This window comes from Pseudonocardia sp. ICBG1293 (assembly GCF_020131355.1).
Lineage (GTDB): Bacteria > Actinomycetota > Actinomycetes > Mycobacteriales > Pseudonocardiaceae > Pseudonocardia.
On sequence record NZ_JAHLEL010000038.1, the window covers coordinates 622,120 to 852,805 of the forward strand.

Sequence of the window (230,686 nt, forward strand, 5' to 3'; positions counted from 1 at the left end):
CTGCGGGCGGGAGGCGTTCATCCCGTTGTAGCCGCCGACCGAGGAGAACCACTGCAGGAACTCCAGTGCGGCGTGGTCGTCCGGTCCCAGCCGCTCGAACTCGGCCGGGTCGCCCGACGGGAACGAGAACAGCTGCAGGACGTGCAGCCCGAGGAACCCCGGCGGGTCGAGCAGGCCGAGCTCGCGTGCGACGAGTGCCCCGGCGTCGCTGCCGTGCGCCCCGTAGGAGGTGTAGCCGAGCCGGCGCATCAGGGTGTCCAGCGTCGCGGCGATCCGGGCGGTGGTCCAGCCGCCCCCGGCGAGCGGGGTGCTGAAGCCGAACCCGGGCAGCGACGGCACCACCACCGAGCAGGCGTCCTCGGCGCGGCCGCCGTGCGCGACCGGGTCGGTCAGCGGGCCGATCACGTCGAGGAACTCCGTGAACGAGCCGGGCCAGCTGTGCAGCAGCAGCACCGGCGTCGCGCCGGGCTCGGCCGAGGGGACGTGCACGTAGTGCAGGGTCTGGCCGTCGATCTCGGTGAGGTACTGCGGGTGGGCGTTCATCCGCTCCTCCTGGGCCCGCCAGTCGAAGCCGTCGCGCCAGTACGCGACGGTCTCCGCCAGCCAGGCGTTCGGCGTGCCGTAGGTCCAGTCGTCGCCCGGCGCGGGACGGGGCAGCCGGGTGCGGGACAGACGGTCGGCGAGGTCGTCGAGGTCGGACTGCGGGATCTGCACGGTGAACGGCGTCATGGGCGCTAGCCTGCCGCCCGAACAGGAACGCTCCGTTCCTGTTCGGCGACCCGATCCCGGGAGGTTCCGTGGCCGACACCGCCGCCCGCCTGCTCGCCCTGCTCGGGCTGCTGCAGAGCCGTCCGGAGTGGACCGCACCGGAGCTGGCGGAGCGGCTCGGCGTCGGCACCCGCACCATCCGCAACGACGTCGCCCGGCTCCGCGCCCTCGACTACCCGGTGCACGCCGTGCGGGGCGGGGCCGGGCACTACCGGCTCGGGCCCGGCGCCCGGCTGCCCCCGCTCCAGCTCGACGACGCCGAGGCCGTCGCCGTCGCGATCGGGCTGCGCACCGTGAGCGCGACCGGTGGGCGGCTGGGGGACAGCGGCGACCGCGTCCTGGCCAAGCTCGACCAGGTGCTCCCGGACCGGCTGCGCCGCCGCGTCGCCGCCATCCACGACGGCACCGTCGCGGGGCCGCGCAACACCGACACCGTCGACCCGGACCCGGAGGTCGACCCGGTGGTGCTCACCGAGCTCGCCACCGCGGTCCGCGACCACACCTGCGTGCGGCTCGACCTGCCCGGGCAGGAGTGGCCGGTCACCGTCGAGCCGTACCGGCTGGTGGCCTGGCAGGGGCGCTGGTACCTGGTCGGGCGGCTCGACGGCGGCTGGCGGACCTGGCGGGTCGACCTGGCGAACCCGCGGCCGGCGACCGGACGCACCTTCGTCCCGGACCCGCTGCCCGGCGGCGACTACCCGGCCCTGGTGCTGCGCGAGGTCGCCTCGACCGGCTGGCAGGTGCACGTCCGGATCACCGTGGACGCGCCGGCGTCGACGGTGCTCGCCCGGATCAACCCGGCCGTCGGCGCGGTCGAGGAGGTCGACGACACGCACTGCGTCCTCGTGACCGGTGCGGACAGCATCGAGACCGTCGCGGTGTACGTCGGGCTGCTCGACCTGGACTTCCACGTCACCGAGCCACCGGAGCTGGTGGCGCGGCTGCGCGCACTGGCCGACCGCTACACCCGCGCGACGACGGGCACCTGAGTACGCACGAGGGCCCCGCACGACACCGTGCGAGGCCCTCGGCAGGGGAGAACGACGGTCAGGACGCCATGTCCAGCCCGCCGTTCACGCTGATCACCGAACCGGTGACGTACCCGGCGCGGTCGTCGACGAGGAACTGCACGGCACGGGCGATCTCGTCGGCCTGGCCGAGGCGGCCGACCGGGATCTTGGAGACGATCTTCTCCAGCGCCTTCTCCGGCACCGCGGCGACCATCTCGGTCTCGATGAAGCCGGGCGCGACGCAGTTGACGGTGACGCCCTTGCGGGCGACCTCCTGGGCGAGGGACTTCGAGAAGCCGATCAGCCCGGCCTTGGACGAGGCGTAGTTGGCCTGGCCCATCGCGCCGGTCTGGCCGATCACCGAGGAGATGTTGACGATCCGGCCGAACTCGTTGCCGGTCATGTGCTCCAGCACGGCCTTGGTCATGTAGAACGCGCCGGACAGGTTGATCCGCAGCACGGCGTGCCAGTCGTCCACGGTCAGCTTGCGGACGGTCTTGTCGACGGTGATGCCGGCGTTGTTGATCAGGTAGTCCACCCGGCCCCGCTGCTCCAGGACCTCCGACACGACCCGCTGGCAGTCCTCGGGCGAGCCGACGTTGCCCTGGTGCACCGAGAGCGACGCGCCCTCGGCCTCCAGCTTGCCCTTCAGCTCGTCGGCGGCCTTGGAGTTGGACGAGTATCCGGCGGCCACGTGCACGCCGGCGCGGGCCAGCGTGGTGGTGATCGCGGCGCCGATCCCGCGCGCACCCCCGGTCACGATGGCGACGCGCTGCTCCGGGTGGGTGTCGGTGATCGCGGTCATGGGTTTCCTCCAAGGGTGTCGAGAGTGCGCTTCATGCCCCGCTGGACCGCGTCGGCCAGGTAGGGCCGGAGCTGGTCGGGGGTGACGATCCGGTGCACCGAGCCGACGGACTGCGCCCGCTCGATGGAGTGCTGGGTGTCGAACTCCTCGGCGACCTGGCCGAGCTTCTCCGAGCGGACGTCCGGGCGGAGGGTGGCGAGCTCGCCGCGCAGCCGGGCGGCGGCCGCCTCGTCCCCGTCGGTGACGGCCCGGGTGATGCGGGCCTCGAGGTCGGTGATCCGCGGGTCCTTGGCGGTGCGGTCGTTGACCTCGCCCGCGAACACGACGGCCGCGGCCGGTGCCCCGCCGAGCACGGAGGCGTAGGAGCCGGTGATCGCGGCGACCTCCATGTTGTCGTTCAGCGTCCCGGAGAACACGACGAACGCGCCGCCGTGGTAGCGGGAGACCACGCAGAACACGATCGGGCCGTCGAAGTTGACGATGGCCCGGCCGATCTCGGCGCCGTTCTCCAGCTGCAGCCCGCGCAGCGACTCCGGGGAGCCGTCGAACCCGGACAGGTTCGCCAGCACGACCAGCGGGCGGTTGCCCGACGCGGCGTTGATGGCCCGCGCGCACTTGCGCGAGGAGCGGGGGAACAGCGTCCCGGCGGTGAACTGCGACGGCCCGTCGACCGGGCGCGGCCCGCGCCGCGGCAGCGGCCGCGACTCGATGCCGACCATCGCGACCGGCTGACCGCCGAGGTGGGCGTCGAGCGCGACGACGGACTCGGCGTCGTGCATGTCGGCCCAGCGCTCCGACGTCGGGTGGTCGGCGTCGGCGACCCCGCGCAGCACCGAGCGGATGTCGAAGGGCTTCTTGCGCTCCCGGTTGGTCTCCGGCGCCCAGATCTCGCCCAGCGTGCCGAAGTCGCAGTTCGGCCCGGAGTGCGGCGCGGTGGTCACGTCGCGCGAGACCGGGTCGGTGGTCGGCGCGGGCCGCGGGAACCGCTCGCCCGGCTGGGTCCAGGTGTGGGCGTAGTGCGCCAGCAGCACCTGCACCGCGCCGCCGAGGTCCGGTGCCCAGTACTGCGCCTGCCCGTTCGGGCCCATGATCCGGTCGTAGCCGCCGATGCCGAAGTTGTCCTCGGCCGAGACGCCGCCGGAGAAGTCCAGCGAGTGCTTGCCGGTGAGCACCATCGCCGAGTCCGGTGTCATCACCAGGATGCCCCGGGTGTGCATGAGCATCGTGGCCTCGGCGTTCCAGTAGGGCTGGGCGCCGACGTTGATGCCGGTGACGACGACGTTCATCTCGCCGCCGTCCTGGGTGAACTCGATGATCCCGCGCAGCACCCGGGAGATCCAGTCCATGTTCTCGGTGCCGGAGTCCATCGCGATCTTGGCGCCGGCCGAGACGGCGAACCACTCGACCGGCACGTCGAGCTCGCGGGCCAGGTGGATCGCGGCGAGCACGCGACGGCACTCGGGCTCGGCGATGGCGCCGAGCGCGCGGGTCGGGTCGCCCAGCAGCACGACCCGTCGCATGCCCTCCGGGTAGCGCCGGGTCGGCACCGAGACGACGCCGAGCACGAGGTTGGCGCTGTTGTTGCCCGGAGCGCGGTCGACCGGCCGGGGCACGCCCGCCTCGTCGAGGTCGTACTCCTGCCAGGTGCCCGGGCCCGCGTCGACCGGGGCGGTCAGCAGCGGGACGATCTCGTACGGGTAGACCGCGCCGCGGCGGCGGGCCTTGAGGACCTTCTGGTCGTAGGCGTCGAGCTCGCGCATCGGCTCGGTCGGCGGCTGGTCGAGCTTGACCGTGAGCCCCGCGCCGGGCGGGCGCGACATCCGCAGCAGCATCGAGCGCGGCCCGCCCTGGCCACCGGTGACGGCCGGGTCGGCGGTGCGGAACTCGACGAGCACCTGCTCCAGGCCGAGGTTCGCGGTGCGTGGCGCGAGCCGGCGGACGACGGCGTCCAGCTCGGCGAGCGGGACGTCGACCTCCGGCCACACGTAGAGCGCGATCCGGTTCCACGACATCCGGGCCAGCGTCCGGTCGCCGGCGCGGGCGGCGCGCAGCGAGTTGATGCAGGCGTCGAGCGCCCGCTCGAACTGCGGCAGCGAGCGGACCCTGCCGGTCTCCTCGTCGCGCAGCACGGTCAGCTCGCGCACGTCGGCCATCGCGACCAGCCGGTCGTCCGCGGTGACGGTGCGGCCGGTGGCGCGGAACAGGTGGACGTCGGTGGCCGCGGGGAGCCGCTCCAGCTCGAAGTCGCGGAAGCGCCACAGCCGCAGCCGGTCCGCGACCAGCGGGTGCATGCCGCGCAGGGTGCGGTCCTCGACGAGCTCGCCGGTCTCGTCCGGCCGGAAGGTGAACCAGGTCGGTGCCTCGGCCTCCTCGCTGGGGACGCCCTCGGCCCGCGGGTTCGGCCGGACCGCGACGGCGACCCGGTGCAGGTGCGCGGGCACCTTGCCCAGGGCCGCGCGGACCCGCTCGGCGCGGGCGTCGGGGTCGCCGCCGTCGTCGGCCTTGGTGGAGGTGACGTAGAGGTCGACCAGCGCGGTGCGGTCCCCGTCGAGCTCGCCGACCCGGCGGCGCAGCTCCTCGGCGACGGCCAGCGCGGCGGCCGGGTCGTTGTTGTCGATGACCGACGCGAAGACGGTCCGGTCCCGGCCCAGGTGCTGGTAGCGGGCGGTCAGCACCGGCTTGCCCGCGTGCTCGTCGAGCCCCAGGTCGCGCAGCACCCGCACCCGGTAGTAGCGCCGGGTCATGACCTCCAGCAGGACGGCGTCGTGGCGTTCCCCGAACACGCCCAGGATCGGCTCCGAGGACCCGACGAGGGTGTCGATGCGACGCGCCCGGTCCGGGGTGTCCGGATCGGTGGCGAGCACGTCGAGGCTCTCCCGCACCTCGGCCAGCGCCTGCTCCCGCTCGGCGGCGACGACCGGGGCGTCGAAGGCCCGGTAGCGCGCCAGCCGCGCGGTGTCCCCGACGACGGGGTGCCGCAGCTGGGTGGCCACGACGACCTCGTCGAGGGTGCGCAGGTAGTCCTCGCGCGCGGCGGGGGACAGGTTCGCGACCGACTCGGGGTGGCGCAGCCGCCAGTTCAGCAGGTCCAGCACGACCGGCACCTGCTGCGGCGCGCGGCGGTGGGCCAGGAACATCCGGTAGAGCGCCGGGCCGAGGTCGTCGGCCCGGCCCGCGGCACCGTCGATCTCGGTGACGCCGTAGTGGGCCAGCGCCCGGCGCAGCTTGGCCTGGAACGACTCGGGCAGCCCCTCGTCGTCGGCGTCGCGGCTGCGCAGGTAGGCGTAGAGGTACTCCTGCGGGTTGCGCTCGGTCTCGCCGGTCTCGTCGTCGGTCTCGGACCGGTTGCGCGAGAGCTGGCACAGGTCGGCGAAGATCTGCAGGACCGCGGTCTCGCCCGCGAGCACCGCCGGGTCGTCGGCGGCCAGCTGCTCGCGGGCACCGGCGAGGCGACGCAGCTGCGGGCGGGCCTGGCGCTCGTCGACGTCGAAGCCGAGCACCTGGAACCGCAGCGCGGACAGCGCGTCGGCCGCGGTGGCCGCGGGGTCGGTGTCGGTGCCGGCGCCGGCGAACGCGGACAGGTCGGCGCGTTCCCCGCTGGGGACGGCGGCGTCCGCGTCCGCCGACGGCTCCAGCCGCACGAGCTTCGTGCCGCCGTCGACCTGGGTGTTGGCCGGGACGAGGATCTCGGCGACGGTGCCGTCGAACGGCGCCCGCAGGGAGGTCTCCAGCTTCATCGACTCGACGACGGCGAGGGTGTCGCCCTCGGACACGGTCTGGCCCGCGGTGACCGGCAGCGCGACGACCATCGCCGGGGCCGGGGCGCGCACGATGCCCGCCTCGCCGCCGGAGATGCGGTGCACGGCGCCGTCGACCTCGACCAGGTAGTCCGACTCCTGCGCGACCGACAGCACCGTCCAGGAGCGGTCGCCGACGGTGAGCCGGCGTTCGTAGGCGCCGTTGCGCTCGACGTCGACGTCGACCGCGGTCCCGTCGAGCTCGACGGTGTAGCGCCCGGCGCGGGTGCGGGCGACCTTCAGCTTGTAGGACTGCCCGGCGACGGTGACGTCGGTCTGGTGCCAGGTGTCGTAGCCGACCTCGGGCCGGCCGGCCTCCGCGGAGCGGAACAGCCGCTCCTGCTGGCGGGCGACGTGGCCGTCGTGGCTCTGCACGGCGGTGGCGAGCAGGGCGACGTCGAGGCGGCGCGGCGGGGCGTAGCCGTCGGCCATCATCGTGTCGAGCCAGGTGGTCTGCAGCTCGCCGGAGCGGAACTCGTCGCGGTCGAGCAGGTCCAGCAGGAACGCCTTGTTCGTGGAGCCGCCGTCGATCACCGCGGCGGTCTGGCGCAGCGCCCGGGACAGCCGTGCCCGGGCCTCGTCGCGGTCGCGGCCCCAGGCGATCACCTTGGCGATCATGGAGTCGAACTGCGGCGGGATGACGTCGCCCGCGGCGACGCCGGTGTCGACCCGGATGCCGGGGCCGGACGGCAGCGCGAGGTGCTCGATGCGGCCGGGGGCGGGGGCGAACTCGCGCTCCGGGTCCTCGGCGGTCAGCCGGGCCTCGATCGCCCAGCCCTGCGCCGCCGGGACCTCGCGGGCGACCTCGGCCAGGGTGCCGCCCGCGGCGACGTGCAGCTGCAGCTTGACGACGTCGACGCCGGTGCAGGCCTCGGTGACCGGGTGCTCGACCTGCAGCCGGGTGTTGACCTCCAGGAAGGAGAGCAGCTTCTCCTCGGGCTGGTACAGGAACTCCACGGTGCCCGCGTTGACGTAGCCCGCGGCGCGGGCCAGCTCGGCGGCCGAGGTGCGCAGCAGCGCCTCCTGCTCGGGGTCGAGCGCGGTGGAGGCGGACTCCTCGATCACCTTCTGGTTGCGCCGCTGCACCGAGCAGTCGCGCACCCCGAGGGTCCAGACGTCGCCGGTGGCGTCCGCGACGACCTGCACCTCGACGTGCCGCCCGCCCGACACCGCCCGCTCCAGGAACACGGTCGCGTCCCCGGCGGTCCGCGACGCCTCGGACGCGGCCCGCTCGAAGGCCTCGTCGAGCTGTTCGGGACCCGCGACGTACCGGATGCCGCGCCCGCCACCGCCCGCGGTGGCCTTCACCATCAGCGGGTAGCCGACGGTCGCGGCGGTCTTGCGGGCCGCCTCGACGTCGGCGACCGGCCCGCCCGACCACGGCGCCATCGGCACGCCGACCGACTCGGCCAGCTGCTTGGACGCGATCTTGTCCCCGAGCCGGCGCATGACCTCCGCCGACGGCCCGACGAAGGTGATCCCCAGCCGCTCGCACAGCTCCGCGAAGTCGGCCTTCTCCGACACGAACCCCCAGCCCGGCCAGACCGCGTCGGCGCGGGTGGCACGCAGCGCGCGCTCGAGCTCGGCGAAGTCGAGGTAGGGGCTCGCGCCCATGTGGTCCGGGTCGTCCGGGCCGATCAGGACGGCCTCGTCGGCCTCGCGGACGTACATCGCGCGGCGGTCGACCGCGGTGTGCAGCGCGATCGTGCGCAGGCGGCGGTCGGGCCCGTTCTGGGCGTTCCACTCACGGACGGCGTTGATCAACCGCATGGCGGGTTCACCGCGGTTGACGATGGCGATGCGCGAGAACATGGCTGGGCTTCACTGCTCCTACGGGGTGCGACGACGAGGACGGCGGCGGTGTGCCGCACCGACATCGTCGTCGTGCGGTCGGCGGTCGGTGCGGACGGTGGCCCGGTCGGTGCCGGAATGCGGGCGGGCTCACCTCTCGGGCGGGGATCTTCCCGCCCACTGTGGCCCGTGTCACCCGGTCGTGGCTACTCTCCGAAGGCGATGCGGACGTCGTCGGAGGTCGGGGCGGCAGCCGGTTCGGTCTCCGCCGCGGTGGTCGGGTCCAGGTGGACCTCCGGTGCCATCACGGCCGGGTCGACCTCGAGCACCGCGTAGCCGCCCACCGCGCCGGCGCCGAAGCCGGGGGCGAACACCCGGGTCCGGCCGGACACGACGCCGTCGGCGACGGAGTCGAACAGCGCGATCGGGATGGACGCCGCGGACACGTTGCCCATCGACCCGATGTTGAAGTACAGCTGGTCGGCCGAGAGCCCGGCGGTGGCCGCGAGCTGCAGGATCATCGTCTTGTTGGCCTGGTGCGGGACGATCAGGTCGACGGCGTCGAGCATGGACCCCTCGCCGTCGGGCCCGGTCTGCTCGGTGAGCTCGCCGATCATCTGCGAGAGGTAGCGGGCGACCAGCGCCTTGACCTCGGGGCCGTAGACGGTGATGTCGTTGTCGAACTCCGGGTTCGGCCAGATGATCGAGTTCACCTGGGTGTCCGGGCCGGAGGCGTAGGTCTGCAGCAGGTCGATGTCGCCGCGCTCGCCCTCGGCGGCCGGGGCGATGACCATCGCGGCCGCGCCGTCGCCGAAGATCATCCGCGAGGTGCGGACGTTGCCGATCTTGTCGGAGAACTTCTCCACGCAGACCAGCAGGACCGGGCGGTGGACCTCCTGCAGCTGGCGCACGGCCTCGGACAGGCCGTAGGGCAGCCCGGCGCAGGCGGCGACGATGTCGGCCGAGCAGTGTGTCTGGAGCAGGCCCAGACGCCCGGACAGCCACGTCGACAACGACGGGATGAGCCGCTCGCTGGTGCAGGTGGCGACGAGCACGGCACCGATCTCGGAGCGGTCGCGCCCGGAGTGCTCGATCGCGCGGACCGCGGCGGCCCAGGCGAGGTCCTCGATGTCCAGCTCGGTGTAGCGGCGCTGGTCGATGCCGGTCTTGGCGGAGATCTCCTCGGCGCTCATCGGCGACCAGGAGAACGCGGAGTTGCGGACGACGTCGTCGTTGGAGCAGACGTGCTCGCCCCGGACGACCGCCAGGGCCTCCACCTTCGGCTGCACCGCGAACGCCTCGCGGACCCGGACCGGGGGCAGCGGGGTGGCGGGCTCGACCGGGTCGGACTGGGTGGAGAGCCGGCCGCGCCGGGCCGGGCGGGCGCCGGTGGCACGGTCGAGGAACTGCTCGACGTCGCGGTTGCGCGGGTGGAAGGCGATGACGTACTCGTCGTCACCGATCTCGTCGGCGGTGCGCAGCTCGGTGGCGGCGCGGTCCCAGGGGTACTGGTTGTGCAGCACCATCGCCCAGCGGGTCAGCGCCTCGAGCTCGGGGCGCTCGGCGTGCGCGTCGAGGATCTCGGTGAACGAGAACACCGGGTAGTCCGGGTCGTGGTGGGGCACGACGAAGGTCTGCGCGCCGGGGGTGGTGAGGAACTGCTCGACGGTCGGCTTGACCGCGGGCAGCTCGGTCGCGTGGTGGCGGCGGTTGCCGTAGACGTCGAAGAGCAGGTCGAAGATGCGGCGCTCGGTGGCCTCGTCCCAGGTGGGCGGGAGGGCGGCGAAGGCCTCGGCGACGGCCCGGACCTTCTTGTCGCCGTCGCGCCAGGGGGTGAGCAGCGGGAGGAAGACGTCGCTGCGGTGGCGGGGGAGGTCGCGCCAGCGGGTCGGACGCTTCTCGAACATCGTCAGCGTGTACCGGTTGACCCAGAAGAGGTTCTGGCTCATGTCCCGCAGCAGCGCGAAGCGGCTCTCGTACGCGCCACCGGTGACCCGCTCGAGGATGTCGGTGCCGGTCGGCGCCTTCGCCTCGAAATCGCGACCGACGATGGCGGTGAACTGCTTCAGGTCGTCGATGACGGAGAAATCGAGTTCTCCGAGGAAATTGGCGGGAAAGACCATTCGGTCGTGGTTGTTGACCACGAACGGCTTCATGTGACGACCTCCAGCAGCGGCGTCGACCGGCGGAATCGCCAGGCGGGATGCGGTGCGGCCTGGTCGATCGGATCGGTTGCGGTGCCGGCAACGCTATCGATGAACAGTCACGATCGGAATGTGATCCAGCCGCCGAGTGTGCGCTCTCACGCATGGACGGTCAACTCGGACCGGGATCGGGGAGAATGTTACCGGCCGGTCCTACCCGTCGGTTATCCGAAAGAATTCCGCGAATCCGCAGGTTGGCGGGCAGGGCTCGTCCACTGTGGAATGATCATTGGGGGTGCCCGGCCGGTCGCGGTGCGTGCGCGTGCGCGTGCACGCGGCGGCGTGGTCGTGGGCGTCACAGCCGGCGGGGTGATCGTCACCCGCACCTGGTGGGCCGCACCATCGGCCGAACGGGGGAGGGGGTCGCTCCGGCTCCGATGTGGACGGTCCCTCCGCGGGCGGCGTGGCGTCCCGGCGGTCCGGGTACGGGCGGGGGCCGCCGGAAATGCGTCGGTCGAATGCGGCCCCCGTTCCCGACCGGTCCGGAACTCAGTCCCCGACGGCGGCCGGTGCCGGTGCCGCGACGGACTCCGCCGCGGGTGTCGGGGTGAACAGCACCAGCACGGTCGCGACGAGCCCGGCCGCGCCGGCCGCGACGAAGGAGATCGTGTAGGCGAGGGCCGAGGGCGGCCCGCCCTCGCCGAGGACGTGGGTCGTGGTGACGGCGGCGACGACCGCGGTGCACGAGCTCGTGCCGAGCTGGCGGGCGAGGGTGTTGAGGCTGTTCGCCGCGGCGGTCTCCGACTCCGGCACCGCCCGCATGATCGTCAGCGGGATCGCCGAGTAGGCGAGCGCGGCACCGACCGCGGCCACCGTGGAGGCGACCATCAGCAACGGCACCGTCGACGGCATCGCGGCGAAGGCGAAGTTGCCCGCCGCCAGCAGGAGCGTGCCGATCACCAGGGTGGTGCGCGGGCCGCGCAGCCGCGACAGCCGGGCGGAGGCGGAGGAGAACACCACCATCGAGCCGCCCATCGGCAGGAGCACGAGTCCGGCGACCACGAGCGAGAGCCCGAACCCGTACCCCGTCGTCACCGGCGCCTGCAGGATCTGGGTGGCGAGCACGAAGCCGGCGAACATCGCGAAGCCCACCAGCACCGAGGCCAGGTTCGTCAGCAGCACCGCGGGCCGTGCGGAGACCCGCAGGTCCACCAGCGGCGCGGGGACGCGCAGCTCGTAGCGGACGGTCGCGGCCACCAGCACCGCCGTGCCGGCGAACAGGCCGAGCACGGTCGGGGAGGCCCAGCCCCAGTCGTTGCCCTTGGAGACCGCGAGCAGCAGGCACACCAGCGCCCCGCCGACACCGAGTGCCCCGGGCACGTCGAACCGGCCCCCGGTGCGCAGCCGCGACTCGGTCACCAGGCGCCGGACCAGCAGGATCTGCACGACGCCGAGCACCGCCGCGCCGGCGAACAGCCACCGCCAACTCGCGAACTGGGCGACGACACCGGTGATCGGCAGCCCGATCGCCCCGCCGAACCCGAGCGAGGACGACATGAGCCCGACCCCGGACCCGACGCGGTCGGCGGGCAGGACGTCGCGCATCAGGCTCATCCCGAGCGCGATCACGCCGAACGCGGCGCCCTGCAGCACCCGGGCGACGAGCAGCAGGCCGATCCCCGGCGCCAGCGCGCCGAGCAGCGACCCCGCTCCGACCAGGCCCAGCGCGACGAGCAGCATCCGCCGCTTGCCGAACATGTCGCCGAGCCTGCCCAGCACCGGCGCCGACACCGCACCGGCGACGAGGTTGGCCGTGATCAGCCAGGAGGCCGTCGACCCGCTGACGTCGAGCAGCTCCGGGAACCGGGGGAGCAGCGGTACGACCATGGTCTGGACCAGCGAGACGAGCAGACCGCACGAGGCCAGGACGGCGATCGCGACGCCGGGGCGCGGCGGGGCCGGTGCGGGTTCCTCGGGGTGGGAGCTCCGGGGCTGCGGGTGCGGACGGCGTGCCCGGAACACTCGACCTCCGTGGTGGGTGACAGATCGTGCCGACGGGTGGGACCCGCCGAAGCGGGAGTCACCCATCAGATGAGCACGTCGGTCACCCGTCCGGCAAGCCGGGTCATTCCTCGCGTGCGGGGACCGGCTCGGGCGCGGGCGGTCCGTCGTAGGTCGCCGAGGGCCGGATCAGCCGTCGCTGCGCGGCCTGCTCCCGGACGTGCGCGCACCAGCCGACGACCCGGCTGACCGCGAAGGTCGGGGTGAACATGCTGCGGGGGATCCCGCACCCCTCCATCACCACGCCCGCGTGGAACTCGACGTTCGCGAACAGCGGGTGGTCCGGGCGCAGCTCGGCGAGGGTGGCGGCCACCCGCTGTTCGACGTCGGCGGCGCGGGCGGGCAGCGGCCCGCCCAGCTCCGCGGCCACCTCGCGCAGCAGCGCCGAGCGCGGGTCCGGACCGCGGTAGACGGCATGGCCGAACCCCATGATCCGCATCCCGGCGGCCAGCCGGTCGGCCACCCAACGTTCCGGCGAGCCGCCCGCCTCGCGGTCGATCGCGTCCAGGCTCTCCAGGGCGCGGTCGGGTGCGCCGCCGTGCAGCGGCCCGGCGAACGCCCCGAGCGCGGCGACCACGCAGGACGCCACGTCGGCGCCGGTCGAGGCGACCACCCGGGCGGTGAAGGTGGAGGCGTTGAACCCGTGGTCCACGGTCGCGACGAGATAGGCGTCGAGGGCGCGGACGTGTGCGGGCTCGGGCTCGGCCCCGCCCAGCATCCACAGCCAGTTCGCCGCCGACGACAGGTCGGTGCGCGGGGCGACCGGGTCCAGGCCGTGACGCAGCCGGTGTAGCGCGGCGAGCACCGTCGGTGTCGCGGCGCAGACGGTGGCGGCATCGCCGCTGCCGGCCGCCGGGTCGTCCCAGAGCGGGCGCATCCCGTGTTGCGGGCCGAGCAGGGACAGCGCGGTGCGCAGCCCGGCGAGCAGGTCGGGCCCGCAGGCGTCGGCGATGGCGGGCAGCTGCGCGGCGACGGCGCCGGGCAGCGTCCGGCCGGGCCCGGTGGCGGCGGTGAACTCCGCGAGATCGGCGGCACCCGGGAGGCGGCCGTGGACGAACAGGAACCACACCTCGTCGAAGGTGCGGGTGCGCGCGAGCTCGACCGCGGAGTACGGGCCGTAGTGGTAGAAGCCCTCGTCGCCGCGGACGTCCCCGATCCGGGTGCTGGTGACGGCGACGCCGCGCAGGCCCGGTGGGACCTGTCCGGCGGTGGCGCCGATGCTGTCGGTGCTGGTCATGACCGGACCGTGCGCCGCCCGACATCCGTTGTCAATATTGATCGGATCAATGTTGATACGGTCCATCCCGTGGAGTACCTGACCGTGGCCGAGACCGCGGAACGCCTCGGGGTCAAACGCGAGACCGTGTACGCCTACGCCAGTCGTGGGCTGCTGACCAGCGTGCGCGGCGCGCAGCGCCGGGGCAGCCGGTTCGCCCAGGACGAGGTGGAGGCGCTCGCCGCCCGCGGCCGCGAGTCCGGGGAGCCGTCCGGGACGGTCGAACGCATCAGGACGCGGATCACACTCGTCGCCGACGGCGGGCCGTGGTTCCGGGGGGTCGCGGCGCCCGGGCTGGCGGGCTCCTCGGACCTCGAGCACGTCGCGGCGCTGCTGTGGGAGGTCCCCGGCCGGGTGGCGTTCGCGCCCGACTCGGACCTGCTCGCCACGGCCCGCGCCGTGCTCGCCGCCGCCCCCGCCGCAGCGCGGGCGACCGACCGGTTCCGGCTCGCCGTCGCCGCGGTGGCCGCGGCCGACCCGCTGCGCGCCGACGCCCGACCGGCCGCGGTGGTGGCGACGGCGTCGTCCCTGCTGGGGACGGTCGTGACCGCGCTCGCCGGAGCGGCGACGTCGGTGGGGGAGCCGGAAGACGGCGGGGACCTGGCGCACCGGCTGCTGCCGGCGCTGGCCGGTGACCCGGCAGGGTCGCCCGTGCCCGGGACGGCCGGACACGTCCGCGCCGCGCTGGTCCTGCTCGCCGACCACGGCCTGGCGTCGTCGACGGTCGCCGCCCGGGTCGCGGCGAGCACGCTGGCCGACGTGCACTCCGTCGTCTCGGCCGGGCTCGGCGCGCTGGACGGGCCCCGGCACGGCCTGGTCAGCGGGATGGCCCACCGCTTCCTCGCCGAGGCGCTGGAGGACGCGCCGGGCGCGCTCGGCCGGCGGCTGCGGGCCGGTGAGCGGATCCCGGGGTTCGGTCATGCGGTCTACCGGGGCACCGACCCGCGGGCGGCGGTGCTGCTCGACCGGCTCCGCGCCGATCCGGCCGCGGCCCGGATCGTGGACTGCGTCGACACCGTCGTCGCGGGGGCGGGGCGGGGCGGTGACGGCCCCGCCCCGAACGTCGACCTCGCGCTCGCCGCGCTGATGCACGCCCACCACCTGCGCCCCGACGCCGGCGAGCTGCTGTTCGCCTGCGCCCGGACCGTCGGCTGGGTGGCCCACGCCCTGGAGGAGTACGCCGAGCCCGGTCTGCGGTTCCGGCCGACCGGGGTCTACACCGGGCCGCGTCCCGGGTCGACCAGCGCGGCGAGCACCACGACGTTGTCGGTGTAGCTGCCCGCGGCCCGGTCGAAGGTCCCGCCGCAGGTGACCATCCGCAGCCCCGAGCCGGGCAGGTCGCCGTAGACCGCCGCGGTGGGGAAGCGGTCCTTGGCGTAGCGGCGCACGGCCTGGACCTCGAACGTCGCGGTGGTGCCGTCGGCACGGTCGACGCCGACCAGGTCGCCGGGGGCGAGCGCGTGCAGCCGGAAGAACGGCCCCGGCTCGTGGTCCCAGTCGACGTGCGCCGCCAGCACCGCGGGCCCCCGGGTGCCCGGGGTGGGGGCGCCGGTGTACCAGCCGGTGGCGGCGCCGTCGGGCGGCACCGCCAGCGCCCCCCGCTCCGTGAGACCGAGCGGGACGAGCCCGCTGTCGAGCCCGATCGAGGACGCCCGCACCCGCACCGGGTCCGACGCCGGCAGCGGGGCCGCCGCCGGGCGCGCGGTACCGGTGGGCAGCGGCGGTACCGCCCCGCCGAGCGCCACCGGCGGCACCCCGGGCGGGACGGCGAGCGCCAGCACCACGAGCACCCCCCACCACACCCGCCGCATCCCGCGCGGCGCCCGGCCGCCGCGCGCCGGGCGCCCCGGCGCGGGAGCGGGGGTCACGAGTGGCGGGTCGTCAGGGGGAGGGCGGCGCGGCCGCTGCGCCGCCCGGACCACACGACGACGCCCGCCCCGGCGGCGAGCACCGCCCCCGCACCGCCCAGCAGGAACGCCGTCGGGTCGACCCCGGCGCCGCCGGACCCGTCGCCGGCCTCGACGCCACCGCCCGGGACCGTCCGTACCTGCCCGGTCCCGGCGGCCGCGACGAGGTCCGAGCCCTCGCACGCCCGGCCGTCGTCGTCGCGGTCCAGGTCGTTCGGGTCCGAGGGGTCGGCGTCGAGCACCGCCTGGGCCTGGGCGCGGGAGAGATCGATGCAGTCGAGGTCGCCGGCCTGCTCCCCGGTGTCGGCCCGGGGCGCGGCGGCGGTGACACCGGTCGCCGCCGGGACGGCGGCCGACGCCACCCCGGCCAGCGGGACCCCGGCGAGTGCGGCGAGGGTGAGCGACGCGGCGACGGCCCCGGTACGGCGGACGAGCGAACGTGCGGTCATGAGCACTCCCTAAGGTCGCAGGTGTTCGGGGTTGATGCCCCGGATGCCCGGGACGACGGGGTGTGGCTGATGAGCTGTTGCCGCTTCGGTGGCTCGGAAGGAATGGCCGCCCCGTCGTTCTGGACAGGCCTGGCCACTGATTCGGATCTGATGCGAACCGTCGCTGATTAGGGACCTGATGGCGGGTTGTCCACGGGCGTGAACTGCAACAACAGGAGTTTGTTCGTGGCGCGACGAGCAGTGGTCTGGATCGGGATCGACGTCGGGAAAAGGACCCACCACGCCTGCGCTGTCGATGCCGAGGGCAAGGTTGTGTTCTCCCGCAAGGTCGGCAACGACCAGGCCGCGATCGAAGCTCTGCTCGATCGGGCGTCCGCCGCGGCCGAGGACGTGCGGTGGGCGATCGATCTGACCAACAGCTATGCCGCGCTGTTGCAGGTCGTCCTCACCGCAGCCGACCAGCGGGTGGTCTACGTTCCCGGGCGGGTCGTCAACCGGATGAGCGGCGTGTTCCGTGGGGAGGCCAAGACCGACGCCCGCGACGCAAAGGTCATCGCCGACACCGCCCGCATGTCCGGCGCCGACCTCACCGTGGTTACCGCCACTGACGAGACCACTGCTGAGCTGCGTCGGCTCGTGGCCCACCGCGAGGACCTGATGGCTGACTGGGTACGCGGGGTCAACCGGCTGCGTGACCTGCTCGGGTCGATCTTTCCCGGTCTCGAGGCGGCCTTCGACTACTCCACCCGCAGCGCTCTGGTGCTGGTCACCGGGTTCCAGACACCGCAGGCGCTCCGAGACGCGGACACAGCCGGAGTGATCGAGTATCTGCACGCCCACCGGGCATGGGCACCAGGCATCCCCACGATGGCGGCCACCGCGGTCGCCGCAGCCCACGCCCAGACCGTGACCCTGCCCAGCGAGACGCGGACCGCGGTCCTTGTCGCCGGCCTGGCCCGGCGGCTGTTGGAGCTCGACCGGGAGATCAAAGACACCGACAAGCTGATCACCACCGTGTTCCGCACCCACCCGGACGCGGCGATCATCGAGTCGCTGCCCGGACTCGGCCCCATTCTGGGCGCGGAATTCCTCACCGCCACCAACGGCGGTGTCAGCAGCAGTATCGGCGCTGATGTCGGCTCCGAGCTGGGTGGCTTCGCCAGCTCGGGACGGCTGGCCTCCTACGCCGGCCTCGTCCCAGTGCCCCAGGACTCCGGCCGGATCAGCGGGAACCTGCGCCGCCCACGACGCTACAACCGCCGCCTGCGGCGAGTGTTCTACATGGCCGCGCTGTCCAGCCTCAAGGTCAACGGCCCGTCCCGGGCCTTTTACCAGCGCAAACGCAGCGAAAGAATGCTGCACACCCAAGCTCTGCTCGCCCTGGCCCGACGCCTGGTCGACGTCCTGTGGGCCCTGCTGCGTGACCGGAGAATGTTCACCATCACCGCACCACAACCCGCTACCGCGGCTTGACACCATCATTCGGATTCCTTGTGGCGAACGTGATCATCGTGACCGGTGGGGCGAACGGGACGCCCGCTCCGATGACGGAGAGTGAAGCGACACCCCGTCGACGGCACCAGCGAAGTCGCCCGGACGGGGTTCACCGGTGCGGGTGGCGTCGCCCGCGGTGACGGGGTTCCCGGCGTGCCGGAGCGCGCCCGGCCCGGTGCGGCGGTCAGGATGGGCCCGTGACGACCACCCCCGATCCGCCCCGGCGCCGGTCCCTCGACGACGGCGTCTCCGAGGCGTTCGTCGAGCTCTGGTCCCAGCGCCGCCCGTGTGTCCTGGTGACCCCGCGCCGCGACGGCAGCCCGCACGCCGTGCCGGTGGGGGTGACCGTCGACGTGGCCGGGCGCACCGCCCGGGTGATCTGCCGCGGCGGCTCGCAGAAGGCGCGCAACGTCGTCGCGGCCGGCCCGGCCGGCGCCCGGGTCACCGTCACCGTCGTCGACGGGCGCACCTGGTCCACGCTGGAGGGCGTCGCCGTCGTGCGCGACGAGCCCGAGGTGATCGCCGACGCCGAGCGTCGCTACGCCGCGGAGTACAAGCAGCCGCGGGAGAACCCCGAGCGGGTGGTGCTGCAGATCGCGGTCGACCGCGTCCTCGGCAACGTCTGAGGGGATACTCGCCGGTGTGGACCTGCCGGAGACGACCTTCCTCGGCCACAGCACCCTGCGGCTGCGGATCGGCGGGCGCACCGTCCTGACCGACCCGGTGCTGGGGCGCTCGGTCGGGCCGTTGCGCCGCACCTCGCCCGCCGTCGACCCGGCGACGCCCGCGGGGGCCGACCTGGTCCTGATCTCGCACCTGCACGCCGACCACCTGCACCTCGCCTCGCTGCGCCGGCTGCCCCGCTCGGTGGAGGTCGTGGTGCCCGCGGGGGCCGGCGACTGGCTCCGCGGGCGCGGCGTCGCCCGGGTCTCCGAGCTCGCCGTCGGGCAGACCCGCGTCTTCGACGGGCTGCGCGTCACCGGCACCCCGGCCGACCACTCCGGGCACCGGTGGGGGCCGCGGTTCACCCACGGACCGCAGGCCGACGCGATGGGACACCTGCTGGAGGGCGACGGGCTGCGCGTCTACGTCGCGGGCGACACCGGCCTGTTCCCCGGGCTCGACGACGTCGCCGCCCAGGGCCGGATCGACCTGGCGGCGCTGCCGGTGTGGGGATGGGGCCCGCAGCTGGGGCCCGGTCACCTCGACCCGGCCGGAGCCGCCGAGGCCGTCCGGCGGCTCGCACCGGCCGTCGCGCTGCCGGTGCACTGGGGGACACTCGCCGTCGCCGGGCTGTGCGCGGTCCCGGGGCGTACCGGGGCCCGGATGCGGGAGCTGCTCGTACGCCCGCCGCACGAGTTCGCCGACGCCGTCGCCGCGGCGGGGCTGCCCACCCGCACCCTGGTGCTCCCGCCCGGTGCCGCGGTCGGGACCCCGGCGTGAGCGCAGTGCACCTGCTGGCCGGCCCCGCGCAGGAGTGGCTCGACGCCGAGCTCAGCCCGGACGCCGGGCGGGTCGCCTACCTCGTCGTCGCCGGGGGAGTGCTGCTGGGATCGGTGGTGCCGGTGGTGCCGACCGGCGCGATCGTCGGTGCCGCGGCGGCGACGGCCATGACCAGCTCCGCGCTGTCGCTGCCGGTGGTGCTGCTGCTGGCCTTCGCCGCGGCCCTGGCCGGTGACGTCGTCACCTTCGCCGTCGCCCGGCTCGCCGGTGACCCGGTCCGGGCCGCCGTCGCGGGCGGGCGCCTCGGCGGGCGGCGCACCGCGGCCCGGATCGAACGGGTGCGCGGTGCGTTCGCCGAACGCGGCTGGCTGGTCGTGCTGGTCGGGCGGGTCGCCCCGGCGGGGCGGGTCCCGACCCTGATCGCGGCCGCGGTCTCCGGCATGACCTGGACGACGCTGGTGCCCGCCGTCTCCGCCGGTGCCGTGCTGTGGACGCTGCTCTACGGCGTGCTCGGAGTGCTGACCGGCAACCTCACCGACTCCCCGCTGGTGGCCGCGCTGCTCGCGGTCGGGCTGGTCGCCGTCGTCGCCGCGGTCACCGCGCTGGCCGGACGGCTGCGGACCCGCCTGCGGGCCCGCCATCCCACCGGCTGAGGCCGCCCGCGGCCGCGCACACGGAACCGGCCGGGCGCGACGGGAGGGGGGTGTCGCGCCCGGCCGGAGCGGGTGCCCGGGGCGTGGCGTCGCCCCGGGGAGATCAGGTCAGTTACCGCCGCCGAAGGGGTTGATGCCGAACGGCAGGTCGCCGGGACCGCCCCCGGAGGACCCGCCGTCGGGAACGGTGCGCGACCCGTTCTGCGCGGTCGCGGCGGCGGTGTCGCGCACGCTGCCGAGGGTCACGGGCACCTCGCGGGCACCGGATCCGCTGCCGACGGTCAGGGTCACCTGCTGGCCGGGGGTGAAGTTGCCGACCCGGGCGATCAGGTCGGCGAAGCTCGACACCGGGTACTCGTTGACCTTGGTGACCACGTCGCCCGCCCTGATGCCCGCGGTCGCCGCCGGGGAGTCCGGCTCCACCGTGGAGATCTGGGCACCCGCGGCCTCGCTCGGCGCGCCGCCGGAGGCCGAGACCGAGCCCTGCACACCGAGCTGCGGCTTGGTCGCGACACCGGAGTCCATCAGCTCCTGGGCGACCCGCTTGGCGGTGTCGACCGGGATCGCGAAGCCCAGCCCGATCGAGCCGGAGCTCTGCCCGGCGGTCGCGATGGCCGAGTTGATGCCGACGACCTGCCCGGCCAGGTTGACCAGCGGGCCACCGGAGTTGCCCTGGTTGATGGGCGCGTCGGTCTGCAGGCCGTTGTAGACGACCGGGGCCTGGCCGTCGCCGCCGGCGGTGACCGTCCGGTTCAGCGCCGAGACGATGCCCGCGGTGACGGTGCCGGACAGCCCCTGCGGCGAGCCGTTCGCGACGACCTGCTCGCCGACCTGCACGCTCGAGGACTCCCCGAGCGTGGCGGGCTTGAGGTCGGTGGCGCCCTCCAGCCTGATCACGGCGAGGTCGTAGCTGGGGGAGGTCCCGACGACGGTCGCGGTGTACTGCCTGCCGTCGGCGGTGGACACGGTGATCCGGCCGCCGTCGGCGGCGTTCGCGACCACGTGGTTGTTGGTGAGGATCTGGCCGTCGGAGGTCAGGACGACCCCGGATCCCTCGGCGACGCTCTGCGCGTTCCGCACCTGGATGTCCACCGTGCTCGGGGTGATCGCGGCCGCGGCGCCGGCGATCGAGCCGTCGGCGGGGGTGGCCGGGGTACCGGGGGCCGCGGCGCTGGTCAGCGTGGCCGGGGCGGCGGAACCGTCGAGCACCAGGTAGGCGCCGCCGACGCCGGCCGCACCACCGACCAGGGCGGCCGTCAGCGCGACGGCGGCCAGGCCCGCGCCGAACCGGCGCGGCGGCCTCGGTGCCGGGCCCTGCTGCGGGAACGGCGGGTACACCGAGGTGGGCGGGCTGCCCGCGCCGTAGGCGGGGATCGTGGGGTTGCTCGTCGTCGCCCACGGCGGAGGGGTCTGTGCCCCCTGGCCGTCCCCCTGCTGCCGGTGGTCGGTGTCGGTCACGGTGGTCGCCTCCTGTGCGCGGGTGCCGTCGGCGCCGGCCGGGTGGGCGGGGACCGCCCCCTCGGCACGTCGCTCGGGCCGGACGGGGTCGGTGGCGCCGCCTCCGGTGGAGGTCCGTCCGTCGGACGGCTCGCCCGTTCCCGGCCCGTTCTCGGTCATGGGGCAACTGTGCGCCGTGACCCTGAGACGACCCTGTGACCGCGCTGGGAATCGGTCGGGCATCGGGTGAGAGTGTCCGGCCCGCCGGGGGACGCGGTCCGGTCCCCGCGGTCAGGACAGGGCGCCGACCACGGTGAGCACGAGTCCGAGCACCGCGAGCGCGGCCCCGCCACGGGCCCACAGCCGCTGCGCGCGCCGGTCGGAGTCGGTGAGCTCGGCCTCCGTGCGGGTGGACAGCACGAAGGTCCCGCCGGGATCCTGCGGCGGCCGGATCACCAGCGGCCCGTCGCGGTCGTCGACCTCGCCGAGGACGTACATCGCCACGCCCGGGCGCAGCACCCACTCCTGGTTGCGGTAGCCGACGGTGCGGTCCCCGCCGCGGCCGCGGTCCTCGGCCGGGTCGAACCGGTCCAGCACCCGTTCCACCGGGTCGGGCCGGCGCCCGCCGTGGTCGACGCCGATCGTGTGCCCGTCGCGCAGCAGCGCCCAGCCGTGGGGGGAGCTGCGCTCGGCGACGGTCTCGGTGTGGGTCTGCGTGCGGTGGCGCCCCTCGTCGTCGCGCTCGCGGCGCTCGAAGCGGCGCTCCACCCGGTGCAGGTGCCAGACGCACTCGACGCCGGCGAGCTCGGAACGGAGCACCCCGACGGGGGCGGGCGCGGTCTGCCCGACGACCTCGCACACCTTCCGGAAGGTGCCCGGCCGCCCGGCGAGCTCGGCGGCGACGCCCGCGAGGTCGAGCAGCTCGGGTACCGACAGCGTCTCGGCGGCCATCATCGCGTGCACCCGGCGCTGGGTGCGCACCGCGACCCAGACGCAGGCGGCCCCGGCCAGCAACGCGACGATCCCCACCCACAGCACGGCCGGAACCTAGCAGGTCAGGCGGCCAGCTCCACGATCGTGGCGTTGGCGGTGCCGCCGCCCTCGCACATGGTCTGCAGCCCGTAGCGGATGCCGCGGTCGCGCATGTGGTGCACCAGGCGGGTGAGCAGCACGGTGCCGGAGGCGCCCAGCGGGTGCCCGACGGCGATCGCCCCGCCCAGCGGGTTGAGCACGGCGTCGTCGGCACCCAGCTCGGCCTGCCAGGCCAGTGGGACCGGCGCGAACGCCTCGTTCACCTCGAACGCGCCGATGTCGCCGATCGACAGGCCGGAGCGCTTGAGCACCTTCTGCGTCGCCGGGATGGGCCCGGTCAGCATGCGCAGCGGGTCGGCGCCGGACACCGCGCCGGAGTGGTAGCGCACGATCGGGGTCAGGCCGAGCTCGCGGGCCCGCTCCGGGGTGGTGACGAGCACCGCCGAGGCCCCGTCGGAGATCTGCGAGCTGTTCCCGGCGTGGATCACCCCGTCCGCGGCGAACGAGGGCTTCAGCGCGGCGAGGGTGTCGGCGGTGGTGCCACGACGCAGGCCCTCGTCGGCGGCGAACCCGGGCGCCCCCGGCACCTCGACCAGCTGGTCGTCGAACGCGCCGGCGTCGGTCGCGGCCGCGGCGAGCTCGTGGGACCGGGCGGCGTAGGCGTCGAGCCGGGCCCGGGACAGGTTCCAGTCCCGGGCGATCCGCTCGGCGCCGACGCCCTGGTTGAAGTCGCCGTTCGGGAACTCACCGGACTCCAGGTCGGCGCGGTAGCGCTCGCGCACCAGCGGGCCGTAGGGACGGCCCAGGTCGCGGCCCGCGCCCAGCGGCACCCGGGTCATCGACTCCACCCCGCCCGCGACGACGACGTCGTACTGCCCGGCGAGCGCCATCCCGGCCGCGAAGTCGAAGGAGGACTGGCTCGACCCGCAGGCCCGGTTCACCGTCACCCCGGGCACCGACTCCGGCCAGCCCGCGGCGAGCAGGGCGTAGCGGCCGATCTGCGCCGCCTGGTCGCCGACCTGGTTCACGCAGCCCCAGACCACGTCGTCGACGACGGCGGGGTCGATCCCGGTCCGCTCGACCAGGGCCGTCAGGACGGCGGCGGACAGGTCGACCGGGTGGACGCCGGCCAACGACCCCTTGCGCTTCCCGATCGGTGTGCGGACGGCGGCGCAGACGACGGCCTCGGGCATGGGGGTCCTCCTCGGTCACCGGTGACACGACTCGTTCGCGACGCTAAGAGGTCGCGCGGATTGGTTGGTGATCATGGACGTCGTGCAGGTCGGGCGTTCCAGCGGTGTGTGGTCCAGGCCTGCCGAATCAAGCTACGGAGTGTGACGATCGTGTCGGCGAGGTCGAAGAACGCGTCGACGACGATTTCTCGTCGTTCGTAGCAGCGCTGCAGCCGGTTGAAGCTGTTGTGCCAAGCGTTGGTCCGCTCGACGTGCCAGCGGCGGGTGGCCTGGATCGGCGCTTTCTCACCCTTGTGCGCGATCTCGCCGTGCAGGCCTCGTTCGGCCAGCGTGTCGCGGGTCTTGCCGGAGTCATAGCCGGCGTCGAGGTGCACGGTGATGTCGTCGGGCAGCGGGCCGAGAGCATCGAGGCGGTCGAGGGTGGGGCCCAGTAGCGGGGAGTCGTGCCGGTTGGCTCCGGCCAGGACTCGGCCCAGCGGGATGCCGTATCCCTCGACGAGCACCGAACGTTTCATACCCTGTTTGCGCCGGTCCACCGGCGACGGACCGGCGACCTCGCCGCCGCCGGGGGCCTTGGTGATGGCGCCATCGACGGCGATGTCGTGCAGCAGCAGACCGACGATGCGGTCGTAGGCGTCCAGGACGATCCGACGCAGCTGGGCGAAGACCCCGAGCCTGATCCACTCGTCACGACGATCGCGGATGGTGGTCGCCGAGCAGGTGCTGTCAGCGATGCCCTCATACGAGCAGCCGAACCGCAGTACCTGCAGGAGCTTGTCGAACACGATCCGATCCGCGATCCGGCGGCGATGGCAGCCCAGCGGATGGGTGGGATCGAACTCGTCTCGATGAGGCAGCAGCGCGGTGAACTGGTCCCACAACGGCTCGGTCAGCCATGATGGCAGGGTGGGCACGCGGCCTCCAGACGATCACGAAGCGTAGATAACTTCATGATCGGCAGGCCCGTACCCGCCCTCGCCCCCAGACACTCGACCGCGGCCAAGCTGTGACCAATCCGCGCGACCTCTAAGGCATCGCACGGCCCCGGCGCTGAGAGGGCGATCACAGTGCCGGGTGCGCATCAGGTGTCGAGGTGCTCTGGATCGATGAGGTACCGTCTCCGCCGTACGCGAAGGGGAGTAGCTCCCAACGCTGCGCTCGACATACTGGTCCGCCTCGTTCTCCGACGGCCGACCCGGGTGCAGCGGCCTGACCACCACCAGGCGAGCGAGACCTTCGATCCGGATGCACCGGGTCGAAGGCACCCCACCCTCGGTCCGGTCGAGATCGAGGGATGGACATGGACGGATTCCTGATCGCGTTCGCGATCAGTTTCGGCGTCATCTTCGTGGCCGAGCTGGGCGACAAGTCCCAGCTCATGGCCCTCACGTTCGCGACGCGCTTCAACGCGATCCCGGTCCTGATCGGGATCACGATCGCCACCTCGGTGACCCACCTCGTGTCGGTCGCCGTCGGATACGGCCTGGGCGCGTCGATCCCGACCGGGTGGATCGCGCTGGTCGCCGCGGTCGCCTTCCTGGCCTTCGGCGCGTGGACACTGCGCGGCGACAGCCTGTCCGAGGACGAGGAGGCCAAGGCCAGGCGGGCCGGCGGGTCCGCCGTGGTCGCCGCGTCGGTCGCCTTCTTCCTGGCCGAGCTCGGCGACAAGACGATGCTCGCGACGATCACCCTGGCGGCCCAGCACGGCACGCTCGCCGGGTCGATCGGCATCTGGGCCGGTTCCACGGTCGGCATGGTCGCCGCGGACGGGCTCGCCATCGTGGTCGGACGCCAGCTCGGCAAGCGGCTCCCGGAGCGGGCCATCTCGGTCGGCGCCGCGGTCATGTTCTTCGTCTTCGGCGCCTGGCTGCTGTACGAGGCCGTCCCGCAGGTCTGGGGCGAGGGCGCCTGGGGCCGCGTGTTCGACGCGGCGGGCCACCACGGGCTCGGCTGGGCCGCGCTGGTGCTCGGGGCGCTCGCCGTCGGCGCCGGGCTGTGGTTCCGCGGCCGGGCGCACCGGGCCCGCGGGGAGCGCAGGCTCGACGTCGCCCGCACCCCGGGCAGCCCGGCCTGGTGGGCCCGCACGCTGTTCGTGCTGGCCGCGGTCCTCGGGTTCGGGGCGCCGTTGCTGGTCGCCCTCGACGTGCTGCAGCCCATCTCGGTGCTCGCCCGCCCGGCGGTCGCCGTCGTCGGGGCCGGGCTGCTGTTGCTCGGGTTCGCCGTCGTCGCGGTCGCGATGCTCCAGCTCGGCACGGTGTGGCGCCGCTCCGCGACCGAGGCCGGAGCGGCCGCCGCGGGGGACCCGGACGCCGCGCGACGCCCGGTGCTCGCCACCGGCGGGATCTACCGCCGCGTCCGCAACCCCGCGTTGACCGGCCTGATCGTCGGCTGCGCCGGGATGCTGTTCATGGCCCCGACCCTGCTCGGCGTGCTCGCCGGGGTGCTCATCCTGGTCGCGGTGCAGATCCAGGCCCGCGCGGTCTACGAGCCCGGCCTGGGCAGTGCCCTGGGCGCCGAGTACGACGACTACCGCCGCCGCACCGGTCGCTTCCTGCCGCGGGTCCGTACCGACCGGACGACGGCGGGCGAGGGCGACCGCACGACCGTCGGCTGAGCGTCCCGGCACCGCGGCGCCGCTCCGTCGTACGGTGGGGCCATGACGGTCCTGGTCACGGGGGCGACCGGCAACATCGGCCGGATGGTCGTCGACCACCTGCTGGCGCGCACCGACGAGCCGGTCCGCGCGCTGACCGTCGACCCGGTCCGGGCCGCGCTGTCCGGCGACGTCGAGGTCGTGCGCGGCTCGCTGCACCGTCCGGCGTCGCTGGACGGGGTGTTCGACGGCGTCCGCGCGCTCTACCTCGCGCCGCACGTGCCCACCGTGGCCGAGGTCCTCGACCGGGCGGCGGCCGCCGGGGTCGGGCACGTGGTCGACCTGTCCGGCGAACCGGAGAGCTGGTGGGGGACGGTCGTCACCGCGGTCGAGGCCGCGCCGGTCCCGTGGACCCACCTGTGGCCCGCGGACTTCGTGGAGAACTGCCGGATGTGGCTGCCGCAGATCGCGGCACACGGGGTGGTCCGGGAGCCGTGGCCGGACCTGGCGAGCACCCCGACCGCGATGACCGACATCGCCGAGGTCGCCGCCGTCGCGCTGACCGCGGGCGAGGGGTACCACGGGCGCGCGCTCACCCTCACCGGGCCGGAGGCGGTCACCCGTCGCCGGTGGGTCGCGGCGATCGCGGCGGCGACCGGGGTGCCGATCGGGTTCGAGCAGGTCACCCCGGACGAGGCGGCCGCCGTGCTGGCCGGGTCGATGGGCGCCGACCGGGCGGACGTCGTCGTCCACACCGTCCTGGGGGAGTTCCTGCACGCCGGCGCGGCGGCCCCGAACGGTGTGGTCGAGCAGGTCACCGGACGGCCGGGGACCACCGTGGAGGCCTGGGCGACCGAGCACGCCGGGTCGCTGCGCGCCGCCCTGACCTGAGGAGCCGACGCGGTCCCGGCGCGGTGCCCGCCCCGCCCCGACCGGACGGGGGCGGGCACCGCGGTCGGGTCAGGAGTACCAGGTCGGCTCGGGCAGCTCGTCGCGCAGCACCCACGCCCCGACCTCGCGCCGCTTGTAGGCGACCGGGTCGTGCAGCGTGTGGGTGCGGACGTTGCGCCAGAACCGGTCGAAGCCCAGCTCGGTGGTCGTCGCCCGGGACCCGAGGCCCTCGAAGATCCCCGAGGTGATCTCCAGCGCGACGTCGGTGGCGCGCGCCTTCACCGCGGCGACCCGCACCTCGTGCTCGCCGCGCTGCTCGGCGGTGACGCCGTCGGCGTCGTCGTGGATCGCCTGCTGCTCGTGGGCGACGGCGTCGGCCAGCGCCTCCACCGCCCACAGCTTGGCGTGCAGGTCGCCGTACAGGTCGAGCTGGTAGGGCTCGTCGACGGCCCGCTCGTGGCCGCCGTGCAGCCACGGGCGGGTGTGCGTGCGGGTGTGGGCCGCGGCGGTCTCCAGCGCCCCGCGGGCGATGCCCAGGTAGAACGCCACGAACACCAGCTGGATGACCGGCACGTTGAGGGTGTTGTAGACGCGCGGGGTGAACACCTTGTCGGTGAACCCGGCGGCCGCGGCCCAGGGCACCCGGACGTCGGTGATCGTGACGCTGCCGGACTCGGTGAGGCGCTGGCCGATGTTGTCCCAGTCGTCGCCGAAGACGATGCCCTCCTGGTGGCTGGGCACGATCGCGAAGACGTGGGTGCCGGTCCCCTCGACCACGCCCTCCCGGACGGTGACGTCGGAGACCCTGCTGCCGGTCGAGAAGGACTTGCGGCCGGAGTAGACGAGCTCGTCGCCCTCGTCGCGGATGGTCAGCTCGGTGTCGCGCGGGTTGACCGCACCGCCGAAGAACCAGCCCTCGCGGGTCGCGTCGGCCTCGACGCCCGCGATCTGCTCGGGCGTCCCCACCAGCCGGGCGGCCCAGAACCAGAGGTAGTGGTAGCCGAGCAGCTGGCCGATCGAGCCGTCGCCGGCGGCGACCTCGCGGACCACCCGGTAGGCCAGCGTCCAGGACTGTCCGCCGCCGCCGTGCTCGGCCGGGCCGAGCAGGGTGACCAGGCCGGACTCCTTCAGCAGGGCGACCTCGTCGTACGGGGTCGCGCCGGCCCGGTCGCGGGCCGCGGCGTCGCGCTCCAGGATCAGGCGGACCTCGCGGGCCCGGGCCAGCCAGCCCGCCTCGTCGGTGGGCCTGGTGGACGGGTCGAACGACCGGGTGGTGCTGGTCGCGGGACGGTTCTCGGTCGTGGTCATGGAAGGGCTCCTCGTCGTCGGAGATACGACGTCCGGGACGGTGCACGGCCCGGTGGGCGCGCGTGCGCGCCACCGATCCGCGGAGGGCGGGCCCGGACGGCGGGACACTGCCGGGGCGGTCACCGGAGGACGTGGTCCGCCGGCTGCGACGCGGGTGGGCCCCGGTCAGGGGCGGCGCGGCGCAGGGGAGGCGGTCACCGACAGAGCGACGAGGTCACCCGCGAGAGGTCGACATGGCGTCGACGGGTGAGCTCGGTGAAGGACACGCCACCAGTCTTCGGCCCCGGTGCGGGGGAAGTCAACGAGACGTTCCCGGATATGGGATCCCGCGCGGGCTGTCCGGTCAGGACGGCGCCCGGGAACGAGGAACGGGCCCGGCGACGACGGTCGCCGGGCCCGTGCGGGCGGGTCGCGGGATCAGACGGTGGTGAGCTGCGGCTCGCGGGCGGCGAGCTCCGCCTCCTTCTCGCGGATGATCGGCAGCACGTTCGCGCCGAAGTACTCGACCTCCTCCTGGAAGTGCAGGAAGCCGAGCAGCAGCAGGTTCGCGCCGCGCCGCTTGTACTCGATGGCGCGGTCGGCGATCTGCTCCGGCGTGCCGATGAGCTGGGTCTTGAAGCCGTCGTTGTACTGGACGAGGTCCTCGAAGGAGGAGTCCGCCCACATGCCGCGCTTGTCGCCGGTGGAGTTGCCCGCCTGCTGGACGGCGTAGCGGAAGCCCTCGACGGCCGGCTTGTTGGCCTTCTCGATGATCTCGCGGAGGGTGTCCCGGGCCTCCTTCTCGCCGTCGCGGGCGATCATGAAGCCGTTCAGGCCGAACCGGACCGGCTGCAGCCGCTGGGCGGTCTCGGCGTGCCCCAGGACCTCCTCGACCTGCTCGGTGAACCCGTCGTAGTCCTTGCCGTTGGAGAAGTACCAGTCCGCGACGGTGCCGCCGTTGTACCGGGCCGCGGTGGAGTTGCCGCCCTGGAAGATCTCCGGGTGCGGGCGGCCGGGGACCTCGACCGGGCGCGGCTTGAGGTCGAAGTCGCGGACCCGGTAGAAGTCGCCGGCGAACTCGGCGCCGCCCTCGGAGGTCCAGATCTCGCGCAGCACCCGGATGAACTCGTTGCTGCGGCGGTAGCGCTCGTCGTGCTCCAGCCACGGCTGGCCCATCGCGGTGAACTCGGCCTTCAGCCAGCCGGAGACGATGTTGACCGCGAGCCGGCCGTTCGTCAGGTGGTCGGCGGTGGCGACCCACTTGGCCAGCACCGAGGGCTCCCACAGGCCGGGGTGGACGGCGGCGATCACCTTGAGCCGCTCGGTGGCCAGCCCCAGGGCGAGCGAGAACGCGGTGGCCTCGTGCTGGTGGTCGGCGCCGTAGCTGGCCATGTAGCGGATCTGGGAGAGGGCGTAGTCGAAGCCGTTGTTCTCCGCGGTCTGCGCGAGCTTCTTGTTGTACTCGAAGCCCCAGTCGGTGCGCTGCTCGATGGTGCTGGTGACCAGACCACCGGAGACGTTCGGGACCCAGTACGCGAACTTCAACGGCTCCTGGATCTGCGCGTTGAGGGTGGTGGCGAGATCGTCGGACACGGAGGTCTCCTCGTGATCGTCCGCCGGACACGGCGGTGCGGGCGCACGGGAGCGCCCGCCAGGGGGGTGGGAGAAAAGGGAGGAAGCGGACCCGGGACGCGAGGTCAGCGACAGGCCTGGCTCACGACGACCTGGTGGTCGACGTGACGGCGACGCGTCAGCAGGAAGCCCGTCACGTCTCCACCGAACCTGCGGGTCCGGTTGTTGTCAACCGGAGGCGCGGGAGATCACGCGCGGAAGAGGTCGCCGTGCTGGGCACGCAGCCGGTACTTCAGCACCTTCCCGCCGACGGTCTCCGGCAGGGTGTCCACCACCAGTACGGCCTTGGGGGTCTCGAAGCCCGCCAGTCGCTCGCGGCAGTGCGCGACGACCTCGTCCGGGTCGGGGGTCGCGCCGGGGACCGGGACGACGACGGCGGTGACGGCCTCGCCCCAGTGCTCGTGCGGCAGCCCGATCACCGCGGCCCGCGCGACGGCGGGGTGGGTGTGCAGCACCGCCTCCACCCGCATCGACGAGACGTTCTCCCCGCCCGACTTCACGATGTCCTTGTAACGGTCGACCATGACCCGGAGGCCGTCGCCGTCGACGAGCGCGGAGTCCCCGGAGTGGAACCAGCCGCCGCGGAACGCCTCGCGGGTGGCGTCCGGGTCGCGGTAGTAGCCGGCGGTCATGACCGGCGAGCGGTACACCGCCTCGCCCGGCTCGCCGCGCACCGGCGCGCCGAGCTCGTCGACGACGTCGGAGGCGAGCAGCCCGCTGGGCACGCCGACGTAGTTGACCGCGGGCGCGGTGCCGGCGTGCGTCCGCGGCCAGCGGCTCGGCCAGAACCGGTGGCAGGCGATGGCCTCGGTCTGCCCGAAGATCCCGAGCGTGACCATGCCGGGCGCGCAGCGGCGCTCCAGGCGCCCGAGCAGGCCGGGCGACAGCGCACCCCAGCCGTAGACCAGCGTGGTCAGCGACGACCAGTCCTGCTCCGGCGCGCCGTCGAGGGTGTCGGCGAGCAGGCCGACGAACTGCGGCGACCCGGCCCACAGCGCGGTGACCCGGTGCCGGGTGACGGCCGCGGCGACGTCGGCGGGCACCGGGCGCCGGCCGAGCACCACCGAACCCCCCGCTAGCAGCGCCGCGTTCGGGAAGATGACGTCGCCGACGTGGTAGACCACCGGCAGGAAGGTGGCGAGCACCAGATCGGTCTCGTGGCGCAGCCCGCGCGAGAGCGACAGCGCGAAGTTCAGCCCGGCGGTCTGGGCGTACTGGTGGGAGATCATCACGGCCTTGGGCAGCGCCGTGGTGCCCGAGGTGAACAGCAGCTCGTACACGTCGTCGCCGTGCACCGCGACGTCCGGTTCGGTGTCCGGCCGGCCCGCGACCAGCTCGGTGAACGACGGTGAGCCCGCGACCGGACCGCCGCCGATGGTGATCGTGGCGCCGACGGCGAGCCCGCGGTCGTCGAACACGCCCTGCACCCGCGGCCACAGCTCGGCGTCGACGACGGCGAACCGGGGCTCCACCCGGTCGACCAGCGCGCCGACGACGTCCGGGGCGAGCCCCGGGTTCACCGGCGCGGCGACCATCCCGGCCTTCGCGATCCCGATCTTCGCCAGGTACGCCTCGACCGAGTTCTCGCAGACCAGCAGCACCCGGTCGCCCGGCTCCAGCCCCGCGTCGAGCAGCGCGTGGGCGAACCGGTTCGCGGTGGCGTCCCCGGCCCGGGCGGTCACGGCGGCGAAGCGCTCGTCGGCGCAGGCCCCCGGCGCGGCGGTGAGCACCACCTGGTCCGGGCGGCTCCAGGTCAGCCGTTCCAGGACGTCGCCTGCGGAGGTCCGCTCCCAGCGGTGCACCGCGCGGCGCCCGCGCAGGGTGGTCACATCGATCTCCTCCGGGGCGGGGAGCGCGGTGCCGTGGGCGCGGTGCGGGAGACCCGCCGGGATCGTCTCGGTCATGCCGCCGGCTCCTTCGCCGTGGGAGGGACGGCCGCCACTATGGCGTGACGCGTGCCACTCCCACAAGGCCCGGCGTCACTGCTCGTTCACTTCTGCGGCGTCGACGCCGAGCAGCCCGTGGGCGAGCCCGGCCAGCAGCGCGGAGAGCCGGTCCGGGTCGAGGCCGCTGCGGAAGAACAGCGTCGACTGGATCGCGCCGACGCAGGCGTGCACCAGCACGCGCAGCTCGCCGTCGGCGAGGTCCGGGCGCAGCGGGGCCAGCACGTGCACCCAGTCCTCGACGTGGTGGCGCTGGCGGCGGCGGAGCGCGCGACGCGCGTCCTCGGGCAGCGTGTGCGCCTCGCCGTAGTAGACGGCGAACTCGGCGCGGTTCCCGACGACCAGCCGGATATGGTCCCTGACCAGGGTCGTCAGCGTCTCACGGTCGGACCCGCCGGCCCGTAGGGCGGTCTCGGCGGCGGACTCCAGACGCCCCATCCCGCGGTCGAGCAGGGCGAGCAGCAGCGCCTCCTTGGACGGGAAGTGGCGGTAGATGCCGGACCCGACGATGCCCGCCTCGGCGCCGATCTCGGCCATCCCGACGGTGTGGAAGCCGCGGCCCGCCGCCAGCCGCGTGGCGGCGGCGAGGATCCGCTCCGCCCGCTCGGGGTCGCGGCGGCGCGGGGTCGTCGAGGGAGATGCGGCTGGCATCTGGTCAGCATGGCAGCCGCGCGGTACGGTCCGCCACAAGTGAACCACGAATCACTCAGGAGTCGGCGTGGACTTCCAGGAGACCGACGAGGAACGCGATCTGCGGTCCGCCGTCGCGGCCATCGCGGGAAAGTTCGGCAGCGAGTACTACCTGCGCTGCGCCCGGGAGGGCCGGCACACCCACGAGCTGTGGTCGGCGATGGGCGAGGCCGGTTTCCTCGGCGTCAACGTCGCCGAGGAGCACGGCGGCGGGGGCGGCGGGCTCGTCGAGCTGTCGCTGGTCTGCGAGGAGGCCGCGGCCCAGGGGGCCCCACTGCTGCTGGTGCTGGTCTCGGCGGCGATCTCGGCCGAGGTGATCGGCGAGTTCGGCTCCGACGAGCTGCGCCGGCGCTGGCTGCCCGGTCTCGCCGACGGCTCGACCAAGGTGGTCTTCGCGATCACCGAGCCCGACGCCGGGTCCAACACCCACCGGATGGCGACGCACGCCGCCCGCGACGGCGACGACTGGGTGCTCAACGGGACCAAGCACTACATCTCCGGCACCGACGACGCCGAGGCCGTGCTCGTCGTCGCCCGCACCGGGCGCAACCCCGACGGGCGTGCGCAGCTGAGCCTGTTCGTGGTGCCCGTCGACTCGCCGGGCCTGACCCGCACCCCGCTGCCGGTCGACCTCATCGCGCCGGACAAGCAGCACGTCCTGCACTTCGACGACGTCCGCGTCCCGGCCGGGAACCTCGTCGGGCAGGAGGGCGACGGCTTCCGCCAGGTCTTCCGCGGGCTCAACCCCGAGCGCATCACCGGCGCCGCGCTGGGCGTCGGCGTCGCCCGGTTCGCACTCGCCAGGGCCGCCGAGTACGCCCGCACCCGCCAGGTCTGGGACGTCCCGATCGGCGCGCACCAGGGCGTCTCGCACCCGCTGGCCCGGGCCCGGATCGAGACCGAGCTCGCCGCGCTCATGACCCGCAAGGCCGCCTGGCTGCACGACCGCGGGCTGCCCGCGGGCGAGGAGTCCAACATGGCCAAGTACGCCGCCGCCGAGGCCGCGACCCACGCCGTCGAGGCCGCCATGCAGACCCACGGCGGCAACGGCCTGGCCAGCGAGTACGGCCTCATCCCGTACTGGGGGATGGCCCGGCTCATGCAGGTCGCCCCGGTGAACCGGGAGATGATCCTCAACCACGTCGCCCAGCACGGGCTCGGCCTGCCGCGGTCGTACTGATGGGCGAGCTGGAGCGCAACCTCATCGGCCGGGTGAACGTCGCGGACGCGCTCACCCGCAGCGCGGCGGCGCGGCCGGCACAGGTCGCCGTCGTCGACGGCGACCGGTCCTTCACCTACGCCGGTCTCGACGCCTGGGTGTCCCGGCTCGCCCGCGGCCTCGCCGCCCGCGGGTACGCCCGCGGCGACGCGCTGGCGCTCGCCTCCGGCAACAGCGCGGAGTTCCTCGCCGTCTACTACGCGTGCGCCCGCCTCGGCCTGGTCTGCGTGCCGGTCAACCTGGGCTGGCGGCCCGACGAGGTCGCCTACGTGCTCGGTCACTCCCGGGCCCGCGGCATCGTCGTCGAGTCCCAGCTGGTGGCGGCACTCGCCCCGGCGTGGGCACGGGTGCCCGCGGTCACGGACGTGTTCGTCGCCCCGGGGACCGGCGGCCCGGTGGGCTCCGCGACCCCGCTCGCGGAGCTGGAGACCGACGGCGGCCCGGTCGAGGTGCTCGTGGAGGACCGTGACCCGCTGTCCTACCTCTACACCTCGGGGACGACGTCGTTCCCCAAGGGCGTCGCGACCTCGCACCTCGCGGTCACGATGGAGTCGTTCTCGGCGGCCCTGGACTCCGGCTGGAGCGCCGCGGACCGGTTCCTCGCGATGATGCCGATGTTCCACACCGCGCAGCTCAACGCGTTCTGCACGCCCGCGGTCCTGGTCGGCGCGACGATCCACGTGGCGCGCGGGTTCGAGCCCTCCGCGTTCCTGGACACCGTCGAGCGCGAACGGATCACCCAGGTCTTCGGGCTGCCGATGATGTACCGGGGCGCGCTGGAGCACCCGTCGTTCGCCGGGCGGGACCTGTCGTCGCTGCGGCGCGCGGTCTACGCGATGGCGCCGATGCCCGAGCCGCTCATCCGGGCGTGTCTGGACGGCTTCGGCTGCGACTTCGCGCTGCTGTTCGGGCAGACCGAGATGAGCCCGTGCACCACGCTGTTCCGCCCCGAGCACCAGCTCAGCCACATCGGTGCGGTCGGCACCCCGATCACCGGCGTGCAGGTCGCGATCATGGACGACGACGGGGCGCTGCTCGGGCCGGGTGAGCAGGGCGAGATCGTCTACCGCGGGCCGTCCACCATGAACGGCTACCTCGACGACGAGGCGGCCACCGCCGAGGCCTTCCGGCACGGCTGGTTCCACTCCGGGGACATCGGGTCCTTCGGCGAGGACGGCGTGCTGTGGTTCGCCGACCGGTCCAAGGACGTGATCAAGACCGGCGGGGAGAACGTCGCGTCCCTGGAGGTCGAGCGCGCGGTCTACACGGCCGCGCCCCAGGTCGCCGAGGTGGTCGTCGTCGGGCTGCCGCACGAGCGGTGGAGCGAGGCCATCACCGCCGTCGTCGTGCCCCGGCCGGGCGCCACCGTCGACCCGGACGCACTGCTCGCGGCGTTGAGGGGCCACCTCGACGGCTACAAGGTGCCGAAGTCGGTGATCGTCGTCGACGAGCTGCCGCGCACCTCCACCGGCAAGATCCGCAAGAACGTCGTGCGCGAGGCGCACACCGGCCACTACGGGGGGCGCTGATGCCGGTCCTGCGTTCCACCCTCGACACCGCCTCCGAGGCCTACGCCCGCAACCGGGCCGTGCAGCTCGACGCGATCGCCGCGCTGGACGCGGAGCTGGAGAAGGTCGTCGCCGGCGGCGGCGAGCGCTACCTGGCGCGCCACCGCGACCGCGGCAAGCTCCCGGTCCGCGAGCGCCTGGAGCTGCTGCTCGACCCGGACTCGCCGTTCCTGGAGCTGTCCGCGCTCGCCGCGTGGGGCACCGGGTTCACCGTCGGCGCGTCCATCCTCACCGGCATCGGGGTCGTCTCCGGCGTCGAGGTCGTGGTGATCGGGCACGACCCGACCGTGCGCGGCGGCGCCATGAACCCGTACTCGCTGCGCAAGACGCTGCGCGCCCTGGAGATCGCCCGGGTCAACCGGCTGCCGGTGGTCAACCTGGTCGAGTCCGGCGGCGCGGACCTGCCCACCCAGGCCGAGCTGTTCGTCCCGGCCGGGCGGATCTTCCACGAGCTCACCGAGCTGTCCTCGCTGGGGATCCCGACGGTCGCGCTGGTGTTCGGCAACTCCACCGCGGGCGGCGCGTACGTGCCGGGCATGTGCGACCACGCCGTGCTGGTCGACCGGGGCGCGAAGGTGTTCCTCGGCGGGCCGCCGCTGGTGAAGATGGCCACCGGCGAGGACGCCGATGACGAGTCGCTCGGCGGCGCCGAGATGCACTCCCGGGTCTCGGGGCTGAGCGACCACTTCGCCGTCGACGAGCCGGACGCGATCCGGATCGGCCGCGAGATCGTCGCCCGGTTCAACTGGCGCAAGCTCGGGCCCGCGCCGTCGGCGGCACCCGCCGACCCGCTCCACGACCCCGAGGAGATCCTCGGGCTGCTGCCGCCGGAGTCGAAGATCCCGTTCGACCCGCGCGAGGTGCTCGCCCGCACCGTCGACGGCTCGGAGTTCGACGAGTACAAGCCCCTCTACGGCACGAGCCTGGTCACCGGCTGGGCGCGGGTCCACGGCTACCCGGTCGGGGTGCTCGCGAACCACCGCGGCGTGCTGTTCAGCGAGGAGGCGAAGAAGGCCACCGAGTTCATCCTGCTCGCCAACCAGACCGACACCCCGCTGGTGTTCCTGCAGAACACCACCGGCTACATGGTGGGTGCGGACTACGAGCAGGGCGGCATCATCAAGGACGGCACGAAGATGATCAACGCCGTCACCAACTCGACGGTGCCGCACCTGACGGTCAACATGGCCTCGTCGTTCGGGGCCGGGAACTACGGCATGTCCGGGCGCGCCTACGACCCGCGGCTGATGTTCGCCTGGCCGAGCGCGAAGCTCGCGGTGATGGGTGCCGCCCAGCTCGCCGGGGTCATGTCGATCGTCGGGCGGGCCTCCGCGCAGAGCCAGGGCAGGCCCTACGACGAGGCGGCCGACGCCGAGCGGACCGCGGCGATCGAGGCCCAGATCGAGGCCGAGTCGCACGCGTTCCACATCACTGCGCGGCTCTACGACGACGGCATCGTCGACCCCCGCGACACCCGCACCGTGCTGGGGATGTCCCTGTCGGCGGTGCACAACCAACGGGTCGAGGGGCGCCGGGGCTTCGGCGTCTTCCGGATGTGACGGGAAGCGGAATGATCTCCAAGCTCCTGATCGCGAACCGCGGCGAGATCGCGTCGCGGGTCCAGCGCACCGCGCACCGCCTCGGCATCGCGACCGTCGCCGTGTACTCCGACGCCGACGCGCACGCACCGTTCGTCCGCGACGCCGACGAGGCGGTGCGCCTGCCCGGCACCGCGCCCGCCGACACCTACCTGCGCGCGGACCTGCTGGTGGCCGCCGCCCGGGCGACCGGCGCCGACGCCGTCCACCCCGGGTACGGGTTCCTGTCGGAGAACGCCGGCTTCGCCCGCGACTGCGCCGACGCCGGCCTGACGTTCGTCGGGCCCTCACCGAAGGCGATCGCGGCGATGGGCTCCAAGGTCGGGGCCAAGGAGCTGATGGCCGCGGCCGGCGTGCCCGTGCTGCCGGGCGAGACCGTCACCGACGGGACCGACCTGGCCGCCGCCGGTGCACGCATCGGGTACCCGCTGCTGGTCAAGGCCGCCTACGGCGGCGGCGGGCGCGGGATGCGGGTGGTGCGCTCCGCCGACGGGCTGACCGGCGCCGTCGACTCGGCCCGGCGCGAGGCCGCGTCGGCCTTCGGCGACGGGCAGGTGTTCCTGGAGCGCTACCTGGTCGACCCCCGCCACGTCGAGGTGCAGATCCTCGGCGACACCCACGGCCGCGTCGTGGCCCTGTTCGAGCGGGAGTGCTCGATCCAGCGGCGGCACCAGAAGATCGTCGAGGAGTGCCCGTCGCCCGCCGTCGACGAGGCGCTGCGGGCCCGGCTCGGCGCCGCGGCCGTCGCGGCGGGGGAGGCGATCGGCTACACCGGCGCCGGCACCGTCGAGTTCGTGCTCGACGGGCGGGAGTTCTCCTTCCTGGAGGTCAACACCCGGCTGCAGGTCGAGCACCCGGTCACCGAGCTCGTGACCGGCCTGGACCTGGTCGAGCAGCAGCTGCGCGTCGCCGAGGGCGCGCCGCTCGGGCCGGAGGTGACCGGGGCCCGGATCGACGGGCACGCGATCGAGGTCCGGCTCTACGCCGAGACCGTCACCGCCGACCGGGACTACCTGCCCGCCACCGGCACCCTGCACCGGTTCGCGGTGCCCGGCGACGTCCGCGTCGACACCGGTGTCGAGAGCGGCAGCGTCGTGTCCCCGCACTACGACCCGATGCTGGCCAAGGTCGTCGCGCACGCCCCCACCCGCGACGGCGCGGCCCGCGCACTGGCCCGCGCGCTGGCCGGTGCGGCGCTGCACGGCGTCGCCACCAACCGGGACCTGCTGGTGGGGATCCTGCGCTCGCGCCCGTTCCTCGACGGCGACACCGACACCGGGTTCCTGGTGCGGCACGACCCGCTCGCGCTCGGCGCGGCCACCCTGGCCGAGGGCGGCCGCCGGCACGCCGCCGCCGCGGCGCTGGCCGCGCAGGCCGCGCACCGCGCCGGCGCGACGGTGCTGGCGGGGATGCCGTCGGGCTGGCGCAACGTCGGTGGCGCGTTCCAGCGCACGGTCTACCGGCTCGCCGACACCGAGCTGCCGGTCACCTACCGGTTCCGCCGCGGCGGTCTCGACCTGCGGGTCGGCGACGCGCCGCTGGACGCGGTGGCGGTCGCCGTCGCCCCGGACGAGGTGGTGCTGGAGGTCGACGGGATCCGCCGCAGCTACCGGGTGCACCGCGCGGGCGGGGTCGCCCACGTCGACGGCCCGGACGGCAGCGCCGCGCTGGTGCAGGTGCCGCGCTTCGCCGACCCGAACGCCGTGACCCACGCGGGCTCGCTGCTGGCGCCGATGCCCGGCTCGGTGGTGCGGGTGCACGCCGCCGCGGGCGACACCGTCACCGCCGGGCAGCCGCTGGTCGTACTGGAGGCGATGAAGATGGAGCACACCGTGGCCGCCCCCGGTGACGGCGTCCTGGGCGAGGTGCGCGTGGGGCCCGGCGACCAGGTCGACACCGGTCAGGTGCTCGCCGTCGTCACCGATCCCGCGTCCGGGCCGGAGGTGACGGGGTGAGCGTCCGCTACGAGGTCGTCGACCGGGTCGCCTGGCTGACCATCGACCGGCCCGAGGCCCGCAACGCGCTCTCGGTCGCCGTCCGCGAGGGCCTGTGGGCGGGGGTGCGACGGTTCAACGACGACACCACCGCCGCCGTCCTGGTCCTGACCGGGGCCGGGGAGAAGGCGTTCTGCGCCGGCGGGGACCTCAAGGAGATGGCATCGGCCTCGCTGCAGGTCCCGCCGCCGGACTTCCTGCCGCAGTTCGGGCGCAACATCGACGTGCCGAAGCCGACGATCGCCGCGGTCAACGGGGTCGCCTACGCCGGCGGGTTCCTGCTCGCCCAGCAGTGCGACCTGGTCGTCGCCGCCGAGCACGCGTCGTTCGCGGTGACCGAGGTGCGGGTCGGCCGCGGGTCGCCGTGGGCGGCGCCGCTGTCCTGGCTGGTACCACCACGGGTGGCCTGCGAGATCCTGCTGACCGGGGACCCGCTCGACGCGCACCGCGCCCGGGAGGTGGGGCTGGTCAACCACGTCGTCCCGGCCGCGGAGCTGCGCGCCGCCGCGCAGCGCCTCGCCGACCGGATCGCGGCGAACGCGCCGCTGTCGGTGGCCGCCGCCAAGCGCACCGCGTACCTGTCGGCACACCACCCGCGGGACGAGGCGTACGCCCGCGCGGAGGAGATCTGGGAGCCGGTGTACCGGTCCGAGGACGCGCAGGAGGGGCCGGCCGCGTTCCGCGACAGGCGGCCCCCGGTCTGGAAGGGGAGGTAGATGCCGGTCTCGATGCAGGCCCTCGCGGACGACCTGGCGACGGAGTCGGCGCAGCTGCGGGCGCTGCTCGCGCCACTGACCGAGGACGACTGGCGCCGCGACACCCCGGCCGAGGGGTGGACGATCGCCGACCAGGTCTCGCACCTGGCCCACTTCGACGACGTCGCCGTCCGCTCGGCGACCGACCCCGACGCCTTCCGCGCCGACCTCGAGCGGATCACCGCCGAGGGCGGGATCGATCCGGACACGGTCGCCGCGTCCTACCGCGACCTGTCCGGTGCGGCGCTGCTGAGCTGGTTCGACGACGCCCGCGGCCGGCTCGTCGAGGTCTTCCGTGCCCTGGACCCGGCGCTGCGGGTGCCGTGGTTCGGGCCGGCGCTGAGCGCGGCCTCCTCGCTCACGGCGCGGATCATGGAGACCTGGGCGCACGGTCAGGACGTCGCGGACGCCCTCGGCGTGACCCGGGAGCCGAGCCCACGTCTGCGCCACGTCGCGCACATCGGGGTCGGGGCGCGGGCGTTCAGCTTCGCCGCGCACGGCAGACCCGCCCCGGCCGAGCCGGTCCGCGTCGAGCTGGCCGCGCCCGGCGGCGGCACCTGGACCTGGGGCCCCGACGACGCCGCCGACCGCGTCACCGGCCCGGCCCAGGACTTCTGCCTCGCCGTCACCCAGCGCCGCCACCGCGACGACGTCGGCCTCGTGGTCACCGGGCCGGCCGCGACGGCGTGGATGGAGATCGCGCAGGCGTTCGCCGGGGCACCCGGTACCGGCCGCGCGCGGGGAGCGCACCGGTGACCCGCCTGGTCCGCATCGGCAACGTCTCCGGGTTCTACGGCGACCGGCTCGACGCGGCGCGGGAGATGGTCGGTACCGGCGACGTCGACGTCGTCTGCGGGGACTACCTCGCCGAGCTCACCATGCTGATCCTGGCCAAGGCGCAGGTCCGCGACGGCGGTGTCGGGTACGCCCGCACGTTCCTCACCCAGGTCGAGCAGATCCTCGCCACCTGCGTGGAGCGCGGGACCCGGATCGTGGCCAACGCCGGCGGGCTGGACCCGGCCGGGCTCGCCGGGGCCGTCCGCGAGGTCGCGGCCCGTCTCGGTGTCGCGGCCCGGGTCGCCCACGTAGAGGGCGACGACCTGCGCGGCGACCTGTCCGCGGTGCACCCGCCGGTCCGGGGGACGCCGGTGTCGGCGAACGCCTACCTGGGCGCCTGGGGGATCGCCGAGGCGCTCGCCGCGGGCGCCGACGTCGTCGTCACCGGGCGGGTCACCGACGCGTCGCTGGTCGTGGGGCCCGCGGCGTGGTGGCACGGCTGGGAGCGCGCGGACTGGGACGCACTCGCCGGCGCCGTCGTCGCCGGACACGTGATCGAGTGCGGCCCGCAGGCCACCGGCGGCAACTACCCGTTCCTCGACGAGATCACCGACCGCCGCTACCCGGGGTTCCCGATCGCCGAGGTCGCCGCCGACGGGGCGAGCGTGATCACCAAACCGGACGGCTCCGGCGGCCTGGTCAGCGTGGGGACGGTCACCGCGCAGCTGCTCTACGAGATCGGCCCGCCCGCCTACGCCGGTCCGGACGTGACCGCGCACTTCGACACGATCCGGATCGCCCGCGACGGTGAGCACCGGGTCGCGCTGAGCGGGGTGCGCGGCAGCCCGCCGCCGCCGACGCTGAAGGTCGCGCTCAACGACGACGCCGGCTACCGCAACACCATGACCCTGGTCCTGACCGGCCTGGACGTGGAGGCCAAGGCCGCGTACGCGCAGGAGCTGCTGTTCGGGATCGTGGACCGGTCGGCCTTCGACGAGGTCGACGTGCGGCTGCTGCGCTCCGACCACCCCGACGCCGCGTCCAACGCCGAGGCCACCGCACACCTGCGGATCACGGTGAAGGGCGCCGACCGCCGCACCGTGGGACGGGCGTTCTCGAACGCGACCATGCAGCTCGCGCTCGGGGGGTACGCCGGGTTCCACACGACGACCCCGCCGAGCGACGCCTCGGCGTTCGGGGTGTACCGCCCGGCCGCGGTGCCCCGGTCGGCGGTGACCCACACCGTGGTGCTGCCGGACGGGAGCCGGCGGACCGTCGCCGACCCGCCCCGGACGGACGCACCGCCGGACCCGCCCGCCACCGCCGTCGCCGGCGCACCCGCCCCGCTGGACGCCGGGCCCACCCGCCGGGTCCCGCTGGGCACGGTCGTCGGCGCGCGCTCCGGGGACAAGGGCGGCGACGCGAACATCGGCGTCTGGGCCCGCGACGACGCCGGCCACGCCTGGCTGTCCGGGTTCCTCACCCCGGCCCGGGTGCGCGAGCTGCTCGGCGCGGAGGCCGCGGACCTCGACGTCGACGTGCACCCGCTGCCGAACCTGCGCGCGGTGAACGTCGTCGTGCACGGGCTGCTGGGCGACGGTGTCGCGTCGAGCACCCGGCCCGACCCGCAGGCCAAGGGGCTGGGGGAGTACCTGCGCAGCCGGGTCGTCGAGGTCCCGGAGGCGCTGCTGGGGTGACCCGCCGCCGCTACCCGACGTGCACGACCGGGCGGCGGGACACGTCGGGCTCGGCCTCGCGCAGGATCTCCCGGGTGATCGGGGCGACCTCGCCGACGCCGGTGAACAGGTACCGGCCGAAGTGGTGCACCGGGTTGCCCTCGGTCCAGTCGAAGTAGACGTGCGGGACGGCGCCGGTGACGTCGCGCAGGTGCAGCAGCAGCGCGGCGACGGCGTTCGGCACCGAGGGTGCCGAGGTCGTCAGCACCCGGTACGGCCCGCGGCGCTGGCCGTGCACGACGATCCCGGGAGGGGTCGGTGACGGAGACCTCGAGCAGCACGACGTCGTCCGGGTCGGGGATGTGGTGGTCCTCGGTCTCCTCGGCGAGCTTCGCGCGGTACTCCTCGTCGCGGGCGGCGCTGTCGCGTTCCCCCGGGCGGGGCTCGTGCCCGACCAGGCGCAGCGGTCGCCCGGCACCGCAGGACTCGTCGAGGAAGGCCCGGGCGGTGTCGTCGAGGGTGACCTCGGTGATGCGCAGCTCGAAGGCGCGCAGCGTGCGCGACAGCAACGACACCAGCCCGATCCCGGCGACGAAGCAGGCCGCGATCTTCACGCCCTCCGGGCGCTCGACGATGTTCGCGACCGTCGTGTAGACGAAGACCACGGCGATCGCCGCGAACCCGACGGCCACCGCACGCCTGCTGGTGCGCCGCGCGGACAGCGCGACGGCGACGGCGGCCGAGGTCATCAGCACCAGCACGCCGGTGGCGTAGGCGCCGCCCTGGGCGTCGACGTCGGCGTCGAACAGCCACGTCACGGCGAACGCGACGACCAGCACGACCAGCACCAGCGGGCGGGCGGCCCGGGCCCAGGACGGCGCCATCCCGTAGCGCGGCAGGAACCGGGGCACCAGGTTGAGCAGGCCGGCCATCGCCGACGCACCGGCGAACCACAGGATGGCGATCGTGGACAGGTCGTAGACGGTGCCGAACACCCCGCCGAGGTCGCGGTGGGCGAGGAAGGCCAGCGCCCGCCCGTTCGCCTCGCCACCGGGTGCGAACTGCTGCTCGGGGATCAGCAGCACGGTGACCACGCTGGACGTGACCAGGAACGTGCTCATGATCGCCGCGGCGGCGGTGAGCATCCGGCGGGTGCCGGCGATGCGGCCCTCGGGGCGGTCCTCGGTGTCGTCGTCGCGCCCGCGCACCAGCGGCATCACCGACACGCCCGTCTCGAAGCCGGACAGGCCGAGCGCGAGCTTCGGGAAGACGATGAGCGCGACCCCGACCACCAGCAGCGGGTCGGGGTAGCGCGACACGAGCAGCGCCGACCAGTCCGCGACGACGTGCGGCGCGGTGACGATCCGGACCAGCCCGTCCACCACGACGACGGCGTTGAGCAGCAGGTACACCGCGACCAGCCCGACCGCGATCCGGACGGCCTCGGAGAACCCGGCGAGGAACACCCCGCCGAGCAGCGCGAGCAGCACCAGCGTGAGCGGCACGTTCTGTCCCTGCAGCGCGGCCGGGGCCAGCGGGTTCTGCACCAGGTGGGCGGTGGCGTCGGCCGCGGACAGGGTCATCGTGATGAGGAAGTCGGTCGCCGCGAACCCGAGCAGCACCAGCACGAACACCTTGCCCCGCCAGCCCGGGAGCAGCCGTTCCAGCATCGCGATGGAGCCCTCGCCGTGCGGGCTCTCCCGGGCGACCCGGCGGTAGACCGGCAGCGCGCCCAGCAGCGTCACCGCGACGAGCACGACCGTCGCGACCGGGGAGAGCACGCCGGCGGCGAGCGCGGCGATCCCCGGCTGGTAGCCCAGCGTCGAGAAGTAGTCGACACCGGTCAGGCACATGACCTTCCACCAGGGGTGGCGCGGGTGCTCCGGCTCGGGACGGGTGTGCGGGCCGTGCCGCTCCGGCCGGTGCGCGTCCTGCAGGAGCCACGCGCCGACCCGGTGCCGGACGCCGTGCGGGCTCTCGGGGTGCGGGCTCTCGCTGATCGCCACCCGCAGAGCATTGCGCTACGACACGGTCGTCGGCGAGTCGGGGCGCGGCTCCACGGGCGGCCGGGCCGCGAGGTCGGTGCAGGCGTCCAGGGCCGCGGCGAGCGGGCCACGCCCGGCGACGAGCTCCGCGACCCGGGGGTCGTAGCCGCGGACCTCGAGGAACCGGGCGGCGTCGCGCCGGGGGTCCCCGGTCCGGCGGACGACCGGCGAGTGCCCGATCGGGTGCAGGACCGCGGCCGTCATGAGCAGGTCCCGGTCGTGCCCGCCGTCCCCGGCGACGGTGCGGGCCGCGATCGCCGCCCGCTGCGCGCGCTCCCACAGCTCCGGGCGCTGGTGGGCCAGCAGCGTCTCGGCGAGCGCGCGGGCGGCGTCGAACCCCATGACCCGATCCTGCCCCACCCCGCCGTGACGTGATCCGCTCCGCGCGCGGTGATCCGTGCCGCGCGGGCGTCCGGACCCGCGCGGCGCACGGATCACCGCGCGCACGACGACGCCCCGCGGCCGGTGCGGCCGCGGGGCGTGTCGGGGTCGGCTCGGGCCGGGGCGCGGGTCAGACCGTCTCGGACTCCCGGTCGCCGCGCTGGGCGCGGACGGCGCGGAGCACGACCGGGGCGACGAGCAGGATCGCGATCAGCGAGTACACGATGACCGCCAGCGGGGTGGAGACCAGGGTCGTGACGTCGCCGTCGGCGATCTGCAGGGCGCGGCGCAGCTGCAGCTCCGCGTCCGGGCCGAGGATGACGCCGATGATCGCGGGCAGCACCGGCAGCCCGAAGCGGCGCATCAGGAACCCGATCCCGCCGATCGCGAGCAGCACCAGCAGGTCGACCGGCTGCCCGGAGACCGCGTAGGCCCCGACGCAGGCGAAGAACAGGATGCCTGCGTACAGGTAGGGCCGTGGGATCCGCAGCAGCTTCGCCCAGGCCGGGGCGAGCGGCAGGTTCAGCACCAGCAGCATGACCAGGCCGATGAACAGGCTCGCGATGAGCGTCCAGACCAGGTCGGGCTCCTTCTGGAACAGCAGCGGGCCGGGCTGGATGCCGAACTGCTGGAACGCGGCGAGCATGACGGCGGCGATCGCCGTCGTCGGCAGGCCGAGGGTCAGCATGGTGGCCAGCGTCCCCGCCGACGACGCGCTGGCCGCCGACTCCGGCCCGGCCACGCCCTCGATGGCGCCCTTCCCGAACTGCTCCGGGTGCTTCGAGAGCTTCCGCTCGGTCACGTACGCCATGAACGTCGACATCTCGGCGCCGCCGGCCGGGATCGAGCCGAAGCCGAACCCGATGAACGGGCCGCGCAGCCACGGCCGCCACGTCCGCCTCAGGTCCTCGCGGCCCAGCCACGGGCGCCCGACCGGGATGACCTCCTGCGGGCGTCGGCGCAGGTGCGCGGCCACCCAGAGCGCCTCGCCGATCGCGAACAGCCCGACCGCGACGATGATGACGTCGATGCCGTCGGCCAGTTGCGGCACCCCGAAGGTCAGGCGCGGCTGCCCGGAGATCGGGTCCAGCCCGACCAGTCCGATGGTGAGGCCGAGGGCGAGCGCGGCGAACCCGCGGACCCGGGAGGCGCCCAGCACACCGGAGACGGCGACGAACGCCAGCACCATGATCGCGAAGTAGTCGGGGGCACCGATGTCGACGGCGACCGAGGCGATCAGCGGCGCGACCAGCACCAGCCCGGTGACGCCGACGATCCCGCCGATGAAGTGCCCGATCGCGGCGGTGGCCAGCGCCTGTGCGCCGCGCCCGGACTTCGCCATCGGGTTGCCCTCGATGGCCGCCATCACCGAGGCGGACTCGCCGGGGGTGTTGAGCAGGATCGACGTCGTCGACCCGCCGAACATCGCGCCGAAGTAGATGCCGGCGAACATGATGAACGCCCCGGTCGGGTCGAACGCGTAGGTCACCGGCAGCAGCAGCGCGACCGCCATCGCCGGGCCGATGCCCGGCAGCACCCCGATCGCGGTGCCGAGCAGCACCCCGAACGCGGCGAAGAGCAGGTTCTGCGGGGTCAGCGCGTGCGCGAACCCGTTCAGGAGCAGGTCGAACGTGCCCATCACCCGAACACCCCCATCAGCGGGCCACCGGGCAGGTCGACGCCGAGCACGGCGTCGAACAGCACCCAGGTCAGCAGGGACACCCCGGCGGCGATGCCGAGGTCGCGGAGCACCGCCCGCGAGCCGAGCGCGTAGGTGGCGCCGGCGAACAGCACGGTCCCCGCGATCGGCCAGCCGGCGAGCGGGATCAGCGCCGCGGTGGCGACCACCACCCCGGCGAGCATCCCGACGGTGCGCAGGTCCATGGCGGTGTCGAGGTCGACGTCCTCGCCGCCCTCGGCCTCGCCGCGGCCGCCGCGCAGTACGTCCACGGTCAGCAGCGCCGAGAGCACCAGCAGCGCCGCGCCGAGCACGAACGCGACGGTGCGCGGTCCGAGCGGGTCGGAGGCGGAACCGCCGCCGCCCTCGGCGAGGGTGTCGCCCAGCACCAGCAGGCCGGTCAGGGCGAGCAGCACCGACACCCCCAGCTCGGAGTGCTCCTTCCACCACGACCGGGTCGTGGGCGGGACGGGTGTGGTGGTCATGTCAGCCCCAGTCCGGTCAGCACCCGCTCGACGCGGGCGTCCTCCTCGGCCAGGAACCGGCCGAACTCCGGCCCCGGCAGGTACGCGTCCTGCCAGCCGTTGCGGGTGAGCACCTCGCGCCACTCCGGCGTGGTGTGCAGGTCGGCGTAGGCCTTCCGGAGCTCCTCGACACCCTCGGGGTCGAGCCCGGGGGGTGCGACGACCCCGCGCCAGTTCGTGAACTCGACGTCCACGCCGGACTCGCGCAGGGTCGGCGCGTCGAGACCGGGGATGCGCTCGCCCGCGGTCACCGCGAGCACCCGCAGGTCACCCGACGCGATCTGGTCGGCGAACTCGCCGAGCCCGGACACCCCGAACGCCACCTTGCCGCCGAGTACCGCCGCGAGCAGCTCACCGCCGCCGTCGTAGGAGACGTAGTTGACCGCACGCGGGTCGACGCCGGCACCCTCGGCCATCAGCATCGGAGCCAGGTGGTCCGGCCCGCCGGGGGAGGACCCGCCGCCGACCGGGGTCTTCCCCGGAGCGGCGCGCCAGGCGGCCAGCAGGTCCTCGATCGTGCGGTACGGCGAGTCCCCCGGCACGACGACGATCTCGGTCTCCTCGGTCAGCCGCGCGACCGGTGTGGTCTGCTCCAGCGTGGCCGGGGAGTCGTTGGAGTAGACGCTGCCGACCACGCCGAGGCCCATGCTCATCACGAGCCGGTCGTCGCCTGCCTCGTTGACGGTCCGGCCGAGGCCGACCGTCCCGCCCGCACCGGGCAGGTTGAACACCTCGACCGAGCCGGTCAGCCCGGCGTCCTCCAGGGCCTTGGCCGCGCTGCGGGCGGTGACGTCGTACCCGCCGCCGGGCGCGTTGGGGACCAGCATCCGCAGCCCGCGCAGCTGGGTGCCGTCACCGCCGCCACCGATCGCGCCCACCGCGGGCGGGACGAGCAGCAGGGCGGCCAGTACCACCAGGACGGTGCCGAGGAGGGGGCCGACCCGGGGCCGCGGCACGGGCGGCACGGGGTCGTCCGGCGGGCGCCGGTCCTGCGTCTGTGGAGGAGCCGTCTGGGGCATCTGCGTCCGATCTCACCGTTGCGAAGCGAACGGGAGAAGTGTGCGGAGCGCTCCGCGGGATGTCTGCATAGCGGCCACAACGGTCGTTGTGGTCGTTGCGGTCACACCGTGCGCCGCGGGTCGTACCGGGACGCGCGGGATCAGCCGAGACCGAGCTCGCCGAGGATGTGGCCGACGCGGGTGGTCTCGGCGGCGGTGAACCGGGCGAACTCCGGCCCGGGCAGGTAGGCGTCGTCCCAGCCGTTGGCCTGCAGCGTCCGCTGCCACTCGGGGGTCGCGCGCATCTCGGCGACGGCGCGCCCGAGCTCGGCGCGGGCGTCGTCGGACAGCCCGGGCGGCGCGACGAGACCGCGCCAGTTGGAGAACTCGACGTCCACCCCGGACTCGCGCAGGGTCGGCACGCCGAGGCCGGGGACGCGGTCGCGGGAGGTCACCGCGAGTACCCGCAGGTCGCCGGAGCCGACCTGGTCGGCGAACTCCCCGAACCCGGACACCGCGAAGGTGACCTCGCCGCGCAGCAGTGCCGCCAGCAGCGGGCCGCCGCCGTCGTAGGAGCGGTAGCGCACCGACGGCGGGGCGGTCCCCGACCCCTCGGCGAGCAGCATCGTGGCCAGGTGGTCGGGTCCGCCGACCGTCGACCCGCCGCCGACGACGGTCCGCCCGGGCGCGGTCCGCCAGCCGTCGAGCAGCGCGCGCACGTCGCGGTACGGCGACGCGGCCGGTACGACGACGACCTCGGACTCCTCGGTCAGCCGCGCGATCGGCGTGGTGTCGGCCAGGGTCACCGGCGAGCCGCGCGACACCGTCGCCCCGACGACGCCGAGGCCGGTGCTCATCAGCAGCCGGTCGTTTCCCACCTCGTTGCGAGACCCGCGACACCGCCCGCGCCGGGCAGGTTGAACACCTCGACCTGTCCGGTGATCCCGGTGTCGGCGAGCACCCGCGCGGTGCTGCGGGCGGTCACGTCGTAGCCACCGCCGGGGGTGTTCGGCACCAGGATGCGCAGCTCCCGCAGCGGCGCGGCCCCGGACCCCAGCGCACCGGCGACGGCCGGGACGGTGACCGCGAGCAGCAGCACGACCACCGCGACCAGCACCGCGGACGGTCCGCGCCGGCGGCGCCGTGGCGCCCCCGGCCCGGCCACCGACGGGTGCGTGCCCGGCCGCGCCGCGGTCCCCACCATCCCGAGCCCGTCCCCGATCCTCGCCGTCCGCTGCCCCACGAGTCTGCGCCCCACGCCCGCGTGCGGTCCACCGTGGGTGCCACGCCCGACCCGCGGCCGGGCCTAGGCTGACCGCATGCGACGGCGCGCCGGCGGGACGGGCGGACCGCTGGCCCGCCAGTTCCTCGTCTGGCAGCTGGTGGTCGTCCTCGTGCTGCTCGGTGCGGTGGCGGCGCTGGCCGCGGTGCAGTCCTCGGAGTCGTTCCGCGAGACCCAGGGACGCCGGATGCTGTCGGTCGCCGAGGACGTCGCGTCCGTGCCGACGGTGCGCGAGGCGCTGCAGACCCGCCGCTACGACCTGCTGCCCTCGTTCGCCCGCAGCGCGGAGAACCTGTCCGGCGCCGACGAGATCGAGATCGTCGACGCCGGGCTGGTCGTGCGCACCTCACCGGACCCGGGCCGGGTCCGGCAGCGCTTCGACCCCGGTGCCAGCACCGCGCCGCAGGGCCGGGCCTGGGTCGGCAACCCCGACGGGCGCACCGTCGTCGCCCAGGTACCGGTGATCGACGACCGCGGTGCCGTCGCCGGGCTGGTGTCGGCCGGGATCCGCGCTCCGTCGCTGTGGGAGTCGCTGTCCGGGGCGCGCGCGGAGACCGGAGCGCTGCTGGGACTGGCGCTGGGTGTCGGGGTGCTCGGGTCGCTGCTGCTCGCGCGGCGGGTGCGGCGCCAGACCCTGGGCCTGGAGCCGGACGAGATCGTCGAGCTGGTGCAGCGCCGCGAGGCGATGCTGCTCGGGGTCAAGGAGGGCGTGGTCGGGCTGGACACCGCGGACCGGATCACCCTGCTCAACCCGGTCGCCCGCGAGCTGCTGGAGCTGCCCGGCGCCCGCGAGGGCGACGCCGTCGCCGACCTGGGCCTGGACGACCGGCTGCGCGAGGTCCTCACCGGTGCCGCCGACGGCGAGGACCAGCTCGTGCTGCGCGACACCCGGGCGCTGGTGCTCAACCGCCGCCCGGTCCGGGTCGACGGTCGCGACGTGGGCGCCGTCGTCACGCTGCGGGACCGGACCGAGCTCACCACGCTGCAGCACCGCCTCGACGCCTCGCACACCGTCACCGACACCCTGCGCGCCCAGGCCCACGAGTTCTCCAACCGGCTGCACACCATCGCCGGTCTCACCGAGCTCGGCGAGCACGACGAGGTGCGTCGCTTCGTCGCCGGGATCGTCGCCGCCTCCGAGGGGTGGCGCCGCGAGGTGACCGCCAGCGTCGGCGACCCGGCGACGGCCGCGCTGCTGGTGGCGAAGAACAGCCAGGCCGCCGAGCGCGGCGTCGAGCTGGCGCTGGACCCGGAGTCCCGGCTGGAGCCGACCGACCCCGACCGCGACCCGGACCTGTCCGCCGACCTCGTGACCGTGCTGGGCAACCTGATCGACAACGCGATCGACGCGACCGCCGGGCACGAGGGCCCGCGCCGCATCGAGATCGGGCTCGCCGGGGGTGGCGACACCGACGGCGACGAGGTCTGGGTCGAGGTCCGCGACTCCGGACCCGGCATCTCCTCCGAGCTCGCCGAGGAGGTGTTCCGGGCCGGCTACTCCACCAAGGCCGCCGAGATCGGCGGCCGCGGGCTGGGCCTGGCCCTGGCCCGGCAGGCGTGCCTGCGCCGGGGTGGCACCATCGCGGTGCGGAGCGCACCGGCCGGCCGGGCCGGTGCGGTCCTCGAGGCGGTGCTGCCGGTGGCGCCGACGGGGGTGCGGGTGTGAGGGTCCTGGTCGTCGACGACGACTTCATGGTCGCGAAGGTCCACTCCGGCTACGTGGAGCGGATCGAGGGCTGCACCGTGGTCGGCGTCGCGCACAACGGCGCCGCCGCCCTCGCCGCCGCCGCCCGGCTGCGCCCGGAGCTGGTGCTGCTCGACGTCTACCTGCCCGACATGTCCGGACTCGAGGTGCTGACCCGGCTGCGCACCGGCGCCGCCGACGACCCGTTCGTGCTGGTCGTGACCGCCGCCGACGACTCCGGGACCGTCGCCGCCGCCCTGCACGGCGGCGCGCTGCACTACCTGGTCAAACCGTTCGACTCCGCCGCGCTCGCCGCCCAGGTGCACCGGGCGGGCCGGGTCCGGCGCGACCTGGACCGGGTGCGCGACCAGTCCGACATCGACCGGCTGTTCGGGGGTACCGGCGCCGCCCCGGCCCGCGGTCCCGGTGGCCCCGAACGGATGCCGAAGGGACTGACCACCCCGACCGCGGACCTCGTCGCCGGCACCCTGCGCGAGCACTCGGGGACCGGGGCGGAGGCGGACCTGTCGGCGACCGAGTGCGCCGAGGCGACCCGGCTGTCGCGGGTCAGCGCACGCCGCTACCTGGAGCACTTCGTCTCGACCGGGCAGGTCACCGTGCGGCTGCGCTACGGCGGCACCGGTCGCCCGGAGCGCCGCTACCGCTGGGTGGGCTGAGCGGCCCGCCGCAGCGCCTCCTCGGCGTCCTCGGCCTCCGCCGCGTGCTCCAGCAGCACCGCCGCGATCGGTGCGCACAACAGGTCCGGCAGGGCGTGCCCCATCCCGTCGACGGTGACCAGCTGGGCGGCCGCCCCGATCCGCGCGGCCAGGTGGTCGGCGTGCGGCGGCGGGTGCACCGGGTCCTCCGGCGCCTCGACGACGAGGGTGGGCACCGTGACCGTGCCCAGCTCGGCGCCGCGGTCCAGCCCGCCGGGGTCGGCCTGGGCGTGCGCGGTGCACGGCTCGACCCGCCCGGTGTGGTCCATGATCCGGCGCTCGCGGGCGGTGAACTCCGCGGCGTCGAACGGCAGCACCCCGCCGGAGACACGCCGCCGGTACTCGACCCGCCAGGCCAGCTCCCCGGCCTCGTCGCGCGGATCACCCAGCTCCTGCCACATCCGCTGCACGTCCCGGGTGGGTCCGGGGAGGTCGGGGGCCCCGGCGTCGAGGGCCGCGGTGCACAGCAGCGCCGCACTGACCAGGCGGTGCGGCGCGTCGAGCGCCAGCAGCTGGACCAGCATCCCGCCCAGCGACATCCCCACCAGGTGCGCCCGGTCGATCCCGCGGCCGTCCAGCACGGCGAGCGCGTCGGTCGCCAGGTCGGCGAGGGCGTAGAGCCGGTCCTCGAACGCGTGCGTCGAGCGGCCGGTGTCGCGGTGGTCGTAGCGGACCACCCGGTGCCGCTCGCGCAGCGCCTCGACTAGCGTGTCCGGCCAGCCGTACCCGGCCGAGCCCGCCCCGTTCACCAGCAGCACCGGCGCCGCCGGCGTCGGCCGGTGCGCGGGCAGGTCCTCGACCCAGAGGGTCACGCCCGGCTCGGCCTCGACCTCGTGCTCGGTGCCGTGCGGCTGCGCGCCGGGGATCTCCACAGCGCGCAGGCTGCCAGACCGGCGGGGGCCCGCTGCGGTCGGCCGGGCACGAGGGCGACCCCGGAACGCGCGACGGCCCGGTCCGCACGGGGTGAGGACCGGGCCGTCGCGAGGCGCGGGGAAGGTCAGCCGACCTTCTCGATCAGCGCGGCGCGCTGCCGGTCACCGAGACCGGCCGCACGGCGCGACACGTCGATGCCGGCCTCCTCCATCACCTTGGAGACCTTCGCCGGGCCCCAGCCCGGGACGCTCTTCAGCAGGTCCGCGACCTTGGTCTTGCCGACGATCTGGTCGGTCTTCGCGCGACCCAGCACCGCGGGGATGGTCTCCTCGCCGCTGGCGATCTTGTCGCGGAGCTCCTTGCGGGCGGTACGGGCCGCAGCCGCCTTCTTGAGCGCCTCGGCGCGCTGCTCCGGGGTCAGGGTGGGCAGAGCCATCGCTGACAACTCCTCTCGGTTCACGCACCCCGCTCACCGGGGTGGACTGCCATCTCCGATCGCGGTACAGACTGGCAGAGACATCGCCACGACCTGCGGGAACCCCCTCCTCAGGGCGTGTCGGACCGGTTCGGCCCCCTCCGCGTGGCTGCTCACCGCAGCGGGGCGACCGCCCGTCGCACCGTGCGGGGCCGGGACTGTTGCCGCAGGTCAGCGGCATGAAAGCGGGGCAGCGGTCACGGTGGGCTCACCCGCCGAGCACGGAGCGCAGTCCCGCCAGGTCCCAGAGCGTCCGGACCTCGTCGATCCGGCCCTGTCGCACCCGCACCAGATGCACCGCCAGCACCTCCGCCGCGCGCCCGGTGGGCGCGAGCCCGGGCAGCAGCCACGGCAGCTCCCGGTCGTGGGTGAAACCGACCCGGACCTCGTCGACGACCCGGCGGACGTCGACGGTGCGCGACACCCGGGTCCGGGTCAGCCCGGACGGCCGGGCCGCCGCGACGTCGGCGAGGTGGACGGCGACCGCGTCCCGGCCGTGGCCCCCGGCGCCGGTGGGCAGCTCGGTCCAGTGGACGTCGGCGGCCAGCGCGGCCGTCGCCGGGCCCGGGTCGCCCGCGCCGTAGAGCGCGTCGGCGGCGGTGTCCCAGAGCCGTGCGATGTCGCGCATCAGGACCTGCATCGCCGGGGTCACCCGAGCACGGTGCCACGCCGCGGCCCACCCGCGCACGCGGCGACGCCCGGGGACGGGTGCCCCCGGGCGTCGTCGTGGTGCGTGCGGGCTCAGGCCGTGGCGGCCGGCCGCTCCTGGCCGGGTGGCGTACCGGGCGAGACCCGCGGGTCCAGCTCGGCGCGCTGGTCGGTCCCCTCGCCCAGCGGCTTCTCCGGGTCCACCGCCTGGTCGTAGGAGGCGGTGACGCTGATGAGCCGGTGCCCGCGGAAGCGGGCGTAGCGCAGCGACCGCAGCCAGTTGTAGAGCGTGCCGAAGCGGTTGCCCCAGCCGATCAGGAACATCACGTGCACGTAGCACCAGATGAAGTACCCGATCCAGCCGGTGAGCTTGATGCCGCGGACGTCGGCGACGGCCTCGCGGGCGCCGATGGTGGCCGTCGAGCCCTTGTCGAAGTACTTGAACGGGGCCGGCGTGGTGTCGTCGCCCTTCGCCCGCGCCTTGATCAGCTTGCCCACGTAGGTGCCCTGCTGCATCGCGACCTGCGCGACGCCGGGGAGCCGGTCGATGGTCGAGACCATGTCGCCGATCGCGAACACGTCGCGACGGTCGGGCAGGCTGCAGTCCGGGTCGACCGTGAGGCGACCGGCCCGGTCGACCTCGCCGCCGGAGGCCTTCGCGAGCAGCTCACCCAGCGGCGACGCCTGGACCCCGGCCGCCCACACCTTGGTGCGGGCGACGATCCGCTCCTCGCCGTTCGGGCCCTTCACCGTGATGGAGTCGGCGTCCATCACGGTCGCCATGGTGTTCAGGCGGACCTCGACGCCCTTCTTCTCCAGGGTCTTGCGCGTGTAGTTCTGCAGCTTCTTCGCGAACGGCGGCAGCACCGCCGGCGCCGCGTCGAGCAGGATGATCTTCGCGGAGCGGGTGTCGATCGACCGGTACTCACGCGGCAGCACGAACTGCGCCAGCTCGGCGAGCTGACCGGCGAGCTCGACGCCGGTGGGGCCCGCGCCGACGACCACGAAGGTCATCCACGCCTGCTTCTCCTCCTCGGTCGTCGCGACCTCGGCGAGCTCGTAGGCACCCAGGATGCGCGAGCGCAGCAGCCGGGCGTCCTCGATCGACTTCATCCCGGGCGCGTGCTCGGCCCACTCCGGGTGCCCGAAGTAGGCGTGGGTGGCGCCGGCCGCGACGACGAGGGTGTCGTAGGGGAGCACGATCCGCTGACCGTCCGGCGCGGCGGCGTGCACGCGCTTGGCCTCGAGGTCGATGTCGCCGACCTCGGCGAGCAGGGTGCGGACGTTGGTCTGCTTCTTCAGCACGCGGCGCAGCGCCGGGGCGATCAGGCCGGGGGACAGGATGCCCGTCGCGACCTGGTAGAGCAGCGGCTGGAAGAGGTGGTGGTTCGTGCGGTCGACGATCGTCACGTCGACATCGGCGCCCTTGAGCGCCTTGGCGGCCTGCACACCGCCGAACCCTCCGCCGACGATCACGACCTTGTGCCGGCCCTGCCGCTCGTCGTGCTCTGCCGTGCTCACCTGAGTACGCCCCTTGTCGGTCGGTCCTGGCGCGGGATCACCGCGCATCTGCTCGATGGCCGGTGTCGGTCCCCGCCTCCGGACCCTCAGTCCTGGTGTCGGCGGTGGACGGCGGCCGTCCTGGCCGGTCTCCGACCGTACGAACCCACGGCGTCCGGGGCAATTCGGATCGGCCCGGAAACGCCTTCCAGAGTCCGAACTCACACGGTGGGGGAGCAGAAGGCGGGGATGCGGCCTCGCCCGATCGTGCGACGATGGAGCTCATGTGCGGGATCGTGGCTGCGTTCGGTGGACCCACGGCGTGGCCGGGCGGTGAGCCCGCCGACCCCGGGAAGTACGAGCGGATGCTCGCCCGGGTGGCGCACCGCGGCCCCGACGACACCGGGGTGCAGGTCGTCGGCAACACCTGGCTCGGCCACCAGCGCCTGTCGATCATGGACGTGAGCGGCGGTCACCAGCCGATGTCCGACGCGGCGCGCACCGCCTGGATCGTCGGCAACGGCGAGATCTACAACCACGAGCGGATCGCCAAGGCGTTCCCCGAGGGCACGGTGCGCACCAAGTCCGACACCGAGGCCGCGCTGCACGCGGTGATGTGGGACGGCCAGGTCGCGGTGGCCTCGCTGAACGGCATGTTCGCCGTCGCGATGGGCCGGACCGACGGCGCCGGGCTCGTCGCGCGGGACCCGTTCGGGGTCAAGCCGCTGTACTGGGTGCCGCCGACCGGGACCGGTGACGACGGTGCGGCCGGGGCCGTCCCCTACACCGCGCCGGACCCGTCGGAGACGGTGCTGTTCGCCAGCGAGCTCCGCGCGTTCGACCCCGAGGACCGCCCGCACGTGCGCTCGTTCCCGCCCGGCTGCCTGTGGAGCCCGTCCTCGGGCCTGGTGCGCTTCGCCGACGCGGTGCCGGTCGAGGTCCGCCCGGCGCGGCGCGCGATCCGCCCCGGCTGGGACGACGCCGACCTGTCCCGGGTGCGCGAGGCCGTGGTGTCGGCGGTGCGCCGCCGGATGATGTCCGACGTCGGGGTCGGCGTGTTCCTGTCCGGCGGTCTGGACTCGGCGCTGGTCGCCGCCATCGCGGCGCAGGAGGCCAGGGCCCGCGGCGAGCAGCTGCCGACCTTCGCCGTCGGCACCGCGGAGTCCGGTGACCTGATCGCGGCCCGCAAGGTCGCCGGGCACATCGGCTCGGACCACCAGGAGATCCTGGTGACGCCCGAGGACATCGCCGAGGCGCTCGACCACGCCGTCGAGGTGATCGAGCACTACGACCCCGCGCTGGTCCGCAGTGCCGTGCCCAACCTGATCCTCGCCCGTGAGGCGGCGAAGAAGGTCAAGGTCGTGCTGACCGGGGAGGGCGCCGACGAGCTGTTCGCCGGCTACTCCTACATCCACGGTCCCGAGTACGCCGACCCGGACACCCTGCAGGCCGAGCTGGTCCGCTCGCTGGAGCAGCTGCACCATCTCAACCTGCAGCGCTGCGACCGCACCACCATGTACTTCGGCCTCGAGGCCCGCGAGCCGTTCCTCGACTCCGGACTCGTCCGCGCGGCGCTGGCGCTGCCGCCGGAGTGGAAGCAGCGCCCGGGCGGCCGTCCGGAGAAGGCGATCCTGCGCGAGGCGTTCGAGGGCTGGCTGCCCGAGGACCTGCTGTGGCGCGGCAAGGAGCAGTTCGGCGACGGCTCCGGCGCCGGCACCGTGCTCGCCGAGCTGGCCGCGGGCAAGGCCGCCGCGGCGGCCGGGGCCGGGGTGACCGACGGGGTGCCCGAGCACCCGTCCGACTCCTGGCCCCTGCGCAGCGACGAGGAGGTCCTCTACCACGAGATCTGGCGGTCCCACTTCGACGGGATCCGGCCGGACCACGTGCTCGGGGCGTTCGCCACGGCGTGATTCGCGCTCAGCCCCGGGCCGCCCGGTCGGCGCGGGCCGCGTCGGCGAGCTCCTTCACCCCCGGGGCGTCGTCGTCGCCCCAGCTCTGCGGGTCCCACAGCCCGGAGGCCTTCAGCGCCCGTCCGCAGTGCACGTACGCGTCGGTGACCTCGACGACGATCGCCAGCGGCGGTGGCCGGTGCGCCGTCGGGTCGGTGGCCTGCGGCTCGCCCGCCCACAGGCCGAGGATCTCCGGGTCGCGGCTGATCCGGCCGTGGCCGTGCACCCGCAGCACGTGCGTGGAGCGGGGGACGCAGAAGGTCAGCCCGATCCCGTCGTGCTCGAGCAGGTTGCGCATGCTGTCGACGCGCCGGTTCCCGGGCCGCTCGGGGACGGCCAGGCGGCGGCCGCCGTCGAGCACCCGCACCGCACCGGGCACGTCGCCGCGCGGGGTGACGGTCACCGTCCCGTCGGGTGCGGTGGTGCCCAGGAACACCAACGGGGACGCGGCGACGAAGCGGGCCGCGACGTCGTCGACCCGGTCGGTGGACTTCTGCGCGACCAGCGGGTGCGGGTCGGGCACGACCGCGCGCAGCTCCTGCTCCGAGCGGAGCGCGACCTCGGCAGCGGGCGGACGGTGCCCGGCTGCAGCGGCGACCGGGTGGTGCCGTCCCGCCGGCACGACCATCGGGGTCCCGGACACCGGGTCGGGCACCACCCGGGACTCCATCCCGAACACCCGGCGCACCAGGTCGGCGGTCATGGTGGTCCCGGGCGGCCCCTGCGCCACGATCGCGCCGTCGGCCATCGCGATCAGGTGATCGGCGTAGCGGCAGGCCAGGTTCAGGTCGTGCAGGACGACGACGACCGTGCTGCCGCGGTCCCGGTTCCGGTCGACGAGCAGGTCCAGGACCTCGACCGCGTGCGGCAGGTCCAGGAAGGTCGTGGGCTCGTCGAGCAGCAGCGCCCCGGTGTCCTGGGCCAGCACCATCGCGATCCACACGCGCTGGCGCTGGCCGCCGGACAGCTCGTCGACCGGGCGGTCGGCCAGCTCCAGCACCCCGGTCGCGCGCATCGCATCGGCCACGGCGGCGTCGTCGGCGTCGGCGCGGCCGCCGAACCAGCCCTGGTGCGGGGAGCGGCCGCGTTCCACCAGGTCGGCGACGGTGATGCCGTCCGGAGCCGTCGGGGACTGGGGGAGCAGCCCGAGCCGGCGGGCCAGCTCCCGGCCGGGCAGCGTCCGCACGTCGGTGCCGTCGAGGCGCACGGTCCCGGCGGTCGGGGCGACGATCCGGCCGAGGCCGCGCAGCAGGGTCGACTTGCCACAGGCGTTCGGGCCGACGACGACGGTGATCCGGCCGGGCGGCACGTGCACGGTGAGACCGTCGACGACGACCCGCTCGTCGTAGCGCAGGACCAGGTCCTGCGCGTCGAGTGCGGGCCCTGCGGGGACGGCGGCGGGCGTGGTCACGGGGTTCCTCCGGTTCGGGAGCGGGCGAGCAGCCAGAGCAGGTAGGGGGCGCCGATCGCGCCGGTGACGACACCCGCGGGGAGAGCAACCTCGGCGATCAGGGTGCGGGCGACGACGTCGGCGAACAGCACCAGCGCGGCCCCGACGCCGGCGGCGTGCGGCAGCGACGCCCGGCCCGGACCGGCCAGGCGGGCGGCGAGTGGTCCGCTGACCAGCGCGACGAACGAGACCGGCCCGGCCGCGGCGACCGCGGCGGCGACCAGCAGCACGGCGACCGCCAGCAGTGCGGTCCGCGCCCGGCCGACGGGCAGCCCGAGCGCGGTCGCGGTGTCGTCACCCAGCTCCAGGCGGGGCAGCGCGCGGGCCAGCAGCAGCCCGGCCGGGACCAGCACGGTGCAGGCGAGCGCGAGCGGGACGGCGGTCGACCAGCCGGTCTCGGTGACGCTGCCGGTCAGCCAGACCAGTGTCTGCTGCGCGGTGGTGAGCGACGCGGTGATCATCAGGTAGGAGACGACGGCCATCGCCGCCGAGCCGATGCCCACCCCGACCAGGACGAACCGGGTACCGCCGAGACCGTCGCGGCGGGCGAGCACGGAGATGAGCAGCGCGACGGCGACGGCGCCGGCCACCGCACCGGCCGAGGTCCCGGCCGCGGACAGACCGAGCACGACCGAGGCGGTCACCGCGCCGACCGCGGCCCCGGCGCCCACGCCGATCACGTCCGGGCTGGCCAGGGTGTTGCGCAGGACCCGCTGGAACAGCGCACCGGCCAGGCCGAGCGCGGCTCCGACCAGCAGCGCGGTCAGCGCCCGGGGCATCCGCAGCCGCAGGACGACGAGCTCGGTGCGGGGTGTCCCGAGACCGGTCAGCGCGGCGAGCACGTCGCCGGGGCCGAGTCCCTGCGCGCCGACCGAGAGGGAGGTGACGAACGCCGCGAGCGCGGCCCCGGCGACGACGAGCCCGGCCGTCGTCCGGCGGCGTCGCGCCCGGCCCCGGATCCGGCGCAGCACCGCGGTGGGGTCGTCGGCGGGGTCGCCGTGCCGGGTCGGGGCGCTCATCGCAGGAACCTCCGCCGCCGGACCAGTGCGACGAACAGCGGGGCCCCGACGACGGCGGTCACCACGCAGGCCTGGACCTCACCGGGCGGGGCGAGCACCCGTCCGAGGACGTCCGCGGCGAGCAGCAGCACCGGCCCGGCGAGCGCGGCCAGCGGGAGCACCACCCGGTGGTCGGTCCCGGCGAGCCGACGCACCAGGTGCGGGACCGCCAGCCCGAGGAACGCGATCGGGCCCGCGTCGGCGGTCGCGGCCCCGGCGAGCACGACCAGAGCCACCCCGCACACCGCCCGGTCGACACCGACCGCGCGCCCGAAGGACCGGGCGACGTCGTCGCCGAGCGCCAGCGCGTTCAGCCGGGGACCGCAGGTCAGGGCGAGCAGCAGCCCGGCGACGACGAACGGTGCGGCCTGCGCGGCGATCCCGAGGTCGCGGCCGGCGACCGACCCGACCTGCCAGAAGCGGTAGTCGTCGAACGCCTGGGGGTCGGTGAGCAGGAACAGGGTGGTGATCGACTGCAGGCCCGCGGCGAGCGCGGCGCCCGCGAGGGCGAGGGTCGCGGGGGAGACGCTCGGGCGCCGTCCGATCCCGGCCACCCCGGCGACGACGACCGCCGCGACGGCGGCCCCGGCGAAGCCGAACCACACGTAGCCGGTGAGGGTGTCGACGCCGAGCACCGCGATCCCGAGGACAACCGCGAGCGCGGCACCGGTGTTGAGGCCGAGGATGCCGGGCTCGGCGATCGGGTTGCGCGTCATGCCCTGTGCGAGCACCCCGGCCACGCCGAGGGCGGCTCCGGCGAGCACCGCCAGCACGGTGCGGGGCAGCCGTACCTCGGTGACGACGAGCGCCTCCGGGGTCGTCCGGTCGACGGACCCGGTGAGCACGTCCAGCACGAACCCCGGGGCGAGGGGCCGCGCCCCGACCAGCAGGCCGAGCGCCGCCACGGCCAGCAGCGCCGTGGCCAGGCCCGCCGCGGCGAGCCGGCGCCGGCGCCGGGCCGCGGCCGGGGTGGCGGTGCCGGGCGGTGCGGGGACGGTCGCCGGGGCGGTCACCGCGCCTTCGCCGCCGCGTCCGCGAGCGCACCCACGGTGCGGTCCAGGGCGTAGCGCCAGCCGTCGACCGAGGCGCTGGAGAACGCCTGGGAGACGTCGCGGTCCGACAGCAGCACACCGCGCCCGGCGGCGACCGACGGCACGGCCTGCCACAGCGGGTCGTCCGCGATCTCCGAGGTGTCCTTCGAGATGGCCTGCATGACGGTCACGTCGGCGTCGAGCAGGTTCATGCGTTCCCGGGAGACGGGGACCGAGAAGCCCTCGGTGGACTGCGCGGCGATCTGCGGGGCCCCAGCTCGGCCAGGAACGCCAGCCGTCCGGAGTCCCCGGTGTAGGCGGCGTACTCGCCGAGGGTGTTGCGGGCGCCGGAGACGACCGTCGCGCCGTCGAGCTGGGGGTGCTGCGCGCGGGCGTCGGCGAACCGCTGCTCGAGGTCGGCCTGCTGCCGGGCCGCGTCCTGCGGCTTCCCGAGCGCGGCCCCCACCGTGCGGAGCTGGTCACGCCAGGTGGTCTTGTAGTTCTCCCCGCCGGCGGGGATGCCGACGACCGGGACGCCGAGCTGGGTCAGCCGGTCGTGGCGGTCGCGGTCCCCGGAGGAACGGGTGTCGAGGATCAGGTCCGGGTCCAGTGCCGCGACGGCCTCCAGGTCGACCTCGAGGGTGCCCAGGATCTGCGGTGGGGTCGTGTAGCGGGCCTGCACCCACGGGCCGAGCCCGTCGCCGCCGACGGCCAGCCAGTCCGCGGCGCCGACCGGCTCGACGCCCAGGGACAGGGCGGTCTCGGCGTCGCTCCAGCCCAGGGCCACGACCCGGCGGGGCTGCTCGGGCACGGTGACGTCGCCGAACGCCGTCGGGATCGTCACCGGGAACGCGCCGTCCCCGGACGGTGCGGCCCCGGGAGTCGTCGCGGGTCCCGGCGAGCCGCATCCGGCCAGCAGCGTCAGGACCGTGAGGAGCGCGGCGAACAGGGGGAGCGTTCGAGGCACGGGAAGAGCCGCCTTTCCACTGTGTAGGTGACCCTCACGTCATCACTCCGGGTGCCGCGAACGGAAGAGCCGGGCGCAGCCGTCTGCGCCACACGGTGCGCGGGCCGGCCGGGCCCGGGTCGGCTCAGTCCTGGTCGGGCCGGTAGCCCTCGACCTGGCCGGAGCCGGCGGTCGAGCCGGTGGCCGACGGGTCCTGCGAGGTGCCCGGGGCGCCGTCGGCCGGGACGTCCGCGGCCCCGGTCGCGGCGCAGGACTCCTCGACCGACTGAGGCAGGGCGGCGGCCGGGTCGGGCGTCGGCGACGCGCTCGACGAGGACGAGGACGACGACGAGGAGGACGACCCGGTGCTCGGTGAGGCCTCCGTCGTGGGGGCGGCGAGCGACGGTGCGGTCCCGGGCGCCGGCTCCGGGGGCGGGTCGGCGATCGCGTTGCGGACGACCTCGCGCATGTAGGACACGTCGGGGTCGGCGGTCACGAAGTAGCCGGTCGAGGAGTTGGGGTCGGGCAGGGAGGGGTCGAACGCGACGCTCTCCAGCCGGAAGCCCTCGTCGGCGAGGACGGCGAGTGCGGGCAGCACCTGCTGCGGCATGTCGGTGGCGACGTTGTCCCGGGTCACCGCGGCGATGCTCTGGAACCGGGAGATGAGCTCGGTCGCGGTGGTCTGCGAGATGACGGCCTGGATGAGGCAGCGCTGGCGACCCATCCGCTGGTAGTCGGTCCCGTCGCGACGGGAGCGGGCGAACCACAGGGCGTCCTCGCCGCCCAGCGTCTGCACCCCGGGGCTGATGTAGCGGTCCGGGGTGACGTGCCTGCCGAACGCGGTGACGCCACCGACCGGGACCGGCTCGGACCCGACGTTCACCGTGACCCCGCCGACGGCGTCGATCATCGAGGAGAACCCGGCCATGTTGACCTCGAGGTAGTAGTCCAGCGGCAGGCCGGTCATGTACGCGATCGAGGACTGGAGCAGGTTGATGCCCGGTGACGAGGTCGGTCCCGACGGCGCGATCTCCGGGTGCTGGTCGGCGTAGGCGTAGATGGCGTTGAGCAGGTAGTCGCCCGACAGCGGCTGCGACGGGTCGTGGAAGCCGTTCGGGAACATCTCCGCGGCGGGGCTGCCCGGCGGGAACTCGGCCCGCTGGATGTTGCGGGGCAGGCTGAACAGGGTCGTCCGGCCGGACCGGGTGTCGATGCTGGCGACCATCATGGTGTCGGTGCGGGTGCCGGTCCGGTCGTCGCCGGCGTCGCTGCCCAGCAGCAGCACGTTCAGCCGGGGTTTGCCCAGCGCCTCTGCCGCCGAGGTCCCCCCTCCCTGGAACAGGGAGTTCAGCAGGCCGCGCTGGGAGTTGACCAGCTCGACGCCGTAGCCGAACGGCACGGCGACCGTCAGGCACAGCAGCGCCGCGGTCCCGGTGCCGAGGATCTTCCGGCCGAGCGGCATCCCGCGCGGCCGGGCCAGTGCGTAGGTCCGGGCGACCTGGGCGATCCACGCGATGCCCGCGACCACCAACGCGCCGGCGATGACGGTCAGGGTGGTCGTCGACAGCAGGTTCTGCAGCAGCGTCGAACGCCGGGCGAGCAGCACCAGCGACGCGAGCCCGACGACGATCGCGACGACCGTGCCCAGGATCAGCCCGCCGGTGCGCCGGCGGCGCAGCGCGAGGTGGCCGCTGCCGGGGACCAGGGTGGACGCCGCGGTGAGGCCGAGCGCGGCGGCGAGGGTGCGTCGCGCGGGGTCGGGCGCACCCGACGGGCCGGCGGGCGGGGACAGCGTCGTGTCCTCGTCGCGGGCGCCGCCGCCCCGTCCGTTCCGGCCCGAGGCGCCGGCACCGGTCGCGGGGGAGCCGGTGCCCGCGGGGCCCGGGCTGCCCGTCGCGGCCCCGGCCCCGAGGTCGGCGCGCGGCGGGCGCGGGGGAGCGGCGCGCGCGTCGCGCGCGGGGACGGACCCGGCCGCACCGCCCGTGCGGGCGTCGGTGACCCGTCCCTGTGGCCTGCCCTCGCCGGGCCGGGCGGGAGCACCGTCGGGCCGACCGGGAGCACCGTCGGGACGGACCACGGGGCCGGAGGCGCGTGCACCGGGGCCGGGGGGCGCCGCGGCGGCGCCGGAGGGCGGGCCGGGCGCGGTGGCCCCCGGCACGGCCTGGGGGCCGGTGGCGGGCCGGCCACCGGGGCGCCGGGCGCCGCCCGGCGGGACCGGACCGGGCCTGCCGGGACCGGGCCGGGCCGCGTCGGGCGGTCCCCCGGCGCCCGGCCCCGAGGGGGCGACGGGTCGTGCCGGGGTGTCCGGACGCGGCTGCGCGGGTGCGGGCGCACCGCCCCCGCGGACCGCCGCAGCACCGGGTCGGCGCGGGACGATCGGCAGCTCGCCGCTCAGGCGGGCCGCCCGGTCGCGCTCCTCCGGGGGGACGTCGGGCTCGGAGGCGCGATGGCGCCGGTGCTCGGCGGCGGTGTCGGGCCTGCCGGGCACCTTCACGGTCTCGCCGATACCGCGACGCGTGGCGCGGATCGAGCGGATGTCGGTGGGCCTGCTGTCGCTGTGCCCACCGCGGCCGGGTGCCTCCGGCCGGGCGGAGCGCGAGGTCCACGCCGCGGCCCGGCGGGCCGCGGCCTGCGCCTCGCGCTCACGCCGGGGCAGCCAGGCGTCGTCCTCGGCGGGACGGCCCGCGCCGTCGGAGCCGGCGGGAGGCCTGCCGGCCGGTCCGGTGCCCGTTCGCGGGGCGCCGGCGGGTGGGTGCGCCGAGCCGGGGGCGGGCGGGCCGGGGCGTCGTCCGGGGTCCGGCGGCTGCTCCCGGGGTGTCCGGCGGGCGGGCGGCGGTGTGTCACCGCGGTCGCGGGGCGGCGGGGTGCCGCGGCGGCGCTCCTCGTTCCGCAGGTGCGGACGGTCGTCACGGCGGGCGCGCTCGGGAGGGCCGGGTCGTCGTGGCCGGTCCGGACCGGTCGGGCGGGAGCCCTCCTGCGGTCGTTCGTCCACCCGGGGCACCCCCTTCACTGGTCGGCACGGGCGGGGCGGCCGTACCGCTCGGAGGAGCCGCGGCACGTGCCTGCGCACCCGGCGGCGACGACGGCGCTCGGGTCCCGGTGAGGGTACTTGCCGTGATCACGATCTCGGTGAGCGGCCACCCACACCGGTGAGTGGCGCCGGACAGGGGTGGACATACCCGTCACTGGTAGGAGACGAAGACCGGGGACTCGGGCCGGACGGCGTAGGTCTGGCGGGGGGTGAAGGTCGGCCGGTCCTCGTCGATGAAGTTCTTCCAGCCCCACCACAGACCCTCCGGGCGGGGCGCGGCGTGCAGCGCGTTCCAGGTCTCGGTCTTCTCCTCGCGGGTGCCGTAGCCGTCGGCGTGCAGCACGGTCGCCAGCTCGGGGTGCGCGGTGACCACCCGCTGCCGGTCGGAGATCATCGAGACCCGGAACTGGTGCAGGAGGAACACCTTCTGGGGCAGCGCCTTCTCGCGCACCAGCCCGGCCAGCCACGCGGACGTCTCGTTGATCTCGGCCGCGGTCACCGACCCGACCTGTGCGCCGTGACGCTGGCCGGGCGCCAGCCGCCACTCGGGGTCGAGCGCCAGCCCGACGTGCGGCTGGGCGAGCAGCTCGGCGTAGCGCCGCGCCTGGGTCGGGAAGTCGGTGGTGCCGGGCTGCAGGTCCAGCACCACGTAGACGCCGGCCTTCCCCGCCTGCTCGACCCACGGCCGCAGCTCCTCGACGCTCATCTCCGCCGAGTAGTCGCCGTCCGGGCCGGGCGCCCGGTCGGCGACCGTCGCGATGATCTCGAACGCCGGCACGACGGGCTCGCGCACGAGCGGCTGGAAGTCGGCGGCGAGATCCTTCGCCCGGGCGATCGAGCGCGGCAGGTCCTGCTCACCGAGCACCCCCATCGACGGGGTGCCGGGGTGGCCGTAGAGCGCGGCCATCCGGCGGCCGGGGAAGACCTCGGTGCCGCCGCCGGGGAGCTCCGGCACCGCGGGAGCGGTGGAGGTGGGCGCCGCCGGCGTGGGCGGTGGGGCGGGTGCGGCCGGGGCCGGGGCCGGGTCGGCGGCGCCCGCGGAGCACCCCGCGAGCAGCGCGCAGGCGGTCAGCAGCGCCGCGAGGAGCACGGGCGGACGCGTGCGGCGCCCGCGGGGACGACGGTTCGTGACGGACAGGACGCGCGAGAACTCACCCGTGATGGACACCGCCCACCAGGCTAGTGTTGCGGTAACTAGGTTACTTTACTCACGGGCTGGTTTACGGGATCATGAGCTGTGCCGTTGACTGTGACCGTGGACGTTCCGGCCGCCGACCGCGAGGTGCTGGAGTCCTGGCTGCGTTCCTCGTCGGTTTCGGCGGGACTGGCCCGACGGGGCAGGATCGTGTTGCTGGCCGCGGACGGGGTGGCGGTCAAGGACATCGTCACACTGGTCGGGGCGTCGAAGGCGACGGTGATCGGGTGGAAGAAGCGTTACGCCGCTGAGGGGATCGCCGGGCTGGCCGACCGGCCCAAGGCGGGCCGGCCGCCGGTGATCGACGAGGTCGCGGTCGTGCTCGCCACGCTGGAACCGCCGCCTGAGCGGCTCGGAGTCACGCACTGGTCGTCACGGCTGCTCGGTGCCGAGCTCGGGATCTCCCACGTGTGGATCGGCAAGATTTGGCGGCGGTGGGGGCTGCAGCCGTGGAAGTCCGAGACGTTCAAGTTCTCCACCGATCCCGAGCTCGAAGCCAAGGTCCGCGACATCGTCGGGTTGTATCTGAACCCGCCGGACAAGGCCGTCGTGCTCTGCGTCGACGAGAAATCCCAGGTCCAGGCCCTGGACCGGACAGCGCCGATCCTGCCGATCATGCCCGGTATCCCGGAGAAACGGACGCATGACTACGTCCGTCACGGCACCACCACGCTGTTCGCGGCGTTAGAGGTCGCGACCGGGCGGGTCGAGCAGGCGTGCCTGCCGCGGCATCGCCATCAGGAGTTCCTGCGGTTCCTCAAGCAGGTCGCGAAGGCCTACCCGCGGCGCAAGCTGCACCTGGTGGTGGACAACTACGCGACCCACAAGCACCCCGCAGTGAAGGCCTGGCTGGCCCGCAACCCGCGGATCACCCTGCACTTCACCCCGACCTCGGGATCGTGGCTGAACATGGTCGAGGTCTTTTTCGGGGTCATCACCCGCCAGGCCATTCGCCGTGGCAGCTTCGGCAGCGTCAGAGAACTGATCGGCGCGATCGGCCGGTTCATCGACGGCTGGAACGAACGCTGCCACCCGTTCATCTGGACCAAACCCGCAGACCACCTACTCAACCACTGCCGACCCGGTCAAAGAACATCGTTTACGCGACACTAGGGCGTGTCTCCTAAGAGGTCATTTCAGAACGAGGTCGACGTGTCTGTTGTAGACGACAAGCGGCTATCTGACCTGCCGTTTGATCTGTCGTCGAGGGGTCAATGGAAACTCGACAAGTCGTTCTGAAACGACCTCTAAGAGCGTCCGGCAGTAGAGGTGGCCGTGTGTCGGTGTTGGTAGAGACACGGACCTGCAAGTGATCATGGGATTGCTGATGTCCTGATGGTCGCCTGGAGAGTCCGTGCCTCTACCTGCAACGACACCCCAACGACCTCATTTGCCGGGCGCTCTAAGACGTCGTTTCAGAAGTGGTGGGCCCGGTTCTGCCGGTGACGGCGGGGCTGGCAGCATCGGCTGATGGTCGCGCCTCGTGTGTCTGAGAAGACGAAGATTTTCGAGTTGGAGATCGTCCTGACCGAGGTGGTGCCGGCGGTCCGGCGTCGGGTGCAGGTGCCGGGCGAGGTCGACTTGGCGGTGTTGCACGAGGTGGTGCAGTCAGTGATGGGCTGGACGAACTCTCATCTGCACGAGTTCGAGATCGTCGGGCGCCGCTACGGGATCCCAGACCCGGACTGGCCCGGACAGGATGTCGCCGACGAGACGAAAGAGAAGCTGTTTCGGCTGGTCAAGGCTGGTGACCGGTTCGGTTACGTCTACGACTTCGGTGACAACTGGGCCCACGAGATCACCGTCGAGGCGGTCGCGGCCGTCGAGCCGGGAGTGTGCTATCCGCGATGCGTCGCCGGGCAGGGGGCGTGCCCGCCCGAGGACGTCGGCGGGATCGGGGGGTATGAGGACTTCCAGGCCGTGCTCGCCGACCCTGACCATCCCGACCGCGCCGAGCGCCTGGAGTGGGCGGGCGGGCCGTTCGACCCGCACCGCTTCGACCCTGACGAGGCCGACCGGGCCTTGGAGTGGCTGGCCTGGCGGCCGCTGGCCCCGACCTCGTAGGCGAGTGCCTCAGCGAGGGCTGGGTCGACCATCACTTCGGCTTCGGCTTCGGCTTGGTGAGGCGGCGGTGGCAGATCAGGGCGCAGGCCAGCGATAACAGCGCGGTGATCGTGGATTCGGCGCGGTCGTAGCGCAGCGCGAGGCGGCGGAAGTCCAGCAGCCAGGACATGGTGCGCTCGACGACCCAGCGGACCCGCCCGAGCCGGGTGGAGTCCTCGATCCCGCGCCGGGCGATCCGCACCCCGATCCCACGCCCACTCAGGTAGCGGCGGCAGCGGGGATAGTCGTAGCCCTTGTCGGCGTGCACCTTGTCCGGCCGACGTCGCGGACGCCCCGGCTGTCCCGCCCGTTCGCGGACGCCGGGGTTGGTGTCCAGCAGCGGGGCGAGCATCCGACTGTCGTGGGTGTTCGCCCCGGTGACCAGCGCATGCAGCGGGAGCCCGCCTCGGTCGCAGAGCACGTGGTACTTGCTGCCCGCCTTCCCGCGATCGGTCGGCGAGGGCCCGGTGGCCTCGCCGCGGCGCTTGGCCCGCACGCTCACGCTGTCCACCGCCGCCCGCGACCAGTCCAGCAGGCCCTGCTGGGCGAGGCGGTCGAGCATCACCCGGTGCAGCTGGGCCCAGACCCCGGCCTGCTGCCACTGCCGTAGCCGCCGCCAGCAGGTCACTCCGGACCCACAGCCGAGCTCGGCGGGCAGCGCGTTCCAGCTGATCCCGGTCTTGAGCACGAACACGATCCCGGCCAGAGCGGCCCGATCCGGCACCCGCGGACGGCCTGTCCGTCCCCGCTTGTGCTTGCGCGGCTTGGGCAGCAGCGGCTCCACCAGCGCCCACAGCTCGTCGCTCACCAATCGCTCGACACAAGATCGCCGCGCCACGACCGGACATGATCAGCTACCAGCGCCGATCCACACAGGACCGACACGCCGACTTCTGAAACGACCTCTAATACTCCAGCCGCACTTCGTTAGCTGAGCTGTCTTCGTCGTCGATAGTGGCTTTCGCGGGCTCGGTGTTGGTGGCGACGTCGCCAGGTCGACCAGGCCCAGCACGGCGCCTGGGTGGGAATGTGGATCAGAGGTGCCAGGAGACGTCGGATCTCGGCGAGGGTGAGCGGGATGAGCCCGTGATCAGGTCTTTTGGGGCGATCGCCGCGGTGACCGAGAGGTAGGCGTGGGCGAGAATAGCCAGGGTGACGTGGCGGTACCAGGCGTCGTAACGCCGCACTTGATAGTGGTCGAGCCCGACCTCGTTCTTCGCGGTCTGGAAGCACTCCTCGATCGCCCACCGCGGGCCGGCGACGCGGATGAGGTCGTCGTCGGTGGTGCCGGGCGGGCCGGCGCACAGGTAGTAGGCCAGATCGTGCTCCTCGCCGGCGGAGAGCTGTGTGTCGGTGAGGATCTGACGTCGGACCAGTAGCCATCGGCCCCATCCGGCCGGGGCGTTCTCGGGCGGATACAGCGAGGCCACGGCCCAGTCGTAGAAGCGTTCTCCCTTCACACCCGGACCGGCTGAGCGGCGCTTCCACGCCCGTCCGGGAGCGCGGGCGACCAGGTCGTCGGCCCGTCGTGAGCCGCTGATCTGACAGATGTCGGCGTCCAGGGACAACGGGACGGACTGGCTGCGCGGAACCGCGACGACGTAGCCGATCCGGCGCTGCTCGCACCAGGTGCGGAACTTGTAGTCCTGCCCGTATGCCTCGTCCGCGGTCACCCATCCTGCGGGAACCCCGGCATCGAGGGCACGGCCGAGCATTTCCTTGGCCAGCGTGGCCTTGGTGGCGAACTCGATCTCCTCAGGCACCGCCGCGGCTCGGCAGCGTTCCCGATCACCGGTCCAGGACTTGGGCAGGTAGAGCTCGCGGTCGATCAACGTCCGGCCCTTGCTCGTGGCATAGGCACAGAAGACTCCGAGCTGGCAGTTCTCCACCCGCCCGGCAGTGCCCGAGTACTGGCGCTGCACCCCCGCCGACTTCGTCCCCTTCTTCAGGAACCCGGTCTCATCGACGATCAGCACCCCACCGGACTCGCCGAGGTGCTCGACGACGTAATCCCGCAGGTCATCACGGACACCGTCGACATCCCAGGTCGCGGAGTTGAGCAGCCGCTGCATCCCATCCGGAGTCGTGTCACCGGCGACCTCGGCCAGCGTCCACCCGTTCTTCCCCGCCAACGGCGCCAACAACCCCCGCACATACGCCCGCGCCCGACGCCGCGGTTCCGTCCGGAAGAACCGGCCCGCCACCAGCCCGAACAGCCCATCCAGGCCACCGGCCCACGCCTCGAGATCCTCCTCCACCTGCACAAGATCGAAGCTTAGCGCACATCAACATCACAAACTGCGGCTGGAGTACTAAGTACTGTCGGGGCGAGCTGCTCGAACCGGTCCTCCACGGCGCGGGCGCCGAAGTCCGGCGAGCAGACCGCCCAGACCGCACCGAGACTCGCGGTGGCGAGGAAGGCGACAACGGTCTCCACACAGTTCGGGGCGAGTGCGACCACCCGGTCCCCGCGTCGGACGCCCAGGTCCACCAGCCCGGTGCGGACCGCGGCGACCCGGGTACGGAGATCGCCGTAGGACACCGACTCGCGTAGGCCGTCCTCGCGTTCGAAGAGGATCGCGATGTCCTCATCGTGCCGGCCGGATCGCCGGGCGAGGACGTGTTCGGCGTAGTTCAGTGTGGAGCCGGGGAACCAGGTGGTCGTCGTGATGTCGTCGAGGTTCTCGGCGACGGCGCGTGGGGGTTCGTGGAACTGCACGTCACAGAAGTCGGCCACGGCCTGCCAGAATCGAGTGGGCTCGTTGACCGACCAGGCGTGCAGCCCGGCGTAGTCCAGCTCATCGAAAACTTTTCCCGAGTTGTCTCGCAGGAACCCGGTGAACCTCGCCATGTTGGTGTGGGAAACGCTGTCGCGCGAAGGCTGCCACAGCGGATTTTCATGCGCGCTCGTCGACGTCATCCTCGACCTCTCTCCGGCTCGTGGTTCAAACGGATCGCCGGCTCTCCGAGCAGATTGTGCGTTGTGGACGTCACAGCGATCCAGGTGTGCAGACACAGCAAGCACGGAGGTCCGTTGTGTGTCATCACAGCGGCCCAGAGATCGGAGCGGTCCCCGGTGCTCCGGGCAGGACGCACCACCGTCACTGCTGGGCAACGGCATCCATGCGCTGCTGACCAGGGGTTTCGCGGTCGAGATTCGGTAGGGTCCCGGCGCCGCCGCATCCACGGTGAAGTGAGCGCGGCCGGTCGGTGGGCCGACTCCGGCATGACTCGCCACGATCGTCCTCGTGGCCGATTACATGATGCGCGCGATTCTGCTGGATCAGAACACGGCGCGCGTTCTCGACGTGACCGGTCGGGACGTCCTAGCCTTGCCGTCCGTACTCCGTGGGGGGCCGAATTGTGACTATGATCGTTCCGGTACTGCGGACATGGATGCGCGCCGTGTCCGAGATCTCACGGGCGGTGAATGTCGCTGATCCGCTCGATGTCGTGCTCGCGCGGGTCGCCGATCTCGCGTGCGAGCTCATCGGGTTCGATTTCTGTGCGGTGATGCTCGCCGACGGTACGTCGGAGCGGCTCGGAATCGTCGGCTGGTCCGGACTCACCGAGGACTACCTGGCGAATCTCCGCGACGGCGGGTCCCTGCAGATTCGTCCGGACTCGCCGGGCGCGGACTCGCCGGCGGCACGGGCCTACCGGAACTCCGTCACGATCGCGGTGGCAGACGTCCGCGGGGACACCGAGTCCTACGGTCGGCTGAGTCTGTCTCCGCTGCAGGGTTACCACAGCCTCGTCGCCTCCCCGCTGAACGGGTCGGGGAGCCCGGTAGGTGTGCTCGTCGGGTACTCGGCGGCGCCACGCCGATACGGCGACGCCGACATCGAGCTGACCGAGCTGCTCGCGGAGCAGACCGCGACCGCGATCCACACCGCGCGGTTCAGGGCCGGCCGTGAGTGGGCCGAACAGCAACATCGCCGGCTGATGCAGCTCGTTCTCGACGAGGCAGGACTGGGCGGGCTCGTCGGCGCACTCTCGGAGGCGCTCGCCGCCCCGGTCGCCGTCATCGACACCGAGGGCCGGGTCCTGGCGGCGGCTGGGGCCGACGACGGTGAGGTGCCGTGGGGCGAGCTGACCGGCGTCGACCCGGAGCGCGAACCGGGCCACTCGGCGGGACCCCTCGTGACCGGGGCCGACGAGGCGTGGACGACTCCCGTCGTGATCGGGGGTGAGACGACCGCCCGGCTCTGGATCCTGGGCGAGCAGGCAGCGTCCGACTCGGCCCGTCGTCAGCTGGTGGAACAGTTCGCCCTCGTCGTCGGCATCGAGATGCTGACCGCCCGGCACGCTCTGGAGGTCGAGGAGCGCCTGTCGGGCGACCTGCTTACCGACGTGTTGCGCGGTGGGGGCCTCACCCGTCCCCAAGTCCTGCTCGACCGGGCCGGCGCACTGGGATTCGACCTCAGCGCTGCACGCCACCTGGTGCTGGTTTCCGCGGACGGGATCGCCGAGCACCTCCCCACCGTCACCCGTCACGTGCGATACGCCACCCGCACTCCGGCCCTGGCCACCGTCTACGGCGAGGACATCGTCGTGATGCTCCTGGCCGCACCGGACGTTCTCAGCGGACTGAACCGTGTGCGGCAGCAGATCGACGACTGTGTTCCGTCCCCGGTGACCATCGTCATCAGCCCGCCCATCCACGAGCTGAGTGACGTCGGTTCCGCGTATCGAGCCGCGGCCGGGGCCGCGCGGCTTCGTGCCGCCGCCGATGCCCGCGGCATCGTCGACCTCCGGCATCTCTCGGTGCTCGTGCTGATGCTGATGGCCGACTCCCCGGCGGTCTTCCTCGAGCGCCTTGCCGAGCAGCTCATCCGGCCGATCGCGGAGCAGGACCAGCGGCGCGACACCCAGCTGCTCACGACGCTCCGTACCTGGCTCGACTGCGGCTTCTCCGCCGGTCGCGCTGCGACGGCACTCACCGTCCACGTCAACACCGTGGGACAACGGCTGGTCCGCCTGGAGAAGCTCGTCTCCCGTGATCTGGGGTTGGCCGATACCCGCCTGGACCTTCAGCTCGCCCTTCACGTATGGGACGTCATGCACATCGATCTGCCCGTGTGACGGTGATCGAAGGTCGGGTCCGGCTCGGAGCCGCCGCGCACCACGGCCGGGGCCGTGTTCGCCGCCCGCCGTCGTCGAGCCCCGGCGGGGGCGTTTCCTCGTGAGCGCGGGCGACGCGATCCGTAGCCGCCTAGTACTCCAGCCGCAGTTTGTGATGTTGATGTGCGCTAAGCTTCGATCTTGTGCAGGTGGAGGAGGATCTCGAGGCGTGGGCCGGTGGCCTGGATGGGCTGTTCGGGCTGGTGGCGGGCCGGTTCTTCCGGACGGAACCGCGGCGTCGGGCGCGGGCGTATGTGCGGGGGTTGTTGGCGCCGTTGGCGGGGAAGAACGGGTGGACGCTGGCCGAGGTCGCCGGTGACACGACTCCGGATGGGATGCAGCGGCTGCTCAACTCCGCGACCTGGGATGTCGACGGTGTCCGTGATGACCTGCGGGATTACGTCGTCGAGCACCTCGGCGAGTCCGGTGGGGTGCTGATCGTCGATGAGACCGGGTTCCTGAAGAAGGGGACGAAGTCGGCGGGGGTGCAGCGCCAGTACTCGGGCACTGCCGGGCGGGTGGAGAACTGCCAGCTCGGAGTCTTCTGTGCCTATGCCACGAGCAAGGGCCGGACGTTGATCGACCGCGAGCTCTACCTGCCCAAGTCCTGGACCGGTGATCGGGAACGCTGCCGAGCCGCGGCGGTGCCTGAGGAGATCGAGTTCGCCACCAAGGCCACGCTGGCCAAGGAAATGCTCGGCCGTGCCCTCGATGCCGGGGTTCCCGCAGGATGGGTGACCGCGGACGAGGCATACGGGCAGGACTACAAGTTCCGCACCTGGTGCGAGCAGCGCCGGATCGGCTACGTCGTCGCGGTTCCGCGCAGCCAGTCCGTCCCGTTGTCCCTGGACGCCGACATCTGTCAGATCAGCGGCTCACGACGGGCCGACGACCTGGTCGCCCGCGCTCCCGGACGGGCGTGGAAGCGCCGCTCAGCCGGTCCGGGTGTGAAGGGAGAACGCTTCTACGACTGGGCCGTGGCCTCGCTGTATCCGCCCGAGAACGCCCCGGCCGGATGGGGCCGATGGCTACTGGTCCGACGTCAGATCCTCACCGACACACAGCTCTCCGCCGGCGAGGAGCACGATCTGGCCTACTACCTGTGCGCCGGCCCGCCCGGCACCACCGACGACGACCTCATCCGCGTCGCCGGCCCGCGGTGGGCGATCGAGGAGTGCTTCCAGACCGCGAAGAACGAGGTCGGGCTCGACCACTATCAAGTGCGGCGTTACGACGCCTGGTACCGCCACGTCACCCTGGCTATTCTCGCCCACGCCTACCTCTCGGTCACCGCGGCGATCGCCCCAAAAGACCTGATCACGGGCTCATCCCGCTCACCCTCGCCGAGATCCGACGTCTCCTGGCACCTCTGATCCACATTCCCACCCAGGCGCCGTGCTGGGCCTGGTCGACCTGGCGACGTCGCCACCAACACCGAGCCCGCGAAAGCCACTATCGACGACGAAGACAGCTCAGCTAACGAAGTGCGGCTGGAGTACTAGGGCGCGTCTCCTAACCCGGCTGGTCGGGCCTGCGCGATGATCAGTAGGTGTCGCGCCGTGCCGTCCTGACCGATGCCCAGTGGGACCGACTCGAGCCGTTACTGCCCTCGTCGGACGGGATGCCAGGGCGCCCGTTCGCCGATCACCGCAGAGTGATCGAGGGGATCATCTACCGGTTCCGCTGCGGGCTGGCCTGGCGTGATGTCCCGGTCGAGTTCGGGCTGTGGCAGACCCTATGGAAACGCCACCGCCGCTACTGCGGTGACGGCACCTGGGACCAGGTTCTCGCAGCTCTGCTCGCCGATGCCGACTCCGCCGGTCTCGTGGACTGGGCCGTGTCGGTCGACTCGACGATCATCCGCGCTCACCAACACGCCGCGACCCTGCAGCGGGACACAGGGGGCCGGATCGAACTACAAGAATCTGCTGATCGAGCCGCCCGATCACGCGTTGGGCCGCTCCCGCGGAGGGCTCGGCACGGAGATCCACCAGCTCGTTGACGGACACGGCCGCCCGCTGGTCGTACTGGTCGGCCCTGGCCAGGCCGGTGACGCCCCGATGTTCGCGCACCTGATGTCACATCTGAGCGTCGGACGGGTCGGTCCGGGCCGACCGCGGACCCGGCCCGAGCGGGTCCGCGCAGATAAGAGGTCGCGCGGATTGGTCACAGCTTGGCCGCGGTCGAGTGTCTGGGGGCGAGGGCGGGTACGGGCCTGCCGATCATGAAGTTATCTACGCTTCGTGATCGTCTGGAGGCCGCGTGCCCACCCTGCCATCATGGCTGACCGAGCCGTTGTGGGACCAGTTCACCGCGCTGCTGCCTCATCGAGACGAGTTCGATCCCACCCATCCGCTGGGCTGCCATCGCCGCCGGATCGCGGATCGGATCGTGTTCGACAAGCTCCTGCAGGTACTGCGGTTCGGCTGCTCGTATGAGGGCATCGCTGACAGCACCTGCTCGGCGACCACCATCCGCGATCGTCGTGACGAGTGGATCAGGCTCGGGGTCTTCGCCCAGCTGCGTCGGATCGTCCTGGACGCCTACGACCGCATCGTCGGTCTGCTGCTGCACGACATCGCCGTCGATGGCGCCATCACCAAGGCCCCCGGCGGCGGCGAGGTCGCCGGTCCGTCGCCGGTGGACCGGCGCAAACAGGGTATGAAACGTTCGGTGCTCGTCGAGGGATACGGCATCCCGCTGGGCCGAGTCCTGGCCGGAGCCAACCGGCACGACTCCCCGCTACTGGGCCCCACCCTCGACCGCCTCGATGCTCTCGGCCCGCTGCCCGACGACATCACCGTGCACCTCGACGCCGGCTATGACTCCGGCAAGACCCGCGACACGCTGGCCGAACGAGGCCTGCACGGCGAGATCGCGCACAAGGGTGAGAAAGCGCCGATCCAGGCCACCCGCCGCTGGCACGTCGAGCGGACCAACGCTTGGCACAACAGCTTCAACCGGCTGCAGCGCTGCTACGAACGACGAGAAATCGTCGTCGACGCGTTCTTCGACCTCGCCGACACGATCGTCACACTCCGTAGCTTGATTCGGCAGGCCTGGACCACACACCGCTGGAACGCCCGACCTGCACGACGTCCATGATCACCAACCAATCCGCGCGACCTCTAAGCTTGGTTTTTAACCTGTGTGTTGTCGTCGCGCGGTGATGGTGCGGTCGCGTTTGACCGTTTTCCCGACGTCGTGGCTGGTCGGGGTGTGCCGGTTGCGGGAGCCGGGTGGGCGGCCGGGACCGGGTCGGCTGGGTTTCGGTGCACTGGCCGGGAGGACGGTCCGCGCGCGGATGTTCCGAAAGGCGCGGCGAACCCGGGCCGGGGTGAGCCGGGTGGGGGCGGCGGGTCGTTCCCAGGGGCGGCGTAGGTCGGCGGCCAGTGGTCGGGCCAGGCGGAGTTGGGTGTGGGAGGCGATGATCAGCCAGGTCCAGCGGTCGGCGGCTTCGGGGGTGCGCAGCTTCGGGGTTGTCCAGCCGAGGGTCTGCTTGAGCAGGCGGAATGTGTGCTCGAGATCGAATCTGCGGAGGAACGCCTGCCACCAGCGGTCCACGTCGGCGGCGCTCGCGTCGGTGGCGGAGCTCCATAGCCACACGGGCTTCGGGTCGCGGTCGCCGGGTAGGTGGTCGACCTGCAGCCGGAGCAGGGTGCCCTCGATGATCGGCAGTTCGCCGGCGTGGTCGATCCAGCACGTGCGCCGGGTCAGCCGGGGGTGGACCCGGTCCCAGCTGGTCGCGACGGCAGTGCCGTAGCGGGTGGTCTTGGTCGTCGTGGTGTGCACCGGTTCGATCCAGGTGGCGGGCCGGTTCAAGGCGATCTCCGGGCCGTGCTTGGGTGGGCGCCCGGTCGTGCCGGGCAGCCGTGGCGGCTTGGGCAGGCGCAGGACCCGGTCCGAGCGCAGTCGTCCGACCAGCTCGACGGGCAGATCGGCCAGTACGTAGGCGAGGCGGGTGATGTCGTATCCGGTGTCGGTGACGATCACGATGTCCGGGTCCCCGGGGCGCCAGTGCCCGGCGCTGGTCAGTCGCTCGATGACCGCGCGTAGCTGGGTGGCGGTCACCGCGGTGGCGTCGTCGGCCGGGCCGAGTCGAACCGCGTCCAGGACCGCCGTCCACGACGTCCGGCCCGTCTCCAGGGCGGCGACGAACGAGTATGGCCAGCCCGGGATCAGCTGCGCGTTGCCCTTTCCGCGTCCGTAGACATGGCAGAACAGCCGCTGATCGCTGGTCGTAGCGTCCGGGCGCAGCCACGGGCTGACATCCACGGCGAGCACGATCCGACCGTCGACGGCACGGGGCAACGGGAGACCGGCCAGCACCCGGCGCAGCCTCCGGGCGGAGATCCTGCCACAGGCCAACGCGTCGTACATCGCGCCGTGCCCGCGACGGTGCTCAGCCACCAAGGTCAGCTCCGGTAGCGAGCGAACCGGGCCGTCCGCGCACAACACGGCGTCGGTGAGCTCGAACAGCGCATCCGCTCGCGCAGTCAACGACGCGTAGAACTCCTGCCGAAACCCGGCAAGATCACCCCGCCCGACCGGAGTGTCACCGAGCACCACTGGCCCGGCAGAAGCCACACTGACCACCACGGCCACCGCTTTCGTCTTCGATGTTCTGTGGAAGGAACCCGAAGATGATCAAGCGGTGGCCGTACCCATGTCCCGCCGACACGCCGCCCGAACTACATCAACCTCCCAGCAGCAGCTCCGGAAGGTTAAAGATCAAGCTAAGAGGTCGTTTCAGAACGACTTGTCGAGTTTCCATTGACCCCTCGACGACAGATCAAACGGCAGGTCAGATAGCCGCTTGTCGTCTACAACAGACACGTCGACCTCGTTCTGAAATGACCTCTAAGAGGTCGCGCGGATTGGTCACAGCTTGGCCGCGGTCGAGTGTCTGGGGGCGAGGGCGGGTACGGGCCTGCCGATCATGAAGTTATCTACGCTTCGTGATCGTCTGGAGGCCGCGTGCCCACCCTGCCATCATGGCTGACCGAGCCGTTGTGGGACCAGTTCACCGCGCTGCTGCCTCATCGAGACGAGTTCGATCCCACCCATCCGCTGGGCTGCCATCGCCGCCGGATCGCGGATCGGATCGTGTTCGACAAGCTCCTGCAGGTACTGCGGTTCGGCTGCTCGTATGAGGGCATCGCTGACAGCACCTGCTCGGCGACCACCATCCGCGATCGTCGTGACGAGTGGATCAGGCTCGGGGTCTTCGCCCAGCTGCGTCGGATCGTCCTGGACGCCTACGACCGCATCGTCGGTCTGCTGCTGCACGACATCGCCGTCGATGGCGCCATCACCAAGGCCCCCGGCGGCGGCGAGGTCGCCGGTCCGTCGCCGGTGGACCGGCGCAAACAGGGTATGAAACGTTCGGTGCTCGTCGAGGGATACGGCATCCCGCTGGGCCGAGTCCTGGCCGGAGCCAACCGGCACGACTCCCCGCTACTGGGCCCCACCCTCGACCGCCTCGATGCTCTCGGCCCGCTGCCCGACGACATCACCGTGCACCTCGACGCCGGCTATGACTCCGGCAAGACCCGCGACACGCTGGCCGAACGAGGCCTGCACGGCGAGATCGCGCACAAGGGTGAGAAAGCGCCGATCCAGGCCACCCGCCGCTGGCACGTCGAGCGGACCAACGCTTGGCACAACAGCTTCAACCGGCTGCAGCGCTGCTACGAACGACGAGAAATCGTCGTCGACGCGTTCTTCGACCTCGCCGACACGATCGTCACACTCCGTAGCTTGATTCGGCAGGCCTGGACCACACACCGCTGGAACGCCCGACCTGCACGACGTCCATGATCACCAACCAATCCGCGCGACCTCTAAGGCCTACTCCTCACGCGCCATCCGCGCCCACCTGCGCGGACGACGGATCGTCGCGGTCATCCCGGAGCCGGCTGACCAGCAGGGACACCGGAAACGACGCGGCACACGCGGCGGTCGACCACCGGCGTTCGACCGGGTCGACTACCGCGGCCGCAACGTCGTCGAACGCGGGTTCTGCGAGGTCAAGCAGTGGCGCGGCCTCGCGACCCGCTACGACAAACTCGCCCTGACCTACCGCGGCGGAGTTGCACTGAAGGCCATCGTCACCTGGTTGCGCACTTTAGGAGACACACCCTAGCCCTCCGGGACCTCGCGCTCGATCTCGTCCAGCCAGATCGTCGCCGACAGGTCCGAGGGCGCCCGCCAGTCCCCGCGCGGCGACAGCGCGCCGCCCGCGGACACCTTCGGCCCGTTCGGCAGCGCCGAGCGCTTGAACTGGGCGAACTGGAAGAACCGCTGCGCGAAGACCTGCAGCCAGTGCCGGATCTCGGCGGCGGAGTAGGCGGGCCGTTCGTCGTCGGGGAACCCGGGTGGCCACGCCCCCACGGACGCGTCGGACCAGGCGTGCCCGGCCAGGAAGGCGATCTTCGACGGCCGGTGGCCGTGGCGCAGGGTGTACCAGAGCGTGAAGTCCTGCAGCGCGTACGGGCCGACGGTGGCCTGGCTGGACTGCACCGGCGTCGTCCCGTCGGAGGGGACGAGCTCGGGGGTGATCTCGGTGTCGAGCACCGACTGCAGCACGGTGGAGACCTCGCCCGGGAACTGCTCGGAGGAGATCACCCAGCGGATGAGGTGCTGCATCAGCGTCTTCGGGACGCCGCCGTTGACGTTGTAGTGCGACATCTGGTCGCCGACGCCGTAGGTGGACCAGCCGAGCGCGATCTCCGACAGGTCCCCGGTGCCCAGCACGATCCCGCCGCGCTGGTTGGCCAGCCGGAACAGGTAGTCGGTGCGCAGCCCGGCCTGGACGTTCTCGAAGGTCACGTCGTAGACGGGCTCGCCGCGGCCGAAGGGGTGGTCGATCTCGGCGAGCATCGTGCGTGCGGTGCCGGTGATGTCGATCGTGGCGAAGGTGACCCCGAGTGCCTCGGACAGCGCGACGGCGTTGCCGCGGGTGTGGTCCGAGGTCGCGAAGCCGGGCATGGTGAACGCCAGGATGTCGGTGCGCGGTCGGCCGAGCCGGTCCATCGCCCGGGCCGCGACGATCAGCGCGTGCGTGGAGTCCAGCCCGCCGGAGACACCGATCACGACCTTCGGCTGGCCGATCGCGCGCAGCCGCTGTTCCAGCCCGGCCACCTGGATCGAGTACGCCTCGAAGCAGTCCTGCTCGAGGCGCTCCGGGTCGGCGGGCACGAACGGGAAGCGCTCCACGGTGCGGCGCAGCCCGATGTCGTGGCCGGGCGGGTCGAGCCGGAACCGCACCGTGCGGAACGCGTCGGTGCGCGCGGCGTGGGTGCGGCGGTTGTCGTCGAAGGTGCCCTGGCGTCGCCGCTCGGCGGCGATCAGGTCCAGGTCGACGTCGGCGACGGCGCAGCGGGCGCCGTCGGGGAAGCGGTCGGACTCCGCGAGCAGGACACCGTTCTCGTAGATCATGGTCTGGCCGTCCCACGAGACGTCCGTGGTGGACTCGCCCTCACCGGCCGCGGCGTAGACGTAGGCGGCCAGGCAGCGTGCCGACGCCGAGCGCGACAGCAGGTGCCGGGTGTCGGCGCGGCCCACGGTGATCGGCGAGCCGGACAGGTTCGCCAGCACCGTCGCCCCGGCCAGTGCCGCCTCCGCCGACGGGGGGATGGGCACCCAGTAGTCCTCGCAGATCTCGGCGTGCAGCACGAGGCCGGGCACGTCCTCGGCGGCGAACAGCAGGTCCGTCCCGAACGGCACCTCGACCCCGGCGGCACCGCCGAGCCGGAGCGTGGCATCGCGGACGTCGTCGCCGGCCGCGGTCTGGCGACGCTCGTAGAACTCGCGGTAGGTCGGCAGGTACGACTTCGGCGCCACCCCGAGCACCCGTCCGCGGTGGATCACGACGGCGCAGTTGTAGAGCCGGTGGCGGTACCGCAGCGGCGCCCCGACCACGAGCACCGGCAGCAGCTCCGCCGTCGCGGCGACGAGCCCGAGCAGCTCGGCCTCGACCCGCTCCAGCAGCGTGTCCTGCATCAGGACGTCCTCGATCGAGTACCCCGAGAGCGTCAGCTCGGGGAACACGACGAGCCCGACGCCGTCGGCGTCACAGGCCCGCGCGGTCTCCAGCACGGCGGCGACGTTCGCGGCCGGGTCGGCCATCGTCGTGTGCAGGGTCGCCGCGGCGGTCCGCAGGAAATGGTGGCGGTAGACGGATCCGAAGTCCACGGGCGCCATTGTCACCCGTCGTCGATCAGCCCCGCCGACCCGCCAGCACCCGGGCGGCCCCGCAGGCCACCCCGGTGACGGCGAGCAGCCCCAGCAGTACCGCCCAGCCCGCCCCGACCGAGCCGCCGGCCAGCACGACGCCGAGCGACCCCAGCCACGCCAGCGGCACCAGCCACGCCAGCGGCACCAGCAGCCACAGCGCCAGACCGTGCAGGACCTTCGGGATCTCCCCGACGCCGGCCGCGACCACGATCCACACCACCCCGGCGAGCAGCCCGCCGACCAGCAGCAGGGTGCCGACTCCCTCCCAGACCATCTCCTCGTCTCCTCCCTACGGGTCCGGCACCGGCAGCACCCGCTGCGGCACCCCGGGCCCGTCGTCGACCGTGACACCGGCCGGTGCCGCGGAGGGCACCAGCGGGCCCGGCAGGTGTGCCCCCAACCAGTCCACCAGGTCCGGGAGCTGCGCGCGGACGGCGTTCTGGTTGTGCCCCCCGCCCGGGTACACCCGGGTGTCGACGGTCACCGGCGGTGTCGCCGCGGCCCGGATCCGGTCCGCGGCGGCCCGCTCGTCGGGCTCGTCGGTGCCCGCGGTGACCAGCATCGCCAGCGGGGCGGGCCGCCCCCGCAGCAGCGCGACGACGTCGTTGGCGGCGGCCAGGTCGGGCCGTCCGGCGAACAGCTCGCCGGTGACGACGTCGTCGGGGGTGCGGTCGTAGCCGCTCTGGCTGACCGCCAGCGCGTAGGTCCGGGGGTGACGCAGCGCCAGGTTCATCGCGCAGTACCCGCCCGAGGACCAGCCGGCCAGCGCCCAGGCGCCGCGGTCGGTGCGCACCCGGAGGTGCTGCATCGTCCAGCCGACCAGGTCGGTGGTCAGGTAGGTGTCGTCGTGCGCGCCGTGCTGGGCGTCGACGCACTCCTGGTCGTGCCCGAACCGGGGCTCGCCGTTGATGTCGGGGATCACCACGACCACCGGCGGGACGCGGTGCGCGGCGATCGCGGCGTCGAGCACGTCGGGCACCCTGAACAGGGCGGCGACCTCACGGGGCTCGCCGGGGAACCCGGGGAGCCACTCGACGACGGGGAACCGGTACCCCGGGTGCTCGGTGTAGCCGGGCGGGAGGTGGACGTCGGCGTCGCGGTCGATCCCCGAGGCGGCCCCGTGCAGCGTCATGTGCAGCGTGGTGCCCAGGCCGTGGGCGGAGCGGGCCGCGACCAGCGGCATGACCGCGTCCAGCCCGGCGCCGTCGGGGCCGATGTCGGCGGCGGTGCCCTCGCCCGGGTCCGGGGACGACCCGATCAGCGAGCCGACGGTCGGGAAGAACCCGCCGAGCAGGTTCGCCCCCGCCCCGCAGGCCGCGAGCACGACGACGGCGGAGGCGACCGCCAACAGCGACCGCCCGGTCCGGCGCACCCGGTGCCACGCGCCCCCGGTGCCGACGAGCAGCACCAGCGCCGTCGCCGCGAGCACCACCGGTGCGGCCGCGACGTCGAGCCGCAGCTCCGAGGCGTGGATCATCACGCGGCCCCGTTCACCGGCGCAGCAACCGCAGCAGAGCGGGCGGACGGCCGCCGAATCCCTCGGCCTCCAGCACGACGAACAGGATCCGCGGCAGGTCGCGCACGGCGGGGAACAGCACGTAGCGCGGGTACCAGGCCGGGCGGAACTTGGCGTTGAACCGGTACAGCGAGTCGATCTGCCACCAGCGCGACGCGATCCGCAGCACCCGTGCCCAGCCGCGGGCGACCGGGCCCGCCCCGATCCGCTCGCCGCGCTCCAGGGCGGACCGGAACATCGCGAAGTTCAGCGACACCCGCGTCACCCCGTGCTCCTTCGCGGCCGCCATGAGCTCGGCGATCATGAGTTCGTTGACACCGTTGTCGGCGTCGGGGTCGCGCACCATCAGGTCCAGCGACAGCCCGTCCCGGCCCCACGGCACGAGCTGGAGCATCCCGGTCGGCTCGCCCTCGCGCAGCGCGGTGACGATCACCGCGTCCGGGTCGGACGGGTCCGCCACCCGTGAGGACGCCATCGAGAAGCCGCGCTCGGACTCGTCGCCGCGCCAGCGGTGCGCCCGCTCGGCGACGCGCATCCGCCCGGTCTCGTCGAACTCGCGCAGCCGTGCCACCTCGACGGTGTGCCCGCTGCGCTGCATCCGGTTCACCGTCTGGCGCACCCCGCGCATCGGGCGCCCGTCCAGGCTGAACGACGCGGTCTCCAGCACGGCCTCGTCGCCGAGCTCCAGGGCGTCCAGCCCGGCCTTGGCCCAGGCGGTCGCGCCACGCTCGGAGCAGCCCAGGACCGCGGGGGACCAGCCGTAGCGGGTGCAGGTGGCGAGGAACGCCTCGATCACACCGGGCCAGGCCCCCACGTCGCCGACCGGGTCGCCGGAGGCCAGCGCGACCCCGGCCAGCACCCGGTAGGAGACCGCCGACTTCCCACCGTGGGCGAAGACCGCGGCCTTGTCCCGGCGCAGCGCGAAGTAGCCCAGCGAGTCCCCGTCGCGCCGGTCGAGAAGGGCACGCAGGCGCTGCTCGTCATCGGGCTCCAGCGCCGGGCGCGGCTCCGGCGAGCGCAGCAGGTGGTACCCGGCGACGACGAGCGCGACCACCCCGAAGGTCAGCCCGATCGCCGAGGTCAGGTCGTCGAGCCAGACGGCGCGCTGTTCGAACTCTACCGGGCCGGTCACCCCGATCAGCGACAGGGCCGCGTGCGCGGCCTGCGCCGCGACCGACGGGTCCCCGACGAGCCGGCGCGGGTTGAGCGCCAGCAGCACCCACACGATGAGGAACCCGGACAGCCCGAACTGCAGCAGCGAGCGGACCGACCGGCCGAGCCCGCCCGGGTCCTGCCGGGCCACGAAGTAGCGCCGCGTCGCGACCAGCGCCGCCAGCAGCGCGACGACCAGCACCGCCGGCCCGATGCCACGCCGCTGGTCCAGCACGTGCAGCAGGTTGACCACGACCAGGAACGTCGTCGTCGCGGTCGCGACCCACCAGGCCCGCTGCTTGCGCCGGCGCAGCCCGGTGGCCAGCAGCAGCCCGACCCCGGCGAGCGCCGTCACGACCAGCGACGCCAGCCCGAGGCCCGCGGGCAGGCCCAGCGTGCTGCGCAGCTCGCTGCCGAGGACCCGGCGGGGTGCGGGCAGGACCGCCGCGACCACGGTGAGGGCGCCGACGATGCGGGCGGCCCACACCACCGCACGGACGACGGCGGCCTCGGACAGTCTGCGCCGGCGCGCCTCGGGGTCCGGCGCCGGAGCGGCGCCGCGGGTGCGGACGTCCCCCTGCCCGTCCCCGGTGGTCCCCGGTCGGCCGGAGCCCTCAGAGCCCGTCACGCGTTCCCCTCCTGTCCGTCGTCCCCGGCGGCGGGCCGGTCGGCGACGCCCTGGCGGGCCACCGCATCCGGCAGCCGGGCGCCGAGTGAGTCCAGCTCGGCGGCGACGACGTCGGCCACCGGGGTGCCCGGCGCCGCGGTCACCGTCCCCCACGCCGGCGCCGGGCCCGGTGACGGCGCGCCCGGCACCGGGTCATCCTGCGTCGCCGCGGTGCGCAGGACGACCAGGTCCAACGGATCGGGCGAACCGGACGTCGCGTCCGGGCAGTCGGCACCGCCGGGGGGCCCGGCCGCCGTCGCGACGTCGGCGCGTTCGGCGAGTGCCCGCTCGAGGGGGCAGCCGGGTCCCCCGGGCGGTCCGGCGAGGGCCCACGCGGCCCGGTCGGCCCGCAGCACCGGCGAGCCCGCCCCGGCCGCGGCGGTCCGCAGCCGGGCCACCGGTACCCGGTCGGTCCGCAGCACCACCACGGCGGGCATCCGGCCGGCGTCGACGGCGGCGTCGACGGCGGCGGAGACGTCGCCGGGCCCGGTCCACACCAGGACGGGGTGGGCGAGGTGGTCGTCGTAACCGGGCGGGAGGTGCACGGGCACGTCCACACCGTCGACGGTCAGCAGGGTGTCCCGGCCGGGGCCGGTGACCGGCGGGGCGGGTGGCGCGGGCCGGTCGCCGCGGTCCGGCCCGGCGGCCAGCGAGGCGGGCGTCGGGTAGAAGCCGAACCAGGCGTTCGTCCCGACCGCGGCGGCGAGCACGACGAGTGCGACGACACCCGGCAACGCGGCCGCCCGCACGACGGGCCGCCACCGCGCCCAGCCTCGCAGCAGCACGACGAGGGTGAGCGCGGCCGTGCCGGCGACGGCCGTGACGGTGACGGCCGACCCGAGCGGGAGCAGTGCGGTCCCGGCGAGCACACCACCACGATTCCACGCCCGTCCCGGGGCCCCGGCGCCGGGATGATCCGTCCCCGGTCGTCGGGAACGTCCCGGATGGGGTCCAGGACTGGCTGTCCCAAACATGCCGTCCGGGGTCGCCCGCGGCGGGAACGCGCTACACCCAGCGTTGTCGCACAGGCGATCCGGTGGGGCCGAGTGGATGACGACGGTCACACGGACGACGGGGAACGGCGGTCCCGCCGCATGCCGGGGCGGTTCCGCGCCGACCCCTTCGTTGTTCGACAGCATTCCCACCGAGCCACGGAGGCCAGCAGCATGATCACGAAGGACATGACCCGGGAGCTCATCGGTCGGCAGGTCGTCGACAACCACGGCGAGAAGGTCGGCAAGATCGGCCAGATCTACCTCGACGAGCGCAGCGGTGACCCGACCTGGGCCACGGTCAACACCGGGCTGTTCGGCACCAAGGAGAGCTTCGTGCCGCTGCAGAACGCCGACGTGCACGAGAGCGACGTGGCCCTGGGTGTGGAGAAGAAGGCCGTGAAGGACTGCCCGCACGTGGGTCGCTCCGACGAGCGTCTGACCGGGTCGGAGGAGGACGAGCTCTACCGGCACTACGGCATCGGCACCGGCACCGGCACCGGTCGGACCGACGCGCGGCACGCCACCGGCGAGCGCACCGACCGCGACCGCACCGACCGCGACCGCGCCGCCCGCTCCGACCGCTCCGGCGACGACGCGATGGTCCGGCACGAGGAGAACCTGCGCGTCGGCACCGAGACCGAGGAGACCGGCCGCGTCGCGCTGCGCAAGTACGTCGTGACCGAGGACCAGACCGTCACCGTCCCGGTGTCGCACGAGGAGGTCCGCCTCGAGCGCGAGCCGATCGACGGCACCGAGGCGACGGCGCGTCCGGGCGCCATGGGCGAGGCCGAGCACGAGGTCACCCTGCACCGCGAGCGCCCGGTCGTCGACAAGACCACCGAGGCCGTGGAGAAGGTGCGCCTGGGCACCCGCACCGTCACCGAGGACGAGAAGGTCTCCGACACCGTCCGCAAGGAGCGCATCGAGGTCGACGACCCGCAGCACGCGCTGCCCCGCGACGAGCGCCGCAGCTGAGCGACGCCCCGCGCCACCGGCGCGTCACCGGAGCCCGCACCTCGGACCCGGTGACGCGCCGGTCCCATGTCCGGACCGGTCAGGAGGCGCCGAGCAGCGCGAACGCCGTCCGCAGCGCCCCGGCCGCCTCGGCGACGGCCTGCCGCGGGCGCGTGCCGATCCCGAGCGACGTCGCGAAACCGTGCACCAGGTCGGGGTGCCGGCGCAGCGTCGCCGGGCCGCCCGCCTCCCGCATCCGGGTCACCAGGTGCTCGCCCTCGTCGCGCAGCGGGTCGAACCCGGCCGTCGCGACGTAGGCGGGCGGCATCCCGATCAGGTCCCCCTCCGCGATCCGCAGCCGCGGGTCCTCGCGCATCGCCTCGGGCACGTACCAGCCGGCCATCGCCTCGATCGCCTCGCCGGTGAGCAGGAACCCGTCGCCGAACAGCTCGCGCGACCGGGTGTGCCCGTCGAGGTCGGTGACCGGGAAGAACGCCAGGCAGAACACCGGCCGCCCGGCCGGGTCGGCGCCCTCGCGGCTCGTCTCACGGGCCACCGTCAGGGCCAGGCTGGCCCCCGCGGAGTCCCCGCCGACCGCGATCGAGCCCCGGGTCGCCCCGAACTCCCCGGGATGGGCGGTGACGTACGCGAACGCGGCCAGGCAGTCGTCGACGGCGGCCGGGAAGGGGTGCTCGGGGGCGAGCCGGTAGTCCACCGAGAGCACCCGGGCGCCGGACTCGGCGGCCAGCGTCGCGCACAGCTCGTCGTGGGTGTCGAGGTCGCCCGCGACGAAACCGCCGCCGTGCACGTAGACGAGCAGCGCCCCCGCGACGACGTCGGGCCCCGGCGGCGGCACGTACAGCCGCGCCGGGAGGTCCGTCGCGGCCCCGGGGACCGTCCGGTCCTCGCGCCGCACCCCCGGTTCCTCGGTGCCGGCCACGACGCGGTCGACGAACGACTGGCCCGCCCGCATCCGCTCCGGTGGCGGCACCGGCTGCGGTCTGCGCGGGGTGAGCAGCCGCAGCAGCAGCTGGATGTCGAGGTCGAGCTGCTGGCCGTCGCGGCGGACGGGCGGGCCCGCGAGCACCCGTTTCACCGGCTTCGGCAGGGCCAGCACCCCGTGCAGGGCGCCCCGCGCCACACGTACCCGTCGATCCACGGCGACCTCCCGCGCTGACCCGATCTTCTCCCTCGATTGTGGCACTGCGTGCCGTTCGATGCCGGTGCTCGCGGCACGGATCACCCACCGGTCGTCGTGCCCGGTGTGCCTGCCCGGGCGCCGCGACCGATTCGCAACGTTCGGCCGCGGTCCCGGCCGTTTCCCGGTGGTCGGGTGCTCGTTCAGCCCGTAGAGATCATCGGCGGAGGGGGACGACGTGCGGACGAGGCTGCGGGCGACGGTCGTGGCGGGGGTGGCCGCGGTCGTCGCGGCGGTGGTCGCGGTGCCCCAGGCACTCGCCTCGCCGGACGGACCGCAGCCCGGCGGGTCGCCGGGGGACGTCGTGTCGGCGGAGCGGGTCCTCACCCCGACGGTGCCCGCCGCGACCGCGACCCGGATCCTCTACCGCAGCTTCGACACCGAGGACCGGGCGATCACGGTGAGCGGGATCGTCCTCACCCCGGTCGTCCCGGCGCCCGGTCCGACCCGGGTCGTCGGCTTCGCCGCGGGCACCCAGGGGCTCGCCGACCGGTGCGCGCCGTCGCGGCAGCTGCAGGCCGGGACCGAGTACGAGGCCCCGGCGCTCACCGCGCTGCTCGCGGCGGGCAACACCGTGGCCGTCACCGACTACGAGGGTCTGGGCACCCCCGGCGAGCACACCTACGTCAACCGGGCCGCGCAGGCGCACGCGCTGCTGGACGTCGTGCGCGCCGCCCGGCGGGCCGGCGTCGGTGTGCCGGAGGACGCCCCGGCCGCGCTCTACGGCTACTCCCAGGGCGGCGGCGCCTCGGCCGCCGCGGTCGAGCTCGCCCCCGACTACGCCCCCGAGCTCGACATCGTCGGCGCCTACGCGGGCGCGCCGCCCGCGGACCTGCGTGCCACCGGCCGCGCCCTGGAGGGCGGCCCCGCCGTCGCGCTGCTCGGCTACGCGGTGTCCGGTTTCGACGCCGCCTACCCCGACCTCGGGGTTCCGGACCTGCTCAACGACCGTGGCCGCCAGGTCATCGCCGAGCTGCGTGAGCAGTGCACCCAGGACTCGGCACTGCGCTACCCGGGCCTGCGCTCCGAGCAGCTGTCCGTCGACGGCCGGCCGCTCTCCGCCTTCCTCGACGAGGAACCCTTCGCGAGCCGGGTGGACGAGCAGCTGATCGGACGCCGTACGCCCGAGGCCCCGGTGCTGATCGTGCACAGCGTGGCCGACGACATCGTGCCGTTCGACCAGGGCCGGGAGCTGGCGCAGCGCTGGTGCGCCAGCGGCGCCGACGTCGAGTTCCGGCCCTCACCCGTCCCCGGGCACGTCGGTGGGTACCCGGACGGGCAGGCCCGCGCGCTGGCGTTCCTGCAGGCCCGGTTCGCCGGCCTGCCGGTGAGCTCCACCTGCGACTGACGGGTCCGCACCGGACGGTGTGACCGTCCACCGGGGACCGGATCCGGGGCGCGACCGCCGGGGTGCGGTCCGGGCGGACCGCCCTCCCGCCATGGTCAACGTATAACGCACCGGGGGACTTGCGGCAAGACCCCCGGACCGGTCCAGACTCTGCGCCCGACGCCGTGACCTGCGGCGTCGTATCAGCGGGGGTGGGCAGTGCACGCGGTGCTACGAGTGGACGAGGTCGGTCGCGACCGGTCGGCCGTCGTCGGGGGGAAGGCCGCACACCTGGGGGAGCTGACCCGGACGGCGGGGGTCGCGGTCCCGCGCGCCTGGTGCGTGACGACCGACGCCTATCGCGCGGCCGTCGCGGGTGCGCCCGGGTTCGACGCGCTGCTGGACCGCCTGGCCGGGCTGTCCGCCGACGACACCGACGGGACCGCCGCGGTCGCCGCCGGGATCCGCGCGCTGGTGGCGGCACGACCGGTCCCCGAGGGCGTCGCGGCGGAGATCTCCGCGGCGGTCGGCCGGGCCCCGGCCGGCACGGCGTGGGCGGTGCGGTCCAGCGCGACCGCCGAAGACCTGCCGACGGCGTCGTTCGCCGGGCAGCAGGACTCCTACCTGAACGTGGTGGGTGCCGAGGCGGTGCTCGACCGGGTCCGTGCGTGCTGGGCGTCGCTGTTCACCGACCGCGCCGTCACCTACCGCCGGCGCCTCGGCCTGGACGACCGTGGTGTCGCGATGGCGGTGGTGGTGCAGGAGATGGTCGCCGCGGACGTCTCCGGGGTGCTGTTCACCGCCGACCCGGTGACCTCCGACCGGACCGTGACCGTCGTCGAGGCGGTGCCCGGGCTGGGCGAGGCGCTGGTGTCCGGGCTGGTGGCGGCGGACGGGTGGACCGTCCGCCACACCGGTGGCGTCGCCTCGGTGGTGGACGCGCGGAGGGCGCCGCGCACGGTCGCCGTGCGGCCCGCGCCGGGGGGCGGCACCCGCACCGAGCCGGTCGCCCCGGACGGCCCGCCCCTGCTCACCGACGACCAGGTGCGGGCACTGGCGCGGCTCGGCCGCACCGTCGAGCCGGGCCTGGGCAGCCCGCAGGACATCGAGTGGTGCCTGTCCGGTGGCCGGTTCCAGGTCGTCCAGAGCCGCCCGATCACCAGCCTGTTCCCCGTCCCCGGCACCGACGACGATCGCCTGCACGTCTACCTGTCGGTCGGCTACCAGCAGATGATGACCGACGCGATGCGCCCGCTCGGGCTGTCGGTGTGGCAGATGACGACGCCGCGCCCGATGGCCGAGGCCGGCGGGCGGCTGTTCGTCGACGTCACCGACGCCCTCGCCACCCCCTCCGGACGCGACGGCCTGCTCGCCGTGATGGGGCGGTCGGACCCGCTGATGACCGACGCGGTCCGCACCGTGCTCGACCGAGGCGTGGTCCCCCTCGGGGAGGACCCGGCGACGCCCGCCCCGGTGCACGGCGCGCCGACCACCGAGCCGCTGGACCCGGACCCCGCGCTCGTCGCCGAGCTGATCGCCGAGGCCCGGGCCTCGGTGGCGGCCGCGGCCCGCAGGATCTGCGGCCGCGTCGGGCCGGAGCTGTTCACCGCCGTCCGCGAGGACATCCCCGAGCTGCGGGCGCGGCTGAACAACCCGCGCAGCACCCGGGTGTTCATGACGGCGATGGACGCGGCGTACTGGATCGACGAGCACGTCGGCGAGTGGCTGGGGGAGCGCCCGTCCGACGCGTTGACCCGGTCGGCGCCCGACAACGTGACCTCGCAGATGGGGCTGGCGCTGCTCGACGTCGCCGACGCGATCCGCCCGTTCCCGGCGGCGGTGGCGCTGCTGCGCGGGGCCGGGGACGACGTCCTGGAGATGCTGCCGTCGGTCGAGGGCGGCACGGTGGCCCGGGACGCGATCCTCGGATGGCTCGACGACTACGGGGCCCGCTGCGTCGGTGAGATCGACATCAGCCGGCCGCGGTGGCACGAGCGGCCCGCCGCGCTCGTGCCGCTGATCCTCGGTCACATCGACACCGAGGAGCCCGGCGCCGGCCGCCGCCGGTTCGACCGCGGCCGGCGCGAGGCCGAGGCGACCCGCGAGGACCTGCTGGCCCGGCTGCGCGCCGGGGCCGACGGCGAGGCCCGTGCCGCCCGGACGGCGCTGATGATCGACCGCCTCCGGACCTTCATCGGCTACCGGGAGTTCCCGAAGTTCGCCATGGTCTCCCGGTACGCCGTCTACCGGGCCGCGCTGCTCGCCGAGGCGGACCGGCTCGTCGCCGCCGGGGTGCTCGAGGACCGCGAGGACGCCTACTTCCTGCGGTTCGACGAGCTGGAGCAGGCCTCCCGCACCGGTCACGCCGATCTCGCCCTGGTGCGCACCCGGCGGGCGGAGTTCGCCGCGTACGGGCCGCTGGTCCCGCCGCGGGTACTGACCTCGGACGGCGAGTGCCTGCAGGGGTCCTACCACCGCGACGACGTGCCGCCCGGTGCGCTGGCGGGGCTCGCGGTGTCGGCCGGCACGGTCGAGGGTCGCGCCCGTGTCGTCACCGACCTGTCCGGCGCCGCGCTCGAACCGGGGGACGTGCTGGTCACCGCCTACACCGACCCCAGCTGGTCACCGGCCTTCGTCACGATCGCCGGGCTGGTCACCGAGGTGGGCGGGCGGATGACCCACGGCGCCGTCGTCGCCCGCGAGTACGGCCTCCCGGCGGTGGTCGGGGTGGAGGACGCGACCCGGCTCATCCCCGACGGCAGCCGTGTCCGGGTGGACGGTGGCAGCGGCCTGGTCGAGATCCTCGGCCGAGACGTGTCGAGAACCGGCGGACGGAACCGTCCCCGGGGCGGAGCGGCCGCACCCGGGCCGCGAGGACGGAGGCAGTCATGACGGTCCTGCGGATGGACAACGTCGGCGTCGTCGTCGACGACATCGAGGAGGCGGTCGCGTTCTTCGCGGCCCTGGGGCTGGAGGTGGAGGGCCGGGCGACGGTGTCCGGGCCGGACGTGGACCGGCTCGTCGGGCTCGACGGCGTGCACTGCGACATGGCCGTCGTGCGCACCCCCGACGGGCACGGGCGGCTCGAGCTGATGCGGTTCGCGTCGCCGCCGTCGCCGGCCGGGGACCCGGGCGCCGCGGTGAACGCGCCCGGCATCCGGCGGATCATGTTCGCGGTCACCGACGTGGCGGAGACCCTGCGCCGGCTGCACGGACACGGCGCCGAGCCGGTCGGCGACGTGGTGCCGTTCGGCGGGGAGCACGTGCTCGCCTACGTGCGCGGGCCCGGCGGGATCCTCGTCGCGCTGGCCGAGGAGACCGGCTGACCCGGGACGCGACCGGCCGGTCCGGGCCGGCCGGTCGCCCCGGCCCCGGTCACCGCCGCCAGGTCCCGGCCGCCGCCTCCCGCACGACGTAGTCCTCGAAGGTGCGGGGCGCGCGACCGAGTACCTCCCGCACCCCGTCGGTGGTGGCGGCGAGGACGCCGCGCTCGATGAGCGCGTACATGGCGGTGACGGCACGGGCGACGTCGTCGTCGAACCCCTGGGCGGCCAGGCTCGCCGCGTAGTCCTCGGCGGAGACCTCGCTGTAGGTGATGGCCCGGTCCGTGGCGCGGGCGATGACGGCGACGGCCTCGCGGAAGGTCTGCAGCCGTGGCCCGGTGAGCTCGTAGGTCCGGCCGCCGTGCGCTCCGGGCTCGGTCAGCACCCGGGTCGCCACGTCGGCGACGTCGTCGATGTCGACCATCGGGTCGGTGAGGGTGCCCGCGGGCAGCGCCAGGTCGCCGGCCAGGAGGGGGGCGAGGTGGGCCTCCTCGGAGAAGTTCTGGAAGAAGTTGGTCGGGCGCAGGACGGTCCACTCCGACGACGAGGCCCGCACGGCGTCCTCGGCGTCGCGCATGTCGTCGCCGAAACCGGAACCGGCCCAGTCGTCGGCGCCGCGTCCGGACAGCAGGACCAGTCGCCGTACGCCTGCCGCCCCGGCGCGGTCGACGAAGGTGCCGACGGGCCCCGGGGTCGTCGGGGCCACGACGTAGGCGGCCTCCACGTCCGCGAGCGCCGCGTCCCAGCCGGTGGGGTCGTACCAGTCGAACGGGACGCCGCCGGTGCGCGAGGCGGCGCGCACCGGCACGCCCCGCAGCCGCAGACGGGGGACGATCCGCCGGCCGGTCTTGCCGGTGGCGCCCAGGACGAGTGTGGGTCGGGTGGTCATGGGGTCGAGTCAACCCGGGCGGTTCGGACGGATCCATGGTTCGGACACCGGATAGCCTGTCCGATCGTCTATTGTCGCCCGGGTGGATCCGTTCGCTGACCTGTTCCGGGGGCTCCGTGCCCAGGGGTCGTTGTTCGGCAGCTCGACCCTCACGGCGCCGTGGTCGTTGCTGTTCGTCGACGGCGCACCCCTCACGCTGTGCGCGATGATCGAGGGTGCGGGGTGGGTCGTGGTGGACGGCCGCGCACCGGAGTACGTCGAGACGGGCGACATCCTGATCGTCCGGGGGCCCGGCCCGTTCTCGTTCGTCGACGCGCTCGGGACGGCGGCGGAACCGGTCGAGTGCGGGGTGGACTGTGCCGTGCCGGAGCTGGGGGGCACGCGGCATCGGATCGGGTGGAGCGACCGCGGCCCGGACGAGCCGGCCGGGGACGGGACGACCACGCTGGTCGTGGGGGCCTACCCGGTCCGGGGCGAGGTCGGCAGGCGGCTGCTGGACGTGCTCCCCGAGGTGGTGCGGGTCGACCCCGGCGGCGCGACCGACGCCGTGCGCGAGCTGCTGGCGGTCGAGGTCGCCGTCGACGCGCCGGGGCAGCAGGTGGTGCTCGACCGGCTGCTGGACTGGGCGCTGGTCTGCTCGCTGCGGGAGTGGTTCGACCGGCCCGGGAGCGAGGCCCCACCGTGGTGGGCGGCCCAGCGCGACCCGGTGGTCGGCTCCGCCCTGCGCCTGCTGCACACCGAGCCCGCGGCGGAGTGGACCGTCGCCTCGCTGGCCGCCCGGGTGGGTGTGTCGCGCTCGACGATGGCCAAGCGCTTCGGCGACCTCGTCGGCGAGCCGCCGCTGACCTACCTCACCCGGTGGCGCATGACCCTGGCGGCGGACCTGCTGGTCGAGCGGGAGGAGGCCACGATCGCCGAGGTCGCGCGCGCGGTCGGCTACGCCGACCCCTTCGGGTTCAGCGCCGCGTTCAAGCGGATCCGCGGCGTGAACCCGAGCCGGTTCCGGCGGGCTGCGGTGTCCGCGTAGGGGTCGGCGGCCCCGTGACGGGGCACGGGGGTGGCGGCGGTCGTGGTCGTCCCCCGGCGGTGGGGCGGGCCGCGACGACGCCGGCCGGCCCCGCCGGTGCCGGGGTCACCGGGCCCCCGGAGCGTCCGGTCCGCGGTCGTCCGGAGCAGGGCGCGCACCGCGCAGGCCTGCCGCGACGAACGCGATCAGCCGCTCGCGCCCGCCGTCCCGCGACGGGTCCGCACCCGCGGACAGCGCGGAGAAGGCCAGTACGGTCCCGACCGCGAGGCGGACCCGCTCCGTCATCTCCTCGGCCGGGACGAGCCGCCGGAGTGCGAGCTCCTCGGTCAGCGCGCCGACCCCCGGGTCGTCCAGCACCCGGTCGAGCAGTCGCCGGTCGGCCGTGGCGTCCAGGGCCACCACGGCCAGCACCGCCCGGACGGCGACGGCCGGCTCGTGGTGGAGCACCACGAGCGGTTCGACGAACGCCCGCACGACCTCCTCGACGTCGGCCGTCGCGGCGAGCCGGCCGAACCGGCGTGCCCGCTCCCGGTTCACCGGCTCCAGCACGCGCGCCAGCAGCGCGTCCAGCAGCGCGCTGCGACCGCCGAAGGCGGTGGTGACCGCCGCGACGTTGACCCCTGCCTCGGCGGTGACGTCCCGGACGGAGAGCCGCGCGTGCCCGCCGCGGGCGAGAAGGCGCAACGCCGCATCGACCAGTCGTTCGCGCATGACCTCCTGTCGCACCACCGCGCAACGACCTCCCTGAACGCGTCGACGGCCGGACACCGTGCCATGATCTAAACACTGTTTAGGGACGGTGTGAACGGAGGGTGCGTATGGACGGCGGCGTCGTCCTGACCGACGTCCGGGTCTTCGACGGCGGGACGCTCGGCGAGCCCGTCGACGTGGCCGTCGCCGACGGGCGCATCGCGGCCTCCGCGGACGGCGCACGGACCGTCGACGGCCGCGGCGCCGTGCTGCTCCCCGGGCTGATCGACGCCCACGTCCACGTGGGGACGGTCCGGGAGCTGCAGGCCTACGGACGATGGGGCGTCACCTCCGTGCTGGACATGGGCGCCCCGGACTGGGCGGCGACCTCCCGGCTGCGGGGCAGGGACGGGCTCGCCGACCTGCGCAGCGCCGGCACGGTGGCCTGCGCGCCGCGGGGCGCGGCCGTGGCGAGGATGGGCTACCCGGCCTCCGGTGTCGTCCGCGGGCCGTCGGACGCGCGGCGGTTCGTCGCGGACCGCATCGCCGACGGGGTGGACCACATCAAGATCGTCCTCGAGGAGCGGCTGCCGTTCCGGCCGAGGCCCCTGGACGAGGCGACCACCTCGGCGGTCGTGACGGCCGCCCACGAGGCCGGCGTCCTCGTGTGCGTGCACGCGACCTCCACGAGGAGCTTCCGGATCGCGACCCGGGCCGGAGCCGACGTCCTCACCCACGCCCCGCTCGCCGCACCGCTGGAGGAGGCCGACGCGGGGCGGATCGCCGACCGGGGCCTCGCCGTGGCGCCCACGCTGGTGATGATGAAGAAGCTGGTCGAACGGTTCCCGGCACCCGTCACGCCGAGGAGGATCTCCTACGCACATCCCGCGGACACGGTGCGCACCCTGCGCCGCGCGGGGGTGACCGTTCTCGCCGGCACCGATGCCAACAGCGACCCGGCCGCGCCGAACACCGTCGAACACGGTGCGGCCCTGCACGACGAGCTCCAGCTGCTCGTCGAGGCGGGGCTCACCCCTGCCGAGGCGCTCACCGCCGCCACCTCGGCACCGGCCCGGGTGTTCGGTCTCTCCGACCGCGGACGGATCCGGCAGGGGTACCGGGCCGACCTGCTCCTCGTCGACGGCGACCCCACGGTCGACATCGCGGCCACCCGGAACATCCGTGGCGTGTGGATCGCCGGGCAGGAGGTCCGCTGACCCCGACGACGTCGCGCGGTCCGATCCCGCGGACGCCACCGGGGACCACCACGGACCCTGTTCGGGGACGGCGGCGTCGGGATCGTCGGCACCCGTGAAGGATCTCCCTCGTTGATGTCGGTCCGGCCCGGCATCCGCACCGCCCGCTGCCGGTCTCGGCGAGGGTGCTCTCCAGGGGATCGGGCGGCCCGCCCGGATCGCGGTCACCGCGGAGCCGTCCGGCGGCGTCGTGCCGGACCTCCGTCACGACGCGTCCGGCGCGTGCCGCCGTCGGCGACCGGTGGCGTCCCGGCTCCGGCACCGACCGTTCCCCGCACCACACCGGGGTGACCGGGGTTTCGAGAGAGAGGACCGATCGATGGGGTCAGCGCACGCAGGGGGGACGGGTACCGCGCCGGTGCCCGCCGTCGCCGAGGAGCGGGGCACACCGACTCCGTCCCGGGAACGCAGCGTCCTCGCCGCCTTCACCGAGCTGCACTCCCGTGACCCGCACCGCGAGCTGTTCGTCCTGGTGGACGAGCGCGGGCACGACACGGAGCGGCTCACGGTCGACGCGCTCGCCGGACGGGCGGAGCAGGTCCGTGCCCTGCTCGCCGCCGCCGGGACGCGGGCCGGTGACCGGGTGCTGCTGCTGCACCTCCCCTCGCTCGACTTCGTCGTGGCCTTCCTCGGTGCGCTGGCCGCGGGTGCGGTCCCGGTCCCCGTGGCGCCGCCCGCCCCGTCCGGGCCGGCAGCCGGTGTGCGTGCGGTCGCCGCGATCGCCGCCGCCTGCGACGCCAGGGCGGTGCTCACCCACGCCCCCTACGCGGCCCTGTGGGACGGCGCGGACCCGGGCGCGTGGCCGGACCTCCCGTGGCTGCGCCAGGACGGCCCGGCGGCACCGGTGGCGCCGCAGCCGCAGCCGTTGCGCTGGCACACCCCCGACGACCTCGACGAGCCCGCCTTCCTGCAGTTCACGTCGGGCTCGACCGGGTCGCCGAAGGGCGTGGTGGTCAGCCACCGCAACATCCACCACGAGCTGGACGCACTCGCCGCCGACCTCGGCCTGGGCGACGACACCGTCGCGGTGTCCTGGGTCCCGCACTTCCACGACCTCGGCCTGGTCAGCTTCCTGCTCAACACCCTGGTCGGGAACGCGGGGCGGACCTACGTCATCTCGCCGTTGAGTTTCCTGGCACGACCCGCCGTCTGGTTCGACGTGCTCTCCCGGGTGCGCGGCACCCACACCTCGGCCCCGAACTTCGCCTACGACCTGATGGTGCGCCGGACGACCGAGGAACAGCGCGCGGCCTGGGACCTCAGCGCGGTGCGCGTGCTCGGTTCCTCGGGGGAGATGGTGCAGGCCGGGACCGTCGAGCGGTTCTTCACCGCGTTCGCCGGGACCGGCGTCGCGCCGGAGGCGTTCCGGCCCGGCTACGGGCTGGCCGAGCACACGCTGAGCGTGAGCATGGGTACCGGCGGGCCGATCGCCCTGGACCGGGACCAGCTCGAGCGGCACCGGGTCGAGCCCGCGGCGGACGGGGCCGCCCGACCGCCTGCCGTGTTCTACGGCAGCGGGTGGGTGACCAAGCCCGGCGCCGTCGTCCGGATCGTCGATCCGGCGACCCGGGTGCCGTGCGCGGCCGACGGGATCGGGGAGATCTGGGTCGACTCCGCCACCAAGGCCCGTGGCTACTGGGGACTCGACGAACAGAGCGCGGCGACGTTCGGTGCGGTGACGGCGGACGGCGACCCCCGGCCCTACCTGCGTACCGGTGACCTCGGGTTCCTGCACGACGGCGAGCTGTTCGTGACCGGGCGGCTCAAGGACCTGGTCATCGTCCGCGGCCACAACTACTCCCCGCAGGACATCGAGGACAGCGTCCGGGGGGCGCATCCACGGATCCGCGGGGGCGGGGTGGCTGCCTTCTCCGTGCCGCCGACCGGCGACGCGGCGTCGGGGGAGCGCCTGATCCTGCTGGTCGAGACCACCGGTCCGGAGCCCGACGAGGCCACGGTTGCCGAGATCCGGCACGCCGCCCGCCGCCGGGTGCGCGACGACCACGGGATCGCCTGTCACGACGTGCTCGTCGGCACCGGACTGGTCCTGAAGACGACCAGCGGCAAGGTCCGGCGGTCCGCCTGCCGCGCGGCGTTCCTGGCCGGCGAGATCGGGTCCCGCGCGGGAGCCGCCGGATGAGCGAGGCGTCCGGTGTCCCGGGACTGCGGATCTCCCGGGGCCCGCAGGACCCGCGCCTGGAGGAGGTCGACACCGACTTCCGGGCCCTGCTCGACGAGTTCGGTGCGCTCACCCGGACCGGCCGGCTGACCCGCAGGCGGATCTTCCACCCCCGGGCGGCCGTGCTGCGGGGGAGCATCCGGTTCGTCGAGGCCCCGGGCGTCGGGGTGCATCCGTTCTTCGGCGCGGGCCGGACCCGGCCGGTGCTCGCCCGGTACAGCAGTGGCGGCTCCGCCGACGATCTCGCCCCGGGCACCCGCGGGGTCACGCTGCGCTGGCTGGATCCCGACGACCGGACCGACGGCGGCCCCTCGCCGCTCACGCTGACGTTCAACACGGGCGACCGCCTGTTCGCGCCGGACCTCGCGACGTTCGTGCGGTTCATGCTGGCCCGGGGTGACGACGAGCGTGCCGCGCTCGTCGGGGCCCTGCCGCCCGACACCTCCGCGGTGCTGTGGGACCAGGTCCGCGATCCGCTCCCGCTGCAGCGCTACCACTACCACTCGCAGGTTCCCCGCATCCACGTCGACGCGACCGGCCGGCCGTGGCTCGCGCGCTACCGGCTCGTGCCCGATGACGGCGGCCCCGACCTCGGGCACCACGATCCGGCCGGGCGGCCGGTCCCACCGCTGGTCCTCCTCCGCGACCCCGCCGAGCGGCGGTCGCCGACGGCGCTGCGCGACGACCTGTGCCGCCACGCCGGCACCGGGTCCGTCCGGGCGCTCCTGCAGCTACAGCTGCACCCGCTCGGTACCGACGCCGATGCCAACCGGGGCGCGCTCAGCCCGGCGGCGTACTGGCCGGAGACGGTGCATCCCTTCCGGACGATCGGTGAGCTCCGCCTCGACGCCGCGGTGGACGAACCGGTGGCCGAGGACGTGTCGGCGGACCCGGCGGTGGCACCGGAGGGACTGGGCCTCGCGCTGGCCCGCTCCCCGTACGAGGCGGCCTCGGTCGAACACGGTCGCGCCCTGATCTACCGCGCCGCGCACGCCGCCCGCACGCGCCGGGGTGCACCGCAGGCGGCCCGGGACCCGCGCGCCGACCTCGCGGGGGCGTCCGGCCGGACGGTGTGCGTGATCGGCGCCGGACCCGCAGGGCTCACCGCGGCCCACGAGCTGGAGCGGCTGGGGCACCGCGTCGTCGTCCTGGAGCGGGCCCGCGAGGTGGGCGGCAGGTCGGTGTCGGTCTCGGTCGACGGCCGCCCCTACGACCTCGGCGCGCACCTGTGCACGGCCCGCTACAGCGAGCTGGTGGCGCTGACCCGGGAGCTCGGGCTGGACACCGAGGACATGACCCTCACCCAGATCCACGAGACGACGACCCACACCACGCGCCTGCCGGGCGCCGCGTTCTTCTCCCGCGACGGTGCCGGTCGGTACGCCCGGCTCCGGGACGGTGCCTTCCCGGACATCGCCGGGCCGGGGCTGGCCCACTCGGCCCGCGCGCTGGCCGGACCCACACGGCCCTGGTTGTCCGAGCACGGCATCGGGAGCATGGCCGACTCCTTCGGGGCCGGGTACACCGCGTCCGGCTACGGGTACCTCGCCGACGACCTGCCTGCCCTCTACTTCGTCAAGCACGCCGAGATGACCGGGCTGCTGTCCCCGGACACCGCAGGTACCCGGCACGACGGCCCGTTCACCGTGGCCGGCGGCTTCGGCGCCCTCTGGCGCCGGCTGGCCGAGCGCCTCGCCGACGTGCGGACCGGCGTGGAGGTCACCGCCGTGGACCGCAGCGGCGACCGGGTCGAGGTCCGGACCACGTCCGGCACCGTGCGGGCCGACGACCTGGTGCTGGCCGTGCCGATCGACCGGCTGAGCGGGGTGCTCGACACGACCCCGGCCGAGGAGGCGGTGGCCGGGCGGGTCCGCTACGTCGACTACCACACCGTGCTGTGCCGGATCTCCGGTCTGCCGCGCGACGGCCTGTACCTCGTCGACGACGGGGACGGGGCCCCGCCCCGCGGGCACTGCGTCGCCTACCACCACCGCCACCCCGGCACGGACGTCTACACCTGCTACTCCTACGGCGCACCGGAGGGCGAGGAGGCTCCGGACGTCACGGCGACGCTGCGCGAGGACGTGGCCCGCCTCGGGGGTGAGGTCACCGAGGTGCTGCTGGCGCGCCGCTGGTCGTTCCTGCCGCACTTCGGCGGCGACGACCTGGCCGACGGGATCTACGACCGTCTGGACGCGCTGCAGGGCCGCCGCCGGACCTACCACGTCGGTGCGCTGCCCGCGTTCGACCTGATCGAGACCACGGTCGCGCACGCCCGCAGCCTGGTGCGGAACCGCTTCGCCACCGGGGCCCACACGCCCGTGCCGAGCAGCGACGGCACCGTCGCCGGTGGTGAGCGACCCGGCCGGGCCCCCGACGCCGCCGGGATCCGGTCCTGGCTGGTGGGCCGTCTCGCGGCGGAGCTCGGTGTGGAGCCCGACGAGATCGACGTCGACGCCCCCCTCGACCACCATCCGCTCGACTCGCTGGCGGTGGCCGGGCTGCAGGCCGAGCTGTCGGACTGGCTCGGTCTCCGCGTCCCGGCGACGATGCTGCTGGACCAGCCGACGCTCGCGGCCACCGCCGCGCGGCTGGCCGGGTCGCTGCCGGGGGCGGGCACGTCCGCACCGCCGGCCGGCGCCGCACCGCCCTATCTCGCGGTGCCACTGACCTCCGCGCGGCCGTTCTTCTGTGTGGGAGGTAGCGCCGGTTCCGCCCATCAGCTGCTGCCGCTGGCCAGGGCGCTCGGCCCGTGGCAGCCGTTCGTGGCGCTGCAGGCACCCGGGTACGACGGAGCGGAGGCGGTGCTGGACACCGTCGAGGCGATCGCCGAGCGCTACCTCGCCGACATCCGCTCGGTGCAGCCGCGCGGACCGTACCTGGTCGGCGGCTACTCCTTCGGCGGACTGGTGGCCTACGAGATCGGCCGCCGGCTGCGGGACGCCGGGGACGAGGTGGGCGCGGTCGTCCTGATCGACAGCCTCCTACCGGCTCCCGGTCAGACGCCGCCGGCGCACGACGAGGGTGCCGCCCTCGACGAGCTGGTCGCCGTGCACCGGGCGATGGCCGGGCGCAGCGGCGACGACCTCCTCCTCGGCCCCGGGCCGACCACCGCTCAGCGGCGCGAGGCCGCGTGCGCGGAGCTCACCGTCAGCGGAGTGGTGGGTGCCGGTGCCCAGCTCGACCGGATCCTGCCGGTCTACCAGTCGAACCTGGAGGCGAACGTGCGCTACCGGCCACCGGCGTCGGACCTGCCGGTCACGCTCCTGCGGGCCGCCGACCCGTTCCCCCCGGTGATGCGCGCCGACCGTCGCCCGCACACACCGCCCGGCGACCCGGCCCACGGGTGGGGCCGGGTGCAGGCCGGGGGGCTGCAGGTGGTGGAGGTGCCCGGCAACCACTTCACGGTGTTTGCGGCCGACCGGGTGCGCGGGCTGGCCGACGCCCTCGCGCGAGTGCTGCACGAGGTTCCCGTGCCCGCCGGGCAGCCGTCGTGACCTCCACGGCCGCCGGTGCGGATCTCGCCGAGGTCGTCCGGCGCGTCCGCGAGCCGGTGCACGTCGTCGTACGGGACGGCGGCGGGGTCGACGCGATGGTCGGGGACCCGGAGGGACTCCGGGTGCTGGGGACGCTGCCTCCGCTGTACCCGGAGTGGCTCGGCGACCGGTCGTTCGGTGAGCAGCACGGTGCCCGGTTCCCCTACGTGGCGGGTGAGATGGCGAACGGGATCGCCACCACGGACATGGTGGTGGCGATGGGCCGGGCCGGCATGCTCGGCTTCTTCGGTGCGGCCGGGCTGGCACCGACGGCCGTCGAGGCGGCCGTGCACCGGATCCAGGAGGCGCTGCCCACCGGCCGGAACTGGGGCGTCAACCTCATCCACGCCCCGCAGCACCCGGAGTGGGAGCAGGCCATGGTGGACCTCCTGGTCCGCGCCGCCGTGCCCGCCGTCTCGACCTCGGCCTTCATGGACCTGACCCCGACGGTCGTCCAGCTCGCCGCGAGCGGCCTGCGCCGCGACGGTGACGGGCGGGTCGTCCGTCGTACCCACGTCCTCGCCAAGGTCTCCCGCCCCGAGGTCGCCGAGAAGTTCCTGTCCCCGCCGCCCCGCGCCGTCCTGGAGGCGCTGCGCGCCGCCGGACGGATCACGGCCGAGGAGGCCGAGCTGGCCGCACGGGTACCCGTGGCAGGCGACCTGACCGTCGAGGCCGACAGCGGCGGGCACACCGACAACCGGCCGCTGGTGTCGGTGCTGCCCCGCATGCTGGCGCTCGCCGCCCGCGTCGCCGAGCGCGAGGGCCTCGGAAGGCCGGTGCGGGTGGGGGTCGCCGGAGGGCTCGGCACGCCGCACGGGATCGCGGCGGCCTTCGCCGCCGGGGCGGCCTACGTGGTCACCGGCTCGGTGAACCAGACGTGCCTCGAGGCCGGCATCTCGGCCGACGCCAAGGAGCTGCTCGCCGGGGCCGATGTCGCCGACGTGATGATGGCTCCGGCGTCGGACATGTTCGAGCTCGGCGTCAAGGTCCAGGTGCTGCGACGCGGGACGATGTTCGGTCCACGGGCCAACCTGCTCTACCAGGTCTACCGGGACCACCCGTCGTTGGAGGCGGTCCCCCCGGTCGAACGGGAGCGGCTCGAACGCTCGGTGTTCCGGGCCGGTCTCGACGAGGTCTGGTCCCGGACCCGGGAGTACTGGATGCGCCGTGATCCCGCGGAGGTCACCCGGGCGCAGACCGATCCGAAGCACCGCATGGCACTGGTCTTCCGCTGGTACCTCGGCCGGGCGAGCTGGTGGGCGATCGAGGGCGAGACCGACCGGCGTGCCGACTACCAGCTCTGGTGCGGCCCGGCCACCGGAGCGTTCAACGACTGGGTGCGCGGCACCTTCCTGGCCGACCCGGCCCGCCGCGAGGTGGTGCAGGTGGCCCGCAACCTGCTGGAAGGCGCCGCCGTGCTCACCCGGGCCCAGCAGCTGCGTTCCTACGGCGTCCCGGTGCCGCCCTCGGCGTTCGGGTTCACCCCCCGCCGACTCGCGTGAGGAGCAGACGATGAACGAGACCGCGCAGCGGACGGGCCCGCCGATCGCCGTGATCGGGGTGAGCGCGCTGCTCCCGGGCGAGACCGGTCCCGGGGGCTTCTGGCGGACGGTGGTGTCCGGCACCGACCACGTCACCGACGTACCGCCCACGCACTGGCTCGTGGCCGACCACTACGACCCCGACCCGGCCGCGCCGGACAAGAGCTACGCCCACCGCGGCGCGTTCCTGTCCCCGGTGCCCTTCGACCCGCTCGCCTTCGGCATCCCGCCACGGGCCATCGAGGCGACCGACACCAGCCAGCTCCTCGCGATGGTCGCCGCGGAGCAGCTCCTCTCCTCGCTCGGTCCGGACGGGTTGTCCTCGGTGGACCGTGAGCGCACGAGTGTGATCCTCGGTACCTCGTCGCTGGAGCTGCTCACCACGATGGGTGCGCGGATCCAGCGTTCGGTGTGGCTCGACGCGATGCGGGAGAGCGGCATCGGTGAGGCCGAGGCCGAGGCGGTGTGCGACCGGATCGCGGCCCGCTACGTGCCGTGGCAGGAGGCGACCCTGCCCGGCCTGCTGAGCAACGTGGTCGCGGGCCGGGTGGCGCACCGGTTCGACCTGCACGGCAGCAACTACACCACCGACGCCGCCTGTGCGAGCTCGCTCGCCGCGGTGTCCAGCGCGGTCAACGAGCTCGCCGTCGGGCAGGCCGACCTCGTCGTCACCGGCGGGGTGGACACCCTCAACGACCCGGTGATGTACACGTGCTTCAGCAAGACCCCCGCGCTGTCCCCGACCGGGGACTGCCGGCCGTTCGCCGACGACGCCGACGGGATGATCCTCGGCGAGGGCATCGTGATGTTCGCCCTGCGCAGGCTGGCCGACGCCGAGCGCGACGGCGACCGGATCATGGCGGTGATCCGCGGGATCGGGACGGCATCGGACGGCCGGGGCGGGGCGATCTACGCGCCCCGGGCCGGCGGCCAGGCGCGTGCCCTGCGGCGTGCCTACGAGTCGGCCGGGTACGGCCCGGAGACGGTGGAACTCGTCGAGGCCCACGGCACCGGCACCGTGGCCGGGGACGCGGCGGAGTTCGCCGCGCTGCGCACGGTCTTCACCGAGTCCGGCCGGACCGGTACCGGGTGGTGCGCGCTGGGGTCGGTGAAGTCGCAGGTCGGTCACACCAAGCACACCGCGGGGGCCGCGGGTCTGCTCAAGGCCGTCCTGGCGCTGCAGCACCGGGTACTGCCCCCGACGATCAAGGTGGACCGGCCCAACCCCCGGCTCGGGATCGAGGACAGTCCCTTCTACCTGAACACCCGGGCCCGTCCCTGGGTCAGCGACGGCAGCCATCCCCGCCGGGCCGGCGTCTCCAGCTTCGGTTTCGGCGGCACGGACTTCCACGTCACCCTGGAGGAGCACGTCGCGGCGCCGGGCGCGGTACGGCCGGCGCGGTTGCGCGCGTCGTCCAGCGAGGCGGTGCTCCTCGCCGCGGCCTCGCCGGCCGCACTGGTCGCCGAGGCCCGGTCCCGTGCCGGGGAGGCCCGCGACCTGGTCGCCCTCGCCCGGCGCAGCCACACCGCGTTCGATCCCGGTGCGCCGTGCCGGCTGGGGCTGGTCGCGAGCTCGACGGCCGACCTGGCGGCGGAGCTCCGCGCGGCCGCGGACCGGATCGAATCCGCGCCGGAGGTGTCGTTCGACGGCCCCGGCGGGACGGTCTACGGCGCGGCGACCGCCGACCGGGGCCGGGTGGCGTTCCTGTTCTCCGGCCAGGGCAGCCAGTACGTGGGCATGGGCGCCGAGCTGGCGATGCTGTTCCCCGAGGCGCTGGAGCGCTGGGACGCCGTCGCCGCGGCGCACGGGACCGGGGACGAGCCGCTGCACCGGGTCGTGTTCCCGCCACCGGCGTTCTCCGACGAGGACCGTGCTGCCCAGCGGGCACGGCTGACCCGCACCGAGTGGGCGCAGCCGGCGCTCGCCGCGCAGAGCCTCGCCACCTTGGGGCTGCTCGAGCGCCTCGGGGTACGCCCCGACGTCGTGGGTGGGCACAGCTTCGGTGAGCTCGTGGCCCTGCACGCCGCCGGGTGCGTCGACGCGCAGACCCTGGTCGAGCTCGCCCGGCGGCGGGGTGAGCTCATGCGGGACGCGGCCGACGTGCCGGGCGCGATGGCCGCACTGGTCGGGAGCGTCGACGAGGCACGCGAGCTGGCCGCGGCCACCGGTTCCGACGAGCTGTGGGTGGCCAACCACAACGCACCCAGCCAGGTCGTCGTGTCCGGTTCCGCGACGGCGGTGGAGGCCTTCGAGCGCGCGGCCGCCGAGGCCGGGCGCACCGTGCGCCGGCTGGAGGCGTCCGGTGCCTTCCACAGCCCACTGGTCGCGGGTGCCGCCGTGCCGTTCCGCCGGGCGCTGCGGGACGCGACCGTCGCCGCCCCCCTGCTCCCGGTCTACGCGTGTGCGGACGCGACGGTCTACCCGGACGATCCGGATGCGGTCCGCGACGGATTGGCCCGCCAGCTGGAGGTCCCGGTCCGCTTCGTCGACCAGATCGAGGCGATGTACGCCGACGGGGTGCGGACGTTCGTCGAGATCGGCGCGAACGCGACGCTGACCCGTTTCACCGGGGAGATCCTCGCCGGGCGTGAGCACCGCGCCGTCGGCCTGGACCGGGCGTCGGCGACCGGGGTCGACGCGGTGCACGAGGCACTGGTCCGGCTGGCCGTCGGCGGGGTCGGCGTCGACCTCGCGGCGCTGTGGTCGTCGTACGAACCCCTGAAGGAGGACCACGGAGTGGATGCACGGACGCCGGCGATGAGCGTCGAGCTGCTCGGAGCCAACTACGGCAAGCCGTACCCGAGGACCGAGGAGGCACCGCCGGCGCGGCCGGCCGCAGCCCCGCCGTCGCGTCCGGCCACACCGGCTCCGCCCGCCGGCCCGCCGGCCGCGGCCCCCACCCACCCGGTGGCCGACGCCCCCACCCGGCCGGCGGCCGCGACCCCCACCCGCCCCGTGCCCGGTGTCCCGGACGGCCCGGCCCCCGCGCCCTCCACCGGTCCGGCGCCCGCTCCGCTCCCGGTCGCGGTCCGGGCCGCGGCCGTGGAGCCGCACCACCCTTCCGGCCCGCACCGCGGCGCATCCGAGGCCGCCGGTGGGGTGGAGTGGCTGCGCGTGCTCCAGGAGACCCAGCGCCAGGCCGGCGCGGCCCACGCCGCCTACCAGCGGGCGATGGCGGAGTCCCATCTCGCGTTCCTGCGGCTGTCCGAGACCGCGCTGGCCGGGTTGGCCGGGAGCCCCGCACCATCCCCGGTGTCGTCGCCCGCGCTCCCGCAGGCCGCGTGGGCCCCCGAGCCGGAGCCGTACGCGTGGTCCGAGCCCGCACCCGGGACGGCCGCCGGATCCGATCCGGCGCCCCGGCCGGTGCCCGCGTCCCCGCCGGTGCCCGCACCTGAGGCGATGCCCGCACCTGAGGTGATGCCCGAGCCCCCGGCGGCACACCCGGCGGCCGGCACGGCCCCTGCCGAGCACGCCGAGCCGGCGGTCCCGGCAGGACCCCGGCCCGGCTCCGGGCCGGTCCCGGAGGTCACCGGTCCGGGATCCGCCGTGTCGGTGGGTGTGGGGTCGGTGGGTGTCGAGGGGTTGTTGGGGGTGGTGGCGGACAAGACGGGTTATCCGGTGGACGTCCTGGATGTGGGGATGGAGCTGGAGTCGGATCTGGGGATCGATTCGATCAAGCGTGTGGAGATCCTGTCGGCGGCGCGGGAGAGGTTCGGTCCGTTCGCGGAGGTGGATCCGGCGGAGTTGGGTGCGGCGCGGACGTTGGGTGATGTGGCTGCGCTGCTGGGTGTGGGGTCGTCCCCCGACGCCCCCGGCACCGGCGCGACCGCGGGCGACGAGCGGGCCGCCGAGCCGGTCGGCCCCGCGCCCGCACCGCAGCCTGCCCCCGCGTCCACGGCGGGGCCCCGGCGGCTCACCGTCCGCCCCGCTCCGGTTCCCGCCGCGGGCACGGCCCTGCCCGGGCTGACCGCCGGCGACGTCGTGGTCACCGGGGAACCCGAGGCACTGGTCAGCCGGCTCGCCGAGGAGCTCACCGCCCACGGCGTCGACGCCCGCTCCGCGGTGTCGGTGCCACCCGGCGTCCACGGCGTGGTCCACCTCGCAGGCCTCGGTACCGGCGACGCGCTCGGCACGGCCTGGTCCGCCTTCTCCCGGGCCCGGGAGTTCGCGGCCACCCGGGCACCCGGTGCCGGTGTGTTCGTCACGGTGCAGGACACCGGCGGCGACTTCGGCACCACCGGCGTCACGGCCCCGCGGCCCGGTGGCGGCGTCGCCGCGCTGACCCGTACCGCGGCCCGGGAGTGGCCGGGTACCGGCGTCAAGGCGCTCGACGTCGACACCGCGGGCCGCAGCGCCGACGAGGTCGCCCGGCTCGTCGCCACGGAGCTGCTGACCGGCGGCGCCGCCACCGACGTCGGCCTGTCCGAGGCGGGCCGCGCGGTGCTGGAGACGGTGGAGCTCCCGCCGCCGGCCCTCCCCGTCGACCCCCGGATCGGCCCGTCGTCGGTGATCGTCGCCAGCGGCGGCGGCCGCGGGGTCACCGCGGCCGCCCTGGTCGCGCTGGCCCAGCGGTGCTCGCCCCGGATCGTGCTGCTCGGCCGCACACCACTGACCGAGGAGCCCGCGGCCTTCCGGCACGCGCAGGACGAGGACGCCGTCCGCCGGGCCGTCGTCGAGCAGCTCCGGGGCGCGGGCTCGGTGCCGTCACCGCGGAGCATCCGGACCGGGACCGACGGGGTGCTCGCCGTCCGGGAGATCCGGGCGACGCTGCGTGCACTGGAGGCAGCCGGGTCCCCTGCGCGGTACGTGGTCGCCGACGTGACCGACCCCGCGGCGGTCCGGGACGCGCTGGCCGGGGTGCGCGCGGAGTGGGGCCCGGTCACCGGCGTCGTCCACGGGGCGGGCGTGCTGGCCGACAAGTACATCGTGGACAAGACCGACGAGCAGTTCGGCACGGTGCTGGACACCAAGGTCGGCGGGCTGCGGGCGCTGCTGGCCGCGGTCGAGGACGATCCGCTCGACCTGCTGTGCGTGTTCTCCTCGGTCGCGGCGTGCGACGGCAACGCCGGCCAGAGCGACTACGCGGTGGCGAACGAGATCGCCACCGCGCTGGCCGCGGCGGAGGGGCTCCGGCGGCCGGGATGCCTGGTGCGCTCGATCGCCTGGGGTCCGTGGGACGGCGGCATGGTCGACGCCGCCCTCGCCGACCGTTTCCGGGCCGCGGGCATCCGCCCGATGACCCTCGCCGACGGCGCGCGGGCCTTCGTGGACGAGGTCCTCGGCGAGCACGAACCGCTCTGCGTCGTGCGGACCGACGGGCGTCCGGCGACGGCCCGTGCCGTGGGCGGGGAGCTGACCCCGTCCGTACGCGGCCTGCCCGTCCTGGCGGACCACGCCGTCGCGGGGACCCCGGTGCTCCCGCTCGCCCTGATGATCGAGTGGCTCATCGGTGCCGCCCGCGGTGTGCCGGGGGCGTCCGGTGTCGGGCTGGCGGACCTGGAGGTACTCAGCAAGATCGCGTTCGACGGTCCGGACGGTGGCCCCGGCACGCTGCGGCTGACCGTCGGCGGCGAACCGGGCGGCCCCGTACGGCTCGGCATCGAGGGTCGGCGCCCGCACGCCCGTGCGGTCGTCGACGAGGCGCCGGCCCGGCCGGAGACGCCGTGGGAGGTATTCGACGGCCTGCGTCCGCTGGGCCGCGACACCTACGACGGGCACGTCCTGTTCCACGGTCCGGCGTTCCGGTCGATCGTCGGGTTCGACGGGCGCAACCGGGCCGGGGCGAGCGGCACCCTTGCCGGGACGTCCCGGTTCGGCTGGCCGGAGGCGGACCGGCACACCGACCCGGCCGCCGTCGACGGGGCGCTGCAGCTCGCGACCCTGTGGGCCGAGGGCGTGCTGGGGACAGCGGTGCTGCCGATGGGGGTGAGCGGGTTCCACTGCCCGGTGCCCGGTGCGGTGCCGGACACGGCGACGGCCCGGGTCCGCGGCGGGCCGGTCGGCGCCAGCGAGGCCCGGTGCGACGTGCGGGTGTCCGACCCGGACGGTCGGGTCCTGTTCGAGCTGCGCGGGGTCCGGCTGGTCGCCCGGCCCGACGACGCCCCGTCGGACTAGGAGGTCCCGGACGTGTTCGAACCCGTGGCGGTGGTGGGCCGGGGCTGCGTGCTGCCCGAGGCACCGGATCCGGACGTCTTCTGGGACAACGTGGCAGGTGGTCGTCGCAGCATCGGTGACGTCCCCGCCGGACGCTGGCGGCTGCCGGCGTCCGCGGTGGCCGGCCTCGTGGGGCCCGCACCGGCGCCGGTGCGCAGCGCCACCGGCGGTTACGTCGGTGACGTCGTCGCGGACGCCGCCGCGCGCGGGGTCGATCCCGGTGGGCTCCTCGTCGGCGCCGACACGATCGCCGCGCTCGACCCGTCGGCGCGATGGGCGTTGTACGCCACGGCGGCCGCCCTGCGCGAGGCGGGGGACGGGGTGCCACCCGACCGCGCCGGACTGGTCCTCGGCACGTTGTCGATGCCGACCGACGGCATGGTCCGCTACGCCGAGGACGTCTGGTTCGCGGGCCACCCGGACCTGCGGAACGCACCGGACGGACAGCGCCCCGTTGCCCGCGACCGGTTCTCCTCGGCGACCCCCACGCACCTGACGGCGGCAGCGCTCGGCCTCGGCGCCGGTGCGTTCGCGTTGGACGCGGCCTGTGCGTCGTCGTTGTACGCGATCAAGCTCGCCTGCGACCGGCTGCACGACCGCACCGCGGACCTGATGGTCGCCGGTGCGGTCAACCGGGTGGACGATCTGGCGGTCCACCTCGCGTTCAGTGCGCTGGGAGCGCTCAGCCCGTCCGGGCGCAGCCGCCCGTTCCACCGGGAGGCCGACGGGCTCGTCCCGGCGGAGGGCAGCGCCGTCGTCGCGCTCATGCGGTGGGAGGACGCGCGGGCGGCGGACGTCCGGATCCTCGGCGTGATCCGCGGGATCGGGCTCTCCAACGACGGTCGCGCCGCGGGCCTGCTGGTGCCCTCGGAGGAGGGGCAGCTCCGGGCGCTGCACCGTGCGTACTCCGAGGCCGGGGTCGCACCGGAGTCGGTGTCCCTGCTGGAGTGCCACGCCACCGGGACCGTGGTCGGTGACACCACCGAGGTCCGCAGTGCGGCGACGTTCTTCGCCGGGGCACGGGACCTGCCGATCGGGTCGGTGAAGTCGAACACCGGCCATCTCGTGACCGCGGCCGGTGCGGCGGGGCTGCTGAAGGTCCTCGGCGCGTTCGAGGCGGGGGTCCGGCCGCCGACGCTGTCCGCCGAGGAGCCGGTGGCCGCCCTCGACGGCACACCGATGCGGCTGCTGCGGGAGGCCGAGTCGTGGACCGGTCCCCGACGCGCGGGGATCAGCGCCTTCGGATTCGGCGGGAACAACGCCCACCTGGTGATCGATGCCGGTCCACCCGACAGCGCGGCCGCGCTCGTGCCGCCGACCCGACCGGAGCCGGAGCCGGTCGCGATCGTGGCGATCGGTGCCCGGGTGGGCGACGGTGGGAGCTACGAGTCCTTCCGGGAGAGCCTGCTCGGCGGTGCCGGCCGGGTGGGCCCCGCCGAGCGCTACGACGTCTCCCTGGACGGTCTGCGGACCCCGCCCGCGGACCTGCGCGACGCACTCGGTCAGCAGGTCGCCGTGCTCGAGGCGGCCCGTGAGGCGACGCGCGGCACCGGGTTGCCGCGGGAACGGACGACGGTGCTGATCGGCATGGGGTGCGACGCCGAGGTCGCGCGGCACCCGACCCGCGTGCGGGTCGCGGCCGGGGCCGGAGCGCTCGACGACGCGATCCCGGACGCCCTCGCCGCGCCACTGGGTGCCCCCGGGGTGCTGGGCACGATGCCGAACCTCGTGGCCAACCGGATCAGCTCCCAGCTCGATCTCGCGGGCCCCGGCTTCACCGTCTCGGCGGAGGAGGCCTCCGGCCTCGTCGCGCTGGAGCTCGGTGTCCGCGCGCTGCGCGACGGCACGGCCGACGTCGCGCTCGTCGGGGCCGTGGACCTGTCCTGCGAGCCGGTCCACCGCCGGGCCTCGGCCGAGGTCGGGTGCGCGGGGGAACCCGGCGACGCCGCGGTGGTGCTCGTCCTCAAGCGGGCCTGGGCGGCCGACCGCGACGGCGACCCGGTGCTGGCGCTGATCGGCGGGAAGGAGGAGGCAGGTGCACCCGAGCTGGTCGTGGGCGACGCGCCGACCGGCGCGGACACGGGGCCTGCCGCGGCCCGGTTCGACCCCGCCACGGTCTTCGGTGTCCCGCACGCCGCGAAGGGACTGCTCGCCGTCGCGTGTGCGGCCGTCGCGCTGCGGCACGGAGCCGTGCCCCGCCCCGGGGCCGGGGCCGACCCGGCGCTCGGTATCCGCCGGGCCCGGGTCGCGGTCGAGGTGCTCGGGGCGCGCCCGGCCGGGGTCACGCTCACCGCGGCGGAGGTCGAACCGTGGGTCCCCGAGGCCGCGGTCCGGTCGTACGTGTTCTCCGGAGCCGGGGCCGGGGAGGCGATCGCCGCGGCCCGTGCGGGCCGCGAGGGTGACCACGGACCGGCACGCCTCGTCGTGCTCGCCGGGGACAGCGGGCAGCTGGCGGCCCGGACCGAGGCCGCCGCGCGGTGGCTCGACGGCCGTGGGGTGCGGCCGGAGGGCGTCGCCTTCCGTGCCCGACCGGTCGGCGGGGAGCTCGCCGCCGTCCACACCAACGGATCGGCGAGCTACCCACGGATGGGGCGGGAGACGCTGCTGGCGTTCCCGGACGTGCTCGGCACGCTCGAACGGCGGTGCGGTCCGCTGCGCGACGTCGCGGGCTGGGCCTACACCGGCACGGGGGACGACGCCCCGCACGTCCTCGACCGGATCTGGGGGGCCGCGCTGCTCGGGCAGCTGCACGCCGAGATCGGCCGCGACGTGCTCGGCCTGCGTCCGACGGCGGTGCTGGGATACTCCTCCGGCGAGACCACCGCGCTGGTCGCCACCGGCGCGTGGCGGGACGTGCCGCAGCTCGTCGAGGACACGCGACGGTCCCCGTTGTTCACCCACGAGGTCGCCGGGGACCTCGCCGCGGTGCACCGCGCGTGGCGTGCGCACGGCGTCCGGGGCGGCCGGTGGGCGGCCCACCTGGTGAGCGCGGGGGCCGGCGCGGTCCGCGACGCGATCGCGGACGAGCCCACCGCACACCTCATGGCCGTCAGTGCCCCCGGCCTCTGCGTGCTGGGGGGAGAGGCCACGGCCTGTGCCCGGGTCATCGCCCGGCTCGGTGCCCACGCCGTCGCGCTGGACTACGACATCGCCGTCCACATCCCCGAGGTCGAACGCGTGCGGGAGCCCTGGCGCGCGTTGCACGACCGGCCCACCATCGAGGTGCCGGACGTGCGCTTCTACTCGTGTGCGAGCCACGACTCCTACACCGTGTCCCGGTCCACGGCCGCCGATGCGATCACCGAGCAGGCGGTCGGCACCATCGACTTCGTCGCCACGGTGGAACAGGCGTGGCGCGACGGGGTGCGGGTGTTCGTCGAGCACGGCCCGCGCGGGCTGTGCACCGGGTGGATCGATGCGATCCTCGGTGACCGGGAGCACCTGGCCGTCGCGCTGGACTCGGCGGACGGGGGCGGGATCCGCAGCCTGACCCGGGCGGTCGCGGGCCTGCGCGCCGCGGGCGTCCCGGTACGGGACGGCGCGCTGTTCGACCGGCTCGCCCCGCCGCCCGCGCCGCGGCGGCCCCGGGCGACCGTCGCCCTGCCCGCCCACCCGGCCCCGGTGGTCCTCCCGGACACCACCCCGGCCGAGCGTATGGCACCGGCTCCGGAGCTGCCCCCGGTGCCGGCCGAGCCGGTGCCGCCCCCGGTACCGGCGGAGCCGGGGCACCGCACCGCACCGCAGCCCGCTCCTCCGGCCGGTGCCGGCGTGGCACCCCGGCCGGGCCCCGAGGGGCCGGCCCACGGGTTCGCGGCGACCGCGCGGATCCACCGGCAGTTCCTCGACGAGCAGGGTGAGGTCCACCGCCGGTATCTCGCGGTGGCGAGCCGGGCCCAGGAAGTGCTCCTCCGGCACTCCCGCGGGGTGTCCGCGCCGCCGTCCGGACCGGTCCCGCACACGTCCCCGTCACCGGCACCGCCCGTGGCTCCGGGTTCGCCCGGAGCCACGGACCGTCCGCAGCCCGCAGCGCCGCGGCGGTTCGGCCGCGCGGAACTGGAGGTGCTCGCCGCAGGCCGGGTGGCCGACGTCCTCGGCCCGGCGTTCGCCGAGCAGGACGGTTTCCGCCGTCAGGTGCGGATGCCCATGCCCCCGATGCTGCTGGCGGACCGGGTGACCGGCATCGACGCCGAGCAGGGCCGGCTCGGCACCGGGACGATCCGCACCGAGACCGACGTCGAACCCGGGAGCTGGTACCTCGATCCCGCCGGGCGGATGCCGACCGGTCTCATGATCGAGGCGGGCCAGGCAGACCTGCTGCTGATCAGCTGGATGGGAGTGGACCTGCTGAACCGGGGCGAGCGGGTCTACCGGCTCCTCGGGTGCGAGGTCACGTTCCACGGCCCGCCCCCGGTCCCCGGGGAGACGCTGGCCTTCGACATCCACATCGACGGGCACGGCGAGCAGGGCGGTACCCGCCTGTTCTTCTTCCACTACGACTGCCGCGTCGACGGCGAGCTCCGGTTCAGCGTGCGCGCAGGCCAGGCCGGATTCTTCACCGATGCGGAGCTGGCGGGCTCCGGCGGCGTGCTGTGGGACCCGGCGGCCGATGCCCCCGACCCGGCCGCCCCCGCTGCCCCGCCCGCGCTCGCCACCGAGGCACGGTCCTTCTCCGCCGCCCAGGTCGTCGCGTTCTCCGACGGACGTCCGGACCTCTGCTTCGGCCCGGCCTGGCCTGGCACCCGGGCGCACGTACGGACGCCCCGCATCGCCGACGGCCGGATGCTGCGCCTGGGCGAGATCACCGACTTCAGCCCGGACGGCGGCCCGTGGGGCCGCGGCCACCTGCGCGCCCGTACCGCCGTCTCCCCGGACGACTGGTACTTCGCGGGACACTTCAAGGACGACCCGTGCATGCCCGGCACGTTGATGTTCGAGGGCTGTCTGCAGGCGATGGCCTTCTGGCTCGCCGCCTCGGGTCACACCGCCGACGCCGACGGGTGGCGGTTCGAGCCGGTCACCGGCGTCACCCTGCCGATGCGTTGCCGGGGACAGGTGACCCCGCAGAGCCGGGAGATCGTCTACGAGGTGGTCGTGGCCGAGGTGTCGACGACCCCGGTCCCGACCGTGATCGCCGACGTCCTCTGCACGGTCGACGGGTTGCCGGCCTTCCACGTGCGTCGGGCGGGCCTGCGCCTCGTCCCGGACTGGCCGCTCGCGGCGCGGCCCCCGGCCGAGCGGACCGGTTCCGACCCGCGGGCCGCCGTCGCCGGGGGCGTCCGCTTCGACGCGGTGGCCCTGCTGGCCTCCGCCCGCGGCAGGCCCAGCGACGCGTTCGGAGCCGGTTACCGGGTCTTCGACGGTGTCCGCCGGGCGCCCCGCCTGCCCGGCCCGCCGTTCCTGTTCGTCTCCCGGATCGTGTCGGTCGACTCGCCACCGGCCACGATGTGGGCGGGTGCCCAGGTCGTCGCGGAGTACGACGTCGACCCGCGGGCCTGGTACTGGGACGACGCCGGGGTGCTGCCCGCATCGGTGCTGATGGAGGTGGCGCTCCAGCCGTGCGGATGGCTGGCGTCCTACACCGGGTGCGCGCTCAGCTCCGACGACGACCTGGTCTTCCGCAACCTCGACGGTGCGGCCACGGTGCTGTCGGAGGTGACCCCGGCGACCGGGGCGATCCGGACGACGGCCCGGCTGCGCGACGTCTCCACCCACGGCGGCACGATCATCGTCTCGTTCGACCTGCGCTGCGAGGCCGACGGCGTGCCGCTGGTGGACGCGTCGAGCGTGTTCGGGTTCTTCCCGCGCGCCGCCGTCGCCGACCGGACCGGACTCCGGGTGACCGACGAGGAACGCGCAGGTCTCGTGGCCGGGGGGACCCCGGCCGAGCCGGCCCCTGCCGAACCCGACCCCGGGGCGGCCGGCCTGCCGGGCTCGGCGCTGTGGGACCGCGTCCGGCTGCTGGAGCCCCACGGCGGGCCGGCCGGGCTGGGCCGGGCGCTGGCCGAGAAGCGGATCACGGGAGGCGAGTGGTACTTCCGCGCGCACTTCTTCCAGGACCCGGTCCAGCCCGGCTCGTTCGGGGTCGAGGCCATGATCGGGCTGCTGCAGCTCCTGGTGCTCCGGAAGGGGTACGGCGCGGCGATGCGGACCCCGCGGTTCGAGCCGGTCGCCGTCGGTGCGCCGCTGCGCTGGCGGTACCGGGGCCAGGTCACGCCCGACGACGACGTCGTCACGATCGAGCTGAACCTGACGCGGGTGGACCGCGACCGGCGCGGGGTGTTCGTGCAGGCCGACGCGTGGCTCTGGGTGGACGGGGTCCGGATCTACGAGGTGCTCGACCTGCCGGTCCGGCTGGTCGACGCCGACGCCGACGCCACCCGCGGCCACGTCGACACGGTCCTCGACCCGGCCACCGACGACTGGCTGGGCGACCACCGTCCGAACTGGACGGCTGCGGTCCTGCCGATGATGTCGGTGGTGGACCTGATGTTCGCGGCGGCCCGGTCGGGTGGACCCGACGGCGTCCGCGCGCTGCGCGACCTCCGGATCCGCCGCTGGATCACCGTCGAGGGCCCGACGACCGTGCGGACCGCGGTGAGCGCCAACCGGGACGGAGATCTCGCCGTCACGACCTCGGTCGACGAGGGCACGACGGGCGGGGGACCGGGCCCGGTCGCGGAGGTGGCCGACGCGATCCTGTCGACCCGGCACTCCGCCGAGCGGCCCAGCGCATGGCCGGACCCCTCGGACGCCACCCCGCTGCCCGACCCCTACGAGACGGGCATGCTCAGCCACGGTCCGCGGTTCCGGCACCTGACGTCGCTGCGGGTGGGTGCCGCCGGCTCCGTCGCGACCCTCGACGCCGCCGGTGGCGGTGTCCCCCGGGGTGAGCTGCACCAGGGCCTGCTCGACGCGTGCACCCACGTCGTCCCGCACGCCGAGCTGTGGCGGTGGTCCGCCGCGATCGGCTGGGACCGGGTCGGGTACCCGTCGCGCATCACCACCCTCGACCTGTACGAGCCGCTCCCGGACCGGGGGCTGCTGGTGGTCCGCGCCCGGTTCGCCGGCTTCGAGGACGGGGCACCGGCGCATCCGTCCTTCGACGTGCAGGTCTGTCACGACGACCGGGTGCTCGTGACGTTCCACCTCGTCGACGTGCTGGTGGGGGCGGGTCCGCTGGCCGCGCTCGACCACACCGACCGGCGGGCGTTCCTGCGGGACCGGCGTCCGGTGGACGGTGTGGGACTGTCCCGGCGGACCGCCGGGGCGACCCGGTCGACCCGGGCAGGCGTCGTGAGCCTGGACTGGCTCCCCGGCACCGTCGCCACCGTGTACGCGCTGCCCGCGGGCGGGTCCACCGAGGACCGGCTGTCCCTGGTCGCGGCCAAGGACCACCTCGCCTACCGGCTCGGCCTGCACCCGGCCGACGTCGAGGTCGACCTCGACACCTCCGTCGCCCGCGCCGGGGGCGCGGAGTACCCGTTCGTCGTGCACGTCGCGGAGGGGGCCGCGGAGGTCCGTGACGCGCAGGTGCCCCTTCCCGTGGAGGACAGACCGTGACCGAGACGACCGTCGTGATCGTGGGGGCGGGCATCTCCGGGATCGCCCAGGCGGTGATGCTGGAGAAGGCAGGCATCACCGACTACCTGATCCTGGAGAAGGCCGACGGCATCGGCGGCACGTGGCGGGACAACACCTATCCCGGCTGTGCCTGCGACGTCGAGTCCCATCTGTACTCGTACTCGTTCGCCGACAATCCCGACTGGACGCGCACCTACGCCCCGCAGGAGGAGATCCTCCGCTACCTGGAGTCGGTCGCCGGCGAGCGACGGATATCCCACGCCCTGCGGTTCGGCGTCGAGGTCACCGGGGCCCGGTGGGACGACCGGTCCGCCACCTGGAGCCTGCACACCTCCGCCGGGGAGTTCACCGCGCGCTTCCTGGTGTTCGGTACCGGTGGGCTGCACGGCGCCCACCTCCCTGACATCCCCGGTCTGGACCGCTTCACCGGTCCGGTCTGGCACTCGTCGCAGTGGGACCACGACCAGGACCTCACAGGGCGTCGGGTGGCGTTGGTCGGCACCGGGGCGTCGGGGGTCCAGATCGCGCCGGAGGTGGCGGAGGTCGCGGCCCGGCTGGTCGTGTTCCAGCGTTCGGCACCGTGGGTACTGCCCAAGGACGACCGGCCCGTGTCGCGCCGCATGCGACGGGTCCTGCGGTATCTGCCCGGAGCGCGGAGCGCCTTCCGCCGGTTCCTGTACTGGAAGCGCGAGCTCCGCGGGATCGGGTTCCACCACCGGCCTGCGATGCTGGCGAAGGCCGAGCCGCGTGTCCGCCGGTTCCTGGAGGCCCAGGTCGCCGACCCGGAGCTGCGCAGCCTCGTGACCCCGGACTACGCCTTCGACTGCAAGCGCGTGCTGTTCTCCAACACCTACTACCCGGCCCTGAACCGGGAGAACGTCGAGGTCGTCGCCGGAGCACCGGTCGCCGCGGGGGCCCGGAGCCTGGTCGACGCCTCGGGCACCGAGCACGAGGTGGACGCCGTGGTCCTGGCGACGGGTTTCGACGTGACCTCCTCGCTCGACCGCATCCGGATCGAGGGCGTGGACGGGCGGCTGCTGTCGGAACGCTGGTCCGCAGGGCCCACCACCTACCGCGGCGTGGCGGTCCCGGGTTTCCCCAACATGTTCCTCCTGCTCGGCCCCAACGGGTTCGCGGCCTACACGTCGGTGATCTCGATGATCGAGGCGCAGGCGAGCTACGTGGTGCGGGTCGTGCGAGCGCTCCGGGCACGGGGTGCCAGCGCGCTGGAGGTGCGGCCCGAGGCCGAGGCCCGGTTCCAGGCCGAGGTCGGGCGCAAGTTCCCGCGGACCGTGTGGTCACCGGAGCACTGCCGGAGCTGGTACCAGAGCCGGTCGGCGGCCGGAACCGTGTTGTGGCCGGACTCCACCTGGCGCTACCGGCTCGCTCTGCGCAGGCCGGACCTGCACGACTACCGGGTGTCCGGCTGAGCGAGCGGGACCACCCGGGCGGCCGGGCGAACTATCGTCGCCCGGGTGCGAGCGGCGAACGGCGAGGCCGGACGCGGCGTGGACGGGACCGCCCGCGTGTGGGTCGGGCCGGGCTGGGCGGCCTACGTCGGCCCGTCGCTGCGGCTGGCCCCACACCGGGGAGCGGTGACCTGCCTCGCCCTCGGCCTCGGCACGGGCGACGTCCTGACGGTGGAGGTCGCGGGCCGGGCTCCGGTGACGGCAGGGTCGGTGCTGATCCCCGCCGGGCTACGGCACCGGATCACGACCGGCCCGGCGCGCGTGGCGTTCGTCTACCTGGAACCCCGGGGCGCCGGTCACCTCGAGTGCGCCGCCCGGATGAGCCCCGTCGGCACGCCGGACGCCCCGGTGGCCGTCGGCCACGATCGCGAGGCCGCTCTCGTCGACTCCGCGCGGCGCGGCGACATCGCGACGGTGCGTGACCTCACGGTCGGCGCGGACGCCGGCGGCGTCCGGGATCCCCGGATCGCCGAGGTGCTCGAGGTCCTGCACGGCCCGGGCGGAGCCGGCACGCCCACCGCGGAGCTCGCCGCGCGGTCCGGGCTGTCGGTGGCGCACCTGCTCCGGGTCTTCGGGCGGGAGGTCGGGATCGGGTTGCAGGCCTACCGCCGCTGGGCCCGGATGCGGATCGTCGCGGCGGTCCTCGCGGCCGGGGGTGACCTGACCCGGGCCGCGGCGGACGCGGGCTTCGCGACGCCGTCGCACCTCAGCTCGGCGTTCCGCACCATGTTCGGCCTGGCTCCGAGCCACCTGCTCGGTGCCGGTTCCGGGGTCGGCATCGTCGTCCACCGGGACGAGGCCCCGTCGGCGCCCGTCGACCGGTGGACCGTCAGGTGACGGACGCGCGGACCAGGACCACGGCGCCCAGCGCCCCGGCGGCGACCGTCTCGACCAGGGCGTAGAACCAGATCGGGTAGAACGCCGTCGGGCGGTCGACCAGCCGGGACACGACGCGGCCCAGTGCCATCCCGGCGAGCGCGAGGCCGACGGCCGTGAGGATCCCGTCGTGCAGCCCCGGGCGGGCCAGTGCGAGACCGAGCGCGACCGCGATGGCGAGGCCGAAGCCGCCGTACACGGCGCGGACCTCCGACCTGCTCTCCGGGTGTTCGACCACGATCCGGAAGGGCCGCACCAGGGCGGCCGGCGCGGCGAGCGCGGCGACCCCCATCCCGGCGAAGAAGACTCCGACCAGCACCACCACGGCGTTCACGCCCCACCGACCTCTCCACCTCGAACCGGACGGGGGGGAGGATGCCGCGCCGGTGCCGGGTGGCGCTGTCACGGATCTGTGCGGGACCATCCCGGGACCGCCGCGGGTGGAGCGCCGTCCGTCGCCCGCGCACGGCGCCCTACCCCGTCCCGGCGCGGCCGGGCGACGACGCGCCGGCGGGAGCCGACCCGCGGCGCACCCGGCCCGCCCCCTCCTCCGTCTCAGCCGCCGTGGGCCGCACCCCGGCCGAGGTGGGCGTGCTCCCCCTGGAGGCTGAACAGCGCGAGCGTCTCGGCGGGCCGGTCGTCGGCGCTGCCGATCCAGTGCGGCGTGCCGGTGTCGAACTCCACCACCTCACCGGTGCCGAGGAGGTGCTCGGTGTCGTCGAGGACCAGTCGTACCCGGCCGTCGAGGACGTAGAACCACTCGTAGCCCTCGTGGGTCTGCAGGGCGGTCGTCGGCGACGCGGCCGCCGGCGGGTAGACCACCTTGAAGGCCTGGACCCCGCCGCCGCGACGGGTCAGCGGGACGAACACCAGACCGCGATGGTGCACCGGGCGCAGGTGGATGCGGGGGTCGCCGGTGGGCGGTGCCTGCACGAGGTCGTCGAGCGGGACCCCGTGCGCCCGGGCCAGGGGCAGCAGCTGCTCCAGCGTCGGCCGGAGCTTGCCGGTCTCCAGCCGGGACAGCGTGCTCGGGGTCAGGGAGGTCTCCGCCGCCAGCTGGTCGAGGGTGGCGCCGCGACGACGGCGCAGTGCCCGCAGCCGCGGGCCCACCCCGGCGAGTACGTCCGGTCCGGTGTCGTCCACGCCGTCAGATTGCCGATCCGCAAGATTTCTTGCAACCCGGGACGGTGGGTGCCGATGCTGCGGAGGTGAACCTTCTCCGAGCAGTCCTCCGCGGCGGGGGCGGTGCGGGCGGTGCGCGGGCCCCGCGACGTCGCACCGTGGTCGTGGCCCTCACCGTGCTGGCCCTGACGGCCGGATGCGGAGCCGGCGCCGTCCCGGCCACAGGCCCGGCACCGGTGCCGCCCGGCGCGACCGGGTTCGACGCCGCCACCCGGGACGACCCTGCGTTCGCCGGTGCGTTCCGGCACGGTTTCGCCGACGTCGACGGGGTGCGGATGCACTACGTCACCGGCGGGACCGGCCCGCCCGTGGTGCTCCTGCACGGCTGGCCGCAGTCCTGGTACGCGTGGTGGCCGATCATGCCCGCCCTCGCCGAGCACTACACCGTCTACGCGGTCGACCTGCCGGGACTGGGCGACAGCGAGGGTGTCCCCACCGGCTACGACAAGGTCACCCTCGCCCGGTACGTGCACGGGCTGGTGGCCGAGCATCTGGGGCTGCGCGAGGTCCGCGTCGTGGGGCACGACCTGGGAGCCGGGGTCGGGTTCCGGTACGCGGCCCGGTACCCGGGCGAGGTACGGCGCTACGCCCATCTCGACTACCCGCTGCCGGGGCCCGCGCTCAGCGCCGCCCGGTACCGCACGTTCAGCTGGCACCTGGCGTTCCACACGAAGCGGGTCGTGCCCGAGACCGTCGTCGCCGACGACGTGCGCGAGTACCTGAGCCTGTTCTACGCCCAGGTCGCGCTGGGCGGGGAGAGCTTCGGCGGCAGCCGCACGACACCGCCGTTCGACGACCGGGAGATCGACGAGTTCACCAGGACCTACGACCGGCCCCAGGTCCTGACCGGCGGTTTCGAGCTCTACCGCGCGCTCGACCGGGACGAACGCGACAACACCGCAGCCGCGCCCGTCCCGACCCCGACGTTGCTGATGACCGCCCAGGGGCTGCTCGCCTCGACCCGGCCGACGGTCGAGCCGCGCCTGCCGAACCTGGTCCGCGCGGTGGAGGTGCCCGGCAGCGGGCACTGGCTGCCCGAGGAGAACCCGGAGTTCGTGCTCGCCGAGCTGCTCGCCTTCCTGCCGTGACCGTCCACCCCTCCTGCCCGCCCACCCACCGACACCCTCCGGAGGAACCACCGATGGACCCCATGCCGACCGCGTCCGACCCCGCGACCTTCTGGGACGAGCTGTACCGCCGCCGCGACGACACCGAGCCGCGCGCCAACCCCCTGCTCACCGAGGTCGCCGGCCCGCTGGCACCGGGAACGGCCCTGGACCTCGGGTGCGGTGGCGGGGGCGACACGATGTGGCTCGCCCGGCGCGGCTGGCACGTCACGGCGGTGGACATCTCCGCCACCGCTGTGGACGGGCTCCGGCGCCGCGCCCACGCCCACGGGCTCGCGGCGCGGATCCGCACCGAGCGCCACGACCTCGCGACGACGTTCCCGGACGGGACGTTCGACCTGGTCTCCGCCCAGTACCTGCACACCCCGTTCGCACTGGACCGCGACGCGGTGCTGCGGACCGCCGCGCGCGCACTGCGTCCGGGCGGGTCGCTGCTCGTCGTCGACCACGGGTCCGTCGCGCCCTGGTCGTGGAACCAGGACCCGGACACCCGCCACCCCGGCGCCGCCGAGGTCGCCGCCGGGCTGGACCTCGACCCCGAGGGGTGGACCGTCGAGCGCGCCGACGAACCCCGGCGCCGCGCGACCGGCCCCGACGGCCGCACCGCCACGGTCGTCGACACCGTCCTGGTCCTGCGCCGCGCCGGCGCCGCCCCTTCCGACCGGAGCTGACCGTGCCCCGACACCACGACACCGGCCTTCCGCGCGACGCCGCGGACGAGAAGAGCGTCCTGACCGGGTTCCTGGCCCATCTCCGCGGCGCGGTCGCGGCCAAGGCCGCCGGCGTCCCGGACCCCGCCGCCCGCGAGCCCGGCGTCCCCTCGGGGACCAGCCTGCTCGGCCTGGTCCGGCACCTCACACACGTCGAACGGCACTACCTGCTCGGCGAGGCCGTCCGCGACTGGCCCGCGACCTTCCGGCCGCGCGAGCAGGACACCGCCGAGGACGTCCTGGCCGCCTACCGGGAGGCCGTCGCCCGCGCCGACGCCGTCATCGACACCTGGTCGGACCTGGACCGTCCGGCGCCGGTGCCCGCGGGGCGGAGATCGGCCCCGTCGAGACGGTGGCTGCTGGTGCACATGATCGAGGAGACCGGGCGCCACGCCGGGCACGCCGACATCCTCCGCGAACGCATCGACGGCTGCACCGGACGCTGAGGGCCCCGGAGCACGGGGGAGCGGCGCCGGACCACCGGGGCCGTGCGGATGCTCCCGCCATCAGTGCGGGTCGACCATGACGACGATCTTCCCGCGCACGCCGCCGGCCTCGACCCGCCGGTAGGCCTCGGCGACGTCGTCGAGGGTGAACCGTTCGTGCACCAGGACTCGGAGGGCGCCGGTCTCGACGAGCGTGGCCAGGGCCGTCAGCTCGCCGGTGCGGGCGTCGTTGCTGAACGGGAACGCCCGACCGGGGTGGTGCTCGGCGGTGGCGGCGTTGTCGCGCAGGCTGCCCAGGGGGTCGGCGGGGTCGACTCCCAGGGGCACGAGCCGCCCGCCCGGGGAGAGGAGGTCGTACAGGGTGTCGAGCTCGGTACCGACGAGATCGAGCACGACGTCGAAGGGCGCGAGATCGCGCAGGTCGTCCGGAGCGGTGCGGCGGTGGTCCAGGACGACGTCGGCACCGAGGTCGCGCACCCAGCGCAGGTTGGCGGCACCGGCCAGCGCGGTGACGTGGGCTCCCCACGCGTGCCCCAGCTGCACGGCGACACTGCCGACGCCGCCGCTGGCACCGCGCACGAGCAGGCGCTCGCCCGTGGTCAGCTTCGCCAGGTCGCGCAGGGCGTGCGCGGCGGTCGTCCCGACGGCGGGCGCGGCGGCGGCGTCGACGAGGTCGAGACCGTCCGGGATGCGGGCCAGCTGGTCGCCCGGGACGGCGACGAACCCGGCCATCGCGCCGAAGGCGGAGTGCGGCATGAGACCCCAGACGCGCTGGCCCACCCGGAACCCGACACCCTCGGTGACCGCGGCCACGGTCCCCGCGAGATCGGTACCCACCCGGGCGGGCAGCGTCCGGCCCCTCAGAGGGTTCAGCGCCCCGGTGCGGACGAGGTCCTCCCCGCGGCTGGCGGAGGCCGCGGCGACCCGCACCAGCACCTCGCCCGGTCCGGGCCGCGGGACGGGCGCCGTACGGACGGTGAGGACCTCGGGGCCCCCGTGACGGTCGTACTCGACGACCCGCATGGTCGCCGGTGTCATGTCCGACATGTCTGCTCCTCGTGATCACGGTCGTCTCGGTAGCGTCGGCGTCGTGACCGCGACACCGTCCTCCCCGGGCAACGGCGCCCGAGGGGCGGCGACTCCGGATCCGGCGGAACCGGGAGCGGCATCGGAGGAGGTCTCTCGGATCCGGCCGCGGCTGCGCAGAGACGCCGAGGCGAACCGGCGTCGCATCCTGGAGGTCGCCGAGCGGGTGCTGCGGGACCGGGGCCACGACGCCCCCGTCTCGGCGCTGAGCGAGGCCAGCGGCCTGGGCGCGGCCACGGTCTACCGGCACTTCCCCTCGCGCGATGCCCTGGTGCAGGCCCTGCACCTGCGGGCGGTGGAGCGCTACGAGCGGGCGGTCGAGGCCGCGGTGGCCGAGCCGGACGCCCTGCGCCGGGTCGAGCGGCTGCTGAGGGTGGAGGCGGCCGCCCAGGTCGACTGCCGCGCCTGCGGTGACTGGTTCCCCCGAGCCTTCCCCGCACGGGTCCGCGAGCACCGGGCACGTCTTCGCTGCGTGCTGGGCGACTCCCTCACCGAGGCCCACGCGGCGGGCCTGCTGCGGGATCGGGTCACCGTCGAGGATCTCCTCCTGGCGGTGAGTGCCGTCGACGGTGCCCTGCGCGCCTGTCCCGACGATCCCGCGGCGGCGGCGCAACGGGTCGTGACGCTGGTGCTGCGCGGGATCCTCGCAGTGGATGCGCAGATCTCCCGGCGGTCGTCGGCTCCCCGTGGATCGGGCTCCGCGACGAGTGCCGCCGCGAACACGACGGGATGGCGGGCCGACCGTCGCTGACGGTGGACGGAGCCGGTCCCGACGGCTCTGCTGAGTCCCTTCCCAGCTCGGTGCAGACGCAGACGTTGTTGCCGTCCGGATCGGACAGCACGACGAACGCGGGCGCCCGGCTGTCGTCGACGACACGTCCACCTGCGGACACCGCGGCGGCGATGCGTCGGTCGGCGACGTCCGGCGGGACCGTCACGTCGAGGTGGAAGCGTTGTCTGCCGGGGTCGGTCGAGTCGCTGGTCTGGAACCACAGTGGCGGGAGCTCACCCGTCGGGTCGTCGAGGCTGCCGGTGGTCGCGTCGATCCCGAGCACGGCGCACCAGAACGGTCGGACCGTGGTCGATTCCGGTGTATCGAGGGCCAGCTCCAGTACCTGCACCCGCTCCGGGCACGGCGTCAACCCGTGCTTCGCGGCGAGCGTGCTGATCTGCCGGGCCAGTACCACGTCCTGCGCGGTCACTCCGTCGACGTCGTGACTGCGAAGCGAGAGTTGGACGTGGCCGACCCGCAGTTCGACGTTCGGAGGGCGCCGGCCGGACTCCGCGACGAGCCGAGCGAGATCGGCCACGAACGCGGCTCCCGCGGTGAACGAACCGGTCGCGAACCCCGTGCGGAGCGCGCCCAGCAGAAGGTTCCAGTCGGCCGGCTCGATCTGCCGGACCCGGCGACGTCCGGTCATGTCGGGGATCGTAGGACCCGGAATCGACCTACCCGCCTCGATGCACAGGTCATCCCGCCCCGACCGGACCGTCCGGCGCGCGCCGCGGGTGGTCGTCGCCGCGACGGCGGTGACAGCAGGTCTCCGGAGGACGGAGTGGCGGTCGGCGTCCAGGCGCTCGGTCCCCGGGCCGCACGTGGACCGGTCCGCCCACGCCGCGACACCCCGGCTCGTCAGGTCTGCTGCGCGTGGTGCTCCCGGGGAGGGGACGACGAGAAACCGATGATCACCCACCACCGGTGACACGGACACGACGAAAACGATCCCTCGACCTGTTTCAGCAGGTGAGGGACCGATTGTCGCTGTTGGCACTGGTAGTGCCCCCGGCAGGATTCGAACCTGCGCTCCCGCCTCCGGAGGGCGGTGCTCTATCCCCTGAGCTACGGGGGCCGTGCGATGGGAGAACAGTAGCGCACGGTGTCGGAGCCCCCGACACGGGGGCTGTCGATCAGCCGAGCGGCAGCGGTGCGGCACCGCGCTCGGCGAGCAGCCCGCGCATCAGGTCCGCCTCGGAGTTCTGGGACGACAGCATCTGCCCGGCCAGGTTCCGCACCTCGGCGGTGTCGGCGTGGTCGCGCCCGTACTCCAGCATCGACACGCCGCCCTCGTGGTGGCGCAACATGAGCTGGAGGAACTCGACGTCGAGCGCGGTGCCGGGCGGGGTGGCCCGGAAGCGCGCCAGGTCGGCCGAGGTCGCCATGCCCGGCATCGTGGCCGTCCCGCCACCCGTGCCACCCATGCCGGACATCCCGGCGTGCGCCGACTCCTCCATCCAGGCCATGTGGCCACCGCTGGGCAGGCTCGGTGCATCCCACAGGCCGAGCCAGCCCTGCATCCGCCCGACCTGCTGGTTCTGGGTGGTCTCGATGTCGAACGCCAGCTGGCGCACCCGCGGGTCGGACGCACGGTCGCGCTCCCAGGACGCCATCTCGACGGCCTGGCGGTGGTGCACCGTCATGTCCTGGGCGAAGCCGACGTCGACCGAGCCCGGGTCGGGCACGAACGGCCCGAACACCCCGCGGACGGCGAGCCCGGCGACGAGCACCGCGGCCAGCGCGACCACGCCCAGCGTGATCGTGAGCGGGTTGCGCAGGGCCGGGGTGTCGTCGGCGGGGCCCGTCATCGCGCCGTCACTGCCCGGGGGCCGGTGCGGGCGCCGGGGCCGGTGCGGGCTGGCCGGGGACCGCGGGGTCCGGGGCGGGGGCGCCACCCGGGGTCGCGCCCTGGTTCTCGGGCAGGACCGTCTGCCCGTCGACGGCGGACTGCTCCGGGATCGGCTCGAACGCCGGCGGGTTGTCCTGGTCGAAGCCCTGCCCACCGAGCGCGTCGCAGGAGGCGCCCACCTCGGGGTGGGTGAACCGGTTGAGCCGCAGCGCGCGGACGAACTGGTCGATGCGCTCGTCGTCGGCGGTCTGGACCTTGAGCTGGTTGCCCCAGGACTGCAGCGAGATCGGGGCGTCCAGGCCGGGGTAGGGCGACATGACCGTGTACGGCTGACCCTCGACCCGCTGGGCCAGCGCGGCCCGACCCGCCTCGTCGAGGGTGTCGGGGTTGTAGGCGATCCACACGGCGCCGTGCTCCAGGGAGTGCACGAGGTTCTCCGAGCGCACCGGGTTCGGGTAGACCACGCCGTTGCAGGCGGCCCAGAAGCCGTCGTGCGCTCCGCCGAAGGGCGGGCTGTGGGTGTAGGCGACCCGCTGGAAGCCGAGCACGTGCTGCAGGCCCGGGTACTCCTGGCTGACGATGCCCGGGATCGCGAGCGCCGGGTTCCGGTTGTCCTCGGAGGGGACCCACTGCTGGTTCTGGTTGCGCTGCACCAGCGGGTAGACGATGAACGCCCCCGCCAGCAGCACCAGCACGGTGATCGCCGCGACCATGCCCCAGGGGAACTGGCGCTGGCCGACCGCGCTCGGCATCGACGGTCGCTTCTTGCCGGACTTGCCGCTGGCCATGGGGGAGTCCTGTTCGTGGTCGGCGGGCGGGTTCGCCCGAGTCTAGGAAGGCCCCGTCAGCGGCTCGCCCACCACCCGTAGGAGCGGTAGTCCGGGTAGGGCGCGAGCAGCGGCGCGACCGGTCGGGTGGTCACCGTGACGCGGTCACCGGTCACGAGCGCCCCGGGCACCGTGAACGAGGCCTGGGCCCACGGCTGCGCGTCCGGCAGCGTCCACTCCCCGGCGGGACGGCCGTCGACGTCGACGGCGACGACCCGGGTCCGCTCGCCGGGCAGCGCGGGACCGGCGCCGATCCGCCCGGTCAGGGTGACCGGCCGCCCGGGGACCGTGCCACCGAGGGTGAACGTCTCCCCGCCGACGACGTGGCGGCCGCTGTCGGCGACGAGCCGTCCCGGCGCGACGGTGGCGCGGTCCAGCGCCGAGTCCGGCTGCACGCCGAGCACCGGCGGGTCGGTCGTCCAGCCGTGCGCCGCCTCGTCGGCCATGTCCCCGACGTTCAGGTGGTCGACGACCCGCCCGGGCACCGGCAGGTCGGGTGCCCGCGCGGAGTCCGCGGCGGACCAGTCCGCGCGCCAGATGCTCACCCGGTCGCAGCTGCGGTCGATCTGACAGGTCTGCGGTGCCGACGGCGACACCGGCCGGGCGGGGGCGGTCAGCGCGAAGGTGATGACCGGTTCGGCACCGAGCAGCCCGGCCCGACCGAGGTCGGCGACCGGGACCCCGCCCCAACGGTCGAACACCGCGAACCACCGGGGCCGCTCGGGCTCCGGCAGCGCCCGCAGCGCCTCGTAGAGGGTGCCCGCCCCGTTCAGCGAGGGCGCCGCCATCCCGTTGGTGGTCAGGCCGACCAGGTCGACGGTGCGGTGCCCGCCGAACCAGGCGGCGGCGCCGACGTCGTTGACGGCGACGGCCTCGCCCGGCGGAACGTTCCCGGCGATCCACTGCGCGACGCCGACCGGGCCCTCCCGCATCGCCGACGCCTGCTGGCCCAGCCGCACCGCCCAGGCGGGCGTCGCGGCCACGGTGAACAGCAGCACCACCACGAGCAGCCCGCCGCGCACCGCCCGGTGCGGTACGAGCCCGGCGCCCAGCACCACGAGCAGGAGCAGCAGCGGCAGGAACGGCTGCAGGTAGCGCAGGTCCTGCCACATCGCGGTGGTCAGGGTGGCGACGGCGAGCACGACCAGGGTCAGCCCGCCGCCGAGGACCACCGCGAGGATCCGTTCCCCGTGCGCGACGAGCGCGGCGAGGCCGAGCACCACGAGCACCAGCGCGAGCGGGGCGAGGACGTCCTGCCCGGACAGCCCGGCCAGGGACGCCAGGATCGCCGCGACGTTGCGCTGCACGTGGTCGGCGATCTCCAGCGGCTGGTGCAGGAAACCGGTGTGCAGCCACGACTTCGCGAGCACCCCGTTGGCCTGCGAGGTCCCGGTGAGCACCCGGAACAGCAGCAGCTGCCCGGCGAACGCCACCACCGGCAGTGCGACGAGCGCGACCCGGCCCCACGGCGCGGCCCCGCCCGCCCCCGCTCGGTCGGTCCCCGCGCCGCCGGTCCCCGCACCGCCGAGCCCGGCCCCGCCCTCCCCGTCCGGAGCGGTGCCCTCCCCGTCGCGCCCCTCCCCATCGCCCCTCTCCCTCTCGCACGAGCGGGCCCTTCGTACGAAAGGTTCGGACGACGGGCCCGTTCGTGCGACCAGGAGGGGGTGGGCGACCCGGACCCACGCCGGCCGGAGCAGGGTCCAGAGCATCGCGACGACGAACGCGCCGGCGATCAGGAACCCCTCGGGCCGGGTGAGCGCGAGCAGCGCCGCCACCACCGGCGTCCACCGGAACCGGGGGCGTTCGCGCAGGTAGGCGAGCAGCGTGCCGCTGGTCAGGGCCGCGAGCAGCCCCACCTCCATCCCGCTGGCCCCGCCCCACAGCAACGGCCCGCACAGCGCCGTGAGCAACCCCGCCCACACCCCGGCGGCACGCCCACCCAGGCGGGTGGCGGCGGCGGAGGTGAGGGCCGCGGTGGCGGCGACCCCGGCGACCCCGCCCACGACGGCGACGGCGAGCAGCCACCGGCCGTCGAACCCGACCGCGTGCGCGGCGCCGAGCAGTGCCATCCACAACAGGCTCGATGCGCCCGTCGTGATCGGGGCACCGGGCTGGTAGCGCAGCGGCTCGCCGTCGCCGAACTGCCGGGCGTACTGCAGGTGGATGTAGACGTCGTCGAGCGGCGGGACCAGGCTCCCGTGGTTGTAGGCCAGCGACACCGCGACGAACCCCGCACCGAGCAGCGCCGCGAGCGCACCGGAACACAGCGCCACGGTCCGCCCGGTCACACCCGGGTGGTCCGTACGCCGGTCGGTGGAGGGAGTCGTCACGTCGGGCATCGTCGCCGGTCGGGCACCGATACCTGCATGAGGGGGCCGGGTGTCCCTCCGTAGAATCCGGGTGGTGAATCCCGACGTGCTCGCCGACCTGGTCCGTGACGTCGCGCGGGACGTGCTGCTCCGACGCGACCTGGACGTCTCCGCGCTGCCGGCCGACGCCGGTGTCGAGCGTCCGCGCAACCCCGACCACGGCGACTACGCGACCAACATCGCGCTGCGCACCGCGAAGAAGGCGGGCGTGAACCCGCGCGAGCTCGCCACCTGGCTGGCCGAGGAGCTGGCCACCCGCGACGGCGTCGCGAGCGCCGAGATCGCCGGTCCCGGCTTCATCAACCTGCGCCTGGCCGCCGACGCGCAGGGCGCCGTCGTCGGCGAGGTCCTCGCCGCGGGCGCCGGCTACGGCACCGGCGACGAGCTGGCCGGGCGGAACGTGAACCTGGAGTTCGTCTCCGCCAACCCGACCGGCCCGCTGCACCTGGGCGGCACCCGGTGGGCCGCGGTCGGTGACGCGCTCGGCCGGGTGCTGTCCGCGCGCGGCGCGAAGGTCACCCGTGAGTACTACTTCAACGACGCGGGCGCCCAGATCGACCGGTTCGTCGGCTCGCTGGTCGCGGCCGCGAAGGGGGAGCCCGCCCCGGAGAACGGCTACGGCGGCGCCTACATCGCCGAGATCGCGCAGCGCGTCGTCGCGGCCGAGCCCGGCGTGCTGGAGCTGGCCGACACCGAGCGGGACGAGGCGTTCCGCCGGGTCGGCGTCGGCCTCATGTTCGACGAGATCAAGGCCAAGCTCGGCGAGTTCCGGGTCGAGTTCGACGTCTGGTTCCACGAGCAGTCGCTGCACGACTCCGGTGCGGTGGAGGCCTCGGTCGCCGCCCTCAGGGAGAACGGCTCGCTCTACGAGGCCGACGGCGCCTGGTGGCTGCGCTCCACCGACCACGGCGACGACAAGGACCGCGTCGTCATCAAGTCCGACGGGCGCCCCGCCTACATCGCGGGCGACATCGCCTACCTGCGCGACAAGCGGGCCCGCGGGTTCGACCTGTGCATCTACATGCTCGGCGCCGACCACCACGGCTACGTCGCCCGGCTCAAGGCCGCCGCGGCCGCCTTCGGCGACGACCCGGCGGTGGTCGAGGTCCTCATCGGGCAGCTGGTCAACCTGGTGAAGGACGGCAGGCCGGTCCGGATGAGCAAGCGCGCCGGCACCGTCGTCACGATGGACGACCTGGTGGAGGCCGTCGGCGTCGACGCCGCCCGGTACTCGCTCGTGCGCTCGTCGGTGGACTCGAGCCTGGACATCGACCTGGACCTGCTCGCCAGCCGCACCAACGACAACCCGGTCTTCTACGTCCAGTACGCCCACGCCCGGCTGTCCTCGCTGGCCCGCAACGCGGCCGACCTCGGCGTCACCGCCGGCAGCGACTACGGGCTGCTCGAGCACCCCCGCGAGGGCGACCTGATCCGCACCCTCGGCGAGTTCGGCGACGTCCTGCGCACCGCCGCCGAGCTGCGCGAGCCGCACCGGGTGGCCCGCTACCTGGAGGCACTGGCCGGGGCGTACCACAAGTTCTACGACTCCTGCCGTGTCCTGCCCCAGGGCGACGAGGAGATCTCCGACCTGCACCGGGCCCGGCTGGCGCTCTGCGTCGCCGCCCGGACCGTGCTCGCCAACGGCCTCGCGCTGCTCGGCGTCGACGCCCCGGAACGGATGTGACATGAGGGCCCACCCCGCAGGTCCGCTGCACGCGGGCCTCACACCCGCGCCCGAGTCGGCCGGGCCCCGCCCGTCGTCGGCGGCGGAGCTGGACCGGCTGGCCCCCGCGGTCTGGCCGCGGTACGCCGCCCGCGGCGAGGACGGCGCGTTGCGCGTGGCCGGCGCCGACGTCCGCGACCTCGCGGCCACCCACGGCACCCCGCTGTTCGTGCTCGACGAGGACGACTTCCGCGGCCGCTGCGCCGAGTTCGCCGCGGCCTTCGGGGCGTCCGCCGTGCACTACGCGGCCAAGGCGTTCCTGTGCACCGAGATCGCCCGCTGGGTCGCGCAGGAGGGGCTGTCGCTCGACGTGTGCTCCGGCGGCGAGCTCGCCGTCGCGCTGCGGGCGGAGTTCCCGCCCGAGCGGATCGCGCTGCACGGCAACAACAAGTCCGTCGCCGAGCTCGACGCCGCCGTCGGGGCCGGGGTCGGCGGGATCGTCGTCGACTCCTTCGACGAGATCGCCCGCCTGGAGTCCGTCGCCGCCGAGCACGGCGTCACCGCTCCGGTGCTGATCCGGCTCACCGTCGGCGTCGAGGCGCACACCCACGAGTACATCGCCACCGCGCACGAGGACCAGAAGTTCGGGTTCTCCATCGCGACGACCGAGGGCAAGCGGGACTCGGCCGCGCACGAGGCCGCGCGCCGGGTGCTGGCCGCCCACCACCTGGAGCTCGTCGGGCTGCACTCCCACATCGGCAGCCAGATCTTCGAGACCGAGGGCTTCGAGGCCGCGGCGCGACGCGTCGTGCGGGTGCTCGCGGACCTGCACGCCGAGCACGGCTCGGCGAACCTGACCGCGCTGCGCACCCTGGACCTGGGCGGCGGCATCGGCATCGCCTACCGGCCGGGGGACACCCCGCTGTCGATGCCCGCCCTGGCCGAGGAGCTGCGCGCGATCGTCAAGCGCGAGTGCGCGGCGTCCGGGCTGGACGCGCCGGGGATCGCGGTCGAGCCGGGTCGCGCCATCGCCGGGCCGGGCACCGTCACCCTCTACGAGGTCGGCACGACCAAGGACGTCCCGCTGGGCGGGTACTCCCGGCGCTACGTCAGCGTCGACGGCGGGATGAGCGACAACATCCGCACCTCCCTCTACGACGCCGAGTACGACGTCCGGCTCGTGTCCCGGGCGTCCGGGCGCGACTCGGTCCCCGGTGGCGACGAGCCGGTGCTGTCGCGGGTGGTCGGCAAGCACTGCGAGTCGGGTGACATCGTGGTGCGCGACTGCTGGCTGCCCGCCGACCTCGCGCCTGGCGACCTGCTCGCCGTGGCGGCGACCGGGGCCTACTGCTACGCGATGGCGTCGGGGTACAACCGGCTGCCGCGGCCGGCGGTCGTCGCGGTCCGTGACGGGGTCGACCGGACCCTGCTGCGCCGCGAGACTCCGGAGGACCAGTTCCGTTTCGAGGTGTAGTCCGGACCGGGTGAGAACCACCACCCGGGACGTCCTGCACCCGTCCCACCAGGAATGATCGGCGCGCGTCCGCGGGGCGCGTGCACGCGAGGAGGACACGTGGCGAGCGAGACCGGCGCCGTCCGGGTGGCACTGCTGGGCTGCGGCACCGTCGGCACCGAGGTGGTCCGGCTCATCACCGAGCAGGCCGACGAGCTGGCCGCCCGGGTGGGTGCCCGCATCGAGCTGGCCGGGGTCGCGGTGCGGCGCCCGCACCGGCACCCGTGGCTCACCGAGAACTTCCCGGACCTGGTCACCACCGATGCCGGCGAGCTCGTGACCCGCGACGACGTCGACGTCGTCGTCGAGGTCATCGGCGGGATCGAGCCGGTCCGCGGCTGGCTGCTGGAGGCGCTCAAGTCCGGCCGCTCGGTGGTGACGGCGAACAAGGCGCTGCTCGCCGAGGACGGCCCGACGCTCGCCGAGGCCGCCGACGCCTCCGGCGCCGACCTCTACTACGAGGCCGCCGTCGCCGGGGCGATCCCGCTGCTGCGCCCGCTGCGCGAGTCCCTGGCCGGCGACCGCATCACCCGGGTCGCGGGCATCGTGAACGGCACCTCGAACTTCATCCTCTCGGCGATGTCGTCGGGCGGGACGTCCTACGTCGACGCGCTGGAGGAGGCGACCCGGCTGGGCTACGCCGAGGCCGACCCCAGCGCCGACGTCGACGGCTACGACGCCGCCTCCAAGGCCGCGATCCTGGCCTCGCTGGCGTTCCACACCCGCTTCACCGCCTCCGACGTGCACCGCGAGGGCATGCGTGAGGTGAGCGCGTCCGACGTCGCCGCCGCCCGCAGGCTCGGCTGCACGATCAAGCTGCTGGCCATCTGCGAGCGGGTCACCGACGCCGACGGCGCCGAGTCGGTCTCCGCGCGGGTCTACCCGGCGATGGTCCCCGACTCGCACCCGCTGGCCGGCGTCGACGGTGCGTTCAACGCCGTCTTCGTCGAGGCCGAGGCCGCGGGCCAGCTCATGTTCTACGGCCAGGGTGCCGGTGGTGCGCCGACCGCGTCCGCGGTGCTCGGCGATCTCGTCGCGGTGGCGCGCAACCGGGTCGGCGGCGGCCGCGGGCCGCGCGAGTCCGCCTACGCCAGCCTGCCGGTCCGCCCGATCGGCGAGGTGCCCACCCGGTACCACGTCGACCTCGAGGTGGCCGACCGCGAGGGCGTGCTCGCCACGATCGCGAGCGAGTTCGCGCGCAACGGCGTCTCCATCGCCGCGGTCCGCCAGACCGGCGGGGTGAACGGGTCGGTGGACCGGGCCGACGGCTCGGACCGCAGCCAGGCCCGGCTGACGGTCGTCACGCACTCCGCGCCGGAGGCCGCGCTGTCGGCCACGGTGTCGGCGCTGCTGGACCTCGACCACGTGCTCGGCGTCGCGGGTGTGCTGCGGGTCGAGGGCCTGGGCCGCGCGGTGAGCGCGCTGGGCATGGGCGAATGACCACGAGTGACAACCCAGGGAGTGGACCGGTCGTGACGGGCAGCGTGCAGAACGTCCGGGGGCCCGCCTCCGGCCCCTTCGGCCCGGTGACCCAGGTCGCCGGTGCGGTCGCGCCGCCGCCGCCCGGCCAGTGGCCGGGCGTCATCGAGGCCTACCGCGACCGGATGCCGGTGCAGCCGGACTGGACCGTGGTGACCCTGGGGGAGGGTGGCACCCCGCTGCTGCCGGCCCCGCGGTTGTCCGAGCGGACCGGCTGCCAGGTCTACCTGAAGGTCGACGGCGCCAACCCGACCGGCTCGTTCAAGGACCGCGGCATGACGATGGCGGTCACCGCCGCGCTCGCCGAGGGCAAGTCCAGCGTGCTGTGCGCCTCCACCGGGAACACCTCGGCGTCGGCCGCCGCGTACGCCACCCGGGCCGGGATGACCTGTGCGGTCCTCGTACCGACCGGGAAGATCGCGCTGGGCAAGCTCGCCCAGGCCGTCGCGCACGGCGCCCGGATCCTGCAGATCGACGGCAACTTCGACGACTGCCTGGAGCTGGCCCGCAAGACCACCGCGGACTACCCGGCGATCGCGCTGGTCAACTCGGTGAACCCGACCCGGATCGCGGGCCAGGCCTCGGCCGCCTACGAGATCTGTGACCAGCTCGGCCGCGCGCCCGACGTGCACTGCCTGCCGGTCGGAAACGCCGGCAACATCACGGCGTACTGGCACGGGTACCGCGGCTACCACGCCGACGGCGTCATCTCCGCGCTGCCGCGGATGTTCGGCTTCCAGGCCGCCGGCGCGGCACCGCTGGTGCACGGCGCCCCGGTCAGCGACCCGGAGACGATCGCGACCGCGATCCGGATCGGTGCCCCAGCCTCCTGGAAGGGCGCGACCACCGCCCGCGACGAGTCCGACGGCAGGTTCGCCGCGGTCACCGACGACGAGATCCTCGCCGCGTACCGGATGCTGTCGGCCCAGGAGGGCGTGTTCGTCGAGCCGGCATCGGCCTCCAGCGTCGCCGGGCTGCTGCAGAGCCGGGAGAACGGCACCCTGCCCGCGGACTCGCTGGTGGTGTGCACGGTGACCGGGCACGGCCTCAAGGACCCCGACACCGCTCTGCTCACCGCGCCGGACCCGGAGATCGTGCCGATCGACCCCGGCGCGGTCGCGGCGGCGCTCGAGCTGGCCTGATGGGCCGCCCGACGCGCGTGCTGGTGCGGGTCCCGGGATCGACGGCCAACCTGGGGCCCGGCTTCGACTCCCTCGGTATGGCCCTGGCGCTGTACGACGAGATCGAGGTCGAGACCTTCGAGACGCCGGGGCTGTTCGTCGACGTCTCGGGGCAGGGCTGTCGGCACGTCCCCCGTGACGAGCGGCACCTGGTCCTGCGGGCGATGCGCCTGGCCTTCGAGACGTTCGGCGGTGCGCCCGCCGGGCTGCGGCTGCGGTGTGTCAACGCGGTACCGCACTCGCGTGGCCTCGGCAGCTCGGCCGCGGCCGCCGTCGCCGGGGTGACGGCCGCGGCGGTGCTGGCCGGACGGGACCCGGAGCTGGAGCGGGACGCGCTGCTGCAGCTCTCGGCCGGGATGGAGGGCCACGCGGACAACGCGGCGGCCAGCCTGCTCGGCGGGTTCGTCGTGGCCTGGGAGCACACCGGCAGCGCACGCCGCTTCCACGCCGAGAAGCTGGAGGTGCATCCCGACGTGCACCCGGTCGCCTGCGTGCCCGACGTGGAGTCGTCGACCAAGACCACCCGCGGGCTGCTCCCCGAGCAGGTCCCGCTGGCCGACGCCGCGTTCACCGGCAGCCGCTGTGCGCTCGCGGTGCTGGCGATGACCCGGCGGCCCGACCTGCTCATGGCGGCCACCGAGGACCGGCTGCACCAGCCCTACCGGCGGCCGGCGTACCCGTCGTCGCTGCGGCTGGTCGAGGCGCTGCGCGAGCACGGGGTGCCGGCGGCGATCTCCGGTGCCGGGCCGACGGTGCTGGCCCTGACCGGCGACGGCGTGCTGCCCGGCGACGTCGACACCGACGGTTTCGCGGTGCAGCGGCTGCCGGTCGACACGGCCGGTGTGCACGTCGAGGTGCGGTGAGCCCGGTGCGTCCGCCGGGAACGTGAGGTACGCGACCCCGTGCGTCGGCGCGTCGTCCGAGGGGGGTTGTTGCCGCCCCGGGGTGTACGGACTAGTCTCGCCCGTGCATGGCGATCCACGCGACATCGGCGTAGTCTTGCGGCCGGGCCCGCTCGCCCGATCTCCTTTCTGAACTGGACTCGGAATCCCGAACGGGCGGCCTGACTCCCGCGACGTCGTCGTGGGACTCCATCTGTGAATGCTGCCGATACGGGGTCTCCGTATCGGCCGAGCGTGTGACATCCCCTGACCTGGACAGGTAACCGGGTCGGTCAGGAAGGAACTCTGTGAGCGAGACCGATCTCGCCGGTACCGGAACCGCGTCGGCCGAGGCGGCGCCCCGCCGACGCGGCGGCCTGTCCGGCATGGTGCTGGCCGAGCTGCGCCAGCTGGCGACCGAGCTGAACGTCCCGGACATCTCCGGCATGCGTAAGGGCGACCTGATCGCGGCCATCAAGGAGCGTCAGGGCGGAGCGGCGGCGGCCCCTGCGAAGAAGCCGAGGGCGAAGGCGGCCCCCGCCGGCACCGACGGCGCGGACGCGCCGCAGCTGGCCCTCGGCGACACGGCCGCGGCCCCCGCCGGCAACGGCGCGACCGCATCCGCCCCCCCGGCGGCGGCCGAGCAGCCCGAGGCCCCCGCGCCGCGCGCCCGCCGCCGTCGCGCGGCGACCCGCCCGGCAGGCGCCCCCGACGCCACCGCGACCGACGGCGCGACCGCGGACACCGGCACCGCCGCTGCGGCCCCGGCCGCCGTCACCGAGAGCGCGCCGGCCGCCGCGCCGGAGCAGGCCGCCCCGGCCGCGAGCGCCCCGGAGCAGGCCGGGACGACGCCGGCCCCCGCCGAGGAGCGCCGCGAGGACTCCGACGGTGCGAGCCGCCGGGGTCGTACCCGTCGCCGCGGGCAGGGCGAGGACAACGGGCAGAAGGACGGCGCTCCCAAGGACGCCCCGAAGGACGCGGGCCCGAAGGACACGGTCCCGAAGGACACGGCCAGGGACGCGGGCCAGAAGGACGCCCGTCGCGATGCCGACGGTGACGACCCCGCCGGCGACGGCGACCGTCGCCGCGGCCGTGGGGCCGACCGCAACGCCGAGCGGGGCTCCGACCGCAACGGCGAGGGCCGCGACGACAACGGCCGCGGCAACGGTGCGAACGGCGACAACGGCCGTGGCGGGCGCAACCGTGACGGCGACGACGGTGGCCGCGGCAACCGCGGGAACCGCAACGGCGACCGGACCGGCGACCGCGGCGACAGCCGCGGCGAGCGGAACGGCGACCGCGGCAACGACCGCAACGCCGACCGGAACAACGACCGCAACGCCGACCGCAACGCCGACCGGAACAACGACCGTGGCGCCGACCGGAACGACTTCCGCGACGACGACGGTGACGACGGGGACGGCCGCGGTCGCCGCGGGCGCCGGTTCCGCGACCGTCGTCGTGGCCGGGACCGCGAGCGCCCCGGTGGCGCCGCCGCCGGCGGCGGCGTGGACACCGAGATCCGCGACGACGACGTCCTGCTGCCGGTCGCCGGCATCGTGGACATCCTCGACAACTACGCGTTCGTGCGCACCACCGGCTACCTGTCCGGCCCGACCGACGTCTACGTGTCGATGTCGATGGTCCGCAAGAACGGCCTGCGCCGCGGCGACGCCATCACCGGCGCCGTCCGCCAGCCCCGGGAGGGCGAGCAGCAGCGGCAGAAGTTCAACCCGCTGGTGCGCGTCGACTCGATCAACGGGCGGGACCCGGAGGCCGCGCGCAACCGGCCCGAGTTCACCAAGCTGACCCCGCTCTACCCCAACGAGCGGCTCCGCCTGGAGACCGACCCGAGCCAGCTGACCACCCGCGTGATCGACCTGATCATGCCGGTCGGCAAGGGGCAGCGTGCGCTGATCGTGTCCCCGCCCAAGGCGGGCAAGACAACGATCATGCAGAACATCGCGAACGCGATCACGACGAACAACCCCGAGTGCCACCTCATGGTCGTCCTCGTCGACGAGCGGCCCGAGGAGGTCACCGACATGCAGCGGTCGGTGAAGGGCGAGGTCATCGCCTCGACCTTCGACCGCCCGCCGTCGGACCACACCGCCGTCGCCGAGCTGTCCATCGAGCGGGCCAAGCGCCTGGTCGAGATGGGGCACGACGTCGTCGTCCTGCTGGACAACATCACCCGCCTCGGGCGCGCCTACAACCTGGCCGCGCCGGCGTCGGGCCGGATCCTGTCCGGTGGTGTCGACTCCACGGCGCTCTACCCGCCCAAGCGCTTCCTCGGCGCCGCGCGCAACATCGAGGACGGTGGCTCGCTCACCATCTTCGCGACCGCACTGGTCGAGACCGGGTCCACGATGGACACGGTGATCTTCGAGGAGTTCAAGGGCACCGGCAACGCCGAGCTGAAGCTGGACCGGAAGATCGCCGACAAGCGGATCTTCCCGGCCATCGACGTCGGGGACAGCAGCACCCGCAAGGAGGAGCTGCTGATGTCGCCCGACGAGCACGCGGTGATGGTGAAGCTCCGCCGTGTCCTCGCCGCGCTCGACGACCAGCAGGCGCTGGACCTGGTGCTCGGCCGGCTCAAGAAGACCAAGACCAACATCGAGTTCCTGATGCAGGTCGCCAAGAACGCCCCCGGCAACGACGAGGACTAGTCGTCGCCGTTCCGTCCGGGCCCCGGTGGGAATTCCGCCGGGGCCCGGATGGTTGAATGGAGCGTCAGCTTCCCGGCACCGGTTCACCCTGGATCTCCAGGGACCCGGCGGCCAACGATGAGGAGAGAGCCATGCGCGAGGGAATCCACCCTCAGTACGTCGACACCCAGGTCACCTGCGGTTGCGGCAACCAGTTCACCACCCGCAGCACCAAGAACAGCGGCGCCATCAGCGTCGAGGTCTGCTCCGCCTGCCACCCGTTCTACACCGGCAAGCAGAAGATCCTGGACTCCGGTGGCCGCGTGGCCCGCTTCGAGGCCCGCTACGGGAAGCGCGAGCGCGCCGCCAAGTAGCTCCCGACACGGCGCCCGTCGCCTCGCCGCACGCGAGGGGACGGGCGCCGTTTCGCGTTCCCGCCCCCCGCGCCGCGAAGGATTCTCCGATGAGTACGCAGTCGGTCGACGCCCTGCTCGACGAGCACGCCGAGCTGGAGCAGCGTCTCGCCGACGCGGGCGTCCTGTCCGACCAGGTGCAGGCCCGCAAGCTGGGCCGCCGCTACGCCGAGCTCGGCCCGGTCGTGCGCTGCGCCCGCGAGCTCGCCCGGGTCCGCGAGGACCGCGACGCCGCCCGCGAGCTGGCCTCCGAGGACCGCGCCTTCGCCGCCGAGGCCGATGCGCTGGACACCCGCATCGTGGAGCTCGAGACCGAGCTGACCGAGCTGCTGCGCCCCCGGGACCCGCACGACGGCGACGACGTCCTGATGGAGGTCAAGTCCGGGGAGGGCGGCGAGGAGTCGGCGCTGTTCGCCGGCGACCTCGTGCGGATGTACAGCCGCTACGCGGAGAGCCGTGGCTGGAAGGTCGAGGTGCTGGGCGCGACCCCGTCCGACCTGGGCGGGTACAAGGACATCACGCTGTCGCTGCGCAGCAAGGACCCGGTCGACGGGGTGTGGGCCGCGTTGAAGTTCGAGGGCGGCGTGCACCGCGTGCAGCGTGTCCCGGTGACCGAGTCGCAGGGCCGCATCCACACCTCCGCGGCCGGTGTGCTGGTCCTCCCCGACACCGACGACACCCCCGACGTCGAGATCCACGACGCCGACATCCGGGTCGACGTCTACCGGGCGTCGGGTCACGGCGGGCAGAGCGTCAACACGACCGACTCCGCGGTGCGGATCACGCACCTGCCGACCGGGATCGTCGTGACCTGCCAGAACGAGCGCTCCCAGTTGCAGAACAAGGCCCGCGCCCTGGATGTGCTGCGGGTCCGGCTGCAGGCGAAGGCCGAGGCCGAGGCGGCCGAGGCGGCGTCGGAGCAGCGCCGCTCGCAGGTCCGCACGGTCGACCGCTCCGAGCGGATCCGCACCTACAACTACCCGGAGAACCGGATCTCCGACCACCGCGTCGGGTTCAAGGCCTACAACCTGTCCGCGGTGCTCGACGGGCACCTCGTGGACGTCCTCGCCGCGCTGACCGCGGCCGAGCGCGCCGAGGCGATGGCGGGGGAGCAGGAGGAGCAGTGATCCCCCGCTCAGGTGATGCACCGGTCACGGGGGGCGTCCCGGTGCCGCGCAGCGGCGACACTGGAAGCGTGACCGAGACGACGACCCCGGCGGTCGGTAGCCGGCTGCCACTGCGGGTGGCGATCGCGGAGGCCGAGCGCACCCTGGCGGCGGCGGGCGTCGCGTCCCCGCGCGTCGACGCGGAGCTGCTCGCCGCGCACGTGCTCGGCTCGTCGCGGTCCACGCTGCTGATGACCCCGCTGGTGGACCCGCCGGTCGTCGAGCGGCTGCAGGCCCTCGTGGCCCGCCGTGCGACCCGCGAACCGCTGCAGCACATCCTCGGTACCGCGGTGCTCGGCCCGGCCGAGGTCGCCGTCGGACCGGGGGTCTTCACCCCGCGTCCGGAGACCGAGCTGCTCCTGGAGTGGGGACTCGCCGCGATCCGCGACGTGCGCCGCCCCCGGGTGCTGGACCTGTGCACCGGGTCCGGCGCACTCGCGCTGGCCTTCGCGGTGTCCCGTCCCGACGCCGAGGTGCACGCCCTGGAGGCCGACCCGGCGGCGCTGTCCTGGACCCGGCGCAACCTCGACGCGCATGTCGGGGCCGGGGGACGGCCGGTCACCCTGCACGTCGCCGACGTCCGGTGGAGCGATCTGCTGATCGAGCTGGAAGGCGCGGTCGACCTGGTCGTCTGCAACCCGCCCTACGTCCCGGACGGCACGCCGGTGCCGCCCGAGGTGGAGCGTTGGGACCCGCCCGGCGCCGTGTTCGGCGGCCCGGACGGCACCCAGATCATCCAGGCGGTCGTGCGCGGGGGCAGCGGGTGGCTGCGGCACGGCGGGCATCTCGCGATCGAACACGACGACACCCACGGCGAGACGGTCCCGGCGCTGCTCCGTCGCCGTCGCACGCTCGGTGAGGTCACCGAGCACGACGACCTCACCGGCCGCCCGCGTTTCGTCACCGCCCGCCGCGTCCCCTGCCCCTGACGCCCGTCCCACCCACCGGGGAGCGGTCGTCCGGACGCCCCGCCGGCGCCGCGGATGTGAGCCGCCCCGCACTCCCGCGCGGCACGGTCGTATCCTCGCGGATCGTGAGTGCTCCGCAGACCCAGCCGCTGTTCGACTGCAGCGTCCCCGCCGAACGCACCCGCGGCCTGACCGCCGCCGCGCGCGCCGTCCGGGCGGGGGAGCTGGTCGTCCTGCCCACCGACACCGTCTACGGCATCGGCTGCGACGCGTTCAACGGCACCGCCGTCCGTGCGCTGCTCGCCGCCAAGCGGCGCGGCCCGGACATGCCGGTCGGCGTGCTCGTCGGTTCCTGGACCACGATCGACGGTCTCGTCTCCGGGGTCCCGCAGTCCGCGCGCGCGCTGATCGAGGCGTTCTGGCCGGGGGAGGTGTCGCTGGTGCTGGAGCACGCGCCGTCACTGGCGTGGGACCTGGGCAGCACCCGCGGCACCGTCATGCTGCGCATGCCGTTGCACCCGGTCGCGCTGGAGCTGCTGCGCGAGGTCGGCCCGATGGCGGTGTCGAGCGCGAACACCTCGGGCAACCCGCCCGCGGCGAACGTCACCGAGGTGATCACGCAGCTGGCCTCGAGCGTCCAGGTCTACCTCGACGGCGGCCCGTCCGGTGACCCGGTCGCGTCGACGATCGTCGACCTCACCGGCGCCCGGCCGCGGATGCTGCGGGAGGGCGGGGTGACCGCCGAGCAGGTCGAGGAGGTCGTCGGCCAGGAGATCGACCGGGTCTGAGCGGGCCGTCCGCGGGTGTGATCACGCCTGCACGGCCGCGGCCTGCGGGGACGGCAGCGGGTAGCGTGTCCCGGCGTGAGCGAGCAGACCTTCTGGGGACCGGACTTCCACGCACTGCAGCAGCAGGACCCCGAGATCGCCGGCGTCGTGCTGGACGAGCTCGAGCGCCTGCGCGGCGGACTGCAGCTCATCGCGAGCGAGAACCTGACCAGCCCCGCGGTGCTGGCGGCGCTCGGGTCGACGCTGTCGAACAAGTACGCCGAGGGCTACCCCGGCCGTCGCTACTACGGGGGCTGCGGGGTCGTCGACGTCGCCGAGAACATCGGCAACGCGCGCACCAAGGAACTCTTCGGCGCCGAGCACGCCAACCTCCAGCCGCACTCCGGCGCCAGCGCGAACCTCGCCGCCTACGCGGCGTTCGCCAAGCCCGGCGACACCGTGCTGGCCATGGACCTCAAGCAGGGCGGCCACCTCACGCACGGCAGCAAGGTCAACTTCTCCGGCCTGTGGTTCCACGCGGTGTCCTACACCGTCCGTGAGGACGACGAGATCATCGACTACGACCAGGTCCGCGACCTGGCCAAGCAGCACCAGCCGAAGATCATCATCGCCGGGGCGACCGCGTACCCGCGGTTGATCGACTTCAAGGTGTTCCGCGAGATCGCCGACGAGGTCGGCGCCAAGCTCATGGTCGACGCCGCGCACTTCATCGGCCTGGTCGCCGGCAAGGCGATCCCGTCGCCGGTGCCCTACGCCGACGTCGTCACCGCCACCACGCACAAGGTCCTGCGCGGCCCGCGCGGCGGCATGGTGCTGTGCCGCGAGGAGCACGCGAAGGCCATCGACAAGGCCGTCTTCCCGTTCTCCCAGGGTGGCCCGCTGATGCACGCGGTCGCGGCGAAGGCGGTGGCGATGAAGGAGGCGGCGCAGCCGGAGTACCAGGCCTACACCCGTCAGGTCATCGCGAACGCCCAGGCGCTGACGAAGAGCCTGGAGTCCGAGGGCATGCGGGCGGTCTCCGGCGGCACCGACAACCACCTCGCGCTGCTGGACCTGCGGCCGATCGGCGTGACCGGCTCGGAGGCCGAGACCCGCTGCGACCGTGCGGGCATCACGCTGAACAAGAACGCCATCCCCTACGACCCGGCGCCGCCGATGAAGCCGTCGGGCATCCGGGTCGGCTCGCCCAGCGTCACCACCCAGGGGATGACCGAGGCCGGCATGGCCGAGGTCGGCGCCCTGCTGGCCCGCGCGGTCAGGGCCGAGCACGACACCGCCGCGGGCGACGCGGAGCTCGCCGACGTCGCGAAGGCGGTCACCGCACTCGTCGCGAAGGCACCGGCCTACCCTCGGGGGTGACCTGAGACCCACGGCGGAGGCGGAGAGGCGCTCGCGACGTGCCGACTGACCAGTTCACCTACGGACTCCCCATCCGGGAGCTCCTGCTCGTCGGGCTGGTCGCCGCCGTCGTCACGCTGCTGCTGACCGGCCCGGTGCGGATGCTGGCCCTGAAGGCCGGCGCGGTGGCCTGGCCGCGGGGACGGGACGTGCACGTCACCCCGACCCCGCGGTGGGGCGGACTCGCGATGTTCGGTGGCGTGCTGGCCGGGCTGCTGTTGTCGCTGCAGCTCCCGGCCCTGCGGCTGGCCTACTTCGAGCAGAGCACCGAGGTCGTCGGGGTGGTCGTCGCGACCGGGCTGCTGGTCGGCGTCGGGATGCTCGACGACCGCTACGACCTCGACGCGCTGACGAAGTTCGCCGCGCAGGTCACCGCGGCGGGACTGCTGGTCCTCTACGGCGTGCAGTGGCTGACGATCTGGATCCCGATCGGCGGCGACGCCTTCCTGACCGGGTCGCTGCTCTCGCTCGGCCAGAGCCAGTCGGTGCTGCTGACGGTGCTCGTCACCGTGGTCCTGGTCAACGCGATGAACTTCGTCGACGGGCTCGACGGGCTCGCGGCGGGCATCGGACTGCTCACCACGCTCGCGACCGCCGTGTTCTGCGTCGGGCTGATCGGCGAGAACGGCAACGACCCCGCGGCGTTCGTCCCCGCGCTGCTCGCGGTCGTGCTCGCCGGATCCTGCCTGGGGTTCCTGCCGCACAACTTCCACCCGGCCCGGATCTTCATGGGCGACACCGGCTCGATGATGGTCGGGGTCATGCTGGCCGCCGCCGTGACGAGTGCGTCCGGCCGGATCCCGCTGGGCGACGGGGGCTCGACCACCGACATCCTGGCGCTGATCTCGCCGGTCGTCGTGCTCGTCGGCATCGTCTTCATTCCGTCGCTGGACCTGCTGATGGCGGTCGTGCGCCGCACCCGCGCCGGGACCAGCCCGTTCAGCCCGGACAAGATGCACCTGCACCACCGCCTGCTGCAGGTGGGCCACAGCCACCGGCGCGCGGTGCTGCTGGTCTACCTGTGGGTCGCGGTCATCGCCTTCGGTGCGGTCGCGCTCGCGCTGGTCCCGCGCACCGGTCTGGTGCTCGCCGCGACCGGGATCGCGCTGGTGGTGGCCTTCGTGGCCTCGGCGGTCCCGCACCGGTCGAGGACCCGCACCGCCGCCGCGACACCGGCGTCCGCCGGTGGGACGTCGATCGCCTCGACCGACGACCTCCCGGACACCGGGCCCGAGCGCGGGGCACCCGCCCGGTCGTCCGCCGGCGGCCCGGTCGTGGAGGGCCCCGGACCGCCGGGCCACACCGCGGCGGCGCCCGTGCCGGGCAGGGGCGTACCGGGTGGGACCGCGTCCGGCCGGGTCCCGTCGAAGCGGGACACCTCGGGTGGGGACGCACCCGGTGGGCCTGCGCCGTGGACGCGGGGCGCGCACCGGCCGACCGGCCCGCGTGGCCCGTCGCGGACCGGGGCGCGACGCGCGCCCGCCGGCTCCGGGGGACCGGTGGTCCCCGGTGCTGCGGGACCTGCGCCCGCCGGCTCCGGCTCCGGCCCTGGCCCTGGCCCTGGCTCCGGGACCGGCCCCGGCCCCGGCCCTGGCCCCGGCTCCGGTCCCGGTCCTACAGGATCCGGGCTCGCGAGCGCCCCGACCGGGGGGCCGGAACACCGCGGCCCGACGACCCCGTCCGACGCCTCGCCGCCCACCGCACCGCCTCCGCCCCGGCCCGTCGCCGCCCGTCCGCGGATGGCGCGCAGCACAGCCGTCCGACCGACGGCGCCGGACCCGACCGGCCCGGGGCCGACTCCAGACCGCCCGCAGCACCCGCGCGGCACCGGTCACCGCGCCCACCCCGCCGCGACGCCGGAGCCGGAGCCGGAGCCGGGGCCGGACCAGCCGACCGTGCCCACTCCCGCACACCACCGCGCCCGCGACCGCGACGCCTGACCTGCGCCGACCCTGGCCCAGGGGAGAGGTGTCGGCGCTCACGGATCGGGCCCGCCCCGCCGAGCACCTCGAGAAGTGCCCGAGTGCTGTCGGACCACCGTCGAACAGCTCTCAGGTACTTGTCGACCGCGGCCGGGTGGCACGGGACACCGCGAAGGACGGTGCCGGTCGGTGCGCCGGAGACGCCGGTTACCGTGTCCGTGGAGCCGTACCCGCTGGTGGGGCGGCCGGCGAGCGGGAAGGCGGACGCACCATGTGGCGATGGGACCGCTGGGGGACCGTGGAGTACGACGGCCCCGCGCTCGGTCAGGCGCAGGTCGTGCGACGGCTGTCGGGGTCGATGGCCCGCGGTGCCGCCCTGGTGGGCGTGGCCACGACGCTGGTCTGCGGCATCGGCGGGGTCCTGGCGGCGGGGCTGCCCGGGCTGTCGGCTGCGGCCCTCGGCGGCCTGCTGGCCACCGGATCGGCACTGCTCACGCCGGTGCTGATGCTGCGGACGACCCACCTCGAGCCCGGCGCTGTGATGCTCGCCGCATTCGGCGGTCTCGCGATGAAGGCCATCATCCTTCTGCTCGCGCTGTTCACCCTCGGGGGTGTGACGGGGCTGCACCGCATGTCACTGGCCGTCACGATGCTCGTCGTCTTCATCACGACGACCGCTGCGGAGGCCTGGGCCGGGCAGAAGCTCCAGATCCTGATCGGCACCGATCCGGGGTCCCCGGATGTCTGACCTGGGGATCCACGACCGTTTCGTCCGGTCCTGCCAGGGGCTGGGGCGCTGCGGCGGGGACGCGCGGGGCCGTCCGGCGGATGGCCGGACGGCGACCCGCGGGCGGGTTAACGATGAATCACCGGGGGCGACGCACCGGCCCCGACCAAGATCGTTTCGTCGGACGAACGCGCAGGTGAGGTGCGTACGAGCCCCCGACATCGTGTAGAAGTACGGCTGATAGCATCCGCCACGTAGGCGATGTGGGTGACTTCCGGTGTTTCGACCCGGCCGCCCGGAACGACATCGCATCACGAGGCACCTTGCAGGCGATCCCCCGTTTCGCGTGGATGCGGGACGGGAGCACCGGAAGGACCCCCATTGGGCACGTTGGTACTGGCGGCCGAGGAGTTCACTCCGCCCGGCGCAGGTCTGTTCGAGTACCCGCCGATCTTCGGCGCCGTCACCAAGCCGATGGTGCTGGCGGTCCTGTCGCTGATCATCGTCGCGGCGGTCTTCACGCTGGGCACGCGGAAGCTGTCCATCGTGCCGAGCCGGTTCCAGTTCGGGCTGGAGTCCTTCTACAACATCCCGCGCAACACGATGGCGCGTGACCAGATCGGCTCCGAGGACTTCAAGCGCTACATCCCGCTGATCCTCGGCCTGTTCAGCTTCATCCTGGTCAACAACATCTTCGCGATCATCCCGGTGATCCAGTTCCCGACGCTGTCGCGGATCGGGTTCCCCATCGCGCTGGCGCTGTTCGTCTACGTCTTCTACCACTACGCCGGGTTCAAGAAGCACGGGTTCCTGGGCTACATCAAGCACGCCGCGCTCCCGCCGGGCGTCCCGGTCTTCATCGCGCCGCTGATCATCGTGATCGAGCTGCTGCAGAAGTTCCTGGTGCAGCCGCTCTCGCTGGCACTGCGTGTGTTCGCCGCGATGTTCGCCGGCCACCTCATCCTCGCCCTGACCGCCGTGGGTGCGGCGTTCCTGGTGTCGGCGGGCTCCGCACTCGTCATCGCGTCCCCGGTGGTGTTCGCCGCCGGGATCGCGTTCACGTTCCTGGAGGCGCTGGTCCAGGTCATCCAGGCCTACGTCTTCGCGCTGCTCGCCGCCGTCTTCATCGGCGCGGCGATCTCCGAGGACCACTGACCGCACGACCGAGACCCCGGTGCCGCCGGCACCGCGCTCGCACCACCTGCTTCATCCGCCGGCCCGTCCGGGCCGATACACCGAACGACCCGCATCCCGCGGACCCGACGGAAGGAAACCCGAAGTGAACGTCACCCAGGTTCTGGCCCAGGAAGCCGCCAACATCAACCCGGGCCTCGCGGCCATCGGGTTCGGCGCCTCGGCCATCGGCGCCGGTATCGGCGTCGGCCTGATCTGGTCGGCCGTCATCAGCGGCACCGCCCGCCAGCCGGAGGCCCGCGGCCAGCTGATGGGTATCGGCTGGACCACGTTCGTCCTCGCCGAGCTGGTCATGCTGATCGGCCTGGTGCTCTTCTTCATCGCGCAGTAAGAGCCGGCAGATCACTCTCATGCCGGTCCCGGTACCGGCGGCCATGTCAGGGAAGGACACACGGTGGAACTGATTCTCGCCGCCGAACAGCCGCTTCCGATTCTCCCGCACCTCGATGAGCTCGTCCTCGGTGTGGTCGCGTTCGCGATCCTGCTGTTCCTGCTCTGGAAGTTCGCGGTCCCGCGCTTCGAGTCGCTCTACGAGGAGCGCACCGACGCGATCGAGGGCGGCCTCAAGCGTGCTCAGGAGACCCAGGAGCAGGCGGACCGGCTGAAGAAGGAGTACGAGGAGCAGCTCGCCGGCCTCCGGGCCGAGGCGGCGCGCATCCGCGACGACGCCCGGGCCGAGGGCCAGCAGATCAAGGCCGAGCTCCGCGAGGAGGCCGAGGCCGAGGCCGCGCGCATCAAGGCCCGTGGCGAGGAGCAGGTGGCCGCGTCGCGCGACGCCGCCCAGCGTGCTCTGCGCAACGAGGTCGGTGGCCTGTCGGTCCAGCTGGCCGAGCGGCTGCTGCGTGAGCAGCTGGCCGACGACTCGCGTCGCTCCGCGACGATCGACTCGTTCCTCGGTGAGCTCGACCAGCAGGGCGTGGCCCAGCGGAGCGGGGCGAACTGATGGCGGCTGTCCTGCAGCCCGCCAGCCGTGAGTCGCTCGCGGCGCTGACCGAGCGGTTGGACGCCTGGACCGACTCCGCGTCGGCCCGGGACCTGACCACGACCGCGGACGAGCTGTTCGCGGTGGCCCGGTTCCTGGACTCCGAGCGCTCCGTCCGCCGCCTGCTGGCCGACGCGTCCTCCCCGGAGGACGCCCGCGCGGACCTGGTCGGGCGCCTGTTCGGGGGCCAGCTCTCGCAGCCGACCGTCGACCTCGTCTCCGAGCTGGCGCGCAAGCGCTGGTCGACCGCCCGTGACCTCGTCACCGGTGCGGAGGGCCTGGCCCGCCGCGCGGCGATCGCGATCGCCGACCGCAACGGCTCCCTCGACGAGGTCGAGGACCAGCTGTTCCGGTTCGGCCGGATCGTGGCCCGCGAGCCGCAGCTGGCGAGCCTGCTCGGCGACTCCGCCCGGCCCGTCGAGGGCCGCGTCCGGCTCCTGGACTCGGTGCTCGGCGAGAAGGTCTACCCGGTGACGGCGACGCTGCTCCGCGAAGCGGTCCGGTTGCCCCGCAGCCGGCACCTCGACGTCGTCGCCGAGGAGCTCGCCGAGCTCGCGGCGGCCCGCCGGGACCGCTCGGTGGCCAAGGTGCGCACACCCGTCGAGCTCTCCTCCGAGCAGGAGACGAAGCTCGCCGAGACCCTGGGCCGTATGTACGGCCGCACGATCTCCCTGCAGGTCGAGCTCGACCGGAGCCTCCTCGGAGGCCTGGTCGTGCAGGTCGGCGGCGAGGTCATCGACGGCAGCGTGGCGGGTCGACTCGCCACAGCTCGCCGATCCCTGCCCAGCTGACCTGCTTCGGACGCGATCGCCGGACCCCGGCGGAACGACCCGAAGACCCCGTTCGAGAGAAGGAACGACGCAGCCATGACAGAGCTGACGATCTCCTCCGAGGAGATCCGGAGTGCGATCTCCAGCTACGTCTCGTCGCTGGAGAGCGGCACGTCCCGCCGTGAGGTCGGGATCGTCGCCGACACCGGTGACGGCATCGCCCACGTCGAGGGCCTGCCCTCGGCCATGACCAACGAGCTGCTCGAGTTCGAGGGCGGCGTCCGCGGCGTCGCGCTGAACCTCGAGCAGAACGAGATCGGTGCGGTCGTCCTGGGCGACTACACCGGCCTCGAGGAGGGCCAGCAGGTCACCCGCACCGGCGAGGTGCTCTCCGTGCCGGTCGGCGAGGGCTACCTGGGCCGGGTCGTCGACCCGCTGGGCAACCCGATCGACGGCCTCGGCGACGTCGAGAGCGACGCCCGCCGCGTGCTCGAGCTCCAGGCGGCCGGCGTGATGGACCGCCAGTCCGTCGGCGAGCCGCTGCAGACCGGGATCAAGGCTATCGACGCCATGACCCCGATCGGGCGCGGCCAGCGCCAGCTGGTGATCGGCGACCGCAAGACCGGCAAGACCGCGGTCTGCGTCGACACGATCATCAACCAGAAGGAGAACTGGGAGTCGGGCGACCCGACGAAGCAGGTCCGCTGCATCTACGTCGCCATCGGCCAGAAGGGCTCCACGATCGCCGGTGTCCGGCAGTCCCTCGAGGACGCCGGCGCGCTGGAGTACACGACGATCGTGGCGGCGCCCGCGTCCGACCCGGCCGGCTTCAAGTGGCTCGCCCCCTACACCGGCTCGGCCATCGGCCAGCACTGGATGTACCAGGGCAAGCACGTCCTGATCGTGTTCGACGACCTGTCGAAGCAGGCCGAGGCCTACCGCGCGATCTCGCTGCTGCTGCGCCGCCCGCCGGGCCGTGAGGCCTACCCGGGCGACGTCTTCTACCTGCACTCGCGTCTGCTGGAGCGCTGCGCGAAGCTCTCCGACGAGCTCGGCTCGGGGTCGATGACCGGTCTTCCGATCATCGAGACCAAGGCGAACGACGTGTCGGCCTACATCCCGACCAACGTCATCTCGATCACCGACGGCCAGGTCTTCCTCGAGTCCGACCTGTTCAACCAGGGTGTCCGGCCGGCGATCAACGTCGGTATCTCGGTCTCCCGGGTCGGTGGCTCGGCGCAGATCAAGGCCATGAAGACGGTGTCGGGCTCGCTGCGTCTGGACCTGTCGCAGTACCGCGAGCTGGAGGCGTTCGCCGCCTTCGGGTCCGACCTCGACGCCGCCTCGGCCGCCGCGCTGGGCCGTGGTGAGCGCCTGGTCGAGCTGCTCAAGCAGGCGCAGTACGCGCCGGTCTCGGTGCAGGACCAGGTCGTCTCGATCTGGCTGGGCACCTCCGGCAAGCTCGACTCGGTGCCCGTCGCCGACGTGCAGCGCTTCGAGTCGGAGTTCCGCGAGTACTCCCGCCGGCACGCCTCGGGTGCGCTGAACGAGATCACCGACACCGGGAAGCTCTCCGACGACGCCGTCGAGACGCTGACCACGTCGGTCGACGAGTTCAAGCGCAACGAGTTCACCGCCTCCGACGGTTCCTCGGTCGTCCCCAAGGAGAAGGCCGAGAAGGCCCTCGACGAGGACGATGTCGAGCAGGAGACCGTCACGGTCAAGAAGAACTGAGGCTGATACCCGATGGCGGCACAGATCCGGGTGCTGCGCCGGCGTATCCGGTCGACGCAGTCCATCAAGAAGATCACCCGTTCCCAGGAGCTGATCGCGACCTCACGGATCGCGAAGGCCCGGGCGCGGGTGGACGAGGCACGTCCGTACGCCGAGCTGATGACGAGCACCCTCTCGGAGCTCGCGTCGAACTCGGCGCTGGACCACCCGCTGCTCGTCGAGCGGGAGCAGCCGAAGCGGGCCGCGGTCCTGGTCGTCACCAGTGACCGTGGCCAGTGCGGCGGCTACAACGCCAACGTGCTCAAGGAGGCCGAGCAGCTCCTTGCCCTGCTCCGCGAGCAGGGCAAGGAGCCGGTCCTCTACGTGATCGGTCGCAAGGGCGTCTCGTACTACCGGTTCCGCAACCGGGAGATCGAGGAGTCGTGGACCGGGTTCTCCGAGCAGCCGGGCTACGAGCACGCGGCCGAGGCGGCGAAGACCCTGGTCGACGCGTTCATGGCCGGCGAGGACGACCACCACGACAACGCGGACGGCGTCCAGGGCGTCGACGAGCTGCATCTCGTCTACACCAGCTTCAAGAACATGATCACCCAGGTGCCGCAGGCCCGGCGGATGGCTCCGCTCGAGGTCGAGTACGCGGCCGACAGCGCCTCGGCGAAGCCGGTCGACGAGGTCGACCGGGCCGCCGACACGGCCGAGAGCCAGCGGGACCAGCCGGAGAGCAAGGGGCTCCAGCCGCTCTACGAGTTCGAGCCGGACCCGGACACGCTCTTCGACGCGCTGCTGCCGAAGTACATCGGGGCCCGCCTCTACGCGGCGCTGCTGGAGTCGGCGGCGTCGGAGTCGGCGAACCGGCAGCGGGCCATGAAGGCCGCGACGGACAACGCCAACGAACTGATCCGTAGCCTGACCCTGGAGGCCAACCAGGCTCGCCAGGCACAGATCACCCAGGAGATCAGCGAGATCGTCGGTGGGGTCGACGCTCTCGCCAGCGCAGGAAGTGAGAGCTGATGACCACGACCGCCGAAACTTCGGCCGGCCCGATCACCGGGCGCGTCGTCCAGGTGACCGGCCCGGTCGTCGACGTCGAGTTCCCGCGTGACCAGGTCCCGAACCTGCTCAACGCGCTGACGCTGGAGGTGGACCTCTCCGGGGACAAGCGCAAGCTGACCCTGGAGATCGCCACGCACCTGGGCGACAACCTGGTCCGGGCCATCTCCATGCAGCCGACCGACGGTGTCGTGCGCGGCCAGGAGGTCACCGACCTCGGCCGCCCGATCTCCGTGCCGGTGGGCGACCAGGTCAAGGGGCACGTGTTCAACGCGCTCGGTGACTGCCTGGACGACCCGAGCATCCAGTTCACCGGTGACCTCCGGTCGATCCACCAGAAGGCCCCGCGCTTCGACGAGCTCGAGGGCAAGACCGAGATGCTGGAGACCGGCATCAAGGTCCTCGACCTGATGACGCCCTACGTCGTCGGCGGGAAGATCGGTCTGTTCGGTGGTGCCGGTGTCGGCAAGACCGTGCTGATCCAGGAGATGATCCAGCGTGTCGCGCTGAACTTCGGCGGCACCTCGGTGTTCGCCGGAGTCGGCGAGCGCACGCGTGAGGGCAACGACCTCATCACGGAGATGACCGAGTCGGGCGTCATGAAGAACACCGCGCTGGTGTTCGGTCAGATGGACGAGCCGCCGGGCACCCGTATGCGCGTCGCGCTCTCCGCGCTGACCATGGCGGAGTACTTCCGCGACGTGCAGGAGCAGGACGTGCTGCTCTTCATCGACAACATCTTCCGGTTCACCCAGGCCGGCCAGGAGGTCTCGACCCTCCTCGGCCGCATGCCGTCCGCGGTGGGGTACCAGCCCACCCTGGCCGACGAGATGGGCGAGCTGCAGGAGCGGATCACCTCGACCCGCGGCCGGTCGATCACCTCGATGCAGGCGATCTACGTCCCCGCGGACGACTACACCGACCCGGCTCCGGCGACGACGTTCGCGCACCTCGACGCCACCACCGAGCTCTCCCGGCCGATCTCCCAGAAGGGGATCTACCCGGCGGTGGACCCGCTGACCTCGACCTCGCGGATCCTGGACCCGCAGTACGTCGGTGACGAGCACTTCCGCGTCGCCAACGAGGTCAAGCGGATCCTGCAGAAGTACAACGACCTGCAGGACATCATCGCCATCCTCGGTATCGACGAGCTGTCCGAGGAGGACAAGCAGCTGGTCGGCCGCGCACGGCGGATCGAGCGCTTCCTGTCGCAGAACCTGCTGGTCGCCGAGCAGTTCACCGGCCAGCCGGGCTCGACGGTCCCGCTCAAGGAGACCATCGAGGCGTTCGACAAGATCGCCAAGGGTGAGTTCGACGACATCCCGGAGCAGGCGTTCTTCCTCTGCGGTGGTCTCGACGACCTGGAGAAGAACCGCAAGAAGCTCGAGGGCTGATAGCGCATGCCTGCTGAGATGACCGTGGAGCTGGTCTCCGTGGAGCGCCGGTTGTGGTCGGGCGACGCACGCTTCGTGCTCGCCCGGACCACGGTCGGCGAGGTCGGCATCCTGCCCGGCCACCAGCCGATGCTGGCCCAGCTGGAGGAGGCCGGGGTCGTCCGCATCGACTCCACCGACGGCTCGAAGCGCACCATCGCGGTGCACGGCGGGTTCCTGTCGGTGTCGGCGGAGCGGGTGTCCATCCTGGCCGAGTTCGCCGAGCAGGCGGACGAGATCGACGTCGAGCGGGCGCGACGCGCACGCGAGGGCGCCGACTCGTCCACCGACGAGGGCAGATCGGCGATCGCCCGGGCCGAGGCCCGCCTCCGGGCGGCCGAGGCCAACTGACGACGGGGACCGGACACGGCAGTGGAGCTCATCGCGGCGATCGTCGGAGTTCTGCTGCTGTGTCTGGTCGTACCCCTGGTCTGGCTCGCCGTACGGCGGGTGCGACTGATGCGTAACGGCGGCGTGGACCTGTGTCTGCGCCGCCGTTACGCTGTCACGGACTGGCACTTCGGGGTCGGGCGCTACGAGGGCGAGCGGTTCGCCTGGTACCGCCTGACCAGCTTCCGGATCGGCGCGACCGTGGTCATGGACCGGGCGGAGCTGGAGATCGTCGACCGGCGACCGCCGCACCGCTCGGAGGAGTTCGCGATCCCGATGGCCGTCGAGGTGCTGCGCTGCCGTGGTCGCGACGCCGGCGGGCGGGGCATCGACGTCGAGCTGGCGATGTCCGCGGGGGTCCGTACCGGTTTCATGGCCTGGCTGGAGTCCACACCCCCGGGCCGGGGGCACGGCTTCCGCGAGGCGTCCTGACCGGCGGAGGTCGGTAGCTCTACGGAGCATTCGTCCTCTCTGTCCGTTCTATGCTGCGTCGGTGGACCTGGTCTTCCTGGCATTCGCGGGCATCCTGGGCTGGCTGGCGTGGACCTCGTTCCGCGAGGCCCGGGAGGGGCACGCGCGCTGGACGCGCGGGTTGGCCGCGACCCCGGTGACGGTCGCGGAGCTCGTCGCGATGGCCGGCTCCGTCCGCGACGAGCTCGACGCCCCGGCGTTCCGCCAGGTGGTGTCGGTGTCCGGCACCGTCGAGCCGCTCGACGACGAGGCACGTCCGGCCCCGCTGACCGGGGTCGACTCGGTCTGGTTCCGGTTCGTCGAGGAGGCGCTCTCCCGCGGCCGGGACGACCGGGAGGAACGCCAGGTCGTCGCCGAGCAGCGGCGGGAGCGCCCGTTCCGGCTGACCGACGGCGGGGCGGAGATCGTGGTCGACCCCCGGGACGCGCACACCGAGATCCCGGTCGCCGAACGCCACCGGGTCACCGACGACGGCGAGGGCCGCGAGTTCGGCCTGTTCCGCCTCGTCGACCCCACGGTGGCCCGGGAGCGCACCGAGTGGCGGATCGAGCCGGGCTCCCGCCTCACCGTGGTGGGACAGGCCCGGCTGTCCGGGGACCGGGTACGGCTGTCCGCCGCGGCCGACCACCCGCTCACGCTCACCGTCGCCGAGCGCGGCGACCACCTGGAGCACAGCCGGAGCCGCAGTGGCGCCGCGATGCGACGGGCCGTGGCGTTCGGCTGCGGCGCCGTCGTCGCGCTGCTGGTGGCGGTGCTGTCCTGACCCGGACCGGACCGGACCGGACCGGACCGGACCGTGCCGGACGGGTCAGGCGCCGGCGGCCGGGGCGCCGTGCGGGCCGCCCGGCTGCCACAGGACGTCGCCGTCGGGGTTCGCGACCCGGCCCAGGATGAACAGCAGGTCCGACAGGCGGTTGAGGTACCGGGCGGTCAGCGGGTTGGTGTGGTCCGGGTCGACCTCCAGCAGTGCCCACACGGAGCGCTCGGCACGCCGGGCCACGGTTCGCGCGACGTGCAGGTACGCCGCACCGGGGGTCCCGCCGGGGAGGATGAACGAGTCGAGCTTGGGCAGCTCGGGGTTGAACTCGTCGCACCAGCCCTCGAGTCGTGCCACGTAACCGTCGGTGACCCGCAGCGGCGGGTATTCGGGGTTCTCGACGATCGGCGTGCACAGGTCGGCGCCGACGTCGAAGAGGTCGTTCTGGATCTGGCGGAGCGGGTCGACGACCCGGTCCGCGAGCCCGCCGACCGTCACCGCGACCCCGATCGCGGCGTTCGCCTCGTCGGTGTCGGCGTAGGCCGCCAGCCGGGCGTCGGTCTTGCGGACCCGGCTGAAGTCGCCCAGCGCCGTCGTCCCGTCGTCGCCGGTCCTCGTGTAGATCCGCGTCAGGTGCACCGCCACCCCGACAGGCTAGGGGGCCGCCGCCTCGGCGACCAGATACCGGGGTGCGCCGGACGGTCCGAACGGTCAGGGGCGCCCCGGGGTGGGCATCCGGTGCTGTGACGGCCCCGTTACCGTTCCGGGCGTGGTGGAGCATTTCGCGGTCAACGGCGGGGCCCGGCTGAGCGGGTCCGTCGACGTCGTCGGGGCGAAGAACAGCGTGCTCAAGCTGATGGCGGCGGCGCTGCTGGCCGAGGGGCGGACGACGCTCGAGAACTGCCCGGAGATCCTGGACGTGCCGCTGATGGCCGACGTCCTGCGGAGCCTGGGCTGCACGGTGGCCATCGAGGGGGCGACCGTGCACATCGACGTGCCCGCCGAACCGGGCGCGGAGGCCGACTACCGGTCGGTGTCCAGGCTGCGCGCGTCGGTGTGCGTCCTGGGGCCCCTGGTGGCGCGCTGCCGTCGCGCGGTCGTCCCGCTCCCCGGGGGTGACGCGATCGGCTCCCGCCCGCTGGACATGCACCAGAACGGCCTGCGCAAGCTCGGTGCCTCCACCGACATCGTCCACGGCAGCGTCACGGCCACCGCCGGTGACCTGCACGGTGCCCAGATCTGGCTCGACTTCCCGAGCGTCGGGGCCACCGAGAACATCCTGATGGCCGCGGTGCTCGCCGAGGGCACCACGGTGATCGACAACGCGGCACGCGAGCCGGAGATCGTCGATCTCTGCGTGATGCTGCAGCAGATGGGTGCCAAGCTCGAGGGGGTCGGCAGCTCGACCCTCACCGTGCACGGGGTCGCCGGGCTGCAGCCCACCACCCACCGCGTCATCGGGGACCGGATCGTAGGCGCGACCTGGGCGTTCGCCGCTGCCATGACCCGCGGTGAGATCACCGTGCGCGGCGTCGACCCGCACCACATCGACCTGGTGCTCGACAAGCTCCGCAGCGCGGGCGCGGAGATCACCACGGCCGAGCAGGAGTTCTCGGTGGCGATGCCCTCCCGTCCGGAGGCGGTCGACTTCGTGACGCTGCCCTACCCGGGGTTCGCCACCGACCTGCAGCCGATGGCGATCGCGCTGTCCGCCGTCGCCGAGGGCACCTCGATGATCACCGAGAACGTGTTCGAGGCGCGGTTCCGCTTCGTCGACGAGATGGTGCGCCTGGGCGCCGACGCCCGCACCGACGGCCACCACGCCGTCGTCCGGGGCCGCCCGGAGCTGTCCAGCGCGCCGGTCTGGGCCAGCGACATCCGGGCGGGCGCCGGGCTGGTGCTGGCCGGGCTGTGCGCGCGGGGCACCACCGAGGTCTGGGACGTCGCCCACATCGACCGCGGCTACCCGCGGTTCGTGGAGAACCTGGCCGCGCTGGGCGCCGACATCCGGCGGGTCGCGGGCGAGCCGGAGCGGTAGTGCCCGGGCCGTCGGCCCGGGTGGGTGCTGCTCCGAACGGCCCATCAGCCCGGCGGGCCGGGTCGTGACGTGCCACCCTTCGCGTCGATCGACGAGGAGGCCGTCATGGTGAGCACCCCCGACGTAGCCGACGTCTCGCAGGCCGGCCGCAGGGCGGGTCGCGGGGCGCGGGACGCGGCGCACTCGACGCCGGTGCGGGTCGCCGCCCGGGCCGGCATCGCCGCGAACGGGGTGCTGCACCTGCTGATCGGGTGGCTCGCGGTCCAGATCGCGCTCGGCTCGGGCGGGCAGGCCGACCAGAACGGCGCCCTCGGGGCGATCGCGGCCGAGCCGGCGGGCCGGGTGTTCCTGTGGGTGCTGGTGGTCGGCTTCGCCGCCGTCGTCCTGTGGCGGGCCGTCTCGGCGGTGTGGGGCTTCGCCTACATCGGCGACGGCACGAAGCGCACGGCGAAGCGGGTCGTCGCCGGCGGGCAGGCGGTCGTCTACGCCGTGCTCGCCGTGACCGCGGCGACCACCGCGATCAGCGGTCGGGCCTCCAGCGGCGGTGGCGGGCGGGCGACCGCGGGGCTGCTGGGCCTGCCGGGCGGACAGGTCCTGACCGCGCTGCTCGGGCTGGGCGTGCTGATCGGCGGCGGGGTGATGGCCTGGAACGGCTATCGGACACAGTTCACCGAGGACCAGGACCTCTCCGGCGCCGACACCCGCCTGCGACGGATCAACGCCCGCACCGGCCAGGTCGGCTACATCGCGAAGGGGGTCGCGATCGGCGTCCTGGGCATCCTGCTCGGTGTCGCCGCGCTGACGTTCGACCCGCAGCGCGCGAACGGCCTGGACGCCGCGCTCAAGGCGCTGCGCGAGCAGCCCTACGGGGTGTTCCTGCTGGTGGCGGTGGGTGTCGGGATCGCCTGTTACGGGGTGTTCTGCTTCCTCGACGCCCGCTACCACCGGGTGGACTGAGGGCTCAGTCCAGCGAGCGACGGCTGAGCACCACGCGCGCGTCCTTCACGTCGGTCGGGAAGACCAGCAGCGCCCAGCCGCCGCCGTCGGCGCGGGAGGTCGTCGCCCGGATGCCCTCGGACCGGAGCCGGTCGCGCAGCACCCGGGCCGCCGCCTGGCCGGGCACCCGGGACACCTCGGTGAGCAGCCCGGTGGCCACCGGGTCGTCCGGGTCGTCGGTGGGCAGGGCGTGGTGCTTCTGGTGGCCGTAGGTCCAGCGCAGGAGCAGCCCGAGCACCAGCAGCACGACCGCCAGGCCGATGACCGCGCCGAGCCGCGGGACCAGGTCGAGCTCCATCGGTCGATGGTCGCACCCGGACGGGCGACGCGCCCTGTCCGAGCGGTCGGGTGGTGAACCGATCCAGCGCTCGGTTTCCCGTGCGGATCGCGTACTTTGCCGAACACGTGGACTGTGACGAGGGACGACTCCGTCCCCGTCGCCGCCTACTGGCGAGTAGTCTCTGTCCGCATCACAGGCAGTGCCGACTGTGCTCCCGCGACGACACGGAGGTCCCGGTGCCGTACCCCACCGATCGTGAGCGCGACCGTCCGTGGGTGATCCGCACCTACGCCGGTCACTCCTCGGCGGAGAAGACCAACGAGCTCTACCGCCGCAACCTGGCCAAGGGCCAGACGGGGCTGTCGGTGGCCTTCGACCTCCCGACCCAGACCGGCTACGACCCGGACGACGAGCTCGCCAGGGGCGAGGTCGGCAAGGTGGGCGTGCCGGTCAGCCACATCGGGGACATGCGCACGCTGTTCGAGGGGATCCTGGTCGCCGAGGCCAACACCTCGATGACGATCAACGCACCGGCGATGTGGCTGCTCGCGCTGTACGTGGCCGTGGCGGAGGAGCAGGCGGAGCAGTCCGGTCTGGACTACGCCGAGGTCCGCGCGAAGCTCGCCGGGACGACCCAGAACGACATCGTCAAGGAGTACCTGTCGCGGGGCACCTACGTGTTCCCGCCCGGGCCCAGCCTGCGGCTGATCACCGACATGGTGGCGTGGTCGGTCGGCGAGATCCCGAAGTGGAACCCGATCAACATCTGCAGCTACCACCTGCAGGAGGCCGGCGCGACGCCGACCCAGGAGCTGGCCTACGCGCTGTCCACCGCGATCGCCGTGCTCGACTCGGTGCGCGACTCCGGGCAGGTGCCGCCGGAGAAGTTCGGCGACGTGGTCGGGCGCATCTCGTTCTTCGTCAACGCCGGCATCCGGTTCGTCGAGGAGATGTGCAAGCTCCGGGCGCTGGGCAGGCTCTGGGACGAGATCACCCTCGAGCGCTACGGCGTGCAGAACCCCAAGCAGCGGCGCCTGCGCTACGGCGTGCAGGTCAACTCGCTCGGGCTGACCGAGGCGCAGCCGGAGAACAACGTCCAGCGCATCGTGCTGGAGATGCTCGCCGTCACCCTCTCCAAGGACGCCCGGGCCCGTGCGGTGCAGCTGCCGGCCTGGAACGAGGCACTGGGCCTGCCGCGGCCGTGGGACCAGCAGTGGGCGCTGCGGATGCAGCAGGTGCTGGCCTACGAGACCGACCTGCTGGAGTACGAGGACATCTTCGACGGCTCCCGGGTCGTGGAGGCGAAGGTGTCCGAGCTCGTCGAGGGTGCCCGCGCCGAGATCGACCGGGTGCAGGAGATGGGCGGCGCGGTCGCCGCCGTCGAGTCCGGGTACATGAAGGGTGAGCTGGTCAACTCGCTCGCCGCCCGCCGTCGCCGGCTGGAGTCCGGCGAGGAGGTCGTGGTCGGGGTCAACAAGTTCGACACGACCGAGCCGAGCCCGCTGCAGGCCGAGGGCGCGGACGCCATCTTCACCGTCGACGCGGCCACCGAGCGGGCCGCCGTCGAGGCGATCCGCGCGTGGCGGGCCGACCGCGACCAGGACGCCGTCGACGAGGCGCTCCGGGCGCTGCGCGACGCGGCCAAGACCGACCAGAACCTCATGCAGGTCTCGATCGACTGCGCCAAGGCGGGGGTGACCACCGGCGAGTGGTCGGGCGCGCTGCGCGAGGTGTTCGGCGAGTTCCGGGCGCCGACCGGGGTGGCCGGAGCCGGCATGTCCGGTGAGGGCGCCGGCGAGATCTCCGAGGTCCGCGAGCGGGTCCGCGCCACCGGCGACGAGCTCGGTCAGCGGCTGCGCATGCTGGTCGGCAAGCCCGGCCTGGACGGCCACTCCAACGGTGCCGAGCAGGTCGCCGTGCGCGCCCGCGACGTCGGGTTCGAGGTCGTCTACCAGGGCATCCGGCTCACGCCGTCGCAGATCGTGGCGGCGGCGGTGCAGGAGGGTGTGCACGCGGTCGGGCTGTCGGTGCTGTCCGGATCGCACCTGGAGGTCGTGCCGGCGGTCGTGCAGGGGCTGCGCGAGGCCGGGGCGGGCGAGGTGCCGGTCGTCGTCGGCGGGATCATCCCGCCCGAGGACGAGAAGCGGCTGCGCGAGGGCGGGGTCGCCGCGGTGTTCACGCCGAAGAACTTCCGGCTGACCGGGATGATGGACGAGATCGTCACCCTGATCCGGCGGTCCCAGGGGCTGGACTGAGTCAGCCCAGCCGCGTGCGCGCGGCACCGGCGAGCCGGGCGGCCAGGTCGCACAGCTCGCCGGTGCCGAGGCCACCCTCGGCGGTCTTGACCCGCAGCACCTCCGACATGGGGCGGCCGTTGCTGCCGACGAAGTCCCGGACGGGCACCTCGGCGTTGCAGGCGGCGTCGCCGTCGGCGCGCACCCAGGTGCCGGTGCCCGGGACCTCGCGGGCGTCGGTGCCCCGCGGGTCGTCGTAGCGGTCGAAGGACAGGGTGATCTGCAGGGCGTCGTCGGCGTCGCCCGCGTCCCAGTCGCAGCGCCAGCCGGCGACGTCGCGGAAGAACTCCGAGCGTTTCGGCCCGGGCAGCACGGTCAGGTCCTCCGGACGCAGCAGGGTGCACGCGTCGGCGGCCCACAGCGCGCTCGACGTGGGCGGCGTGCGGCGGGGCACACCGCGGGCCAGGGTGGCCGCCGCCGACGCCGCGGCCGCCTCCGCGGGCGCGCACGGGTCCGGGGCCGCCTGGGCCGCGGCCGACGGGGCGAACCCGCTCTGCACCTGGACCAGGGTGCCGTCGGCCAGCCACAGGTAGCGCTCGCAGTCGGTGCCCTCGGCCGGGCGCCGGATCACGGTGAGCTCACCGCGACGTTCCCGCGCGCCGTCCGGCGGGTCCTCGGTGCGCTGCTGGTAGCGGACCGACACCCCCACGGTGTCGGTGCCCTCGCGGAAGGCGTCGACGTCGCAGGAGGCGAAGCCGCCGTAGTCGGGGACGGTCTGCGGCGCACCCCACGGCGTCAGCACGGCCGGGTCGACCAGGCACGGGTCGGCGGTGCGCTGGTCGCCGACGGCCAGCGCGGGCACGGACTCCGGGAACGTGCCGGGTGCGGCGGCGGTGGTGCCCGGTCGGTCGTCGGGCAGCGCCAGTGCCGTGCCGAGGACCGCGACCGCGGCGAGCACGACGACCGTGCCGACGAGCAGGGCCCCCCGCCGTCGCGGCCGGGGGTCCTGGGTGCCGTGGTCGGGCCCGGCGGTCACGTCGTCGGGGCGGGTCGGGGCCCCGTCGTCCGGGGCGGGTGCGACCGGCGCCGGCTCGGGCCGGTCGGCGAGCGCCCACAGCGCCCGCGCCGCTGCGTCCGCGGTCGGCCGGTCCGCCGGATCGGTGGCGGTCATCGCGGCCAGCAGCTCGGGCACCGGGCCCCGGCCCGACGGGGCGGGCACCGGTTCCTCGCAGATCCGCCGGATCAGCGCCAGCGGGCTGTCCTCGGCCCAGCCGTAGGGCGGCTCGCCCTCGGTCAGCACCCGGAGCGTGGCCCCGAGGGAGTAGACGTCGGCGGGCGGGGCGGGGTCCGCGCCGCGGGCGGTCTCGGGGGCGAAGTACGCAGGGGTGCCCAGGGTGCCGACCGTGTGCGGGTGCTGGGTGGGGATGAGCGCGATCCCGAAGTCGGTGAGCTTCACCGGGCCGTCGGCGGAGACGAGCACGTTCGCGGGCTTCACGTCGCGGTGCACGATGCCTGCCTCGTGCAGCGCGGCGAGCGCCTCGGCCACCTGCGCCCCGATCCGGGCGGCGACCCCGGACGGCAGCGGCCCGGACCGCAGGAGCAGCGCCGCGAGGCTCTCCGACGGCACGTACTCCATGACCAGCAGCGGCCCGCCGTCGAGCTCCAGGACGTCGAAGACGGTGACGATCCGGCCGTGGTGCAGCTGCGCGGCGACCGCGGCCTCCCGGCGCAGCCGCCGGGTCGCCGCGGGACCGGACCCGTCGGACCCGCCGTCGTCGCCGTCGTCGTCGGGCAGGAGCACCTGCTTGAGCGCGACGTCGCGCTGCAGCACGGTGTCCCGGGCCCGGTGCACGACGCCCATCCCGCCGGAGCCGAGCCGCTCCCCGACGGTGTAGCGCCCGGCCACGACGGTGCCCGGGACCAGAACCGTGCTCACGGTGTCTCCCGGTCGAGCGCGTCGAGGTCGGCGGCGGTGATCGTGCGGCTGCGGATGAGCTCGGCGACGAGGTTCTCGTTCAGCGCGTTGCCGACCGGCGGCTCGACCTCCTCGGCGAGCAGCCCGGCGACGCCCGCGGCGGAGAGCCGCTCGCGGACCGCGCGCACGGTGTGCTCGGCCCGTCGGTGGGTCCAGCCCGCCGCCGGGTCGAGGGCCTGCATGCCCTCACCGACCTGACGCCAGCTCTGGGGTGTCGGGCGGGAGTCGCCCTGCAGGTAGCGGCGGGCCAGCAGCACGACGACCCGGCGCTCGTCGGGGTCCAGCGGCCAGACCGGGGGCTCGTAGGTGTGCGCGTCGGGTGGGAGGGCGCCGGTGCCGCCCGGGTCCGGGCCGCTCACCCGGACCTCCAGGGCGTGCTCGCGCCCGGGGGAGCCGAGCACGGTCAGCAGCGTGTAGCCGGCCGCCAGCGGCACGGGCGGGTCGCCAGGACGCAGCTCCGTGCCCGACGGCAGCCGGATCGCGGTCCGGCCGTCGTTGTGCACCCACCACCGGCCGCCGTCGAAGCGGAGGAGCCCGTGCTCCCGGCTGATCCGCAGGTCGTCGACGCCGAGCGCCAGGTGCACCAGCGGCCGGTTGCGGCCGAAGACGACCTCACGGCCCTGTCGCGGCCCGAACGTCGCGCTGCTCTCGAGGGTCCGTGCGTACAACGTCTGCTCGCCGCAGATCCGGTCCACGCCCCGTCCTCCCGGTGGTCAGCTCTCGTCCTTCTCACTTCCCCGGCGGCTCAGCAGCTTGAAGCCGGGGATCCCGATGATCGCCTGTCGGACCTCTTTGAGCACGTCCAGGAGCTCGTGCACGTCCGGTCCGACCCGGTCCAGCGTCGTGAGGATCGGCATGATGTCGTCCTCCATGTGCGCGGTGAACTGCGGCAGCTGGTCCACCAGCCGGATCGCGGCGCGCACCTCGTCCTCGGAGAGCTCGTCGACGAAGCGCTGGGCCAGCGGCGCGGCCCGCCGGGCCAGCGGGCCGTAGAGGTCCAGCAGCTCGCCTGCCTGCTCACTGGCGCCCGCCGCCTGCCCGACGACCTCGCCCGCCCGGTCGGACACCGCCTGCGCCGCGGTGACGACACCGGTCGCGTCGGTCGTGACGGTCTCGACCCGGCCGATCAGGTCGCCGGCGCGCTCGCTGATCCCGCCGACGGTGCGGATCAGCCCACCCGCCTCCCCGGTGACGGTGTCGACCCGGGCGAGCAGCCCGCTCGCGTTCCCGGTGACCACCGAGACCTGCTCGACGATGCCCTCGGCGTTCTGCGACACCGTGGTGACCCGGCGGACGAGGTCACCCGCCTCCTCGGAGACGGTGGTGACCCGTCGGACCAGCTCGCCCGCCTCGTCGGAGACGGTGGTGACCCGCCGGACCAGACCGTCGGCCTGCTCGGAGACCGTGGTGACCTTGCGGACCAGGGTGTCGGCCTCGTCGGCGACCCCACCGACCCGCGCGACCAGGTCCTCGGCGTCCCCGGCGACGCCGGTGACCCGCCCGACGAGCTCCTCCGCGTTCCCCGCGACGCCGGTGACCCGGGCGACCAGCGCCTCGGCCTGCTCGGCGACCGGGCGGACCCGGGACACGAGCTCGGTCGCCTCCCCGGCGACGGAGTCGACGGTCCCGATCAGCCCCTCGGCCCGGTCGACGACGCCGTCGACCCGGTCGAGCAGCTGCTCGGCGCGGGTCGCGATCGTGCCGATCCGGCCGACCAGCGAGCCGACCTCCTCCAGCAGCTCCCCGGCCCGGGCCGGCAGCCCGGCGACGGTCCCGGCGAGATCGCCGGTGGCCTCGACCACCGACGCCGCGCCGGAGAGCAGGTCGGACGGGCCGGGAACGTCGATACCCGCGATGCGCAGCGCCATGGACCGGATCATTCCAGCCCGGCGGCGACGCGGCTGGGGAGTCGGCGGCTCAGGAGTCGGGGGTGCGGGCGCAGAGCTCGTCGATGGTGAGGTCGCGTGGCGGGAGGTTCGCCTCGGTGAACCCGAACGGCGCGGCGAGCTCCAGCCAGCGTCCGGACTCCTGCAGCGCGGTGAGCCCGCGGTCGAACTCGTCGCGGAAGGCGCCGTCGCCGGGACGGAACGCGAACGCCCCCGCCCCGACGACCGGTCGTCCCGCGACCTCGGGGGCGAAGGCGGCGGTGACCTCCAGGCCGATGCCCGCGTTGCGACGGACCTCGTCGAGCAGCGAGATCCGGGTGAGCGCCCCGACCTGCGCGCCGCCGTTCGCGACCTCGCGCACCAGCGCGCCCTGCGAGTCGGTGGTGACGATGTGGTCGGCCCGGATGCCGGCGGCGAGCGCGTACTCCTGCTCCGCGCTGCCGTCCAGGACCGCCAGCATCGCCCCGGAACGGCGCACCCCGGCCAGCGTCGCGACGCCCAGCGGGTTCCCGGCCGGCACCACCAGGCCGGTGCCCGCCACGTAGTCGGGGCGGGAGAAGGCGACCTGCTGGCAGCGCAGTGCGGTGACGGTCAGCCCGACCGCGATCACGTCGAAGCGACCGTCGAGCAGGCCCGGGACGAGCTGGTCGAACCTCGTCTGGACCGCGGCCAGGCCGCTGCCACCGAGACCGGTGACGACGGCGCGGGCGACCTCCGGGCTCTCGCCGGTGGCCCGGCCGGAGCCGTCGGTGTAGCCGAACGGGCGCTCACCGGAGAGCCCGACGACGATGTCACTGCCGGTACGCAGCCGCGACAGCGGGTCCGACGGCCCGCCGCAGCCGGCCAGCAGCGGCCCGGCCAGGGCGGTGCCGCCGAGCGCGGCGGCCGCCCCCAGCAGCCGGCGCCGGCTCAGCCGGGTGGTGGTGCGGATCTGCATGGTCCCGGGAGCCTAGGGCGTGTCTCCTAAAGTGCGCAACCAGGTGACGATGGCCTTCAGTGCAACTCCGCCGCGGTAGGTCAGGGCGAGTTTGTCGTAGCGGGTCGCGAGGCCGCGCCACTGCTTGACCTCGCAGAACCCGCGTTCGACGACGTTGCGGCCGCGGTAGTCGACCCGGTCGAACGCCGGTGGTCGACCGCCGCGTGTGCCGCGTCGTTTCCGGTGTCCCTGCTGGTCAGCCGGCTCCGGGATGACCGCGACGATCCGTCGTCTGCGCAGGTGGGCGCGGATGGCGCGTGAGGAGTAGGCCTTATCTGCGCGGACCCGCTCGGGTCGGGTCCGCGGTCGGCCCGGACCGACCCGTCCGACGCTCAGATGTGACATCAGGTGCGCGAACATCGGGGCGTCACCGGCCTGGCCAGGGCCGACCAGTACGACCAGCGGGCGGCCGTGTCCGTCAACGAGCTGGTGGATCTCCGTGCCGAGCCCTCCGCGGGAGCGGCCCAACGCGTGATCGGGCGGCTCGATCAGCAGATTCTTGTAGTTCGATCCGGCCCCCTGTGTCCCGCTGCAGGGTCGCGGCGTGTTGGTGAGCGCGGATGATCGTCGAGTCGACCGACACGGCCCAGTCCACGAGACCGGCGGAGTCGGCATCGGCGAGCAGAGCTGCGAGAACCTGGTCCCAGGTGCCGTCACCGCAGTAGCGGCGGTGGCGTTTCCATAGGGTCTGCCACAGCCCGAACTCGACCGGGACATCACGCCAGGCCCGCCCGCAGCGGAACCGGTAGATGATCCCCTCGATCACTCTGCGGTGATCGGCGAACGGGCGCCCTGGCATCCCGTCCGACGAGGGCAGTAACGGCTCGAGTCGGTCCCACTGGGCATCGGTCAGGACGGCACGGCGCGACACCTACTGATCATCGCGCAGGCCCGACCAGCCGGGTTAGGAGACGCGCCCTAGGTGCCGATCAGTCCGACCACTGCGGGGCCCGCTTCTCCAGGAACGACGCCATGCCCTCGCGGGCGTCCGCCGACTGCGACATCGACGCCATGACCTCGGCCGCGACGCTGTAGGCGTCGGCCTCGGGGCGGTCCAGCTGGGCGTAGAGGGTCTGCTTGCCGACGGCCTTGGACAGCCTGCTGCCCCGGGTCGCGCGGGCGAGCAGCGCGTCCACCCGGGCGTCGAGCTCGGCGTCGGGGACGGCGTGGTTGATAAGTCCCCAGTCGGCGGCGGTGGCCGCGTCGATCGGGTCCCCGGTCAGCGCCAGCTCCATCAGCCGCTTGCGACCGACGGAGCGCGCGACCGGGACGGCCGGGGTGTGGCAGAACCAGCCGCCCTTGCCGCCGGGCAGCGCGAACGTCGCGGACTCGGCGGCGACGGCGAGGTCGCAGGACGCGACGAGCTGGCAGCCCGCGGCCCAGGCCGTCGCGTGCACCCGGGCGATCACGACCTGGGGCACCGACTGGACGGTGCGCATGACCGTGGTGCACAGCCGCAGCAGGTCGCGCACCCCGGCCAGGTCGCGCTCGGCGACGTCACCGAAGTCGTGACCGGAGGAGAACGCCCTGCCCTCCCCGGCCAGCACGATCCCGGTCGCGTCGCTGCGCCCGGCGCTCTCGAAGGCGTCCAGCAGCTCACGCAGGTGGCCCTCGGTGAGGGAGTTGCGTCGCTGCGGGCGGTTCATCGTGATCCGGACCGTGCCGCCCTCCTGCTTCACCAGCAGGTGCTCGTAGTCGGTCATGCGACGACGGTAGCCCGGAATCCGCTCGCCGCCGAGGCCCCGGCACGCTACTGTGACCGCATGACCGGATTCGTCGATCTGGTCACCGCGGTGGCCGGGGGAGTGGTGGCGGCACCGGACGGGCCGGGAGCGGAGGACACAGCGCGGATGGAGCGGGTGCTCGACGCGGCGGGCGAGCTGCTCGTGCGGCAGGGTTACCGGCGGGTGACCGTCGAGGACGTCGCGCGCCGGGCCGGCGTCGGCAAGGGCACCGTCTACCTGCACGTCCGCACCAAGGACGCGCTGTTCCTGACCGTGCTGCTGCGCTCCCAGCGGCGGCTGTTCGCCGACCTGGCCGACCGGATGCTCGTCGAGCCGGTGGTCGCGCTGCCCTGGGGGATGTCGCGGATGTTCCACGAGCGGCTGGCGGAGGACGACGTGGCACGCGCGCTCCACCTGGGCGACACCGAGGTCCTCGACCGGCTCGCGCACGCGGCGGCCGGGCCGCTCGGGGACCTCGCCCGCCGCCGCGACGCGGTGGTGCGCGAGCACTTCCGGCTGCTGCGCACGGCCGGCCTCGTCGACGACGACCTCGCCGCCGACGAGCAGATCCACGCCTGGGGCGCGGTGACCCGGGGCTATCTCCTCGCCGGCGCGGAGGGGAGCGCGTTCGCCCCGGCGGGCACGGAGCGCACCGGCGCCCTGATCGAGCACGGCCTGGCGCGGCTGCTGGCCGGGCCCACCCCCGCGGCCTCCGCCGCGGGCGTCGCGGCGGAGGTCGCCGCGCTGTACCGACCGCTCGTCGAGCACATCGACGAGGAGTGGAGACGACGCGTCCGCTGACCCGGGCGTGCCAGGACAGGAGTGGTGAGATGACCGCACCGAGCACTCCGGGCGGAGCCGTGGACCTGCTGGACCCGGCCCTGGCCACCGACCCGTACGCGGCCTACGGCCGGCTGCGCGAACAGGCCCCCACCACGACCGTGACGATGATGGGCAGCCCGCCTGCCGTCCTGGTCACCCGCTACGACGACGTCCGCGCCGTGCTCACCGACCCGCGCTTCGTGACCGACCCGGCGCTGGCCGGCGGGCCGGACACCCGCGAGAACATCATGGCGAGGATGGGCGTCCCCGACGACGTGGCCGACTACCTGCTGCGCAACATCCTCACCGTCGACGGCGCGGAGCACACCCGGCTGCGCACGCTCGTCTCGCGGGCGTTCACCGTGCGGCGGGTCGCGGCCCTGCGCCCGCGGGTCGAGGAGATCACGTCCGCCCTGCTCGACCGGGTCGCCGCCGCCGGGGCCGGGGGCGCTCCGGTCGACCTGGTGGAGGCGCTGGCCTACCCGCTGCCGATCACGGTGATCTGCGAGCTCGTCGGGGTGCCGGAGGCCGACCGCGCGCAGTGGCACGAGTGGGGCGAGGTCCTGACCACGATGGACCGCGAGCGGACCGGACCCGCGCTGCGCGCGGCGATCGCGCACGTGCACGCCCTCGTCGACGCCCGCCGCGCGGAGCTCGCCGACGACCTGATCAGCGCGCTCGTCGCCGCGCAGGGCGACGACGGCGACCGGCTCTCCGACCGCGAGCTGGTCACGATGGTCTTCGCGATCGTCATGGCCGGGCACGAGACGACCGCGCACCTGCTCGCCAACGCCACGCTGGCCCTGCTCGGTGACCCGGCCGGGCTCGCCGCGCTGCGCGCCGACCCGGCGGGCTGGCCGGGCGCGGTGAACGAGCTGATGCGCGCCCGCGGTCCGGTGCAGTTCACCCAGTTCCGCTACCCGACCGTCGACGTCGAGGTGGGCGGCACCGTGCTCGCGGCCGGGACCCCGGTGATCGCCGGGCTGCTGCCGGCCAACCACGACCCGCGGGCGTTCGACCGGCCCGAGGTGCTCGATCTCGCCCGGGAGACCGGACGCGGCGAGGGGCACCTCGGGTTCGGGCAGGGCGCGCACTACTGCCTCGGGGCCGCGCTGGCCCGCCAGGAGGGCGAGGTGGCGCTGCGGATGCTGTTCGAGCGGTTCCCCGGCCTGCACCTCGCCGTGCCCGCGGCCGAGGTCGTCTGGCTGCCCCGCCCCGGGTTCAGCCGGGTGGCGGCGCTGCCGGTGCGTGTCGGGTGAGCCCCGGGTGGTCGCCGGGAGTGGGGCCCACGGCGCAACCGGCTGCACCCGGCGCGCCGCTCTCCCGGCGATCCTGAGAGCGGCGACCGCGGAGCGGCGACCGCGGAGCGGCGACCGCGGACGCCGGCCGCAGGCACCGGTCAGGTGCCCGCGTCGTGCAGCGTGAGCAGGGCCCAGGCGGCGAGGGACTGGGCGTCGGTGAGCCCACCCCGGCGGATCGTCGCCGCCAGCTCGGCCGGGGTGAACCAGGCGGCGCGCATGTCCTGCTCGGAGTGCTCGCGGCGCGGCGGGCCCGCGGTGAGCCCGGTCGCCAGGTAGACGTGCCCGCGCTGGCTGGACATCCCGGGAGCACAGTCCAGGGTGCCGAGCAGCGTCATGTGCTGCGCGGCGAGCCCGGTCTCCTCCACGAGCTCGCGCACCGCCAGCTCGGCCGGGTCCTGCTCGGCGCGGTCGGGTGCGGTGCCCGCGGGGAACTCCCAGCGCCGCCCGCCCACCGGGTAGCGGTACTGCTCCACGAGGTGCAGGCGGCCGTCGTCGTCGCGCGGGACCACCAGGGCGTAGGTGGGCTTGTCGACGACGCCGTAGATCCCCTCGGTGCCGTCCGGACGCCGGATGCCGTCCTCGCGGACGGTCATCCAGTCGTTGGCGTACACCTGCCGGGTCGAGGTCTGCTCGATCACCCGCCCAGGGTGGTCCATCCGCTCGGCCTTACAGTGAGCCGGGTGCGTCTCGTCATCGCCCGCTGCCAGGTGGACTACGTCGGACGGCTGACCGCCCACCTGCCCATGGCCCCCCGGTTGCTGCTGGTCAAGCGGGACGGCTCGGTGAGCATCCACGCCGACGACCGCGCCTACAAGCCGCTCAACTGGATGTCCCCGCCGTGCTGGCTCACCGAGGAGCCCGGCGTCTGGACGGTGCGCAACAAGGCCGACGAGTCGCTGGTGATCACCATCGACGAGGTCCTGCACGACTCCAGCCACGAGCTGGGCGTCGACCCCGGCCTGGTCAAGGACGGCGTCGAGGCGCACCTGCAGGAGCTGCTCGCCGCGCACCCGGAGACCTTCGGGGAGGGCCACACCCTGGTCCGCCGCGAGTACATGACCGCGGTCGGCCCGGTCGACCTGCTGCTGCGCGACGGCGACGGCGCGCACGTCGCGGTCGAGGTGAAGCGCCGGGGCGAGATCGACGGCGTCGAGCAGCTCACCCGTTACCTGGAGCTGATGAACCGCGACCCGCTGCTCGCCCCGGTGGCGGGGGTGTTCGCCGCCCAGCAGATCAAGCCGCAGGCCCGCACGCTGGCGGTGGACCGCGGGATCCGCTGCGTGACCGTGGACTACGACACGCTGCGCGGGATGGCGCGCGACGACCTGCTGCTGTTCTGAGACGGCCCCGCCGGGCCAGCGTGGGCCCGGCCGGGCCCTGCCGTGGCGTCTAGCCTGATCGCGTGAGTGCCACCGCTGCTGACTCCGCCCCCGCGACCGCCTCCGCGCCCACCGCGGCGGACTTCGCATCCCTGTCGCCGCGCACCGGGGAGGAGCTGGCCCGCTACCCCGTCCACGACGGCGAGCACGTGCGCGCCGCCGTCCGTGACTCCGGTGCGGCCGGGGTGTGGTGGGAGGGACTCGGCTTCGACGAGCGCCGCCGCCGGCTCGCGGCGTGGAAGAAGGTGCTGGTCGCGCAGCTGGACCGGGTCGCGGGCGTCGTCGCCGCCGAGACCGGCAAGCCGCTCGACGACGCCCGGCTCGAGGTCGTGCTCGCCATCGACCACCTGGACTGGGCCTCGGCGAACGCGAAGAAGGTGCTCGGGCGGCGCTCGGTGTCCCCGGGCCTGCTGATGGCCAACCAGGCGGCGTCGGTGGCGTACCGGCCGCTGGGTGTCGTCGGGGTCATCGGGCCGTGGAACTACCCGATCTTCACACCGATGGGCTCCATCGCCTACGCGCTGGCGGCCGGCAACACCGTGGTGTTCAAGCCCTCGGAGCTGACCCCGGGCGTCGGGCACGAGATCGCCCGCACGCTCGCCGAGGCCGTCCCCGAGGTGGGACGGCACCCGCTGCTCACCGTCGTCACCGGGTTCGGCCCGACCGGCGCCGAGCTCTGCCGCGCCTCCGGCGTCGGGAAGATCGCGTTCACCGGGTCGGCCGCGACCGGCCGCCGGGTGATGGCCGCCTGCGCCGAGAACCTGGTGCCGGTGCTGATGGAGTGCGGCGGCAAGGACCCGCTGATCGTCGACGCCGACGCCGACCTCGACGCCGCCGCGGACGCCGCGGTCTGGGGCGGGATGTCCAACGCGGGCCAGACCTGCGTCGGGGTGGAGCGGGTCTACGTCGTCGAGTCCGTCGCGGGCCGGTTCCTGGAGAAGGTGCGGGCCACCGCGTCCACGCTGCAGGTCGGTACGGCCGCGAACGAGGGTGACCTCGGGCCGATGACGATGCCGTCGCAGACCGAGATCGTGCGCCGGCACGTCACCGACGCCCTGGAGCGCGGTGGCCGCGCGATCGTCGGTGGCGCCGACTCGGTGCCCGCCGAGGGCGGGTCGATCTCCCCGGTCGTCATCGCCGACGTACCCGAGGACTCGGTCGCGGTCACCGAGGAGACCTTCGGTCCGCTGGTCGTGGTCAACCGGGTGCCCGACGTGGACGAGGCGGTCCGCCGCGCCAACGCCACCGGCTACGGCCTGGGTGCCACGGTGTTCTCCGCGAAGCGCGGCGAACAGATCGCCCAGCAGCTGCGCTGCGGGATGGTGTCGATCAACGGCGTCATCTCCTTCGCCGGCATCCCGGCGCTGCCCTTCGGCGGTGTGGGGGAGTCCGGGTTCGGGCGCATCCACGGGGCCGACGGGCTGCGTGAGTTCACCCGGGCCCAGTCGATCGCCCGGCAGCGGTTCGGGATGCCGATCGCGGTCACCAGCTTCCGGCGGACCGCGCGCACGATGCAGACGCTGGTCGGGATCGTGAAGGCCCGCCACGGGCGCTGAGGGGCCCCCTCACCCGACGACCAGGACCGTTCCCGCACGTCGGGGTGGTCCTGGTCGCATGTTACCCACTGGTAGCACCTCCGGATGACAGGATGCGCGACGACGCGGAAGACAGGGTTGTCGAACAGGAGGTTGCAGCGTGGCACGTGAGTTCCGGACCGTCGGAGTGGTCGGCCTCGGCACGATGGGGGCGGGCATCGTCGAGGTCTTCGCCCGCAACGGTCTCGACGTGATCGCGGTCGAGGTGGACGAGGCGGCGGGGGAGCGCGGCCGGGCCCACCTGGCCGCCTCGACCGACCGGGCCATCGAGCGCGGCAAGCTCACCCGTGAGCAGGCCGACGAGCTCCTCGGCCGCATCACCGTCACCACCACCCTGGCCGACCTGGCGCCGGCGCAGCTGGTCGTGGAGGCCATCCCGGAGAGCCTGGAGGCCAAGACCGCGCTGCTCGCCGAGGTCGACAAGGTCGTCGCCGAGGACACCGTCCTGGCCTCGAACACCTCCTCGCTGTCGGTCACCGAGCTGGCCGTGCGCACCACGCGCCCGGGCAAGGTCGTCGGGATGCACTTCTTCAACCCGGCGCCGGTGCAGAAGCTGGTCGAGGTCGTGCGGACCGTCGTCACCGAGCCCGACGTCATCTCCGACGTCCAGGCGTTCGCCGACTCCCTGGGCAAGGTCCCGGTCGTCATCGGCGACCGCGCCGGCTTCATCGCCAACGCGCTGCTGTTCGGCTACCTCAACCACGCCGCGAAGATGTACGCCGAGCGCTACGCCAGCCGCGAGGACCTCGACGCCGGCATGCGCTACGGCTGCGGCTACCCGATGGGCCCGCTGGCCCTGCTCGACCTCATCGGCCTCGACACCGCCTACGAGATCCTCGAGACGATGTACGGCGAGTCGCGCAACCTGATGCACGCACCGAACCCGGTGTTCAAGCAGATGATCACCGCCGGTCTGCTCGGCCGGAAGACCGGCCGCGGCTTCTACACCTACTCCGCCCCGCACAGCTCGACCGTCGTCGCCGACGGCGAGACCCCCACGTCCGCGGTGCCCGAGGACGTGACCCTGCGCGAGGTGGCCCGGGTCGGCGTCATCGGCACCGGGACGATGGCCTCGGGCATCGTCGAGGTGTTCGCCAAGGCCGGGTACGACGTCGTCGTGCGCGGGCGCAGCGACTCCAAGGTCGAGGGCTCGGTGGCGCTGGTGCGCAAGTCCCTGGACAAGGCCGTCGCCCGCGGCAAGCTGGACGAGGCCGGCCGGGACGCGGTGCTCGCCCGGATCAGCGGCACCACCGCGCTGGAGGACATGGCCGAGGTCGACCTGGTGGTCGAGGCCGTGGCCGAGGAGCTCGACGTGAAGCGGGCGATGTTCGCCGCGCTCGACGAGATCTGCAGGCCCGGTGCGATCCTCGCGACGACCACGTCGTCGTTGCCCGTCGTCGAGTGCGCCGCGGTCACCCAGCGCCCCGGCGACGTGGTCGGCATGCACTTCTTCAACCCCGCGCCGGTGATGAAGCTGGTCGAGGTCGTGTCCACGATCGGCACCTCGCGCGACGTGTCCGCCACGATCCTCGACGTGTGCCGGAAGCTGAAGAAGGTGCCGGTCAGCTGCGGCGACCGCGCCGGGTTCATCGTCAACGCGCTGCTGTTCCCGTACCTGAACGACGCGGTGAAGATGCTGGAGGCGCACTACGCGACCGCCGACGACATCGACGCGGCCATGAAGACCGGCTGTGCGCTGCCGATGGGGCCGTTCGAGCTGCTCGACGTCGTCGGGCTCGACGTGTCGCTGGCCATCGAGCGGTCCCTGCACGCCGAGTTCCACCAGGCCGGGTTCGCCCCCGCGCCCCTGCTGGAGCACCTGGTCACCGCGGGCCGGCTCGGGCGCAAGACCGGTCACGGGTTCCGCGACTACACCAAGCGCTGAGCGACACCGCTGTCCCTGGGACACTGGGGACATGGCAGGACGGCGCGCGCGACGGCCCCGCCCCTCGGAACGGGGGCGGGGCCGTCCCGTGGCGCCACCGCTGGGCAGCGGGATGACGACCGACCTCGAGAGCGGGCGCGACGGCGAGCACTACGTCCGGCGGGTCCCGGGGGGCACCACCGTCAAGCACTACCGGTGCCCCGGCTGTGACCAGCTGCTGCCCTCGGGGATGCCGCACGTGGTCACCTGGCCCGCCGAGGACGGCCGCGGGGTCGAGGAGCGGCGGCACTGGCACCTGCCGTGCTGGAACGCGCGCGACCGTCGTCGCGCGGGGTTCCGCCGGCGCTGAGCCGCCCGCCGGTCTAGCGGGTGCGGGCGGCGCGCTTGGTGCCGTTGTAACCGCCGCGGGACCGCGGGGACGGCCGCGAGCGGCCGGATCCGGAGGACCCGCCGCCGGGGGACCCGCTCGTGGGCGCGGACTCGCCCTCCGCGGCCGGGACGGAGCGACCCTCCTTCGCCGCCACCGCCTCCTCGACCGTGCGGGGTGCGGCGGCGGGGGTGTCGCCGGCGGGGGCGGCGACGGGGTCCGGGGCCCCGTCGAGGGCGTCCACCGCCGTGGCGGCGGGGGCCGCGGTGGGTCGTGGCCGGGGGGTCGGCCGGGTCCCGGTGGTGGGGCGCGCGGCCGGTGGCGTCCCGATGGTCTGCTCGGCAGGCACCGGACCCGCCTCGAGGCCGTCGACGCCGGAGTCGATGAGCGACCGGGCGGCCCGCAGCTGCTCGGCGACCCGCGCCCGCAGCCCGGCGAGCTGCTCGACGCGGCGCTGGGCGGCCGCGGTGGTCTCCTCGGCCTCCCCCCGGGCGTCGGACCGGATCTTCTCGCCGTCGGCGCGAGCCTGGTCCAGGTCGCGGCGGATCCGCTCCGCCGCCTCCCGCTCGCGGCGGGAGATGTCGGCCTCGAGCGCGTCGCGCTCGGCGAACAACGCGGTCAGGGCCTCGGAACGGCGCTGGTCCATCGCGATGCGGAAGTCGTGCTCGACCTGCTCGCGGTTCTCCCTGGCCTCGGTGTCGGCGCGGGTGATCCGGGCGGTGACGGTGCGCTCGGTCTCGGCGAGCTCCCGCTCGGTGGTGCTGCGCTGCTCGGCGAGATCGCGCTCGGTCCGCGCGCGCTGCTCGGCCAGCTCGGTCTCGGTGACGCGGCGCTGCTCGGCGAGCTCGGCCTCGACGCGCTCCCGCTGTTCGGCCAGCTCACGCTCGACGCGGGCCTGCTTCTCGTCGGCGGTGCGCTCACGCTCGGCGGCCCGGCGCGCGGTCTCGGCGGCCCCGGCCTCGGCCTGCGCGACGGTCTGTTCCGCCCGGGCGCGGGCGTCCTCGACGACGGCGCGGGCGTGCTCCTCGGCCTGGCGGCGCTGCTCGGCGACCTCGCGGTCCGCCGCGGCGTGCATCGCGGCGACCTCGTCCTCGGCGAGGCGCAGCATCGACCGGAGCCGCTCGCTCATGCCCTGCACGCTCTGCGGCGGGCCGGCGAGCCGGTTGACCTGCTGCTGCATCGCCTCGGTGCGGGAACGGGCGTCGTCGAGCTCGCGGCTCAGCCGGGTGTTCTGGGCGACGGCGGCGTCACGGTCGGCCGCCAGCATGCGCACCTCGGCGTCGAGCCGGCGCAGGTGACTGTCGACCTGCGCCTGGTCGTAGCCGCGGCGCGTGATCGAGAAACCGGTCCGGGGTACGGGCACATCGTGGTCACCGGCCATGTCGCTCACCGTACCGTCGCCGAGGTTCCACGGGCGTGAGTTCGGTACCGAGGGTCACGGGGTTCACCCGGCTATGGGCAGAGGCCCCGTCCGTGTGACACGGACGGGGCCTCCGGGTGGTCGACGGGGGCTCAGACCCCCCGGAACCGGTTGATGCCCGCGAGGTGCTTCTCCCGCTTCTGGGGGTTCGTCACGCCCAGTCCCTCCTCGGGGGCCAGCGCGAGGACGCCGACCTTGCCCTGGTGGAGGTTCTGCTTGACGTCGTTGGCGGCCTGCCCGGTCTCGGCCAGCGGGTACACCCGCGACAGCGTCGGGTGGATCATGCCCTTGGCCACGAGCCGGTTGGCCTCGTAGGCCTCGCGGTAGTTCGCGAAGTGCGAGCCGACGATCCGCTTGAGGTTCATCCACAGGTAGCGGTTGTCGAACTCGTGCATGTAGCCCGAGGTGGAGGCACAGGTGACGATCTGTCCGCCCTTGCGGGTGACGTAGACCGACGCACCGAAGGTCTCACGGCCCGGGTGCTCGAAGACGATGTCCGGGTCCTCGCCGCCGGTGAGCTCGCGGATCTTCGCGCCGAGCCGCTTCCACTCCCTGGGGTCCTGGGTGTTCTCGTCGGACCAGAACTTGTAGCCCTCGGCGTTGCGGTCGATGACCAGGTCCGCGCCCATGTCCCGGCAGATCTGCGCCTTCTCCTCCGAGGAGACGACGCAGATCGGGGTGGCGCCGCCGTTGAGCGCGAACTGGGTGGCGTAGGAGCCGAGGCCGCCGGAGGCGCCCCAGATCAGCACGACGTCGCCCTGCTTCATGTCGGCGCCGTTCTTCGACACCAGCTGGCGGTAGGCGGTGGAGTTGACCAGGCCCGGGGACGCGGCCTCCTCCCACGTGAGGTGGTCCGGCTTCGGCATCAGCTGGTTGGACTTGACCAGGGCCAGCTCGGCGAGGCCGCCGAAGTTGGTCTCGAAGCCCCAGATGCGCTGCTCCGGGTCCATCATCGTGTCCGAGTGCCCGTCCGGGCTCTCCAGCTCGACCGACAGGCAGTGTGCGACGACCTGGTCCCCCGGCTTCCAGCTGTTCACCCCCGGCCCGGTCCGCACGACGACACCGGCCAGGTCGGAGCCGACGACGTGGTAGGGCAGGTCGTGCCGCTTCGCCAGCGGCGAGAGCTTGCCGTAGCGCCGGAGGAAGCTGAACGTCGAGACCGGCTCGAAGATCGAGGTCCAGACGGTGTTGTAGTTGATGGCGCTGGCCATGACGGCCACCAGCGCCTCACCGGGGCCCAGCTCGGGGACCGGGACGTCCTCGACGCGCAGGCTCTTGCGCGGGTCCTTCTCCTTGGTGGTCAGACCCTCGAACACGTCCGCGTCCTCGGCGCGGACGGTGACGCCCTGGTAGTGCTCGGGCACCTCCAGGCCTCCGACGTCGGTGAACTGCCCGGCGAGGATGGCGTCGCGGATGTCCTTCACTGCTGGCCTCCGATGGCGACGTTGTCAGGGGAGTCGGGTGGGCTCACCCGGTGATGCTTGGGATACCGCAAGTTACTGCGTAGTATCTTAACCGTAGGTCGCCGGTGAGGGTGATACCCGAAGCGTGCTTCGTGATCCACCCCACCGGACGCCCGTACTGTCCTTCGGGACGGGGCCGTGCCGTGCCGGTCAGTGCGCGTCGGCGGCCGGCTCGACGAGCTCGACCAGGACCCCGCCGGCGTCCTTCGGGTGCACGAAGTTCACCTTCGAGTCCGACGTGCCGCGGCGCGGGGCGTCGTAGAGCAGGCGCAGGCCCTTGGCCCGCAGGGCGTCCGCCGCCGCGGCGACGTCGGTGACCCGGTAGGCGACCTGCTGCAGGCCCGGCCCGTTGCGGCCGATGAACTTCGCGATCGTCGAATCCTCGTTCAGCGGGGCGAGCAGCTGGACCTTCGTGGCGGAGGCGTCCTCGCCCGGTGCGCCCAGCATGGCCTCGCGCACTCCCTGCTCGGTGTTGGTCTCGGTGTGCACCGCGACCAGTCCCAGGTTGTCCGCGTACCAGCGGATGGCCTCGTCCAGATCGGGCACCGCGATGCCCACGTGGTCCACGGCCACGACCAGCGGCGACAGGGCGTCCTCGGTTGTCGTCATGAGGGCAGAAGCTACCGCTTCTACTCGCCGGTAGGATGCTGTGCCGCTGGTCACCCCCACCGTTCGGTGCGTCCGGACCGGCCGGGGCCGTGGGTATGGTGGCGGCCCACCTGACAACGAAGCCTGATGGAGGACCCCGTGTCCGGAACCGTGATCGTCGCCGGCGCCCGCACCCCGATGGGCCGTCTGCTCGGCTCCCTGAAGGGCTTCTCCGGGGCCCAGCTGGGTGGCGTCGCCATCAAGGCGGCGCTCGAGCGGGCCGGCGTGGCGCCCGAGCAGGTCCAGTACACGATCATGGGTCAGGTCCTCACCGCCGGCGCGGGCCAGATCCCGGCGCGTCAGGCCGCCGTCGAGGCGGGCATCCCGATGGACGTCCCCGCGCTGACCATCAACAAGGTCTGCCTGTCCGGCGTCGACGCCATCGCGCTGGCCGACCAGCTCATCCGCGCGGGCGAGTTCGACATCGTCGTCGCCGGTGGTCAGGAGTCGATGACCCAGGCGCCGCACCTGCTCGCGAAGTCCCGCGAGGGCACCAAGTTCGGTGACACCACGCTCACCGACCACATGGCCTACGACGGCCTGTTCTGTGCCTTCGACCAGGTCGCGATGGGCGCCTCCACCGAGAAGTACAACGAGCGCTACGGCCTGACCCGCGAGGAGCAGGACGCCTTCTCCGCCCGTTCGCACCAGCGCGCCGCCCGTGCCGCGCAGGACGGGACGTTCGACCAGGAGATCGCCCCGGTCGAGATCCCGCAGCGCAAGGGCGACCCGGTGGTGTTCTCCACCGACGAGGGCGTGCGCGGCGACACCACCGCCGAGGGCCTCGGCAAGCTCCGTCCGGCCTTCGCCGCCGACGGCACCATCACCGCGGGGTCGGCCTCGCAGATCTCCGACGGCGCGGCCGCGGTGGTCGTGATGAGCAGGGCCAAGGCCGAGGAGCTGGGCCTGGACTGGATCGCCGAGATCGGCGCGCACGGCGTCGTCGCCGGTCCGGACGCCTCGCTGCACGAGCAGCCGGCCAACGCCATCGCCAAGGCGTGCGAGAAGGAGGGCATCCAGCCCGCCGACCTCGACCTGATCGAGATCAACGAGGCGTTCGCCGCGGTCGGCATCGTCTCCGCCCGCAAGCTCGGGATCGACGAGGGGAAGGTGAACGTCGACGGCGGCGCCATCGCCCTCGGTCACCCGATCGGTATGTCCGGCGCGCGGATCGCGCTGCACCTGGCGCTCGCGCTGAAGTCGCGCGGCGGCGGCGTCGGTGCGGCCGCGCTGTGCGGCGGCGGCGGCCAGGGCGACGCGTTGATCGTGCGCGTCCCCCAGTCCTGATCTCCGTGTAGTCCACCTCGGCCCCCGCCCTCGGCGGGGGCCGACGTGCATCCGTCCCCCGACAAGGAGACCGACCGTGCCCGGACCGCCGGACCCCCAGGACCTGGTGGAGCGCGCCCGGCGCGGCCAGCAGCTCGCCGTCGCCCGGCTGATCTCGATGGTGGAGAACGCCGGGCCGCGGCTGCGGGAGGTGTCGGCGGCGCTGTCACCGCACACCGGCCGGGCACACGTCGTCGGGCTCACCGGGTCCCCGGGCGTGGGCAAGTCGACCTCCACGTCGGTGCTGGTCACCGAGCTGCGGGCGCGCGGCCGCCGGGTCGGGGTGCTGGCGGTCGACCCGTCCTCGCCCTTCAGCGGCGGGGCGCTGCTGGGCGACCGGGTGCGGATGGGCGAGCACGCGGACGACGACGGCGTGTTCATCCGGTCGATGGCCACCCGCGGGCACCTGGGCGGGCTGTCCTGGGCGACGCCGCAGGCGCTGCGGGTGCTCGACGCCGCGGGCTGCGACGTCGTGCTGATCGAGACCGTCGGCGTCGGGCAGTCCGAGGTCGAGATCGTCGGGCTCGCGGACAGCACCGTGGTACTGCTCGCGCCGGGGATGGGCGACGGCATCCAGGCGGCCAAGGCCGGGATCCTGGAGATCGGGGACGTCTTCGTGGTCAACAAGGCCGACCGTGAGGGCGCCCGGCGCACCGTGCGCGAACTGCGGAACATGCTGCACCTGCGCCAGCCGGAGAGCGGCGAGCCGTGGGAGCCGCCGGTCCTGTCGACCGTCGCGTCCCGTGCGGAGGGCATCGGGGCGGTGGCCGACGCCCTCGACGAGCACCTTGCCTGGGCCGAGAAGTCCGGGGAGCGGGAACGACGGCGCCGCGCGCGGGCGCGGCGCGAGATCGAGGGCATCGGGATGGAACAGGTCCGGGCCCGGATGGAACGCGTGCGTGGTGGCGACGCGCTCGACAGCCTCACCGAGCGGGTGCTGGGCGGCGAGCTGGACCCGTGGGCCGCCGCCGACGAGCTGCTGGAGCAGTCCGGCCGGGCCGACCGGCCCGGGTGAGGACCGGGCCCGCCCGGGGCGGACACGTCATCGCGTAACGGGGCGGTGCCGGCCCGCCACGTTCAGGGGACGGCGGCACCGGGCAGGGTCGCGAGCCGGTCGAGGACGCGCTGCGACCCGGTGCGCAGGGCGAGCGCCCTGGCCCTGGCATGGGCGGCTTCCGCGGCGGGACCGTCGCCCTCGCGCAGGGCGCGGAGCACGTCCTCCAGAGCGAGGTCGGTGCGTTCCCGGACCGGGCGATCCGGCCCGTCACCGTCGGCGGTGAGCCAGGCGGGGGCGGTGTGCACGTCGATGGCCGGGCGGTGTCCCGCGGCGGTCCGTCCGCGCTCCCGGGGCCCGTGGTCGGGACCGGCCCCCGGTGTCGCCTCGGTGCGCCCGGTCCCGGTGGCCGTGTCCCCGGTCGTCATGTCCCCGGTCGCGGTGTCCCCGGCCCCGGGGTCCGGGGTTCCGATGGTGCCGGTCCCGGCGCGCCCGGTCCCGGCGTCCGGGATCCGGGCGTCCGGGGTCCGGGCGCCCGTGCCCCCGGAGGTGCCCGTCCGTGCGTCCGCAGGTCTCGCGCGCGGTGCGGTCGGCGCCGGGCCGGCGCCCTGCGGGTCGGTGGCGGGCAGCTCGCTCAGCAGCCGATCGCGCCGGCCCCGGGCGGTGTCCGCCGTGGCCGGGTGCCCTCCGCGCAGGGCCGCGGACTCCGCCTCGACGTAGGCCTCCCACGCCCGGTCCGGCGCGGCCCGGTCGCGCTCCTGGTCCCCGAGCCGTAGTGCGGCCGCGGCGAGCAGCCCGGTGAGCACGCGCACCCGGCGCGGGTCCCGTGCGTAGGCGGCCGGTTCCCGCAGCTGGGCGACCACGGCGGCCACCGCGTGGTGGGCGGCGGCGGTGCCCAGCCGGTCGTCCAGCGCGGTGGTCGCCGCCCACTGGGCGCGCAGCAGGTCCAGCTCCTCGTCCCCGACGGCGGCCGCCCGCTCCAGCGCCGCGTGCAGCCGCGCCGCACCGTCGGTGGGCTCCGGGGCCGTCCCGTCGAGACCGAGCGCGGCGGGGGTGCTGCCGTACAGCTCGGCCAGCAGTGCGCGGTGGGTGGGGTCCGGGACGGCGTGACCGTTCTCCCAGCGCGACAGCTGGGTCTTCAGGCTCGCCGCCCGGGCGGTGCCGCCGGCCCCGGCGACCAGCGCGGCGAGCGCGCGGGCGGCCTCGGACTGCGACCACCCCCGCCGGTCGCGAGCTGCGCGCAGTGCGGCACCGGCACCGGGAGCGGGTCGGTCGGCAGTGGGCGGCGGCGGGGGCACGGGACCGATTCTGTCGGTGCACCGCCGTAGGGTCAACGGCATTGACGCACCAGGCGTCAACCCCCTCGACCCTCGGAGCGTGCCGTGGACCTCATCGACTATCTGGCGTGCGTGGGTCTGTCCGGCCTCAGCGGCGCGCTGGCCGGGCGGGCCGCGGTGCGGCGGATGCTGTGGACCCGGCCACCCCGCGGGTCGGTCATGCGCAGCTGGCGCGGTGGTGGCCCGCCGGGCGGGCCGCGGCGGCGGAGACGGGCCGGCTGAGGGGGAGGGTCAGGCGAAGTCGCCCGCGGCGCGGCGCACCGAGCGCAGCAGCGTGGTCAGCTGCTCTTCCTCGGCCGGGGCCAGTCCGCTCAGGCCGAAGTCGATCGCGGTCACCGCGCCGGTGGCCTTCTCCAGCCGCGCGCGCCCCTCGGTCGTCAGCTCGACCAGGGTGGCGCGCCGGTCGGTCGGGTGCGGCATCCGGCGTACGAGGTCGTCCCCCTGCAGCCGGTCGACGATGTTGGTCACGCTCGTCGGGTGCAGCTGCAGGCGCTCGCCCATCACCCGCATCGGGAGGCTGCCGCGTCGGGCGAAGTCGAGCAGGACCAGCGCCTCGTAGCGGGCGAAGGTCAGCCCGTGCGGCCGCAGCGCCGCGTCCACGGCCGACAGCAGGATCTGCTGCACCCGCATCACACTGGTGACCGTCGCCATCGTGCGGGCGGGGCCGACCCGCTCCTCCCAGAGCTCGGCCGCACGCTGGATCGGGTCGAAGGGGAGCGACCCGCGGGATGCCATGGCCCGACGCTAGCAAGTGCCGTGACCGGCTCCGATCCGCGTGCCGGGCGTGGCGCGGTGTCGGCATGCTCTTCGCCTTCAGCATCGCCCCGTCCGGATCGGACTCCGGGGACGGCAGTGTCGGTGCCGCCGTCGCCGAGGCCGTCCGGGTGGTCCGCGAGTCCGGCCTGCCGAACGAGACCACCTCGATGTTCACCACGATCGAGTCCGAGACCTGGGACGAGGGGATGGCGGTGGTCAAGCGGGCCGTCGAGGCCGTCACCGCCGTCTCACCGCGCGTCAGTCTGGTCCTCAAGGCCGACATCCGGCCCGGTCACCGGGGCCAGCTGCGGGCCAAGGTGGAGCGGGTCGAGCAGCACCTGCGCGCGGACGGCGCGTGAGCGGCCCGACCGCACCGGGGACCGGGGTCGCCGGGCCGGCCCGGGTCGTGCTGGTGCACGGCGCCTGGCACCGCGGTGTGTCGTGGGCTCCGGTGCGGGAGGTCCTCGCGGCCCGGGGGGTCGAGGCGGTCGCGCCGGACCTGCCGTCCGACGTCGCGGGGGTCGGCCACGCCGAGCTCGTCGCGGCGGTCCTGGCCGCGACACGGCACGACCCCGAAGGGATCCCGGCCCGGCCCGGCACCGCGACGACCGGCACCGGGGACCGGGACGGCGGGCCGCCGGTGGTGCTGGTCGGGCACTCGCTCGGCGGGCTCGTCGCCGCCGCGGCCGCCGGCCGGATCGCCGAGCGGGTCCGTGCCCTCGTGCTCGTCGGGGCGCTCGTCCCCGAGCCGGGGCGCCCGTACCGGGACCGGCTGCGTGCCGAGCGCGACCTGATGGTCCCCGGCTACGACGCCGGGGTCCGGCGCGGGGAGGGGGTCGCTACGTACTGGCCGGACGTGCGGACGGTCGCCGACGGGCTGTACCGCGGAGCCGCCGAGGAGCTCGCCGCGCAGGGACGGGACGGGCGGGGTGCGGTCGCCGCGGCGGCCGCGGAGCTGCGCCCGCAGGACTGGTCGCTGCTCGTCGAGCCGTGCCCGCTGTCGTCGTGGCCCGCGGTGCCGACGGTGTCGGTGCTGTGCACGGGGGACCGGGTCGTCGACCCCGTCGCGGGACGGCGGGAGGCGGACCGGGTGGGGGCCCGCCCGGTGGAGCTCGCCGGCGGGCACTTCCCGATGCTCACCCGGCCCGGGGAGACGGCGGACCTGCTCGCCGGGCTCGCCGCGCCGGCCTGACGGCGCAGCGCGCGGGCCCGGGACGACGACGGCCGGTGACGGGAGTCCCGTCACCGGCCGTCGGGCGCCGGACCGGGTCCGGCAGCCGTGTCGTCGTCGCGGCGGACCGCGCGCAGATCCGCCGTCAGCCGGCCATGATCGTCGAGAAGTAGTACACACCGGCGAGGATGCCGACGAAGCTGACGGTCATGCCGATCTGGGCGAGCTTCGTCATGCCCGGCTTGCGGTAGGCGAGGAAGCCGGTGACCAGGCCCGCGGCACCCAGGATCCAGGCGGCGATCGGGACGAGGAACGCGGCGATCGCGATGATGCCCAGCGCCACCGACGCGTAGGCCAGGGTCGGCTTGTCGGTCGTCTGCATGTTGCTCATCGGGGTGGAGCCCTCCGTTGTGCGCCGGGGTGCCGGCGGTCGTTCTGTCGGGGAAGGGGACCGCGGGTGGGACGACCGGGGGAACGCCCCGCCGCGATCACGCAGAGTCAACATCGAGGCCCTGCAGGGTGTTCAACGAGTGACCGGGCCCGGTGTTGCTCCGCCGGTTCGGTGATCGTGCCCGCCCCGCCCCGGCTCGGCCCGGCCCGGCCCCATGTCCGTGCCCGCCTCCGGCCCCGGTCCGCCTCCGGCCCCGGGGCGCCGTGGTCCCCCGCTGCGCACCGCGACCGGCCCGGTCCGGCCGGTGGGGACGCGCGGTGATCCGTCGCCCGCGCGCGGCCGGACGCGCGCGGGCGACGGATCACCGCGCGGACGACGGATCACCGGCCCGGGTGCGGACGGCCGGGCGGGGGATCGGCGGGCGGGGGTGTGTCGTCGCGCGGGTTGTAGATCACCGTGGTGACCGCGGCTCCCGCCCGGTCCCGATGAGGGGCGGAGCCCGCCGGCCGGGGGAACGCACGCGTCGCGCGCGGGGGCGCGTGTCACGGGGCGGGGCGTGTCACGCCCGGCACGCGGACGTGCCAGGATGGACCACGTGTCTCGCCCAGATCCTCGTCAGGCGGCCCAGCGTGCGGCGATGTCCTCGGCCATGGCCGGGGCGGTCGACCTCTCCGGGCTGAAGGCCCGTGCCGATGCGGCGAACCGGCCGGCTCCGGCCGGCGGTGCCACGGGCGGTCCGCCCCAGCCCGGCGGGGCCGAGGGTGCCTGGGTCGTCGACGCGACCGAGCAGGGCTTCCAGAACGAGGTCCTCGAGCCGTCGCTGCAGGTGCCGGTCGTGGTCGAGCTCTGGGCCAGCCGCTACCCCCGCGAGGAGCAGCTGTCGGCCGAGCTCGAGCGGCTCGCCACCACCGGTGGTGGCGCGTGGCGCCTGGCCCGGGTCGACATCGACACCCAGCCCCGGGTCGCCCAGGCGTTCGGCGTCCAGCAGGTCCCGATGCTGGTCGTGCTCGTCGGCGGGCAGCCGGTGGACGCGGTCAACGGCGCGATCCCCGAGGACCGTGCCGCCGAGTGGGTGACCTCGCTGCTCGACGCGCTGCGCGACCGGATGCCCGCGATCGCCGAGGGTGAGCGCCGGGCGGCCGCGGCAGGCTCCGACGAGCCCGTCGAGGAGCCCGAGGACCCGCGCTTCACCGCCGCGGAGGACGCCCTGGAACAGGGTGACTACGCCGCCGCCGAGGCCGCCTACACCGCGATCCTCGACGCCGAGCCCGCCCACGAGCAGGCCAGAGCCGCGCTGGCGCAGGTCCGCTTCCTGGCCCGCGCCGAGCAGGCCGACCCGTCGTCGATCGAGCGGGCCGACGCCGCCCCCGACGACGTCGACGCCCAGCTCGTCGTGGCCGACGCGGAGCTGGCCGCCGACCGGGTCGAGGCCGCCTTCACGCGGCTGGTCGGCACCGTCGCCCGGACCGCGGGCGACGACCGCGACCGGGCCCGCGGGCACCTCGTCGGGCTCTTCGAGCTCTTCCCGGCCGACGACCCGCGGGTCGCCACGGCCCGGCGGGCACTCGCCCGCGCCCTGTTCTGAGCCGGCCCTCTCGATGACCCACCGGCCGCAGCCGGTCCGTCCGCGGCCGGCGGTGCCGGGGACACGGCGGGTCGGACGGCAGGTCGCGCGGTGACCTCGGACCTCCACCCCGGGCCCGCGGCGACCGATCCCGTCCGGCCACGGTGGACCGTGCGGACGGCCCGGGGGGCGGGGGCGGTGCGCGACCGCGTCCACCGCCTCGTCCGACCGGTGGCGCCGGTCGTCGCCGTCACCGCGCTGGTCACCGCGGCGCTGCTGTTCGCGCTGGGCGGCCCGCCGCTGCTGCGCTGGATCCCGGCGACCGACATCGCGCGGATGCACGTCGACTTCGACACCTTCCGGGCCTCGGCGTACGCGCTGGTCCAGCACGGCCCGGGCGGCGCCGCGATCTACGACACCGGCGCCCGGCTGCACAACCTCAACCCGCCGCTGCTGTCGGTGCTGCTCGCGCCGCTGGCCCTGGTCGACCCGGTCACCGGCTACCGGCTGCTGACGGCGCTGTCGGTGCTGCTCGTCGCCGGGTCGGTGCTGCTGGTCTGCCGGGAGCTGCGGACAGGCCGCGGCTGGACGGCCGGTGCGCTCGTGGTGGTGCTGGCGTCGTCGCCGTTGCACGGCACCCTGCTGCTGGGCCAGATCTACCCGCTGCTGCTCCTCGGCCTGACCGTGGGCTGGGTCGCCGAACGGCGCGGGCACCCGCTGCCGGCCGCCGTCTGCTACGGCGTCACGGTCGCCCTGAAACCCTCGCTGGCGCCGGTGCTGCTGCTCCCCGCGGCACAGGGCCGCGGACGGCCGTTCGCGGCCGGGATCGCCGCCGCGGCGGTCGCGACGCTCCTCGGCGTCGCCGTCGCCGGGTGGCCGACGGCGTTCCAGTGGCTGGCGATGGCACTGGCCGAGCCGGTCGGGCCCACCCCGGACAACGCCTCCCTCCCGGGGCAGGCACTGCGGTGGGGGCTCCCGACCGTCGTCGGCACCCTGGTGGGAGCGGCGGTCGTGATCGGCACGCTCGTCCACCTCGGGCGGCGCACCCGCCGGTACGGCCTGCACCCGGCCGCCGGTACCGATCCCGGTGGCACGGCGCTGTTCGCGGTCCTCGCCACCGGTCTGCTGGCCGCGCCGATCGCGTGGCACAACTACCTGCTGCTGCTCGTCCCTGGCCTGCTGGCGCTCGCCGCGTCCGGGCGGGCGGGGGACACCCGCCGCCGGGTCGTCGTCGCGATCGGGTGCCTCGCCGTCGTCCCGGTGAGCTGGTCGGACCTCTGGGCCGACGGCGGGTGGGCGACCCCGCTCGGGCGGGCGCTCTACACGGCCGTGTTGCTGGTGGTCTGGTGGTCGCTGCTGCGCCCGGCCACCGGTCCGGTTCCGGCGGAGTCTTCCGCTCTGCGGAAGGGTTGACCCGCGCACCGGCCTGACCGGCCAGAATCCGCGCCACCCGAGACGCGAGGAGGCTCCCGGATGGCGCCGACGTCAGGGTCCGAGCCCACGGGCGGACCCATCACCGCGCCCGACCCGGCCCGGCACGGCGGCTGGGTGGCCCCGCTGTGCTGGTCCGCGGTGGCACTCGAGGGCTTCGACCTGGTGGTGCTCGGTGTGGTGCTGCCGTCACTGCTGGAGGAACCGACCTGGGGCCTGACCCCGGCGACGGCGTCGCTGGTGTCCACGGCGGGGCTGCTCGGTGTGATGGCGGGCGCCCTGTCGGCGGGCCCGCTCGCCGACCTGGTCGGGCGGCGCCGGGCGATGCTGGCCACCGTCGTCGCCTTCTCGGTGCTGACCCTGCTGTGCGCGGTCGCGACCGGCCCGTGGACGTTCGGCGCACTGCGCTTCCTCGCCGGGCTCGGCCTGGGCGGGGTGCTGCCGGTGGCGCTGGCGATGGTGAACGAGCACAGCAGGCCCGGGCGCGGCGGGAGCGCGACGACCGTCCTGATGACCGGCTACCACGTCGGCGCGGTGGCGACCTCGCTGCTCGGCATCCTGGTCATCCCCGTCTGGGGGTGGCGGCCGATGTTCGTGCTCGGCGCGCTCCCGGCGATCGTGCTGGTCCCGCTGCTGGCCCGGTACCTGCCGGACACGCTCCCCGCCGCGGCCCGCGCGACGGCCGCACCGGCCGGGCCGCGCTCGCGCAACCCGGTCGCCCAGCTCGTCCGCGACGGCTACCTGCGCGCGTCGGTGGCGTTCTGGGTCGCCTCGTTCATGGGGCTGCTGCTGGTCTACGGCCTCAACACCTGGCTGCCGCAGATCATGCGGGTCGCCGGCTACGGCCTGGACGCGGCGCTGGCCCAGCTGCTGGTGCTGAACGTCGGCGCGATCGTCGGTCTGCTCGTCGCGGGCCGGGTCGCCGACCGGATCGGGCTGCGCACGGCGGCGGCAGGCTGGTTCGTCGCGGGCGCGGTGTTCCTGGCGCTGCTCGCGGTGCCCCTGCCCGGCGGCGGGATCTACGTGAGCGTGCTGCTCGCCGGCGTGTTCGTGTTCAGCTCGCAGGTGCTGGTCTACGCGTTCGTCAGCCGGCACTACCCCGACCATGCGCGGGCCTCGGCGCTGGGCGCCGCCAGCGGGATCGGCCGGCTCGGTGCGATCTGCGGGCCGCTCCTCGGCGGGGCGCTGCTCACCGCGGGCCTCGCATATCCGTGGGGCTTCTTCGCCTTCGGGGCGGTCGCCGCCCTGGGAGCCGTGGCGGTGCTGGCGGTGCCCGGCGACCGGCAAGTGTCGGGGTGAGCCGATGGCGCGCATCTGGGTGGGGCCCGACGACGAGACCTTCCGCAGGCCACCGGGGCCGGCCGGCCGGCCGGCGGCGGACGCACCGGTGACGGGAGGGCCGGGACCGGCGCGGCCGCCGGTCACCGACCGGACGGGGGCCGCACCGCGGGGCGTCGAGGGGGCACCCGGACCGCACCGGCCCGGTGCCGCACCCCGCGTCGCGCAGGGGGCACCCGACCCGCGTCGCGCCGGGGGAGGGCCGGGCCCGCACCGGTCCGGACCCGCGCCCCGGGACACCCCGGGCGCGGGCGGTCCGCACCGGCCCGGTACCGGGCCCGGCGGTCCCGGCCGGTCCGGTGCCGGACCCGGCGGACCCGGCGGACCCGGCCGCTGACCGGGACCGGCCCGGTGCGGTGACCGCGCCGGCCCGGGGCCGGTGCGATCGCCCGCGGGTCCGTGACCGGTGGCGCGGGCCGGGGCGGCCGGCCGGGCACCGGGGCGGGAGCTCAGTCGTCCGCGGTGGTCCCGGTGTCCGAGGCGCCGGTCCCCGAGCTCCCGTTCACGAACGAGCCGGTGCGCACCGCCCGGGCACCGACGGTGCCGGGCGCGGGTGCGACCGAGGTCGAGACCGGAGCGGTGTCCGGGCCGTCCTCGGTGTCGTCCGGTCCCGGGTCGACGACGTCGACCGGGGCGGCGGGGACCCGCAGGTCGTCGTCCGGGGTCACCGGTGCCTCGACGTCGGTGTCCTCCGGCTCGTCGGGTACCGCGGCGGGCGGCAGCGGCGACGGGACCGTCGCCACCGGGGCCGTCTCCTGCGCCGGGGCGGACAGCACCGGGCCGCCGGTCTCCTCCGGCACCAGCCACAGCACGCCCGACGGCGGGAGCCGCAGCACCGCCGATGCGGGCTGGCCGTGCCACATGACCTGCTCGCCCGCGACCCGGCCGAGGTTGCCCACCCCGGACCCGCCGTAGGCCGACGCGTCGGTGTTGACCACCTCGGTCCAGTTCCCGGCGAACGGCAGACCCACCCGGTAGTCCTCGCGCGGGGCGCCGGAGAAGTTCGCGACGCAGGCCAGCACGGTCGCCCGTCCCTCGGCGTCCACGCCGTGACGCAGGAACGAGAACACGTTGCCCTGCGCGTCGTTGGCGTCGATCCAGGCGAAGCCGTCCGGGGTGGTGTCGCGCGACCACAGCGCCGACTGCGCGCGGTAGGTCCGGTTCAGGTCCCCGACCAGCGTGGTGATCCCACCGTGCAGCGGGTCGTCGCTCTGCAGGTGCCAGTCCAGCGAGCGCTGCTCGGACCACTCGCGCGGCTGCCCGAACTCACCGCCCATGAACAGCAGCTGCTTGCCCGGGTGCGCCCACATGTAGGCCAGCAGCGCGCGGACCCCCGCGGCCCTGTTCCAGTCGTCGCCGGGCATCCGGGTCCACAGCGACCCCTTGCCGTGCACGACCTCGTCGTGGCTGATCGGGAGCACGTAGTTCTCGCTGAAGGCGTACATCAGCGAGAACGTCATCTGGTTGTGGTGGTAGCTGCGGTGGATGGGGTCGCGCCCGGTGTAGTCGAGCGTGTCGTGCATCCAGCCCATGTTCCACTTGAGCCCGAACCCGAGGCCGCCCATGTAGGTCGGCCGGGTGACGCCCGGCCAGGCGGTGGACTCCTCGGCGATCGTGACCACGCCCGGGTGCTCCCGGTAGACGGTCGCGTTCATCTCCTGCAGGAAGGCCACCGCGTCGAGGTTCTCCCGGCCGCCGTGGACGTTGGGCAGCCACTGGCCGTCGGCCCGGGAGTAGTCGAGGTAGAGCATCGAGGCCACGGCGTCGACGCGCAGGCCGTCGATGTGGAACGACTCCAGCCAGTACAGCGCGTTCGCGACGAGGAAGTTGCGCACCTCGTTGCGGCCGAAGTCGAACACGAGCGTGCCCCAGTCGGGCTGCTCACCGCGGCGCGGGTCGGCGTGCTCGTAGCAGGCGGTGCCGTCGAAGCGGGCCAGCGCCCACTCGTCGCGCGGGAAGTGCGCCGGCACCCAGTCGACGATCACGCCGTAGCCCGCGCGGTGCAGCCGGTCGACGAAGTACCGGAAGTCGTCGGGTGTGCCGAACCGCGAGGTCGGGGCGAAGTACGAGGTCACCTGGTAGCCCCACGACCCGCCGAACGGGTGCTCGGCCACCGGCAGCAGCTCGACGTGGGTGAAGCCGGTGGTGTCCAGGTAGGCCACCAGCCGCTCGGCGATCTCGCGGTAGTCCAGCCCCGGCACCCAGGAACCGAGGTGCATCTCGTAGACGCTCATCGGCTCCGCGTGCGGACGGCGCCGCGCGCGGTCGGCCATCCACTCGTCGTCGCCCCACTCGTGGACGTCGCGGGTGACCACCGACGCCGTCTGCGGCGGGATCTCGGTGGCGAAGGCCATCGGGTCGGCCTTGTCCCGCCACCGGCCGTCGGGGCCCAGGATGCGGAACTTGTAGCGGTCGCCGACACCGACGCCGGGCACGAACAGCTCCCAGACGCCGGAGCCGCCCAGCGAGCGCATCGGGAGCGCCCAGCCGGCCCAGCCGTCGAAGTCACCGGTGACCCGCACACCGCGGGCGTTCGGGGCCCAGACGGCGAAGCTGGTCCCGGCCACCGTGCCGGAGGGGGTGTCGTAGTCCCGGACGTGTGCGCCGAGGACGTCCCACAGTCGTTCGTGCCGTCCCTCGCCGATGAGGTGCAGGTCCATGTCGCCGAGCGTCGGCAGCCAGCGGTACGGGTCGTCGACCGTCTGCTCGGTCGTGCCGCCGGCGCCGTCGCCGTAGGTCACGAGCAGCCGGTAGTCACCGCCGGAGCCGGGGACGAGGCCGGAGAACAGTCCGGCGTCGTGCACCTTCGTCAGCTCGCTGGCCTGCGCGCGGTCGCCGTTGAGCAGCACGGCCACCGAGACCGCGTGCGGGCGCAGGACACGGACCACGGTGCCGTCGACGTGCGGATGCGCGCCGAGCACCGAGTGGGGGTCGTGGTGGGCACCGCCCAGGATCCGGTCGGTCGTCGCCGGGTCCGGTGCGTGCGCATCGGTCTCGGAGCGGGTCGCTCGGGTCTCCTCGGAGGTCACTGCGGAACCGTACTGCGGGTGACCGGAACCCGCCGCGCGCGGTCGCACAGTGTTGCCGGATCGCAGTCGAGCGTGAGCGGACCGGGTCAGCGGCGCCCGCGCGCGGTGCGCCGGTGACGGTCCAGCGCCCGTTCCAGGGCCGCGTGCAGCGCCCCCGCGGCCACGTCCCAGGTCTGCCGGGCGGCGCGGGCCCGCACCGCGTCGGAGCGGGCGGACCAGGTCGTGTCCAGTGCGGCCACGGCGGCGGCGAACCCGGCGTCGTCACCGGGGGCGACGAACACCCCGGCGTCGCCGGCGACCTCCCGGAAGGCCGGGATGTCGCTGACGACCACGGGGCAGCCCCGCGCCATGGCCTCCAGGACCGGCAGCCCGAACCCCTCGTCGCGGGAGGCGGAGACCAGCGCGGTGGCGCCGTCGAGCAGGGCGCGGTAGCCGTCGTCGTCGACCCCGTCGTGGAACACCGGCCGTGCCGGCGCGGCGAGCCGCTCCAGCTCCGCCCGCACGCCGGGCGGCACGGGCGAGACCAGGTGCAGCTCGTGGTCGGGGAGCCGGGCGGCGGCCCGGGCCAGGGTCGCGACGTCCTTGTAGGGCATGAACGACCCGGCGTAGACGATCCGGCCGCCCGGCGGGCGGGAGCGGGCCGGGGTGCCGGGCGGCAGGTGGAAGTCGGTGGCGTCCGGGACGACGGCGACCTCCCGGCGGGACAGCCGGTGCTCCGCGACCAGGCCCGCGGTGGCGGTGGACACGCACGCGACGGCGTCGGCGCCGGCCAGCAGCAGCCGCTGCGGCCACCAGGACAGGTGGTAGGCCCGCCACACCGCCCGCACCGGTGCGGGCAGCCACGGCGGCGGAGCCGGGTGCCGGTAGTAGATGAGGTCGTGCACGGTCAGCACGACCGCGTAGCGGCGGCCCAGCGTGCCCATCGTCTGCATCGGGCTGAACACGACCACATCGGGTGACCCGTGGGTGCCGGACGTGCCGGCGATGATCCGGTTCACCCGCCGCGCGAGCAGCGGCTCCCCGGGCCCGGTGGGGGCGGGCAGGGTGTGTGCGGGCCGGTCGGGCAGCCCGTCGCGCTGCCGCGGGTCGGACACCAGCAGCTCCACCGGGGTGATCCGGTCCAGCGCACGGACCAGTCCGGTGGTGTAGCGGCCGATGCCGTCCGGGCGGCCGGGACGGATGTAGCGGCAGTCGACGAGCACCCTCACCGCGCCAGGAAACCCCGTATCTCGCGGGCCGCCCACGCCGGGGCCTCGTAGTGCACGAGGTGGCCGGTGCGCGGCAGCAGGACCAGCCGGGCGTCGGGGAAGGCCGCGGCCAGCGCGTGCTGCCCGGCCGGTGGGGCGACCCGGTCACGGGCCCCGGCCAGCAGCAGCGTCGGCACCGTGATCCGCGGTGCCCACGGCCGGACCGAGCCGGAACCGGCGGCACGGAAGCACTCCAGCAGCGCCGTCGTCGTGGCGAAGGTGCCGAAGTGGGCGCGGTGCTCGCCGGCGATCCAGTGCCGCAGCAACGGGTCGCGGGTCGTCGCCATGGTGACGGTCGCCGCGTCGGCGAGCAGGCGGTGTCGCAGCACACCGTCGAGCCCGAGCCGGGCTGCGCCCTCGTGCAGGGCCGCGGTCACCGTGGTCCCGATCCCGGTGACCCCGCCGGCCGACGACGCCGGCTCGGCGATCGGGTTGACCAGTACGAGGGCGCGCGGTGTGGTCGCGGCGGCCGCGCAGACCGCCGCGGCGACGATCGAGCCGAACGAGTGCCCCAGCAGCACCGTGTCCGGGCCGAGGTCGGCGAGCAGCGCCGAGGCCCAGCGGGCGTAGCCGTCGACGTCGTGGGCGCGGTCGGTGAACGGCGGCGACGCCCCGAACCCGGGCAGGTCCGGCACGACGACGCGGTACCCGGGCAGCCGTGACGCCAGCGGCGCGAGCCCGTGGTGGCTGCCGCGCAGCCCGTGCAGCGCCAGTACCGGCGCCCCGGCCGGGTCACCGAAGGTGTGCACGACGGTGGCCGCCCCGTCGACCGTGGTCTCCCGGGCGGGGGTCAGCGTCGCGGTCACCGCCGGGTGTCCGCGTGCCGGCGGGCGCGGCGCGCCGCGCGGAACGCGCGCACCGGCACGACCGGGCGGGCCTTCGTCCGGTACAGCTCCTCGAAGGTGTCCACCGTGGTCGCCAGTGAGTGCTCGGAGGCGATCTGCAGGCTCGCGGCCCCCAGCTCGGCCGCGCCGTCGGGGTCGCCGAGCACGCGGGCCAGCCGGTCGGCGAGCGCGGCGACGTCGCCGTGCGGGTAGCGCCAGCCGTTCACCCCGGGACGGGCCAGGTGCGGCAGCGCACCCGCGTCGACGGCGACGACCGGCTTCCCGGTCGCCATCGCCTCCAGCGTCACCAGGCTCTGCAGCTCGGCGGTGCCGGCGTTGCAGAACACGTCCAGGGCCGGGTAGACGTCGGGGATCTCGTCGTCGGTGAGCCGGCCGGTGAAGGTGACCGCGTGCTCCAGGTGCCGCTCGCGGACCAGCGCACCCAGCCGTGCCCGCTCCTCGCCCTCCCCGACCACGACCAGCTGGGCGTCGGGCACCGCGCCGGCGCGCAGCAGCGCGGTGGCGCGGATCAGCTCGTCGACGTGCTTCTCGCGGTCCAGCCGCCCCACGAAGCCGACCAGCGGGGCGTCGGCGGGGATGCCGTGCCGGGCCCGGAACGCCGGCCCGCGTCCGGTGGCGTCGGGCCGGAACCGGCCCAGGTCCAGGCCGTTGGAGACCGGCAGGACCGGGCCGGGGACCCCGCCCTGCTCGGCCATCGACGCGGCCAGCGGGGTCGGGGCGGTGACCAGCCCGGCGCGAGACAGCACCCGCACCGCGTCCCACCAGAACAGCTTCTTCAGCCCGGACTCGGGCAGGTGCAGGAAGCTGATCGCCGGGATGATGTTCTCCGGGATCATGTGCGTGGTCGCCATCGACGGGATGCCGAGGTCGGCGGCGGCGGTCAGCAGCATCCGGCCGAGCACCATGTGGCTCTGCACGTGCACCACGTCCGGCCGGACCCGGCGCAGGATCGTGCGGCAGGTCTGCCGCAGGCCGGGCGGCGGGCACAGCCGGAAGCCCGGCGGCTTGGGGACGCGGCAGGAGCGGACCCGGTGCTCGGTCACCGGCCCGACCCGGCGCGGTCCGTGGCTGCGCAGGCCGCGCGACGGTGCGACCACGTGCACCTCGTGCCCGCGGGCGGCGAGCTCGGCCGCCAGCCGCTGTCCGGCGTAGCTGGCCCCGTTGACGTCCGGTGCCCAGGTGTCGGCCCCGATCAGGACGCGCACGCGTTCTCCTTCCGCGAGGTCGGGGGGTGGGGTGAGCGGGACCGGAGCCATACGGCGCGCCCGGCCACCAGCACCAGGCCGACGCCCAGTCCCACCGCCACGATGATCCACGGCCGGTGGGCCAGCTCCGCGGCGAACCGGCCCCCGACCACCCAGCCGATCCCCACCAGCAGTGCGGAGCGCACCGCCGTCAGCGGGACCACCCAGGCCATGAACCGCCGGTACGGCACCCCGGCCAGGCCGAGGGCCAGGAACGCGGGGATCGCACCGACGTCCACCAGTTTCGCGCCCAGCACCATCCGGCCGGGACTGCCCCCCACCTTCTCGCGCAGGAGCTCGCCACGGCGCTCGGTCAGACCCAGCCGGACCAGCAGCGGGGCGACCCGTGGACGGCGCCCGCCGCGGCCGAGGAGGTAGAAGACGGTGTCGGCGACGACGTCGGCGGCGAACGCCACCAGCCACACCACCCACCAGTCGAGCAGCCCGGCGCCGGCGAGCGAGCCCGCGACGACGCTGACCACCGGTCCCTCCGCCAGCACACCGAGGAAGAGCACGGCCAGCGTGACGCCCAGCGTGGGCCCGTCGGGTCGCTGGACCAGGCCGAGGACCCCGTCCAGTCCGTCCACACCGAGCAGACCGGCCGGGGTCACGACAGGTCCTCGGGCCGAACGGCGGGTGGTCGTCTCACGGTGGGTGTCCTCCTGGTCGGGAGGATTCCACGATCCCGCGCCGGGCCGCCCGGGGAGTCGGGCGTCGCCCCGGCGTCGTGGTGCGGAAGCTCCGGTGACCACCGGGTGTCGCCGGCGGCCCGGACGTGCTACGCGGTGGTGCCCCGCTCGATCGCCGCGAGCGGGATGGGCAGCCAGGTCGGACGGCTACGGGTCTCGTAGAGCACCTGGTAGACGGCCTTGTCCAGCTCGTAGGCGCGCAGCAGCGCGGCGTGCGCGCGCGGGTCCGCACCGGCCCGGGCGGCGTAGCCCGCGCAGAACGCGTCGCGGTTCGCGGCCGACCATTCGTGAGCCAGACGTGCCTCGGCGGTGTCCGAACCGAGATCTGCTCCGGGCGTGTCGGACCGGGTCAGCAGGTGGTGGAAGGCCGCGTAGTCGAAGGAGAACAGCATCCCGACGACGTCGCGCACCGCGGAGTCCGGCGCGCGCCGCTCCTGCGGGGAGGCGGCCGGCTCGCCCTCGAAGTCGATGATCAGCCAGCGGCCGTCCGGGCGGCGCAGCGTCTGCCCCAGGTGCAGGTCGCCGTGCACCCGCTGCACGACGACGGGCGCGCCGAGCGCGGCGACCTCGTCGTAGACGGCGCGGATCGCGGGCACGTGCGGGGCGAGTACGGGCACCTGCGCGGCGACCTCGGTGCACCGGCGGGTCCAGTACGCGGCCAGCTCGCGCGGGTCGGTCTCGGTGGTGCCGAGCTCGGTGCGCAGGGCGACGTGCACGTCGGCGAGCGCCTCGCCGAGCGCATGGGCGTCGCCGGTGAAGTCGCTCCGGTCGCGGACGGCCGCGGTGGCCCGCTCCCAGCCGTCGTGCGACCCGGCCGCGAACTCCTGCAGCAGGGCGAAGGTGGCGGGTTCGCCGTCGAGGACACCCTCGATGCCACCCTGCAGCGCCGCGACCGACGTCGACCCGGCGGCGCGCAGTGCCCGGTGCAGCTCGAGGTCGGGGTTCAGGCCCGCCGACAGCCGCCGGTAGACCTTGAGGATGGAGCGCTCGCCCCAGCGGACCGAGGTGTTGGACTGCTCGGCGTCGACGACGCGGCCGGTCTCGGACAGCGGCAGCTCCGCGCCCGGCTCGGGCACGAAGGACAGGTCGCCCGCGGTGGCGCCCTCGGCGACCAGCCGCAGCAGCAGCGCGGTGACGGCCGGGTCGTGCAGGCCGTCGTAGAGGACCTGCCCGTCGTGCTCGCCGATCGGTGCGGCCCCGACCGGGGCGTGCGGGGCGCGGGCCACCAGCAGCTGGTACCGGCGGTCCGGACCGTCGGCGAAGGACACCGCGAGGACCAGCACCTCGAGCCCGGAGACCCCCTCGGGGGTGGGCAGCGGGTGCCGCGATGCCACGGCGACGCCGGTCAGCGGACGTCCCTTCTCGGCGAACCAGCGACGCCCGGGCAGCCAGTCGCGCAGCAGGCCCGGGAGCGCCGTCAGGTCCTCGGAAGCTCCGGTCGGCCGCACGCGTCGTCCCCCTCCCGCCGGGTCGTCCGCCCGGCCTGTGACACCCAGCGCGGGCCGTGGACGGGTGCCGCCGCCACCACGTCGGGTACCGGTCGGCGCCACCCGGGCCCGCAGGCGGAAACCCTAACCGGGACAGGCCGACCCGGCCGGGTCAGGAGGTGAGGCGGACGGTACTGTCCGTGTCGGAACGACCACCCGTTGGTCACGGGCGGTGATCGCGCTTCTGTCGGGCATCTCCGTGCCCGGAAACCCATACTGGACGTGGTGCCCTCGGGTGCCCGCGATGGTGCGCACGCGCCCGCGTGCGGATCGCCGTCGCCGGGCGCACCGTGGGGCCGTACGTACCCAGGAACCTGCCCTGACCTGCCCCACTGCGACCGGAGGACCGGCGGCGTGACCGAGCGAGAGCCGAAGGCCGACATCCCCCCGACGATCCCGGAGACCCAGGCCCGGATCGCACCGGCCGATCCGCTCGCCGCCGTCGAACCGGTGCCCGCCGAACCCGAGCACGTCCCGGAGCCCCCGGACGTGAACTTCGCCGAGTACTACCACGAGGCACGGCCGCGCACGCTGCGTCACCGCGCCCGGGTGCGGTCCACCGTGCGGCGCCGCTCGGTGGCACAGGACGGCCCGGCCTCGGGGGAGAACCCGGTCTACGTGTCGTGGCTGCTGTCCCAGTCGATGCTGGGCCACGCCGACGAGCTGGCCCGCCAGTTCTCCGGGCAGGGCTCGATGTGGCAGAACCCCTACGCCAGCCCCGGCCCGCGGCACGCGGTCGAGACGGCGTCGGTGTGGTTCACCGCCTACCCGATCTCGCTGATCACCGCCTCCGGCGAGTCGTTCCTCGCGTCGCTGGGCAACGCCGAGCTCTGGCAGGCGTTCGAGACGATCGGCATCGAGGGCGTCCACACCGGGCCGGTGAAGCGGGCGGGCGGGCTCTCGGGCTGGCAGCCCACCCCGAGCGTCGACGGCCACTTCGACCGCATCTCCAACGAGCTCGACCCGGCCTTCGGCACCGAGGACGAGTTCCGCGCGATGTGCGCGACCGCCACCTGGCACGGCGGCACGATCATCGACGACATCGTCCCCGGCCACACCGGCAAGGGCCCCGACTTCCGGCTCGCCGAGCTCGCCTACGGCGACTACCCGGGCATTTACCACATGGTCGAGATCGAGCAGTCCGACTGGGGGATGCTGCCGGACGTGCCGCCGGGGAAGGACTCGGCCAACCTGGACGCCGCGACCGAGGAGGCGCTGGAGAAGGCCGGCTACATCGTCGGGCGGTTGCAGCGGGTCATCTTCTACCGCGAGGGCGTGAAGGAGACCAACTGGTCGGCGACCGGCGAGGTCACCGGTGTCGACGGCGTCGTGCGGCGCTGGGTGTACCTGCACTACTTCAAGGACGGCCAGCCCTCGGTGAACTGGCTGGACCCGACCTTCGCGGGGATGCGGATGGTCATCGGTGACGCCCTGCACTCGCTGGCCGACCTCGGCTCCGGTGCGCTGCGCCTGGACGCCAACGGCTTCCTCGGCGTGGAGAAGGCCGGCTCGGGGAACCCCGGCTGGTCGGAGGGGCACCCGCTGTCCGAGGCCGCGAACCACCTCATCGCGAGCATGGTCCGCAAGGTCGGCGGGTTCACCTTCCAGGAGCTGAACCTGACCGTCGACGACATCAAGGTCACCTCCGAGGCGGGCGCGGACCTGTCCTACGACTTCATCAACCGCCCCGCCTACCACCACGCGCTCGCGACCTCGGACACCGAGTTCCTGCGGCTGACCCTGCGCACCGCACTGGACCTCGGCGTCGACCCGGCGTCGCTGGTGCACGCGCTGCAGAACCACGACGAGCTGACCTACGAGCTCGTGCACTGGACGGCGGGCCACACCGACGAGCTGTTCCACTTCCGCGGGGAGGAGATGCGCGGTGGCGACCTGGCCGACACGATCCGCCGCGACCTGTGTGACGTCCTCACCGGACCGGACGCGCCCTACAACCTGATCTTCACGACGAACGGGATCGCCTGCACCACCGCGACCGTGATCGCCGCGTCGCTCGGGATCTCCGCCCTCGACGACATCGGCCCCGACGACGTCGCGCGCATCCGGCGGGTGCACCTGCTGCTGGTCATGTTCAACGCGTTCCAGCCCGGGGTGTTCGCGCTGTCGGGCTGGGACCTGCTCGGCATGCTCACGCTGCCCCCGGACTCGGTCTCGGACCTGCTGAACTCCGGGGACACCCGGTGGGTCTCGCGGCCCGCGCACGACCTGATGGGGCACCGCCCGGACGCCGAGAAGTCCTCGTCGGGCATGCCCCGCGGACGCAGCCTGTACGGGTCGCTGCCCGACCAGCTCGACGACGAGGCCAGCTTCGTCCGGCAGATGCAGGCCATCCTCGCCGTGCGCAAGCGTTCCGGGGTGGCGACGGCCCGCCAGGTCGACGTCCCGGACGTGTCGCACCGCGGCCTCCTGGTGATGGTGCACCAGCTCGACGACGACCGGACCAGCGTGACCGTCCTGAACTTCGCCGACGAGCAGGTCGACGCGTTCGTGCGGTCCGAGCACCTGACCCCGGGCGCGACGGTCACCGACCTGTTCTCCGGTGACACCGTGGGCACCGTGGACGACCTCAACGGCTTCCGGATCGGGATGGCACCGTTCCGGGCGACCGCCGTGGTCCTGGAGCCCACGGCCGAGGACCCCGACCCCGCCTGATCCGCCCCGCCGCCTTCCTCACCCGCCGCACGCCCCGCCCGATGCACGGCCCCGGGCCCCGGGCGCCTCGGGTGCCGGGCGCCAGGCCTCGGGTGCCCCGGGCCTCGGGTCATGCACGAACGGGCCCTTCGTACGAAAGGTTCGTACGAAGGGCCCGTTCGTGCGATGGCGGGGTGGTGCCCGTCGAGCGGAGAGAGGGGTCAGAGCAGCGGGGTCTGCGCCGGCAGGGCGATCACGTGGGCGACGTGGTCGGTCGGGATCAGCCGCACGAAGTTGTACTCGCCCCAGCGGTAGGAATCGCCCGACACCTCGTCGTGCACCTCCACGACGTCGGTGTAGCGCAGCCCCAGCGCCGGCATGTCCAGCTTGAGGGTGCCCTGCTGGGGCGCCGTCGAGTCCAGCGTGCACACCACCAGCACCTGGTCACCGGTGGAGGGGTCCAGCTTGGAGAACGCGATGATGTTCGCGTTGTCCACCTCGTGGAGGTGGATCTCGCGGAGCTGCTGCAGCGCCGGGTGCGCACGGCGGATCTCGTTGAGCCGGGTCAGGTACGGCTCCAGCGAGCGCCCCTGGTTGAGCGCGGACTCGAAGTCCCGCGGGCGCAGCTCGTACTTCTCCGAGTCCAGGTACTCCTCGCTGCCCGGCTTGACCGGGGTGCCCTCGTAGAGCTCGAAGCCGGAGTAGACGCCCCAGGTGGGCGCCATCGTCGCGGCCAGGGTGGCCCGGATCGCGAACATCGCCGGACCGCCGGTCTGCAGCGACTCGTGGAGGATGTCCGGGGTGTTGGTGAACAGGTTGGGGCGGCACTCGTCGGCGTGCTCGGCGTGCATCGTCGCGAACTCGGCGAGCTCCTCGGCCTCGGTCCGCCACGTGAAGTACGTGTAGGACTGGGTGAAGCCCAGCCGCGCCAGCCCGAACAGCCGGGCCGGGCGGGTGAACGCCTCGGCCAGGAACAGCACCTCCGGGTGGGTCCGCTTGACCTCCCAGATCAGCCAGTGCCAGAAGTTCGGCGGCTTGGTGTGCGGGTTGTCGACCCGGAAGATCGTCACGCCGTGCTCGACCCACTTCAGCACCACGCGCAGGCACTCGGCGTAGATGCCGGCCGGGTCGCGGTCGAAGTTCAGCGGGTAGATGTCCTGGTAGCGCTTCGGCGGGTTCTCCGCGTAGGCGATCGTCCCGTCCGGGCGCACCGTGAACCACTCCGGGTGCTCGGTGACCCAGGGGTGGTCGGGCGCGCACTGCAGCGCCAGGTCGAGCGCGACCTCCAGACCGAGCTCGTTCGCCCGGGCGACGAACGCGTCGAAGTCGTCGAAGTCGCCCAGCTCGGGGTCGATCGCGTCGTGCCCGCCCGCGGCGGAGCCGATCGCCCACGGGGAGCCGACGTCACCGGGCTCGGCGTGGGCGGAGTTGTTGCGGCCCTTGCGGTGCACCGTGCCGACGGGATGGATCGGCGGCAGGTAGACGACGTCGAAGCCCATCCGCGCGACCCGGTCGAGCTCCTTGGACGAGGTCGCGAACGTGCCGTGCACCGGGCGGCCGGTCTCGTCGCGGCCGCCGGTGGAACGGGGGAAGAACTCGTACCAGGAGCCGTAGAGCGCGCGCGGCCGGTCGACGAAGATCGTCCGCTCCGGGCCGCGGGTGATGAGCTCCCGGACCGGGCGCTCGGTCATGATCGCGACGACGGCGTCGAACAGCGCCGGGGCGACCCGCGCGCGCAGCGGCAGCGCGGTGTCCCGCAGCGTGTTCGCGGCACCGAGCAGCAGGTCGCGGCTCTCGGACTCGGCCGGGCGCCGCCCGACCCTGGCGAGCAGCCGGGCGCCGACCTCGAGGTCGTTGGCCAGCTCCTCGGCGGTCTGGCCCGCGGCGATCTTCTTCTCCACGGCCGAGCGCCAGGTCGCCCACGGGTCGCTCCACGCGTCGACGCGGAAGGTCCAGCGGCCCTCGGCGTCGGGGCGGACCCAGGCGACGAAGCGGTCCGTGCCCACACCGTCGGGCTGCATCCGCACGTACTGCGCGTCGCCCGGCGTCCCGTCGGCCGACAGCGGGGTGAACACGACGTTCGCCGCGACGGCGTCGTGTCCCTCCCGCCAGACGGTCGCCCGGATCGGCACGACCTCGCCGACCACGGCCTTCGCCGGGTCTCCGCTCTCCACGAACGGGGTCACGTCGTCGATTCCGAGCCGACCGGTCATCGGCTGCACCCCCAGGAAATTGTCACCGTCGGTAGAAGTCCCACCAGAGTCGAGACGGTCAGTCTGACGCCGCCACGTCACCTGTCGCCACACCCGCGGGACCATCGGCGTGAACGGATCGGAACGGATGTGGACGGAACCGATTCGACGTGCACGGACCCGTGGATCCCGCGGCAGTGCGACCCTACCGGTGGGACCCCGTCCCGGCCGGACGGGACGCCGCGTGCGTGTCGGTGTTCCCGGCTACCCTCGCGGCCGTGAGAGCCCTCCGCCGTTTCACCGTCCGTGCCCAGCTCCCCGCTCCGCTCGCGCCGCTGCAGACACTGGCGACGAACCTGCGGTGGACCTGGCACGCGCCGACCCGGGACCTGTTCGCCTCGCTCGACCCCGACGCGTGGGACGCCAGCGGCCAGGACCCGGTCCGCCTGCTCGGCGAGATCCCCACCGCGCGCCTGGCCGAGCTGGCCGCGGACGAGGCGGTCGCCGCCGAGGTCGCCGAGCGGGCCGCCGAGCTGGAGGCCTACCTGGCCGAGCCGCGCTGGTACCGCGGCGACGACGCCCGCGATGCGGGCCGGCCGTCCGCCGTCGCGTACTTCTCGATGGAGTTCGGCGTCTCGGAGGTGCTCCCCAACTACTCCGGCGGTCTCGGCGTGCTCGCCGGAGACCACCTGAAGGCGGCCTCCGACCTGGGCGTCCCCCTCGTCGCGGTCGGCCTGCTGTACCGCTCCGGGTACTTCCGCCAGTCCCTCTCGCTCGACGGCTGGCAGCTCGAGCACTACCCGGCGATCGACCCGCAGGGCCTGCCGCTGCAGCTGCTCACCGACGCCTCCGGCGCGCCGGAGCTGGTCGAGGTCGCGATGCCGGGGGACCGCACGCTGTACGCGCGGATCTGGCAGGCCGCGGTCGGGCGGGTCCCGCTGCTGCTGCTCGACACCGACATCGAGGAGAACGCGGGCGACGGCGGCGGCACCGACCTGCGCGGGGTCACCGACCGGCTCTACGGCGGCGACCAGAACCACCGGATCCAGCAGGAGATCCTGATCGGCGTCGGCGGGGTCCGCGCGGTCCGCGCGTTCTGCCGGCTCACCGGGCACCCGACGCCGGAGGTCTTCCACACCAACGAGGGCCACGCCGGGTTCCTCGGCTGCGAGCGGATCCGCGAGCTGTGCACCGGCTCGGCCGTGTCGTCGAACGGCGCGGGCCCCGCGTCGGTGTCCGCGTCGTCGGGCGGGCTGGACTTCGACGAGGCGCTCGCCGCCGTCCGCGCGGGGACGGTGTTCACCACCCACACCCCGGTCCCGGCCGGCATCGACCGGTTCGGCCTGGACCTGGTGCGGCACTACCTGACCGACCGGCTGCTGCCCGGGCTGCCCACCGAGCGGCTCCTCGCACTCGGCGCCGAGGGGCCCTCGGGGACCGACACCGCGACGTTCAACATGGCGCACATGGGTCTGCGCCTGGCCCAGCGCGCCAACGGGGTGTCCCGGCTGCACGGCATCGTGTCGCGGGAGATGTTCGGCGGGCTGTGGGCGGGCTTCGACCGGGACGAGGTGCCGATCGGCTCGGTCACCAACGGCGTGCACGGCCCGACCTGGGAGGCCCACCAGGTCACCGAGCTCCTCGGTGAGCCCGGCAGCTCCCCGGCCGAGGTGTCCGACGCCGACGTCTGGGCGTTGCGCAACACCCTGCGCTCGCGGCTGGTCGACGAGGTCCGCCGCCGGGTGCGTGCCGCCTGGCTGGAGCGCGGTGCGTCCGAGCCCGAGCTGGGCTGGACCGACCACGTCTTCGACCGGGACGTGCTCACCGTGGGCTTCGCCCGCCGGGTCCCGACCTACAAGCGGCTGACCCTGATGCTGCGCGACGCGGACCGGCTGCGCAGCCTGCTGCTCGACCCGCACCAGCCGGTACAGCTCGTCGTCGCGGGGAAGTCGCACCCCGCCGACGACGGCGGCAAGGCGCTCATCCAGCAGATCGTGCGCTTCGCCGACGACGCCGGGGTGCGCCACCGCATCGTGTTCCTCCCGGACTACGACATGTCGATGGCCCGCTACCTGTACTGGGGCTGCGACGTCTGGCTGAACAACCCGCTGCGCCCGCTCGAGGCCTGCGGCACCTCCGGCATGAAGTCCGCGCTCAACGGCGGCCTGAACCTGTCCATCCGGGACGGCTGGTGGGACGAGTTCTACGACGGCGCCAACGGCTGGGCCATCCCGACCGCCGACGGCGTCGAGGACCCGGCCCGGCGCGACGACCTCGAGGCCAACGCCCTCTACGAGCTCATCGCGACCCAGGTCGGCCCGGCGTTCTACGACCGCGTCGACGGCGTCCCGCACCGCTGGGTGGAGATGGTCCGCCACACCCTGACCACGCTGCGGCCCAAGGTGCAGGCCACCCGCATGGTGCGGGAGTACGTGCAGGACTGGTACACCCCGGCCGCCCGCGCCGCCGCCGACGCCGCGGCGTCGGACTACGCGGTCGCCCGGGACATCGCGCTGTTCCGGGCCCGGCTGGACAAGGCCTGGAACCACGTCCGGATCACCGGCGTCGACGCCTCCGGGCTGCCCGACACCCCGGTCGTCGGGTCACCGATGACCGTCCGCGCCGGGGTCGACCTGGCCGGTCTGGAGCCGGGGGACGTGACGGTCGAGGCCGTCGTCGGGCGGGTCGACTCCTCCGACGAGCTGGCGGACCCGGTGACCGTCGCGATGGAGCACCGCGGCGACGGGTCCTGGGAGGTCGCGGTGCCGCTGCCGCACGCGGGGCTGACCGGGTACACGGTGCGGGTGCTGCCGCACCACGCGCACCTGGCCTCCTCGGTGGAGCTGGGACGGATCGTCCTGGCGGGCTAGGGCGCGTCTCCTAACCCGGCTGGTCGGGCCTGCGCGATGATCAGTAGGTGTCGCGCCGTGCCGTCCTGACCGATGCCCAGTGGGACCGACTCGAGCCGTTACTGCCCTCGTCGGACGGGATGCCAGGGCGCCCGTTCGCCGATCACCGCAGAGTGATCGAGGGGATCATCTACCGGTTCCGCTGCGGGCTGGCCTGGCGTGATGTCCCGGTCGAGTTCGGGCTGTGGCAGACCCTATGGAAACGCCACCGCCGCTACTGCGGTGACGGCACCTGGGACCAGGTTCTCGCAGCTCTGCTCGCCGATGCCGACTCCGCCGGTCTCGTGGACTGGGCCGTGTCGGTCGACTCGACGATCATCCGCGCTCACCAACACGCCGCGACCCTGCAGCGGGACACAGGGGGCCGGATCGAACTACAAGAATCTGCTGATCGAGCCGCCCGATCACGCGTTGGGCCGCTCCCGCGGAGGGCTCGGCACGAAGATCCACCAGCTCGTTGACGGACACGGCCGCCCGCTGGTCGTACTGGTCGGCCCTGGCCAGGCCGGTGACGCCCCGATGTTCGCGCACCTGATGTCACATCTGAGCGTCGGACGGGTCGGTCCGGGCCGACCGCGGACCCGGCCCGAGCGGGTCCGCGCAGATAAGAGGTCGTTTCAGAACGACTTGTCGAGTTTCCATTGACCCCTCGACGACAGATCAAACGGCAGGTCAGATAGCCGCTTGTCGTCTACAACAGACACGTCGACCTCGTTCTGAAATGACCTCTAAGAGCGTCCGGCAGTAGAGGTGGCCGTGTGTCGGTGTTGGTAGAGACACGGACCTGCAAGTGATCATGGGATTGCTGATGTCCTGATGATCGTGTGGAGAGTCCGTGCCTCTGCTGCCAGCATCTCTGATCGAGCCCTTGTGGGGCGAGTTCGCCGCTCTGATCGGGTCTGACCGGCCCGAGTTCGACCCGGCCCATCCGTGGGGCTGTCACCGTCGCCGGATCTCTGATCGGGTCGTGTTCGACCACGTCGTTGCCGCTCTGGTGCACGGTAGTGGCTACGAACGCATCGCCACGCCGGGTTGCTCGGACCGCACCATCCGCCGCCGTCTCGATGACTGGGCCACCGCGGGAGTCAGCGAGGAACTGCTCCGCACCGCGCTGGCCGGTTACGACCAGATACTCGGCCTGGATCTTGACGATCTGGCGGTCGACGGATCGATCACCAAGGCACCAGGCGGAGGCGAGGTGGCCGGCCGCAGCCCTGTCGGCCGCGGCAAGCAGGGCACGAAACGGTCCGTGGCCTGCGATGACCAGGGCATCCCGCTGCACCTGGTCGCGGCGCGAGCCAACGACCATGACTCGCCCCTGCTGGAACCGACCTTGACCGGCATCGTGACGATGATCGGCCCGCTGCCCCGCCACCGCGACGCCCACGGTGGTGATCTGTTCCCGACCGTGCACCTGGACCGCGGCTATGACTCCGGCAAGACCCGTACTCTGCTGCACACCCTGGGCTTCACCGGCGAGATCGCGACCACGGGGGTCCCGGCTCCGATCCAGGCAGGACGACGGTGGCCCATCGAGCGCACGCACTCCTGGATGAACGGCTACGGCAAGCTGCGCCGGTTCACCGATCGCCGGAAGATCATCGTCGAGTTCTACCTCAACCTCGCCGCCGCGCTCACCGTGATCCGCCGGCTGATCAACCGTGCCCGCAGCCGCTACCGCTGGACAACCCGACCCACGACCCGTCGACTCCGATAACCATCAATCGCCGGACGCTCTAAGAGGTCGTTTCAGAACGACTTGTCGAGTTTCCATTGACCCCTCGACGACAGATCAAACGGCAGGTCAGATAGCCGCTTGTCGTCTACAACAGACACGTCGACCTCGTTCTGAAATGACCTCTAAGGCCTACTCCTCACGCGCCATCCGCGCCCACCTGCGCGGACGACGGATCGTCGCGGTCATCCCGGAGCCGGCTGACCAGCAGGGACACCGGAAACGACGCGGCACACGCGGCGGCCGAACACCGGCGTTCGACCGGGTCGACTACCGCGGCCGCAACGTCGTCGAACGCGGGTTCTGCGAGGTCAAGCAGTGGCGCGGCCTCGCGACCCGCTACGACAAGCTCGCGCTGACCTTCCGCGGCGGAGTTGCACTGAAGGCCATCGTCACCTGGTTGCGCACTTTAGAGGTCGTTTCAGAAGTCGGCGTGTCGGTCCTGTGTGGATCGGCGCTGGTAGCTGATCATGTCCGGTCGTGGCGCGGCGATCTTGTGTCGAGCGATTGGTGAGCGACGAGCTGTGGGCGCTGGTGGAGCCGCTGCTGCCCAAGCCGCGCAAGCACAAGCGGGGACGGACAGGCCGTCCGCGGGTGCCGGATCGGGCCGCTCTGGCCGGGATCGTGTTCGTGCTCAAGACCGGGATCAGCTGGAACGCGCTGCCCGCCGAGCTCGGCTGTGGGTCCGGAGTGACCTGCTGGCGGCGGCTACGGCAGTGGCAGCAGGCCGGGGTCTGGGCCCAGCTGCACCGGGTGATGCTCGACCGCCTCGCCCAGCAGGGCCTGCTGGACTGGTCGCGGGCGGCGGTGGACAGCGTGAGCGTGCGGGCCAAGCGCCGCGGCGAGGCCACCGGGCCCTCGCCGACCGATCGCGGGAAGGCGGGCAGCAAGTACCACGTGCTCTGCGACCGAGGCGGGCTCCCGCTGCATGCGCTGGTCACCGGGGCGAACGCCCACGACAGTCGGATGCTCGCCCCGCTGCTGGACACCAACCCCGGCGTCCGCGAACGGGCGGGACAGCCGGGGCGTCCGCGACGTCGGCCGGACAAGGTGCACGCCGACAAGGGCTACGACTATCCCCGCTGCCGCCGCTACCTGAGTGGGCGTGGGATCGGGGTGCGGATCGCCCGGCGCGGGATCGAGGACTCCACCCGGCTCGGGCGGGTCCGCTGGGTCGTCGAGTGCACCATGTCCTGGCTGCTGGACTTCCGCCGCCTCGCGCTGCGCTACGACCGCGCCGAATCCACGATCACCGCGCTGTTATCGCTGGCCTGCGCCCTGATCTGCCACCGCCGCCTCACCAAGCCGAAGCCGAAGCCGAAGTGATGGTCGACCCAGCCCTCGCTGAGGCACTCGCCTACGAGGTCGGGGCCAGCGGCCGCCAGGCCAGCCACTCCAAGGCCCGGTCGGCCTCGTCAGGGTCGAAGCGGTGCGGGTCGAACGGCCCGCCCGCCCACTCCAGGCGCTCGGCGCGGTCGGGATGGTCAGGGTCGGCGAGCACGGCCTGGAAGTCCTCATACCCCCCGATCCCGCCGACGTCCTCGGGCGGGCACGCCCCCTGCCCGGCGACGCATCGCGGATAGCACACTCCCGGCTCGACGGCCGCGACCGCCTCGACGGTGATCTCGTGGGCCCAGTTGTCACCGAAGTCGTAGACGTAACCGAACCGGTCACCAGCCTTGACCAGCCGAAACAGCTTCTCTTTCGTCTCGTCGGCGACATCCTGTCCGGGCCAGTCCGGGTCTGGGATCCCGTAGCGGCGCCCGACGATCTCGAACTCGTGCAGATGAGAGTTCGTCCAGCCCATCACTGACTGCACCACCTCGTGTAACACCGCCAAGTCGACCTCGCCCGGCACCTGCACCCGACGCCGGACCGCCGGCACCACCTCGGTCAGGACGATCTCCAACTCGAAAATCTTCGTCTTCTCAGACACACGAGGCGCGACCATCAGCCGATGCTGCCAGCCCCGCCGTCACCGGCAGAACCGGGCCCACCACTTCTGAAACGACGTCTTAGAGGTCGTTTCAGAACGACTTGTCGAGTTTCCATTGACCCCTCGACGACAGATCAAACGGCAGGTCAGATAGCCGCTTGTCGTCTACAACAGACACGTCGACCTCGTTCTGAAATGACCTCTTAGGAGACACGCCCTAGTGTTGCGGTAACTAGGTTACTTTACTCACGGGCTGGTTTACGGGATCATGAGCTGTGCCGTTGACTGTGACCGTGGACGTTCCGGCCGCCGACCGCGAGGTGTTGGAGTCCTGGCTGCGTTCCTCGTCGGTTTCGGCGGGACTGGCCCGACGGGGCAGGATCGTGTTGCTGGCCGCGGACGGGGTGGCGGTCAAGGACATCGTCACACTGGTCGGGGCGTCGAAGGCGACGGTGATCGGGTGGAAGAAGCGTTACGCCGCTGAGGGGATCGCCGGGCTGGCCGACCGGCCCAAGGCGGGCCGGCCGCCGGTGATCGACGAGGTCGCGGTCGTGCTCGCCACGCTGGAACCGCCGCCTGAGCGGCTCGGAGTCACGCACTGGTCGTCACGGCTGCTCGGTGCCGAGCTCGGGATCTCCCACGTGTGGATCGGCAAGATTTGGCGGCGGTGGGGGCTGCAGCCGTGGAAGTCCGAGACGTTCAAGTTCTCCACCGATCCCGAGCTCGAAGCCAAGGTCCGCGACATCGTCGGGTTGTATCTGAACCCGCCGGACAAGGCCGTCGTGCTCTGCGTCGACGAGAAATCCCAGGTCCAGGCCCTGGACCGGACAGCGCCGATCCTGCCGATCATGCCCGGTATCCCGGAGAAACGGACGCATGACTACGTCCGTCACGGCACCACCACGCTGTTCGCGGCGTTAGAGGTCGCGACCGGGCGGGTCGAGCAGGCGTGCCTGCCGCGGCATCGCCATCAGGAGTTCCTGCGGTTCCTCAAGCAGGTCGCGAAGGCCTACCCGCGGCGCAAGCTGCACCTGGTGGTGGACAACTACGCGACCCACAAGCACCCCGCAGTGAAGGCCTGGCTGGCCCGCAACCCGCGGATCACCCTGCACTTCACCCCGACCTCGGGATCGTGGCTGAACATGGTCGAGGTCTTTTTCGGGGTCATCACCCGCCAGGCCATTCGCCGTGGCAGCTTCGGCAGCGTCAGAGAACTGATCGGCGCGATCGGCCGGTTCATCGACGGCTGGAACGAACGCTGCCACCCGTTCATCTGGACCAAACCCGCAGACCACCTACTCAACCACTGCCGACCCGGTCAAAGAACATCGTTTACGCGACACTAGCCGAGCACGGTCCGGGCGGTGGCGCGCTCGCCCCGCGGGGCGACGGTGGTGAGCGCGAGCTCCTGCGGCCCCGGGGGCAGTGCACCGACGACGATGTCCTGCGTGGTGGCGCGACCGCCGCAGGTGCCCGACCAGAGCACCCGGCCGGCCGTGGTCAGCGTGCAGGGCCCGGAGACGTACGGGTCGACCGGGGCCTCCCGGGTGGCCCGGACGTGCACGGTGCCGTCGGCGGCGCGGGCCGCGGTGATCGACATCGTGACGGCGCAGGGCGCCTGCTCGCCGAACGTGGTGAGCACGGCGGGCCCCGGCCCGGACGGGTTCCCGTCGACGTCGTGGTCGACCGCGTGCACCGACACCGTGAACGGCGCGAGGCAGTAGTCGCCGTACACCGGGCCGCTCGCCGTCGTCCCGGTCGGCGCCGCGTGCAGCACCTCGCCGGTGGAGCCGCGGACCTCGACGACGTAGTCGGTGCGCAGCGCCCCGCCGTCGGTGGCGGGCGGGGACCAGGACACCTGCAGAGCCAGCCCGCGGGCGCCGCCGCCGGGGACCGCGGACACCTGCAGGGACTGCACCGGCCCCGGCGGGGCGGGCGCCGCGGCGGGGCCGGCGGGGCGGGTGCCGCCGCCGTCGTGAGCAGGACGGTGGCCGCCGCGGCCGCGAGGGCTGCGGTGGCGCGGACGAGGCGAGGAAGCGCTCGGGGCACGTGGACTCCGGTTCCACAGACGACAGTGGCACCCCACGTATCGTTGCGTCGGAGAACTACGTCACACGACGGAGCTGACTACGCCCGTTCGGAGCAGTGTCCGGTCGCAGTATGTGCTGCCCGGGCTGCGATCAGCCGCCGCAGCATCCACCGCCGCAGCAGCCCCCGCCGCCGGCCGGGGCCATCGCGGGCCGTGCCGGGCCGCCGGACCGGCCGCCCAGCGCGATCGTGGAGAGCAGCTTGACGGTGTCCGCGTGCCCGTGCGGGCAGTCCGCCGGGTCCGCGGACGCGGCCATCGGCCGTTCGACCTCGAACGTCGTGGCGCACTCGCGGCAGCGGAACTCGTAGCGCGGCATGCCCGGATCCTACGACGCCCACCCCCCTCGGCCCCAGGCCTCGCGGTCCTCGGTCGGCTCCCGCTCCGGCTCCGCCCGGGGCCGCGTGCCGTCCGGGCGGAGCGGGGCCGGACGGGTGTCAGCGGCTGCGCAGCAGGCGCACCGAGCGGGGCGGCAGCACGACCGTCGCGCCCGCCTCCACCGGCGCGGTGTCGGCGGGGGTGCCGTCCGGCGTCGTGGAGTCCAGGACCGGGTCGAAACCGTGCTCGGCGGGCAGTACGCAGTCGACGGGCTCGTCCCCGGCGTGCAGGGCCAGCAGCCAGTAGTCGGCCAGCAGCACGACCAGGGTGCGGCGGCCGCCGTCGTGCCAGTCGCCGGGCTCCATCGGGCGCCCGGACGGGTCCCACCAGAGGACCTCGCCGTCGACGTAGAACTGGTCGCGGTGCAGGACCGGGGACTCACGGCGCAGCGCGGCGACGCGGCCGGTGAACGCCTCCATCGCGGTGGTCTCGTCGGTGGTGGTCCAGTCGACCCAGGACGTCTCGTCGTCGCGGCAGTAGGCGTTGTTGTTGCCGCCCTGGGTGCGCCACCGCTCGTCGCCGCCGGTGATCATCGGGGTGCCGATCGACAGCAGCAGGGTCGCCATCATCGCCCGGGCGGTGGCGATGCGGGCGGCGCGGACGCCCGCATCCTCGGTCTCGCCCTCGACGCCGTGGTTCTGCGAGCGGTTGTCGTCGGTGCCGTCGCGGTTGTTCTCGCCGTTGCCCTCGTTGTGCTTGCGCTCGTAGGACACCAGGTCGCGCAGGGTGAAGCCGTCGTGCGCGGTGACGAAGTTGACCGAGGCCCACGGCCGGCGCCCGGACAGCTGGTAGATGTCGGAGCTGCCGGTCAGCCGCGACGCCAGCTCGGCCACGCCGCCGTGGCCCCGCCAGAAGTCGCGCACCGCGTCGCGGTAGCGACCGTTCCACTCCGACCAGGCGACGCCGAACCCGCCGACCCGGTAGCCCTCGCCGGTCGCGTCCCACGGCTCGGCGATCAGCTTGGTCGTCGACAGCGTCGGGTCCTGCGCGATCGCGGTCAGCAGTGCGGAGTCCGGTGAGAACGGACCCGAGCGGGGCCGGCCCAGCACCGAGGCGAGGTCGATCCGGAAGCCGTCGACGCCGTAGGCGTGCACCCAGTGCCGCATGGCGTCGCACACCAGCCGGATCACCGTCGGGGAGCCGGCGTCGAGGGTGTTGCCGGTGCCGGTGATGTCGGCGTCGTGCCCGGACCCGCCCAGCGAGTAGTACGCCCGCGCGTCCAGGCCGCGGTAGGACAGCGTGGTGCCGCCGACCCCGCCCTCACAGGTGTGGTTGGGGACGATGTCGAGGATGACCTCGATCCCGGCCGCGTGCAGGGTGTCGACCAGGTAGCGGAACTCGGCCACCTCGTTGCCGGGGTCCGAGGCGTAGCCGGCGTGCGGGGCGAGGAACCCGAGCGTGGCGTAGCCCCAGTAGTTCGACGCGCCCCGCTCCAGCAGCGGCGGCTCGGGCGCGTTGGCCTGCACCGGCAGCAGCTCGACGGCCGTCACCCCGGTCCGCTGCAGCTGCGCGATCACCGCCGGGTGGGCCAGGCCGAGGTAGGTGCCGCGGTGCGCCTCGGGCACCTCGGGGTGCAGCCTCGTCCAGCCGCGCACGTGGATCTCCGAGACCACCGTCTCCGACCACGGCACGTCCGGGCGGGTCGGGCGCGGTGCGGCGTCGGTGGAGGTGACGACCGACAGCGGTACCGAGCCGAGCGAGTCGACGGTGCTCGGCCGGCCCGACATCGGGTCGCCGTCCCACCCGCGGGCGGCGACGACGTCGGTCACCCGGCCGGTGATCCGCGCGGCGTAGGGGTCGACGAGGATCTTGTGCGGGTTCGCCCGCAGACCGTCGAACGGCCGGTAGGGCCCGTGCACCCGGTAGCCGTAGCGCTGTCCGGGACGCACCCCGGGGACGTGGCCGTGCCACACGCCGAAGGTGTGCTCGCGCAGCTCGACCCGGCGCTCGGTGAGCTCCCCGCCGTCGGCGTCGGAGCCGTCGACCAGGCAGACCTCGACGGTCTCCGCGCTGGTCGTGGCGACCGCGAAGCGGGTCCCGTGGTCGTCGGGGTGGGCACCGAGAGGGAAGACAGGCACGGTCGGCCAGGATAGGGGGGTGACTTCGCCCCGAACCCCGTCCGCGCCCGGCGTCACAGACATCCAGGACGAGGACCTGGTCATCGGTATGGACGGCGCCACCGTCCGCCGCGGTGACACCACCCTGCTCGACGCCGTCGACTGGCGGGTCGAGCTCGACGAGCGCTGGGTCGTGCTCGGCCCCAACGGCGCCGGCAAGACCACCCTGCTCCGCCTGGCCGGCGCCGAGCTGCACCCGACCTCCGGCGCGGTGTACGTGCTCGGCGAGCGGATGGGCCGGGTCAACGTGTTCGAGCTCCGGACCCGCATCGGCCTGACCTCGGCGAACCTGGGCGTGCGCATCCCCGGCGACGAGATCGTCTCCGACGTCGTGGTCTCCGCCGGCTACGGCGTGCTCGGCCGCTGGCGCGAGGAGTACGAGACCGACGACACCGGCCGCGCCGGGCAGCTGCTGCACCAGCTCGGGATGGGCCCGCTCGCCGGGCGTGCCTACGGGACGCTGTCGGAGGGCGAGCGCAAGCGCACCCTGATCGCCCGCGCCCTGATGACCGACCCGGAGCTGCTGCTGCTCGACGAGCCCGCCGCCGGGCTGGACCTGGGTGGGCGGGAGGACCTCGTCACCCGGCTCGCCGACCTCGCGGACGACCCGTACGCGCCGGCGTCGGTGCTGGTCACCCACCACGTCGAGGAGATCCCGCCGAACTACAGCCACGGGCTGCTGCTGCGCGACGGGCGGATCGTCGCCGCGGGGCTGCTCGACGAGGTGATGACCGGCGACGCGCTGTCGGAGACCTTCGGGCTGCCGCTGACCGTCGAGCGCCGCGCGAGCGGCCGGTTCACCGCCTACCGCCGCGCCTGACCACCCCGTCCCACCCGGTGCGGCGACCTGCCACCACCCGCGGCGACCGTCGCGCGGGTCGCCGCGCGCCGGGACGGGGCGCCGGGCCGCGCCGCCCGGTGCGGGGGCGGATCACAGCGTCCGGGGATCGCGGGGCGGATAGGGTCCGCTCCGTGACCGAATTCGTGAGCCTGTCCGTGGACGACGGCGTCGGGACGATCCGGATCGACCGGCCGCCGATGAACGCCCTGAACCGCCAGATCCAGGGCGAGCTGCTGGAGGTGGCCGACGAGGCCGCCACCCGCGCCGACGTGCGTGCCGTCGTCGTGTACGGCGGGGAGAAGACCTTCGCCGCGGGCGCGGACGTCAAGGAGATGGCGTCGATGTCCTACTCCGACATGGCGCCGCAGGCGCGGCGGCTCTCCGCCGGGCTGGGCGCGATCTCCACCATCCCGAAGCCGACCGTCGCCGCGGTGACCGGCTACGCCCTCGGCGGCGGCCTGGAGGTCGTCCTCGGCGCGGACCGCCGCATCGCCGGCGACAACGTCAAGCTCGGCTTCCCCGAGATCCTGCTCGGCATCTTCCCCGGCGGCGGCGGCACCCAGCGCGCCGCACGGCTGATCGGACCCTCCCACACCAAGGACCTGATCTACACCGGCCGCATGGTCAAGGCCGACGAGGCCCTGGCTATCGGCCTGGTCGACGAGGTCGTGCCGGCCGACGAGGTCTACACCCGCGCCGTCGCGTGGGCGCGGCAGTTCACCGCGGGCCCCGCCCTGGCCTACGCCGCGGCGAAGAAGGCCGTCGACAACGGCCTCGACACCGACCTGCGCACCGGCCTGGACATCGAGTCGGAGCTGTTCGCGGGCGTGTTCGCCACCGACGACGCGAAGGCCGGCATGGCCAGCTTCGTCGAGAACGGCCCCGGCAAGGCCACCTTCACCGGCCGCTGAGCCGCACCGCTCCCCGCCCGGCTGACCGACCCGCCCGGGCGGGGAGCAGGTCGGTCGCCGTGTTCTGCAAAACTCCTACTCATGAGTTCGGACCCGGCGCCCACCCCGCACGCCACCGCCGAGCAGGTCGAGGCGGCCTGGCACGACCCGAAGCTCGCCAACGTGCTCTACCACGACTGGGAGGCGGGCACCTACGACGGGAAGTGGTCGATCAGCTACGACGAGCGCTGCATCGACTACGCCGCGGGCCGGTTCCGTGCCGCGGCCCCGTGGGACGGCCGCCCCTACCTGCGCGCGCTGGAGCTGGGCAGCGGCACCGGGTTCTTTCTGCTGAACCTGATGCAGGCCGGCGTCGCCGATCGCGGCGTCGTCACCGACCTGTCCCCGGGCATGGTCTCCGCCGCCACCCGCAACGCCGAGCACCTCGGGCTGGAGGTGGAGGGCGCCGTCGTCGACGGTGAGCACATCCCGTTCCCCGACGACAGCTTCGACCTCGTCGTCGGCCACGCGGTGCTGCACCACATCCCCGATGTCGAGGCCGCGTTCCGCGAGGTCCTGCGGGTGCTGGAACCGGGCGGGCGGTTCGTGTTCGCCGGCGAGCCGACCACCGTCGGCGACGCCTACGCCCGCAGGCTCGGGCAGTGGACCTGGAAGGCCACCACCACGCTGACCCGGCTCGGCCCGCTGCAGGGGTGGCGCCGCCCGCAGCACGAGCTCGACGAGTCCTCCCGCGCCGCCGCGCTGGAGTCGGTCGTCGACATCCACACCTTCGACCCGGCCGACCTGGAGCGCACCGCGACCCGGGCCGGGGCCGAGGGTGTGCGCGCCTCCACCGAGGAGTTCGCCGCGGCCATGCTGGGCTGGCCGGTCCGGACCTTCGAGGCGGCCGTCCCGCCCGGCAAGCTCGGCTGGAACTGGGCGATGTTCGCCTACCACGGCTGGCAGCGGCTGTCCTGGCTCGACGAGCACGTGCTGAACCGGGTCGTGCCGCGCAGCTGGTTCTACAACGCCCTGATCACCGGTACCAAGCCGAGATGAGCGTTCGGCCCCGGCGCGGCGCGTTGTCGGTCGGCATGGACGACGTGGAGCACCCGCTGGAGCCGTTCTGGCGCGGCGTCATCGCCTACCGGCTGCTGACCCTGCTGACCGTCGTCGGGGTGACGCTCTACCACCTGCGCACCGGCTACGAGCATCCGCTCGCGGCGGTCGGCGTACTCGTCCTGATGGCGGTGTGGACGGCGGTGACCTCCTGGGGCTACCTGGGCGGGCTGCCGGGTGCGCCGGACCGGCGCGGCCGGCTCGCGCTGGTCGACCTCGGGGTGTGCGTCGCGATCATGGCGACGACGCCGCTGGTCGTGCGCGCCGCCCACCTCGACGACGGCGGCCCGGGCATGGGGTCGATCTGGACCTCCGGCGCGGTGCTGGCCTGCGCGGTCGCGTTCCGGATCACCGGCGGCGTGCTCGCCGCGCTCGTCGTCTCCGTGGCACTGGTGCTGTCCAAGCAGCGCTTCGGCGTGCTGGAGCTGGGGGACATGCAGCTGCTGGTGCTGGCCGGGCTGACCGTCGGGTTCGCCGCGCACGTGCTGGAGCGCACCGCGGCCCGGCTGCGCCGTCTCGTCGCCGAGCAGGCCGCCACCGCCGAGCGCGAGCGGCTCACCCGGGCCGTGCACGACGGCGTCCTGCAGGTGCTGGCACACGTCCAGCGCCGCGGTGCCGAGCTCGGCGGCGGTGCGACGGAACTCGGGGTGCTGGCCGGTGAGCAGGAGACCGCGCTGCGCGCCCTGCTGGCCGGGCCGGGCACGACCGACGCGTCCGGGCGCCGTGACGTCGCCGCGGCCCTGCGGATCCTCGCCTCGGACCGGGTCACCGTCTCCGCCCCCGGACGGCCGGTGGAACTGGCCGCCCCGGTCGTCGACGAGGTGGAGGGGGCCGTCCGGGCCGCGCTCGCGAACGTCGCGCTGTACGCCGGCCCGGACGCGCGCGCCTGGGTCCTGGTCGAGGAGCTGCCCGGGGTGGTCGAGATCAGCGTCCGCGACGACGGCCCCGGCATCCCCGACGGCCGGCTCGCCGAGGCCGAGGCGCAGGGCCGGATGGGGGTGTCCCGCTCGATCCGCGGCCGCGTCGGCGACATCGGCGGGACACTGACGCTGGACACCGGACCGGACACCGGGACCGAATGGGTCATCCGGGTCCCCAGGGAGGACACATGAGCATCCGGGTGATGGTCGTCGACGACCACCCGATCTGGCGGGAGGGCGTCGCCCGCGACCTCGCCGAGCGCGGCCTCGACGTCGTCGCGACGGCCCCGGACGCGCCCGCGGCCGTCCGGATCGCGACGGCCGTCCGGCCGGACGTGATCCTCATGGACCTCAACCTGGGCGCGACCTCCGGGGTGGACGCGATCGCCGCCATCGGGCAGCAGAGCCCGGACAGCCGGGTGCTGGTGCTGTCCGCCTCGGGAGAGCACGCCGACGTGCTGGAGGCGGTCAAGGCCGGTGCTCTGGGCTACCTGGTGAAGTCGGCCGGGGTCGACGAGCTGCTGGAGGCGATCCGACGTACCGCCGACGGGGTCGCCGTGTTCACCCCGGGGCTGGCCGGGCTGGTGCTGGGGGAGTACCGGCGGCTCGCCGACACCCCGCGCACCGCCGACGGCGCCCCGGCCGTCCCGGCCCTCACCGAACGGGAGACCGAGGTGCTGCGCCTGGTGGCCAAGGGCATGACGGCCAAGCAGATCGCGGCGAAGCTCGTGGTCTCGCACCGGACCGTGGAGAGCCACGTGCAGAACACCCTGCGCAAGCTGCAGCTGCACAACCGCAGCCAGCTCGTCCGCTATGCGATCGAGCAGGGGCACGCCGACTGAGCCCGCCCGGGAGCGACGAGGTGTGTTCCCTGCGGTGAGCGGGCGCAAACGGTAACGGGGGACACCCCCATCACGAACAGGTCACGGGACCCGGCAGACTCGGAGCAGCCCCCCGTCGCGCCACCCCCGGAGACGCCTGTGACCGACCCGAGCGCGCTGATCGGGTACCTGCTCGAGAGCCCCTGGCTGGTGCCCCTGCTGGCCGTCGCGGTGATGTGCGACGGACCGTTCCCGTTCCTGCCGAGCGAGCCGGTGCTGTTCAGTGCCACGGCGGCTGCGCTGGCCGACGGTGACCGGTGGCGGATCGTGGCCCTGTTCGGTGCGGCGGTGGTCGGCTCCCTGCTCGGTGACGCACTGCTCTACGGGGTCGGGCGCAGCTCCCACTCGGTCGTCCGGGACCGCGGCCGCGGCGACGGGGTCGGCGCCTGGGTGCACCGGCACCTGCACCGCCGCCCGGTGGCGGCGCTGGTCGCGACCCGGCTGCTGCCCGGAGGGCGGCTGGCGGGGGTGTCCGCGGCCGGCCGGGTCCGGCTGCCGCTGCGCGCGTTCCTGCCCGCGACCGTCGCCAGCGCACTCGTGTGGAGCACCTGGATGACCGGCATCGGTGTGCTGGTCGGGCCGATCACGCACGGCAACCCGCTGATGTCGGTGCTCGCCGGGTTCGTCCTGGCGGCACTCGTCGCGACCGCGGCCGCCGCGGCCAGGGCGTTGCTGCGGCTGCGCCGCCCCGCCGTCGCGGTCTGAGGTCCGCGGGGCGTCCGCGTCCGGCCGGCCCGTTCCGCACGGTTCGACCCGCCTGCGGTGTTGCGGCACATGGCAAGCTGGGCCGTCCGGAGGAACGGGGCGGGGAGAACTGCAGACGTGCACGACGACGGCGGCCGGATCTCGGCGGTGGTGGTGGGGCGGCCGGTGGTGCCGCCGGGGGTCGACGTCGTGGCCCGCGTGCCGCCCGCGCCGGCCGGGAGTGTCGCGGCCGCGGTCGACCGGGCCCGTCCCGATCTGGTCCTGGTCGACCTGGCCGGCCCGGAGGGTGCGGCGCCCGCGGTGATCGCCGCGGTGCTCGCCCGCGTCCCGGACGCGGCGGTGCTCGCCGTCGCCGACGGGGTCGCCGACCACGCCCGGGTCCTCGACGCGGTGCGCGTCTTGCGACCGGGGTCGCGACCGGTGCGGACCCCGCGGAGCTGGCCGTCGTCGCCGCGGAGGCGGTGGCGGGGCGGCCCGCGTTCTCACCGGGCCTGGCCGATGTCGTCCTGGAGTCGGTCGCGACGCCCGCGCACGCCGTGCCGGAGCTCAGCCCGCGCGAGTCCGAGGTGCTGCGGCTGGTCGTCGAGGGGCTGACCGCGCGGCAGATCGCGGCCCGGCTGGTGCTGTCGCCCCGCACGGTGGAGAACCACGTGCAGCGGCTGCTGCGCAAGTTCGAGGTGCCCGGCCGCGCGGCACTGGTGCGGCACGCCATCGAGTACGGGCTCGCCTGAACCGTCGTTTGTACGTTCCTACGTTCCTACGTATCTACGTACTATCGTCGTATGGCCGATCTCGACGCCCGGCTGCGCGCGGTCGAACGCGCCGTCGCGGACCTGCAGGACGCCCTCCGCCCGGCCGGTGATGACACCCCGGCGGCGACCCCGGACGACGCCCTGTGGGCGCTGACCGAGCTGGAGGCCCGCAGCCCCGGTGCGGTGCTGATGGCGGGCAGCGTGGCGGTCCCCGGCGCGGGCGCGGTCCGCTGGCAGTACGCCCGCCCCGGCGAGACCCTGCTCGACGCCGACTGGTCCGAGCTCAGCGGCACCCTCGACGCGCTCGCCCATCCCGCGCGGCTGGCGATCCTGCAGCACGTCCTGGGCGGGGTGCACAGCACCGCGCAGCTGCTGGAGCAGCCCTCGGTCGGCACGACCGGGCAGCTGCACCACCACCTGCGCCAGCTCGTCGCCGCAGGGTGGCTGGCCTCGACCCGGCGCGGCCACTACGAGGTGCCGGCCGCCCGCGTCGTCCCGCTGCTGGTCACCGTCCTGGCGGCGCACCGGTGAGCGGGCCCGCGCCGACCACCACCGCGTCCACCGCGTCCACCGGGACGGCCGGACGCCGGATCGGGGTCGTCGCCGCCGCCGTCGCGGCGCTGGCGGTGCTCGTCGGGGCGGTCGCCGGCCCCGAGCGGCAACGGCTCGGGCCGCAGACCTCCGGCGACGCGGCCCTCGCCGACCGGGTCCGCGCCGCCGCGGGCGGGCACGACGGGTACCGGTCGCTCGCCGTCGCCGAGATCACCCCGACGACGGTCACCACCGCCGGGCTCGGTCCCGCGGACGGCGGGGCCCCCTTCGAGATCGGGTCGGTCACCAAGACGTTCACGGCCGCGGTGTTCGCCGACGCCGTGACCCGCGGCGAGGTGCGTCCCGACGAGCCGCTCGAGCGCGCGCTGCCGGAGCTGGCGGGCACCCCGGCGGGCGCGGTCACGCTCGCCGCGCTCGCCCAGCACCGTTCCGGGCTGCCGCCGCTGGGCGCGACCGCGGCCGCCCGGGCCCCGGCGGCGTCGGCGGCGAACCTGAACCCGTACTCCTCGACGACCACCGCGCAGCTCCTCGACGACGCCCGCGCCGCCCCGGTCGACCCGCAGCAGCCGCCCACCTACTCCAACCTCGGGGTCGCGCTGCTCGGGACGGCCCTCGTCCGCGCGGCCGGGGCCGAGGACTACCCGGCGCTGATCGCGGACCGGATCACCGGCCCGCTCGGGATGACCTCGACGACCTTCGCCCGCACCGGTGCGCAGGTCCCGGACACCGCGGTGCCCGGGCACCGGGACAACGGCCGCCCCGCGCCCCGCTGGGTGGGCGAGGGCTACCTGCCCGCGGGGAGCTCCACGTTCTCGACCGTCGACGATCTCGCGCGCTGGGCGCAGGCCCAGCTCACCGGCGTCGCACCGGGGACCGGGGCGCTGACCCCGACCGCGCAGGACGCCCCCGGGACCGCGATCGGCTGGATCTGGGTCACCGGTGCGGCCACCGGTGCGGACGGCGCCCGGCACCCCTACGTCTGGCACAACGGCGCGACCGCGGGGTTCAGCAGCATGCTCGCCCTCGACCGCGACGGCGGGCGCGCCGTCGTCGTGCTCGGCGACACCACGGCCGGGGTCGAGCCGGTCGCCCGCACCCTGCTGTTCGGCACACCCCCCGCCGGCGGCGGAGCGGACCTCCTCGCGTGGGTGCCGGTCGCGATCGCGGCGCTGTTCTCCCTGTTGGCGCTGCGCCGGGCGGTGCGGGAGGGGGCGCTGCTACCGATCGCCGACGGTCTGCTGACCGCGGTGTTCGGGCTGGTGCTGCTGTGGAACCGGGGACCGGGGCCTCGGTCGGGGGCTGGGTGTGGGGGCTGGCGCTCGCCCCGGCCGCGACGGCGCTGGTGGTCGCCGTGCTGCGGGGCCGCGGGCTCCCGCTCCGCCCGCCCGCACGCGTCGGTACGGCCTGGGCGGGGCTCGGGTTCTCGGCGGTGCTGGTCGCGGTGGCGGTGTGGGCGGGCTGAGTCCGGGGTCCGGCCCTGCGGGAGCGGCGCCCGGCTACCGGGGCGCGGTGAGCCGGGCCAGTACGGCGTCGAGCACGGCCGGCACGTCCGGCGCGGACAGCACGTCCACCGGGCGGGTGCCCGGCTCGGCGGGCACGGTCGCCCCCGGGCCGGCCCGAACCCGGTGTCCACGGCCAGGGCGGTCGGGGTCGGGACGAGCGATCCGGGCGCGACGCACTCCAGCAGCGCCGTCGCATCGTGCAGGGCGACGGCGTCGCGGCCGTAGCGCTCCCGGTAGAACCGCATGTACGGGGCGATCATCGCGGCCAGCTCGGCCCCGACGGGATCGGCGTCGGCGAGCGCCGCGACCCATTCCGGTCCCGCGGCGCAGCCCAGCGTGGTCTCCAGCGGCACCAGGGCGACCGGTACGGAGCCCGCCCCGGGGTCCTGGGCGAGGACGCGGTGGGCGGCCTCCGGATCGGCGTGGACGTTGAACTCGGCGGCGCCGGTGACGTTCCCGCCGCCGATCGCCCCACCCATCACGACCACCCGCTCGATCCGCTCCGCCAGGTCGGGACGGGCGGCCAGCAGAATGGCGGTGTCGGTGAGCGGGCCGATCGAGGCGATCGTGACCGGCTCGGTCGCCTCCTCGAGCACCCGTGCCATCAGCGCGACCCCCGCCCCGGGTACCGGTGCGACCGGGTCGGGCAGCGAGGTGGCGCGCCCGCCGAGCCCGTCGGAGCCGTGCACGTGCCCGGCCCGCCGCTCGAGGCGGTGCACCAGCGGACGGGCCGCTCCGGGTGCCAGCGGGACCTCCGGCCGCCCGGCGAGGGCGAGCAGCCGTCCCGCGTTGGGCAGGGTGGCGTCCAGGCCGACGTTGCCGAAGGTGGCGACGACGGCCCGGACGTCCACCTCGGGACTGCGCAGGGCCAGGACGAGCGCGACGGCGTCGTCGACACCGGGGTCGGTCGAGATGATCAACGGGCGGGGCACACCGGCGAGCCTACGACCGGCTCGCCGGGGCGATCACTCGCTGCGGGTCGGCTCGTCCTCGTTGTCGGCCTCGACCTCGCGGGCGGCCGCTCCGGTGGCTCCGGAGTCGTCGGTGGTCGTGTCGGGCCGCGGGTTGCCTGCCTTGTCGGTGTCGGCGCGGGAGGTGCCGCCGCCTCCGGAGGTCAGCTCGTCGGTACCGACGTCGGTGCCGTCGTCGGGCTGGCGGTGCTCGCTCACGGGCGGGCCTCTCGGGTGGGGGACGTGGTCCCGCCGGAGGTACCCGCCGTCGCCGGGGCGCACACGCCTAGTCTCTGCCGGGTGCGACGTCCGCCGATCCCCGACGCAGACCCGGAGCAGGTGAAGCTGTTCAGCCTCACCTCGCTGCGCTGGGTCCTGCGCCACCGTGCGTACAGCCCCTGGTACCTGCGGCGCTACTGGCGGCTGGCGAAGCTGCGGCTGCGGCACCCGCACGTCGTGCTGCGCGGCATGGTGTTCCTGGGCCGGGACGTGACCATCGAGGCCCGTCCCGGTTTCGGGCGGCTCGAGATCGGGCGGTGGGTGCACATCGGCGACGGCACCGCCCTGCGCTGCCACGAGGGCTCCATGCGGATCGGTGACAAGGTCGTCTTCGGCCGGGACAACACCGTCAACTGCTACCTCGACGTCGAGATCGGCGCGACGACGCTGGTCGCCGACTGGGTCTACGTCACCGACTTCGACCACCGCACGGCGGACGTCCGGCGCCCGATCAAGGACCAGGGCATCGTCAAGTCCCCGGTCCGGATCGGCGAGGGCTGCTGGCTCGGGGTGAAGACCTCGGTCCTGCGCGGTACCCGGATCGGCCCGGGCAGCGTCCTCGGGGCGCACGCCGTCGCGCGGGGGGACATCCCCGCCGAGTCGATCGCCGTCGGGACCCCGGCCCGGGTGGTGCGGGACCGGCGGGCCGACTACGAGGCCGCCGCCGCCGAGCGCGCCGCCGTCGCCGACATGGCCCGCAAGGCCGACCGCGCCCTGCAGGCCCGGCTCGACCGGGCCTGAGCGGGCTCAGGGGTCGAACAGGTTCCCGGTGGGGATCTTCGGCCGCGGCAGCTCACGCGGTCCGGCGGCGGTGGCGCGGGCGTAGATGCGGGCGGTGTGACCGGCGATCACCGGCCAGGCGAAGTCGGTGCGCAGCCGGGCGCGCGCGGCGCGGGCCCGGCGGCGTGCGGCGGCCGGGTCGGCCAGCGCACGGTCGACGGCGTCGGCGATCCCGGGGACGTCGCCGGGGGCGAAGCCCAGGCCGGTCTCGCCGTCGCGGACCAGCTCGCCCAGGCCCCCGGCGGTCGAGGCGACCAGCGTCGCGCCGACCGCGGCGGCCTCCAGCGCGACGATCCCGAACGGCTCGTAGCGGCTCGGCAGCACGACGGCGTCGGCGCCGCGTAGCAGGGCGGTCAGCTCGGCGTCGGGGAGGTGCCCGAGGAAGGTGACCGAGCGTTTCACCCGGTGCTCGGCCGTGCGCTCGAGCAGCATCTCCCGCTGGGTCCCGGACCCGGCGACGAGGAGCCGGGTCCCGCGGTGCCGCCGTCGGATCCGGGGCAGCGCCGCGATCAGGTCCTGGACACCCTTCTCGTACTCCAGGCGTCCGAAGTAGACGATCCGCGGCCCGTCGCCGACGGGCGCGGTCGCGGCGGCGCGGGACCGCCAGCGCCGGAGGTCGATGCCGTTGTGCACCACGTGCACGGCGGCCGGGTCGAGGTCGTGCAGCGACGAGACCTCGGCCCGCATCGCCCCGGAGCAGGTGATGACCTCGTCCGCGCGCTGGGCGAGCCACCACTCGGTGGAGTGCACCTGCCGGTTCAGCGGCCCCGGCAGCCAGCCGGAGTGCCGGCCGGCCTCGGTGGCGTGCATGGTCGCGACCAGCGGGACACCGAGGGCGTCGGCGAGCGCGATCGAGGGGTGCGCGACGAGCCAGTCGTGGGCGTGCACGACGTCCGGCCGCCAGCCGGGCAGCAGCGCGGTCAGTGCGTGGCGCAGCATCGCGTGCCCCATCGCGAGGGTCCAGGCGACCAGGTCGGCGGCGAACTCCAACTCGGGCGGGTCCTCGGCCACCCGCAGCACCCGCACGCCGTCGACCATCCCGGCGCGGGTCGGGTGGGTCTCGTCGTCGGTGCCGGTGGGTGCGCGGGACAGCACGACGACCTCGTGCCCGGCCGCGACCAGCTCGCGGGACAGCGCGTGCACGTGCCGGCCCAGCCCGCCGACGACGACCGGCGGGAACTCCCAGCTGACCATCAGCACCCGCATCGCTAGATCCTGACAAACGCCGGACCGGCGGTAACCCCCGGGGCGTCGTGTCGCCGCCCGGCCGCACCGCCGCCCCGTCGCGGCTCCGCCCGATGACGGCCTCACCCGCGCGGGGGGCCGCCGTGCTCCCCGGGCCCGGGCCCGGAGCGGCTGCTGCAGGCAGGTTGCCGACGGCGTGACCGCGCGGCACCGCACGACCGCGTCACGCACCCGCACTGGGCACCCGCACTGGCGCTGCGCACCCGCACTGGCACTGGCACTGCAGACCGGCGCTCACCCGCTGAGTGGGACCGCCCCCGCGTACGACCGCGCCGAGCCCGCGCCCGTCGCTCTCGGCCCGGATTCCGGGGATGCCAGGTCGCGAAATCTGCTTACCGGGTAAGCGAATTCGCCACAGCACAGTGCCCTGGCGATCCGGCGACTCGGCGATCCGGCGGACCGGCGGACCGGCGGACCGAGGTCCTCCCAGCCAGGCGGCCCGGCGGCCGGTCGGAGCGGCGAGGCGGCCCGGCGGCCCGGCGGCGCCGTCGTCTGCCGCGAGCCGGGCCTCGGACTCAGCTCCCTCCGAGCCCCCGCGCGTCCACGTGCCCGAAGGTCGGCAGCGGCGCGTCCGCCCAGGCCTCGACCCGGCGTTCCGCGGCCCGCCTGCGCCCGGCGCGCAGCAGCCCGGACAGCTCCGCCACCCGTCCGGCGTGCAGGGCGGCGCGCGAGCGGGCGTACCCGGCCGCGGAGTCCTTGCTGACCATGAAGGCCCAGTCGCTGGACAGCGCGTGCAGCGCCTGGTCGGCCAGCAGATCGGCCAACGGGTTCCGGACCGGCCCGGGGAGCGGGGCGGCGAGCAGGTCCTGCTGCACCGCGGCGTTCGTCGCCACCAGGTCGGCGACCTGTGGGCCGGCCCAGACCCGCCAGTCCTTGCCCGAGCCCCACGACGAGTCGCGCAGGTCGACCGGGTCGCCGACCAGACCGTCGTCGACGGCGTCGCCGAGGGTGCGTACGGCGACCCCCGCCCCGGGGAGCCGGCGCAGCACGGCGGCCAGCCAGGCAGGCCCCTCGTGCCACCAGTGCCCGAACAGCTCGGTGTCGAACGCGGCGACGGTGAGCGCCGGTCGCCCGTGCTCGGCACGCAGCGCGCTCAGCCGGGCGACGACGGTGTCGACGAAGTCCGCGGCGTCCCGCTCGACCGCGCGGGCGGCGAGCGCGGGGTCGTAGGGCTTCTTGCGCTCGGTCGGCACCCGGCGCCCGGTGACCCGCGCCGGTTTGAGGCCGGACTCGTGGTCCCAGGTGTGGAAGTCGCGGTACTCCGCGGAGCCGGGGTAGCCCTTGCGGGGCGACCAGACCCGGTAGGTGACCTCCAGGTCGCGGCCGACGCACACGACGTCGGAGGTCCCGACGGGCCGGGCGAACGCGGTGTCGCCGCGGAGCGCAGGGCCGTCGACCAGGAAGCGGCGCACCCCGGCGGTGGCGTACTCGTGCTCCATCCCGGGTGCGAAGCCGCACTCGGGTGCCCAGATCCCGGCCGGCCGGGTGCCCAGGCGCAGCGCGTGGTCGTCCAGGCCCGCCCGCAGCGAGAACGCCCGCACCCGCGGGTCGAGCAACGGCTGGAACGGGTGCGCGGCCGGCCCGCCCAGCAGCTCGACGGCACCGGAGTCGCGCAGCCCCCGCAGTGCGGGCGACCCGCCGTGCCGCCAGTGCCGCTCGAACTCCGCCGTCGCCGCGGTCGACACCCGGTGCTCGTGCGCGGCCAGGTCCGGCAGCCGGGTGGCCGCCGAGTGCGCGCGCAGCGTCCACCCGCCGAGCCAGTCGTGCATCCCGCGCAGGCAGTGCGGGTCGTCGAGCTGGGCGGCGAGCACCGGGGTCACCCCGAGGGTGGCGAGACCGGTACGCCCCTCCTCGGCCAGCTCCCGCAACGTCGCGACGACGGGCAGGTAGGAGTGCGCCCAGGACTGGTAGAGCCACTCCTCGCCGACCGGCCACCGGCCGTGCCGGGCCAGCAGTGGCAGGTGCGAGTGCAGGACCAGGGAGAACGTCCCGACGGGCGTGCCGGTCACGGCCGGGTCGCCGTGACCAGCAGGTCCAGCGAGGCGTCCAGGTCGGCGTCGTCGCCCGTGCGCAGCACGAAGTCCGAGCACCGCACCCCGGCGACGTCGGCGGCCAGCGCGTGCGGCCACGGCGCGCCGGAGAGCGCGAGCGCGGTCTGCGCCTCGATCAGGCCGCCGTGGCGGGTGTCGAGCTCGCGCAGCCGCGGCCCGTGGTGGAGACCCTGCACGACGACGTGGCCGAACCCGGCGTCCTCCACCATGCCGGCCAGCTCGCGGGGGTCGAGCTCGCGGGTGTGGAACGGGTTGAGCGGGGTGTCGCGGCAAGGGGAGAAGGTGATGCGGTTCGGCGTCGACACCATCAGCCTGCCGCCGGGGCGCAGCACCCTGCGGCACTCGCCCAGGAACCGTTCCTGCTCCCAGAGATGCTCGATGACCTGCAGCGACACGACGACGTCGACGGAGCCGTCGGGGACCGGCAGCGCCACCAGGTTGGCCCGGGCCACCCCGACCCGGGGGTAGCGGGCCCGGACGTGGGCGACCGTCGTCGCGTCGTAGTCCAGGGCCAGCACCGAGCGGGCGGCCCCGGCGAGCAGGTCGGCGCCGTACCCCTCGCCGCAGCCCGCCTCCAGCACGGCGAGGCCCGAGCAGTCGGCGGCGATCGACGCGTAGACCACCTCGTGGCGGCGGAACCAGTAGTTCTCGTGGCTGACGCCCGGGACGGTGCGCTCTCCGGTGAGGGGCAGGCTGCTGGTCACCCGCCGACCTCATCACGGGCGTCGGGGGCGGTTCCCACCGGTCCCCTCGCGTGCGCTACCGCTCGTCGACGGGAGGCAACGCAGTGTCACCGCGGACGTCGGAGGTGGTGGAGCCCGACGCAGAACCCGGGAGTCACGACGGAGGGGACCCATGACCGACATCGCGACCGACGAGGACACGGTGACGCTGACCATCACCGGCCGCAGCGGGTCGTGGCTCGTGTCCGGCGTGCTCGGCCGGGAACAGCTGCCGTTGCAGGGGTTGGACGACGGCGCGCTGTCCGGGATGCTGGGGGCGATGCTCCCCGCGGCCCTCCTGGCCGCACCCGGTCCGGCACTCCCGCCCGCCACCCCGGACGCCCCGTCCCCGGCCGAGCCGCCATCCGGTCGTGCACGTCCGGTTCGCGGGTCGGCGCACGGTTCGTGCCGGTCGGCGTACGCTCCCTCCCCCGACGGGTATCGAGCGTCCACCGATGGGTATCCCCGGTTCCCCGGTCCGTGCGGGCCGGGGGTGACGCCGACGGCGTCGTGCCGAGAGGAGCCCACGATGAACGGTCCGGCGGACGAGGACGAGACGCTGTCGCTCACCATCACCGGGCGGTCCGGTTCCTGGGTGGTCTCGGGAGTGCTCGGGGACGAGCCGGTCGAACCGCGGGCGATGGACGACGAGACCCTCGGCGAGGTGCTCTCGATGGTGGTGCCCGAGGAGGACCGTGCGCACGCCGAGCCCCCGTCCGGTCGCCGGGTCGGCTGAGCGCCACGGCGGCGGCCGGCGTCGGCGGACGTCGGCCGGGCCCCCGGGCACCGCGCCGGGGCCACGACCGCGTGGCCCCGGCCGACCGCACCTCGTCCGACTGGGCCCCGGCCGGTCCGATCCGGTGTCCCCGGGAGGGTGACGTGACCACCGCGACCGTCGTCGGCTCCGGCCCGAACGGGCTGGTGGCCGCGGCCGTGCTGGCCCGCGCCGGGGTGCGGGTCACCGTGCTGGAGGCCGCCGAGGAGATCGGCGGCGGAACCCGCACGGTCGAGGCGATCGTGCCGGGCCTGCTGGTCGACCACTGCTCCGCGGTGCACCCGATGGCCGTCGGCTCGCCGGTGCTCGCCGAGCTGGGCCTGGAGCGGCACGGGCTGCGGTGGCGGCTGCCGGAGGTCGACTGCGTGCACCCGCTCGACGGCGGCGACGCCGGCGTGCTGGTCCGCTCGGTCGAACGGACGGCGGCCGGGCTGGGTGCGGACGGACCGCTCTGGCGGGCCCTGTTCACCGGGCCGGTGCGCGACTACGACACCTTCTCCCCGGACTTCCTCGGCCCGCTCGTGCGGATCCCGCGCCACCCGCTGCTGCTGGCCCGGTTCGGTGCGCCCACCGTGCTCCCGGCCGAGGTGCTGGCCCGGGCGTTCCGCACCGAGCGGGGCCGGGCGCTGTTCCTGGGCTCGGCGTCGCACGCGTTCCGCCCGCTGAACCGGCCGCTGTCCTCGGCGATCGGGCTCGGCCTGTTCACCGCCGGGCACCGGCACGGCTGGGGCGTCGCCGAGGGCGGGTCGCGGGCGATCGCCGACGCGCTGGCCGCGGTGCTCGCCGAGCACGGCGCGAAGGTCGAGACCGGGGTGCACGTGCGGTCGGCGGACGAGCTGGGCTCCCCGGACGTCGTGGTGTGGGACGTCGGCCCGGACCGGCTGCCCGCCCTGCTGGGGGACCGGCTGCCGGCGCGGATCGCGCGGGCCTACCGGCGCTTCCGGTACGGCCCGGCCGCGTTCAAGGTCGATTACGCGGTGGCGGGCGGTGTGCCCTGGACGCATCCCGACGCGCGACGGGCCGGGACGCTGCACGTCGTCGGGTCCGCGGCGGAGAACGCACTCGTCGAGCGCGAGGTGCACGCGGGCCGGATGCCGGAGCGGCCGTTCGTCCTGGTCGGGCAGCAGTACCTGGCCGACCCGTCCCGCTCGGCGGGCGACGTCCACCCCGTGTGGGCCTACGCGCACGTCCCCCGCGAGTACACCGGCGACGCCACCGAGGCGGTCACCGCGCAGATCGAACGGTTCGCGCCCGGGTTCCGGGAGCGGGTCGTGGGCACGATGGTCACCGACCCGGCCGCGTTCGCTGGCAACCCGAACTTCGTCGGTGGCAACATCCTGACCGGGTCCAAGGATCTGCGGCAGTTGCTGCTCGGGCCACGGACGACGCTTCAGCCCTACGACACGGGGGCGCCGGGCCACTTCCTCTGCTCGGCCGCGACGCCGCCCGGCCCGGGTGCGCACGGGATGTGCGGCGCGCACGCCGCGCGTCGCGCGCTCGCCCACCTGGGTCGCTGAGGGCGGCTCAGACGGGTTCGGGCTTCCCGCTGACGGCCACCACCCCTCCGATGTCCTGCTGCAGCCACGCCAGCAGCGTCGCGTCCTCCAGGGTCAGCGGGACCTCCGGTCCACCCCACCCCAGACGGGTGGTCGGCCGGTGCGCCAGCGCGTCCTCCAGCATCGCGGCGAGGCCGTCGGTGGCCCGCACGGTGCGGCCGCCGTGCTCCACCGTCCGGCTGCCCGGAACGTCCTCGTCCGCGTGCGGCCCCGTGCTGAGCACGTAGCCGGTCCCCAGACGGTCGTCGAACCCCGTCACCTGCACGACGGCTCCCTCCTGCCGAGTGCGCGAGGTGTCGACGGTAGCGAAACCGGGCCCCCGATCAGGGGTTCCGCTGTGTGGCCTCGTGCGCGCACCAGGTGAGGAGGGCCGCGCGTGAGTACGGTCACGACCTGCCCCGGTTTGCCGGGTCGCTACTCGCTGGTAACAATGAACGTCACAGTGGCACGCCGTGCCATTACGAGTACGAGCAATGGCAGAGTCATCGGCTACGACGGGCGCGACGCCGCGGCCCACCCCCGCTCCTGCGAGAGCGCGCGGCGCAGCACCGTCACGGTGACGCGAGACGACCCGACCCCGACGACCGGGGCCGGAGCGCGACGAAGGACGACGCGGTGTGCGCGTGGGCGCAGGCCGCCGCGGCAGGAGGTCGAAGAGGTCCTATGAAGATCGTGACCCTGGTGAAGCAGGTGGCCGACACCTACTCGGAGCGGACGCTGTCCGACTCCGACAACACCCTCGACCGCGAGGGTGCCGAGGCGGTGATCGACGAGATCAACGAGCGCGCGGTGGAGCAGGCTCTGCTGCTGAAGGAAGCGAACGACGGCTCCGAGGTCGTCGTCGTGTGCATGGGCCCGGACCGGGCCACCGACGCGATCCGCAAGGCCCTGTCGATGGGCGCGGACTCCGCGGTGCACCTGTCCGACGAGGCCATCCACGGCTCGTGCGCGGTGCAGACCGCCAGGGCGCTCACCAAGCTGATCGGCACCGTCGACGGCTGGGACCTGGTCATCGCCGGCAACTCGGCGTCGGACGGCCAGATCGGTGCGGTCCCGGCGATGATCGCCGAGCTGCTCGGTGTCCCGTCGCTGACCCACGCCAACGAGCTCTCGGTCGAGGGCAGCACGGTGAAGGCCAAGCGGGAGACCGACGAGGGCGTCACCCGCCTGACCGCGGAGCTGCCGGCGGTGGTGTCGATCGGGGAGAAGTCCAACGAGCCGCGCTACCCCTCGTTCAAGGGGATCATGGCGGCGAAGAAGAAGCCGGTGGAGACCCTGGACCTGGCCGGTGCCGGGATCGACGCCTCCGAGGTCGGTCTGGCGAACGCCCTGACCACGG

Annotated in this window: 192 protein-coding genes, 1 tRNA gene and 3 pseudogenes (2 of these 196 running past the window's edge); 108 read left to right on the forward strand and 88 right to left on the reverse strand. The window is 74.2% G+C overall.

The annotated features are described in order from the left end of the window. Positions 1-729 carry the 5' portion of an epoxide hydrolase family protein gene (locus tag KPF47_RS16755; RefSeq protein ID WP_224389690.1) on the reverse strand. Its footprint begins 381 nt before the window's first position, so 729 of the gene's 1,110 nt are visible here — the first part of the coding sequence; it begins with the start codon at positions 727-729; its stop codon lies beyond the left edge, outside the window. A gap of 68 nt (positions 730-797) precedes the next feature. Between KPF47_RS16755 and KPF47_RS16760 the strand changes: the two genes are divergently transcribed. Then, on the forward strand, positions 798-1,757 hold the full coding sequence (locus tag KPF47_RS16760) for a YafY family protein (RefSeq protein WP_224389691.1): 960 nt from the start codon (positions 798-800) through the stop codon (positions 1,755-1,757). Positions 1,758-1,815: 58 nt separating this feature from the next. Here KPF47_RS16760 and KPF47_RS16765 read toward each other — a convergent pair whose 3' ends face one another. The 5 genes from KPF47_RS16765 to KPF47_RS16785 form a co-directional block, all read right to left on the reverse strand. Continuing rightward, positions 1,816-2,583, reverse strand: a complete 768-nt coding sequence (locus KPF47_RS16765; protein ID WP_224389692.1) for a beta-ketoacyl-ACP reductase — start codon at positions 2,581-2,583, stop codon at positions 1,816-1,818. Then, entirely contained in the window at positions 2,580-8,192 is a 5,613-nt protein-coding gene (locus KPF47_RS16770) for a biotin carboxylase N-terminal domain-containing protein (RefSeq protein WP_224389693.1), read from the reverse strand. Before KPF47_RS16770 ends, KPF47_RS16765 begins: the two co-directional genes overlap by 4 nt. A gap of 185 nt (positions 8,193-8,377) precedes the next feature. Then, positions 8,378-10,327 (reverse strand): 3-oxoacyl-ACP synthase III family protein, encoded by a 1,950-nt coding sequence (locus KPF47_RS16775; RefSeq protein WP_224389694.1) that lies wholly within the window; start codon positions 10,325-10,327, stop codon positions 8,378-8,380. 537 nt (positions 10,328-10,864) lie between these two features. Next, complete coding sequence (locus tag KPF47_RS16780) at positions 10,865-12,337, reverse strand: MFS transporter (protein WP_224389695.1); 1,473 nt, start codon at positions 12,335-12,337, stop codon at positions 10,865-10,867. 103 nt (positions 12,338-12,440) lie between these two features. Further along, positions 12,441-13,613, reverse strand: coding sequence for a citrate/2-methylcitrate synthase (locus KPF47_RS16785; RefSeq protein WP_224389696.1), 1,173 nt, complete (start codon positions 13,611-13,613; stop codon positions 12,441-12,443). A gap of 69 nt (positions 13,614-13,682) precedes the next feature. On the opposite strand from KPF47_RS16785, the gene KPF47_RS16790 reads away from it, so the two are divergent. Further along, positions 13,683-14,927 (forward strand): citrate synthase, encoded by a 1,245-nt coding sequence (locus KPF47_RS16790; protein ID WP_224389697.1) that lies wholly within the window; start codon positions 13,683-13,685, stop codon positions 14,925-14,927. On the opposite strand, the gene KPF47_RS16795 is transcribed toward KPF47_RS16790, so the two are convergent. Both KPF47_RS16795 and KPF47_RS16800 read right to left on the reverse strand, forming a co-directional pair. Beyond that, positions 14,867-15,520 carry a class F sortase gene (locus KPF47_RS16795; RefSeq protein ID WP_224389698.1) on the reverse strand — a complete coding sequence of 218 codons (654 nt, stop codon included), beginning with the start codon at positions 15,518-15,520 and terminating at the stop codon, positions 14,867-14,869. The two genes, KPF47_RS16790 and KPF47_RS16795, sit on opposite strands and share 61 nt — an antisense overlap. After that, a complete protein-coding gene (locus KPF47_RS16800; protein WP_224389699.1) occupies positions 15,517-16,008 on the reverse strand; it encodes a calcium-binding protein in 492 nt (163 codons plus the stop codon). Before KPF47_RS16800 ends, KPF47_RS16795 begins: the two co-directional genes overlap by 4 nt. A gap of 225 nt (positions 16,009-16,233) precedes the next feature. On the opposite strand from KPF47_RS16800, the gene KPF47_RS16805 reads away from it, so the two are divergent. From KPF47_RS16805 to KPF47_RS16820, 4 genes are all read left to right on the forward strand, one after another. Next, positions 16,234-17,481 (forward strand): IS110 family transposase, encoded by a 1,248-nt coding sequence (locus KPF47_RS16805; RefSeq protein ID WP_224386790.1) that lies wholly within the window; start codon positions 16,234-16,236, stop codon positions 17,479-17,481. A 218-nt stretch (positions 17,482-17,699) separates the two neighbouring features. Next, positions 17,700-18,128 (forward strand): pyridoxamine 5'-phosphate oxidase family protein, encoded by a 429-nt coding sequence (locus KPF47_RS16810; RefSeq protein WP_224389700.1) that lies wholly within the window; start codon positions 17,700-17,702, stop codon positions 18,126-18,128. Positions 18,129-18,144: 16 nt separating this feature from the next. Continuing rightward, positions 18,145-18,945, forward strand: coding sequence for an MBL fold metallo-hydrolase (locus KPF47_RS16815; protein ID WP_224389701.1), 801 nt, complete (start codon positions 18,145-18,147; stop codon positions 18,943-18,945). Next, positions 18,942-19,598, forward strand: a complete 657-nt coding sequence (locus KPF47_RS16820) for a DedA family protein (RefSeq protein WP_224389702.1) — start codon at positions 18,942-18,944, stop codon at positions 19,596-19,598. The genes KPF47_RS16815 and KPF47_RS16820 overlap by 4 nt, the downstream gene beginning before the upstream one ends. 108 nt (positions 19,599-19,706) lie before the next feature. On the opposite strand, the gene KPF47_RS16830 is transcribed toward KPF47_RS16820, so the two are convergent. The 4 genes from KPF47_RS16830 to KPF47_RS16845 all read right to left on the reverse strand — a co-directional run bounded on the left by KPF47_RS16830 (position 19,707) and on the right by KPF47_RS16845 (position 24,174). Beyond that, positions 19,707-21,215 carry a S1C family serine protease gene (locus tag KPF47_RS16830; RefSeq protein WP_305080435.1) on the reverse strand — a complete coding sequence of 503 codons (1,509 nt, stop codon included), beginning with the start codon at positions 21,213-21,215 and terminating at the stop codon, positions 19,707-19,709. A 111-nt stretch (positions 21,216-21,326) separates the two neighbouring features. After that, on the reverse strand, positions 21,327-22,073 hold the full coding sequence (locus KPF47_RS16835; RefSeq protein ID WP_224389703.1) for an E3 ubiquitin ligase family protein: 747 nt from the start codon (positions 22,071-22,073) through the stop codon (positions 21,327-21,329). Between the two features lie 17 nt (positions 22,074-22,090). Next, positions 22,091-23,260, reverse strand: coding sequence for a thiolase family protein (locus KPF47_RS16840; protein WP_224389704.1), 1,170 nt, complete (start codon positions 23,258-23,260; stop codon positions 22,091-22,093). A 71-nt stretch (positions 23,261-23,331) separates the two neighbouring features. Continuing rightward, on the reverse strand, positions 23,332-24,174 hold the full coding sequence (locus KPF47_RS16845; RefSeq protein ID WP_224386276.1) for an IS5 family transposase: 843 nt from the start codon (positions 24,172-24,174) through the stop codon (positions 23,332-23,334). A gap of 386 nt (positions 24,175-24,560) precedes the next feature. Here KPF47_RS16845 and KPF47_RS16850 point away from each other — a divergent pair, with 386 nt between their 5' ends. After that, positions 24,561-25,874 carry a TMEM165/GDT1 family protein gene (locus tag KPF47_RS16850; RefSeq protein ID WP_224389705.1) on the forward strand — a complete coding sequence of 438 codons (1,314 nt, stop codon included), beginning with the start codon at positions 24,561-24,563 and terminating at the stop codon, positions 25,872-25,874. A 42-nt stretch (positions 25,875-25,916) separates the two neighbouring features. Beyond that, complete coding sequence (locus tag KPF47_RS16855) at positions 25,917-26,744, forward strand: SDR family oxidoreductase (protein ID WP_224389706.1); 828 nt, start codon at positions 25,917-25,919, stop codon at positions 26,742-26,744. Between the two features lie 69 nt (positions 26,745-26,813). Here the strand turns inward: KPF47_RS16855 and KPF47_RS16860 are convergent, their stop codons facing one another. The 5 genes from KPF47_RS16860 to KPF47_RS16875 all read right to left on the reverse strand — a co-directional run bounded on the left by KPF47_RS16860 (position 26,814) and on the right by KPF47_RS16875 (position 32,257). Continuing rightward, the gene (locus KPF47_RS16860) at positions 26,814-28,052 is read right to left on the reverse strand and encodes an acyl-CoA dehydrogenase family protein (protein WP_224389707.1); all 1,239 of its coding nucleotides are present in this window, start codon (positions 28,050-28,052) and stop codon (positions 26,814-26,816) included. Positions 28,053-28,246: 194 nt separating this feature from the next. Further along, positions 28,247-28,318 (reverse strand): putative leader peptide, encoded by a 72-nt coding sequence (locus tag KPF47_RS40985; RefSeq protein WP_374108862.1) that lies wholly within the window; start codon positions 28,316-28,318, stop codon positions 28,247-28,249. A gap of 151 nt (positions 28,319-28,469) precedes the next feature. After that, a complete protein-coding gene (gene sfnG / locus KPF47_RS16865) occupies positions 28,470-29,588 on the reverse strand; it encodes a dimethylsulfone monooxygenase SfnG (RefSeq protein WP_224389943.1) in 1,119 nt (372 codons plus the stop codon). 263 nt (positions 29,589-29,851) lie between these two features. Beyond that, positions 29,852-31,567 (reverse strand): AMP-binding protein, encoded by a 1,716-nt coding sequence (locus tag KPF47_RS16870; protein WP_224389708.1) that lies wholly within the window; start codon positions 31,565-31,567, stop codon positions 29,852-29,854. Positions 31,568-31,642: 75 nt separating this feature from the next. After that, positions 31,643-32,257, reverse strand: a complete 615-nt coding sequence (locus KPF47_RS16875; RefSeq protein ID WP_224389709.1) for a TetR/AcrR family transcriptional regulator — start codon at positions 32,255-32,257, stop codon at positions 31,643-31,645. A gap of 67 nt (positions 32,258-32,324) precedes the next feature. Between KPF47_RS16875 and KPF47_RS16880 the strand changes: the two genes are divergently transcribed. From KPF47_RS16880 to KPF47_RS16910, 7 genes are read left to right on the forward strand one after another with little or no spacing between them, the layout of a single operon-like run. Then, positions 32,325-33,476, forward strand: a complete 1,152-nt coding sequence (locus KPF47_RS16880) for an acyl-CoA dehydrogenase family protein (RefSeq protein ID WP_224389710.1) — start codon at positions 32,325-32,327, stop codon at positions 33,474-33,476. Beyond that, positions 33,476-35,044, forward strand: coding sequence for an AMP-binding protein (locus KPF47_RS16885; protein ID WP_224389711.1), 1,569 nt, complete (start codon positions 33,476-33,478; stop codon positions 35,042-35,044). The genes KPF47_RS16880 and KPF47_RS16885 overlap by 1 nt, the downstream gene beginning before the upstream one ends. After that, the gene (locus KPF47_RS16890) at positions 35,044-36,642 is read left to right on the forward strand and encodes an acyl-CoA carboxylase subunit beta (RefSeq protein ID WP_224389712.1); all 1,599 of its coding nucleotides are present in this window, start codon (positions 35,044-35,046) and stop codon (positions 36,640-36,642) included. Before KPF47_RS16885 ends, KPF47_RS16890 begins: the two co-directional genes overlap by 1 nt. A gap of 11 nt (positions 36,643-36,653) precedes the next feature. Then, on the forward strand, positions 36,654-38,636 hold the full coding sequence (locus tag KPF47_RS16895; RefSeq protein WP_224389713.1) for a biotin carboxylase N-terminal domain-containing protein: 1,983 nt from the start codon (positions 36,654-36,656) through the stop codon (positions 38,634-38,636). Then, positions 38,633-39,391, forward strand: a complete 759-nt coding sequence (locus tag KPF47_RS16900; protein WP_224389714.1) for an enoyl-CoA hydratase/isomerase family protein — start codon at positions 38,633-38,635, stop codon at positions 39,389-39,391. Before KPF47_RS16895 ends, KPF47_RS16900 begins: the two co-directional genes overlap by 4 nt. After that, complete coding sequence (locus tag KPF47_RS16905) at positions 39,392-40,186, forward strand: TIGR03084 family metal-binding protein (RefSeq protein ID WP_224389715.1); 795 nt, start codon at positions 39,392-39,394, stop codon at positions 40,184-40,186. It abuts the gene before it with no gap. 5 nt (positions 40,187-40,191) lie between these two features. After that, positions 40,192-41,904 carry an acyclic terpene utilization AtuA family protein gene (locus KPF47_RS16910; protein ID WP_224389944.1) on the forward strand — a complete coding sequence of 571 codons (1,713 nt, stop codon included), beginning with the start codon at positions 40,192-40,194 and terminating at the stop codon, positions 41,902-41,904. A gap of 10 nt (positions 41,905-41,914) precedes the next feature. On the opposite strand, the gene KPF47_RS16915 is transcribed toward KPF47_RS16910, so the two are convergent. Next, entirely contained in the window at positions 41,915-42,181 is a 267-nt protein-coding gene (locus KPF47_RS16915; protein WP_224389716.1) for a hypothetical protein, read from the reverse strand. Between the two features lie 20 nt (positions 42,182-42,201). Here KPF47_RS16915 and KPF47_RS16920 point away from each other — a divergent pair, with 20 nt between their 5' ends. From KPF47_RS16920 to KPF47_RS16930, 3 genes are all read left to right on the forward strand, one after another. Then, on the forward strand, positions 42,202-42,537 hold the full coding sequence (locus KPF47_RS16920) for a hypothetical protein (RefSeq protein WP_224389717.1): 336 nt from the start codon (positions 42,202-42,204) through the stop codon (positions 42,535-42,537). Positions 42,538-42,867: 330 nt separating this feature from the next. Further along, positions 42,868-43,194, forward strand: coding sequence for a hypothetical protein (locus tag KPF47_RS16925; RefSeq protein ID WP_224389718.1), 327 nt, complete (start codon positions 42,868-42,870; stop codon positions 43,192-43,194). A gap of 45 nt (positions 43,195-43,239) precedes the next feature. Then, positions 43,240-43,602 carry a hypothetical protein gene (locus KPF47_RS16930; RefSeq protein WP_224389719.1) on the forward strand — a complete coding sequence of 121 codons (363 nt, stop codon included), beginning with the start codon at positions 43,240-43,242 and terminating at the stop codon, positions 43,600-43,602. A gap of 302 nt (positions 43,603-43,904) precedes the next feature. Here KPF47_RS16930 and KPF47_RS16935 read toward each other — a convergent pair whose 3' ends face one another. From KPF47_RS16935 to KPF47_RS16960, 6 genes are all read right to left on the reverse strand, one after another. Next, the gene (locus KPF47_RS16935; protein WP_224389720.1) at positions 43,905-44,270 is read right to left on the reverse strand and encodes an HDOD domain-containing protein; all 366 of its coding nucleotides are present in this window, start codon (positions 44,268-44,270) and stop codon (positions 43,905-43,907) included. Between the two features lie 169 nt (positions 44,271-44,439). Continuing rightward, on the reverse strand, positions 44,440-45,948 hold the full coding sequence (locus KPF47_RS16940; RefSeq protein WP_224389721.1) for a tripartite tricarboxylate transporter permease: 1,509 nt from the start codon (positions 45,946-45,948) through the stop codon (positions 44,440-44,442). Next, entirely contained in the window at positions 45,948-46,472 is a 525-nt protein-coding gene (locus KPF47_RS16945; protein WP_224389722.1) for a tripartite tricarboxylate transporter TctB family protein, read from the reverse strand. Before KPF47_RS16945 ends, KPF47_RS16940 begins: the two co-directional genes overlap by 1 nt. Then, positions 46,469-47,476, reverse strand: coding sequence for a Bug family tripartite tricarboxylate transporter substrate binding protein (locus tag KPF47_RS16950; protein WP_374108854.1), 1,008 nt, complete (start codon positions 47,474-47,476; stop codon positions 46,469-46,471). The genes KPF47_RS16945 and KPF47_RS16950 overlap by 4 nt, the downstream gene beginning before the upstream one ends. Positions 47,477-47,670: 194 nt before the next feature. Then, positions 47,671-48,366: a tripartite tricarboxylate transporter substrate binding protein gene (locus KPF47_RS16955; RefSeq protein WP_224389723.1), complete on the reverse strand. Its 696-nt coding sequence runs from the start codon at positions 48,364-48,366 to the stop codon at positions 47,671-47,673. Beyond that, positions 48,366-48,767, reverse strand: a complete 402-nt coding sequence (locus tag KPF47_RS16960; RefSeq protein WP_224389724.1) for a hypothetical protein — start codon at positions 48,765-48,767, stop codon at positions 48,366-48,368. The genes KPF47_RS16955 and KPF47_RS16960 overlap by 1 nt, the downstream gene beginning before the upstream one ends. Positions 48,768-48,828: 61 nt before the next feature. Here KPF47_RS16960 and KPF47_RS16965 point away from each other — a divergent pair, with 61 nt between their 5' ends. Then, positions 48,829-50,457: a sensor histidine kinase gene (locus KPF47_RS16965; RefSeq protein ID WP_224389725.1), complete on the forward strand. Its 1,629-nt coding sequence runs from the start codon at positions 48,829-48,831 to the stop codon at positions 50,455-50,457. Beyond that, on the forward strand, positions 50,454-51,152 hold the full coding sequence (locus KPF47_RS16970; protein ID WP_224389726.1) for a response regulator: 699 nt from the start codon (positions 50,454-50,456) through the stop codon (positions 51,150-51,152). Before KPF47_RS16965 ends, KPF47_RS16970 begins: the two co-directional genes overlap by 4 nt. Here the strand turns inward: KPF47_RS16970 and KPF47_RS16975 are convergent. The 4 genes from KPF47_RS16975 to KPF47_RS16990 form a co-directional block, all read right to left on the reverse strand. Next, complete coding sequence (locus KPF47_RS16975; protein ID WP_224389727.1) at positions 51,134-52,063, reverse strand: alpha/beta fold hydrolase; 930 nt, start codon at positions 52,061-52,063, stop codon at positions 51,134-51,136. The two genes, KPF47_RS16970 and KPF47_RS16975, sit on opposite strands and share 19 nt — an antisense overlap. Before the next feature lie 125 nt (positions 52,064-52,188). After that, positions 52,189-52,500 carry an integration host factor, actinobacterial type gene (gene mihF / locus KPF47_RS16980; protein ID WP_020621796.1) on the reverse strand — a complete coding sequence of 104 codons (312 nt, stop codon included), beginning with the start codon at positions 52,498-52,500 and terminating at the stop codon, positions 52,189-52,191. A gap of 247 nt (positions 52,501-52,747) precedes the next feature. Beyond that, positions 52,748-53,191 carry a nuclear transport factor 2 family protein gene (locus tag KPF47_RS16985; protein ID WP_224389728.1) on the reverse strand — a complete coding sequence of 148 codons (444 nt, stop codon included), beginning with the start codon at positions 53,189-53,191 and terminating at the stop codon, positions 52,748-52,750. An 89-nt stretch (positions 53,192-53,280) separates the two neighbouring features. Continuing rightward, positions 53,281-54,708: an NAD(P)/FAD-dependent oxidoreductase gene (locus KPF47_RS16990; RefSeq protein ID WP_224389729.1), complete on the reverse strand. Its 1,428-nt coding sequence runs from the start codon at positions 54,706-54,708 to the stop codon at positions 53,281-53,283. 254 nt (positions 54,709-54,962) lie between these two features. On the opposite strand from KPF47_RS16990, the gene KPF47_RS16995 reads away from it, so the two are divergent. Next, positions 54,963-56,597, forward strand: a complete 1,635-nt coding sequence (locus tag KPF47_RS16995) for an asparagine synthase-related protein (RefSeq protein WP_224389730.1) — start codon at positions 54,963-54,965, stop codon at positions 56,595-56,597. A gap of 7 nt (positions 56,598-56,604) precedes the next feature. Here KPF47_RS16995 and KPF47_RS40175 read toward each other — a convergent pair whose 3' ends face one another. The 7 genes from KPF47_RS40175 to KPF47_RS17035 form a co-directional block, all read right to left on the reverse strand. Next, on the reverse strand, positions 56,605-58,047 hold the full coding sequence (locus KPF47_RS40175; RefSeq protein ID WP_308015410.1) for an ATP-binding cassette domain-containing protein: 1,443 nt from the start codon (positions 58,045-58,047) through the stop codon (positions 56,605-56,607). Then, positions 58,044-59,105, reverse strand: a complete 1,062-nt coding sequence (locus KPF47_RS17010) for an iron chelate uptake ABC transporter family permease subunit (RefSeq protein ID WP_224389731.1) — start codon at positions 59,103-59,105, stop codon at positions 58,044-58,046. The genes KPF47_RS40175 and KPF47_RS17010 overlap by 4 nt, the downstream gene beginning before the upstream one ends. Then, the gene (locus tag KPF47_RS17015; RefSeq protein ID WP_224389732.1) at positions 59,102-60,157 is read right to left on the reverse strand and encodes an iron ABC transporter permease; all 1,056 of its coding nucleotides are present in this window, start codon (positions 60,155-60,157) and stop codon (positions 59,102-59,104) included. The genes KPF47_RS17010 and KPF47_RS17015 overlap by 4 nt, the downstream gene beginning before the upstream one ends. Continuing rightward, on the reverse strand, positions 60,154-60,387 hold the full coding sequence (locus KPF47_RS17020; RefSeq protein WP_224389733.1) for a hypothetical protein: 234 nt from the start codon (positions 60,385-60,387) through the stop codon (positions 60,154-60,156). Before KPF47_RS17020 ends, KPF47_RS17015 begins: the two co-directional genes overlap by 4 nt. Next, complete coding sequence (locus KPF47_RS17025) at positions 60,384-61,142, reverse strand: ABC transporter substrate-binding protein (RefSeq protein ID WP_224389734.1); 759 nt, start codon at positions 61,140-61,142, stop codon at positions 60,384-60,386. Before KPF47_RS17025 ends, KPF47_RS17020 begins: the two co-directional genes overlap by 4 nt. A gap of 124 nt (positions 61,143-61,266) precedes the next feature. Next, positions 61,267-64,113, reverse strand: a complete 2,847-nt coding sequence (locus tag KPF47_RS40180; RefSeq protein WP_308015411.1) for an LCP family protein — start codon at positions 64,111-64,113, stop codon at positions 61,267-61,269. 190 nt (positions 64,114-64,303) lie between these two features. Then, positions 64,304-65,320 (reverse strand): hypothetical protein, encoded by a 1,017-nt coding sequence (locus KPF47_RS17035; RefSeq protein WP_224389735.1) that lies wholly within the window; start codon positions 65,318-65,320, stop codon positions 64,304-64,306. A gap of 75 nt (positions 65,321-65,395) precedes the next feature. On the opposite strand from KPF47_RS17035, the gene KPF47_RS17040 reads away from it, so the two are divergent. From KPF47_RS17040 to KPF47_RS17045, 3 genes are all read left to right on the forward strand, one after another. Further along, positions 65,396-66,460, forward strand: a complete 1,065-nt coding sequence (locus KPF47_RS17040; protein WP_255658826.1) for an IS630 family transposase — start codon at positions 65,396-65,398, stop codon at positions 66,458-66,460. Positions 66,461-66,463: 3 nt separating this feature from the next. Beyond that, positions 66,464-66,586, forward strand: a complete 123-nt coding sequence (locus tag KPF47_RS38820) for a hypothetical protein (protein WP_255659617.1) — start codon at positions 66,464-66,466, stop codon at positions 66,584-66,586. A 231-nt stretch (positions 66,587-66,817) separates the two neighbouring features. Then, complete coding sequence (locus KPF47_RS17045) at positions 66,818-67,411, forward strand: plasmid pRiA4b ORF-3 family protein (RefSeq protein ID WP_224386178.1); 594 nt, start codon at positions 66,818-66,820, stop codon at positions 67,409-67,411. Positions 67,412-67,442: 31 nt separating this feature from the next. On the opposite strand, the gene KPF47_RS17050 is transcribed toward KPF47_RS17045, so the two are convergent. The 3 genes from KPF47_RS17050 to KPF47_RS17060 form a co-directional block, all read right to left on the reverse strand. Further along, positions 67,443-68,288 carry an IS5 family transposase gene (locus KPF47_RS17050; RefSeq protein WP_224386179.1) on the reverse strand — a complete coding sequence of 282 codons (846 nt, stop codon included), beginning with the start codon at positions 68,286-68,288 and terminating at the stop codon, positions 67,443-67,445. 196 nt (positions 68,289-68,484) lie between these two features. After that, a complete protein-coding gene (locus KPF47_RS17055) occupies positions 68,485-69,708 on the reverse strand; it encodes an IS701 family transposase (protein WP_374108863.1) in 1,224 nt (407 codons plus the stop codon). A gap of 17 nt (positions 69,709-69,725) precedes the next feature. After that, complete coding sequence (locus tag KPF47_RS17060; RefSeq protein ID WP_224389736.1) at positions 69,726-70,370, reverse strand: AMP-binding protein; 645 nt, start codon at positions 70,368-70,370, stop codon at positions 69,726-69,728. 449 nt (positions 70,371-70,819) lie between these two features. Between KPF47_RS17060 and KPF47_RS17065 the strand changes: the two genes are divergently transcribed. The 4 genes from KPF47_RS17065 (at position 70,820) to KPF47_RS17080 (ending at position 75,679) form a co-directional block, all read left to right on the forward strand. Beyond that, positions 70,820-72,535, forward strand: a complete 1,716-nt coding sequence (locus KPF47_RS17065; RefSeq protein ID WP_224389737.1) for a helix-turn-helix domain-containing protein — start codon at positions 70,820-70,822, stop codon at positions 72,533-72,535. A 188-nt stretch (positions 72,536-72,723) separates the two neighbouring features. Continuing rightward, positions 72,724-73,947: an IS701 family transposase gene (locus KPF47_RS17070; RefSeq protein ID WP_374108863.1), complete on the forward strand. Its 1,224-nt coding sequence runs from the start codon at positions 72,724-72,726 to the stop codon at positions 73,945-73,947. Between the two features lie 176 nt (positions 73,948-74,123). Further along, positions 74,124-74,576 carry an IS5 family transposase gene (locus KPF47_RS17075; protein ID WP_224389738.1) on the forward strand — a complete coding sequence of 151 codons (453 nt, stop codon included), beginning with the start codon at positions 74,124-74,126 and terminating at the stop codon, positions 74,574-74,576. A gap of 260 nt (positions 74,577-74,836) precedes the next feature. Further along, positions 74,837-75,679, forward strand: a complete 843-nt coding sequence (locus KPF47_RS17080) for an IS5 family transposase (RefSeq protein ID WP_224386276.1) — start codon at positions 74,837-74,839, stop codon at positions 75,677-75,679. 36 nt (positions 75,680-75,715) lie between these two features. Here KPF47_RS17080 and KPF47_RS17085 read toward each other — a convergent pair whose 3' ends face one another. Further along, entirely contained in the window at positions 75,716-77,140 is a 1,425-nt protein-coding gene (locus KPF47_RS17085; protein ID WP_224386384.1) for an NF041680 family putative transposase, read from the reverse strand. 411 nt (positions 77,141-77,551) lie between these two features. Between KPF47_RS17085 and KPF47_RS17090 the strand changes: the two genes are divergently transcribed. Then, entirely contained in the window at positions 77,552-78,394 is an 843-nt protein-coding gene (locus tag KPF47_RS17090) for an IS5 family transposase (protein ID WP_224386276.1), read from the forward strand. Positions 78,395-78,404: 10 nt separating this feature from the next. Then, the gene (locus KPF47_RS17095) at positions 78,405-78,719 is read left to right on the forward strand and encodes a transposase (RefSeq protein ID WP_374108864.1); all 315 of its coding nucleotides are present in this window, start codon (positions 78,405-78,407) and stop codon (positions 78,717-78,719) included. On the opposite strand, the gene KPF47_RS17100 is transcribed toward KPF47_RS17095, so the two are convergent. Genes KPF47_RS17100 through KPF47_RS17120 form a run of 5 tightly spaced genes read right to left on the reverse strand, consistent with a single transcriptional unit; the run spans position 78,716 to position 85,016 of the window. Continuing rightward, on the reverse strand, positions 78,716-80,770 hold the full coding sequence (locus tag KPF47_RS17100) for an NAD(+) synthase (protein WP_224389739.1): 2,055 nt from the start codon (positions 80,768-80,770) through the stop codon (positions 78,716-78,718). The genes KPF47_RS17095 and KPF47_RS17100 overlap by 4 nt on opposite strands. A gap of 25 nt (positions 80,771-80,795) precedes the next feature. Then, positions 80,796-81,086, reverse strand: coding sequence for a hypothetical protein (locus KPF47_RS17105; RefSeq protein ID WP_224389740.1), 291 nt, complete (start codon positions 81,084-81,086; stop codon positions 80,796-80,798). Positions 81,087-81,101: 15 nt separating this feature from the next. After that, the gene (locus tag KPF47_RS17110) at positions 81,102-82,289 is read right to left on the reverse strand and encodes an esterase family protein (protein WP_224389741.1); all 1,188 of its coding nucleotides are present in this window, start codon (positions 82,287-82,289) and stop codon (positions 81,102-81,104) included. Between the two features lie 13 nt (positions 82,290-82,302). Further along, the gene (locus KPF47_RS17115; RefSeq protein WP_308015412.1) at positions 82,303-84,108 is read right to left on the reverse strand and encodes a phosphatidylglycerol lysyltransferase domain-containing protein; all 1,806 of its coding nucleotides are present in this window, start codon (positions 84,106-84,108) and stop codon (positions 82,303-82,305) included. Continuing rightward, positions 84,105-85,016: a hypothetical protein gene (locus KPF47_RS17120; protein WP_224389742.1), complete on the reverse strand. Its 912-nt coding sequence runs from the start codon at positions 85,014-85,016 to the stop codon at positions 84,105-84,107. The genes KPF47_RS17115 and KPF47_RS17120 overlap by 4 nt, the downstream gene beginning before the upstream one ends. A gap of 297 nt (positions 85,017-85,313) precedes the next feature. On the opposite strand from KPF47_RS17120, the gene KPF47_RS17125 reads away from it, so the two are divergent. After that, positions 85,314-86,117, forward strand: coding sequence for a DUF2382 domain-containing protein (locus tag KPF47_RS17125; RefSeq protein WP_224389743.1), 804 nt, complete (start codon positions 85,314-85,316; stop codon positions 86,115-86,117). 79 nt (positions 86,118-86,196) lie between these two features. Here KPF47_RS17125 and KPF47_RS17130 read toward each other — a convergent pair whose 3' ends face one another. Then, entirely contained in the window at positions 86,197-87,255 is a 1,059-nt protein-coding gene (locus tag KPF47_RS17130; RefSeq protein WP_224389744.1) for an alpha/beta hydrolase, read from the reverse strand. Between the two features lie 217 nt (positions 87,256-87,472). Between KPF47_RS17130 and KPF47_RS17135 the strand changes: the two genes are divergently transcribed. The 3 genes from KPF47_RS17135 (at position 87,473) to KPF47_RS17145 (ending at position 91,947) form a co-directional block, all read left to right on the forward strand. Further along, entirely contained in the window at positions 87,473-88,642 is a 1,170-nt protein-coding gene (locus tag KPF47_RS17135; protein WP_224389745.1) for a lipase family protein, read from the forward strand. A gap of 216 nt (positions 88,643-88,858) precedes the next feature. After that, positions 88,859-91,513 carry a rifamycin-inactivating phosphotransferase gene (gene rph / locus KPF47_RS17140; protein WP_224389746.1) on the forward strand — a complete coding sequence of 885 codons (2,655 nt, stop codon included), beginning with the start codon at positions 88,859-88,861 and terminating at the stop codon, positions 91,511-91,513. Next, complete coding sequence (locus tag KPF47_RS17145) at positions 91,510-91,947, forward strand: VOC family protein (protein WP_224389747.1); 438 nt, start codon at positions 91,510-91,512, stop codon at positions 91,945-91,947. The genes rph and KPF47_RS17145 overlap by 4 nt, the downstream gene beginning before the upstream one ends. Positions 91,948-91,996: 49 nt before the next feature. On the opposite strand, the gene KPF47_RS17150 is transcribed toward KPF47_RS17145, so the two are convergent. Beyond that, positions 91,997-92,833 carry an NAD(P)H-binding protein gene (locus KPF47_RS17150; protein WP_224389748.1) on the reverse strand — a complete coding sequence of 279 codons (837 nt, stop codon included), beginning with the start codon at positions 92,831-92,833 and terminating at the stop codon, positions 91,997-91,999. 82 nt (positions 92,834-92,915) lie between these two features. On the opposite strand from KPF47_RS17150, the gene KPF47_RS17155 reads away from it, so the two are divergent. Continuing rightward, entirely contained in the window at positions 92,916-93,860 is a 945-nt protein-coding gene (locus tag KPF47_RS17155; RefSeq protein ID WP_224389749.1) for an AraC family transcriptional regulator, read from the forward strand. 105 nt (positions 93,861-93,965) lie between these two features. Here the strand turns inward: KPF47_RS17155 and KPF47_RS17160 are convergent, their stop codons facing one another. After that, positions 93,966-94,589 carry a TetR/AcrR family transcriptional regulator gene (locus KPF47_RS17160; protein WP_224389750.1) on the reverse strand — a complete coding sequence of 208 codons (624 nt, stop codon included), beginning with the start codon at positions 94,587-94,589 and terminating at the stop codon, positions 93,966-93,968. A gap of 89 nt (positions 94,590-94,678) precedes the next feature. Between KPF47_RS17160 and KPF47_RS17165 the strand changes: the two genes are divergently transcribed. The 8 genes from KPF47_RS17165 to KPF47_RS40185 all read left to right on the forward strand — a co-directional run bounded on the left by KPF47_RS17165 (position 94,679) and on the right by KPF47_RS40185 (position 119,103). Further along, positions 94,679-95,767 (forward strand): amidohydrolase family protein, encoded by a 1,089-nt coding sequence (locus KPF47_RS17165; RefSeq protein WP_224389751.1) that lies wholly within the window; start codon positions 94,679-94,681, stop codon positions 95,765-95,767. 358 nt (positions 95,768-96,125) lie between these two features. After that, positions 96,126-97,946 carry an AMP-binding protein gene (locus KPF47_RS17170; protein WP_224389752.1) on the forward strand — a complete coding sequence of 607 codons (1,821 nt, stop codon included), beginning with the start codon at positions 96,126-96,128 and terminating at the stop codon, positions 97,944-97,946. Further along, the gene (locus KPF47_RS17175; RefSeq protein ID WP_224389753.1) at positions 97,943-101,482 is read left to right on the forward strand and encodes an FAD-dependent oxidoreductase; all 3,540 of its coding nucleotides are present in this window, start codon (positions 97,943-97,945) and stop codon (positions 101,480-101,482) included. Before KPF47_RS17170 ends, KPF47_RS17175 begins: the two co-directional genes overlap by 4 nt. Continuing rightward, entirely contained in the window at positions 101,479-103,023 is a 1,545-nt protein-coding gene (locus tag KPF47_RS17180) for a PfaD family polyunsaturated fatty acid/polyketide biosynthesis protein (protein WP_224389754.1), read from the forward strand. The genes KPF47_RS17175 and KPF47_RS17180 overlap by 4 nt, the downstream gene beginning before the upstream one ends. A 10-nt stretch (positions 103,024-103,033) precedes the next feature. Continuing rightward, positions 103,034-109,177 (forward strand): type I polyketide synthase, encoded by a 6,144-nt coding sequence (locus KPF47_RS17185; RefSeq protein ID WP_224389755.1) that lies wholly within the window; start codon positions 103,034-103,036, stop codon positions 109,175-109,177. Between the two features lie 12 nt (positions 109,178-109,189). After that, positions 109,190-116,776: a beta-ketoacyl synthase N-terminal-like domain-containing protein gene (locus tag KPF47_RS17190; RefSeq protein ID WP_224389756.1), complete on the forward strand. Its 7,587-nt coding sequence runs from the start codon at positions 109,190-109,192 to the stop codon at positions 116,774-116,776. Further along, positions 116,773-118,227 (forward strand): NAD(P)/FAD-dependent oxidoreductase, encoded by a 1,455-nt coding sequence (locus tag KPF47_RS17195; protein WP_224389757.1) that lies wholly within the window; start codon positions 116,773-116,775, stop codon positions 118,225-118,227. Before KPF47_RS17190 ends, KPF47_RS17195 begins: the two co-directional genes overlap by 4 nt. Positions 118,228-118,272: 45 nt before the next feature. Next, complete coding sequence (locus KPF47_RS40185; protein WP_224389758.1) at positions 118,273-119,103, forward strand: helix-turn-helix domain-containing protein; 831 nt, start codon at positions 118,273-118,275, stop codon at positions 119,101-119,103. Here KPF47_RS40185 and KPF47_RS17205 read toward each other — a convergent pair. Further along, positions 119,096-119,476, reverse strand: a complete 381-nt coding sequence (locus tag KPF47_RS17205) for a DUF4345 domain-containing protein (protein ID WP_224389759.1) — start codon at positions 119,474-119,476, stop codon at positions 119,096-119,098. The two genes, KPF47_RS40185 and KPF47_RS17205, sit on opposite strands and share 8 nt — an antisense overlap. Positions 119,477-119,697: 221 nt before the next feature. Then, positions 119,698-120,285 carry a helix-turn-helix domain-containing protein gene (locus tag KPF47_RS17210; protein WP_224389760.1) on the reverse strand — a complete coding sequence of 196 codons (588 nt, stop codon included), beginning with the start codon at positions 120,283-120,285 and terminating at the stop codon, positions 119,698-119,700. A 65-nt stretch (positions 120,286-120,350) separates the two neighbouring features. Between KPF47_RS17210 and KPF47_RS17215 the strand changes: the two genes are divergently transcribed. The 3 genes from KPF47_RS17215 to KPF47_RS17225 are packed head-to-tail and all read left to right on the forward strand — an operon-like array spanning position 120,351 to position 122,607. Beyond that, the gene (locus KPF47_RS17215; RefSeq protein ID WP_224389761.1) at positions 120,351-121,412 is read left to right on the forward strand and encodes an alpha/beta fold hydrolase; all 1,062 of its coding nucleotides are present in this window, start codon (positions 120,351-120,353) and stop codon (positions 121,410-121,412) included. A gap of 53 nt (positions 121,413-121,465) precedes the next feature. Beyond that, on the forward strand, positions 121,466-122,122 hold the full coding sequence (locus tag KPF47_RS17220) for a class I SAM-dependent methyltransferase (protein WP_374108855.1): 657 nt from the start codon (positions 121,466-121,468) through the stop codon (positions 122,120-122,122). Between the two features lie 2 nt (positions 122,123-122,124). Next, positions 122,125-122,607 carry a DinB family protein gene (locus tag KPF47_RS17225; RefSeq protein WP_224389762.1) on the forward strand — a complete coding sequence of 161 codons (483 nt, stop codon included), beginning with the start codon at positions 122,125-122,127 and terminating at the stop codon, positions 122,605-122,607. A 60-nt stretch (positions 122,608-122,667) separates the two neighbouring features. Here KPF47_RS17225 and KPF47_RS17230 read toward each other — a convergent pair whose 3' ends face one another. After that, the gene (locus tag KPF47_RS17230) at positions 122,668-123,654 is read right to left on the reverse strand and encodes an NAD(P)-dependent alcohol dehydrogenase (RefSeq protein WP_224389763.1); all 987 of its coding nucleotides are present in this window, start codon (positions 123,652-123,654) and stop codon (positions 122,668-122,670) included. A 43-nt stretch (positions 123,655-123,697) separates the two neighbouring features. On the opposite strand from KPF47_RS17230, the gene KPF47_RS17235 reads away from it, so the two are divergent. Beyond that, positions 123,698-124,444, forward strand: coding sequence for a TetR/AcrR family transcriptional regulator (locus KPF47_RS17235; RefSeq protein WP_224389764.1), 747 nt, complete (start codon positions 123,698-123,700; stop codon positions 124,442-124,444). A 64-nt stretch (positions 124,445-124,508) separates the two neighbouring features. On the opposite strand, the pseudogene KPF47_RS40990 reads toward KPF47_RS17235, so the two are convergent. The 5 genes and pseudogenes from KPF47_RS40990 to KPF47_RS17260 form a co-directional block, all read right to left on the reverse strand. After that, a pseudogene (locus KPF47_RS40990) lies at positions 124,509-125,114 on the reverse strand (VOC family protein); the annotation flags it as partial. Between the two features lie 357 nt (positions 125,115-125,471). Then, positions 125,472-125,543, reverse strand: a tRNA-Arg gene (locus KPF47_RS17245). A gap of 58 nt (positions 125,544-125,601) precedes the next feature. Next, a complete protein-coding gene (locus tag KPF47_RS17250) occupies positions 125,602-126,276 on the reverse strand; it encodes a DUF305 domain-containing protein (RefSeq protein WP_224389765.1) in 675 nt (224 codons plus the stop codon). 7 nt (positions 126,277-126,283) lie between these two features. Beyond that, on the reverse strand, positions 126,284-127,105 hold the full coding sequence (locus tag KPF47_RS17255) for a DUF3105 domain-containing protein (protein WP_224389766.1): 822 nt from the start codon (positions 127,103-127,105) through the stop codon (positions 126,284-126,286). Between the two features lie 56 nt (positions 127,106-127,161). Continuing rightward, a complete protein-coding gene (locus tag KPF47_RS17260; protein ID WP_224389767.1) occupies positions 127,162-129,474 on the reverse strand; it encodes a hypothetical protein in 2,313 nt (770 codons plus the stop codon). Between the two features lie 73 nt (positions 129,475-129,547). Here KPF47_RS17260 and argS point away from each other — a divergent pair, with 73 nt between their 5' ends. From argS to KPF47_RS17375, 23 genes are all read left to right on the forward strand, one after another. Then, a complete protein-coding gene (gene argS / locus KPF47_RS17265; protein ID WP_224389950.1) occupies positions 129,548-131,197 on the forward strand; it encodes an arginine--tRNA ligase in 1,650 nt (549 codons plus the stop codon). A gap of 1 nt (position 131,198) precedes the next feature. Then, positions 131,199-132,650, forward strand: coding sequence for a diaminopimelate decarboxylase (lysA, locus tag KPF47_RS17270; RefSeq protein WP_224389768.1), 1,452 nt, complete (start codon positions 131,199-131,201; stop codon positions 132,648-132,650). 99 nt (positions 132,651-132,749) lie between these two features. Continuing rightward, positions 132,750-134,129, forward strand: coding sequence for a homoserine dehydrogenase (locus KPF47_RS17275; RefSeq protein ID WP_224389769.1), 1,380 nt, complete (start codon positions 132,750-132,752; stop codon positions 134,127-134,129). A 164-nt stretch (positions 134,130-134,293) separates the two neighbouring features. Further along, positions 134,294-135,310, forward strand: a complete 1,017-nt coding sequence (gene thrC / locus KPF47_RS17280) for a threonine synthase (protein ID WP_255659895.1) — start codon at positions 134,294-134,296, stop codon at positions 135,308-135,310. Further along, a complete protein-coding gene (gene thrB, locus KPF47_RS17285; RefSeq protein ID WP_224389771.1) occupies positions 135,310-136,212 on the forward strand; it encodes a homoserine kinase in 903 nt (300 codons plus the stop codon). Before thrC ends, thrB begins: the two co-directional genes overlap by 1 nt. 326 nt (positions 136,213-136,538) lie before the next feature. Continuing rightward, positions 136,539-138,902, forward strand: a complete 2,364-nt coding sequence (rho, locus tag KPF47_RS17290; protein ID WP_374108856.1) for a transcription termination factor Rho — start codon at positions 136,539-136,541, stop codon at positions 138,900-138,902. A 131-nt stretch (positions 138,903-139,033) separates the two neighbouring features. Then, positions 139,034-139,255: a 50S ribosomal protein L31 gene (gene rpmE / locus KPF47_RS17295; RefSeq protein ID WP_062397374.1), complete on the forward strand. Its 222-nt coding sequence runs from the start codon at positions 139,034-139,036 to the stop codon at positions 139,253-139,255. An 89-nt stretch (positions 139,256-139,344) separates the two neighbouring features. Beyond that, positions 139,345-140,421 carry a peptide chain release factor 1 gene (gene prfA / locus KPF47_RS17300; RefSeq protein WP_224389772.1) on the forward strand — a complete coding sequence of 359 codons (1,077 nt, stop codon included), beginning with the start codon at positions 139,345-139,347 and terminating at the stop codon, positions 140,419-140,421. Positions 140,422-140,489: 68 nt separating this feature from the next. Continuing rightward, a complete protein-coding gene (prmC, locus tag KPF47_RS17305; protein ID WP_224389773.1) occupies positions 140,490-141,389 on the forward strand; it encodes a peptide chain release factor N(5)-glutamine methyltransferase in 900 nt (299 codons plus the stop codon). Positions 141,390-141,493: 104 nt separating this feature from the next. Further along, positions 141,494-142,156, forward strand: coding sequence for an L-threonylcarbamoyladenylate synthase (locus tag KPF47_RS17310; protein ID WP_224389774.1), 663 nt, complete (start codon positions 141,494-141,496; stop codon positions 142,154-142,156). Between the two features lie 75 nt (positions 142,157-142,231). Then, complete coding sequence (gene glyA / locus KPF47_RS17315; protein ID WP_224389775.1) at positions 142,232-143,515, forward strand: serine hydroxymethyltransferase; 1,284 nt, start codon at positions 142,232-142,234, stop codon at positions 143,513-143,515. Positions 143,516-143,553: 38 nt separating this feature from the next. After that, positions 143,554-145,494: a hypothetical protein gene (locus tag KPF47_RS40190; protein WP_308015413.1), complete on the forward strand. Its 1,941-nt coding sequence runs from the start codon at positions 143,554-143,556 to the stop codon at positions 145,492-145,494. A 253-nt stretch (positions 145,495-145,747) separates the two neighbouring features. Further along, positions 145,748-146,224, forward strand: coding sequence for a hypothetical protein (locus KPF47_RS17325; protein WP_224389776.1), 477 nt, complete (start codon positions 145,748-145,750; stop codon positions 146,222-146,224). A 360-nt stretch (positions 146,225-146,584) separates the two neighbouring features. Further along, entirely contained in the window at positions 146,585-147,358 is a 774-nt protein-coding gene (atpB, locus tag KPF47_RS17330; protein WP_224389777.1) for a F0F1 ATP synthase subunit A, read from the forward strand. 124 nt (positions 147,359-147,482) lie between these two features. Then, positions 147,483-147,728: a F0F1 ATP synthase subunit C gene (locus KPF47_RS17335; RefSeq protein ID WP_020621511.1), complete on the forward strand. Its 246-nt coding sequence runs from the start codon at positions 147,483-147,485 to the stop codon at positions 147,726-147,728. Between the two features lie 63 nt (positions 147,729-147,791). Then, positions 147,792-148,340, forward strand: coding sequence for a F0F1 ATP synthase subunit B (locus KPF47_RS17340; RefSeq protein WP_224389778.1), 549 nt, complete (start codon positions 147,792-147,794; stop codon positions 148,338-148,340). Continuing rightward, entirely contained in the window at positions 148,340-149,170 is an 831-nt protein-coding gene (locus KPF47_RS17345; protein ID WP_224389779.1) for a F0F1 ATP synthase subunit delta, read from the forward strand. Before KPF47_RS17340 ends, KPF47_RS17345 begins: the two co-directional genes overlap by 1 nt. A 75-nt stretch (positions 149,171-149,245) precedes the next feature. Further along, positions 149,246-150,883, forward strand: a complete 1,638-nt coding sequence (atpA, locus tag KPF47_RS17350; protein ID WP_224389780.1) for a F0F1 ATP synthase subunit alpha — start codon at positions 149,246-149,248, stop codon at positions 150,881-150,883. A 12-nt stretch (positions 150,884-150,895) separates the two neighbouring features. Further along, on the forward strand, positions 150,896-151,894 hold the full coding sequence (locus tag KPF47_RS17355) for a F0F1 ATP synthase subunit gamma (protein ID WP_224389781.1): 999 nt from the start codon (positions 150,896-150,898) through the stop codon (positions 151,892-151,894). Further along, entirely contained in the window at positions 151,894-153,327 is a 1,434-nt protein-coding gene (gene atpD / locus KPF47_RS17360) for a F0F1 ATP synthase subunit beta (protein WP_224389782.1), read from the forward strand. Before KPF47_RS17355 ends, atpD begins: the two co-directional genes overlap by 1 nt. 18 nt (positions 153,328-153,345) lie before the next feature. Continuing rightward, on the forward strand, positions 153,346-153,717 hold the full coding sequence (locus KPF47_RS17365) for a F0F1 ATP synthase subunit epsilon (RefSeq protein WP_224389783.1): 372 nt from the start codon (positions 153,346-153,348) through the stop codon (positions 153,715-153,717). Positions 153,718-153,738: 21 nt separating this feature from the next. Then, positions 153,739-154,188: a DUF2550 domain-containing protein gene (locus KPF47_RS17370; RefSeq protein WP_224389784.1), complete on the forward strand. Its 450-nt coding sequence runs from the start codon at positions 153,739-153,741 to the stop codon at positions 154,186-154,188. Positions 154,189-154,249: 61 nt separating this feature from the next. Further along, entirely contained in the window at positions 154,250-154,990 is a 741-nt protein-coding gene (locus KPF47_RS17375) for an E3 ubiquitin ligase family protein (RefSeq protein WP_224389785.1), read from the forward strand. Positions 154,991-155,035: 45 nt separating this feature from the next. Here the strand turns inward: KPF47_RS17375 and KPF47_RS17380 are convergent, their stop codons facing one another. After that, positions 155,036-155,629, reverse strand: coding sequence for a cob(I)yrinic acid a,c-diamide adenosyltransferase (locus tag KPF47_RS17380; RefSeq protein WP_224389786.1), 594 nt, complete (start codon positions 155,627-155,629; stop codon positions 155,036-155,038). Positions 155,630-155,753: 124 nt separating this feature from the next. On the opposite strand from KPF47_RS17380, the gene murA reads away from it, so the two are divergent. Together murA and KPF47_RS17390 are read left to right on the forward strand one after the other, a co-directional pair. After that, positions 155,754-157,022: a UDP-N-acetylglucosamine 1-carboxyvinyltransferase gene (murA, locus tag KPF47_RS17385; RefSeq protein WP_224389787.1), complete on the forward strand. Its 1,269-nt coding sequence runs from the start codon at positions 155,754-155,756 to the stop codon at positions 157,020-157,022. Between the two features lie 105 nt (positions 157,023-157,127). Continuing rightward, positions 157,128-157,979 (forward strand): DUF1206 domain-containing protein, encoded by an 852-nt coding sequence (locus tag KPF47_RS17390; protein WP_224389788.1) that lies wholly within the window; start codon positions 157,128-157,130, stop codon positions 157,977-157,979. Between the two features lie 4 nt (positions 157,980-157,983). Here the strand turns inward: KPF47_RS17390 and KPF47_RS17395 are convergent, their stop codons facing one another. Continuing rightward, a complete protein-coding gene (locus KPF47_RS17395; RefSeq protein ID WP_224389789.1) occupies positions 157,984-158,316 on the reverse strand; it encodes a hypothetical protein in 333 nt (110 codons plus the stop codon). Between the two features lie 218 nt (positions 158,317-158,534). On the opposite strand from KPF47_RS17395, the gene KPF47_RS17400 reads away from it, so the two are divergent. Beyond that, a complete protein-coding gene (locus tag KPF47_RS17400; protein WP_224389790.1) occupies positions 158,535-160,553 on the forward strand; it encodes a protein meaA in 2,019 nt (672 codons plus the stop codon). Position 160,554: 1 nt separating this feature from the next. On the opposite strand, the gene KPF47_RS17405 is transcribed toward KPF47_RS17400, so the two are convergent. From KPF47_RS17405 to KPF47_RS17430, 6 genes and pseudogenes are all read right to left on the reverse strand, one after another. After that, positions 160,555-162,468 (reverse strand): serine/threonine-protein kinase, encoded by a 1,914-nt coding sequence (locus KPF47_RS17405; RefSeq protein WP_224389791.1) that lies wholly within the window; start codon positions 162,466-162,468, stop codon positions 160,555-160,557. After that, complete coding sequence (locus tag KPF47_RS17410; protein ID WP_224389792.1) at positions 162,465-163,202, reverse strand: FHA domain-containing protein; 738 nt, start codon at positions 163,200-163,202, stop codon at positions 162,465-162,467. The genes KPF47_RS17405 and KPF47_RS17410 overlap by 4 nt, the downstream gene beginning before the upstream one ends. An 18-nt stretch (positions 163,203-163,220) precedes the next feature. Beyond that, entirely contained in the window at positions 163,221-164,375 is a 1,155-nt protein-coding gene (locus KPF47_RS17415) for a hypothetical protein (protein ID WP_224389793.1), read from the reverse strand. 49 nt (positions 164,376-164,424) lie between these two features. Continuing rightward, entirely contained in the window at positions 164,425-165,330 is a 906-nt protein-coding gene (locus tag KPF47_RS17420) for a transporter substrate-binding domain-containing protein (protein WP_224389794.1), read from the reverse strand. Positions 165,331-165,342: 12 nt separating this feature from the next. Next, positions 165,343-166,240: pseudogene (locus KPF47_RS17425) on the reverse strand (IS5 family transposase). Between the two features lie 58 nt (positions 166,241-166,298). Beyond that, the gene (locus KPF47_RS17430) at positions 166,299-167,072 is read right to left on the reverse strand and encodes an enoyl-CoA hydratase-related protein (RefSeq protein WP_224389795.1); all 774 of its coding nucleotides are present in this window, start codon (positions 167,070-167,072) and stop codon (positions 166,299-166,301) included. Between the two features lie 60 nt (positions 167,073-167,132). Between KPF47_RS17430 and KPF47_RS17435 the strand changes: the two genes are divergently transcribed. Together KPF47_RS17435 and KPF47_RS17440 are read left to right on the forward strand one after the other, a co-directional pair. Further along, the gene (locus KPF47_RS17435) at positions 167,133-167,894 is read left to right on the forward strand and encodes a TetR/AcrR family transcriptional regulator (RefSeq protein WP_224389796.1); all 762 of its coding nucleotides are present in this window, start codon (positions 167,133-167,135) and stop codon (positions 167,892-167,894) included. A 29-nt stretch (positions 167,895-167,923) separates the two neighbouring features. Next, on the forward strand, positions 167,924-169,174 hold the full coding sequence (locus tag KPF47_RS17440) for a cytochrome P450 (RefSeq protein ID WP_224389797.1): 1,251 nt from the start codon (positions 167,924-167,926) through the stop codon (positions 169,172-169,174). A 140-nt stretch (positions 169,175-169,314) separates the two neighbouring features. On the opposite strand, the gene KPF47_RS17445 is transcribed toward KPF47_RS17440, so the two are convergent. Next, a complete protein-coding gene (locus KPF47_RS17445) occupies positions 169,315-169,809 on the reverse strand; it encodes an NUDIX hydrolase (RefSeq protein WP_224389952.1) in 495 nt (164 codons plus the stop codon). 87 nt (positions 169,810-169,896) lie between these two features. Between KPF47_RS17445 and nucS the strand changes: the two genes are divergently transcribed. The 4 genes from nucS to KPF47_RS17465 all read left to right on the forward strand — a co-directional run bounded on the left by nucS (position 169,897) and on the right by KPF47_RS17465 (position 174,424). Then, positions 169,897-170,556: an endonuclease NucS gene (gene nucS / locus KPF47_RS17450; protein ID WP_224389798.1), complete on the forward strand. Its 660-nt coding sequence runs from the start codon at positions 169,897-169,899 to the stop codon at positions 170,554-170,556. A gap of 62 nt (positions 170,557-170,618) precedes the next feature. Next, on the forward strand, positions 170,619-172,151 hold the full coding sequence (locus KPF47_RS17455; protein WP_224389799.1) for an aldehyde dehydrogenase family protein: 1,533 nt from the start codon (positions 170,619-170,621) through the stop codon (positions 172,149-172,151). Between the two features lie 139 nt (positions 172,152-172,290). Then, complete coding sequence (locus KPF47_RS17460; RefSeq protein ID WP_224389800.1) at positions 172,291-174,075, forward strand: 3-hydroxyacyl-CoA dehydrogenase family protein; 1,785 nt, start codon at positions 172,291-172,293, stop codon at positions 174,073-174,075. Positions 174,076-174,163: 88 nt separating this feature from the next. Continuing rightward, positions 174,164-174,424, forward strand: a complete 261-nt coding sequence (locus KPF47_RS17465) for a hypothetical protein (RefSeq protein WP_224389801.1) — start codon at positions 174,164-174,166, stop codon at positions 174,422-174,424. 13 nt (positions 174,425-174,437) lie between these two features. Here the strand turns inward: KPF47_RS17465 and KPF47_RS17470 are convergent, their stop codons facing one another. The 3 genes from KPF47_RS17470 to mce form a co-directional block, all read right to left on the reverse strand. Then, complete coding sequence (locus tag KPF47_RS17470) at positions 174,438-175,823, reverse strand: hypothetical protein (RefSeq protein ID WP_224389802.1); 1,386 nt, start codon at positions 175,821-175,823, stop codon at positions 174,438-174,440. A 131-nt stretch (positions 175,824-175,954) separates the two neighbouring features. Beyond that, positions 175,955-177,286 (reverse strand): crotonyl-CoA carboxylase/reductase, encoded by a 1,332-nt coding sequence (ccrA, locus tag KPF47_RS17475; RefSeq protein ID WP_224389803.1) that lies wholly within the window; start codon positions 177,284-177,286, stop codon positions 175,955-175,957. A 189-nt stretch (positions 177,287-177,475) separates the two neighbouring features. Then, complete coding sequence (mce, locus tag KPF47_RS17480; protein WP_224389804.1) at positions 177,476-177,934, reverse strand: methylmalonyl-CoA epimerase; 459 nt, start codon at positions 177,932-177,934, stop codon at positions 177,476-177,478. A 138-nt stretch (positions 177,935-178,072) separates the two neighbouring features. Here mce and KPF47_RS17485 point away from each other — a divergent pair, with 138 nt between their 5' ends. Both KPF47_RS17485 and meaB read left to right on the forward strand, forming a co-directional pair. Beyond that, positions 178,073-179,260: an acetyl-CoA C-acetyltransferase gene (locus KPF47_RS17485; RefSeq protein WP_224389805.1), complete on the forward strand. Its 1,188-nt coding sequence runs from the start codon at positions 178,073-178,075 to the stop codon at positions 179,258-179,260. A 76-nt stretch (positions 179,261-179,336) separates the two neighbouring features. Then, positions 179,337-180,314: a methylmalonyl Co-A mutase-associated GTPase MeaB gene (gene meaB / locus KPF47_RS17490; protein WP_224389806.1), complete on the forward strand. Its 978-nt coding sequence runs from the start codon at positions 179,337-179,339 to the stop codon at positions 180,312-180,314. Between the two features lie 62 nt (positions 180,315-180,376). Here the strand turns inward: meaB and KPF47_RS17495 are convergent, their stop codons facing one another. Then, positions 180,377-181,591: a hypothetical protein gene (locus tag KPF47_RS17495; RefSeq protein WP_224389807.1), complete on the reverse strand. Its 1,215-nt coding sequence runs from the start codon at positions 181,589-181,591 to the stop codon at positions 180,377-180,379. 84 nt (positions 181,592-181,675) lie between these two features. Between KPF47_RS17495 and KPF47_RS17500 the strand changes: the two genes are divergently transcribed. Further along, positions 181,676-181,852: a hypothetical protein gene (locus KPF47_RS17500; RefSeq protein WP_224389808.1), complete on the forward strand. Its 177-nt coding sequence runs from the start codon at positions 181,676-181,678 to the stop codon at positions 181,850-181,852. A 9-nt stretch (positions 181,853-181,861) separates the two neighbouring features. Here KPF47_RS17500 and KPF47_RS17505 read toward each other — a convergent pair whose 3' ends face one another. After that, on the reverse strand, positions 181,862-182,365 hold the full coding sequence (locus tag KPF47_RS17505) for a MarR family winged helix-turn-helix transcriptional regulator (protein WP_224389809.1): 504 nt from the start codon (positions 182,363-182,365) through the stop codon (positions 181,862-181,864). Between the two features lie 65 nt (positions 182,366-182,430). Here KPF47_RS17505 and KPF47_RS17510 point away from each other — a divergent pair, with 65 nt between their 5' ends. Together KPF47_RS17510 and KPF47_RS17515 are read left to right on the forward strand one after the other, a co-directional pair. Beyond that, positions 182,431-182,745, forward strand: a complete 315-nt coding sequence (locus KPF47_RS17510) for a thiamine-binding protein (protein ID WP_224389810.1) — start codon at positions 182,431-182,433, stop codon at positions 182,743-182,745. After that, on the forward strand, positions 182,742-183,578 hold the full coding sequence (locus KPF47_RS17515; RefSeq protein WP_224389811.1) for an alpha/beta fold hydrolase: 837 nt from the start codon (positions 182,742-182,744) through the stop codon (positions 183,576-183,578). The genes KPF47_RS17510 and KPF47_RS17515 overlap by 4 nt, the downstream gene beginning before the upstream one ends. A gap of 124 nt (positions 183,579-183,702) precedes the next feature. On the opposite strand, the gene KPF47_RS17520 is transcribed toward KPF47_RS17515, so the two are convergent. After that, positions 183,703-183,948: a hypothetical protein gene (locus tag KPF47_RS17520; RefSeq protein WP_020623302.1), complete on the reverse strand. Its 246-nt coding sequence runs from the start codon at positions 183,946-183,948 to the stop codon at positions 183,703-183,705. A 637-nt stretch (positions 183,949-184,585) separates the two neighbouring features. Here KPF47_RS17520 and KPF47_RS17525 point away from each other — a divergent pair. From KPF47_RS17525 to KPF47_RS17535, 3 genes are all read left to right on the forward strand, one after another. Then, entirely contained in the window at positions 184,586-185,533 is a 948-nt protein-coding gene (locus tag KPF47_RS17525) for a tetratricopeptide repeat protein (protein ID WP_224389812.1), read from the forward strand. Between the two features lie 90 nt (positions 185,534-185,623). After that, positions 185,624-186,925, forward strand: a complete 1,302-nt coding sequence (locus KPF47_RS17530) for a glycosyltransferase family 87 protein (RefSeq protein ID WP_224389813.1) — start codon at positions 185,624-185,626, stop codon at positions 186,923-186,925. A gap of 60 nt (positions 186,926-186,985) precedes the next feature. After that, positions 186,986-188,242 (forward strand): aromatic acid/H+ symport family MFS transporter, encoded by a 1,257-nt coding sequence (locus KPF47_RS17535; protein ID WP_224389814.1) that lies wholly within the window; start codon positions 186,986-186,988, stop codon positions 188,240-188,242. A 488-nt stretch (positions 188,243-188,730) separates the two neighbouring features. On the opposite strand, the gene glgB is transcribed toward KPF47_RS17535, so the two are convergent. The 6 genes from glgB to KPF47_RS17565 all read right to left on the reverse strand — a co-directional run bounded on the left by glgB (position 188,731) and on the right by KPF47_RS17565 (position 196,783). Next, a complete protein-coding gene (gene glgB, locus KPF47_RS17540) occupies positions 188,731-191,235 on the reverse strand; it encodes a 1,4-alpha-glucan branching protein GlgB (protein WP_224389953.1) in 2,505 nt (834 codons plus the stop codon). Between the two features lie 161 nt (positions 191,236-191,396). Continuing rightward, entirely contained in the window at positions 191,397-192,518 is a 1,122-nt protein-coding gene (locus tag KPF47_RS40195) for a glycosyltransferase family 1 protein (RefSeq protein WP_224389815.1), read from the reverse strand. Next, the gene (locus KPF47_RS17550; RefSeq protein ID WP_224389816.1) at positions 192,515-193,363 is read right to left on the reverse strand and encodes an alpha/beta fold hydrolase; all 849 of its coding nucleotides are present in this window, start codon (positions 193,361-193,363) and stop codon (positions 192,515-192,517) included. Before KPF47_RS17550 ends, KPF47_RS40195 begins: the two co-directional genes overlap by 4 nt. Then, entirely contained in the window at positions 193,360-194,607 is a 1,248-nt protein-coding gene (locus KPF47_RS17555; RefSeq protein ID WP_224389817.1) for a glycosyltransferase, read from the reverse strand. Before KPF47_RS17555 ends, KPF47_RS17550 begins: the two co-directional genes overlap by 4 nt. Next, positions 194,595-195,257, reverse strand: coding sequence for a DedA family protein (locus tag KPF47_RS17560; protein ID WP_224389818.1), 663 nt, complete (start codon positions 195,255-195,257; stop codon positions 194,595-194,597). The genes KPF47_RS17555 and KPF47_RS17560 overlap by 13 nt, the downstream gene beginning before the upstream one ends. A gap of 167 nt (positions 195,258-195,424) precedes the next feature. Further along, complete coding sequence (locus KPF47_RS17565) at positions 195,425-196,783, reverse strand: aminoglycoside phosphotransferase (protein WP_224389819.1); 1,359 nt, start codon at positions 196,781-196,783, stop codon at positions 195,425-195,427. A 393-nt stretch (positions 196,784-197,176) separates the two neighbouring features. On the opposite strand from KPF47_RS17565, the gene treS reads away from it, so the two are divergent. After that, positions 197,177-199,495: a maltose alpha-D-glucosyltransferase gene (gene treS / locus KPF47_RS17570; RefSeq protein ID WP_224389820.1), complete on the forward strand. Its 2,319-nt coding sequence runs from the start codon at positions 197,177-197,179 to the stop codon at positions 199,493-199,495. Between the two features lie 200 nt (positions 199,496-199,695). Here the strand turns inward: treS and KPF47_RS17575 are convergent, their stop codons facing one another. Then, entirely contained in the window at positions 199,696-201,687 is a 1,992-nt protein-coding gene (locus KPF47_RS17575) for an alpha-1,4-glucan--maltose-1-phosphate maltosyltransferase (protein ID WP_224389821.1), read from the reverse strand. A 257-nt stretch (positions 201,688-201,944) separates the two neighbouring features. Here KPF47_RS17575 and glgP point away from each other — a divergent pair, with 257 nt between their 5' ends. The 6 genes from glgP (at position 201,945) to KPF47_RS17605 (ending at position 207,636) form a co-directional block, all read left to right on the forward strand. Beyond that, positions 201,945-204,536, forward strand: a complete 2,592-nt coding sequence (gene glgP / locus KPF47_RS17580; RefSeq protein WP_224389822.1) for an alpha-glucan family phosphorylase — start codon at positions 201,945-201,947, stop codon at positions 204,534-204,536. A gap of 47 nt (positions 204,537-204,583) precedes the next feature. Continuing rightward, the gene (locus KPF47_RS17585) at positions 204,584-205,036 is read left to right on the forward strand and encodes an IS5 family transposase (protein ID WP_224387966.1); all 453 of its coding nucleotides are present in this window, start codon (positions 204,584-204,586) and stop codon (positions 205,034-205,036) included. Next, positions 204,987-205,220, forward strand: a complete 234-nt coding sequence (locus KPF47_RS17590; RefSeq protein WP_224389123.1) for a hypothetical protein — start codon at positions 204,987-204,989, stop codon at positions 205,218-205,220. The genes KPF47_RS17585 and KPF47_RS17590 overlap by 50 nt, the downstream gene beginning before the upstream one ends. A 190-nt stretch (positions 205,221-205,410) precedes the next feature. Then, positions 205,411-206,292, forward strand: a complete 882-nt coding sequence (locus tag KPF47_RS17595; RefSeq protein ID WP_224389823.1) for an IS5 family transposase — start codon at positions 205,411-205,413, stop codon at positions 206,290-206,292. Beyond that, positions 206,237-206,824 (forward strand): transposase, encoded by a 588-nt coding sequence (locus KPF47_RS38845; RefSeq protein WP_374108857.1) that lies wholly within the window; start codon positions 206,237-206,239, stop codon positions 206,822-206,824. Before KPF47_RS17595 ends, KPF47_RS38845 begins: the two co-directional genes overlap by 56 nt. Beyond that, complete coding sequence (locus tag KPF47_RS17605) at positions 206,791-207,636, forward strand: IS5 family transposase (RefSeq protein WP_224389824.1); 846 nt, start codon at positions 206,791-206,793, stop codon at positions 207,634-207,636. Before KPF47_RS38845 ends, KPF47_RS17605 begins: the two co-directional genes overlap by 34 nt. A 31-nt stretch (positions 207,637-207,667) precedes the next feature. Here the strand turns inward: KPF47_RS17605 and KPF47_RS17610 are convergent, their stop codons facing one another. Continuing rightward, on the reverse strand, positions 207,668-208,261 hold the full coding sequence (locus tag KPF47_RS17610; protein WP_224386178.1) for a plasmid pRiA4b ORF-3 family protein: 594 nt from the start codon (positions 208,259-208,261) through the stop codon (positions 207,668-207,670). A 76-nt stretch (positions 208,262-208,337) separates the two neighbouring features. Further along, positions 208,338-208,460 carry a hypothetical protein gene (locus KPF47_RS38850; RefSeq protein WP_255659617.1) on the reverse strand — a complete coding sequence of 41 codons (123 nt, stop codon included), beginning with the start codon at positions 208,458-208,460 and terminating at the stop codon, positions 208,338-208,340. A 67-nt stretch (positions 208,461-208,527) separates the two neighbouring features. On the opposite strand from KPF47_RS38850, the gene KPF47_RS17615 reads away from it, so the two are divergent. Next, a complete protein-coding gene (locus tag KPF47_RS17615; RefSeq protein WP_255658826.1) occupies positions 208,528-209,592 on the forward strand; it encodes an IS630 family transposase in 1,065 nt (354 codons plus the stop codon). Here KPF47_RS17615 and KPF47_RS17620 read toward each other — a convergent pair. The 3 genes from KPF47_RS17620 to glgX form a co-directional block, all read right to left on the reverse strand. Next, positions 209,589-210,164, reverse strand: a complete 576-nt coding sequence (locus KPF47_RS17620; protein ID WP_224389825.1) for a hypothetical protein — start codon at positions 210,162-210,164, stop codon at positions 209,589-209,591. The genes KPF47_RS17615 and KPF47_RS17620 overlap by 4 nt on opposite strands. A gap of 262 nt (positions 210,165-210,426) precedes the next feature. After that, entirely contained in the window at positions 210,427-210,651 is a 225-nt protein-coding gene (locus KPF47_RS17625) for a zinc ribbon domain-containing protein (protein ID WP_224389826.1), read from the reverse strand. Positions 210,652-210,769: 118 nt separating this feature from the next. Next, positions 210,770-212,788, reverse strand: a complete 2,019-nt coding sequence (gene glgX, locus KPF47_RS17630) for a glycogen debranching protein GlgX (RefSeq protein ID WP_224389827.1) — start codon at positions 212,786-212,788, stop codon at positions 210,770-210,772. Between the two features lie 88 nt (positions 212,789-212,876). Between glgX and KPF47_RS17635 the strand changes: the two genes are divergently transcribed. The 9 genes from KPF47_RS17635 to KPF47_RS38860 all read left to right on the forward strand — a co-directional run bounded on the left by KPF47_RS17635 (position 212,877) and on the right by KPF47_RS38860 (position 221,214). Continuing rightward, positions 212,877-213,647 carry an ABC transporter ATP-binding protein gene (locus KPF47_RS17635; protein ID WP_224389954.1) on the forward strand — a complete coding sequence of 257 codons (771 nt, stop codon included), beginning with the start codon at positions 212,877-212,879 and terminating at the stop codon, positions 213,645-213,647. A gap of 152 nt (positions 213,648-213,799) precedes the next feature. Then, the gene (locus tag KPF47_RS17640) at positions 213,800-214,579 is read left to right on the forward strand and encodes an enoyl-CoA hydratase/isomerase family protein (RefSeq protein WP_224389828.1); all 780 of its coding nucleotides are present in this window, start codon (positions 213,800-213,802) and stop codon (positions 214,577-214,579) included. Positions 214,580-214,660: 81 nt separating this feature from the next. Further along, positions 214,661-215,617 carry a class I SAM-dependent methyltransferase gene (locus KPF47_RS17645; RefSeq protein ID WP_224389829.1) on the forward strand — a complete coding sequence of 319 codons (957 nt, stop codon included), beginning with the start codon at positions 214,661-214,663 and terminating at the stop codon, positions 215,615-215,617. Next, the gene (macS, locus tag KPF47_RS17650) at positions 215,614-216,789 is read left to right on the forward strand and encodes a MacS family sensor histidine kinase (protein ID WP_224389830.1); all 1,176 of its coding nucleotides are present in this window, start codon (positions 215,614-215,616) and stop codon (positions 216,787-216,789) included. Before KPF47_RS17645 ends, macS begins: the two co-directional genes overlap by 4 nt. Further along, positions 216,786-217,439: a response regulator transcription factor gene (locus KPF47_RS17655; protein WP_224389831.1), complete on the forward strand. Its 654-nt coding sequence runs from the start codon at positions 216,786-216,788 to the stop codon at positions 217,437-217,439. The genes macS and KPF47_RS17655 overlap by 4 nt, the downstream gene beginning before the upstream one ends. A gap of 138 nt (positions 217,440-217,577) precedes the next feature. Continuing rightward, positions 217,578-218,183 (forward strand): DedA family protein, encoded by a 606-nt coding sequence (locus tag KPF47_RS17660; protein ID WP_224389832.1) that lies wholly within the window; start codon positions 217,578-217,580, stop codon positions 218,181-218,183. A gap of 461 nt (positions 218,184-218,644) precedes the next feature. After that, a complete protein-coding gene (locus tag KPF47_RS39715; protein ID WP_224389833.1) occupies positions 218,645-218,914 on the forward strand; it encodes a response regulator transcription factor in 270 nt (89 codons plus the stop codon). 51 nt (positions 218,915-218,965) lie between these two features. Next, a complete protein-coding gene (locus KPF47_RS17670; RefSeq protein WP_224389834.1) occupies positions 218,966-219,466 on the forward strand; it encodes a helix-turn-helix transcriptional regulator in 501 nt (166 codons plus the stop codon). Positions 219,467-219,561: 95 nt separating this feature from the next. Then, complete coding sequence (locus tag KPF47_RS38860) at positions 219,562-221,214, forward strand: serine hydrolase domain-containing protein (RefSeq protein ID WP_374108865.1); 1,653 nt, start codon at positions 219,562-219,564, stop codon at positions 221,212-221,214. Here the strand turns inward: KPF47_RS38860 and KPF47_RS40995 are convergent. Together KPF47_RS40995 and KPF47_RS17685 are read right to left on the reverse strand one after the other, a co-directional pair. Next, a pseudogene (locus tag KPF47_RS40995) lies at positions 221,145-221,921 on the reverse strand (nucleoside hydrolase); the annotation flags it as partial. The gene KPF47_RS38860 and the pseudogene KPF47_RS40995 sit on opposite strands and share 70 nt — an antisense overlap. Before the next feature lie 33 nt (positions 221,922-221,954). After that, positions 221,955-222,158 carry a hypothetical protein gene (locus KPF47_RS17685; protein WP_224389835.1) on the reverse strand — a complete coding sequence of 68 codons (204 nt, stop codon included), beginning with the start codon at positions 222,156-222,158 and terminating at the stop codon, positions 221,955-221,957. Between the two features lie 81 nt (positions 222,159-222,239). On the opposite strand from KPF47_RS17685, the gene KPF47_RS17690 reads away from it, so the two are divergent. Further along, entirely contained in the window at positions 222,240-222,959 is a 720-nt protein-coding gene (locus KPF47_RS17690; RefSeq protein ID WP_224389836.1) for an acyltransferase, read from the forward strand. Between the two features lie 6 nt (positions 222,960-222,965). Here the strand turns inward: KPF47_RS17690 and KPF47_RS17695 are convergent, their stop codons facing one another. The 3 genes from KPF47_RS17695 to KPF47_RS17705 all read right to left on the reverse strand — a co-directional run bounded on the left by KPF47_RS17695 (position 222,966) and on the right by KPF47_RS17705 (position 226,998). Further along, the gene (locus KPF47_RS17695) at positions 222,966-224,204 is read right to left on the reverse strand and encodes a glycosyltransferase family 4 protein (RefSeq protein WP_224389837.1); all 1,239 of its coding nucleotides are present in this window, start codon (positions 224,202-224,204) and stop codon (positions 222,966-222,968) included. Between the two features lie 554 nt (positions 224,205-224,758). Beyond that, on the reverse strand, positions 224,759-226,252 hold the full coding sequence (locus KPF47_RS17700) for a 1,4-alpha-glucan branching protein domain-containing protein (RefSeq protein WP_224389838.1): 1,494 nt from the start codon (positions 226,250-226,252) through the stop codon (positions 224,759-224,761). Then, on the reverse strand, positions 226,249-226,998 hold the full coding sequence (locus tag KPF47_RS17705; protein ID WP_224389839.1) for a bifunctional 2-polyprenyl-6-hydroxyphenol methylase/3-demethylubiquinol 3-O-methyltransferase UbiG: 750 nt from the start codon (positions 226,996-226,998) through the stop codon (positions 226,249-226,251). The genes KPF47_RS17700 and KPF47_RS17705 overlap by 4 nt, the downstream gene beginning before the upstream one ends. A gap of 151 nt (positions 226,999-227,149) precedes the next feature. On the opposite strand from KPF47_RS17705, the gene KPF47_RS17710 reads away from it, so the two are divergent. Both KPF47_RS17710 and KPF47_RS17715 read left to right on the forward strand, forming a co-directional pair. Then, positions 227,150-227,752 carry a hypothetical protein gene (locus KPF47_RS17710; RefSeq protein WP_224389840.1) on the forward strand — a complete coding sequence of 201 codons (603 nt, stop codon included), beginning with the start codon at positions 227,150-227,152 and terminating at the stop codon, positions 227,750-227,752. Positions 227,753-227,895: 143 nt separating this feature from the next. Further along, on the forward strand, positions 227,896-229,308 hold the full coding sequence (locus KPF47_RS17715; RefSeq protein ID WP_224389841.1) for an NAD(P)/FAD-dependent oxidoreductase: 1,413 nt from the start codon (positions 227,896-227,898) through the stop codon (positions 229,306-229,308). Between the two features lie 7 nt (positions 229,309-229,315). On the opposite strand, the gene KPF47_RS17720 is transcribed toward KPF47_RS17715, so the two are convergent. After that, a complete protein-coding gene (locus tag KPF47_RS17720; RefSeq protein WP_224389842.1) occupies positions 229,316-229,612 on the reverse strand; it encodes a hypothetical protein in 297 nt (98 codons plus the stop codon). A gap of 398 nt (positions 229,613-230,010) precedes the next feature. Between KPF47_RS17720 and KPF47_RS17725 the strand changes: the two genes are divergently transcribed. Further along, on the forward strand, positions 230,011-230,686 hold the 5' portion of the coding sequence (locus KPF47_RS17725; RefSeq protein ID WP_224389843.1) for an electron transfer flavoprotein subunit beta/FixA family protein. The gene runs 110 nt beyond the window's last position; only the first 676 of its 786 coding nucleotides appear in the window; its start codon is at positions 230,011-230,013; its stop codon lies off the right edge, out of view.

Coding starts and splice junctions, on each gene's coding strand:
- KPF47_RS17520 (WP_020623302.1), bottom strand. CDS start 183,948: ATGAGCAACATGCAGACGACCGACAAGCCGACCCTGGCCTACGCGTCG.
- KPF47_RS17230 (WP_224389763.1), bottom strand. CDS start 123,654: ATGTCGGACATGACACCGGCGACCATGCGGGTCGTCGAGTACGACCGT.
- KPF47_RS16860 (WP_224389707.1), bottom strand. CDS start 28,052: ATGACCACGACCGAGAACCGTCCCGCGACCAGCACCACCCGGTCGTTC.
- KPF47_RS17185 (WP_224389755.1), top strand. CDS start 103,034: ATGAACGAGACCGCGCAGCGGACGGGCCCGCCGATCGCCGTGATCGGG.
- KPF47_RS17175 (WP_224389753.1), top strand. CDS start 97,943: ATGAGCGAGGCGTCCGGTGTCCCGGGACTGCGGATCTCCCGGGGCCCG.
- KPF47_RS16850 (WP_224389705.1), top strand. CDS start 24,561: ATGGACGGATTCCTGATCGCGTTCGCGATCAGTTTCGGCGTCATCTTC.
- atpA (WP_224389780.1), top strand. CDS start 149,246: ATGACAGAGCTGACGATCTCCTCCGAGGAGATCCGGAGTGCGATCTCC.
- KPF47_RS17365 (WP_224389783.1), top strand. CDS start 153,346: ATGACCGTGGAGCTGGTCTCCGTGGAGCGCCGGTTGTGGTCGGGCGAC.
- KPF47_RS17145 (WP_224389747.1), top strand. CDS start 91,510: ATGACGGTCCTGCGGATGGACAACGTCGGCGTCGTCGTCGACGACATC.
- KPF47_RS17345 (WP_224389779.1), top strand. CDS start 148,340: ATGGCGGCTGTCCTGCAGCCCGCCAGCCGTGAGTCGCTCGCGGCGCTG.
- macS (WP_224389830.1), top strand. CDS start 215,614: ATGAGCGTTCGGCCCCGGCGCGGCGCGTTGTCGGTCGGCATGGACGAC.
- KPF47_RS16905 (WP_224389715.1), top strand. CDS start 39,392: ATGCCGGTCTCGATGCAGGCCCTCGCGGACGACCTGGCGACGGAGTCG.
- KPF47_RS17420 (WP_224389794.1), bottom strand. CDS start 165,330: ATGCAGATCCGCACCACCACCCGGCTGAGCCGGCGCCGGCTGCTGGGG.
- KPF47_RS17045 (WP_224386178.1), top strand. CDS start 66,818: ATGGTCGCGCCTCGTGTGTCTGAGAAGACGAAGATTTTCGAGTTGGAG.
- KPF47_RS16785 (WP_224389696.1), bottom strand. CDS start 13,613: ATGACCAGCACCGACAGCATCGGCGCCACCGCCGGACAGGTCCCACCG.
- KPF47_RS17510 (WP_224389810.1), top strand. CDS start 182,431: ATGCTCTTCGCCTTCAGCATCGCCCCGTCCGGATCGGACTCCGGGGAC.
- KPF47_RS17430 (WP_224389795.1), bottom strand. CDS start 167,072: ATGACCGACTACGAGCACCTGCTGGTGAAGCAGGAGGGCGGCACGGTC.
- KPF47_RS17250 (WP_224389765.1), bottom strand. CDS start 126,276: ATGACGGGCCCCGCCGACGACACCCCGGCCCTGCGCAACCCGCTCACG.
- KPF47_RS17220 (WP_374108855.1), top strand. CDS start 121,466: ATGGACCCCATGCCGACCGCGTCCGACCCCGCGACCTTCTGGGACGAG.
- rpmE (WP_062397374.1), top strand. CDS start 139,034: ATGCGCGAGGGAATCCACCCTCAGTACGTCGACACCCAGGTCACCTGC.
- KPF47_RS17125 (WP_224389743.1), top strand. CDS start 85,314: ATGATCACGAAGGACATGACCCGGGAGCTCATCGGTCGGCAGGTCGTC.
- thrB (WP_224389771.1), top strand. CDS start 135,310: ATGGGCCGCCCGACGCGCGTGCTGGTGCGGGTCCCGGGATCGACGGCC.
- KPF47_RS17165 (WP_224389751.1), top strand. CDS start 94,679: ATGGACGGCGGCGTCGTCCTGACCGACGTCCGGGTCTTCGACGGCGGG.
- KPF47_RS16855 (WP_224389706.1), top strand. CDS start 25,917: ATGACGGTCCTGGTCACGGGGGCGACCGGCAACATCGGCCGGATGGTC.
- lysA (WP_224389768.1), top strand. CDS start 131,199: ATGAGGGCCCACCCCGCAGGTCCGCTGCACGCGGGCCTCACACCCGCG.
- KPF47_RS17525 (WP_224389812.1), top strand. CDS start 184,586: ATGTCCTCGGCCATGGCCGGGGCGGTCGACCTCTCCGGGCTGAAGGCC.
- KPF47_RS16955 (WP_224389723.1), bottom strand. CDS start 48,366: ATGAGCACCGGCCTCGGCGTCGTCGGGGCGACGGTGTCGCGCGGCTCG.
- KPF47_RS16965 (WP_224389725.1), top strand. CDS start 48,829: ATGCGACGGCGCGCCGGCGGGACGGGCGGACCGCTGGCCCGCCAGTTC.
- KPF47_RS17470 (WP_224389802.1), bottom strand. CDS start 175,823: ATGGCCGGTGACCACGATGTGCCCGTACCCCGGACCGGTTTCTCGATC.
- KPF47_RS17575 (WP_224389821.1), bottom strand. CDS start 201,687: ATGACCGGTCGGCTCGGAATCGACGACGTGACCCCGTTCGTGGAGAGC.
- KPF47_RS17390 (WP_224389788.1), top strand. CDS start 157,128: ATGGTGAGCACCCCCGACGTAGCCGACGTCTCGCAGGCCGGCCGCAGG.
- KPF47_RS17150 (WP_224389748.1), bottom strand. CDS start 92,833: ATGACCACCCGACCCACACTCGTCCTGGGCGCCACCGGCAAGACCGGC.
- mihF (WP_020621796.1), bottom strand. CDS start 52,500: ATGGCTCTGCCCACCCTGACCCCGGAGCAGCGCGCCGAGGCGCTCAAG.
- KPF47_RS16770 (WP_224389693.1), bottom strand. CDS start 8,192: ATGTTCTCGCGCATCGCCATCGTCAACCGCGGTGAACCCGCCATGCGG.
- mce (WP_224389804.1), bottom strand. CDS start 177,934: ATGACGACAACCGAGGACGCCCTGTCGCCGCTGGTCGTGGCCGTGGAC.
- KPF47_RS16940 (WP_224389721.1), bottom strand. CDS start 45,948: ATGGGCACGTTCGACCTGCTCCTGAACGGGTTCGCGCACGCGCTGACC.
- KPF47_RS17655 (WP_224389831.1), top strand. CDS start 216,786: ATGAGCATCCGGGTGATGGTCGTCGACGACCACCCGATCTGGCGGGAG.
- KPF47_RS17440 (WP_224389797.1), top strand. CDS start 167,924: ATGACCGCACCGAGCACTCCGGGCGGAGCCGTGGACCTGCTGGACCCG.
- KPF47_RS17435 (WP_224389796.1), top strand. CDS start 167,133: ATGACCGGATTCGTCGATCTGGTCACCGCGGTGGCCGGGGGAGTGGTG.
- KPF47_RS17065 (WP_224389737.1), top strand. CDS start 70,820: ATGATCGTTCCGGTACTGCGGACATGGATGCGCGCCGTGTCCGAGATC.
- KPF47_RS17020 (WP_224389733.1), bottom strand. CDS start 60,387: ATGAACCTGCTCGACGCCGACGTGACCGTCATGCAGGCCATCTCGAAG.
- KPF47_RS17255 (WP_224389766.1), bottom strand. CDS start 127,105: ATGGCCAGCGGCAAGTCCGGCAAGAAGCGACCGTCGATGCCGAGCGCG.
- KPF47_RS16775 (WP_224389694.1), bottom strand. CDS start 10,327: ATGAAGCCGTTCGTGGTCAACAACCACGACCGAATGGTCTTTCCCGCC.
- prfA (WP_224389772.1), top strand. CDS start 139,345: ATGAGTACGCAGTCGGTCGACGCCCTGCTCGACGAGCACGCCGAGCTG.
- KPF47_RS17505 (WP_224389809.1), bottom strand. CDS start 182,365: ATGGCATCCCGCGGGTCGCTCCCCTTCGACCCGATCCAGCGTGCGGCC.
- KPF47_RS17645 (WP_224389829.1), top strand. CDS start 214,661: ATGAGTTCGGACCCGGCGCCCACCCCGCACGCCACCGCCGAGCAGGTC.
- KPF47_RS17325 (WP_224389776.1), top strand. CDS start 145,748: ATGTGGCGATGGGACCGCTGGGGGACCGTGGAGTACGACGGCCCCGCG.
- KPF47_RS17105 (WP_224389740.1), bottom strand. CDS start 81,086: ATGGTCTGGGAGGGAGTCGGCACCCTGCTGCTGGTCGGCGGGCTGCTC.
- KPF47_RS17355 (WP_224389781.1), top strand. CDS start 150,896: ATGGCGGCACAGATCCGGGTGCTGCGCCGGCGTATCCGGTCGACGCAG.
- KPF47_RS16870 (WP_224389708.1), bottom strand. CDS start 31,567: ATGACCGAGACGATCCCGGCGGGTCTCCCGCACCGCGCCCACGGCACC.
- KPF47_RS17415 (WP_224389793.1), bottom strand. CDS start 164,375: ATGGCGCTGCGCATCGCGGGTATCGACGTTCCCGGCCCGTCCGACCTG.
- KPF47_RS16875 (WP_224389709.1), bottom strand. CDS start 32,257: ATGCCAGCCGCATCTCCCTCGACGACCCCGCGCCGCCGCGACCCCGAG.
- KPF47_RS17535 (WP_224389814.1), top strand. CDS start 186,986: ATGGCGCCGACGTCAGGGTCCGAGCCCACGGGCGGACCCATCACCGCG.
- thrC (WP_255659895.1), top strand. CDS start 134,294: ATGCCGGTGCAGCCGGACTGGACCGTGGTGACCCTGGGGGAGGGTGGC.
- KPF47_RS16935 (WP_224389720.1), bottom strand. CDS start 44,270: ATGGGGTTCGACGCCGCCCGCGCGCTCGCCGAGACGCTGCTGGCCCAC.
- KPF47_RS17610 (WP_224386178.1), bottom strand. CDS start 208,261: ATGGTCGCGCCTCGTGTGTCTGAGAAGACGAAGATTTTCGAGTTGGAG.
- KPF47_RS16945 (WP_224389722.1), bottom strand. CDS start 46,472: ATGACCACCACACCCGTCCCGCCCACGACCCGGTCGTGGTGGAAGGAG.
- KPF47_RS17445 (WP_224389952.1), bottom strand. CDS start 169,809: ATGACCGTCCGCGAGGACGGCATCCGGCGTCCGGACGGCACCGAGGGG.
- KPF47_RS17625 (WP_224389826.1), bottom strand. CDS start 210,651: ATGCCGCGCTACGAGTTCCGCTGCCGCGAGTGCGCCACGACGTTCGAG.
- KPF47_RS17635 (WP_224389954.1), top strand. CDS start 212,877: ATGGACGGCGCCACCGTCCGCCGCGGTGACACCACCCTGCTCGACGCC.
- KPF47_RS16995 (WP_224389730.1), top strand. CDS start 54,963: ATGGAGCTCATGTGCGGGATCGTGGCTGCGTTCGGTGGACCCACGGCG.
- KPF47_RS17670 (WP_224389834.1), top strand. CDS start 218,966: ATGGCCGATCTCGACGCCCGGCTGCGCGCGGTCGAACGCGCCGTCGCG.
- KPF47_RS17395 (WP_224389789.1), bottom strand. CDS start 158,316: ATGGAGCTCGACCTGGTCCCGCGGCTCGGCGCGGTCATCGGCCTGGCG.
- KPF47_RS16765 (WP_224389692.1), bottom strand. CDS start 2,583: ATGACCGCGATCACCGACACCCACCCGGAGCAGCGCGTCGCCATCGTG.
- KPF47_RS16800 (WP_224389699.1), bottom strand. CDS start 16,008: ATGACCGCACGTTCGCTCGTCCGCCGTACCGGGGCCGTCGCCGCGTCG.
- KPF47_RS17010 (WP_224389731.1), bottom strand. CDS start 59,105: ATGAGCGCCCCGACCCGGCACGGCGACCCCGCCGACGACCCCACCGCG.
- KPF47_RS17710 (WP_224389840.1), top strand. CDS start 227,150: ATGACCGACATCGCGACCGACGAGGACACGGTGACGCTGACCATCACC.
- atpD (WP_224389782.1), top strand. CDS start 151,894: ATGACCACGACCGCCGAAACTTCGGCCGGCCCGATCACCGGGCGCGTC.
- KPF47_RS17695 (WP_224389837.1), bottom strand. CDS start 224,204: ATGCGGGTGCTGATGGTCAGCTGGGAGTTCCCGCCGGTCGTCGTCGGC.
- KPF47_RS17060 (WP_224389736.1), bottom strand. CDS start 70,370: ATGACGTCGACGAGCGCGCATGAAAATCCGCTGTGGCAGCCTTCGCGC.
- KPF47_RS16890 (WP_224389712.1), top strand. CDS start 35,044: ATGCCGGTCCTGCGTTCCACCCTCGACACCGCCTCCGAGGCCTACGCC.
- KPF47_RS16895 (WP_224389713.1), top strand. CDS start 36,654: ATGATCTCCAAGCTCCTGATCGCGAACCGCGGCGAGATCGCGTCGCGG.
- KPF47_RS16830 (WP_305080435.1), bottom strand. CDS start 21,215: ATGACCGAGAACGGGCCGGGAACGGGCGAGCCGTCCGACGGACGGACC.
- KPF47_RS16885 (WP_224389711.1), top strand. CDS start 33,476: ATGGGCGAGCTGGAGCGCAACCTCATCGGCCGGGTGAACGTCGCGGAC.
- KPF47_RS17170 (WP_224389752.1), top strand. CDS start 96,126: ATGGGGTCAGCGCACGCAGGGGGGACGGGTACCGCGCCGGTGCCCGCC.
- KPF47_RS16840 (WP_224389704.1), bottom strand. CDS start 23,260: ATGCCCGAGGCCGTCGTCTGCGCCGCCGTCCGCACACCGATCGGGAAG.
- KPF47_RS17110 (WP_224389741.1), bottom strand. CDS start 82,289: ATGATCCACGCCTCGGAGCTGCGGCTCGACGTCGCGGCCGCACCGGTG.